The organism is Chryseobacterium sp. UF-290, from assembly GCF_058245615.1.
Map to the genome: position 1 here is coordinate 1 of NZ_JBSICB010000010.1, position 164,624 is coordinate 164,624.

At 37.9% G+C, this 164,624-nt stretch carries 152 protein-coding genes, 2 tRNA genes and 1 riboswitch; of the genes, 83 read left to right on the forward strand and 71 right to left on the reverse strand.

Annotation, left to right across the window (positions count from 1 at the left end; genetic code table 11):
* Positions 1–381: 381 nt before the first annotated feature.
* Both AC4IF5_RS12790 and ppk1 read right to left on the reverse strand, forming a co-directional pair.
* Entirely contained in the window at positions 382–1,272 is an 891-nt protein-coding gene (locus tag AC4IF5_RS12790) for a Ppx/GppA phosphatase family protein (protein ID WP_490735081.1), read from the reverse strand.
* Entirely contained in the window at positions 1,269–3,341 is a 2,073-nt protein-coding gene (gene ppk1 / locus AC4IF5_RS12795) for a polyphosphate kinase 1 (RefSeq protein WP_490735083.1), read from the reverse strand. Before ppk1 ends, AC4IF5_RS12790 begins: the two co-directional genes overlap by 4 nt.
* A 560-nt stretch (positions 3,342–3,901) precedes the next feature.
* On the opposite strand from ppk1, the gene dnaK reads away from it, so the two are divergent.
* On the forward strand, positions 3,902–5,806 hold the full coding sequence (dnaK, locus tag AC4IF5_RS12800) for a molecular chaperone DnaK (protein WP_490735085.1): 1,905 nt from the start codon (positions 3,902–3,904) through the stop codon (positions 5,804–5,806).
* Positions 5,807–6,049: 243 nt separating this feature from the next.
* Here the strand turns inward: dnaK and AC4IF5_RS12805 are convergent, their stop codons facing one another.
* The gene (locus AC4IF5_RS12805) at positions 6,050–6,349 is read right to left on the reverse strand and encodes a hypothetical protein (protein WP_490735087.1); all 300 of its coding nucleotides are present in this window, start codon (positions 6,347–6,349) and stop codon (positions 6,050–6,052) included.
* A 24-nt stretch (positions 6,350–6,373) separates the two neighbouring features.
* Positions 6,374–7,042 carry a carbonic anhydrase gene (locus tag AC4IF5_RS12810; RefSeq protein ID WP_490735088.1) on the reverse strand — a complete coding sequence of 223 codons (669 nt, stop codon included), beginning with the start codon at positions 7,040–7,042 and terminating at the stop codon, positions 6,374–6,376.
* A gap of 499 nt (positions 7,043–7,541) precedes the next feature.
* On the opposite strand from AC4IF5_RS12810, the gene AC4IF5_RS12815 reads away from it, so the two are divergent.
* The 3 genes from AC4IF5_RS12815 to AC4IF5_RS12825 all read left to right on the forward strand — a co-directional run bounded on the left by AC4IF5_RS12815 (position 7,542) and on the right by AC4IF5_RS12825 (position 10,251).
* The gene (locus AC4IF5_RS12815; protein ID WP_490735090.1) at positions 7,542–8,030 is read left to right on the forward strand and encodes a hypothetical protein; all 489 of its coding nucleotides are present in this window, start codon (positions 7,542–7,544) and stop codon (positions 8,028–8,030) included.
* A gap of 367 nt (positions 8,031–8,397) precedes the next feature.
* The gene (locus AC4IF5_RS12820) at positions 8,398–8,976 is read left to right on the forward strand and encodes a hypothetical protein (protein WP_490735091.1); all 579 of its coding nucleotides are present in this window, start codon (positions 8,398–8,400) and stop codon (positions 8,974–8,976) included.
* Positions 8,977–9,108: 132 nt separating this feature from the next.
* A complete protein-coding gene (locus tag AC4IF5_RS12825; RefSeq protein ID WP_490735093.1) occupies positions 9,109–10,251 on the forward strand; it encodes a cytochrome-c peroxidase in 1,143 nt (380 codons plus the stop codon).
* Between the two features lie 95 nt (positions 10,252–10,346).
* Here the strand turns inward: AC4IF5_RS12825 and AC4IF5_RS12830 are convergent, their stop codons facing one another.
* The 3 genes from AC4IF5_RS12830 to AC4IF5_RS12840 all read right to left on the reverse strand — a co-directional run bounded on the left by AC4IF5_RS12830 (position 10,347) and on the right by AC4IF5_RS12840 (position 12,018).
* A complete protein-coding gene (locus AC4IF5_RS12830) occupies positions 10,347–10,700 on the reverse strand; it encodes a cupin domain-containing protein (RefSeq protein WP_490735095.1) in 354 nt (117 codons plus the stop codon).
* 18 nt (positions 10,701–10,718) lie between these two features.
* Entirely contained in the window at positions 10,719–11,138 is a 420-nt protein-coding gene (locus tag AC4IF5_RS12835; RefSeq protein ID WP_490735097.1) for a MauE/DoxX family redox-associated membrane protein, read from the reverse strand.
* A gap of 91 nt (positions 11,139–11,229) precedes the next feature.
* Positions 11,230–12,018 carry a helix-turn-helix domain-containing protein gene (locus AC4IF5_RS12840; protein WP_490735098.1) on the reverse strand — a complete coding sequence of 263 codons (789 nt, stop codon included), beginning with the start codon at positions 12,016–12,018 and terminating at the stop codon, positions 11,230–11,232.
* Between the two features lie 499 nt (positions 12,019–12,517).
* On the opposite strand from AC4IF5_RS12840, the gene AC4IF5_RS12845 reads away from it, so the two are divergent.
* Positions 12,518–13,627: a heparan-alpha-glucosaminide N-acetyltransferase domain-containing protein gene (locus tag AC4IF5_RS12845; RefSeq protein ID WP_490735099.1), complete on the forward strand. Its 1,110-nt coding sequence runs from the start codon at positions 12,518–12,520 to the stop codon at positions 13,625–13,627.
* Positions 13,628–13,707: 80 nt separating this feature from the next.
* On the opposite strand, the gene AC4IF5_RS12850 is transcribed toward AC4IF5_RS12845, so the two are convergent.
* The gene (locus AC4IF5_RS12850) at positions 13,708–14,103 is read right to left on the reverse strand and encodes a DUF7674 family protein (RefSeq protein ID WP_002977403.1); all 396 of its coding nucleotides are present in this window, start codon (positions 14,101–14,103) and stop codon (positions 13,708–13,710) included.
* Between the two features lie 644 nt (positions 14,104–14,747).
* On the opposite strand from AC4IF5_RS12850, the gene AC4IF5_RS12855 reads away from it, so the two are divergent.
* Positions 14,748–15,761, forward strand: coding sequence for a nucleoid-associated protein (locus AC4IF5_RS12855; protein ID WP_490735102.1), 1,014 nt, complete (start codon positions 14,748–14,750; stop codon positions 15,759–15,761).
* 198 nt (positions 15,762–15,959) lie between these two features.
* On the opposite strand, the gene AC4IF5_RS12860 is transcribed toward AC4IF5_RS12855, so the two are convergent.
* From AC4IF5_RS12860 to AC4IF5_RS12885, 6 genes are all read right to left on the reverse strand, one after another.
* The gene (locus AC4IF5_RS12860; RefSeq protein WP_490735104.1) at positions 15,960–16,709 is read right to left on the reverse strand and encodes a succinate dehydrogenase/fumarate reductase iron-sulfur subunit; all 750 of its coding nucleotides are present in this window, start codon (positions 16,707–16,709) and stop codon (positions 15,960–15,962) included.
* 12 nt (positions 16,710–16,721) lie between these two features.
* Positions 16,722–18,638, reverse strand: coding sequence for a fumarate reductase/succinate dehydrogenase flavoprotein subunit (locus AC4IF5_RS12865; protein WP_490735106.1), 1,917 nt, complete (start codon positions 18,636–18,638; stop codon positions 16,722–16,724).
* Between the two features lie 11 nt (positions 18,639–18,649).
* Complete coding sequence (locus AC4IF5_RS12870; protein WP_490735108.1) at positions 18,650–19,306, reverse strand: succinate dehydrogenase cytochrome b subunit; 657 nt, start codon at positions 19,304–19,306, stop codon at positions 18,650–18,652.
* A gap of 16 nt (positions 19,307–19,322) precedes the next feature.
* Entirely contained in the window at positions 19,323–20,753 is a 1,431-nt protein-coding gene (locus AC4IF5_RS12875; protein ID WP_490735110.1) for an anion permease, read from the reverse strand.
* Positions 20,754–20,772: 19 nt separating this feature from the next.
* Positions 20,773–21,939 carry a porin gene (locus AC4IF5_RS12880; RefSeq protein WP_490735112.1) on the reverse strand — a complete coding sequence of 389 codons (1,167 nt, stop codon included), beginning with the start codon at positions 21,937–21,939 and terminating at the stop codon, positions 20,773–20,775.
* A 291-nt stretch (positions 21,940–22,230) separates the two neighbouring features.
* Positions 22,231–23,280, reverse strand: coding sequence for a linear amide C-N hydrolase (locus tag AC4IF5_RS12885; protein WP_490735114.1), 1,050 nt, complete (start codon positions 23,278–23,280; stop codon positions 22,231–22,233).
* A gap of 381 nt (positions 23,281–23,661) precedes the next feature.
* Here AC4IF5_RS12885 and AC4IF5_RS12890 point away from each other — a divergent pair, with 381 nt between their 5' ends.
* The 3 genes from AC4IF5_RS12890 to AC4IF5_RS12900 all read left to right on the forward strand — a co-directional run bounded on the left by AC4IF5_RS12890 (position 23,662) and on the right by AC4IF5_RS12900 (position 27,476).
* Positions 23,662–25,860, forward strand: coding sequence for an ATP-binding protein (locus AC4IF5_RS12890; RefSeq protein ID WP_490735116.1), 2,199 nt, complete (start codon positions 23,662–23,664; stop codon positions 25,858–25,860).
* Positions 25,861–25,881: 21 nt separating this feature from the next.
* Complete coding sequence (locus tag AC4IF5_RS12895) at positions 25,882–26,433, forward strand: biliverdin-producing heme oxygenase (protein WP_490735118.1); 552 nt, start codon at positions 25,882–25,884, stop codon at positions 26,431–26,433.
* Between the two features lie 116 nt (positions 26,434–26,549).
* Positions 26,550–27,476 (forward strand): malate dehydrogenase, encoded by a 927-nt coding sequence (locus tag AC4IF5_RS12900; protein WP_490735119.1) that lies wholly within the window; start codon positions 26,550–26,552, stop codon positions 27,474–27,476.
* Between the two features lie 191 nt (positions 27,477–27,667).
* Here the strand turns inward: AC4IF5_RS12900 and AC4IF5_RS12905 are convergent, their stop codons facing one another.
* The 6 genes from AC4IF5_RS12905 to AC4IF5_RS12930 form a co-directional block, all read right to left on the reverse strand.
* Positions 27,668–28,384 (reverse strand): YwqG family protein, encoded by a 717-nt coding sequence (locus AC4IF5_RS12905; protein WP_490735121.1) that lies wholly within the window; start codon positions 28,382–28,384, stop codon positions 27,668–27,670.
* A 70-nt stretch (positions 28,385–28,454) separates the two neighbouring features.
* Complete coding sequence (locus AC4IF5_RS12910) at positions 28,455–29,006, reverse strand: putative glycolipid-binding domain-containing protein (RefSeq protein ID WP_490735122.1); 552 nt, start codon at positions 29,004–29,006, stop codon at positions 28,455–28,457.
* A 48-nt stretch (positions 29,007–29,054) separates the two neighbouring features.
* The gene (locus AC4IF5_RS12915) at positions 29,055–29,630 is read right to left on the reverse strand and encodes a Crp/Fnr family transcriptional regulator (RefSeq protein WP_490735124.1); all 576 of its coding nucleotides are present in this window, start codon (positions 29,628–29,630) and stop codon (positions 29,055–29,057) included.
* A gap of 189 nt (positions 29,631–29,819) precedes the next feature.
* On the reverse strand, positions 29,820–30,053 hold the full coding sequence (locus tag AC4IF5_RS12920; RefSeq protein WP_490735126.1) for a hypothetical protein: 234 nt from the start codon (positions 30,051–30,053) through the stop codon (positions 29,820–29,822).
* Positions 30,054–30,147: 94 nt separating this feature from the next.
* Complete coding sequence (locus AC4IF5_RS12925) at positions 30,148–30,936, reverse strand: GLPGLI family protein (protein WP_490735128.1); 789 nt, start codon at positions 30,934–30,936, stop codon at positions 30,148–30,150.
* Between the two features lie 4 nt (positions 30,937–30,940).
* Complete coding sequence (locus AC4IF5_RS12930) at positions 30,941–31,477, reverse strand: GNAT family N-acetyltransferase (RefSeq protein WP_490735130.1); 537 nt, start codon at positions 31,475–31,477, stop codon at positions 30,941–30,943.
* A gap of 272 nt (positions 31,478–31,749) precedes the next feature.
* Here AC4IF5_RS12930 and pafA point away from each other — a divergent pair, with 272 nt between their 5' ends.
* From pafA to AC4IF5_RS12945, 3 genes are all read left to right on the forward strand, one after another.
* On the forward strand, positions 31,750–33,396 hold the full coding sequence (pafA, locus tag AC4IF5_RS12935) for an alkaline phosphatase PafA (RefSeq protein WP_490735132.1): 1,647 nt from the start codon (positions 31,750–31,752) through the stop codon (positions 33,394–33,396).
* Positions 33,397–33,696: 300 nt separating this feature from the next.
* A riboswitch (cobalamin riboswitch) is annotated at positions 33,697–33,874 on the forward strand.
* 33 nt (positions 33,875–33,907) lie between these two features.
* On the forward strand, positions 33,908–35,749 hold the full coding sequence (locus AC4IF5_RS12940) for a TonB-dependent receptor plug domain-containing protein (RefSeq protein WP_490735133.1): 1,842 nt from the start codon (positions 33,908–33,910) through the stop codon (positions 35,747–35,749).
* A 16-nt stretch (positions 35,750–35,765) separates the two neighbouring features.
* Entirely contained in the window at positions 35,766–36,833 is a 1,068-nt protein-coding gene (locus AC4IF5_RS12945; protein WP_490735135.1) for a DUF5074 domain-containing protein, read from the forward strand.
* Positions 36,834–36,950: 117 nt separating this feature from the next.
* Here AC4IF5_RS12945 and AC4IF5_RS12950 read toward each other — a convergent pair whose 3' ends face one another.
* The 10 genes from AC4IF5_RS12950 to gldB all read right to left on the reverse strand — a co-directional run bounded on the left by AC4IF5_RS12950 (position 36,951) and on the right by gldB (position 46,555).
* The gene (locus tag AC4IF5_RS12950) at positions 36,951–38,369 is read right to left on the reverse strand and encodes a CCA tRNA nucleotidyltransferase (protein ID WP_490735137.1); all 1,419 of its coding nucleotides are present in this window, start codon (positions 38,367–38,369) and stop codon (positions 36,951–36,953) included.
* A 36-nt stretch (positions 38,370–38,405) separates the two neighbouring features.
* The gene (locus tag AC4IF5_RS12955) at positions 38,406–38,750 is read right to left on the reverse strand and encodes a nuclear transport factor 2 family protein (protein WP_490735139.1); all 345 of its coding nucleotides are present in this window, start codon (positions 38,748–38,750) and stop codon (positions 38,406–38,408) included.
* Positions 38,751–38,858: 108 nt separating this feature from the next.
* Positions 38,859–39,407: an L-threonylcarbamoyladenylate synthase gene (locus AC4IF5_RS12960; RefSeq protein ID WP_490735141.1), complete on the reverse strand. Its 549-nt coding sequence runs from the start codon at positions 39,405–39,407 to the stop codon at positions 38,859–38,861.
* 163 nt (positions 39,408–39,570) lie between these two features.
* Positions 39,571–40,083: a DinB family protein gene (locus tag AC4IF5_RS12965; RefSeq protein WP_490735143.1), complete on the reverse strand. Its 513-nt coding sequence runs from the start codon at positions 40,081–40,083 to the stop codon at positions 39,571–39,573.
* 126 nt (positions 40,084–40,209) lie between these two features.
* On the reverse strand, positions 40,210–40,656 hold the full coding sequence (locus AC4IF5_RS12970) for a GNAT family N-acetyltransferase (RefSeq protein WP_490735145.1): 447 nt from the start codon (positions 40,654–40,656) through the stop codon (positions 40,210–40,212).
* Between the two features lie 67 nt (positions 40,657–40,723).
* Entirely contained in the window at positions 40,724–41,863 is a 1,140-nt protein-coding gene (locus tag AC4IF5_RS12975; protein WP_490735147.1) for a cystathionine gamma-synthase, read from the reverse strand.
* Positions 41,864–41,965: 102 nt separating this feature from the next.
* A complete protein-coding gene (gene gldC / locus AC4IF5_RS12980; RefSeq protein WP_490735149.1) occupies positions 41,966–42,289 on the reverse strand; it encodes a gliding motility protein GldC in 324 nt (107 codons plus the stop codon).
* Positions 42,290–42,320: 31 nt separating this feature from the next.
* Positions 42,321–44,522, reverse strand: coding sequence for a thioredoxin-like domain-containing protein (locus AC4IF5_RS12985; protein ID WP_490735151.1), 2,202 nt, complete (start codon positions 44,520–44,522; stop codon positions 42,321–42,323).
* Between the two features lie 10 nt (positions 44,523–44,532).
* Positions 44,533–45,435 carry an ABC transporter ATP-binding protein gene (locus tag AC4IF5_RS12990; protein WP_490735153.1) on the reverse strand — a complete coding sequence of 301 codons (903 nt, stop codon included), beginning with the start codon at positions 45,433–45,435 and terminating at the stop codon, positions 44,533–44,535.
* A 136-nt stretch (positions 45,436–45,571) separates the two neighbouring features.
* On the reverse strand, positions 45,572–46,555 hold the full coding sequence (gene gldB / locus AC4IF5_RS12995; protein ID WP_490735155.1) for a gliding motility lipoprotein GldB: 984 nt from the start codon (positions 46,553–46,555) through the stop codon (positions 45,572–45,574).
* A gap of 52 nt (positions 46,556–46,607) precedes the next feature.
* Between gldB and AC4IF5_RS13000 the strand changes: the two genes are divergently transcribed.
* The 7 genes from AC4IF5_RS13000 (at position 46,608) to AC4IF5_RS13030 (ending at position 50,722) form a co-directional block, all read left to right on the forward strand.
* The gene (locus AC4IF5_RS13000) at positions 46,608–47,246 is read left to right on the forward strand and encodes a leucine-rich repeat domain-containing protein (RefSeq protein WP_490735157.1); all 639 of its coding nucleotides are present in this window, start codon (positions 46,608–46,610) and stop codon (positions 47,244–47,246) included.
* Positions 47,247–47,255: 9 nt separating this feature from the next.
* The gene (locus tag AC4IF5_RS13005) at positions 47,256–47,780 is read left to right on the forward strand and encodes a GNAT family N-acetyltransferase (protein ID WP_490735159.1); all 525 of its coding nucleotides are present in this window, start codon (positions 47,256–47,258) and stop codon (positions 47,778–47,780) included.
* Positions 47,777–48,310, forward strand: a complete 534-nt coding sequence (locus tag AC4IF5_RS13010) for a GNAT family N-acetyltransferase (protein WP_490735161.1) — start codon at positions 47,777–47,779, stop codon at positions 48,308–48,310. The genes AC4IF5_RS13005 and AC4IF5_RS13010 overlap by 4 nt, the downstream gene beginning before the upstream one ends.
* Positions 48,311–48,321: 11 nt before the next feature.
* The gene (gene nadE, locus AC4IF5_RS13015; RefSeq protein ID WP_490735163.1) at positions 48,322–49,116 is read left to right on the forward strand and encodes an NAD(+) synthase; all 795 of its coding nucleotides are present in this window, start codon (positions 48,322–48,324) and stop codon (positions 49,114–49,116) included.
* Positions 49,117–49,200: 84 nt separating this feature from the next.
* Positions 49,201–49,719: a ribonuclease domain-containing protein gene (locus tag AC4IF5_RS13020; protein ID WP_490735164.1), complete on the forward strand. Its 519-nt coding sequence runs from the start codon at positions 49,201–49,203 to the stop codon at positions 49,717–49,719.
* A 71-nt stretch (positions 49,720–49,790) separates the two neighbouring features.
* Positions 49,791–50,414 (forward strand): Zn-dependent protease, encoded by a 624-nt coding sequence (locus AC4IF5_RS13025; RefSeq protein ID WP_490735166.1) that lies wholly within the window; start codon positions 49,791–49,793, stop codon positions 50,412–50,414.
* Positions 50,411–50,722 (forward strand): barstar family protein, encoded by a 312-nt coding sequence (locus tag AC4IF5_RS13030; protein WP_490735168.1) that lies wholly within the window; start codon positions 50,411–50,413, stop codon positions 50,720–50,722. The genes AC4IF5_RS13025 and AC4IF5_RS13030 overlap by 4 nt, the downstream gene beginning before the upstream one ends.
* A gap of 571 nt (positions 50,723–51,293) precedes the next feature.
* Here AC4IF5_RS13030 and AC4IF5_RS13035 read toward each other — a convergent pair.
* Positions 51,294–51,776, reverse strand: a complete 483-nt coding sequence (locus AC4IF5_RS13035; protein ID WP_490735170.1) for a cytidine deaminase — start codon at positions 51,774–51,776, stop codon at positions 51,294–51,296.
* A 99-nt stretch (positions 51,777–51,875) separates the two neighbouring features.
* On the opposite strand from AC4IF5_RS13035, the gene namA reads away from it, so the two are divergent.
* From namA to AC4IF5_RS13120, 17 genes are all read left to right on the forward strand, one after another.
* Positions 51,876–52,928, forward strand: a complete 1,053-nt coding sequence (namA, locus tag AC4IF5_RS13040) for an NADPH dehydrogenase NamA (RefSeq protein ID WP_490735343.1) — start codon at positions 51,876–51,878, stop codon at positions 52,926–52,928.
* 25 nt (positions 52,929–52,953) lie between these two features.
* The gene (locus AC4IF5_RS13045) at positions 52,954–53,232 is read left to right on the forward strand and encodes a DUF2752 domain-containing protein (RefSeq protein WP_490735172.1); all 279 of its coding nucleotides are present in this window, start codon (positions 52,954–52,956) and stop codon (positions 53,230–53,232) included.
* A gap of 281 nt (positions 53,233–53,513) precedes the next feature.
* Positions 53,514–53,918 (forward strand): type VI secretion system tube protein TssD, encoded by a 405-nt coding sequence (tssD, locus tag AC4IF5_RS13050; protein ID WP_490735174.1) that lies wholly within the window; start codon positions 53,514–53,516, stop codon positions 53,916–53,918.
* Positions 53,919–54,070: 152 nt separating this feature from the next.
* On the forward strand, positions 54,071–56,002 hold the full coding sequence (locus AC4IF5_RS13055; protein WP_490735176.1) for a type VI secretion system Vgr family protein: 1,932 nt from the start codon (positions 54,071–54,073) through the stop codon (positions 56,000–56,002).
* Position 56,003: 1 nt separating this feature from the next.
* On the forward strand, positions 56,004–56,174 hold the full coding sequence (locus tag AC4IF5_RS13060) for a hypothetical protein (RefSeq protein ID WP_490735177.1): 171 nt from the start codon (positions 56,004–56,006) through the stop codon (positions 56,172–56,174).
* 64 nt (positions 56,175–56,238) lie between these two features.
* A complete protein-coding gene (locus AC4IF5_RS13065; RefSeq protein ID WP_490735178.1) occupies positions 56,239–57,276 on the forward strand; it encodes a DUF2931 family protein in 1,038 nt (345 codons plus the stop codon).
* 6 nt (positions 57,277–57,282) lie between these two features.
* Positions 57,283–58,746: a phospholipase effector Tle1 domain-containing protein gene (locus AC4IF5_RS13070; protein ID WP_490735179.1), complete on the forward strand. Its 1,464-nt coding sequence runs from the start codon at positions 57,283–57,285 to the stop codon at positions 58,744–58,746.
* 40 nt (positions 58,747–58,786) lie between these two features.
* Positions 58,787–59,821, forward strand: a complete 1,035-nt coding sequence (locus tag AC4IF5_RS13075; protein WP_490735180.1) for a hypothetical protein — start codon at positions 58,787–58,789, stop codon at positions 59,819–59,821.
* A gap of 15 nt (positions 59,822–59,836) precedes the next feature.
* On the forward strand, positions 59,837–60,166 hold the full coding sequence (locus AC4IF5_RS13080) for a hypothetical protein (RefSeq protein ID WP_490735181.1): 330 nt from the start codon (positions 59,837–59,839) through the stop codon (positions 60,164–60,166).
* A gap of 2 nt (positions 60,167–60,168) precedes the next feature.
* Positions 60,169–60,657, forward strand: a complete 489-nt coding sequence (locus tag AC4IF5_RS13085) for a DUF4280 domain-containing protein (RefSeq protein WP_490735182.1) — start codon at positions 60,169–60,171, stop codon at positions 60,655–60,657.
* An 11-nt stretch (positions 60,658–60,668) separates the two neighbouring features.
* Positions 60,669–63,464, forward strand: coding sequence for an OmpA family protein (locus AC4IF5_RS13090; protein WP_490735183.1), 2,796 nt, complete (start codon positions 60,669–60,671; stop codon positions 63,462–63,464).
* Position 63,465: 1 nt separating this feature from the next.
* On the forward strand, positions 63,466–64,071 hold the full coding sequence (locus AC4IF5_RS13095) for a hypothetical protein (RefSeq protein ID WP_490735184.1): 606 nt from the start codon (positions 63,466–63,468) through the stop codon (positions 64,069–64,071).
* 1 nt (position 64,072) lies between these two features.
* Positions 64,073–64,783: a hypothetical protein gene (locus AC4IF5_RS13100; protein ID WP_490735185.1), complete on the forward strand. Its 711-nt coding sequence runs from the start codon at positions 64,073–64,075 to the stop codon at positions 64,781–64,783.
* Between the two features lie 53 nt (positions 64,784–64,836).
* A complete protein-coding gene (locus tag AC4IF5_RS13105) occupies positions 64,837–65,607 on the forward strand; it encodes a hypothetical protein (RefSeq protein WP_490735186.1) in 771 nt (256 codons plus the stop codon).
* Between the two features lie 177 nt (positions 65,608–65,784).
* Positions 65,785–66,567 carry a hypothetical protein gene (locus AC4IF5_RS13110; RefSeq protein ID WP_490735188.1) on the forward strand — a complete coding sequence of 261 codons (783 nt, stop codon included), beginning with the start codon at positions 65,785–65,787 and terminating at the stop codon, positions 66,565–66,567.
* Positions 66,567–67,127 (forward strand): LemA family protein, encoded by a 561-nt coding sequence (locus AC4IF5_RS13115; protein ID WP_490735190.1) that lies wholly within the window; start codon positions 66,567–66,569, stop codon positions 67,125–67,127. The genes AC4IF5_RS13110 and AC4IF5_RS13115 overlap by 1 nt, the downstream gene beginning before the upstream one ends.
* Entirely contained in the window at positions 67,108–67,488 is a 381-nt protein-coding gene (locus AC4IF5_RS13120; protein ID WP_490735191.1) for a hypothetical protein, read from the forward strand. Before AC4IF5_RS13115 ends, AC4IF5_RS13120 begins: the two co-directional genes overlap by 20 nt.
* A 427-nt stretch (positions 67,489–67,915) precedes the next feature.
* Here the strand turns inward: AC4IF5_RS13120 and AC4IF5_RS13125 are convergent, their stop codons facing one another.
* The 3 genes from AC4IF5_RS13125 to AC4IF5_RS13135 all read right to left on the reverse strand — a co-directional run bounded on the left by AC4IF5_RS13125 (position 67,916) and on the right by AC4IF5_RS13135 (position 70,855).
* A complete protein-coding gene (locus tag AC4IF5_RS13125) occupies positions 67,916–69,706 on the reverse strand; it encodes an endonuclease (RefSeq protein ID WP_490735193.1) in 1,791 nt (596 codons plus the stop codon).
* Between the two features lie 437 nt (positions 69,707–70,143).
* Positions 70,144–70,671: a DUF4136 domain-containing protein gene (locus AC4IF5_RS13130; protein WP_490735195.1), complete on the reverse strand. Its 528-nt coding sequence runs from the start codon at positions 70,669–70,671 to the stop codon at positions 70,144–70,146.
* Position 70,672: 1 nt separating this feature from the next.
* The gene (locus AC4IF5_RS13135) at positions 70,673–70,855 is read right to left on the reverse strand and encodes a C1orf53 family protein (RefSeq protein WP_007842321.1); all 183 of its coding nucleotides are present in this window, start codon (positions 70,853–70,855) and stop codon (positions 70,673–70,675) included.
* A gap of 40 nt (positions 70,856–70,895) precedes the next feature.
* Here AC4IF5_RS13135 and AC4IF5_RS13140 point away from each other — a divergent pair, with 40 nt between their 5' ends.
* The 4 genes from AC4IF5_RS13140 (at position 70,896) to hemL (ending at position 74,972) form a co-directional block, all read left to right on the forward strand.
* A complete protein-coding gene (locus AC4IF5_RS13140) occupies positions 70,896–71,225 on the forward strand; it encodes a hypothetical protein (RefSeq protein WP_490735198.1) in 330 nt (109 codons plus the stop codon).
* A 390-nt stretch (positions 71,226–71,615) separates the two neighbouring features.
* Positions 71,616–72,524, forward strand: coding sequence for a 1-aminocyclopropane-1-carboxylate deaminase/D-cysteine desulfhydrase (locus AC4IF5_RS13145; protein ID WP_490735200.1), 909 nt, complete (start codon positions 71,616–71,618; stop codon positions 72,522–72,524).
* A 15-nt stretch (positions 72,525–72,539) separates the two neighbouring features.
* Complete coding sequence (locus AC4IF5_RS13150; RefSeq protein ID WP_490735202.1) at positions 72,540–73,598, forward strand: glucosaminidase domain-containing protein; 1,059 nt, start codon at positions 72,540–72,542, stop codon at positions 73,596–73,598.
* 84 nt (positions 73,599–73,682) lie between these two features.
* Positions 73,683–74,972: a glutamate-1-semialdehyde 2,1-aminomutase gene (gene hemL / locus AC4IF5_RS13155; protein ID WP_490735203.1), complete on the forward strand. Its 1,290-nt coding sequence runs from the start codon at positions 73,683–73,685 to the stop codon at positions 74,970–74,972.
* 184 nt (positions 74,973–75,156) lie between these two features.
* On the opposite strand, the gene AC4IF5_RS13160 is transcribed toward hemL, so the two are convergent.
* Together AC4IF5_RS13160 and AC4IF5_RS13165 are read right to left on the reverse strand one after the other, a co-directional pair.
* A complete protein-coding gene (locus tag AC4IF5_RS13160; RefSeq protein ID WP_490735205.1) occupies positions 75,157–76,368 on the reverse strand; it encodes a beta-helix domain-containing protein in 1,212 nt (403 codons plus the stop codon).
* 23 nt (positions 76,369–76,391) lie between these two features.
* Positions 76,392–78,878 (reverse strand): TonB-dependent receptor plug domain-containing protein, encoded by a 2,487-nt coding sequence (locus AC4IF5_RS13165; protein WP_490735207.1) that lies wholly within the window; start codon positions 78,876–78,878, stop codon positions 76,392–76,394.
* 191 nt (positions 78,879–79,069) lie between these two features.
* Between AC4IF5_RS13165 and AC4IF5_RS13170 the strand changes: the two genes are divergently transcribed.
* From AC4IF5_RS13170 to AC4IF5_RS13190, 5 genes are all read left to right on the forward strand, one after another.
* A complete protein-coding gene (locus tag AC4IF5_RS13170) occupies positions 79,070–79,747 on the forward strand; it encodes a response regulator transcription factor (protein ID WP_490735209.1) in 678 nt (225 codons plus the stop codon).
* A gap of 49 nt (positions 79,748–79,796) precedes the next feature.
* On the forward strand, positions 79,797–80,828 hold the full coding sequence (locus AC4IF5_RS13175) for a sensor histidine kinase (RefSeq protein WP_490735211.1): 1,032 nt from the start codon (positions 79,797–79,799) through the stop codon (positions 80,826–80,828).
* A 134-nt stretch (positions 80,829–80,962) separates the two neighbouring features.
* Entirely contained in the window at positions 80,963–81,556 is a 594-nt protein-coding gene (locus AC4IF5_RS13180) for an IS1096 element passenger TnpR family protein (protein ID WP_490735213.1), read from the forward strand.
* Positions 81,557–81,816: 260 nt separating this feature from the next.
* Positions 81,817–83,166: an alpha-amylase family glycosyl hydrolase gene (locus AC4IF5_RS13185; protein WP_490735215.1), complete on the forward strand. Its 1,350-nt coding sequence runs from the start codon at positions 81,817–81,819 to the stop codon at positions 83,164–83,166.
* A 304-nt stretch (positions 83,167–83,470) separates the two neighbouring features.
* The gene (locus AC4IF5_RS13190; RefSeq protein ID WP_490735217.1) at positions 83,471–83,911 is read left to right on the forward strand and encodes a hypothetical protein; all 441 of its coding nucleotides are present in this window, start codon (positions 83,471–83,473) and stop codon (positions 83,909–83,911) included.
* 3 nt (positions 83,912–83,914) lie between these two features.
* On the opposite strand, the gene AC4IF5_RS13195 is transcribed toward AC4IF5_RS13190, so the two are convergent.
* Together AC4IF5_RS13195 and AC4IF5_RS13200 are read right to left on the reverse strand one after the other, a co-directional pair.
* Positions 83,915–84,736, reverse strand: coding sequence for a GLPGLI family protein (locus tag AC4IF5_RS13195; RefSeq protein ID WP_490735219.1), 822 nt, complete (start codon positions 84,734–84,736; stop codon positions 83,915–83,917).
* Positions 84,737–84,831: 95 nt separating this feature from the next.
* On the reverse strand, positions 84,832–85,014 hold the full coding sequence (locus tag AC4IF5_RS13200; RefSeq protein WP_490735220.1) for a bacteriocin-like protein: 183 nt from the start codon (positions 85,012–85,014) through the stop codon (positions 84,832–84,834).
* 166 nt (positions 85,015–85,180) lie between these two features.
* Here AC4IF5_RS13200 and AC4IF5_RS13205 point away from each other — a divergent pair, with 166 nt between their 5' ends.
* The 5 genes from AC4IF5_RS13205 (at position 85,181) to AC4IF5_RS13225 (ending at position 90,921) form a co-directional block, all read left to right on the forward strand.
* On the forward strand, positions 85,181–85,585 hold the full coding sequence (locus AC4IF5_RS13205; protein ID WP_490735222.1) for a helix-turn-helix domain-containing protein: 405 nt from the start codon (positions 85,181–85,183) through the stop codon (positions 85,583–85,585).
* A 6-nt stretch (positions 85,586–85,591) separates the two neighbouring features.
* Positions 85,592–86,386: a thymidylate synthase gene (locus AC4IF5_RS13210; protein WP_490735224.1), complete on the forward strand. Its 795-nt coding sequence runs from the start codon at positions 85,592–85,594 to the stop codon at positions 86,384–86,386.
* 300 nt (positions 86,387–86,686) lie between these two features.
* Positions 86,687–86,905, forward strand: a complete 219-nt coding sequence (locus AC4IF5_RS13215; protein ID WP_490735226.1) for a hypothetical protein — start codon at positions 86,687–86,689, stop codon at positions 86,903–86,905.
* Positions 86,906–86,927: 22 nt separating this feature from the next.
* Positions 86,928–89,438, forward strand: a complete 2,511-nt coding sequence (locus tag AC4IF5_RS13220; protein ID WP_490735228.1) for a M1 family metallopeptidase — start codon at positions 86,928–86,930, stop codon at positions 89,436–89,438.
* A 154-nt stretch (positions 89,439–89,592) separates the two neighbouring features.
* A complete protein-coding gene (locus AC4IF5_RS13225) occupies positions 89,593–90,921 on the forward strand; it encodes a hydroxymethylglutaryl-CoA synthase family protein (RefSeq protein ID WP_490735230.1) in 1,329 nt (442 codons plus the stop codon).
* A 111-nt stretch (positions 90,922–91,032) separates the two neighbouring features.
* Here the strand turns inward: AC4IF5_RS13225 and AC4IF5_RS13230 are convergent, their stop codons facing one another.
* Positions 91,033–91,959: an AraC family transcriptional regulator gene (locus AC4IF5_RS13230; RefSeq protein ID WP_490735231.1), complete on the reverse strand. Its 927-nt coding sequence runs from the start codon at positions 91,957–91,959 to the stop codon at positions 91,033–91,035.
* 181 nt (positions 91,960–92,140) lie between these two features.
* Here AC4IF5_RS13230 and AC4IF5_RS13235 point away from each other — a divergent pair, with 181 nt between their 5' ends.
* The 3 genes from AC4IF5_RS13235 to AC4IF5_RS13245 all read left to right on the forward strand — a co-directional run bounded on the left by AC4IF5_RS13235 (position 92,141) and on the right by AC4IF5_RS13245 (position 95,462).
* Entirely contained in the window at positions 92,141–93,670 is a 1,530-nt protein-coding gene (locus AC4IF5_RS13235; RefSeq protein WP_490735232.1) for an aldehyde dehydrogenase family protein, read from the forward strand.
* 279 nt (positions 93,671–93,949) lie between these two features.
* Positions 93,950–94,984 carry an alcohol dehydrogenase AdhP gene (gene adhP / locus AC4IF5_RS13240; RefSeq protein WP_490735234.1) on the forward strand — a complete coding sequence of 345 codons (1,035 nt, stop codon included), beginning with the start codon at positions 93,950–93,952 and terminating at the stop codon, positions 94,982–94,984.
* Between the two features lie 94 nt (positions 94,985–95,078).
* Positions 95,079–95,462, forward strand: a complete 384-nt coding sequence (locus AC4IF5_RS13245; protein WP_490735235.1) for a DUF779 domain-containing protein — start codon at positions 95,079–95,081, stop codon at positions 95,460–95,462.
* Between the two features lie 18 nt (positions 95,463–95,480).
* Here AC4IF5_RS13245 and AC4IF5_RS13250 read toward each other — a convergent pair whose 3' ends face one another.
* Positions 95,481–96,686 carry a dicarboxylate/amino acid:cation symporter gene (locus AC4IF5_RS13250; protein WP_490735237.1) on the reverse strand — a complete coding sequence of 402 codons (1,206 nt, stop codon included), beginning with the start codon at positions 96,684–96,686 and terminating at the stop codon, positions 95,481–95,483.
* Positions 96,687–96,779: 93 nt separating this feature from the next.
* On the opposite strand from AC4IF5_RS13250, the gene AC4IF5_RS13255 reads away from it, so the two are divergent.
* Genes AC4IF5_RS13255 through AC4IF5_RS13265 form a run of 3 tightly spaced genes read left to right on the forward strand, consistent with a single transcriptional unit; the run spans position 96,780 to position 98,570 of the window.
* Entirely contained in the window at positions 96,780–97,700 is a 921-nt protein-coding gene (locus tag AC4IF5_RS13255; RefSeq protein ID WP_490735239.1) for a DnaJ C-terminal domain-containing protein, read from the forward strand.
* A gap of 3 nt (positions 97,701–97,703) precedes the next feature.
* Complete coding sequence (locus tag AC4IF5_RS13260; protein ID WP_490735241.1) at positions 97,704–98,006, forward strand: chaperone modulator CbpM; 303 nt, start codon at positions 97,704–97,706, stop codon at positions 98,004–98,006.
* Between the two features lie 36 nt (positions 98,007–98,042).
* Complete coding sequence (locus AC4IF5_RS13265) at positions 98,043–98,570, forward strand: YcxB family protein (protein ID WP_490735242.1); 528 nt, start codon at positions 98,043–98,045, stop codon at positions 98,568–98,570.
* A 68-nt stretch (positions 98,571–98,638) separates the two neighbouring features.
* On the opposite strand, the gene AC4IF5_RS13270 is transcribed toward AC4IF5_RS13265, so the two are convergent.
* Positions 98,639–99,637: a PLP-dependent cysteine synthase family protein gene (locus tag AC4IF5_RS13270; protein WP_490735244.1), complete on the reverse strand. Its 999-nt coding sequence runs from the start codon at positions 99,635–99,637 to the stop codon at positions 98,639–98,641.
* A gap of 115 nt (positions 99,638–99,752) precedes the next feature.
* A complete protein-coding gene (locus AC4IF5_RS13275) occupies positions 99,753–100,982 on the reverse strand; it encodes an ABC transporter permease (RefSeq protein ID WP_490735246.1) in 1,230 nt (409 codons plus the stop codon).
* A 4-nt stretch (positions 100,983–100,986) separates the two neighbouring features.
* Here AC4IF5_RS13275 and AC4IF5_RS13280 point away from each other — a divergent pair, with 4 nt between their 5' ends.
* A complete protein-coding gene (locus AC4IF5_RS13280; protein ID WP_490735248.1) occupies positions 100,987–102,183 on the forward strand; it encodes an exo-beta-N-acetylmuramidase NamZ family protein in 1,197 nt (398 codons plus the stop codon).
* On the opposite strand, the gene AC4IF5_RS13285 is transcribed toward AC4IF5_RS13280, so the two are convergent.
* The 4 genes from AC4IF5_RS13285 to AC4IF5_RS13300 form a co-directional block, all read right to left on the reverse strand.
* Complete coding sequence (locus tag AC4IF5_RS13285; RefSeq protein ID WP_490735249.1) at positions 102,184–102,390, reverse strand: hypothetical protein; 207 nt, start codon at positions 102,388–102,390, stop codon at positions 102,184–102,186. It abuts the gene before it with no gap.
* 4 nt (positions 102,391–102,394) lie between these two features.
* A complete protein-coding gene (locus tag AC4IF5_RS13290; protein WP_490735251.1) occupies positions 102,395–103,021 on the reverse strand; it encodes a DUF3575 domain-containing protein in 627 nt (208 codons plus the stop codon).
* Positions 103,022–103,028: 7 nt separating this feature from the next.
* A complete protein-coding gene (locus tag AC4IF5_RS13295) occupies positions 103,029–104,204 on the reverse strand; it encodes a thioredoxin family protein (RefSeq protein ID WP_490735253.1) in 1,176 nt (391 codons plus the stop codon).
* 86 nt (positions 104,205–104,290) lie between these two features.
* Positions 104,291–105,898 (reverse strand): helix-turn-helix domain-containing protein, encoded by a 1,608-nt coding sequence (locus AC4IF5_RS13300; RefSeq protein ID WP_490735255.1) that lies wholly within the window; start codon positions 105,896–105,898, stop codon positions 104,291–104,293.
* Between the two features lie 523 nt (positions 105,899–106,421).
* Between AC4IF5_RS13300 and AC4IF5_RS13305 the strand changes: the two genes are divergently transcribed.
* Positions 106,422–107,432, forward strand: a complete 1,011-nt coding sequence (locus tag AC4IF5_RS13305; RefSeq protein WP_490735257.1) for a hypothetical protein — start codon at positions 106,422–106,424, stop codon at positions 107,430–107,432.
* A 425-nt stretch (positions 107,433–107,857) separates the two neighbouring features.
* Entirely contained in the window at positions 107,858–108,070 is a 213-nt protein-coding gene (locus tag AC4IF5_RS13310; RefSeq protein WP_490735259.1) for a hypothetical protein, read from the forward strand.
* Between the two features lie 526 nt (positions 108,071–108,596).
* On the opposite strand, the gene AC4IF5_RS13315 is transcribed toward AC4IF5_RS13310, so the two are convergent.
* The gene (locus AC4IF5_RS13315) at positions 108,597–108,992 is read right to left on the reverse strand and encodes a winged helix-turn-helix transcriptional regulator (protein ID WP_490735261.1); all 396 of its coding nucleotides are present in this window, start codon (positions 108,990–108,992) and stop codon (positions 108,597–108,599) included.
* A 141-nt stretch (positions 108,993–109,133) separates the two neighbouring features.
* Between AC4IF5_RS13315 and AC4IF5_RS13320 the strand changes: the two genes are divergently transcribed.
* The 8 genes from AC4IF5_RS13320 to AC4IF5_RS13355 all read left to right on the forward strand — a co-directional run bounded on the left by AC4IF5_RS13320 (position 109,134) and on the right by AC4IF5_RS13355 (position 122,644).
* Positions 109,134–110,078, forward strand: a complete 945-nt coding sequence (locus AC4IF5_RS13320; RefSeq protein WP_490735263.1) for an alpha/beta hydrolase — start codon at positions 109,134–109,136, stop codon at positions 110,076–110,078.
* Positions 110,079–110,645 carry a cysteine hydrolase family protein gene (locus AC4IF5_RS13325; RefSeq protein WP_490735265.1) on the forward strand — a complete coding sequence of 189 codons (567 nt, stop codon included), beginning with the start codon at positions 110,079–110,081 and terminating at the stop codon, positions 110,643–110,645. It abuts the gene before it with no gap.
* A gap of 190 nt (positions 110,646–110,835) precedes the next feature.
* Complete coding sequence (locus AC4IF5_RS13330; RefSeq protein ID WP_490735267.1) at positions 110,836–112,419, forward strand: histidine kinase; 1,584 nt, start codon at positions 110,836–110,838, stop codon at positions 112,417–112,419.
* A gap of 111 nt (positions 112,420–112,530) precedes the next feature.
* Positions 112,531–115,116, forward strand: a complete 2,586-nt coding sequence (locus AC4IF5_RS13335; protein WP_490735269.1) for a zinc-dependent metalloprotease — start codon at positions 112,531–112,533, stop codon at positions 115,114–115,116.
* Positions 115,117–115,122: 6 nt separating this feature from the next.
* The gene (locus tag AC4IF5_RS13340) at positions 115,123–118,455 is read left to right on the forward strand and encodes a SusC/RagA family TonB-linked outer membrane protein (RefSeq protein WP_490735270.1); all 3,333 of its coding nucleotides are present in this window, start codon (positions 115,123–115,125) and stop codon (positions 118,453–118,455) included.
* An 11-nt stretch (positions 118,456–118,466) separates the two neighbouring features.
* Positions 118,467–119,786 (forward strand): RagB/SusD family nutrient uptake outer membrane protein, encoded by a 1,320-nt coding sequence (locus AC4IF5_RS13345; RefSeq protein ID WP_490735272.1) that lies wholly within the window; start codon positions 118,467–118,469, stop codon positions 119,784–119,786.
* A 73-nt stretch (positions 119,787–119,859) separates the two neighbouring features.
* Positions 119,860–120,624, forward strand: a complete 765-nt coding sequence (locus tag AC4IF5_RS13350; protein WP_490735274.1) for a LytR/AlgR family response regulator transcription factor — start codon at positions 119,860–119,862, stop codon at positions 120,622–120,624.
* Positions 120,625–120,994: 370 nt separating this feature from the next.
* Complete coding sequence (locus AC4IF5_RS13355) at positions 120,995–122,644, forward strand: NUMOD4 domain-containing protein (RefSeq protein WP_490735276.1); 1,650 nt, start codon at positions 120,995–120,997, stop codon at positions 122,642–122,644.
* Between the two features lie 45 nt (positions 122,645–122,689).
* Here the strand turns inward: AC4IF5_RS13355 and AC4IF5_RS13360 are convergent, their stop codons facing one another.
* From AC4IF5_RS13360 to AC4IF5_RS13370, 3 genes are all read right to left on the reverse strand, one after another.
* Positions 122,690–123,664, reverse strand: a complete 975-nt coding sequence (locus AC4IF5_RS13360; RefSeq protein WP_490735277.1) for a hypothetical protein — start codon at positions 123,662–123,664, stop codon at positions 122,690–122,692.
* 75 nt (positions 123,665–123,739) lie between these two features.
* The gene (locus tag AC4IF5_RS13365) at positions 123,740–124,003 is read right to left on the reverse strand and encodes a hypothetical protein (RefSeq protein WP_490735279.1); all 264 of its coding nucleotides are present in this window, start codon (positions 124,001–124,003) and stop codon (positions 123,740–123,742) included.
* A gap of 2 nt (positions 124,004–124,005) precedes the next feature.
* The gene (locus tag AC4IF5_RS13370) at positions 124,006–126,396 is read right to left on the reverse strand and encodes a cysteine peptidase family C39 domain-containing protein (protein WP_490735280.1); all 2,391 of its coding nucleotides are present in this window, start codon (positions 126,394–126,396) and stop codon (positions 124,006–124,008) included.
* Positions 126,397–126,657: 261 nt separating this feature from the next.
* Here AC4IF5_RS13370 and AC4IF5_RS13375 point away from each other — a divergent pair, with 261 nt between their 5' ends.
* Complete coding sequence (locus tag AC4IF5_RS13375; RefSeq protein WP_490735282.1) at positions 126,658–126,858, forward strand: hypothetical protein; 201 nt, start codon at positions 126,658–126,660, stop codon at positions 126,856–126,858.
* Positions 126,859–127,080: 222 nt separating this feature from the next.
* On the opposite strand, the gene AC4IF5_RS13380 is transcribed toward AC4IF5_RS13375, so the two are convergent.
* From AC4IF5_RS13380 to AC4IF5_RS13415, 8 genes are all read right to left on the reverse strand, one after another.
* Positions 127,081–127,153 (reverse strand) — tRNA-Phe (locus AC4IF5_RS13380).
* A 222-nt stretch (positions 127,154–127,375) separates the two neighbouring features.
* Entirely contained in the window at positions 127,376–128,110 is a 735-nt protein-coding gene (locus AC4IF5_RS13385) for a hypothetical protein (RefSeq protein WP_490735283.1), read from the reverse strand.
* A gap of 48 nt (positions 128,111–128,158) precedes the next feature.
* Entirely contained in the window at positions 128,159–129,175 is a 1,017-nt protein-coding gene (locus AC4IF5_RS13390; RefSeq protein ID WP_490735285.1) for a bestrophin family protein, read from the reverse strand.
* A 6-nt stretch (positions 129,176–129,181) separates the two neighbouring features.
* Complete coding sequence (locus AC4IF5_RS13395) at positions 129,182–129,388, reverse strand: hypothetical protein (protein WP_490735287.1); 207 nt, start codon at positions 129,386–129,388, stop codon at positions 129,182–129,184.
* 216 nt (positions 129,389–129,604) lie between these two features.
* Positions 129,605–130,951: a DUF3472 domain-containing protein gene (locus AC4IF5_RS13400; protein WP_490735289.1), complete on the reverse strand. Its 1,347-nt coding sequence runs from the start codon at positions 130,949–130,951 to the stop codon at positions 129,605–129,607.
* 220 nt (positions 130,952–131,171) lie between these two features.
* Positions 131,172–131,244: transfer RNA gene (locus tag AC4IF5_RS13405), tRNA-Phe, on the reverse strand.
* Positions 131,245–131,353: 109 nt separating this feature from the next.
* Entirely contained in the window at positions 131,354–133,195 is a 1,842-nt protein-coding gene (locus AC4IF5_RS13410) for a bifunctional lysophospholipid acyltransferase family protein/GNAT family N-acetyltransferase (protein WP_490735291.1), read from the reverse strand.
* Between the two features lie 22 nt (positions 133,196–133,217).
* Complete coding sequence (locus AC4IF5_RS13415; protein WP_490735293.1) at positions 133,218–134,456, reverse strand: aspartate kinase; 1,239 nt, start codon at positions 134,454–134,456, stop codon at positions 133,218–133,220.
* 481 nt (positions 134,457–134,937) lie between these two features.
* Here AC4IF5_RS13415 and fbp point away from each other — a divergent pair, with 481 nt between their 5' ends.
* Both fbp and AC4IF5_RS13425 read left to right on the forward strand, forming a co-directional pair.
* Entirely contained in the window at positions 134,938–135,954 is a 1,017-nt protein-coding gene (fbp, locus tag AC4IF5_RS13420) for a class 1 fructose-bisphosphatase (RefSeq protein WP_490735294.1), read from the forward strand.
* Positions 135,955–136,959 carry an o-succinylbenzoate synthase gene (locus AC4IF5_RS13425; RefSeq protein ID WP_490735296.1) on the forward strand — a complete coding sequence of 335 codons (1,005 nt, stop codon included), beginning with the start codon at positions 135,955–135,957 and terminating at the stop codon, positions 136,957–136,959. It abuts the gene before it with no gap.
* Positions 136,960–136,964: 5 nt separating this feature from the next.
* Here AC4IF5_RS13425 and AC4IF5_RS13430 read toward each other — a convergent pair whose 3' ends face one another.
* Positions 136,965–137,117: a bacteriocin-like protein gene (locus tag AC4IF5_RS13430; protein WP_490735298.1), complete on the reverse strand. Its 153-nt coding sequence runs from the start codon at positions 137,115–137,117 to the stop codon at positions 136,965–136,967.
* Positions 137,118–137,590: 473 nt separating this feature from the next.
* A complete protein-coding gene (locus tag AC4IF5_RS13435; RefSeq protein WP_490735300.1) occupies positions 137,591–138,721 on the reverse strand; it encodes an alpha/beta hydrolase in 1,131 nt (376 codons plus the stop codon).
* 153 nt (positions 138,722–138,874) lie between these two features.
* Here AC4IF5_RS13435 and AC4IF5_RS13440 point away from each other — a divergent pair, with 153 nt between their 5' ends.
* A complete protein-coding gene (locus tag AC4IF5_RS13440) occupies positions 138,875–140,548 on the forward strand; it encodes a glutamine--tRNA ligase/YqeY domain fusion protein (RefSeq protein WP_490735302.1) in 1,674 nt (557 codons plus the stop codon).
* A gap of 89 nt (positions 140,549–140,637) precedes the next feature.
* Here AC4IF5_RS13440 and AC4IF5_RS13445 read toward each other — a convergent pair whose 3' ends face one another.
* From AC4IF5_RS13445 to AC4IF5_RS13455, 3 genes are all read right to left on the reverse strand, one after another.
* Positions 140,638–141,534, reverse strand: a complete 897-nt coding sequence (locus AC4IF5_RS13445) for a 3-hydroxyacyl-CoA dehydrogenase (protein WP_490735304.1) — start codon at positions 141,532–141,534, stop codon at positions 140,638–140,640.
* Positions 141,535–141,622: 88 nt separating this feature from the next.
* Positions 141,623–143,563, reverse strand: coding sequence for an oleate hydratase (locus AC4IF5_RS13450; RefSeq protein WP_490735306.1), 1,941 nt, complete (start codon positions 143,561–143,563; stop codon positions 141,623–141,625).
* An 89-nt stretch (positions 143,564–143,652) separates the two neighbouring features.
* Entirely contained in the window at positions 143,653–144,531 is an 879-nt protein-coding gene (locus AC4IF5_RS13455; protein WP_490735308.1) for an AraC family transcriptional regulator, read from the reverse strand.
* 301 nt (positions 144,532–144,832) lie between these two features.
* Here AC4IF5_RS13455 and AC4IF5_RS13460 point away from each other — a divergent pair, with 301 nt between their 5' ends.
* A complete protein-coding gene (locus tag AC4IF5_RS13460; RefSeq protein ID WP_490735345.1) occupies positions 144,833–146,014 on the forward strand; it encodes an MFS transporter in 1,182 nt (393 codons plus the stop codon).
* A 90-nt stretch (positions 146,015–146,104) separates the two neighbouring features.
* Here AC4IF5_RS13460 and tssD (AC4IF5_RS13465) read toward each other — a convergent pair whose 3' ends face one another.
* A complete protein-coding gene (gene tssD / locus AC4IF5_RS13465) occupies positions 146,105–146,509 on the reverse strand; it encodes a type VI secretion system tube protein TssD (RefSeq protein ID WP_490735309.1) in 405 nt (134 codons plus the stop codon).
* A gap of 164 nt (positions 146,510–146,673) precedes the next feature.
* Positions 146,674–147,642, reverse strand: a complete 969-nt coding sequence (locus tag AC4IF5_RS13470) for a YpdA family putative bacillithiol disulfide reductase (protein WP_490735311.1) — start codon at positions 147,640–147,642, stop codon at positions 146,674–146,676.
* A 163-nt stretch (positions 147,643–147,805) separates the two neighbouring features.
* Between AC4IF5_RS13470 and AC4IF5_RS13475 the strand changes: the two genes are divergently transcribed.
* A complete protein-coding gene (locus AC4IF5_RS13475; protein WP_490735313.1) occupies positions 147,806–148,459 on the forward strand; it encodes a hypothetical protein in 654 nt (217 codons plus the stop codon).
* A 140-nt stretch (positions 148,460–148,599) separates the two neighbouring features.
* Here AC4IF5_RS13475 and AC4IF5_RS13480 read toward each other — a convergent pair whose 3' ends face one another.
* The 6 genes from AC4IF5_RS13480 to AC4IF5_RS13505 all read right to left on the reverse strand — a co-directional run bounded on the left by AC4IF5_RS13480 (position 148,600) and on the right by AC4IF5_RS13505 (position 155,420).
* Positions 148,600–149,913 carry a glycosyltransferase family protein gene (locus AC4IF5_RS13480; protein ID WP_490735314.1) on the reverse strand — a complete coding sequence of 438 codons (1,314 nt, stop codon included), beginning with the start codon at positions 149,911–149,913 and terminating at the stop codon, positions 148,600–148,602.
* A 43-nt stretch (positions 149,914–149,956) separates the two neighbouring features.
* Complete coding sequence (locus AC4IF5_RS13485; RefSeq protein WP_490735316.1) at positions 149,957–152,497, reverse strand: YfhO family protein; 2,541 nt, start codon at positions 152,495–152,497, stop codon at positions 149,957–149,959.
* A gap of 31 nt (positions 152,498–152,528) precedes the next feature.
* Positions 152,529–152,762, reverse strand: coding sequence for a hypothetical protein (locus tag AC4IF5_RS13490; RefSeq protein WP_490735318.1), 234 nt, complete (start codon positions 152,760–152,762; stop codon positions 152,529–152,531).
* Positions 152,763–152,870: 108 nt separating this feature from the next.
* Positions 152,871–153,920: a DUF6263 family protein gene (locus tag AC4IF5_RS13495; RefSeq protein WP_490735319.1), complete on the reverse strand. Its 1,050-nt coding sequence runs from the start codon at positions 153,918–153,920 to the stop codon at positions 152,871–152,873.
* A gap of 156 nt (positions 153,921–154,076) precedes the next feature.
* Positions 154,077–154,826, reverse strand: coding sequence for a 23S rRNA (guanosine(2251)-2'-O)-methyltransferase RlmB (gene rlmB, locus AC4IF5_RS13500; RefSeq protein WP_490735321.1), 750 nt, complete (start codon positions 154,824–154,826; stop codon positions 154,077–154,079).
* Positions 154,827–154,946: 120 nt separating this feature from the next.
* Positions 154,947–155,420, reverse strand: coding sequence for a DinB family protein (locus AC4IF5_RS13505; protein WP_490735323.1), 474 nt, complete (start codon positions 155,418–155,420; stop codon positions 154,947–154,949).
* 251 nt (positions 155,421–155,671) lie between these two features.
* Here AC4IF5_RS13505 and AC4IF5_RS13510 point away from each other — a divergent pair, with 251 nt between their 5' ends.
* The 10 genes from AC4IF5_RS13510 to AC4IF5_RS13555 all read left to right on the forward strand — a co-directional run bounded on the left by AC4IF5_RS13510 (position 155,672) and on the right by AC4IF5_RS13555 (position 164,472).
* Complete coding sequence (locus AC4IF5_RS13510; RefSeq protein ID WP_490735325.1) at positions 155,672–156,676, forward strand: AAA family ATPase; 1,005 nt, start codon at positions 155,672–155,674, stop codon at positions 156,674–156,676.
* Positions 156,676–157,134, forward strand: a complete 459-nt coding sequence (locus AC4IF5_RS13515; protein WP_490735327.1) for a GNAT family N-acetyltransferase — start codon at positions 156,676–156,678, stop codon at positions 157,132–157,134. Before AC4IF5_RS13510 ends, AC4IF5_RS13515 begins: the two co-directional genes overlap by 1 nt.
* Positions 157,135–157,234: 100 nt before the next feature.
* A complete protein-coding gene (locus AC4IF5_RS13520; protein WP_490735329.1) occupies positions 157,235–158,098 on the forward strand; it encodes a DUF58 domain-containing protein in 864 nt (287 codons plus the stop codon).
* Positions 158,099–158,154: 56 nt separating this feature from the next.
* Entirely contained in the window at positions 158,155–159,051 is an 897-nt protein-coding gene (locus AC4IF5_RS13525; RefSeq protein WP_490735331.1) for a BatD family protein, read from the forward strand.
* Positions 159,044–160,036, forward strand: coding sequence for a VWA domain-containing protein (locus AC4IF5_RS13530; RefSeq protein ID WP_490735332.1), 993 nt, complete (start codon positions 159,044–159,046; stop codon positions 160,034–160,036). Before AC4IF5_RS13525 ends, AC4IF5_RS13530 begins: the two co-directional genes overlap by 8 nt.
* Positions 160,036–161,043 carry a vWA domain-containing protein gene (locus AC4IF5_RS13535; RefSeq protein ID WP_490735334.1) on the forward strand — a complete coding sequence of 336 codons (1,008 nt, stop codon included), beginning with the start codon at positions 160,036–160,038 and terminating at the stop codon, positions 161,041–161,043. The genes AC4IF5_RS13530 and AC4IF5_RS13535 overlap by 1 nt, the downstream gene beginning before the upstream one ends.
* A 99-nt stretch (positions 161,044–161,142) precedes the next feature.
* Positions 161,143–161,883 (forward strand): tetratricopeptide repeat protein, encoded by a 741-nt coding sequence (locus AC4IF5_RS13540; RefSeq protein ID WP_490735336.1) that lies wholly within the window; start codon positions 161,143–161,145, stop codon positions 161,881–161,883.
* On the forward strand, positions 161,883–163,622 hold the full coding sequence (locus AC4IF5_RS13545; RefSeq protein ID WP_490735338.1) for a BatD family protein: 1,740 nt from the start codon (positions 161,883–161,885) through the stop codon (positions 163,620–163,622). The genes AC4IF5_RS13540 and AC4IF5_RS13545 overlap by 1 nt, the downstream gene beginning before the upstream one ends.
* A 44-nt stretch (positions 163,623–163,666) precedes the next feature.
* On the forward strand, positions 163,667–164,269 hold the full coding sequence (locus AC4IF5_RS13550; protein ID WP_490735339.1) for a MarC family protein: 603 nt from the start codon (positions 163,667–163,669) through the stop codon (positions 164,267–164,269).
* Between the two features lie 5 nt (positions 164,270–164,274).
* Positions 164,275–164,472, forward strand: coding sequence for a hypothetical protein (locus AC4IF5_RS13555; protein ID WP_490735341.1), 198 nt, complete (start codon positions 164,275–164,277; stop codon positions 164,470–164,472).
* Positions 164,473–164,624 lie beyond the last annotated feature (152 nt).

Consider the following 164,624-nt stretch of genomic DNA (forward strand, 5'->3'; position numbering starts at 1 on the left):
AAGATAAAAGATAAAAGATAAAAGATAAAAGATAAAAGATAAAAGATAAAAGATAAAAGATAAAAGATAAAAGATAATATCATTAAGCATCTATAATCCATATAAATAACAGCTATTAGTCAGGAGAGGATTTTAGTTCGCCTTTACTATGAAAAATCTTCCATTTGGTTTCAGCCGAAACTTAAAATCAAAGAGAGTGCTGATTTTGGGTAACGAGCTGTTTCTGAGAATGTATTGTTTCAATAGGATATTGAGATTGCTTGGCTTTGCCTGCAATGGCGATTGAAAGTAGTAGATAAAAATATAATGGAAAGCAGGGATAGCAGCTTCTTAAAAAAGAAAACCGGACAAATGACTGTCCGGTTTAAATAATTATTTTTTTTACAATGATTTTTTATGTTGTAACTGACTGTAAATATTTTGAATCAATCCGTCTGCTACAGAGATCTTCGGTACAAAGATGCGGTTGATATCTGCCCAGGACATGATATTGTTGAAAATATTCAGGGCATGCACCAATACATCGGCTCTGTCTTCTCTGAGGCTGTGTTTTGTCATTCTTTCCTCTACAGAAAGCTCATTAAATTCTTTATAGACTTTCTTAAGGTGAGATAAAGACATGGGCTTACCATCTTTGGTCTTGCTCATGGAGAATACTTTGTTGATGTTTCCTCCTGACCCGATGGCTACAATTGGTTTTTTGGTGACGATATTTTTTTTGATCTCATCCTTCATTTCCTTCCAGTTGTCCAGAGTAACCAGATTGTTGAGAAGGCGGATCGTTCCTATATTGAAGGATCTTTCGTACACCATTTTACCGTTTTCGTAGAAGGTAAGCTCGGTAGAGCCTCCGCCCACATCGATGTATAAATAGGCAAATTCTTTATCGAGACCTTCTGCTACGTGATTTTCATAGATAAGGGTAGCTTCTTCGTCTCCTGAAATGATTTCAATATTGATTCCGGATGTTTCCTGAACCTCCCTGATAATGTCGTTCCCATTGGCCGCATCACGCATAGCACTTGTAGCGCAGGCCCTGTAATGGTCTACTTTATAGATCTTCATTAGGTCGCTGAAGATTTTCATGGAATCGATGACCATTTTTTCTCTATCCGGACCTATTTTTCCGATGGTAAAAACATCCATTCCCAATCTCAGCGGTATTCTCAGCAGGTTGAGCTTAATGAATTCAGGTTTTCTATTATTGATTTTTACTTCATTGATAAGAAGGCGGGCTGCATTACTCCCTATGTCTATCGCTGCTATCTTCATTTTTTGTTGGTTTTAGCTTTTAAATATTTATAGGTTTCTATCTGTGAACGGCATTCTTTTTTATCATTTCTTATATATTCATTGCTCAGTTTTTTGTCTAATATCCTTGCTTTGACGTTATCTCTGAGTTGAATGTCCAGGATCTCTTTCAATTCTTTTTTAAGGTTTTTGTCTGTGATTTTGGCGGCTGCTTCAATCCGGTAGTCCAGGTTTCTGGTCATCCAGTCAGCGGAAGAAATATACATATCTTCTGTGCCTTTGTTGTAAAAATACATTACCCTTGCATGTTCCAGATATTCGTCTACGATGCTTATGGCTTTTATCTTTTCTTTAAAATCCTTTTGATTGACAGCACAATAGATCCCTCTTACGATTAGCCTGATAATGACCCCGGCTTTCGCTGCATCATATAGCCTTTCGATCAGAGCTCTGTCACTCAAAGAGTTGACTTTGACGATGATTTCTGCTTTTCTTCCTGCTTTAGCCTCTTCAATTTCTTTTTCGATGTGGTGAACGATCTTTTCACGCATAAACTGAGGACAAACCAATAAATTCTTACATGTTTTCAGAACCGGAAGATAATCTTCTTTAGGCTTTTTCAGAACATTGAAAACCTTATTGATATCCGCCATGATGCCACGGTCGGAAGTCAGCAGCAAATGATCTCCATAGATCCGGGCGGTCTTTTCGTTGAAGTTTCCGGTACTTACAAATCCATATTGGATGGTTTTGTTGTGGGCTCTTTTTTTGATGATGCACAGTTTGGCATGCACTTTTTTGTTGGGCAGTCCGACAAGAACATTGATACCTTCAGGTTCCAGCATATCTTTCCATTCCAGGTTGGATTCCTCATCAAACCTTGCCTGAAGCTCCAGCATTACGGTTACTTCCTTCCCGTTTCTGGCCGCATAGATCAATGCATTGATGATCTTTGAATTGCTTGCCAGGCGGTACGCCGTGATCTGTATAGATTTTACATCCGGATCCATTGCAGCTTCGCGGAGAAGGTCAATGACCGGATTGTATTTATGATAAGGGAAGGTAAGCAGGACATCTTCTTTTAAAATAACATCGGTGATCCTTTCGCCATGCTCAAAGGCCTGGTGGGTAAATGATGTTCTTTCTACAGGTCTTTCATAGGCCTCAAAAACATCTGGAAAATCCATGAAATGTTTGAAGTTATGGATCTTTCCTCCCGGGATGATGCTGTCTTTTTTTGTTAAATTCAGTTTTCTGATAAGAAGCTCCAGCAGGGCCTTATCCATATCTTTATCAAATACAAAACGGGTAGGCTTTCCTTTCCTTCTGTTTTTAAGTCCTTTTTCTATCTTTTCTGCGAAGTTGGTTCTGATGTCATTATCCAGGTCCAGCTCAGCATCTTTGGTTACTTTAAAGGCATTGGCTGCAAATTCGTCATATCCGAAATAAGAGAAAATATGCGGTAGGTTGAATGTGATCACATCTTCCAGAAGCATTACATTTTTTTCTTCCGGATCTTCTGTAGGCAGCAATACAAACCTTCCTACAAAGCGTGACGGAATTTCAATAATGGCATAGTTGCTGGAATACTGCCAGTCTTTTTTTCTCATCGCTACCCCCAGATAAAGGCTTTTATCTCTCAGGTAAGGCATGGGAGTATTCTCATGAAGCAGGATAGGGATCACATTAGATTCTACCACCTCATCAAAATATTGTCTGACAAATTCTTTCTGTCTGGCGGTCAGGTTTTTTGAACTCTTGATGAAAACCTTATGATCAGCCATTTCAGCCAGGATATTTTTCCAGGTTTTATCGAAATTCAGCTGCTGTCTCATCACAATCTCATTGATTCGCTGAAGAATCTTGGAAGGTGGCTGGTAAAAAGATTCAGCAATTACCTTTTCCTTAAAATCCATGGCACGCTTTAATCCGGCAACACGCACTCTGAAAAATTCATCCAGGTTGTTGGAGAAAATTCCGAGAAAACGTATTCTTAAATGCAAAGGAACTTTTTCGTCCATAGCTTCCTGTAAAACCCTTTCGTTAAAGGCAAGCCATGTAATATCTCGTGGATTAAAGTGTAATGACATTCTAAATGTGTATATTTTATCAAAAATAATAATTCGTAATGTTTCAGCCCCTATTTCTTAGATTAAACTTTGATTAATTTTAATCCGTTTGAACAGGATATTCTTTCAGCTGGCAATAACCTTTATTGACCATATAATATAATGATAATATCTTTTTTAGATAATGATATGATGTACCAATTTAATTTATTTAAAAGTTTCATAAATTACGGATTTTCGTAAAATAATTTTAAAATGTTAAAATATTTTTGTTACTAATTTGATATTTAAAATTATGGCAAAATTTATTACTAGAATTGAATTGCATAACGCTGATTCTGATGATTATGAGAAACTTCATGAAGAAATGGAAAAAGAAGGGTAATGAAAATAGAATAACTGACATTTCCTCTTTTAAGACGAAAAGAAAGTAATTCTTTTCTGAATCAATACTATAAGCCCCGGTACAGCCGGGGTTTTTATTTTTATTCTGTCATTTTGTCACAAATTTTTGAATGGTACAGATATTGAGAAATTGAGAGTGTAAATAAAATTAAAAATTAGAAAAAATATAAAATATTATGAGTAAAATAATTGGAATTGACTTAGGAACAACCAACTCTTGCGTTGCTGTAATGGAGGGAAAAGACCCTGTTGTTATCCCTAACGCAGAAGGTAAAAGAACAACTCCTTCTATCGTAGCCTTTACAGAAGATGGTGAAAGAAAAGTTGGTGATCCTGCAAAAAGACAGGCTGTAACGAATCCAAAGAAAACTGTATACTCTATCAAAAGATTTATCGGTACTCATTTTAAAGAAGATGCTAAAGAAATCTCAAGGGTACCTTATGAGGTTGTAGCAGGACCAAATGATACAGTAAAAGTAAAAATCGACGACAGAGAATATACTCCACAGGAAATTTCTGCGATGACTCTTCAGAAAATGAAGAAGACTGCTGAAGATTACCTTGGACAGGAAGTAACAAGAGCAGTAATCACTGTTCCTGCATACTTCAACGATGCACAGAGACAAGCTACTAAAGAAGCTGGTGAGATCGCCGGTCTTAAAGTAGAAAGAATTATCAATGAGCCTACAGCTGCAGCATTAGCTTACGGTCTTGATAAGAACCATAAAGATCAGAAGATCGCGGTATATGACCTGGGTGGTGGTACTTTCGATATCTCTATCCTTGACCTGGGAGATGGTGTATTTGAAGTATTGTCTACCAATGGTGATACTCACTTAGGAGGTGATGACTTCGATGATGTGATCATCAACTGGATGGCTGAAGAGTTTAAAGCCGAGGAAGGGGTAGATCTAAAAGCTGATGCTATTGCTCTTCAAAGATTGAAAGAAGCTGCTGAAAAAGCAAAAATCGAATTATCTTCTTCTCCACAGACTGAGATCAACTTACCATATATCACAGCTACAGCCACAGGCCCTAAGCACTTAGTGAAGACTTTAACTAAAGCTAAATTTGAGCAATTGTCTGCAGATCTTGTAAGAAGATCTATGGAGCCGGTTGCAAAAGCATTAAAAGATGCAGGTTTATCCACTTCTGATATTGATGAGGTAATCTTAGTAGGTGGTTCTACAAGAATCCCGATCATCCAGGAAGAAGTAGAAAAATTCTTCGGTAAAAAACCATCTAAAGGGGTTAACCCGGATGAAGTTGTAGCAATTGGTGCAGCAATTCAGGGAGGTGTATTGACAGGAGACGTAAAAGATGTATTGCTTCTTGACGTTACCCCGCTTTCTTTAGGTATCGAAACTATGGGTTCTGTATTCACTAAATTAATTGAAGCGAATACAACGATCCCAACTAAAAAATCTGAAGTATTCTCTACAGCTTCTGACAACCAGCCGGCTGTAAGCATCAGAGTAGGACAAGGGGAAAGACCTATGTTCAACGATAACAAAGAGATCGGTAGATTCGACCTTACAGATATTCCACCGGCACCAAGAGGAGTTCCTCAGATCGAAGTAACTTTCGACATCGATGCCAACGGTATCTTAAGTGTATCCGCTAAAGATAAAGGAACCGGTAAAGAGCAGTCTATCAAAATCCAGGCTTCTTCAGGCCTTTCTGACGAAGAAATCGAAAGAATGAAAAAAGAAGCTCAGGAAAACTCTGCAGCTGATGCCAAGAGAAAAGAAGAAGTTGAGATCTTCAACAAAGCTGACGGATTGATCTTCCAGACTGAAAAACAACTGAAAGAATTCGGTGAAAAGCTTTCTGCTGACAAAAAAGCAGCGATCGAAGCAGCTCACGGAGAATTGAAAACAGCTTTCGAAGCTAAAAATGCTGATGATGTAAAAGCTAAAACTGAAGCGTTAGATGCCGCATGGATGGCAGCTTCTGAAGAATTGTATGCCGCTGGTCAACAGCCTGGTGCTGATGCAGGAGCCGGAGCTCAAAATCCTGGAGGTAACAACAATGCAGGAGGTGAAGATGTACAGGATGCAGACTTCGAAGAAGTGAAATAATAAATGTAAGAAACACTAACATTTAATTATCATAAAATCAAGCCCGTAGTAAACAATGTTTTATTGCGGGTTTTTTATTGTTGTACAGTAATAATATTGATGATGTGTTGGGAAACAATATACATTTAGAATAAGGGATGGCAATATTTACGTTGGGAAAAGAATATTGTGTATCCCGGATTTATTTTCTCCAAAGTAAGTATTATGTGGATTGGAGTGTATTAAAATGAACTTATTATAAAATTATGCTTCCGGAGGGGGAGAAAATACAGGTAATAAAGGGGACAGATGAAAAGAATCATCTATCGGCACAAAAGACCTGCCACTAAGGTCAGGTTCAAAAAACTTAAGATAGTCATAGACTTCTAAAGTTTTCGGAAGTACCTTTTCGAAAACAGTAAAAGAAGTTGGGTTAGAATGTTCCTCTTCCTCGTTCATGATTACATTTGTTCTTAAATTATCCCAACCGAAAACAGCAGCTATGCTCGGCAGCGCTGTAAAGTTTAGGAAGAACAATAATGTAACAATACTCCAGAATTTCATTTCACATTCTTTTAAATAAAAAAACTATTTAGTTTTTCTGCTCATTACCCAATTGGACGCGGTAAGATTGTAGATTTTCTGGATATCTTTCAGTACTTTTTCGAAGTCGATCTCCAGATCAATAATTCTCCCTGTCCTAAGGTCAAACACCCACCCATGCACCACAGGATATTCCTCGATCAGATATCTTTCCTGCACACATGCCATTTTAGTTACGTTGATGCATTGTTCCAGAACATTCAGCTCTACAAGTCTGTCATAACGTTTACCTTCATCTTTGATAGCGTCTAATTCGGCCTGGTGTAACCTGTACACGTCACGGATATTTCTCAGCCACGGATTCAGCAATCCCCAATCCTGAGAAGTCATCGCCGCTTTCACCCCATCACATTGGTAATGACCACATACGATAATGTGTTTAACCCTGAGATGTTCCACCGCATATTGAATGATTGCAGTAGAGTTCATATCCAATGTATGGACAATATTGCCAATGGTTCTGTGGATGAAAACCTGTCCCGGGTTGACTCCCATGATCTCTTCTGCCATTACCCTGCTGTCTGAGCCTCCGATGTATAAATATTCGGGTGCCTGCGTTTTAGCAAGTTCTTTAAAGAAGTCCGGATTCTGAGAAAGTTTAGACTCTATCCACTTTCTGTTGTTTTCGAAAATAACTTCGTACGATTGCGTCATAATTTATAGTGTTAAAAGATTATAAACTATTTGTTCGCTTGAATCATTTTCAAATTCAATAGATGAATCGATAAGGGTACAAAAGTATAATTTCTGTGGTGATGCTAAGGATTTTTAACAAATTTTAAGATCTTAAATACTGTTTGCTAACGTTGATGCATAATAAATGATGGACATATCGTAAACGGTTTATGTGAAAAACAGCTATTTATTTGTGTTTTTATAATTTAGTCATCATAAATTTAAATTGCTCTGACACTAATATATCGTTGAAATTTCGTTACTTTCATCATGCTGTCGGGGTATTTTACACCATGCAAGCAAAATTTATTTATGAAGTATTTTTAAATCGTATTACTCTTTATTTTATTTCCGTACTACTGCAAGAAAGAAAAGGAATCCGGAGAGTAATATAAGGTTCGGGACCATACGACAGAATCGGATTCCGATACAACTTTACAAGATACCGCTCAGATTACGGGTGTTTAAAAAAGACACTTTGAATGAAGTCATGTCAGTAGAGGATATCCGATTTAATGGACAGCTGAAAAGGCTCTTCAGCCTTAGTGAATTTGAAAAAGTTTTCGGAAAAGCCGACAGCATCAGACTGATGTCAGAAGAAGCTCCCTGCTCCTATGTTTTTGAAAACTCAGACGGAAGTAAGGAAATGGAAGATAAATATTTATATAAAAGCGGTTCACGGTTTGAAAATAATGAACAGAAAGTAGCGGTAGATGAGTTTAAGTTTTTAAAGGGAAACCATATATTGTATAAAGGAATCAGAATAGACGCTAAGTCTACCATTCATGATATCAAAAGGATATTTCTGAATGTCATAAAAAATATGGGAACTATGGATGTTTACTATGAAGGGAAGCTTCAGGTTATTCAGTTAAGAGAAGATGAAAAAGGTATTTCTGACGGACATATTAATATATTTTTTAGAAATGACAGAATATATTATTTGCATTGGTGGTTTCTCTGTTAATGAATTAAAAATAATGGTATTGAAGCCATAACACTAAAGTTATATTATTTTATTTAACCCGTTGTGCATTTTGAAAAATTAATCACAAGAACACAAGGTATTTATTTTTAGCACGTTATGTTTAAAGGCACAAAGTTTCTAAATTCGCTAAACATTAAAATCTTAGATTTTTTGTGCCTTAATGATTATTTTGCTATTTTTTATGCCTTTTCTGTTTGTATTGATTTTCAATTATTTCCATTTTAAATCAAAATGCACAACAGGTTTTATTTAGTTTAAATTTATTTTAAGAACCTAGGTTGTTATTTTTATTTAGAATTATTACATATAAATTCGTATATTTGTGACTTATATTAAAATAATACCTATGAAGAAAATCTCATTATTTTTAAGTCTCTCATTTATTTCCTCATTTATAATTTATGGATGTAATTCGGAAATAGATTCAATAGAAACAAAAGAAAATACTCCTCCAATTATTTCAGCTGTGAAGATTAACAAGAGTTTTAAAGTACAAGTTAAAAGAGGAAGTGATATAAAAATTTACGATACACTTAAAGTTGGAAATATTTATACTTATAATGATGGTGGGATTTTATTTGTAAAAGATAAAATTTCATCTAGTGATCCGAATTCACGATTTTCACCAACTAAATGGTATATTGATTGTGAACGATATATTGGAAGCTACCTTGAAATTTGGGGTTGCAATACGAGTGATCTTACAATATACGATCCAAGATTTGTTGGTAAGGACTATTTATCAGAAGATATATTAAATGATGATTTATACTTTTGGATACCAGTAGACCCAGAAGCAGGTCTTTACAAAGGTCCTATGGTTTATCAAACGAATTCAATGCCATCACAGAATTACTTGAGATGTTGGTATGAGAATAGCCCAACCGATGTTGTTGAACCTTATACAGGTCAAAATATTAACTAAAAAATAAATTATTTTTGTAATAGAAACTAAAAATGAGTATGCTGAATTGCATTCTCATTTTTTATCTTTACCTCATTTCAATTAAAATTTAGAATATACATTTAAAAAACTGAGTGTTTTATTAAAATAGAAATGAAAGACAGATATCTCGCTATTCTGGCCATCATCGGAATAGCATGTTTATTGAGTAATACTTCTAATGATCCCACAGGATATACTGTGGAAGAGCTGCGTACATTATACAGCAGCGGAGATCAGTCTAAATGGCCTGCTCCGCATTTATTCAATGAGGCTAAAGAAAGTTTTCAGGATATCGGACCTTTGCCTAAAATGAAATTTCCTGAGGACAATCCCTATTCCGAAGATAAAATGGAACTCGGGAAAATGCTGTTCTTTGATCCGAGGCTTTCTAAGAGCGGACAGATCTCCTGTGCCAATTGTCATAATCCTGAAATAGGGTGGTCTGACGGAAGCAGGGTTTCTTTTGGACATGACCGCCAGACAGGAACAAGAAATGCCCCTACTTTGGTGAACATCGGATACGCCAAAACTTTTTTCTGGGATGGCCGTGCAGCAACATTGGAAGAGCAGGTGAAGGCCCCTATAGAAAATCCGGTGGAAATGAACCTGCATATGTCCCTGGCGGTAAAGAATATCAGAAAAATAAAGGATTATAAGCCTTTCTTTGTAAAAGCCTTCGGAAATGGGGAAATTACAGAAGATAAGATCTCAAAAGCAATCGCAACATTTGAACGTTCCCTGATCAGCCCGCCATCTAAGTTTGACAAATTCGTTTCCGGGGCAAAAGATGCATTGACGGATTCTGAAGTGAACGGCCTGCATTTATTCAGAACAAAAGCGAATTGTATCAATTGCCACAACACACCTTATTTCTCTGATCAGAAATTCCATAACCTTGGGCTTACCTATTATGGAAGGAAATATGAAGATCTGGGAAGGTATTTGGTAACTCAGAAAAATGAAGATGTAGGAAAGTTCAAAACTCCGACATTGAGAGAGGTTTCTGAGAATAAACCCTACATGCACAACGGACTTTTCCCTGAGCTTGCCAATATTGTAATGATGTACAATGCCGGAATGGGAAAGGAAACTCCAAAAGGAGATCAGATCAATGATCCTAAGTTTCCTCATAAATCGGGAATGGTGGAAAAGCTTAATCTGACAGATGAAGAAGTTTTTGATATTGTGGCCTTTTTAAAAACCCTGAATAGCTACAAGTATAAGATGCGTCCACCGGAACTGCCAAAATCATAGTATTAAAGTGGTTCAATAATATTATTTGATTTATATCATAAAAACTCTTCCAAAAAAGGAAGAGTTTTTTATTTCGAAAGCTCAATGGATAATCATTAAAGTATTTCCACTTCTTCCGGAATTGCGAAAAGAATCATACAGCCATTTTCAGATTTGACTGAATGTTTGAAACCAGGAGGTGTGTACAGATAATCTCCTTTTTCCAGAGTAGCTCCGGCAATCAAAGCATCTCCTTCCAGGATGAAAAGTTCCTCACCTGCCGGGTGATTATGATAAGGATAGCTGGCTCCCGGTTCGAACTTTAGGAGTATGGTCGTAGACCGGTTTTTCTCCGGATCAAATTTTAAAGACTTTACGAAAATCCCATGGTAATGAATCCCTTTTTCAATTAAAGGCTGCCATTCTTTCTGTTCTGTTTTTACGATGTAGTCGTGGATGTTTGTGTTCATGATATACATTTTAAATTGTTATTGTGATAAAAGTTGATCTATGGTCCATTTGTAATGAGAGAAAGTACTCAGCAAAAATGCTCCGGAACTGAATACAAAGACTGAATAATCCAAAGGATCTTTCAAGCCAAAAGAAATACTCATGGCAATAGAAAACAGGAGTGTAAGGGAGGAAGCACAAAGAGCGGCTTTTCTTACCCGGTATCCTACGAGAAGTGAAATTCCAATGGTGAACTCTGCAATGGTGGATAATACCGCAATAGTGGGAGCAAAAGACTGTGGTAAAAATGAATTCGTTTCAGCAGTATATTGAATATAATTTTTCCAGCCCGAAGATTGGGCTCCCCAAAGATTCAGCCGGCTTGCTGTAGCTGACAAAAATCCTGCTGATAATGCTATTCTTAATAGGAAGACAGCGATGTCCTGTTTTGTTTTCATACTTCTGATTCTTGATGCTGATTACAAGTACAAAATTCCGGGAAATCTGCTGTCTAAAGAATAGACAATTTCAGAAAAAGCATATAATATTTTAGCTCTTTACTGCTTTTTGGTAATCCTTCGGAGAGTATGAAGTATGTTTTTTAAAGAAGTTGGAAAAATAAAAAGGATCATTGAAACCAAGTTTGTAAGCGATTTCCTTAACGGTTAATTTTTCGTAAAGCAATAGTCTTTTAGCTTCTGAAATAATGAGACTATAAATGACATTCTGGGCTGTTTTATTGGTGTGAAGTTTTGAGGCTTCATTCAGTTTAGCTTCTGTAGTGGCCAGAATATCCGCAAAATGGGATACCTGATAATTATTTTCGAAATTATCCCGGACGTTCTCCAGAAATTTTAAAAATAAGGCATCGGGTTTCCAGATTTCATGTCCGTCAGCAATCTTGCTGCGATTGATTTCTACTAATAGCAGTTCTACCAGAGAATGTGCAGAGATCAGATACTGATAAGGCTTTTCCTCAATTTCCTTTTCAATAAGGTTGAGGGTTTTCATAAAAAATCCAGGGTGATGAACCGTTATTACTTCATTCATCCCGAAATGGCAGAATAATCCGTTGTGAAAAATGAGCTCTATGTCATTGTCATTCTTACAGAAAAAGTCAAGAGAAAAATCAAGAGCTGTAAGTTCTCCTTCAACGGATCTTATCTGTTGAAACTGTCCTGAAGTGATGGTAAGAGCTTGGCCGGCTTTCATGATAAAGATATTTTCGTCAATCAGAATTTCAGCGCTTCCGCTATTACACCAGAGCAGGGTGTATCTGATCACTCTCCTGGGCTCAGAATGCTCTGTTTGATTTGAAATTTTTTTTATTTCGATCATTTCTTAAACTATTAAAATTGGAGTTTATGTTCTGCCAGATGTGAATCCATTATTTCTGGGATGAAATTTTTTTTTCAATCTAAATTACAAAAAGCTAATGTAAAGATATTATTGGGCAACAGATTATTCCGTCGGGCTTTCATGTTGAAGTATTTTCAAAATTGATATGGATCATATCCCTTGCATTTCCTGATTACTCCACAGTAAATTTTATAAAAGTTATAGGATGATTGATAATTCATGAAAGTTTATAAAGGAAATAAATTATTTGTTTTTAATTTATATATTTGTTTTTATTTAGAATAATTAAAAAATAAAATTACAGAGAAATAAAAAATGCACGAAAAACCGGTTAAATAAGGATTTCATGTAATATGGGATATTCTGCTATAAAATCAGTTTAACAAAAAAATATATATAACAACAAAAAAAGCATCAGGTAGTTTCAATATTTAAGTCATGGTACTATTAAAACTCATCTGTTAAAAACTAAAAAATTATGGAACAGCAAAATAAAAGAATTCTTGCACTGGATTTAATAAAAGGAATGAGTGTTATAGGAATGATTATTATACATACCTTACTCATCTTTGCGAACGTGAAATCGCAATCAGAAACGGCTATTGGTAGTTTTATCGTCTTTTTGGGCAGAGGAACTTCTATTTTTCTGATCTGTATGGGAGTGACATTTATGACTTCCAGCCATCAAAGTCTCAAAAGTGCATTAAAGCGAGGCGGTTTACTTTTGGCAGCTGGCCTTTTTATGAATTTTATGAAATTCATGATCCCTGTAATATTTGGATTTGCCCCGGAGAATTTTATTCAAAAATATGGATGGAATGCTCCGATAGAGCAGCAATATGTTTATCTGGTACAGCTGGGAGATATTTTACAGCTGGCAGGAATGTCTTTACTGTTTGTTGGCTTTATAAGAGAGTATGTGAAAAATAAATATGTTATTCTGGCGATTGGTTTATCAGTTGCATTGGTATCAAGGGAAGTGAGCTGGATCAATATTGACTATCCTGTTATCAATTATATTTTTGACCTTCTTTTTAGCACCGATTATCCCGCTTATGTGTATTTCCCTGTTTTTCCGTGGATGTCGTTTATAATTATCGGGATGTTTTTTGGAAAATGGTATCTGGAGCTTAATCATGACAGGACCCGTTTATTCAAAAATATGCTGTATGTAGGACTTTTGTTTATAGCTGTTGGAGCACCTTTGGTTTTTATTTATGGTGACTATAATTACAACGGTTTTTATCATATGGGGCCTGGTGGTGTTATTTATTTTGCAGGCTGGACCCTGATCTTTTTATGGATCATTGACCGTATCACTTCAAAGGTGAAGGAGAATGGGTTTATCAGAATCCTGAAGTACTGCAGTCGAAATTTAACGTCAATGTATATGATCCAATGGATATTGATCTCCTGGGGAAAGGGGATTTTCGGATACAGGCAGCACGGAATTGAATATGTATTACTGCTGATCGTATTTTATATCATTCTCACATTTTCAGTTCAGTTCTTGGTAGATATTGTGAGAAAGAAGAAAACGCTGATTAGCTTCCAGCGGATTTCACCGGATAAAACTGCTCTGAAGTAAAATGAATCAGGAGGCAAATTTGCAATAGGCGAATTTGCCTTTTTACCTTTTAGCCCTTTTGCCTCCCAAGCCTTATTAACTTATTTCCCAAAATACATCTGGTCCTGCTTCTGCTGTTCATTATAAATGATCTGGAAGCTCACAGGCATATATTGGTAAAGAAGTTTCCAGTGCTGGATCTTGGCATGCTTTTTAAAGCTTTCGAATGACCTTACGAAAAGGTTTTCGATCATGGTTCTTACGTAGGAATTTCCGTTTCTGTAGAGCCAGTCCATCAGCTTGATGTGATGGGCAATGATGTTAATCTTCGATTCCTGAAGCAGGTTCTTCAGGTAATTGACTGTAGCCTGCATGATCCCGGCGAAATTATCCTGTACAGATAACTGTGTGATCTCATTGCGAAGTGGCGGATAGAAAAATTTTAAGTATTCAACAGCTATTTTTTGATTAATAGTTTGCATTTGTACTTTCATCATAATTAAGATTTTTCAAACACTTATTATTGCAGCGAAATGTATACCAAAATTTAAAAACAGACAGTAAAAATAAATACCTCTGCAGTCACAGCGATGTGAGGGAATAACATCTACGGATTATATCTGATAATCGTAGTTTTTCATGTTTTTTAATCTGAAATCTTTCTGTTTTTATTTTTCGTAATCTATTGATTGTGAGTTATTTTTAATTTTGTTTAATTTAAACACTTTGTAATGAAACGGATAAAAAATGTAACAAAACCTTTATATATGTGACTGTAAATTTGTCCCGAATAGATCTTCTGAAAAATGAGGGAAAGCTGACTAAATATCACTTTTATGTATTCTGTACCGTAAAATACTGTACAATTGTCAGGAGAGCAGGTAAAAATATTCTCGACAGCATTTTTTTAAGACAGCATCTCCGTCAATGTAAATTTTGTCCACTTTTAAGCTCATTACCTTCATTTCTTATCCTGAACACAGTTTAAATAGCAAAATCAATACTCTAAAGTGTTTATAATAAAAGCATTTTTACCTTTTGTGGTTAATAGAAATCAATTTAGATAGTGGTGAATCAATAATAGTTTTAAGTTTCGTGTAAAGGATAGAATGAATATCTTTGCAGTCCAAATATTCAGAAAATGTTTTCAAAAATAATAGTACACAGAGTGGGAAATAAGATCAACGGAGAATCGCTGACGCTTTCCCAGGAGGAATTGAAGCTGGAGGAAGGAATGGCAGAGCTGCTTGAGAATTACTTCTTAGGCTCTTTCAAATCAGAAGAGACTTTCCATTTTTACAGTGATACTTATCTGGTAAACAACCCGGTTTACAGTGCGGTATCCGAAATTTTTGAGGATAAATCCAAATTCCTCTGGGAATCTGAAAATATTGCAAAACACCTTTTTGAAGCTGCGGAAAACCCGAGAGTTCAGGGAGGAGAATTATTTATCGTATTGTTTGAAGAAGAAAGCGACCGCCCTGATAAAGTGGACAAGATCGGGATCTTTAAAACCGAGAAGAGAGAATCTTTCCTGAAAATCAATCCTGCAGAAGAAACTTTTGATATTGAAAAAGACCAGGGAATCGGTTTGTCTAAAATCGACAAGGCTGCTTTGATCTATAACAACAATAAGGAGACGGGGTATGTTCTTTCCGTGGTTGACAATAACAAAAACGGTGATATGTACTACTGGTTTGAAGATTTCCTGAAAGTAAAGCAGCGTGATGATGAATATTTCCATACCCAGGAAGCACTGATGGTGTACAAAGATTATATCACGAAGCAGCTTCCGCAGGAATTTGAAGTATCCAAAGCAGATCAGGCAGATTTCCTTAATAAATCGATCAACTTCTTCAAAGAAAAAGAAGAGTTTAAATTGGATGAATTTGCCAATGAAGTACTGGGAGATGAGCATGTGATTGAAAGCTTCGTAAACTTTAAAACAGATTACGAACAGGATATGCAGGTGAATATCGCAGAAGAATTCCCGATCAGTGAAGCTGCTGTAAAAAAGACCCAGAGACACTTCAAAAGTATCATCAAGCTGGATAAAAACTTCCACATCTACATTCATGGTGACAGGCAAAAGATCGAGATGGGAGAAGACGACAAAGGGAAGTATTACAGACTATATTTTGAAAAAGAGGTTTAAATCGAGATTAGTTAATCCATAAAATAAGAAAAACCGGGATATTCGCCAGCACTGAGCTATGAATATCCCGGTTTTTCTTTATCCATATAGTTACATCCTTATTTATAAAAATTTATAAAAGCAAATTTACCTATTCTCTCTCACCTTCCTCTTCTCTTATTCTCAGCCTCCTTTGCTTTCTCAGCCTTCTTCGCCCTTTTACCTTTTCCGGAAAAACAGCGCTCTGTTATACTCAAAGTTCATTCTGGCAATATTCAGCACGGAAATTCCCTGCGGACATTCCACTTCACAGGCTTCCGTATTGGAGCAATGCCCGAATAATTCACCATCCATCTGAGTGACCATATCCAGTACACGTTTGCTTCGTTCCTCTTTCCCCTGGGGAAGAAGTACCATGTGGGTGATCTTTGCTGAAGTAAATAAGGCCGCACTGCCGTTTTTACAGGTGGCAACACAAGCGCCACACCCGATACATGCAGCAGAATCAAAAGCTGCTTCGGCAATTTGATGGGTAACCGGAATGGCGGTAGCATCAGGAGCCTGACCTGTATTGACTGATACAAAGCCTCCTGAAGAAATAATTCTGTCAAAAGCGGAACGGTCTACTTTTAAGTCCTTTTTTACAGGAAAAGCCTCTGCCCGGAAAGGTTCTATCAGAATCGTTTCTCCATCCTTGAAAGATCTCAGGTGTAACTGGCAGGTTGTTGTATTTTTTAAAGGACCGTGGGCAATTCCGTTGATCATCATTCCGCACTGTCCGCAGATTCCTTCACGGCAGTCGTGATCAAACTCTACGGGCTCATCGCCTTCAGTGATCAGTTTTTCATTCAAAGTATCCAGCATTTCTAAGAAAGACATGTGAGGATTCAATCCTTTGAGGTCGTAGCTGACCAGCTTTCCTTCACTTTTTCTGTCTTTCTGTCTCCATATCTTAAGATGTAAATCCATAATTTTTGTTTTTTATTTGTAGCTTCTTACCGTTGGCTGAATTTCTTCAAAGATTAAAGGCTCCCTGATCAGTTCAGGTTCGCCGTTTTCACCTGTCCAGGCCCATGCGGAGATGAATTGATATTCCGCATCATTTCTCATGGCTTCCCCGTCGGGAGTTTGAAATTCTTCCCGGAAATGGGCACCGCAGGATTCGTTACGGGTTAGCGCATCATAGCACATCAGTTCCCCGATTTCGAAATAATCGGCAACACGGCCTGCTTTTTCCAGCTCGGAATTCATTTTATCACCCTGCCCGGAAACCCTTACCTCTTTGTAAAATTCCTGTTTCAGCTTCCTGATCTCCTGAATGGCATGTTTTAATCCTTCTTCATTTCTGGCCAGGCCACAGTAATCGTAAAGCAACTTTCCCAATGTTTTATGGAAATGATCTACTGTTTGGGTTCCTTTGATATTGATCAAATTGTGGATCTGGTTTTTAACTGTATTTTCTGCCTGCTCAAATTCCGGAGCATCCACTGAAATTTTTCCGGTGTGAATTTGGTCTGCCAGATAATTGGCAATGGTGTAGGGAGCAATAAAGTATCCGTCTACAGAAGCCTGTAGAAGCGAATTGGCTCCCAATCTGTTGGCCCCATGATCCGCAAAATTGGCTTCACCTAAGGCAAACAATCCGGGAATAGTGGTCATAAGCTCATAATCTACCCAAAGCCCGCCCATTGAAAAATGAGCAGATGGGGAAATCATCATGGGTTCTTTATACGCGTCATATCCTGTGATCTTAAGATACATGTCGAACAGGTTTCCATATTTTTCCCGGATCTTATCTTTTCCCTGCTCTTTGATCGCTTTAGAAAAATCGAGATATACCGCGTTTTTTAACGGCCCGATTCCAAAACCGGCATCAATTCTTTCTTTTGCGGCACGGGAAGAAATATCTCTTGGAGCCAGGTTTCCGAAAGCCGGATATCTTCTTTCCAGGTAATAATCCCTTTCATTTTCAGGGATATCGTTAGGGAGTCTGTTTTCATCTTTTTTCAATGGAACCCAGATTCGCCCGTCGTTACGTAACGACTCAGACATTAGGGTAAGTTTTGACTGATAGTCACCGGATTGCGGGAGGGAAGTAGGATGCACCTGGATCCAGCTTGGAGAAGCCATTAAAGCTCCTTTTTTATGGGCTCTCCAGATGGCGGAACCATTACATCCCATCGCTAATGTTGATAAATAATAGATCTTTCCGTAACCTCCTGTTGCCAATACTACGGCATGGGCTGAATGTCTTTCAATTTCTCCTGTGTCTAAATTCCTTACGATAATTCCTCTGGCTTTGCCGTCAATGGTAACAAGATCAAGCATTTCATGTCTTGAAAACAGCTGTACAGAACCTTTTCCAACCTGTCTCATTAGCGCCTGATAAGCTCCCAGAAGTAATTGCTGCCCGGTCTGTCCTCTTGCATAGAAGGTTCGGCTCACCTGGACACCCCCGAATGAACGGTTGTTGAGATAGCCGCCATATTCACGTCCGAACGGTACTCCCTGTGCGACAGCCTGATCGATGAGGTTCAGGGAACATTCTGCCATGCGGTATACATTGGCTTCACGAGCTCTGAAGTCGCCACCTTTCAGAGTGTCTGCAAACATTCTGTAAACGCTGTCACCATCATTTTTATAATTTTTAGCAGCATTTACGCCTCCCTGTGCAGCCACGGAGTGGGCTCTTCTGGGGCTGTCCTGAAAACAGAATGCTTTTACATTATATCCCATTTCCCCCAAAGATGCGGCAATAGAGCTTCCTGCAAGACCGGTTCCCACAACGATTACGTCCAGTTTTTTACGGTTGGCCGGGTTGACGAGTTTGGCTTTCTTTTTATAATTTTCCCATTTATGTTCCAATGGGCCTTGTGGTATTTTTGAATCTAAAATCATGATCTTTCTGTTTAATGATAAGTAAAGAAGACATACACCGGCATCAGTGCAAAGCCTGAACAGATAATAACCGAGTAGGTGATTCCGGCAGTTTTGAACCATTTTACAAATTTGGGATGATACAATCCCAGGGTTCTTACGGCGCTGTGTATTCCGTGGATCAGGTGATAGCATAAAGCGATCATTGACAATACGTAAATAAGGACATACCACCACTCTTTAAATACTGTAACGACCAGAATATACAGATCTTTATTACCATTGTCATCCAGAGGAGGATTCCCGAATTTGTAGATATACCAGAAGTTCTGGAAATGGATCACCAGAAAGATCAGAATGAATGTTCCCAGGAGTCCCATATTTCTGGAAGACCATTTGCTGGCTCTTCCACGTCTGTCAGACTGGTAGCCGCCGCCTGATCTTTTATTTTTTAATGTAATGATCAGCCCGTCCAAAGCATGCAGGATGATACTGGCATACAAAACATAAGAGACTATTTTGATGATGATGTTTCCTGATAAAAAATGCGAATAGGCATTGAACTGCAGGTGAGCCTGCTCCTGTGGAAGAAAAAGCTGAAGATTTCCGAGAAAATGAATCAACAGGAAGAATCCCAAAAAGAGTCCTGTAAGGCACATCAGCATTTTTCTTGACAATGTTGATAACATATATTTGATTTAATAATTAATAATATCCTAAGACTTTCATCCATAATCCACCCACAACCATGTAGATGATCAGCAGAACGATTCCTATTTCAAGACCTCTGAGCCACCAGGCTTTCAGATCTACATATCCGCTTCCGAAGAATACCGGGGCAGGACCGTGTCCGTAATGGGTAAGAACTCCATAGATTGAACCTAAGAAACCAAGCATCATCGCCAGTAACATGGGTGGGATTCCCAAAGAAACACCTACTCCCAACAATGCGGCATACATGGCTGCCACGTGGGCTGTAGCACTTGCAAAAATGTAGTGGCTGAAAAAGTAAACGACAATGATCACAGGGAATGCAATCTGCCAGCTCAGACCTCCGATCTTTACTTTGATGAGATCACTGAACCAGCCAATGAAGCCTAATTCATTCAAAGAGCTTGCCATCATGACCAAAACCGCGAACCAAACAATGGTATCCCAGGCTCCTTTTTCACCTTTTACATCTTCCCAGGTCAATACTGAGGTCAATAACAATAAGGTTAAACCAATAAATGCCGTTGTAGTAGCATCAATAGAAAGCGCTCCACCGAATATCCAAAGACCTAACAGAATGAAGAATGCCAATAGCATCAGCCACTCATTTCTGGAAATAGGTCCCATTTCTTTCAATTTCTGGGCAGCCATTTTTGGGGCATCACCTGTTTTTTTCAATTCAGGCGGATATAATTTGTAAAGTACCAAAGGAACAACAAAGAATGCTACGGCACCTGGTAAAAAACCAGCAGCAGCCCAGGACATCCAGGTGATGTCAATTCCAAGGTTGGCTGCAAATTTCTGACACATCGGGTTACTCGCAGTTCCGGTAAGGAACATGGATGAAGCGATGAGGTTCATATAATAGCTGTTCAATGTTAAGAATGAACCCAGTTTTCTGTGAGTTTCCGGTTTTTCAGGAACGGAATCAAAGCTGATGGCCATAGATTTCATGATAGGGTAGATGATTCCTCCCCCTCTCGCCGTATTACTGGGGATAGCCGGCGCAAGACACACATCGGCAAGTCCTAATCCATACGCTAATCCTAATGAGCTTTTACCGAAAACCCTGATGAACAAAAATGCGATGCGGTTTCCAAGACCTGTTTTGATAAATCCTCTGGCAATGAAGAATGAGATCCCGATCAGCCAGATCACTTTATCTCCAAAGCCTGAAAGTGCTTTTGTAATTGATTTTCCCGCATCCCCGGGGGCAACGACCTGTGTAAGGGCGGTAAAAGCAATGGCCATCATACACATTGTGCCCATTGGCGCAGCCTTTAAGATAATCCCTAAAATAGTTGCCGCAAAAATGGCAAACAGGTGCCAGGCATCCTGGGTAACACCTTCGGGTACAGGAATAAACCATATGACCAACGCTACGGCAAATGTGATCGCAACGTTTTTAATATTAATTTCTTTCATGATATGAACGATTTAAGGGTTAAAATCTACTCTGTACCTGAACAATGAATAGATTGTTGTTGTATTGTGAAGTGTTTTCCACCTGGTGCTTGTAACGGTCAAACTGTACTCCCAGCTGAATTCTTGCCCCGTAGTTTTTCAGGAATTCTAAACCGAACATCGGAGTGATCGTTTGTCTGGGGTTTGAAGCCATTCTGAAATTGGTATCAAGGTATTCGTAACGGCATGATAATTCGAAGGCGCTAAGATTTTTATGATGGATCTCATATCTCAGATTGGGAAGAAAATAAGCACCACGAATTAAATACTGATCTGGATTATCCGGTCGTAGCTCAGGAGCAATGGAGTTGTATAAAACGTGGTTGGTCGCCTGTTTGGCTTCCAGTTGCATATCAAGGCTCCATCTTGGATCAAATTTGATCAATGAGCTCATATCAACACCTACTGCGTATACTTTTTTGCTGAATACTTCCCCGATACCTCCGTTTAAACCGACATTGAAGCTGTACTTCTGAGATAACCCGAAAACAAGGCGGGTAGAATACTGTTTACCGTTGTCATTGTCATTGATCTGGTTTTTTCCGTTTCCATTCACTACGGAAACTGCATACTGAAAAGGTATCTTTCCCAGTTGAAGCTGCCCCGTTGCAGACATTCCGATCTGGAAACTCGTCCAGCCCAGCTTTCCGAATTCAGAGTATTGGTTGGACCAGTCTAATGATTTGATGATATCAATAGGATAAGTTTCTTCGATACCAAACCATGGTCTGAACTGTCCTACGGTCAATGCCATCTTGGGACCGAATGTATATTTCAGATAAGCATTTTCAAGGACTCTGCTTTTAGGATCATTTTTAAAATCGGCAAGATTTGCCAGAGCAACGACTTCCGTGCGTTTGCTGATCTGTGCCCGTACCTGGACCCTCATGTATTTGAGCATGAAATTATTGCTTGTTCCTGAACCGTCAGCGTGATGAAGTCCGTTCACGTCAACATCCTTACTCATGCCCATCAGATAACGGGCCTGGAAAAGGCCTTTGATCTGTAGCTGCGGATATTTTACATTGTCTTCTTCCTGCTGGGGAGGTTGGGTTTTTAGAGAATCCTGGATCTGTGCAGTCGCTGATAACCCGCAGGCGAGCATACAGAGGATCAGGCTTTTCTTTTTGAGTGAAAAAAAGGCCATATCTTTTTTGTTTTTTTATTTTGCGGCAAAAGTTTGTAAGACAATTACTTTTGTTAAGAAACTGTTTTAAACTGTTCCGTTAGACTTCGATTTGCCATAGACTGAATCTGAAGTGTTATTCTGAACGAAATGGTATATAGTAAAGACTCTTTGTCGGGCACAGCATGACAAAAGTTTGTCTTTTTTTGACTCATACTTCGAGTTTTCACAAGCTGATCCGTATTGATACGTTCAGACAGGTTCTTAACAATACCTTACATGTTTGACTTTATAATTTTTGCAGCTGATATTTTAGTTTAATCCTAAGAACTTGAATGGTGCAGATTCTTTAAAATCCGTATTGGATTTACCACTATAAGTCTGATAGTTACCCAGGTCCAGCTTCATGACTTTTCCTTTTGGGCTCAGATCAAAATCTTTAAGGTCTACCCAGAATGTATTCGGCGTGAAAACGGTCTCAAAATAATACACCAGATTCTTCTGATCGGAAACGGAACGCCATCTTGTGGAAGAAATATTAGGCTCTGTTGCTGAGGTGATGCCATAAGGCACTGAGCAGTTTCTGATCACACTGAAAACACTGGCTACGGCTGTACGGGTGTCAGCGGTCTGCGGAATAGCATTGATGTAGTAAGATGCTCTTACAAAACGGTCTGCCGCACGGTTGGTACCCGGAAGCATTACCGTTCCCGGAATACCTTTCCAGTAGTTGTTGAGAGCAAGCTGCTCCTCAAAAACAGGAGAATTGGTCATGACTGTGTAAGACGGATCATGATGGATTACCAGTTTTCCGTTGATGTATTCAAATACGGCATTGTCTCCTGAAGCGTCTGAAATGGAAAGGTGGATCGTCGTAAATCTTTCTGTTCCCGGAATATAATCACTTACAATAACGAAAGGTTCCTTTCTTGAAAATTCCACGGCTTCTTTCACTGTGGCAAAATTATCGAGATAATACTGTGCCCATAGCGAGATGGCAAGCCCCTTTTTACTTCCCTTTCCGTCGAATTTTGGGTACTGGGATTCACCTAACCATAATAAATTGGCAACCAGTCCTTTTTCATTCATTCCATCTGCTGAAGCGATGTCCCAGGAAGAGCTGATGATGCTTCCGTATTTGGAGGTCCATTTTACAGATTTAGGACCGGTTTGCCCGTTGCGGTCTATACCTTTCGGGAATACCCAGAGATTGGCCGGGATCTCATCACGCCAGTCCATAGAACGGGCTGTAAGAACGGTGTTCTGAGGACCTTTATAAACCACTCTTGTACACGCTTCTGATGGATTCCATAATCCTATGGAAAGGACTAAAGAAAATAAAATTAATGGGAACTTTTTCATAATAGTATTATTTGAATTTTAAATTTATATTGAATTTATTGTGAATAATTCAATGTATTTTTCTTCGTATTCATTGTTTTGTGATATAAATTTAGAGATTTTTGTTTAAATAACATAATTATTAAGATTAATAATATGTAATTCATGTTATGAATCATAGTTAAACGATGAAATATTTGATTATTGGAGGATTTTTTGTATATTTTAGAAATATCGCATTAAAAACAGATAAAAATGGAGAATGCTTTAAAGTGTTTTGATTGGCAAAAACCGTAAAATCAATAGTATACACGGATGAGTAATAGTTTTAAAATTACGTACCACAAAATAGAAAGCTGTTCAAAAAAAGTGCTATATTTGATTGATAGACTGAAGAGATATATGAATTTTATAGAATGCCATGAAGAACCCATCCATATTCCGGGCTCTATACAAAGTTTTGGTTATTTGATTGGCATTGATGCGGAATCCCGTACCATTACTTTTTTCAGCAGGAATATTTCGGATATATTCAAGATCGAGAGTTCAGAAGAACTGTTCGGAAGGGAGCTTACTGACTTTACAGAAAGCTTCCGGAGCATTATCGACTCAGAGATTTATACGTCATTGGACAGGTTTACCAGACGTCTGAATGAAACCTATTTTGATAAGATCTTCATTAATGATAAAGAATATCATTTTTCCGTTTACCGAAGCGGATCTTATATTTTTCTGGAATTTGAAGAAGTCGTGATCAATCCTGATAAACGGATCTCCAATAAGTATGATAATTTTTATATCATCGATGATGAGCAGGAACTGTGGAACCATCTTTTAGAAACACTTTCGAAGGTGGTGAACTATGACAGGATGATGGTGTATAAGTTTATGATGGACGGTTCCGGAAAGGTTATTGCTGAAAAGAAAAACGAACCTATGGAAAGTTTTCTGGGCCTTCATTATCCTGAATCTGATATTCCTATGCAGGCAAGAGAACTTTATCTTAAAAAAAGGAAAAGAATTTTCAGTAATGTGTATTCAGAAACAGTTCCGATCTTAAGTAAAACGAAGGAAAGTATCGATCTTACTTTTTCAGCATCGAGAGGCATGTCTCCCGTTCATGGTCAGTATCTTAAAAATTTAGGCGTTGCTTCCAGCTTCAGCGTATCGATTATCATTGATGATCATCTCTGGGGATTGGTAACCTGTCAGAATAAAGAACCGAAACACATCGATCTTGAAGACAGGGTGCAGGCCGGAATTTTCACCGCTCTGGCAGCCAATGCCTATTCATCATTCAAATCCAAAAGTGAGCTGAATTACCGTTTGGAGCTGAGTGATAAGTTATCTCAACTTAAAACAAAATTCTTAAGACATAATCATTTGCTTGATTCTCTTATCGAAAGTAAAACAGAGATTAAAAATTTACCTGAAGCAGACGGTTTTGCCATTGTTTCAGATGAAAATATCATAATAGCAGGAAGCACTCCTGACCATGAAACTATTGTCAGAATTTCACAATGGGCACTTGACAATACGACAGATAGCATCTACGTTAGCAGAAGCTTTCTGAAGGATTATGGAGAACTCCTGGAACTGTCTGAAAATGCCGCCGGAGTTATTATATATTTTATTGAAAGGGATAAAAATGAAATGCTGATCTGGTTCAGAAAAGAGTTTGACGAACATATCAACTGGGCAGGAAATCCGGAAAAAAAGGTTGGGGTGTTCTCTCAAAACGGAGAGGAAAGACAGATGATATCACCAAGAACTTCCTTCCGGATCTTCACAGAGAACATTAAAGGACATTCTAAAAGATGGAATTCCAGAAATATCAGTGCTGTGCAGGCTGTAAGAGATCTGATTTTAGAGACTTCCCATAAAAACTATAATGCGATCAAAAGGCTTAATGATGAGCTTAAAAAAGTCAATGAAGAGCTTGACAGTTTTTCATACACGATCTCCCATGACCTGGGAACTCCTTTGACTGTAATGAAGCTTAATGCACAGATGCTTTTGAACAATCTTACCAATGATTCTGAAAAGAGTAAAAGTAAGATCAATGCAATTATCGAGGAGATCGATAACATGGCTGAAATGATGCATGATGTATTACAGCTCAGCCGTGCCAAGCATAGCGAAGTACAGCTTGAAAGCCTGAAAACAATCCATACCATTCAGAAAATTTCTGAAAATGCGAAAATAACCTATGGCAGTCCGACCAGTGAGATCATTATTAAAGAATGTCCGGATGTGCTGGCTGATAAAACCATGCTTCATCAGGTATTTCTCAATATCATCAACAATGCGGTGAAATATTCTTCTCATAAAGATCAGCCGAAAGTGGAAATTGAAGGTACGGAAGACGGTCAGACCATTATTTACCGTATTTCTGACAATGGGATCGGTATTCCTGAAGAGGAGAAGCATAAGATGTTTAAGATCTTCAACCGGATGGACAATGCGAAGAAATTCAAAGGAAATGGAGTAGGGCTGTCCATTGTACACCGTATCATGAAAAGAATAGGGGGAAATGTGGATTATGAGAGCAATAAAGAGGGGACTTCTTTCATTTTAACGTTCAAAAAGCCTTACATTTGAGAAACTTTTAAAACGTTATTTATGGTATCCGAATATATTAAGCAAAACACAGCAGATTATCACGATGCAGCAGAAAAGCTCTTTAATTCTGAAAAGATTTTCAATAAAACTTTCACTTTAGAAGATTATAAAAAGATCATCCATACCAATTATCTGATGCTCCTTCACAGTGAAGATAAAATATTCAGCAGCCTTTCTGATAAATATGCGGAAAAGCTTCAGCTTGATGCAAGAAAAAAGCTTTCCCTTATTGAAAAAGATCTGAACAGTCTTTCGCTGGAAAGCGAAACTGTCTCTCATAATCTTGAATTTGACAACGAGCATGAGGCTTTGGGAGCAATGTATGTGATCGAGGGTTCTACCCTTGGTGGTAATGTTATTGCCAAACAGCTTTCAAAAACGGAAGGGTTTGATGAGGTTACCTTCAACTTCTTCGGATGCTACCAGGAGAATACAGGACCGATGTGGAAGACTTTCAAGGAAGTTCTGGATACTGAAGTGGCTGAAGAAAACTACAACGAAGTGCTTTCCGGAGCAAAAAAACTGTACACGTTTTTACTGAACGTCAATTAATTTATTTTAATTCTAATTAAATTCCTGAAAAATTGCGCATTTTTTCAGGAATTATTAAATTTGGGGAGTTTCAAATTTAAACTTAACTAACAAAAAATAATTTAAAAAGTAACAATATGAAAGTAACTGTAGTAGGTGCAGGCGCTGTAGGAGCAAGCTGTGCAGAATACATCGCAATGAAGAACTTCTGTTCAGAAGTAGTTTTGGTAGACATTAAAGAAGGGTTTGCTGAAGGTAAAGCAATGGATTTGATGCAAACTGCGTCTCTTAACGGATTTGATACAAAAATTACCGGAACAACAGGAGATTACAGCAAAACTGCAGGTTCTCATGTAGCAGTGATCACTTCAGGAATTCCAAGAAAACCTGGAATGACAAGAGAAGAACTAATCGGTATCAATGCCGGTATCGTAAAAGAAGTTACTGAAAACTTAGTAAAACATTCTCCGGAAGTAATCATCATCGTAGTGTCTAACCCAATGGATACTATGGCTTATTTAGTACACAAAACTTCAGGCCTTCCTAAGCACAAGATCATTGGAATGGGTGGTGCGTTAGACTCTGCAAGATTCAAATATAGATTGGCTGAAGCTTTAGAAGCTCCGATTTCTGATGTTGACGGAATGGTAATCGCTGCACACAGTGATACCGGTATGCTTCCGTTATTGAGCAAAGCTACAAGAAACGGTGTTCCTGTAACTGAATTCCTGAGTGACGAGCAACAAAAATATGTCATTGAAGAAACTAAAGTAGGTGGAGCTACACTTACTAAATTATTAGGAACTTCTGCGTGGTATGCACCAGGTGCAGCTGTTTCTGTAATGGTTCAGGCGATTGCATGTGATCAAAAGAAAATGATCCCTTGTTCTTTAATGCTTGAAGGTGAGTACGGCCAAAACGATATCTGCTTAGGAGTTCCGGCTATCATCGGAGCAAACGGAGTAGAGAAAATTGTAAACGTAACGCTTACTGCTGAAGAGCAATTGAAATTCGCTGAAGCTGCCAATGCGGTGAGAGAGGTGAATGGAGATTTGAAATTCTAATTACTTACTGACCAGCTTTACGCTGGGATTTAAATATACAAAACAGACTGTTTCTATGAAGCAGTCTGTTTTGTTTGTATGTTCCGAAGTGCAAACTTTGGAGAGTGGAAAGTCTCTTGAATATTTTTACTTAATCTTATTGATAGCTTTTACTTTAAAATTTACAGAGACGGTCTTCTGATCAACAGCATTTAATAAAAATCATAATACAAGCTCCATTCCCCGGTCCCAGTATTTTTAGCAAACATGAAACTGCCACTGTCTATTACATTCAAATAGGCCTTTTCATCTGATGAAATCTGGAAAACAAACTCAAAACCTTTTCCGAAGCCGTCTTTGAATCCGATACCGGGTTGGCAAAAGGATGGGTAACCCCCCAGTTTAGTACGATAGCTGTGATTAATAATTTCGAAATAACTATCGAAAAGTCCCTCTCTTTCAAGTTGAACAATTTCGGAAATCAAACGATAATCGATATCTTCAATGCCTCCGCCATCCCACAGAGGGGCATCTTTAGGAACCAACTGAGAGCTTAATGGAAATGGCTTTAAATAAGATGTTGAACTTTTCAGATCTTTAATGATAATATCTTCAATATTATCATATTCTCTGATCATCCAGTTGGGTCCCATTTTTTCAAAGGGTTCCGGGAAATCATATGATATGAATACGGTAATTAATTTCTTGTCTTTGATCTGTTCCGGTACAAATGGCTGATTGGGAAGATAAAGCTGTAACAACGGCATCATCTGGTTGTCGTTTTGATCTAAAGGAATCTCTTCATCTTCTGCATAGGCAAAGACACGTCCGATCCATGATTCTTCCAACGTGTTTTGTGGCCTGAATCCACCGGTAAAAAACTCTGTTGCGGGCCGTTCTATTTTATCTTTGATCTCATTTATATTCATTTTGCTGGGCTGTATTGAAAAATAAAAAACTAAAAATTGAAGAATAGGAAAGGAGCTTTGAAATATCCTGCTATAGTTCGGCGATTTTTTCGAACAGTTTCGGGTAAGTGATCACCAATCCATTTTCATCTACTGAGATATCAGCTTTAAAATCGGTCTGAATATTTTCATAAAGGTATCTGTCAGCAGCTGTACGTGTATACTGTTGGGGAGCTGGTTTAATTTGATGATTTAAAACATCAATATAAATAACGTTGATTTGTTTAGAACTATTTTCTGGCAGTTTTAAATGGTTTATTGGCAATGTGTTGGTGAATGGTGTCAAAGAAATATCGATATATTTAAAATCATTAAAATCAGGATGTATAACACCGTTGATTTCCCATTTATCCTGCTGTTTTTTTCCTTTCAGCTGTTTTCTGACAGCGTTGATTTCGGATTCAATTGAAAATTCCAGAACAGTCCAGTTCTGATCAATAATAAGATTATAATTTACAGCATACATTTTATCCTGGTGACAGCCAATAATTTTTGATTCTACGATATAGTTCTTATCCGTTTTTTTGATATTGAAATATTCAAGGGATTGATAAAAGATTCCCTTCCAGATTAATGTTTTCATTTTATTTTGATCGTGTTTTATAGTAGTTCGGGTGTTGGAGAAGAATTGTCATTGATGAAAAATTCTTCTTTTTCTGATCCTGCTTAATGTTTCTCTTGCCACTCCGAGAAATGAAGCCAGTTGAGATAAGGAAACACGTTGCATCATTTCAGGATATTTGTGTTCAAGGTATTCCAGTCTTTCCTGTGCGGAATATAACTTGAAAAGATGGGAAAACTCCTCCTGTTTTGAAGCGAATCGGCGGATACAGTGACGTCCCAGTGCTTCAATCTCCGGAACTTTTCCGGCTATTTCGAATAATTTATCCTTATTGAAAATGATTGCATATACTTCTTCACAGGCAGCTATATTGAATTCAGACTTTTGTGCGTTCCCAAAACTGATGATGTTGGTCGCTATTTCATTTTCAAAATAAAAACCGGTATTTTTTTCTATGCCCTCTATTTCATAATAGCTTTTGCAGAATCCTTTATGGAGGTAAAACAGAGCATTGCATATCTCACCTTCCTGCAACATCAGTTCTTTCTTCTTATAAACTTTTTCTGATAAGGCAGGTTGGAGCAGGTCCCAGCTTTCCTCGGAAAATGTAACAAGTGATCGAATGTACAGAAGAAGGCTTTTCATATTTATTTTCAGGAATTTGGATCGTGCTATCTTTGATAAAAGGTGATGAGATAGCATCCATGTTTATTGCGAAATTAATGAAATTGTTATAAATGGTAATAGGATGGGGGATAAGACAATACTTTTAGAGCATCAATAAAATAAAAAGAGCGGTAAAAACCGCTCCAAATTTATCTAACAATCTATATTCTATATATAAACACATCCACATCCTGTTTCCCATTCCTGGCAAAGACGTGTTGGTTCATGGCAAGGGGTACCGCTGCCACCGCCGCCGGAAACTCTGTAACAGGTACCGTTACTGCAATAGTATGAACCAATCGTTGGAGGACAATTACCATCAATATCACATAGTGCATAAGGAGTGTCACCTCCGCTTATTAATACAAGCTGGCTTCTTCTTAATTTCTTTAAGTTTTTCATAGTAATTAATGTTTTAATTTGTTGATTACTAATGTATAGAAAAAATAATACACTTGCAAGGGATTTAATAGTTAAAATTTTTTTTGATAAGGGGCTAATCGAGAAAGACATTTATCTTTTTAAGTCTGTCTTTTGTTTTATAGGTTATTTCTTTTCCGGTGGCATCAAATATTCTAATATTTCCATTATATTGGGCCGGATTATCGATGTAGTTTCTTCTTGCGTCCAGATATTGTTTTTTGGTTTTGGCCTTTATAGTAGATAAATAAGGGATAGGAGCTATAATCCCGTCATTTTTTTTAACAGTAACAGCAGAGATCTCAATTGTTCTGCTCTTATTATAAACTTCCAATATGATACCTGAAAGCCCTTTAAAACGGAAAGGACCATCGGGGATGGGGAGATCTTCAGCGTACCAGGCGAAAAAAGTATCTCCGGTATCAGTGGTTGTTTGGGCCAGCCTACAGGTAAACCCCTGTATTTTTTTAGTTTCAGTAAGGATTTCCCATTTCAGTTCGGGTTCTTCAAAACTGAAAATGTATTTCCCAACTGCAAGGAAGGCTATAGTCTTCTTGTCTGACTGATAAATACTGTATTCCGTTTTGGGATACCTGGGAATTGCCCCTAGAGTGGTTCCAATAATGGCAGAACTGTTATTTTCTTTTTTGCCGGACAATGTATAATAGTAATCTTTTGCTTCCTCGTTAAAATAAATAGATTCAGTTGTATTGCAGAGCAAGGTCATTTCGTATTGATGGAAATTCTGACGGTTCAGACTATCTGAAATGATTTTAGTTTCATAATTGATTTCCATTATGGCTTTACCGTTTTGGGAAAACAAGGATGTATAGACAAGCAAAAAAATAAGTATACTTCTTATCATACGGTTATTCCAGGTCTAAAGTCATGAAAAGGGCTATTTCTTCAGCATTGTCATATAATCTGGTGTTGAATCCGGTAATATTGAATCCCATTCTTCTGTAAAACTGTATTGCAGGGTAATTGGTATTTTGTGTTTCAAGTTCAATCACTCTGCAGCCCAGTCTGCGGGCTTCTTTAATGGCATTTTTTATCAGCATAATGCCGGTTCCCTGTCTTCTGTACTTTTCGTCAACCAGAATGTTTTCGATGTAGAAGCTGTTGTTCCAGGTTCTTTGTTCGCAGATGATCCAGCCTATGAGTTCATTATTATCAAAAGCTCCAAATGAATTTCCATTTTCAATGATCATATTGAGCTCTTCAAGTTCATCTGAGTCGGTTTCCCAGATCTTGGTGTAGGATAAAGATTTTTCTTTTAATAAAAATTCAAAAGAACCTGAAAATTCGATGGAGGAGAGTGAATATATTATATCTGTTGAATAGCCGTTGTGTCCCCAGTTTAAGCTGGGATTGAAACTTAGTTTCTCTAGTTTTTTTATTTCCACAATATTGTTGTTTGGTTTTTATTGAATTTCCAGGTTGTTAACCTGAACTTTTGCAGTCAGTTCAGCAGGATTACCGGCATGCCTTCCATATCCTTTAAAAAAATTAAAAAATCTGAAATGATATAAATGCGCAGGAAATTTAACATACCAGTATACCCATAAAATCATAACAGATTTGATTGATGAATTGCATAATAACCAAAATTAAATAAAATTTCACATTCCAAAACTTTCAAAACGCTTAAATTTGTGGTCAATAAAAATTTACTTGGATGCTTAGGAATATTTCAATTGCGGCAGCTACTTTTTTGTCCGTAGTTACAATCAATGCGCAGAAGAACAAAAATACCCAACTGGAAAGACCCAAATTAGTCGTAGGCCTGGTAGTAGACCAGATGCGTTGGGATTATCTATACCGTTTTTATGGTAAATATGGAAATGACGGTTTCAAAAGACTTTTGAACACAGGATATTCTTTAAATAATGTACATATTCCTTATGTTCCTACCATTACAGCTTTGGGGCATACATGCATCTATACGGGATCTGTACCTGCTATCCACGGAATTGCAGGTAATGACTGGACAGACAAGGAAACGGGCAAAGGCGTATACTGTACAGCAGATGAAAGCGTTCAGCCGGTAGGAACAACGGACGTCAAAATAGGAAGTCACTCTCCGAAAAACCTTTGGTCTACAACGGTTACCGATGAACTAAAGCTGGCTACCAACTTTCAGGGAAAGGTTATTGGTGTCTCTCTGAAAGACCGTGCTTCGATTCTTCCCGCAGGACACACTCCAAACGGAGCTTTCTGGTTTGATGACAGTACCGGGAATTTCATTACAAGCACATGGTATATGAATGATCTTCCACAATGGCTAAAATCTTTCAACGCTCAGAATTTACCGGAAAAATTAGTGGCTAATGGCTGGAATACATTACTTCCGATCAATCAGTATACGGAAAGCTCACCGGATAACTCTTCCTGGGAAGGATTGCTGGGAAGCGCAAAAACCCCTACATTCCCTTACAACAATCTGGCTCAGGATTATCAGACGAAAAAAGATAACATCCGTTATACACCTTTCGGAAATACGCTGACGCTGAAGCTGGCAGAAGCTTCTGTAGAAGGCGAAAAACTGGGTGGAGATAATATCACGGACTTCTTAGCAATTAATTTAGCTTCTACTGATTATGCCGGACATAAATTCGGGCCTAATTCTATTGAGGTAGAAGATGTTTACATCAGACTAGACCAGGATCTGGCAGAGTTCTTCAAATATCTGGATTCAAAGGTAGGAAAGGGAGAGTATACTGTTTTCCTTTCTGCTGACCATGGTGGAGCACATTCTGTTGGATTCCTTAAAGAGCATAAAATCCCGACAGGCATCTTTGGAGAGGGGGCAGAAAAGAATCTTAACCAAAAGCTGAAAGATAAATTCGGGGCAGATAAACTGATCAATGCTATTGATAATTATCAGATTTATTTTGACAGAAAAGTATTGACAGACAGTAAGCTGGAATTAGATGATGTAAGAAATTTTCTTGTGAAAGAACTGGAAAAAGATCCTACTGTTCTATATGCCGTTTCTGTGGATAAGGTTCAGGAATCAAACATTCCGGAACCGATCAGGCAAAGGATCATCAACGGGATCAACAGACAGAGAAGCGGTGATATCCAGCTGATCTCCCATGATTCTATGCTTCCTCCGTATTCAAAAAAAGGAACTACGCACAATGTATGGAATTCTTACGATTCACACATTCCTTTGATCTTTATGGGCTGGGGAGTGAAGCAGGGAGAAAGCAATAAGGCTTACCATATGACTGATATTGCTCCTACAGTGTCTTCATTATTAAAGATCCAGTTCCCAAGCGGAAATGTAGGAAATCCGATCACTGAAGTTATCGGAAAATAATTTAACAAGATCTGTTATCTATAACTAAAGCTGCTTTCAATAAAGAAAGCAGCTTTTTTAATTTTAGGACCTGTGTAAATTTTAATAAAAAGTTCTTTTGTTATTCTGAATGGAGCTAAGTGGAATGAAGATTCTTTTTTGAAAATAGGTTGTTTGAAATTTTCCGACTTCACTTCGTTTCGCTCAAAATGAGAACCTGTACAATTGAAATTAAAAATTGAAACGGGCTCTTAAATTATTCAAATTAAACAGTGTGTGCTTGATCGGTCATTCACTTTTTGCCCAATACATATAAAAAACTATCTTTGCAAAAATTTTGGTTTCCAATATATTGGAATGAAAAGGGAATCGGGTGAAACTCCCGGACTGTCCCCGCAACTGTAGATCGCAACAAAAGTTTCTGTAAGCAGCCACTGTATAAAAACGGGAAGGTGCAGAAAGCGAAAGTCAGGAGACCTGCCGGAATTATAATCAAAAAAATATATTGCTTTCGGAGGAAAAGTAAAATAATATGGATATAAAAAGATCTTTAGTACTGTTTTTTTCGTCTTATAGCTGTTTTCTTTTTGCTCAGGAGAAAGCCGTTGATACTATTTATATCTTTGACAACCAGATGAACCGGGTGAAGCTCTTTCATCCCGTGAAAATCATCTCAACAGAGGACGTTGAGAAAAATTCAGGTAATTTGTCCGAACTTCTCAGATTCCAATCTCAGATTTATATTAAAGAAAATGGAAGAGGGGCTGTTTCCTCTCCTTCTTTCAGAGGGACCACAGCTCAGCAAACAGCTTTTGTGTGGAATGGAATAAACATCAATTCCAGTTTTTTAGGCCAGGGAGATGTTAACAATATTGCTGTGTTTGGCTATGATCAGATCGGAATAAAAGCAGGTGGAGGAAGTGTGATCTATGGTAGTGGTGCTGTTGGAGGAAGTATTCATTTGAATAATACCCTTGATTTTAACAAAGGTTTTCATGGGGCTTTGTTTTCGGAAGCAGCTTCCTTTGATACATATAATAATTTTGTCAGAGGGTCTTATAGTGATGATAAGCTTAGCTTTAAGGTTTCGGGAAGCCATTCAATAAGTAAAAACGATTATAAGGTTGAAGAGGATAATAGGAAGGTCTATACCAATGATAATGGCCAATATTATAATACTAATATCAATATATCCACTGCTTATAAAGTTGCCCCGCATCATCAGGTTTCCTGGATATCAGAGCTTTTTAATGGAAAACAGCATTATCCTGTTCATTTTGGAGATTTGGAGAATAAAACAAAATATGAAACCCAGAATATCCGAAGTCTGCTTTCCTGGGATTGGAATAATGCACGATTCAGTAATTCATTCAAAGCTGCTTATACGGAAGAGAACTTTCAATATTTTGGCGATATTAATGGTCCTGAGACTAGCGGAGGGGCAGGAAAGAATTATATTCTGAAAAATGATTTCAATTATTTTCTGAGTTCAAAATGGAATATCAATGTTATCGGTGAATTTCAGGTTAATAAAGGAAATGGAGAAGGTAGTTCGGGAATTGGAAACATTAGTAGAAAAGCAGGATCTATTGCCGGGTTGCTTCGTTATTTTCCAACAAAAGATTTGCGTTTTGAAGCTGGAATCAAGAAAGATTTTGTAGAAGATATCAGCTCTCCTGTTTTATTTTCTTTTTCAGGAAAATGGAGCACTGCAACATGTTATGATCTGGAATTAAATGTTTCAAGAAATTTCAGAGCACCTTCATTTAATGACTTATATTGGGCCCAGGGAGGCAATAAGAATTTAAAACCGGAAACCTCTTATCAATTTGAGCTGAGAAACCTTTTAAAAATGGGAGTTTTCAAACTTTCTGTTACTCCTTATTACATGAATATTCGGGATATGATCCGATGGCTCCCAACGTCTGCCGGATATTATGGAGCTTCGAACACCAATAAAGTAGAGGCCTATGGATTAGAGTCCCAGCTGGAATTTGAAAAAAAAGCTGGAAAGCATATTCTTAAATCTAATCTGGGATATTCCTATACAAAATCAACAGATCTTGATATTCAAAAGCAGCTGATGTATGTCCCTCGTCATAAATTTACCGGAAATATAGATTATGAGTATGATTTTGTGAAAGTATATGTGCAGGGAATGTTTAATGGATTAACATATACAGATTCTAATGAAACTCAAGAATATGCCTTAAATTCATATTTTGTGATGAATGCCGGAATCGCTGTAACATTTTTTAAAAATTATACAATGGGCTTTAAAGTAAATAATATTTTGAATGAAACTTATTATACCATGCTTTCCTATCCATTACCTAAACGAAATTATAGTCTTAACTTAAATATCAATTTTTAAAATAAATTAATTACATATGAATATTAGAAAAATTTTACCTCTTGTGTTTGCTTCCATGTTACTTTTCAATGTTTCATGTAGCAGTGATAGTAGTTATGAAGGTATTGACGGAGTGACCAGGTTCGACTCCGGAGTGCTCGTTTCTAATGAAGGAGGATTTACCACTACGACTTCTGAAGTTTCTTTTGTAAGCAATGATCTTGCTACCGTATTTAATAAAATATATGGAATAAGTAATAATAATGAAGCTTTAGGAAAAGTGCTTCAAAGCATAGGCTTCCATGGAGATCGTGCTTATTTGGTTTCTAATGTTCCCAATAAAATCGACATTGTAGACCGTTATACATTTAAAAAACAGACTACTGTAACTGCTAATTTGGATGGAGCAAGGTATATTGCTTTTTCAGGAAATCAATATTACGTAACTAACAATAATTTTGATACTTCTAAAAGAAAACTTAATGTTTATAATATTTCGGATAACTCTTTTGTAAAAAGTATTGACTTTACAAATGCTGCGGAAAAAGTAGTTGAGGCAGGTGGTCGTATTGTAGTACAAACCGATGGTGTAGGTTATGATGCAAGCTGGAACCCAATTCCAACCGGATATACTGTAACGATTGTGAATCCATCCACAAATGTGGTAAGTCAAACCGTAAACCTTCCAAACGATGGAATCATTAAAGATCTTATTTCATACAAAGGGAATGCTTATGTATTGGTTTCCGGTGATACCGATTCATTTATCTATAAGATCAATACTGCAAACGGAACTTATGAAACAACAACTTTGACAGCAATACCTAAAGTTCAGAAACTTAGAGCCGATAATGACAAGTTCTATTTCATTACTGATACCAATAAGGTGTATGCAATGGCTGTAGGATCTACAGCAGTACCCACAGCTCCTGTTGTCACAGCTGTAGGTAATGTATATGGATTTGATGTAATTGACGGTAGAATTTTTGCAGCTGATGCGAACTATACCACAGATGGTAAAGTAAATGTTTATAGTGCAGCTAGCGGTACTTTATTGAGAAACTTTACTGCAGGAATCGGAACAAATGGATTCTATAAAAACTAAATATGACGCTTCGGCGTATACCTTATAATTTTTTTTATTTTTTTTCATCATTTGTGTTTTTTTCCGGTCGGTTTCTTAGAAACCGGCCGGCTTTGTTTTCATCAATAGAATAATCAATCAGATGGTTAATCCCAGTTTTTCCGCTTCAGCAATCACAAATCTGGTTGCTTCTTCTTTTTCATTAGGAATCTCTCCTTCAAGGATCGCCTCCTTTACTTTCTCTTTCAGAATACCGATTTCACGGCCCGGTTTAAGATTGAACATTTCCATAATCTCTTCACCGGTAATAGGCGGCTGAAAATTTCTTACCTGGTCCTTTTCTTCCACTTCTTTGATCTTTACAGCTACATATTCAAAATTCTTTTTGAATTTCTCCTGCTTTTTAGAGTTCTTGGTAGTAATATCAGCTTTACAAAGCGTGAAAAGGTCTTCCAGGTTTTCGCCGGCATCAAACAATAACCTTCTTAATGCAGAATCTGAGGCATCATCTGTAATGAGAGCAATGGGACGGGATGAAAGCTTCACCATTTTCTGGACATATTTCATATCGCTTCCCAATGGTAGTTTCAATCGTTGGAAAAGAGATTTTACCATTTTTGAACCTAAGAATTCATGACCATGAAAAGTCCAGCCTGTTCCTTCCACAAATTTTTTCGTGGGTGCTTTACCTATGTCATGAAGCAGAGCTGCCCAGCGCAGCCAAAGATGATCTGTATTTACAGAAATATTGTCTACAACTTCAAGAGTATGGTAAAAGTTGTCTTTGTGAGTCTGTCCTTCTACCTCTTCTACACCTTTCAGTTCGATCAGCTCTGGAATGATCAGTTTTAAAAGACCGGTTTGCTCCATCAATCGTAATCCTACGGAAGGCTTTGCAGACATCATGATCTTATTGAATTCCACCATGATCCTTTCCATAGAAACGATTTTGATTCTTTCTGCTTCCTGTTGGATTGCATTTAAAGAGTTCTCTTCAATAGTAAAGCTTAAAGTGGAGGCAAAACGTACTGCTCTCATCATCCTCAGCGGATCATCGGAATAGGTTTGTGCAGGTTCAAGGGGAGTCCGTAAAATTCCTTTTTCAAGATCATCAATCCCGTTGAACGGATCGATAAGTTCACCGAAATTGTCTTTATTCAAAGAGATCGCCATTGCATTAATGGTAAAATCTCTTCTTTTTTGATCATCTTCCAGGGTACCACCTTCTACTTCCGGCTTTCTGCTGTTTTCAGTATAGCTTTCCTTTCTTGCTCCTACAAATTCCAATTCAAGGTCCTTATACTTGATCATAGCCGTTCCATAGGTTTTGAATACGGAAACCTTTAATTTCGGATCGATATCCTGTGCTACATTCTGGGCAAGCTCAATGCCGCTTTGTTCTGTAACAAAGTCAATATCCGTAGAAGCCTTTCTTTTCATCAGAAGATCACGAACATATCCGCCTACAATATAAACAGACTGCTTATTCCTTTCTGCTGCTTCAGAAATTATTTTAAAAAGTTTTAAATTCTTATTTTGGTTAAGATTAATTTTCATCGTTAATAATAGTGTCAATTTCTACCATGCAGCTCATTAATCATAATGGGCATACATTCTACTAATTTTTCCTGCCTCATTAAAAAACATGACCTCAACGGCATGTTTACCCATAATCGACTTATAAAATAATGCCACAGAATCTACTCCAGCTGTTGAATGGATCAGATCAAAGTGAAGATCCGGAAATTTATCCAGCGCCTTTTGCCCATATTCACGTACTGATTCTTTTCCTTTTAAAGAACTTTCTTTACCTCCTGCAGCCATAGCTATCATTGGAGTTGTGATCTCAATATCTTCAGAATAATGGGAGAGGATGTCCCCTAAATCATGAGAGTTCCAGGCGTCTACCCATATTTGAGCGAAATCTTGATGATTCATAGCACATCTATTTTATGAGTTGAGTTTGCAAAGATAGAATTAAAAAAAGAAATCCTGCCGATACGGACTGACAAGACTCTAAAAAATAAACAGATTGATTCAGAATTATTATTCCCTGAGAACTTTTATCCTGTTGTCACTCCATATTTTGATCACTGAAGAACCTGAATATTTTGAAACTTTCTCTCTGTCTTCTTCCACAGCATAGTCTACAAGACTTACCATCTCCGGAGAGATATCAGAAAACTTCAGCGGGCTTTTTTCACCACTGAAATTAGCAGACGTAGAAACCAAAGGCCTGTTCAGTTTAGAGATCAGCTTTTTACAAAAATCATTCTTCACAAGTCTGATTCCTATGCTGCCGTCTTCAGCAAGAAGTTCTTTGGGTAAACCTCTCGGGTTTTCGTAAACAATGGTTACCGGCTTTTCACTAAGGTCAATGATTTCCCATGCCATTTCAGGAACATCTACCAGATCCTGCAGCCTTTTCTCAGACTCCACAAGAATGATCATGGACTTGTTCTTTTCCCGTTTTTTGATGTCAAAAATCTTATTGACCGCTTCTACATTCGTAGCGTCACAACCAATTCCCCAGATAGTATCTGTAGGGTAAAGAATCGTTCCGCCGGATTTCAATATTTCGATAATGTGCTCCATTTTTTATAAAATTCAAACCAGTTGATAAAGGTAGAGAATCTGTGAATTGTAGACAAACTATCAGAATGTAAAATAATGTTGTATTCTGAATGAATATTTAAGTTTTGGCCAAAGTCAATGGATGGATTATTTACATAGAAAACGGGCTTTGGCCAGAGCTATCTTACATCCATCCCAATTTAGATAAATATCTTTCCTCAATAATAGTCAGGTGATGATAATTGTGTCCTATGATCAGTTTTCCGATTGTTTCTACAGAAATTTCATGACCATTGGCTATGCCTGTTTTATGTAAAGCAGATGGGTGAAGCGTTTCCAGCATGATCTGTGATGATTTTCTTATCAGCTTATATTCTTCCAGCAGAGATTCCAGAGTTCTTTCATCTGCAAAAGACTGATCAGCATATTCGTTTTCATCAAATCCCGGGAGATTGTTTTTATCCCCTCTTGCAAAAGCCAGCATTCTGTATTGAAAAACTCTTTCTGTATCTGATAAATGCAGCAAAACTCCTTTCAATGTCCATTTTCCTTCAGCATAGGCGAATCGGGATTGTTCTTCGGTAAGATTAGCGTAAATGCCTATTGTTTTTTCTGCTGATATTTTTAATTCTTCCAGCCAGTTTACGGACGGAATCTGATCTAAATATCTTTGAATGTATTTCTGAAAATCAGTCATATTTTTTATGTTATAGATTAGATATGTTGTAAGGTTCGGGATACGGTTGCTGAGATAATCATGAATACATTTTACATTATACATTTTACAAAAAATACTTCATAACTATTACGTATTGCCCATTATTTATGAATTGCTCCACTCATAGAAATTCACCGAGTCATAAAGCTCGAAGCCGCAGGACGGATAGAGCTGATTTCCGATGTCGTTGCTTTTCCCTGTTTCCAGTAAGATGCCACATGCTTTTGAAGACCGGCATAATGCTTTGGATTCTTCGATAAGTTCTTTGGAATAGCCTTTTCCTCTGTACTCTTTATTGACATACAGATCATTGAGCAGCCAGTAACGCTGCATTCTTGTGGATGAAAATATAGGATATAGCTGTACAAAACCTGTCAGTTTGCCATTTTCCTCTGCAACAAATAGCTCAGAATCTTTATTGTCAATCCTTTCCTTTAGAAAGCTTTCTGCAGCAGGAAGATCTGATTCTTTGTGATAAAATATTCTGTACTGATCAAATAATTCTACAAGTTGAGGAAGATCAGATAAAGTGGCTTTTCTTGTATTTTTCATGTTTAGTTTATGGCTATAATAAAATGAGAAGAATTAATAAATCCTTCCCATTTTAATGTATTGTATATTAAGAAAAAGCTTTTTCAAGATCTGCAATAAGGTCCTCAGCATCTTCAATACCAACACTTAAACGAACCAAGTCATCGGTAATGCCCAGTTCAGTACGTTTTTCAGCAGGGATAGAAGCATGAGTCATCAATGCGGGATGGTTAGCTAAAGATTCTACACCTCCTAAGGATTCAGCTAGTGTAAATACTCTTACTTTCTCTAAGAATTTGATGGCATCTTCTTTTCTCCCGGATTTAAAGGTGAATGAAACCATTCCTCCGGATTCCTTCATCTGAGATTTTGCCAATTCGTATTGAGGGTGAGATTCTAATCCCGGATAAATTACTTTATCTACAGCAGGGTGAGTTTCAAGGTATTTCGCTACAGCAAGACCATTGTCAGAATGTCTCTGCATTCTTAATGCCAATGTTTTGATTCCTCTCAATACAAGATAAGAGTCGTGAGGTCCTAGAATACCACCGCTCGCAAACTGGATAAAGTGAAGCTTTTCACCCAGTTCAGCATCTTTGGCAATAAGAGCGCCGGCAATAACGTCAGAATGTCCTCCAAGATATTTCGTTGCGGAATGCATTACGATGTCAGCCCCTAAATCAATAGGTCTCTGGATATAAGGTGTAGCAAAAGTATTGTCTACTGCTACTAAAATATCTTTTCCTTTCGCTACTTCCACTACGGCTTTGATGTCAACAAGCTTCATCAATGGATTCGTTGGCGTTTCTACCCAGATCAGTTTTGTTTGATCCGTGATGACCTCTGCAATTTTGGAAACATCATCAAAATTCACGAATGTGAACTTCAGCTGATACTTTTCAAAAAGTCTTGTGAACATCCTGTAAGTACCACCGTAAAGATCATCTACTGCAATAACTTCATCACCGGGATTTAATAATTTCAAAACACAATCAATAGCTGCAAGCCCGGAACCGAAAGCTAATCCTCTCGCTCCGTTTTCAATGCTTGCCAAAGAATCTTCCAATGCCTGTCTTGTAGGGTTGGCTGCCCTTGAATATTCATATCCGGAATGTACTCCCGGGCTTTTTTGTGCAAACGTGGAAGTTAAAAATACAGGAACGTTTACAGAACCTGTAGCAGACTCATGATGCTGCCCTCCGTGAATTACTTTTGTATTAAAATTCATATTATATAATTTGATAATTTGAAAATGCGGTAATTTGAAAATTAAATAATTAATAGCATTTCATTTTCAAATTCTCAAATTACCGGTATTTTCAAATTGCTTTTATTTTATTGCTGATTTCACTGCAAATTCTTCTGCAATCTCTTCCATCCACTGTGCGACATCCTCTTCGCCGGTTGCCCTCTGATAGGTGTTTCCTAAAGATACTAAGATCTGATGGATGAACATTTTCATTTGGTCTACAGGCATTTCTTTTGTCCAGAGATCAATTCTCAGAGCTTCCATTGCCTTGTCGTCCCATACAGAGATCATGGTTGCTTTGGTTTCCTCCTTTTCAATACCTCCGTCCTGAGCATTCCATTTAATGTTTTCAGGGATGTGATTTTCATCCAGCTCTACATCTATCGTAATCTGAGTCTTTCTCATAACTTTCTATTATTTCTAATTTGGTGCAAAGTTAATACTTCTTAAGTTTATCCAAAACTTCTACAAAATTATCTTCATCAGGAAATGGGCTATTAAAGTTAAATATTTTACCTTCCGGGTCAATAATGATAAATCTTGGAATAGATTGTATTTTGTATTTATTCATGAACTGCTCCGCATTTGCAAGCCAGTACTGTGGAATATTTGATGGTTTTGTCTTGAGATAGTTCAGCCATTTTGCTTGATCTTGGTCAAGACTGATTGACATAAACTGAATATTATTATAGTTTCTATATTGGTAACTTCTTGTTTCAAACACGGGACGAATTTTTTTACAAGGTCCGCACCAACTTGCCCAAAAATCTATTACTACATATTTCCCTTTATATTTTGAAAGCTTTTGCGATATTCCATTGTCATTGGAAAGCATCAAATCCGGAAATGGAGATCCTTTTTGTGAAATATTGATTTGTTCAAGCTGTGAGTAAAGCATTTTTTTATAATCAATATCATTTACTTTGCCAATCTCAGCTGCGAAAAGTTTGTTTCTGAGTACACTGTCTGTCTGTATTTCAATGTTTTTTAATAAATGTTTTGATAATAGCTGATCTTTAATTTTTCCCTTAGGCAGCTGGTCAATTTTAACAAATAAAATACTGTCCGGATTAGAGCGCTGATCTTTTTCTGTAAGCATCTGATCCAATTTATATTGCAGATAATCATCGTTTTTACTCAAGAGCGGAGTGGGTTTCAAAATATTTTCATTGAGCTCATTCAAAAATGTTTTTGTAGGAGCAAACCTGGGATCAGACCATGAGGTCATTCTTCTGTAATTATTTATTTCATTTAAATATTTAACTGCCATTAGCTGTTTTCTGTAAGCTTTATAATCTTCTGAAAGTGCATTATTCTCAGCATCTGCAAAATCATCTAAAATTCTTTTATTGTGTTTCCAGTCAGACATGGCTAATTCATAAAACTTTCCTGGATTATTATTTAAATTTTGGTTCTCCAGAGCGAGCCAGAATTCTAGCCCAAAAGAGCTTTCTGTCTTATTGTAAACCTGATCAGATTTTCTATTTGATTTTACATTAAATGTCATTCTGGTGTTGTTTAATTTAATATCAAAATCAAACCAGTCACCATTTCCCATAATAACTTCAAGTTTTTTGTTGCCGATTTCAAGAATATATTCATCCAAAGGAACGTTTTGCCGGGTAGACCAACTGAATGTGTTGTTTTTAACTGCTGCAGATCCGATTTTTTTATGAAAGTCCTTTGAAACAATCTTCACAGAATCAATCTTAAGATCTGTTTCTAATTTTCCTGTGATTGAAATTCCTGATCCATCGCTTGTATAAGGTTTGGGTTTTTGTAGAAAATAGAGCAGACCTGCTCCTGCAATTAATAAAGCAGCTGAAATAGCAATTTGCTTTTTATTTTTAAGGAAAGCATTCCTAAACCCTTTTTTGCTATACCAGAAATATCCGATAATAAGGAAAATAACCATCCAGAAAAAGCTCATATATTCTGAATAAGAAATAAAGTGATTCAGATTTCTTATTTCCGGAGCGTTCCAGAACGTGTATAATGAATTGTAAGGATTAAAGAAGAATCCCTTTTTTTCTACTATCGAATAAATATTGGAGGCCAAGCCTAATGAGCCAATAAGAAATGACCAGATAAACCCTTGAAAGACTACTGAAAAGCATAGCTGTAAAGCTGCAATCCCTAAAACGGCTGCAGTAATTCTTGTATAGGTCTTGAGCATCCATGATACGTCAAAAGTCAGCAGCTTTGCGGGATTTGGATGAATATAATATTCTGCTAATGATAAAATTATATTAAAAGTAAAATATGAGAAAATACAAATAAAGCTCAGTAATAATAAAATAATATATTTCGAAAAGTAAAGTTGAAATTTATTTACAGGCTGGGTTTCCATCAATTGCCATCCGTTATTTTTATGATCAGTTTGGGCAATTCTGTTCGCTCCAATAATAAGGAACAGCATCAGAATAAATAGCGTAAAATATTTTATGGGATTTCCTCCTATTGCCTCTTCAAAAATGGAGTATTTAAGCGCTTCTTTATGAATTGGATCCGGGTTTAAAAAGGCCGGAATAAAGTTTATGAGTGGTATTAAAGCTCCTAAAACAATAGCAATGTAAATTAATCCTAACCCTTTTATTTTTAGCCATTCTATATTGATGGCAGTTATTAACTTTTTCATTTGTGTAATTTTAATTTTTTGTAATTTCCATAAACCAGTCTTCCAAACCTGCGCTGCTTTTGATTTCAAAAATTTCAGCATTCTTTACAACCAGCTTTTTTACAAGACCAATAATATCCTCTTTTGATTGAGAAGTAATTTCTATGGTGTCCTCGTCAATTAATTTTGGTGAATAGTTTTCCGGAATTTCACTGATATACTGCGACGCCTGATTCAATCCAATTTTTATGTGATTGTATCTGTACAGTTCATTCAATTCTTTTATACTTCCTGTAAATTTTATTTCCCCATGTGAGATAATAGCAAGATGGGTAATCATTTTTTCAATTTCCTGTAACAGGTGGCTTGAGATAAATAGGGTTACTCCTTCTTCCTGGTTAAGCTTTATCAGCAGCTCACGAATTTCCAGCATTCCATTAGGATCCAAACCATTTACCGGTTCATCCAGAATCAACAGTTCAGGTTTTCCCAAAAGTGTCATTGCAATGGAGAGCCTTTGTTTCATTCCTAAGGAATATCTCTTCATTTTCAAATTTCTGTTTTCCCAAAGATCTACAAGATGCAATACCCTTTCACATTCTGTTTTGGGGAGGTTTCTTAATTTAGAAATAATAATCAGATTATCCCAGCCGGATAAGTGATCATAGAAAGCAGCACTGTCAATAAGGCTTCCAATTTTACCAAAGCCATCCGGATAAAGGTGTGAAAGATTTTTCCCGAAAATCTGTATGCTATTTTTTTCATCGGGAATACTTCCTATAAGTAACTTCATTGTTGTGGATTTTCCGGCTCCATTAGCCCCTAGGAAACCAAAAATGCTACCCTTGGGTATAGAAATGCTGAGATTTTTCAGAATTTGCTTTTCCTTTGAAAACCCATAGCTTAAGTTTCGAATTTCAATAATGTTTTTCATGTGTGATTTTTTATTTGAAGCAAAGCTATCTAATAAAAAAGTATTATGCAATGCAAGGTAGTGTTAAATTTATGATAATATCAAAAAAATATCCTTTAGTGTATGCTAAAGGATATTAATATTCAATTGTATAGAATTATTTTAACTTGGGTTTGTAACCAGACTGATTAAAAATTGTGGTCGCGTCCATTTTCAGAAAATCGGTCAGTTTTGTTTCCGGTTTTTCTTTAAGATATGCTTTACAGATCTGCCATCCTGTAAAAATTCCAATCTGCGGTGAAGATTCATTGTCGATTTCAGTATAAAACTTCGAGAATGGTCCTGGTGAAATAAAACGTTCTCCCAATCGTGGATCATCGCCAAAGATCAGGTTGCTTTCTACAAAATAGTTCCAGATATTGGCTTCATTGCTGGTGGCCCATTCGTATTGTTTCTGCGTATAGTTTATTTTAAGATAGTCAGGGAAATCAGGAAGAAAAGCATCCTGAAGGATCATCATTTTTCCGTTCAGAATAATCTGATCAATAAATTTTTGATGGTCAGGAGATTCTGTTAAGATATTTTCCGCAAAAAGCTGTGAAACCTTAGGAACGATGTTCTGAGGATTCATCGATTTCTGGAAATAAAGCTCCAGTCCTTTGTAATGAGCATTTCCGTCTCCAATAAAACCTGTAATATCTATAAACAGAAGGTTTCCTTTCTGATCATAAAAGATAGGGTCCTGAACCATTTGCAATGCTGATGAGAACAGGTATACTTTAGGGCTTTTAAACTGTGGAAAATAATATTTGATATGCGAAAATAAGTTCTGAAGCTCTTTTTGAAGCTTAGCCTGATCTATTTTTCCGATAGCTTCCCTATAGATCTTGATCTCTTCAGCATCAGCTCTTCTTTTTCCGAAATCTGCATCAGAAACACTCCCCTGAAACCAGGGGAATTTAGCTTTAAACTGGTCCAATGGAATCTCCGGATTATAGAATTCTTTGGAAATATCTGTCATTTCAACTTTCTCGGCAGTATCTTTCACCTCTACCTTCCATTGATTTTCAGGTTCTTTTTTGCAGGAGTCCAGTCCCGCAACTAAAATAGAAGAAAGCACAATATATCTAAAAATCTTCATTATTTTTACATGGAATTTAAGTTTACAAAAATAAGGATTAAATACACAATTTATGATGAAATTAAAAATATTTACAACCTTTAGCCTTATTTCGGGATTGTCTTTTTTATCAGGGCAAAAACTCGAATTTAAAGATAAAAACTTTGAAAAAGCGGTCCTTGAGAATTTTGATCAAAACAAGAACGGAACAATGGAACCTGCGGAAATGAATATGATTTCCAATTTATTTTTGGTTCAGAAAGGGATTACCTCCACAGATGATCTGCACCTTTTTAAAAATGTAAAGATGATTGTACTGGATGATAACGCCATTGCTGCTATCACTGTAAATAACCTGGAGAAACTGGAGCTCTTTTCATGTACAGGATGTAAAGCCTCTTCATTCAAAGGAGAGAATTTAAAGAGCCTTGCCTCTTTATATCTGGATAATAATCTTTTGGAAAGCGTTTCACTGAAAGGAACGCCAAGAATTGATCAATTAACATTATCTTTAAATCAACTAAAATCAATCGACCTGGCCCAGCTCAGGAATTTAAGAAAGCTGAACCTGGAACATAATAAGATCCAAAAAGTCGATATCTCCGGAAATCCGGCGTTACAGACTCTGAATGTGGGTGGAAATAAAATGAAGGAGACAGACATAAAGAAAGGAATGAAGACAGATGTGACCATTTTTGGGACCGATGAATAAACTAAAGCTATGATACTGGAAACAGAAAGACTTATTTTAAGAAAGCTTGAGGATACAGATTTTAAACGGATGTACCTTATGGATTCTGACCCTGAGGTGATGAAGTACCTTGGAAGGCCCGTGGCAAGTATTGAAGAATCACAAGAGATCATTAAAATGATCCAGAAACAATATGAGGAAAACGGTGTGGGTAGACTGGCTGTTATTGAAAAAAATAGTGGTCTTATGATAGGATGGTGTGGCTTGAAGTTATTGACTCAACCCATTAACGGACATGTTAATACTTTGGATCTGGGATACCGTTTTATCCCTGAATTCTGGGGAAAAGGTTATGCTATAGAAGCTGCAAAGGCCTCTTTAGATTTTGGCTTTAATGAACTGAAAGCAGATGCTATATATGCCTTTGCAGATTCTGAGAATACAGGCTCAAAACATATTTTAAGAAAACTAGGCTTTGAAAAAACAGGAGAATTCACAGATTCCGATGTCTTATGTTTCTGGTATGAGCTAAAACGTGAAAAATATATTGAATGATAACAATAAGAAAAGAAGAAGAAAAAGACTATCAACAGGTGTTTCAGCTTACAGAAGAAGCGTTCAGGGAAATGGAGCATAGTGATCATCAGGAGCAGTTCCTGGTTGAGAAACTAAGAAGATCAGAGGCTTTTATTCCTGAATTATCACTGGTTGCAGAAGATGATAATGGTACAATTGCTGGCCATATCCTCTTTACAAAAATAAAAATTGTGGATGGTTCAGAATCTTTTGAATCACTGGCTCTGGCTCCGGTTTCTGTAAAACCTGAATTTCAGAATCAGGGACTTGGAGGAAAGCTGATCATGGAAGGGCACCGCATTGCCAAAGAACTAGGATATGGCTCGGTGATCCTTATCGGACATGAAAAATATTATCCGAGGTTTGGTTACGAAAAAACAAGTAATTTTGGGATCTCTTTTCCGTTTGAGATTCCGGAAGAAAACGGAATGGCTATAGAACTTATAAAAGACGGATTAAAAAATAAAAAAGGGACAGTAAAATACCCTAAAGAATTTGGAATAGACTAAAAATATAAACGATGCAGACACAAAAAGTAATAGATCATATCGTAGGATGGTTAAAAGATTATGCAACGAAGGCCAGAGTAAACGGTTATGTAATAGGTGTTTCCGGAGGAGTGGATTCCGGAGTGGTTTCTACCCTAGCTGCCATGACTGGCCTGAAAACATTGCTGATCGAAATGCCGATCCGCCAGAAATCAGATCAGGTAACCCGTGCAAAGGACCATATGAACGATCTGAAATCGAGATTTCCTAACGTGGAGATAATGTCTGTAGATTTGACGCCTGCCTTTGAAGAGCTTTATAAAACATTTGAGGTAAAGGAAGATCTCTATCCTAACGAAAAACTGGCCTTTGCCAATACAAGAGCCCGTCTGAGAATGCTTACTCTTTATTATTACGGACAGCTAAACGGACTTTTGGTATGCGGAACCGGAAATAAAGTGGAAGATTTCGGAATCGGGTTTTATACAAAATATGGTGATGGCGGGGTAGATGTTTCCCCGATCGCAGACCTTTATAAAACAGAAGTATACACACTTGCCAAAGGATTGAATCTGATCAAAAGTATTCAGGAAGCGATTCCGACAGACGGGCTTTGGGATGTGGACAGAACGGATGAGCAGCAGATCGGTGCAACCTATCCGGAACTGGAAAAGATCCAGAAAGAATACGGAACCAAAACAGCGGAAGACTATGAAGGAAGAGATAAAGAAGTATTCCTGATCTTCGACAGAATGCACAAAGCAGCAAAACATAAAATGGAGCCTATCCCGGTCTGCGATATCCCGGAGGAATGGCGGGAAGGATAGATTTATCATTTCTCCATGTAACAATGCTCCTATTCATTGGTAAACTGTTACACTGGTAAATGGTTACATTAATAAATTATTGGAATGAACAGTAAAACAAGAGCCGTATTCTTTATGTGCCTGGGCTTGCTTTTCGGGATGTCTGTAATGTATATCTATAAGAATTTTATTGCAGATAAAACAGATCAGCCGGCCCCAGCAAAGACAGAAGCCATACATTATGGCGGTACTTCTGCAGGAGATCAGTATAAAGCCGGTAGCTCAGGAGCACAGATCTCCATTGATGAACTGACTGAAGAAAGAAAAGTGATCAGCTATGTTAAGCAGAATCATCGGTTACCCGATTATTACATTACAAAAAACGAAGCCAGAAAACAGGGCTGGAATCCTTCAAAAGGAAATCTTTGTGAGGTGCTTCCGGGAAAAGCAATAGGCGGAGACAAGTTTGGCAACAGAGAAAGAAAGCTGCCTGATGGAGAAAAGTACTTCGAAGCCGATGTAAATTACCATTGTGGAAGCAGGAATGCTGACCGTATTATTTATACGAATAATGGCGAGGTGTATCTTACCAAAAACCATTATAAAAGCTTTGAAAAACAATAATGTCATTGTGGGAAACAAAGCAACGAAATTGTATGACCGAAGACTTCGTTATTTAGATTGTTATAAGAGTTTTGAGAAACAATAGTTTTTTTTACCTGTTATCGGTTCTTTTTCTGACATTCTCATGTTCAGAAAAGGATAAGCCTGTCAGGGAAGCGCTGGAAAAACCAGCCATAACCATACTTATACAGCCATTCAAAGACATTAAACCCGAAAATGTGGTGAAAGTGGCTGAAGGGATCAGAAAAATATACCCTAACGTAAAAGTTCTTGATGCTATTGATTTTCCTGAAAATGCTTACTATAAAGAAAGGAACCGATATAGAGCGGATTCGATCATCAAATTCTTAAGTAGCAAGACAGAAAATGGCTTCGTAACTATTGGCTTAACGGCAAAAGATATCAGTGCGACCAGAGGGAAGATCAAAGACTTTGGAATTATGGGTCTGGGATACCGGCCGGGAAAAGCCTGTGTTGCTTCAAAATACAGGCTGAGTAAAGAAAATTCGGATGAGCAGTTTTATAAAATAGCGATTCATGAGCTTGGCCATACACAGGGGCTGCCACATTGCCCTCAAAAAATGTGCTTTATGAGAGATGCGGAAGGAAAAAATCCAACCAATGAAGAAACGGATTTCTGCAAAAAATGCAAAACTTTTTTAATCAATAAAAATTGGAAATTTAGTTCAATATGAAGACAGTATATATAGATTTTACAGACATAGGCGATTATGAGGATTTTTACGCCCAATTGAAGGAAAAGGTTCAGTTGCCTGAACATTTTGGGGATAACCTTGATGCGCTTTTTGATACCATTACAGGCGACCTGGAAATGCCGCTCCATCTTGAATTTGTTAATATGACGGTAGATCAGCTGGAAATTTTTGAAGACCTGCTGACCACACTGGAAGATGCTGAAGAAGAGGTTGAAAATTTTAGTTTCAGCTATTATCTTGAGCAGTATGAAGACGATGAGGACGAAGATGTAGAATCTGAAGAATAAAAAACAAGGCTGTTTCCCATATAGAAGCAGCCTTTTTTCATTCCCGCTGATTTCACAGATTGCCCAGATGTTTGTGATAAAATATAATTGCTACTAATGCACGAATAAAAGGATTCGTGCATTAGTGGCAAAAAAACATTACTGAAAATCTTTGATTTTCTTTTACCTTAAAGCCATTAGTTACTAAAAACTTCTTTGTGCTCTTGTATCCCAATCTTTAAAAAAGTATCTGTTTATTTTAAATTCTAGCATGCCAGGGAGATTACGCAGAATTTTTCAATAAACATCTGCTTGATCTGCTCAATCAGCGAGCATATTAAATTAAATTAAAATAAGTATCTCTTTTTTAGTGGTTAAAGTAGATTGTGTATTCCATCAATAAAGCAAGAATCTGATAAAAAGCAAAAACCTGCAGAAAAATCCACAGGCTTTTAAACGGGTTATTATCTGATAAAAATTTTACAAGATCAATGCGCATCAACTTCATATTACAGAAAAACTGAATATCAAATTTCATGTTGGGTAGAGCCCATTTGCGGTTTTGCAAATCCGCCTTTTCGCTTTTTCGCCCTTACAAAAACGTCGAATCAAAATAAAAAGGTAGCAGATCCTTCACGGCATGTACCTTTACAACCTCTTCATTCATGCTTGAAAAATAAAGGTCAATATTTTCGTTTTGCTTGGTTTCGTATTCTATTAAGCTTTGACGGCAGGCACCACAAGGCGGAATCGGAGGATTTTTCTCATGAAACTCTTTAGGCCCGCCTACCACAAAGATTTTTTTTACTTTCACATTGGGAAAGTTGGCGGCTACCCAGAACAGAGTTGTCCTTTCAGCGCAAAGTCCTGATGGGAAAGCTGCATTTTCCTGATTGTTTCCGGAATATATTTCTCCGTTTTCCAACAGTACCGCGCATCCTACAAAAAACTGAGAGTAGGGGGCATAAGCATTCTCACGGGCCTCTTTGGCTCTTTCGAATAGTTTTTTTTCTATATCATTCAGTTCACTGCTATTCTTAAAATATTCGTAACTGATCTGTATGTCTTTTTTCATATATTGTAGACTAAAAAAGGGGGGTAAAATTAGTTCTTTTTAATGAAGTGGGCAATATTTATTCTTCCGGAGGTAAAGTTCAATTTTTTAAAGGATAAAATGTTATATACACCAATAAAATTCAGAAATGTAGAGTTAAAGAACCGATGGGTAATGTCTCCTATGTGTATGTATTCCTGTGATAACGGGCTGGCCAGTGACTTTCATAGGGTACATTATGGAAGCAGGGCGCAAGGCGGAACAGGATTGATCGTTGTAGAGGCTACAGGCGTAGAGCCCAGAGGCAGGATCACAAACCGCTGTATGGGCATCTGGAATGATGAGCAGGCAGAAAAACTACAGAAAATAGTAGAATTCGTTCATCATAATTCAGAAAGTAAGATAGGAATCCAGCTGGCTCACGCAGGAAGAAAAGGCTCTACATGGAATAATCACCAGATCCCTCTGGAAGAAGGATGGGAGACTGTTGCCCCAAGTTCTATTCCTTATCATCCTTCAGAAAGAATTCCTCATGTGCTGAGTAGAGAGGAGATCAAAGAATTGGTAGAGTACTTCAAGAGAGCAGCCCGGAGAGCTGTAAAAGCAGGTTTTGATATGATTGAAATTCACGGAGCACACGGATATCTGATTCATCAGTTTCTGTCACCGCTTTCCAATATCAGGACGGATGAATATGGTGGAAGCTTTGAAAACAGGATAAGGTTTTTGCTGGAAATTATAGATGCGGTGAATGAAGAACTCAATGAAAATACAGCCCTTTTTGTGAGGATTTCCGGTACTGAGTATGCTGAAAACGGATGGGACATTCAAAGCAGTGTAGCATTGTCCAGGATTTTAAAAGAACATTCCGTTGACCTGGTTGATGTATCCAGCGGAGGAAATATTCATGGAGCAAAAATCTCTGTTTTTGATGGGTATCAGGTTCCTTTTTCCTCACAGATCAGGAATGAGGCAGGAGTAAATACAGGAGCGGTAGGTTTGATTACCAACGTGAACCAGGCAGAGGAGATTCTTCAGAAAGGCGATGCAGACCTGATTTTCGTAGCGAGAGAGATTTTGAGAAATCCTTATATAGCGGTTCAGGGGTCTTTTGAAATGAAAGAAGACTGTTTCTTTCCCCATCAGTATACAAGAGCGAAAATTTCTTCATAGCTTACCCAATTTATAAACCTGTAAAATGAATATTGAAGACTTTATGCTGACCTGTCCCAGTAAGAAATTCCTGGGAGTAGAATGCCCTGGATGCGGGGCACAGAGAGCTGTTGTCCTCGTTTTTGAAGGGAGGTTTTCTGAGGCTTTTCATATGTATCCTGCAGTGTATACCTTGCTGCTATTCCTTTTTATCTTTGGCTTGAGCTTTATTGATAGAAAAAGAAAATATGGCAGGATCTTAATGACGCTGGTGATCATTAATCTTATGATGATGATGGGGTCATATATTTATAAGCACTACTAATTCATTTGCCAAAAATTGATAGGAAGCTTTTCCTTTGCTTATTTTATTTCCGGCAGCTCTGTTTTCACAAACCAGTATGATGGCAAAAGATTTCTTTATCAGGTCTCTGAATTTTTTTAAATAGAAGAACGGCCGGATCCCGTTTGAGATTCTGCAATTGTCGTAGAATTACTACAATTTCTGAAACTGTTGCCTAAAAACTTTTTAAATTAGAACGTGTAATCTATCTTTGTTTTATCAATCGTATATACGGGAACAATCATTAAATTAAATTTAAGAATATGGCAGGAAATTCAAGAGGAATCTTAAAATTCAATGGAGGTGAAGGTCAGAAGCTATTAAAGCTTAACTACAGTGTATCAAGATCTACAGACGTTTCAGGACGTGTAGCATCGGATCCGTCCAATGCACTTATTAAAATAACGATCGAAGCTACAGAAAAATCTGATGTTCTGGAAAGCTTGCTCAATAGCAAATACAAGCCGACAACCGGAGAAATTACTTTCAATAAATCTCATGAAGAAGGGACATTGATCTCTTTACAATGGGACAACGGATATGTGATCCAGCATGAAGTAGACTTCGATGCTTTAGACAGCAATAATATGCTGATCAGCTTTGTAGTAAGTGCTGAAAGTATCACTTACGGAAATTCATCTTATGACGGACTTTGGCCTTTAAGCTAAGTCTTCATCAGTACAATATAAAAGACTGTCCCTATAAGACGGTCTTTTTTTACCCGTTATAAAGTCAGACGGTAAGAATTTTTTGATTGTTTTTAAAACATTTCCTGTTCGATTGAAAAATTTAAAAAAACATAAACAAGTCAACACAAAATATGTCAAATAATCCTGAAAAATCAAGAACAACCTCTTTCCGTCCTAGGCAGAACGCGGATGGAGTATCTGAAAATTACCATACAGGGATCAACCGTCTGGTAAAGCTTTCTCTGGTTATAGAAGGGAAGATCATCAAATACTATAAACATTTTAAGCTTACACAAAGTACACGGCGTCATCACGAATTTACATTGACGCTGGCACATGATACCCTGGGAGACAGGCAGACCCATTCACTGGAAGAAGCCAATAAATTCCTTGGAAAACGTCTGACGGTCGTTATTTCATATAAAGATATAGAAAACAGCCCGGAAAGAACCTTTGTAGGAGTGATTACAGGCGTAGGATTCAGCCAGGAGCAGATGAGCCTTGGAAATATTATCCTTACCGGCTACAGCCCGACAATTCTTCTTGACGGGGCTCCGCATATTCAGAGTTTTGGAGGGGCCCAGCCTGTCAATATGGGAATCATTGCAGAGGAGGTGATCAGACAGGGAATTGATAAAAGCCGTTTTGATATCAGGGTAGATGCCAACAATTTTTCACAGATCATTTACAGCAGCCAGTATGATGAAACCCATTATAATTATCTGGCAAGGATGGCTGAAGCTTATGGAGAACAGTTCTATTATGACGGCGAAGTGCTGCATTTCGGAAAACTTCCGCCTCAGAACAAGCCTATTATACTTACTTATGGAAGCAGCGCTCATGACATTAAGGTTGAATTGAAGGCTGTACATACCAGACCGCAATTCTATGGATATAACAGCAATAAAGATGAAAAGCTGACCTCAGGCTCCACTCCTATCAAGCATGTAGGTGACCTGGCAAAAACAGCTTACAGTCATAACGACTCTATCTATAAAACTCCTGCTCTGCAGGTTGCCCCAATTAAAGCAACCACGCACCTTGATGTCGAATATTCACAGAAAAGTGCCTCCGGAAGTGAAGCCGTGAATGTTTTTTCCATTTCAGGAAATACAACGGTTCCTTTTCTGCATCCCGGTTGCGTAGCTGATGTGCAGATGCGTAAACCTGATTCTAATGAAACTTCTTATTTCACAAGGATCATGCTTACAGAAGCGGAACATGAAATTGATGCCATAGGACATTATAACGGAAGCTTTGTAGGAATTGCGGCAGATACCGGATTTTTGCCGAAACCCGATTTTACCGTTCCAAAAGCAGAACCGCAGACAGCAACCGTCATTTCCAATACCGACCCTGAAGGACAGGGAAGAATACAGGTGAGATTCGACTGGCAGACCAATGATACGACTCATTTCATCCGTATGATGAGCCCGGATGCCGGGGGAACGGATCAGATTACCCAAAACAGGGGATATGTAGCGATTCCGGAAGTAGGAGATCAGGTAATGGTCAATTTTGTTCACAGCCATCCGGACCGGCCTTTTGTAATGGGAGGAATGTTTCATGGGAAAGTAGCCTTAGGAGGAGGTGTCAGCAATCATTTGAAGTCGATACAGACCAGAAGCGGTATCAGAATTTTAATGAATGACCAGGAAGGAAGTGTAACGATCCTTGACCCAAGCGGGAATATCTACCTGATGGATGGGAAAGGGAATATCAGCATGACAGCTCCGAAAAACTTTACCTTGAATGCAGGAGATAATATCACGATCAATGCAGGAAAAGAAATATCCATCGGTGCCGGAAACAGTATAACGAGCACTGCAAACGATGATATTATTTCCACTGCAGGACAGGATATTGTACAGACTGCTTCCGGGGATATCAGAGAATCTTCAGATACCAGAACCGAGATGGTACAAAAAGATTTCAGAAGACAATCCGAAACGTCCAATGAGATTGCAGGAGAAATATCCATGTTCAGCGAACTGGAAAATATGACGATGCAGAGCGGAAAAATTGTGGAGTTCAACAGTGCGGAAAAATCAAAACTTTTCTGATATGGCGATAAGAAAAACAGCAACCAATATTCAGATCACCGTGAAAGACTCTTACCATTTGACTGTGGGCAACAAGGCGGAAAAGATTGCAAAAAAAATTAATGTTGAAGCACAAAAAGAAAACCTTATTTTGTCCAGCAACAAAAAAATAATGTCTCATGGGAATAAATAAATTGAAGATCCTCATTCTTTTCATTGTATGCAGTTTCTCATTAATCAGTTGTCAAAATAAAAAAATGGAAGAAAAATATAAATGGACAGGAACATTATCGGCTCCCAATGAATACCCGATGCAGGCTTATTATGGAGAGCTTATAGCAGATGACTATCAATTCCCGTTTTCTGATATCTGGGGAATTGTTGATGGAGGCTGGGGAGAACCCGGGAAATATGGGGGAGGAACAGATCATCTTGTAAAAGTTCCTCACACGCTAGAATTTACCTGGTACTCTTTGGTAGAAGATAAATTTTACGCGGGTCATTGGGAACTCGATACGAAAAAAATTACCCAATTATTTAACGAGGGTTTCAATCAAACTTATTTTGATTCTCTGAAAAAAGGAACATATGATACTTTTGTGATTGGGTTGGGACCAAAAGGGAAGCTGATACTTTGGCTATACGGAGACGGACATCAGGTGGAAGTAGGAAATTTTCAGGGAAAAGAAATAAAAATTACTCAAAAAGAAGCTTACGACAAGTTTAAATATGTATTTGAGCCCAATTACAGAGAAGATATTCTGAACGACCCGGGAATAGTAAAGCCTATTGTAATCCAAAAAATAAAGGGTGAGGGGTACCCGGACCCAAAGCTGTATGAAATTTTTAGAGAAAAATTGAACTGGAGTCCGAAGCTTATTTTACCGGCAGGAAGTACCCTTGAAAAAAGAAACTTCTATATGGCCAATGGAGAGCGTGAAAGTACACTGCAAGATAATCCGGCAACTACCTTACCTTACCAAAAACGAGCTGTACCCTATCTTTTTTATTTCCAATGGAAAAATAAAGAAGGAAAGAAACAAAGCTCTCAAATTGTATTTACCGGTAATCCACAATATATAAAAGATGCCAATAAGGTATATAACGGAACTTTTCTTCCTTTGGATTTTGAAAGGACCGACATGTATAAAATATTCGGAGGATTGGATAAAGAAGCTTCCACAGATATTGTTATTGATATAAGCAGTGGAAACAATGCAGAGGTGTATATTGAGCAAAATGGTAAAAAATATCAGGTAGCTCAGATGGATAAATATGTAAAACAGAATAAATAGAAACCTATGTCTAATGTAGTTTTTGGAAATTATACGCCCGAAGACATAGAAGATGATTCTATAGATGTTGTTTTGGGAGTTTTCTTTGATGGAACACTTAATAATAAGGTCAATACCAAAGAACGGGAAAATAATACGGAGATTTATAAAAAATACGGAATTAAGACCTGGTTTAAAAGACAAATAAGTGAGAAAAAAGACACCAGTTATGATAATGGCTGGAGTAATGTTGCCCGTATGTCGGAAGCCTGTAACCAGGATTATGGAATTTATATCGAAGGAATAGGAACTGATGATCGTAAGGATGATGAGAATGATGGTTTTGCCTTTGGTAGTGGTGATACCGGTATTCGTGGAAAAGTGAGAAAAGGCTGCGAAGAAATAGTTAAAAGGATAAAGGAAAAGTTGGGCAGTAGAACTGATGTTGCGGTATTGACACTTGATGTTTTCGGATTCAGCAGAGGTGCGGCGGCAGCCCGTAACTTCGTTTATGAGGTTAATAAGAGAAAGTACGCGGCTCACAAAAAAACCTATACAAAGAGAAAAGTAAGCGTTACGCTGTACAGCGATGATGATGGAAAAGAATCGCCTCTTAAAGAATTACCTCCAAGAGGGCACCTGGGTCTGAAATTAAAAGAAGCGGGAATTACCGTTGAGCGGATCGTAGTCCGTTTTTTAGGAATTTATGATACAGTATCGTCTTATCATCCCAATTTTTCTGCAAAACCCAATTTCAGTAATGATATAAAGGAGCTCCATCTTGATGATATAACCTCGGCAAAAAAAATAGTACACTTTATTGCCACTGATGAGCATAGGGAAAATTTTGATCTTACCAATGTGGCTTACGATACAGATGCCAGAGGAAAGAAGCAGGTTCCTGTCTTTTATGGTGAAGAAAAAACATTTCCTGGTGTACATTCTGATATTGGTGGAAGTTATTTATCCGAAACGGAATGGGTAAGGGAAATCGAAACAGACTGGACGAATAAAAATGATCTGAAACCTCTTGAAGACAGGCTCGTTGCCGAAGGATGGTACAACAGAGACCAGCTATCTTATATTGGAGGTAATGCATACTGGGCATTAAAGGGAGTCAGAGAATTATTGCATACCTATAGCTATATTCCACTCACATTTATGACAGAAAAAGCAAATAATGCCAAGTGTGAGCAGATCTCCATGACAAAAATAAAGAAGAGTTATGATTTTTCTAAAGATGCTTTACTGGTTCGTGTGGAAAAGAAGCTTAGGGAATATGTCTTTAAAAACGGTAAATCTTATGACTTCAAATGGGTAGCGGATTTAAATAAAAAGTATAACAACAATAAAACAGATCCGAATTACTTAAGAGAATTAGGAGAGCAGAAAGATCTCAGGGAATTGAGAAATAAATATCTGCATTGGTCGGCAGACCGATATGCTATAGGAATGGATCCGAGGTCAGACAGGAAAAGAGTGGTGCATTAAGCGGCATGTTCAATAATGTGTTTTTTGAAGCAGGAAAATTATGCAGAAATTCAATATACATGCTGTTCAGGAAAGCGAAACTTTAAAAAGTATTGCTGCACTTTATGGAATAGATAAGGATGCTTTGAAGTTATTTCATAATAACCTCTGTAGTGTAAAAGATATGATTCTTATAGAGCTTACGGGGCAGAAAGAGCTTTTTATTCCAAGGAACGCTGTTGAAGATCAGAATAAGCTGGTGAAATTCGGGCACGGAAACCGGCTTGTTTTCAATCCCGGAAAAATGTTTGCCAGATATGGCGTTATTATCAGCATTGAAAAAGGAAGCCATAAAAACGAGCTGAAATATGAAACCTCGGTACGCTGGCTGAAAAGTGAAAATAACCTTCATTTTTTTGAAATAGACAGAACTTCCAAATTATACCTGAATGAAGAAGAGGTCAGCGAAATAGCAGATGTGCTGGCACACTGTACCTCACAGGTTTTATACCCTTTACAGGTTAGTGTGGATGAACAGGGGAAGTTCAATGCTGTAGAAGATATTTCGGTATTTAAAAAAAGGTGGCCGGCTGTAAAAGAAGAAGTGTACAAAGAATTTGACGGAGAAACAGTAGACAGATACTGCCGGAAGATTGAACAAGTGATAGAAGAGCCCGGGACGATAAGTTTTTACCTTAAAAGTGACTACTTCATCAGAACCCTGTTTTGGGGAATCTATCAAAGTTTTGGACAGAACTTTCAGATCAAGGGAACAGAAAGCTTTCCAATAGTAGATAATCCTGTAGAACCCAAATATGAGGTAAAGCTGGAGATCGATCCGTTGAAAGATGAGCATGACCTGATCCGTATTGAAGGAACCGGAAATCTGAATGATGAAAGATCTTCCTATGATTTTATAAGTGGAGCTCCCTTTTCAATGATTATAGATGATGATCCGGTGATAAACAGAGAGGGAGCATTCAGGATGAGGTATTATCTGAACGGGCAAACAGTTTTTCCGGAATCAATGTATCTGGAATGCAGTATGATGCTGGAAGAAGAAAAGAAAATATCGGTAGTGATCGCTACCCTTTAAAAAAAACAAAACAAAATGAAAATGAAATTAGGCAGGAGACTTTCCCTACTACTTTTTATCATCAGCTTTAGTCTGTACTTTGGGCAGAAAGCAGAATTTACCATGCCTCAAAATATTGAAACCCAAAGCGCTGTTTTTAATTTCAGCAATGATTTTACAAAAGACGAACCTAAGGCAGTTGCAACTGATGGTGAAGCCTTCTCTGCTACCGTTGATCTTTATAACCTGGAATACGGTACAGGTTATAAAAAAACATATTTAAAACCGGCACTGAAAAAAGGGGCTAAAGCCCAACAATTTATTCAGCATACAAGCTGGAATGTAACCTCAAATAAAGAATTTTAGCTATGGCAGAAAAACATATTGTAGTACAGGGCGCTATGTGTAAATGCCAGTTCGGGCAGGCTCCGGACAAACTGAAAGTACTTACACACCAGAAAGAATATGCCAATGATAAAGCTGCCTCCAAAAAGCTGATCGTTACCACGAAAGAAATAGGAGGAGCCACATTTGAAAAGAATACCTTCGGAAACTGTACAAAAATGGGAAGTCCGCCACCACCCTGTAAAATTATGGTCACAGAATGGCAGAACTTTTATGATAAGGTGCAGCTCAGCAATGGCGGGTTTATTATCGTAGAAGACAGCAAAGCGGTCTGTGCAGTTGCTGGTACGCCATGCATTGAGATCATTGATCACGGACAAAGGGCGGAAGCAGGGGCACAGAACTTTAAAAATGCTGATAAAGAGGTACAGCAGCAGATCAATCCGTTGGTAGATGCCGGAGAAATGCGTAAAGAAGAGAAAAATGATGATGATACAGCCGGAGATGCTTAAATAATTAGGGTATGGCAAATAAAGGAATAAAAAAAATCGACATAGCTCCAAGGGCAGACAATGCAAAAGTTGTATACAATGATGGTGCATTTATAGGGGTGGAACCGGGTAAGCCGATACGTTTCAATGTTTCAGAATGGTTTCCGGGTACACCTGATGCCGATAAAAAAAAGGAAGTCGTATGGATCCGGCAGAATGCCGGAAGAAAAACCGTAATAGAGCAGCTCAGAAGACCTGCCGGATTTGTATATGAATATAAATTTACCAGGAAAGAATGCGGAATTGTTTCCTATTATATAGAAGCCAGTTTAGGAGGAAAACCTGATACTGTCAATAAAGTAGGTAAGCATATTTTCGGACACTGCCCTCCAAGGATCGTAGATTCCAGATGGAGTACTACAGAAGGAGGTAAAGATGTCAGAAAGACGTTCCATTTCAGTTATGGTCACATTATCCACCTTTATTTGGGAACAGAAGGTCTGAACGGAAGAAAGGACCTTATTGTCGAAATATACAGAAGGATCAGAATGGGAGGTGGTGTCAAAGATGATCCTTTGATGACACGTTGGAGCAATGTAGAAGTAAACGATGGTGAGATCAATGTGAAAGTTCAGAATACATCACAGTGGAAAGGCATGATCAAAAACATCAAAGATGTCGAGGAATTATATGTAAAGGTGAAAGATCCCAAAACTGGAAAATATATTGTGGATGACAACAATGATGATATTCACGGCCGTTTTTTAAGGATGAAAAATCAGTTGGTTGCCACAGCTCCTCAACGGCCGCAGAATGTAGTTCCGACCAAAGTGTATATGCCGGATAAGAACCTGGAGCGGTATGAGCCCTGTAAATTTGAAACCATCAGGATTACCGATATCATCTTTGATAAGAATGGTGAGGTAAAAACTCCCATTATGGTTTTTGATAACGGAAAGGGCGTAAAAAATATCGCAGGAAAAGAGACCATACATGCGACGATCTTTTATGAGTTCAATTCAGCGGTTATAGAAGGGGACGGTGAGAAAAAGCTTAATAATATCCTTCGTTTTCTGCTGGAACATCAGCATTCTACCATTACCATAGACGGATATGCCTGTGTGATCGGTAAAATGGAATACAATCAGTCTTTGTCCCAGAAAAGATCGGATATTGTAAAGAAATTCTTTACGGACGGAGGCCTGGATGCTAAAAGGATCAGATCTTTAGGAAAAGGAGAAGTCAATCCTACAGACGATAAAAATGGAAAAGATAACATAAGGTTCAAAGACGAAAAAGAATATAAAAATAACCGCAGGGTAGATATTTATTTCGAATATTTCCCCCACGATGCCAATACCATTATTTATGAAACCATAGCACCTACAGTCTCTACCAAAAGAAACATTACCATCGAGGTCTCCGACTTTGATACCAAAGCCTGTTTCAGGAACAAAGCCCTGCATACCAAAGAAATAAGGCTGCTGGATGTGGGACAGGCCATTGATGCAGGAGATCAGGAAAGAAAATTTGCTCCGCCGGCATTTGATTATGGAATATATTCGGATCTGTCAAGATTTTCTGCCATTCCTTTGCAGTATATCTGGCCGGAAGCGACAACCCCGAACAAAATTCATCTGCATGCTCATAGCTGCAGGTTTTACAGTAACCCTAGCCGGGTAACGGTTTTAATAAAAGCATATCCTGATATCAAATGGGATTTCCATTTCTCCATGAACCTGAGTAATGAGCTTAGTGTAAAATGGCAGAACCTGCCCGCCTCAAAACATAAGGAAATGTTGAGTAAAGCAGGGAAAATAGGAAGTGAGAAAAGGCACAAGCAGACGGAGATGGATTTTGGGGTAACATTGGAAGCTAACTGGGACAGAACTGCCTCTGACAAATATAACGGTCATTTTGATGCCACTTTAAAGTATGAAGATAAGATAAAATGGATGTATAAGGTGTTCAGCTCTCTTAAAGAATTTTCGACCGGCGTTACAGACCAGACAAAAGGGAAGATCAGAAAGAACAGCTATACCAGCAAGCTGCCTTTAACCATAGAAATGAAACCGCCTAATTTCTGCCTGGGAGCAGAGTGGCAGCTGGAAAGAGGCCGGAAGAACAGAAAACCTTTACAGACTATCGGTACTTCACTGGAATTGTACTTTAAAGCATCCCCTATCATTGGGCTTGAAGTAACGATAGACCTTCTTGATATGCTGGTACAGGCCGGAGTGGGAGTAGTGAGCGGAGGAACAGCGAACCTCGCGGCCAAGCGTATCCTGAATGAGGTGAGAACATGGCTGGCTGATGAAGACCATCCCATATCCCTGAATATGTATATCGACCTGAAAATTTTCGGGACCATTTCCGGAGAAACCAAGCTGAACTTTAATACCAATTCCGATGCGGGAGGAGCAAGCGGAAAGCTGGATACACAGATTGGTGTGGAATTGGATGCAGGAATAGAAGTCAAAGCAAAATTTGTGATCATCATTGCTGAAGCTTACGCTGAAGGTAAAATAAAAGCTACAGGAAAAGCTACCGCTACTTTTGGCCATCGTTTGGTATATGAACAGAAGAGCAGTACCCAAAAGACCTTATATTACAGGCCTGAGGTGAAGTTTGACGGATTGGTGGCCACAGTATTGGTGAAAGCGAGTGTAGGTTTATACATTAAGAAAGGTTTTCTGAAAAGCGACAGGAAGATGAATCTTGCTGATTTTGATAAGACCTATGAAGTCATTCCGGAGTTTGATGTGATAAAAAAACTGGAAAAACTTACGGGAGTATCTGCTCAGATACCATTTATTCAAAAAGGATAATATGAAAAAAACGATTTTGATAAGTACATTGACGCTGTTTAATTTTTGTAGCGCTCAATCAAAAACAGACCTGTCTGACCTGAAAACAGGATCTGCCAATGATATGATCGTTAAAAATACAACAAAACAGACCGATCTGGAACAGACTACCGGATATCCTTATTACAGCACTTTTAAAGTAGATCAGTATCAATACGGAGAAATCGGGTTTATGCTGGATTATCCAAAGGAGAAAAAATACCTTAAAAGCGAAATTGGATTTCTGGTCAATAATCAGGATGATAATGTACTTCAGGGATACTATATCGCTACAAAAAATTTTCAGGAAAGTGATGCCCTCATGGCAAAGCTGAAGAAAAAGTACGGTCAGCCCCAGGTTATATCCATAGCTACCGATGCCTGGCCTTATTCAGGATATTACTGGAAGAATACCAAAGATGGCTTTGATATCTTACTGGAACAGATAAAAAATAAAGTGGTCATAGACCAGAAAGAGATAAAAGGTTTTGAAACCAACCTGTATTTTGTGAAAACCGGAATACATTACGGGAATATGAAAGATCGTGAAACCGTTCTGCAAAGCTTTATAACCAGTCATGAACAATAATATGAAACAGCTGAAATACATACTGATACCGGTAATATTTATGGGAATTACCTCATGTGGTTCAAAAGAAAAAAATAATGATACCCAAACTGCGACAGAAGCAAAACCAGTGACCGGAGTTTCTGACCTGGCATCATTGACCATCGGAGAAAATATTAATGATATTTTAAAAGCCGGAGATTTGACGGTTAAAGATACTGTTCAGACCGGTGATGTTACCCTGTTAGGGAATGACAGACTGGCTTTTGGCTCAGGAAAATTCCTGAAGTATAACGGAGCATCTCTGGAAGGGAAAAATGACTACAACACGAATAAGGTTATTTTTCATTACGGAAAAGTAGATCAGGAGATCGGCCCTGTCTCTGATGAGAAAAATGATGAGCTGGGAATGTATCAGCTTAATATCTATACCGAACCGGAAAAGAAAGCCCTTTTTGACAACCTGAATAAAGCGCTCCGGAAACCGGTTTTCACTACTGTGCATGAAAGCTTTGAATCCGATGTGAAAGACAATAAGATCATTCAGACTCAAAATAAATTCAGACAGGAATTGGCCATCTGGAAGATCAATGATCTGGTCTATTACTATTGTGAAACGAAAATAGATAACAAGCCACAGGAATACAGATGTAACCTGTTTGTTTTTAAAAGCAGGGAATGGGCAAACCTGTTGAAAGGATCAGGATATCCTGACCTTAATAAAATTCCTTAATTCAAAAATAAAAAGAACAGAAAGATCATTTTCAGAAAATATAAAGATTCCCTATGCAGCAGCCTTATTATGTAATCGATTTCAGTGCGTCAGCATGTATGCTGGAGATCAGAATCAATGATTATCCGGTCATTCATATGAATATTACCAACCAGGTCTCCTCAATGATACCTGTCAATTATGCGATCCTGGAAAGCGGGGAGCAGAAGATAACAGCAACAATATTACCTGTCGCCGGGCAGACCGAGATTGATAAGCAGGCAGAATTGAAATTCAATATCAAACTTTTTGATGTTACCAATGATTTTGTTTTTAACAGCCAGTTTGGAGACTATCAGTCAAAACCCGTTGAAGACAAAAAGCTGCCTGTGATAAGATACGATGGTACCTTTAAAGCGGAAGTTCCCTATCAGCTTAAAGCATGGCAGGACGGAACGAACCTTAAGGATCTTAAAAACTGCAGAGAAAAACTGGATTCAGCCTATGAAAAGATCATCAGGCTGATTCAAAACGAAAGATATGATGATTATAAGAAAATGATTTCCAGGAGAGAGGAAAACATGGCTACATCCATGTACCTTTCAAAAGGAGAATCAGAAGGGAGGTTCAAAGAACTTCTTCAGGAGTTCAGTTCCGGGATGAAAATACAGCCGGTTCCTCAGGATGCTATCATGTTTCTGTATTCAGACAACAGAACAGCTGTCCTGAAAAGGCTCAACGGAGATGCCGCCTTATACCTGGTAGATCCCGGAACCCGGGAAGAGCTGATGCTGGACATTACATTTTATATTCCTGACGGGAAAGATGAATTTGAGATTATATAGCTTTTGATAAAATAGGTGATCTCGCTTTGTTTCCAGATACTCTGTTTAACACTAAAGAAAGATAGCTTTTACGGTATGGATCAGGACGGGTACAAAAATATTTTTACAAGCAGCATTCATTAATAAAACGTATTTTTGGGTTGACAACCAAAAACAAATATTCAAGGTATCTAATAAATGGAGAATAACAGAAAAATGTCATATACAGGCTATGCGGTTCTGGGAACGATATTGTTTTGTTTTCTTTATTTTATTCTGTGGATCATTTTCAAAGAAAAAATGCCATTGCATGAATACATCTCTGAAATTGTAAAGAATTACGATTCATATGCAGAAAAGGCATTGATCCTTCTTCCTTTGGCTTTTTTTGTTTTCATCTTTCTTACCTTCATGAAACCGACCCCGGCAAAACGTTTTTTACGGCTGCAGGCATCCCTTCCGACTTCGAAAATACAATCACTGGCAAAAGGGATCGTAGAAGTTGAGGGCGTGCTGGTGATGAAGAATCCTTTATTTTCACCGGTGGGTAACGAAATATGCATCGGATATTATTACACCATTGAAGATATTGACAGGGATTCCGACGGAAAAGCGTCTTACAGAACGGTTCACAGGGAAACCCAATGCAATCCCTTCAGTATAAAAGATGATTCGGGAATGATAGACATTGAACCGGAAGGAATAGAGCTTGTTTTGCTTGGAGAAACCAATGTAAGCAGCAGCAACAATAAAAGATACACCGAAACCCTTTTGAAGGACGGGCAAAAAATGCTGCTGGTAGGATATGCAGACGCTAAAAACGGAGTTCCGTTCATCAGAAAAGACGACCACTATAAGATCCTTGGAGTCACTTCATCATCAGGAATCACGGTATGGAATAAATACCAGCCTTTGCTGAGGTCTTTCCTGCTTACCTGCTCCGTTATCCTTTTAATAATAATCTATATACTCATACAATAATGAATCAGACTGTTGCCATCATATTAATTATCCTTTTAGGAGTGGTCATTATAAGCTTTTTGATCAATTTATATAATAAGCTGGTTATGCTGAAGTTTAACGTTGGCAAAGCCTACGGTAATATTGACGTTGTTCTGAAGCAGCGTGCCGATGAAATCCCGAACCTGGTCAAGGTTGCCCAACATTTTATGAACTATGAAGAAAACCTGCTTGCCCGCCTCACGGAACTCCGGACTTCTTACAACAACACGACCGATGCCGATAAAAGAACAGAACTGGCCAATGAAACCTCAAAAGCTTTATCTTCATTCTTTGCCGTTTCCGAGAATTATCCTGAGCTGAAGTCGAGTCATAACTTCCTTGAGCTGCAGAAAAGAATCTCCGAGCTGGAAAACAAAATTGCAGACAGAAGAGAATTTTTTAACGACAGTGTCAACCTTTACAATATAGGAATTCATGAATTTCCTAATGTCATACTGGCAAAAATGTTGGGATATAAGGACAAGACTTTACTGGAAATAACAAACGCCGAAAAACACTATGACGGAGTTCAGTTTTAATACTTTTTTCGGACTTGAAAGAAAAATCGCGGAATATCCTGAGGTAGCTATATTTGGCGCCATCCTTGTGCCGTTGCTGCTACTCATTCCCATTGCTATTATCGGCTGGATATTCAGAAAGCTCAAATTCAATATGTATATCATTCATGTATTGATGTATACATTGCTTTTTACCTTTTTATTGGGAGCTATTACCATATTTGTGCTTTACTTTATTACAGATAAAAACGGGGTGAAATTAGCTTACTGCTGGCTTACTGTAATGACCGGGATGTTTATTTTCAGCATGATCAATGCCAATACAATCACCAAAATGTTCACTGACTGGTCAAAAATCATTAAGGATAAAGAGAGGAGATGATTTTGAATAAAAGAATAAAGAATAAAGAATAAAGAATAAAGAATAAAGACCTTCTCTGTAAAATTTTACTTCCCCAGATCAGCTTGTTGATCTAATCTTGCCAATACATTAGCATTAAACTTTTTATCTCATAAGAATGTCAGTTGTTTTTTAGCTCCAAAAGACACAAAAGCGTTTATTCTAAACACTTTAATTCACTTAAGGCAGTTTAGCGATATTGTATAAAAAGTCCGCATAAGAAGAAAATCAAAGATTTTCAAAACTTAAGTGTGCTTATTATGCACGAAGCTTGCCACTTAAAACAACTTAAGTGTTTAATCTTGTATGTGTCTTTTGCGGTTTTCATTAGAAAATTTTAAACAGTTTTAATAATAAAAAAGCCGGTCTCCAAAAGAGAAGACCAGCTTTTTTTATATTGAAATACTGATTATTTTACTAAAAACTGCATCGTAGCATTATCGAGTTTCAGAATATAAATTCCCTGACCAAGATTTCCGGTTTTGATAGAGTTTCCATTTCTGAAAGGCTGGTGAATCGTTTGTAGAGCTTTCCCTTGTAGATTATAGATTTCTGCTTTTTTGATACCCTGGATATCACCCTTTACAAAAATTTCCTGATTCGTGATTGGGTTGGGAGATATTATAAAGCCCGGTTCGGCTGCTTCTGTAGCAATACTTTGGGCTTGCCTGGCAGCAGATCCTGAATGGCAGGTCCATGAAAGGTCATCAATAGCGACTCTGTTACTTGTGGAGTTGTTCACTAAGCTCACCGTTACATTTCCTGAAATATTGATATTGCTGATGGTAGTTGTCATCACAGTGGTGCTATACGGAATCGTTCCTACTGTTGTTCCGTTTACTTTCACATCAAAAGTACCGTTGCTTCCTGTAAACTTCATTTGAGTGGTTACAGTCAGAGAACCGATACCGTTAGCGGAGCTCCCTGACGTTAAAGAACCGTTTCTTACCGTAATCGCTTTATTGTTGATGGTCTGGTCTGTTCTGGCATCAGTTGCTGTCCATGAGATTCCGCCACTGTTCCAGGTTCTGGTGCTATATGATGCGTTGGCAGCAGGAATCGTTTCAAAATTTTCATTCGTGCAGCCTGTGGATGGAGTAGTGCTTCCTGCGTTTGTAGTGCCGGAAACCGTAGAACTGTTCGATGAAGAATTTCCGGCTGCGTCCTTAGCGACAACATAGAAGCTGTAGGTTGTAGAAGGATTCAGTCCTGAAACTGTAGTTGAGGTTGAGCTTACTGTAGCTTTAAGGCTTCCGTTCATATAAACGTTATAAGCCGTTACCCCTACATTATCTGTTGATGCGTTCCATGCAAGAGAAATGCTGTTGGAAGTTTTTCCGGAAATATTTAAGTTGGTAGCAGCAGTCGGTGCCTGAGTATCCGCAGAGGGTTGCTGGGAGCCCCAGATAAGATTGACATAGCTCGGATTGTCAATAAATGGATTTCTGTTGCCCTGATAAGTATAGGACGCGTTATTCCTTTTGATCTCCGCTTGTGAAACAGGATCCTGATTATGCCATGCCAGAAGAACATTCAGCTCCCAGGTCTGTAATCCAGGGAAAGCAGAACCTCCCAGCATATTGCCTGAAGAAAATGAAGAAAGCTTACTCTGATAGCGGGTCACAAAATAAAAAATCATACGCGCCACATCACCTTTAAATTCATCGATCGGCTCAAAAACCGTTCCTGAATATCCCGAAGAAGCAGAAGTTCCAAGCTTGGATCCGTTTTTAGAAGTAAACGTGGCACTTCCCACCTTTCCGAAAGGATAGTTGCTTCTCATCCCGTTTACCTTGCCGTCAGTAGCTCTGATGAAATGAATATCCGAAACCATAGGAGAAGATTCGTTGAACAAGCTCTGAGGAATAATATGTTCCCTGTTGTAGCAGTTTCCTTCTGTAGAATAAGTTCCGCACTGGTTGGTGCCCGGAGTATATTTATAAGGATCTGCCCCTACAGGCTTTTCAGAATAAATATCAAGAATAGACCCGTCATTTTCGTAATCTTTATCGATGTCGGTGGTTTTATAAGCGGTCCATAATCCGCTGTAGCCTTTATCCTGATGTCCGCTGGTAATAATGCTGCTCAATGCTGTTTTTAATGCTGCACCGCTCAGTCCGTTGGCGGAATTATAGTACCCTGCAGGCGCCTGGGCCTGAGCAAGTCCCGCAAATAGAGAGAATAAAATGATTTTTTTCATATCAATACAAGTTTCAACAAGATTACTACATTTTTATGAAAAAAAAATTATATTATTATTAATTTTGAATGGGTGGCATTTTGCTTTTTATTCATATTGAGTAATGAGTAACTTTATCAGCATATAAAACATTATGAATGATAAATAATGAGCGTTGATATAAACAGATCAAGGAAGATAAGTTATACAAAGAATAGTTTTCCCTTTTTTGTTCAACAATTCAGGCATAATCATCCGTGCAGATCTGCGAAAATCTGTGGTTAAAAAATCCGTGAATCTGATCTTATCTGTAAAAATTTAATTTTATTTACCGACATTATAAAATTGATCATCTGTGAGATTGATGGAAAGCCGAAACCTGTTTTCTTTTTCGGTATCATGAGAATAAAAAAGCCAGCACAAAAATGTACTGGCATATATAATAATAGATTTCAATCTTATTTTCTCTGTGGCGGATAGTTTTTCATGATCTCAGCCATGATTTCAGGAATCTGTCTCTGCTTAGATCTTGGAGAGTCTACAGAAATTCCGCTTCCGATCCCCTGCCAAACCAGTTTGTTGGATTTTGCATCAATCAGGTCAACGATCAGCGCCCCTTCATTGTAGTTGCTTGTCCATGTTCTGTTCATGCCAATACCCCATCCGAATGGTCCGCCCCATCCCCACATTCCGTAAGGTGAAGTCGTATTGACGTCAGTGATCTTTTTATGGTTTGCTTTTACGTTGATAATCAGATCAGGGTTCTCACCGGACTGAAGTCCTTTGCTTTGAAGCTGTTTGGACAGCTCATTCAGAACTCTGTCTTTATCAATATCATTCAATTTCAGATCATCAATTCTTATTTTATACGTTTTATAAGAATTGAAATTGGCTGTTTCAGCATAGTCTGAACGTACCTGAAAAGGGCTACAAGAAGTTAGACCTAGTGTAGCAGATGCCAACAAAATAAAAATATATTTTTTCATTTTATTTATTTTTTTTATCATTTTTAATGAATGTATCAGTCTTTTTATCGTACCCGTAAGGACAGTGTCTGCAGCCGCTTTTACAGCAGTATCCTCTTTTCAGATGGAACTTTTCTGTAAAAACCTTATATCCCTGTTCATTATAGTAGAAGTCTTCACCTTCTTTGATGTCATAATGGGCCATAAGTTAAACGCAAGTTAAAAAACTTTTTATATTTGTTACTATGATAATTGTATGCCAAAAGCCATTAAAAAAATTAAAAATTAACGGCATAGCTCTCTTTCCCTTTATCTTCATTAGGAAACCCGAAGATAAGGAAAATAATATACTTATCAACCATGAAAAGATCCATTTACGGCAGCAGCTGGAAATGCTCATTATTTTTTTCTACATTTTCTATGTTATCGAATATTATTACTGGTTTTTTAAGCTCAGGGATGGATATCTGGCCTATCGGAAAATTTCATTTGAAAGAGAAGCTTATGCCAATGAAAAAAATCTGGAATACCTTCGGAAAAGAAAATTCTGGAGTTTCAGAAAATACCTTAAATGATTATGAATTATAGATTTTGAATTTTGGATTATGAGGTTACTAATGATTTCACAAATATCACAACGATCTTTGACATGCTCCTTTATCAAGGAATAAAAATGTTTGTTAATCATATGGTGCACCCTTTTTTGTTATCCCGAGATTATCATATCATTAAAACTTTCCAGGCTATATCTGCATTATAACACAATCATCTGTGTAAATCTGTATAATCTGTGGTAAAAAAATACACCATCAGCAGTTATTTATCCCTCCATTTTGTAAGGATCACAATATTCTTGTCGCATCATTAAAACACCGTGCAGTTACTAGTAAAAACTGTGGCTCCTGATAACTAAATCTTTTAGTATTTTTGTAACATATAACTCATGAATAGTCTAAAAAACTAAAATGCTATTAAACCTTCCCACAGAAACCATTCCGATTCAGGAAATCCCGATTCATAAAAATGTAAAGCTCTTCATAAAGAGAGAAGATCTGGTTCACTCTCAAATTTCAGGGAATAAATACTGGAAGCTTTTTTATAATGTTAACAATTATCTGGAAAAAAATCCCGAAAAACCCTATATCATTACTTTTGGCGGAGCATTTTCCAATCATATCGCTGCGGTATCGGCGGTAGGGGACCTGGCCGGGATTCCTACACTGGGAATTATAAGAGGAGAAGAGTTGCAGCACAAATGGCGGGACAATCCCACTTTAGCTTTTGCGAAAAGAAACGGAATGAATCTGAAATTTGTCACCCGGGAAGAATACCGACACAAAGAAAAGCTAACCGAATTTCTGCAGCATGAGTTTCCGGAAGCATTGGTCGTTCCGGAAGGAGGAACCAATAAAGAGGCTGTAGAAGGGGTGAAAATGATGCTCAATGAGCAAACAAAAGATTTTGACTATCTTTGCACAGCAGTTGGAACCGGAGGAACCATTGCGGGAATTTCAAAATTTTGTGAAGACAATCAGAAAGTTATAGGATTTAAGGCCGTTGATGATGCTTCACTGGAAAATAAAATATTTGAATTAACTTTGAAACGGAATTTTGATCTAATAGATTCATGTTTTGGAGGTTATGGTAAAATAAATGATGAAAACATCCGTTTTATCAATGATTTCAAAGAGAAATTTGAGATTCCTTTAGAGCCGATTTATACAGGGAAGATGATGCAGAAGGTTTTTGAACTGATCGAAGAAGATTACTTTCCTGAAAACAGCAGGATATTGTGCTTTCATACAGGCGGATTGCAGGGAATTGAGGGAGCTAATCTGCTTTTAGAAAAACAGAATAGAAATTTAATTATATAAGTAAAATTGAAAAACATGAAAAGACTTTTCCTATCCATAAGCCTTTTAGTTTTATCAAAATTTTCAGCCCAGGGCTGGGCAACCGAAGATCAATATATTCAGAAGTTTGCTAAATATGCCGTAGAAGAAATGGAAAAATACAAAATTCCTGCTTCTATTACTCTCGCCCAGGGACTCCTGGAAACCGGTGGAGGACAAAGCAGATTAGCTCAGGAAGGTAAAAACCACTTCGGAATAAAATGTAAAGAAGACTGGACGGGTAAAACAATGAAACACACAGATGATGCCCCCAATGAATGCTTCCGTGTGTACGATGACCCGAGACAGTCTTATGAAGATCATTCTATATTTCTATCTACCAGAAAATATTACGCGAATCTTTTCAGGCTGGATATGAAGGATTACAGAGCGTGGGCACATGGGCTGAAAAAAGCCGGATATGCAACCAATCCACGATATGCTTCTATCCTGATCACCAAAATCGAAAAGTATAAATTATACGAATACGATAATACCAATTCTAATGAGGTATTGTACGCTGTTCTCAAAATGTATCCGGACCTGAAAGACGACAGAACTTTCATGGCTCAGCTGGAACCTTCGAAAGCAGGAAAAAAAGCTAAAGATCCGGTTACTGTAGAAGTTCCTTACAAGCAGACCTCCTATGCGCAACAGCAGAAAAGAGTGGAGAGGATCAAAACAAAAGCTGAAATTCTTAATTCCATCCTTATCAAAAGTCACCCTAATGACGGGCTGAAATACATTGTGATTCCTGAAGATACTGATGTGAAATTCATTGCCAATAAATTCAAAGTGAGCGAAAGCAGGCTGATGAAGTGGAATGAGCTGGAAAGTGAAACACTAAAGAAAGATGATATCATTTTCCTGGAATCTAAGAACTCAACAGGAAATACAGCTACCTATAAAGCGGCATCCGGCGAAGATATGCATGATATTGCCCAGAAATTCGGAATCAAATTACATAAATTATATGCCAAAAACAGAATGGATGAAGGACAGCAGCCATCTGCAGGGCAATTGATTTATTTAATAGATAAAAAACCAAGAAATTAATAGCGGGTCGTTGATGGTTATCGGTTGACAGTTAATGCTGTTGATTAAAAACGATCAACGATCAGGCATCAACGATCAACCAAAATGAAGTATCAAAGAAGTTCGGCTTTATTTGATGAAGCCTACAAATACATTCCGGGAGGTGTCAACTCTCCGGTTCGAGCATTCAAATCAGTGGGAGGAGTTCCTGTTTTCATGAAATCGGCAAAAGGAGCTTACCTTACCGATGCTGATGACAATACTTACATCGATTATATCAATTCATGGGGTCCTGCGATTTTAGGCCATACCCATCCGGAAGTGCTTGAAGAGCTGAAAATACAGGCAGAGAAAGGATTCTCTTTCGGAGCACCTACAGAGCTGGAAACGGAAATTGCGAAATTCATCGTCGAAAATGTTCCGAATATCGACCAGATCAGAATGGTATCTTCAGGAACGGAAGCGTGTATGAGTGCGATCAGGCTGGCGAGAGGATATACGGGAAGAGATAAGATCGTAAAATTCGAAGGCTGCTATCACGGGCATTCTGATTCATTCCTCATTAAAGCAGGAAGCGGTGCTGCCACATTCGGAAATCCGAATTCTCCGGGAGTAACGGCAGGTACGGCAAAAGATACCTTACTGGCCCGTTATAATGATTTTGAGCAGGTTGAAGATCTGTTCCGTCATAATCAGGGAGAAATTGCAGCCGTAATCATAGAACCGGTGGCCGGAAATATGGGATGTGTACTGCCTGAAAATAATTTCCTTCAGAACCTGAGAAAGATTTGTGATGAAAACGGTGCTTTACTGATCTTTGATGAGGTAATGACGGGTTTCAGATTAGCTTTCGGAGGTGCCCAGGAGCTTTTCAATGTAAAAGCGGACCTGGTAACTTACGGTAAAGTGATCGGTGGCGGACTTCCGGTAGGCGCTTTTGCCGGAAGAAATGAAATTATGGATCATCTGGCTCCGAAAGGAGGGGTATACCAGGCAGGAACATTAAGTGGAAATCCTTTGGCGATGAGAGCAGGATTAAAAACGCTTCAGCTGATCAAAAACGATCCGGAATTCTTCAACAGACTTAGTAAAACTACAGAAACTTTAGACCTTGAGATCGGTAAAATCTTGAATGAAAAAGATATTGCTCACAAGATCAACAGAAAAGGGTCAATGATGTCTGTATTCTTCCATACCAACAGGGTTTCTAACTTTGATGAAGCACAGGAAGCCAATCATTCATTATTTAATAACTTCTTCCACCAGATGCTTCAAAACGGAATCTATCTTCCGCCAAGCGGATACGAAACGTACTTCATCAGTGATGCGATCAGGGAAAAAGAAATTGATATGACGCTGGAAGCTGTAAGAAAGTTTGAATATTCTAATAAGTAAGAGCTTGAGTAATCTTTATTTATTCACTCCGATGGAGAGAATTTGGTAGAGGATTATAAAAAAAATGTGTCATCTGAGAAATGAGCGTGAGATTGATGATTTAATAAGAAAAACCATCAGGTAAATAAAATTTAACCTGATGGTTTCTAATTTGATATATAAAGAAAACTAGTTACTAAAATTATTAATTTCCAGCGTCTGCAGAGGTAAAGGTAGAAATACCAGTCCATCCTTGTGCCCAAGTTGGAAGAGAAGATCCGTTACCTGCACCATTTGCAGTTGTGCTAACTGTAACAGCAGCAGTTAAATCAGCATTAGCACCAGCAGTATTTTTAGCTTTAATATTTGTTCCGATGCTTTCAAAACGAACATTTTGTATACGAGCACCTCCTTGGAACCAAGCAAGAGTTCTGTCTGTTTCAAAATCGATACCTGTAGAGAAATTAGATAAAACGATATTATCAAATTGTCCTTGAGATCCAGCTCTGATTTTCATTGCTTGCGATTCAGTTCCTTTTGTATTTCCTAAGAATGTTGCATTTTTAATTGTCGGATTAGATGCACCATTTCCGAAAGTAGTATTTGGATCTGTATCTTGTGTATCAGCTTCAATACCTCTGTTACCAGGTTCAGCATCATTTGCGTATTCTTTTTTTCTAGCTGCATAGATATATTCTGCAGTACCTTGCCAGCCTTCTGTCCAGTCAACGCTATCATCTCCAACTCCTAATACTACGATATGATCAGCATTTACATTACCTCCGAAGAATTCTACACCATCATCTGCACCATCATAAATGTATACATAAGAAATTTTAGTTCCGCTACCTACTCCGAAAAGAGAAAGTCCGTTAAACTCTTTTGAAGGATTGTATTTGAACCCACTATTTCTGATTTGAACATATTGGATAGAACCAGAATTGTCATCTTTAGTCGTACCACCATACGTTAAATCCCCAAGTTCTGAAGTAGAAGTTCCTGCAGCACTTCTGTTGGAAGGCGCTTTTCCTAATACAACAATACCTCCCCAGCTACCTGGTTTGTTTACTGCTCCTTCGAAAACTACTGGTGCAGAAGCTGTACCGTTGATAAAAATTTTAGCTCCTCTGTCTACGAGTAGATAGTTTGCTCCCTCGTTTGCTACGATTCTAGTTCCGGCAGGAATTATTAAAGTAGCACCTTCTTTTACCCAAACTTTTCCAGTTAATTTATAAGTTTTCGTAGCATCTAATGTGATTATCTGTCCTGATTGAATATCTCCTTTGAAGTCATTTGGATCAATAGCTGAAGATACGTTTTCTGTATCGTCATCATTGTCGCTACAAGAAACAGCTACTGAAGTAAAAGTTACCGCTAATGTTAAGCAGAACGCAGCTCTTAAGAATGTCTTTTTCATTTAGATTTATTTTTGATTAATTATTAAAATTTGTAAGATAGATTTAAGCCTATCAATCTACCTTTTGTATAATTTTTGTGGGTAAATGTCCCTGCTTTGTTGGTTTGTTCAATTTTGTAGTCAGGATTTAAGATATTTCTTACATTTACTCCTATTCCGATATTTTTCAAATTAAAATTGATATTGGCATCCAGAATGTTTCTTGACAATTCATAGAAGTTTCCGGTATTATTTGTTCCAATAGCATAAAGGTTTTTCCCCACATAGGAATACGATACAACAAAATCTACTGAGTTATTGTCCCATTTGTAGTTGTATCCTAAATTTGCATTAGCAATAAAGTCTGCTACCCCCTGAACGTCATCTTTGATTTGACCGCTAAATTCAGCTCTTTTGCCTTTGTTTTCTGCAGCTAATTCATCAGGTGTTTTTAATTCCTGCTGAGAATTCATATAGGTAGCATTGATGAATGTATATAATTTAGAGTTCCCCCATTCGTAAATATCTTTTCTCAATTCAGCTTCCGCTCCTACAATATAACCCCAGTTTGCAATATTGAAATAAGTCATATCACTCGAAGCTGCTGTAGAGAAAGTTGTTCTAGCAATTGGGTTTTGGATGTACTTTCCGAATACGGTTAATGAGATTACCTCACCGGACTTAGGGAAATATTCCCATTTTAGATCTACATTATAATTATCTGACGGGATAAGGTTAGGATTACCATAAACGTTTGTTGTTACATCGTAGTATGCAATCGGAATCAATTCTTTAGGTTGTGGTAATGTATACGTTTTTGACAATGATAATCTCAAATTGGATTTATCATTTACACTATATTTTGCATTAACAGCCGGTAAGAACTTAGTATAACTTTTTTGTTTTTTATCTGTTTCCAATGGATCCCTCCAATTCATATCCCAATTAATATAATCCAGTCTTCCTCCTACTTGAACCACAAAATTGTTAGAGATATTATAGTCTACGTTAGCGAAACCAGAATGTAAATGTTGTTTAATATCATAACCCCAAGGTTTATAGAGATTCCCTGAATCACGGAATGTCAAATAACTGAACTGATAAAGTGAGCTGTTTTGTGAATTGAAAAAGCCGTCGATATTATTAGGATCCAGAACAATTTGTGTATCAGGATATGGGTTGTATCCATACTTTATGCCAATGGATGTATAATCAAAGGTTCGGTTCTTATATGATCCATCATATCCAAAATTAACTTTAAAGTTGTTAAATTTCTTACTTAAATGTAAATATCCTAGGAATGTATCATCTATCAACTCATCAAAATAACGATGATTGTCTACTGCACTTCCCGCTACAATTATCTTGCTGTCTGCAAGCATTGTATTCTGAAGTCTATCAGGTCTTTTACTGTTCAATTTGTTATACCCGATAGCCCAATCTGCTTCCCAGCCTTTTCCAAACTTGTGGTTACCAACTAACTGATTAATCCATGTGTCAGTAATTTTATTATCACCTCGATTAATAATTACACTGTTATCAACATCAAAAGTGTACCCTTCAAAGAATCTGGCAACCTGAGAAGAAGAATGTATATAATTAGAAGTAAAAGTTAATTTATTATTGTTATTTAGTTTATAGGTAAAGTTGACTAATGCAGTTGTATTGGTCTCATATTGATAACGTTCAACCTGATAATCCTTATTAGGCCTTCCATCTGCGTAGAAAAAACTTTCGTTACCAGAGCTGTATTCATAATTATTGTCAAAACCTGCATAAGCAAAGAATGAGAACTTTCCGAAGCGGGCACCTGCTTCAAAATCTATACTGCTGTTAAAAGGATTTTGGGCATCTTTAAAATTCCACTTTGTTGTGAATGGATATGCTGAACCTGGGTTTGATCTATTAAATGTGGTTGTTTTATATCCAAAGAAACCCGGTCCTCCATCTTGAAGTTTAAAGTTTTCCTTATTATAGGTCTGCATATTAAGAGAACTTCCTAATCCTAATTTAAAGTAAGGTTTTCCAGTATATTCTTTTGAAACTATGTTTATATTGGCACCACCAAAATCTCCGTATAATTTTGGATTGTAAACTTTATCCAAGGAAATATATTCAATCATTGAAGTTTTGAAAATTTCAAGATCAATATTTTTCATTTCCGGATCATCTGAAGGGATAGGTAATCCGTTTAAGGTTGTTGTATTGTAACGGTCTCCCAATCCCCTTACAAAGATCTGTCCACTACCTTCTTGTTTCAGTGTTCCTGTTGCTTTAGTAACAGCAGCAGATGCATTTCCGATACCCTGCTTAGTTAATTGTACAGAGCCAACTCTTTCAATTACCTCTACAGATTTTTTCTGCATGTTAATTAGGTTAGCTTCAGCACCTTTCTTTGCAGACCCTTTAATGACTACACCTTCAATCTTTTTTTCACTTTTTATGGTGTCATTCTTAGTGTCTTGGGCGTATAATAGGGCACCTGATGTTGATAAAAATAGAGCTGCGATACTCAGTCTTCTAAAATTCATTTTACTTTTTTACTATATTCTCTTGGTGCAAAGGAATAAAAGATTGACCGGGTAGTTGGTTTAGTAAAATTTAATTTTTTCTTAACTAAATATTAATAAAATGGATTTATTATTAACTTTATGTGAACGGTAATTAATTTATTAATCTATCATTTAAAAATGATTAACTTTGAAAGCAGTAAAAATTTAGAATGAGCCAAAAGAAAATACTCTTAATAGATGACGAACTGGATATTTTAGAGATTCTGTCTTACAATTTAGAAAAAGAAGGTTATGATATCTATACCGCTACCAATGGCAATGAAGGTATAGAAAAAGCAAAGGAAATTGTTCCGGACCTTATCCTACTAGATGTAATGATGCCTGAAAAAGACGGCATTGAAACCTGTCAGGAACTTCGTAAAGTGAAAGAACTCCAAAAAACACTGATCGTTTTCCTTTCCGCAAGAAGCGAAGAATTTTCTCAGTTGGCAGGCTTCCAGGCAGGAGCCAATGATTATATTGTAAAACTGATCAAACCGAAGATCCTTACTTCCAAAGTAAATGCATTATTGCAGTTAACCTCTCAGGTTTCAGACAATGCTAAGCTGATCGAAATCGGAGACCTTGTTATAGATAAAGATAACTTCAGGGTTTCCAAAAGCGGACAACAATTTCTTCTGCCTAAAAAAGAATTTGATCTGCTTTACCTTTTGGCTTCCAATACAGAGAAAGTTTTCAAAAGAGAAGAAATTCTGGAAAAGGTTTGGGGGAATGACGTGATCGTAGGAGAGAGAACCATTGATGTTCATATCAGAAGACTGAGGGAAAAGTTAGGGATCAATACCATTCAGACCTTAAAAGGGATAGGTTATAAACTTATCGTTTAATCATTTAAAAATCCTAACTTTACATTCAACCCCTTAAAACGTTGTAAAATTGAAATTTTACAGACTTACTCTTGTTGCCTCTTGTCTGCTGACATTGGTGATGCTCTCTTTAGTAGTCATTTTCGACTCACTAAAGGATATCTATTATGATACTCCATTATTTAAAACAGGTCTTTTAATCTGTATTGTCCTGATCTTTATTATCAACTGTGTGGTGCTGGAGCTTCTTTTCAATTACTATGGAAGAAAACAGGTGAAAGGACTTTCCGGAATTCTTCCCCAGGAGATTGTTCATGATCATGACGAGAATATCACTATCAAAGAATTAGGAGAAAGATTTTCAGATCTCAATCAGCAGAAAGTAACGGAAATCGATATGATGAAGGAAATGGAAAGCTACCGTAAAGAATACATCGGAAATGTTTCCCATGAGCTGAAGACCCCTTTATTTTCCATTCAGGGGTATGTAGAAACTTTAAGAGATGGAGGGGTAGACAATCTTACCATCAGGGACAAATATCTTGAAAGAATCGATAAATCTGTTGAAAGGCTTATTGCCATTGTGACGGATCTTGATATGATCAACAGACTGGAAGCAGGAGAGATCAATCTTACCGTTTCAAAATTTGATGTGAATCTTCTGATCAAGGAAATTTTTGATCTGCTTGATCTTGAAGCGGAGAAAAGGAACACTACATTACAGATCCAGACCCTTCATCCACAGATCTTTGTGGAGGCCGATAAACAGAAAATTTCACAGGTTTTTATTAATCTTATTTCCAATGCGATCCACTATGCCAACAGACAGGAAGCAAAAGTGATCGTAAAGACCAGCATTTTAAAAAATAAAGTGCTGATCGAAGTAATCGATAACGGAATGGGGATAAAATCCGAAATCCTGCCGAGGATCTTTGAAAGATTCTATAGAGTGGAAACCAGCAGGAGCAGAAGAGAAGGAGGTTCAGGATTAGGACTTGCCATTGTAAAACATATCCTTGAGGCACACAACGAAAACATTACCGTAGAAAGCGTTTACCTTGAAGGAACGAAGTTCAGTTTTATGCTTGAAAAAAGTAAATAATTCCGGCAAAATGTAAGAAAAAAAAATATTTTAAAAAATCCTGAAATATTTTTTTGTCACATGTCATTTATTATATATTTGCACCAGAGATTTATCATAATTATAAAGGCAAAAAAGTAATTTAAGAAACTGATATGGTTTACAAAATCCGCGTAATATTAGATGCGAAAGAGGATATTTTCCGTGATATTGAAGTTAAGGGAAAACAAACGTTATGGAACTTACATTTAGGAATTAAAAGTGCATTCAGTCTGCAGGGAGATGAGCTTTCTACTTTTAATCTGTTAGAAAATGACGGAACGATAGTAAAGAGTGTCCCATTGGAAGATATGAGTGATGATGGTGATGGTGAGATTATGTCAGATGTATACATTGATGAAGCTTTCGAAAATGTAGGTGACAAGGCTCAGTTCCAGTACGGACTTCTTGATCTTTGGGAATTCTTCTGTGAGCTTATAGAAGTCATTGAAGAGACAAAAGGGGTAAACTATCCGATCACGGTATACAGATTTGGAAATGTTCCTTTGAAAGCACCTAGCAAGAACGGAAGTGCGGGAGGTAAAAAGAAATCAGCAATGCCTCTGGTAGATGATGAGTTTGGCTTTGATGATGATTTCGTGACCACCGGAAACTTTTCAGATGAAGACGACAGCTTTGATGATGAGGAAGAAGAAGACTACGACGACGATGTCTTTGATGATGAGGATGACAATGATGATGAAAGATAAGATGTAAAGATATACAAATTATGGCCCTGGATTTTGATCCGGGGTTTTTTGTGGCGAAAAGGCTAAGAAAGCGAAGGTGGCTAAGAGGCAAAGTCACGACCTGCAAGAGCAAATTTGCAGATAACGAATTTGTGTTTTACGCTTTATCACTCTTTATCATTAGCTTTTTTCACCTTATTTATGCTCCTGGGCTTTACACCTTTTCGCAATTTTGCCTTTTTGCCTGAAAAACAATCCTTACTTTTGTTAAAAATAGATTAATGAAAAAATTAATTTTATTAGCCGTAATTGGTCTGGGAATTGTTTCCTGTACCACTCAAAAAAATACGAGGAAGATGACAGAACTGCCAAAAGATTGGAAACACACTACAAATATCTATGAAGTAAATATCAGACAATATACTCAGGAAGGAACTTTCAAAGCATTTGCAAAAGAAATGCCCCGCCTGAAATCTATGGGAGTAAGGACCCTTTGGTTGATGCCGATTACTCCGATTGCCCAGCAGAATAAAAAAGGAAGCTTGGGAAGTCCGTATGCTGCGGCAGATTATACATCTATCAATCCTGAATTCGGATCATTACAGGATTTTAAGGATATGGTGAATGAAGCGCACAGATTAGGCTTCAAAGTGATCATTGACTGGGTAGCCAATCACACAGGATGGGATCATGTATGGACTAAAACACACCCTGAATTTTATCTGAAAGATCCGGACGGAAAATTCCATATTGCTTCAGGAATGGATGATATTATCGAGCTGGACTATAAAAACCAGGAAATGCGTCAGGCTATGATAGATGCAATGAAATTCTGGGTACAGGAAACCGATATTGACGGTTTCAGATGCGACCTTGCTTCATGGGTAGAAGTAGACTTCTGGGAGCAGGCGCGTCCTGAAGTGGAAAAAGTAAAACCTCTTTTCTGGTTGGGGGAATTTGACGAACTGGAAAGCCCTGAATATGGAAAGGTTTTTGATGCCAGCTATTCATGGAAATGGATGCATAAATCTGCTGATTACTATAAGAAAAATGAACCTCTTCAGGAGCTGAAAGATTTATTAGTACAATATTCCAACATCGGGGACGGCTCGATGAGAGCATGGTTTACCACGAATCATGACGAAAATTCATGGAACGGAACGGAATATGAAAAATATGCAGTGATCACAAAGCCTATGGCTGTATTTTCCGCTACCTGGAATGGAGTTCCTTTGCTATACTCCGGTCAGGAGCTTCCCAACATGAAGAGACTGGAGTTTTTCGAGAAAGATGTGATCAAATGGACAAATACTTATCAGGTTGCCGGCTTTTACAAAACACTGTTGGATTTAAAAGCTTCCAACCCGGCTTTAAGAGGTGGTGATCCAAATGTGACAACTTATCTGCTGAATACCACGGCAAATGACAAGATCCTGGCTTACGTAAGAAAAAACGGGAAAGATGAGGTGCTGGTAGTATTGAATATGTCGAAAGGACCTGTAGACTTTACCATTGAAGATGAGCATTTATCAGGAATATTCAGGAATGTTTTTGATAAGACGAAAAGAGATTTCAGTAATGGAAAAGATTTCCACTTCAAGGTTTCAGATTATGTAGTATTTGAAAAATAAAAAGTAAAAAAATATATTTTTGGCTTACACTTTAAGGGCCTGTTTAAATTTGTATTAAAATATTATTTCTCGCTGATTTGATTACGAATAATGATCTGCTGAATCTGCAAAATCAGCGGGAAAATAAAAAATAAAGCGTTAAATTAATTGGACAAAATGATTAGCAATTAAATTTAAACAGGCTCTAAGATCTTAACCATTAGCTTTTAAACGGTAATCAATTTCCTTCCGTTGGAGGGATGTCAAAATAAAAGATTTTGACAGGGTGGTTTTGTTCACCCTCTTAAAATATCTCATCATAGCAATGAACAAACAGGAAATATTAAACAGCATCAAAGCAAAAATTACCGACAAGATTCAGTATTTTGAAAATCTCATGGCAGAAACACGTGCATCTAACAATGATACAAAAAGTTCAATGGGAGACAAATATGAGACCGGCCGTGAAATGCTTCAGCAGGAGATCAACAATCTGCAGAGACAGCTTAATGAAGCTTTAAATCAACAGGCTGTTTTACAGAAAATAACTCCGGATCCTTCTGAAAAAGTCCAGAATGGGGCGATAGTGAAAACGAATAAAGGATTGTTCTATATTTCTGCATCAATGGGAGAAATTGTTTTTGAAGATCATAAAATCATGACCGTTTCAGCAGAATCACCACTGGTAAAGATGATGTATGGTAAAAAAACAGGTGAATCATTCACGGTCAATACTATCGATCAGCATATCGAAAATATCTGGTAAAAATTATTTATAGTCTATTTTTTGGTTTAACTCAATCATATTGTCATTTTTCCTTAAATTTTCTTGGGTTCTAAGAGTCCATTCTCTGAAGTTTTCTACCCTTTTTATACCTCCGTTTCCATCGTCTTCACCTGCTTTGAGATTATTGGCCTTTATAAAAGCATACGGATCAATATAATAATCCCGGCGTATTTTTGTGAATGTCTCCCAGCTGATTTCTCTTCCTCCAATTAATGGAAATAAACTTTTGTGGCTGAATTTTTTGATTTTTACTAATTTAAAGGAGTATTCCTCATTACTATCTGATATTTGTACGATGAGACCAGGCAGGCCATGAAAAACATATGGTCCTTCTGACAATTGGATGTCCTGTGTAAACCAAGCAGTCCAAAATCTCCCGCCATAGTCCGTTGTTGCCTTTTGACATTTAAGACTTCCTATTATTTGGGTTTCCGGAAGAATTTTCCAGTTTAATTTCTCTGTGATAACAATATAAAACTTATCCCGGCTTACAGGCGAAACAACATATTTGACCGCTTTGTCTTTATTATAATCTTTTTTGAGATAGATTTGTTCACCAATATTTGTACTGTATCCAAATCCTAATCCCCCTCCATATTTAATCAGTGAGTCTGACTGTCTTCTAAAGTCTGAGCGAAATACAGATTCCCGATTTAAAATATCCAGATAATAAACCGCAGATTTAGTTGCTGTATCTTTACTATCTGTCGAAGGCTTGTAAATAAGTTCATACAAAATTGATGAGCTTTGTGCCTTCAGAAAGGTAATTGTAAGAAAAAAAATAAATAAGATCGTTTTTTGCATACTTTGATGATTACTACTTTACAAATAGCAGATTATTTTAAAAACTCCCTGTAGGAATGCCTTCAGGGAGCTTAATTTACTTTACACAAAAACCATTACATGCATCTCCAGGCTGACCATTGTCCTACGGAATTATCTTGTCCAAAATAAATTCCACAAGATAGGCCATACTGTCCACATATATCACCATTTCCTGGTGCACACATGTCTTGATAAGAAATAAGACCACCTTTTACATTCTTTAGATCTGTTCTAGAAAGTTTTTTGAAATTTTTCATAATTTATGAATTTAGTTGGTTAGTTTCATAAAATTAGTAAATACAAACATATATTTCCTTCAGTAGTGAATAAATTTCCTTCAGTTTTGAACAAATTTCAAATAAATGTTTCTATGCAGAAGCTTTCTCTAAAATAAGAAAAAAACTATATTTGTAATAAAAAATAATGAAACTTTCAGATAAACTATTTACAACACGTACTGCAAAAAAACTTTCTAAACAAGAAGTAGCAGATATGTTGGGGATGGATGTTACTACTTATGGAAGAGTGGAAGCAGGAAAAAGGAATCTTGAAATAGATAAACTGAAGCTTTTGCCGGAAGCATTAGGAATTGAGCCCAAAGAAATAATTGATTTATTAGAAATAGATAAAGGGAATATTTTCAACATTAATACTACTAATGAAGAATATGCTTCAGGTAATGGGTATGTTGAGAATTTTTATACAGAAAATCGGCAAGCCTTATCAGAAATAAAAAATTTATATACAGAACTCCTAAAGCAGAAGGATGAAATGATAGAGTTTTTAAAAAAAGAAAATGAAACTTTGAAAAATGCACTAAAAAAATAGCTTATTATGCAAAATTACCTTGACCTTTTACAACATATTTTAGACAACGGAACTGATAAGACTGACAGAACCGGTACCGGAACGAGAAGTGTATTCGGATATCAGCTGAGATATGACCTGTCAAAAGGCTTTCCTTTGGTGACTACAAAAAAAGTGCATTTGAAATCCATTATCTATGAGTTGCTTTGGTTCCTGAAAGGAGATACTAATATTAAATACCTTAAGGATAACGGAGTGAGCATCTGGGATGAATGGGCGGATGAAAACGGTGATCTGGGGCCGGTTTACGGAGCACAGTGGAGAAGCTGGCATGGAGCTGATGGTAAAGTAGTAGATCAGATCACAGAGGTGATTGATCAGATCAAAAAAAATCCGGATTCCCGAAGGCTGATCGTTTCTGCCTGGAACGTAGCGGAAATTCCTGATATGGCTTTAGCCCCTTGCCATGCGTTATTTCAGTTTTATGTAGCGGATGGAAAACTATCTTTACAGCTGTATCAGAGAAGCGCCGATGTATTTCTGGGAGTACCCTTCAATATTGCAAGCTATGCATTGCTGCTGCAGATGGTAGCGCAGGTTTGTGGCCTGGAAGTGGGGGATTATGTTCACAGCTTCGGAGATGTTCATATCTATAATAATCATTTCGAACAGGTAAGCAGACAGCTTTCAAGGGAACCAAGACCGCTTCCTGCCATGAAGCTGAACCCGGAGATCAAAGATATTTTTGATTTTAATTTTGAAGACTTTACGTTAGAAAATTATGACCCGCACCCGGGGATTAAGGCGCCTGTTGCCATTTAATTCTGTTATTCTTGTCTTCTTAATTAACACGGATAACACAATAACTTCACTAATGTCACAAATCTTATTGTGGAAGTTCATTCTTTGTGCTATTAGTATTTAGAAGCATATGTTCAGGCATGGATGTTTCATAAATATTAAAAAGAGAATTCCCCAAAATTATCTTGATATAAAAGCTTTAAGTAAGCTTTCTTTAGTATTTGTTTCTTAAATTTGAAAGAATAACCATAACCTCCGTTTCAATGTCTGAAAAAGGAGAAGATTTGGTATAAATAAAATCAAACACTTATCATAAAAATCATGAAATATTTAAAAATAAATATTGAAGAAAATACAGATATTGAAGTCCTAAGAAATACTGTTCTTCAATTGAAAGGAGTTGCTTCAGCAGAAATTATCGACGACGAAAACCCTGAGAGTGAACTTAAAAAAGCTTTTGCCAAAACCAAAGAACAGCTTAAAAAGGGGGATTACGAAACGTTGGTTAATGACATTTTTGATATCATAATAAAAAAATAATTCTAAAAAATAAAGTAGACCGATGAGAAAGGCCATTTTATCTATTGCTATACTCGGAATTTTATTTTCCGCAAATGTATCAGCACAGACCGAAACTTCAGGAAGAGAAAAAGTATACAGAGCAACTCATACTAAAGTAACGGAGCTTAAGCATACCAGGCTGAAAGTAAGCTTTGACTATCAGAAAGAACAGATGAATGGGGAAGAATGGCTTACGGCTTCACCTTATTTCTATCCCACCAGCGAGCTGACTCTTGATGCGAAGGGAATGCTGATCCATGAGGTAGCTCTTGATCATAACGGTAAAAAATCTCCTTTAAAATATGAATATAAAAATGATCTCCTGAAAATTACCCTCGATAAAACCTATCAGAAAAATCAGGATTATACTGTTTACATCAAATATACGGCTCGTCCGAATGAAGTGAAGCAGGAAGGAAGTATGGCTATTAATGATGCAAAGGGACTTTACTTCATCAATGCGCAGGGAACAGATCCGGATCTTCCGACGCAGATCTGGACACAGGGAGAAACAGAATCTTCTTCAGCATGGTTCCCAACGATCGATAAGCCTAACCAGAAGACCACCCAGGAAATTTATATGACCGTTCCTGACAAATATGTAACCCTTTCAAATGGAATATTAAAGGACTCTCAGAAAGAATCTGATGGGCTCAGAACCGATCACTGGGTGATGGATAAAAGACATTCAACCTATCTTTTCTTTATGGGCGTAGGAGAATATGCCATTGTAAAGGATAAATGGAAAAATATTCCGGTTGACTATTATATTGAGAAAGAATATGAGCCTTACGCCAAACAGATCTACGGAAATACACCGGAAATGATCGAATTTTTCTCCAAGAAAATGAATTATGATTATCCGTGGCCGAAATATGCCCAGATTTCCGGTAGAAATTATGTAAGCGGAGCAATGGAGAATACAACGGCAACCCTTCACGGAAGTGATATTCTTCAGAAACCGGGGCAGCTTATCGATGAAAACACGTGGGAAGATACTATTGCCCACGAGCTGTTCCATCACTGGTTTGGGGATCTGGTTACCGCTGAAAGCTGGAGTAATCTTACCGTCAACGAGTCTTTTGCCAACTATTCCGAATACCTTTGGAATGAATATAAATATGGAAAAGATCAGGCAGATTATCATCTGATGAGTGATGTGAATATGTATATTCATAATCCGACAGATTTTAAGAAGAACCTGGTAAGATTCAATTATGCGTCCCGTGAAGATGTTTTCGATCTGGTAACTTATCAGAAAGGAGGGGGGATTCTGAATATGCTGAGGAACTATCTTGGTGATGACGCTTTCTTTGCCGGAATGAACGATTACCTGAAAACCAATGAATACCAAAATGCAGAAGCCCATCAGCTGAGGCTGTCGTTTGAAAAAGTTTCAGGGAAAGATCTGAACTGGTTCTTTAACCAATGGTATTTTGGAAGCGGAAATCCGAAGATCAATTACTCATCAGCTTTTGAGCCTGTGAAAAAGCAGGTTTCTGTAACGATCAGTCAGACTCAGGAGCTGCCATTCGAATTTCCTTTGGCTATCGATGTGTATGATAATGGTAAACCCAAAAGATATAATGTCTGGGTGAATGCAGAAGCAAAGAATACATTTACTTTTGATGTTTCAAAAGCTCCGGATTTACTGAATATTAATGCTGATGGAGTTTTATTGGCAGAAATTACTGAGACGAAAACTCCTGAGCAAAATCTGATGCAGTTTACAAATTCTAAAGAGTTCAAAAGCAGGTATTATGCTCTAACCGGAATAAAAGATAAGGTTGGAAAAAATCCTGCAGCAATAAAACTATTGGCAGCCGCGTTAAAAGACCCGTTCTTCAGGGTAAGGATAAAAGCTTTGGAATTAATGGATCTTACCATTCCTGAGCAAATGAAAGCTTTAGGTGCTGATGTGGAAAAATTAGCTGTAAACGATCCGAAAACATTGACTCAGGCCGCTGCAATTGCCGCTTTGGCTAAAACAAAAGACAAAAAATATCTTCCGGTCTTTGAAAAAGGAGTGAATGCTGTTTCTAATGCTGTAAAGGCCAATTCATTAAATGCTCTTCTTACTATTGATCCGTCAAAAGCAGGTAATCTGGCTGATAAAATAGATCTGGAAGGGGCTTCAGATGAGCTGTTGGCTCTTTTCCTTCCGATTGTCGTTAAGAATAAAGTGACTTCTCAGATGCAGCATATTGCTCCTCTTGCCGCATTTTATCCGTTTGTTAAATTCCAGGACCCTGAGTTGGGGAAAACAGCAGAAGAAGGATATAACTGGATCATGAGTTCCGATAATTTAAAAGCGGTTGAAAAGCTGACCAAAACATTAGGCTATGCAAAAAATCAGATGGCAGACAATCCACAGGCTAAAATGATGATTGTTCAGATGCTGAAAGACGGTTTAAGCAAAAAAATGGAGTTGCTGAGGCAAAATCCACAGAGTGCGGCAAGCATCAACAAACAGATCGATGCTTTAAATAAAGCAATTGAAAATTTCAAATAAAATATAAATGGAAAACCGGCAAATCTGCCGGTTTTCTTTTGTTATCTCTCATAAAGGCTATGGACGGCTTTTTTAATAATATTACAAAAATCAGTGGTTTTTACCGTTGTTTTTTGCATGATCTTTCATAAATTCGTTTAAAATTTGGAAAATTATGAGTTTTGGAATTGAGGCGGCAAGCTATTATGTGCCTTCTTTGTATTTGGAAATTAAAGATTTAGCGGAAAAAAGAGGCATAGAACCGGCAAAGCTGGAGAAGGGGTTAGGACTTCATAAAATGGGACTTTCTGATGTTCATGAAGATGCGGCTACCTTTGCGGCAGAAGCATTATTAAAACTGATTAAAGATTATACGATCAGTCCAAAAGAAATAGCAAGAGTTTACCTGGGAACAGAAAGTGCGGTGGATGCGGCAAAGCCAACGGCTTCCTATGCGGTACAGATGGTAGAAAAAGTACTGGAGGAGGAATTGGGTGAAAGATGTTTTAAAAACTGTGATGTACTTGATATGACCTTTGCCTGTGTGGGAGGCGTAGACGCTTTACATAATGCTCTGGATTTTGTAAGAGTGAATCCTGAGAAAAAAGCAGTAGTGATTGCCAGTGATTACGCTAAATATGAGTTGGCTTCTTCTGGTGAATACACACAAGGTGGAGGAGCAGTTGCCTTGTTGATTTCCGCAAAACCGGACCTTCTTGAAATTGAAAATAACTGGGGAGTGGCCTCAGAAAGTGTCTTTGATTTTTTCAAACCCAGAAGACAGTATAAAAAGGAAGACCTGAAGAATGCACCGGAAACCTATCCTGAAAAAATTGAGATCTTTACGGATGAGCCTGTTTTTGACGGACAGTATTCCAATCAATGCTATCAGGACAGAATCAGAGAGGCCTATCATCATTACAGAGAAATTACGGGGAGAGAAAAACCTTATGAGAGCTGGAGACATATTATTTTTCACCTTCCGTATGCTTTCCATGGTAAAAGAGTTTTTACCGAAATTTATAGCCTTGAAAACGGACTTTCTTATGAGACCCCTGAGGAGCAGAAAGCCGTTGCGAAATCTGATAGCTACCTGAAGCTGATCAGCGATAAAATAGAAACAACGCAAAGGGCTTCTTCAGAGATAGGAAATATGTATACGGCATCTATCTTTATGGCGCTTCTTTCAGCAATACAGACTTCTTTTAATGAAAATGAAGAGCTGTCCGGAAAGGAAATAGGTTTTGTGGGCTACGGAAGTGGTTCCAAATCAAAGGTTTTTGCCGGAAAAGTTTCTGAAAACTGGAAAAAAGTAGTGGCGAAATGGAACTTATTTGAAAATTTAAATCATAGAACGGCTGTTGATTTTGAAACTTATGAAAAACTTCACAGAAAGCAGCTTGCACATTCTGTGAACACAAACTATAAAGGATTTGGACTTATTTCGGTTGAGGCAGATAATCCTGTTTTGATTGGAGCCAGATATTACGGGTATCAAAAATAATATCCTGTATTTAAAAGTATAAAAAGCATTTCAAATTCTGAAATGCTTTATTTTTTATAAGAAGTCAATATTAATATAAATTAGTACTTAGAAAGCCGGTATAACAGGGATTTATTCAGAATATACGGTCCTGGTCTGATAGTTTTTGGGGGTAACTCCTACCAGTTGCTTGAATACCCTTGTAAAATAGTTGGTGTCTGAAAAACCGGTTTGGTAGGCTGTTTCCTTAATGCTGTTCTGACTTGCCAGTAACTCTTTGGCCCTGTTTATTCTTTCCTGCAGGATAAAATCATTAGGAGAGGTTCCCAATTCATCCTTAAACATTTTAAAGAAATTAGACTTGCTCACATAGGCAAGCTTTGCAATACTGTCAATAGAAAGTTTCTGATGCAGGTTTCTTTTGATATAATCCACTACAAATCCTATCCTTGATCTGTTTTTGACAATATTTTTTTCCATCATACTTCTTGCCTGGGTCTGCATCAGTCTGATCAGAAGTTCTTTCAGGGCAAAATCAGCCATGATGTCTTTCTGGGAATTATCGTCCATAGCAATCCTCATGATATTATTGGTGGCAGAGGCTAAAGCTTTATTGTTAAAGAGAAAAAACTCATCCAGCTGAATATTCCATTGTGAAGATTCATCCACTTTAGGAAGGTTATAATTTAAATAATTAAGAGAATCTTCTATAAACTCAGGATTGAGGCTCAAAGAAATACATTGTGTAGGGGTATGATCCGCTTCCGGAAAGTCGATGACCATTGTTTCGCCGGGAGCGACTAGGATGCTTTCTCCCGGAAAATAATCAAAATAGCTGGTCTTATTATCCAGTTTCATATGTTTTTTGCCCCGAAGCATCGCTGTAAATGCTATATTTTCGAAGTGAAGCTTTACCCCAAAAGCAGCCTTATGTGTTTCATAAATACTGAATTCACAATTGTTTAGATTGAATTTCGTCTGGTTTTCAACAAGACTCAATAGTTGGTTTTCCTTATGTAATTCAGGAGTGTTTAATAAAATCTTACTATTGTTGTTCATTTCTAAATTTTTTTGAAGCGCAGGTAACTCAAATATAGAGAATTTGAGAGAACGTTGCTGTTAATAAAATTATAAAATTCAACCTCTGTATTATTCTGCACTTTTTTTATACGATTGTGCTATGATTTTTGTGGCCTCTCAGTGTAATTTGGCATTATCGAAAAATAAAAATAAGACTAATATGAGCACTATTACAGAACCAAAATCAACGACACTTTTAGAGCGTCCAGAGTTCAAAAGCAGATATGATAATTATATTGACGGAAAATTTACTCCGCCCGTTAAAGGACAATATTTTGATGTGGTCTCTCCGGTAGACGGTAAAAATTTTACACAGGTAGCCCATTCTTCCAAGGAAGACCTGGAGCTGGCTGTGGATGCGGCGGCAAAAGCATTTCAGAGCTGGAAAAATACCTCTTCTACGGAAAGAAGTATCATCCTCAATAAAATTGCAGACAGGATGGAGCAGAATCTGGAGTATCTGGCTACAGTAGAAACGATCGATAACGGTAAAGCTGTGAGAGAAACACTGGCGGCTGACCTTCCATTGGCTATTGACCATTTCAGGTACTTCGCATCTGTGATCCGTGCAGAAGAGGGGGCCCATAATGAACTGGACAAAGATACCATATCGCTGATCGTGCATGAGCCACTGGGTGTCATTGCGCAGATCATCCCATGGAATTTCCCTATTCTTATGGCCGTATGGAAACTGGCCCCGGCATTGGCGGCAGGAAATTGTGTGGTATTAAAGCCCGCAGAAAGCACCCCAGTTTCCATTATGGTTTTGATGGAGCTGATCGGTGATCTTTTACCGGCAGGGGTTGTCAATATCGTCAACGGATTTGGAGCAGAATTGGGCAGGGCATTGGTAACCAATCCTAAGGTAGCCAAGGCAGCATTTACAGGTTCTACGGCAACAGGACGTCTGGTAATGCAGTATGCAACAGAGAATATTATTCCGGTAACCTTAGAGTTGGGAGGGAAATCTCCTAATGTTTTCTTCAATTCGGTGATGGATGCTGATGATGAATTTTTAGACAAAGCTATTGAGGGAGCTGTTCTTTTTGCGCTTAACCAGGGGGAGATCTGTACATGTCCTTCAAGATTACTGGTTCAGGAAGATATTGCAGATGCATTTATTGAAAGAGTGATCGAAAGAGTAAAAGCGATCAAAGTTGGAAATCCGTTGGATAAAACTGTGATGATGGGAGCGCAGGCTTCACAGATTCAGAAAGATAAAATACTTTCCTACATCCAGCTTGGGGTAGATGAAGGGGCAGAAGTGCTGGTAGGAGGAGATGTGAACCATTTGGGAGAAGATCTTGAGGATGGATTCTACATTCAGCCTACGATCTTCAAAGGAAATAATAGGATGAGAATTTTTCAGGAAGAGATTTTCGGTCCTGTACTCGCGTTTACAACATTTAAAGATGAAGAGGAAGCAGTGAAGATAGCCAATGATACTATCTATGGGCTTGGAGCAGGTGTATGGACGAGAGATGCGCATCAATTGTACAATATTCCACGTCAGATCGAAGCAGGAAGAGTTTGGGTAAACCAATACCATTCCTATCCGGCCGGAGCACCTTTCGGAGGGTATAAGCAATCCGGTATCGGAAGGGAAAACCATAAAATGATGCTTGACCATTACCGTCAGACCAAGAATATGTTGATTTCCTATAACAAAAATAAGTTAGGCTTCTTTTAATATTAATTTAGCGTGTCCGGTTGCCCTGGTTTATCCAGGGCAGCCGGCCGGGCTATTCAGGGCTGCACTTCGTTTCGGTGCTTCATTTCATTCCGCACCGGCTCGTTCCTCGCCGCCCTTACTATCCCTCACGCAGGAAAAGATGAACCTTTGATATACTATTTATGATCTGATACCAAAGGTTTTATGATCATAAAAAATCAAATTTGCACATCAGCGAAGTATACGATTACTCAAAAATAAAATAACCCTGATACAAACTCAATCAAAAAATAAAATATGATCCCAAAAACAATGAAAGCTGCGGTAGTTCAAGGCTACGGACAGCCCCTGAAAATTGAAGAAGTACCTGTAAGAGAACCCGGAAGATATGAAGTCCTTGTAAAGGTCATTGCCTGTGGTGTTTGTCATACAGATTTACATGCTGTGGATGGTGACTGGCCCGCCAAACCCAAAATGCCCCTTATTCCCGGGCATGAAGGGGTAGGTATCGTAGTTGCCTGCGGACCCGAAGCTTTTGTAAAAGAGGGAGATGCTGTAGGCGTTCCATGGCTGTACAGTGCCTGTGGATGCTGTGATTACTGCATTACAGGATGGGAAACTCTTTGTGAAGCCCAGAAAAACGGAGGGTATAGTGTGGATGGAGGATTTGCGGAATATGTGATCGCAGATTCGAGATATGTGGGACATTTAAAGTCAGAGGTAAACTTTCTGGAAATTGCCCCTATTTTATGTGCCGGAGTAACTGTTTACAAAGGCTTAAAAGAAACTGAAACCAAACCCGGAGAATGGGTTGCCATTTCAGGGATAGGAGGATTGGGCCATGTGGCTGTTCAGTATGCAAAAGCGATGGGAATGCATGTCGCTGCCATTGATGTTGCAGATGATAAGCTTGACCTGGCCAAAAAATTAGGCGCAGACCTGGTAGTTAATGCCAAAAATACAGATCCCGGCGAATACCTGCATAAGGAAGTAGGCGGAATGCATGGCGCATTGATCACTGCCGTCTCACCAATAGCTTTCAAACAGGGAATAGATGTTTTGAGAAGAAAAGGAACGATTGCTCTTAACGGGCTGCCTCCCGGATCCTTTGAGCTTCCGATTTTTGAAACGGTTTTAAAGAGAATCACCGTAAGAGGGTCCATTGTAGGAACCCGGAAAGACTTGCAGGAAGCATTGGATTTTGCCAATGAAGGGCTTGTAAAGGCTACAGTAACCCCTGCAAAGCTTGAAGATATCAATGATGTCTTCGATAAAATGAAAAAAGGACAGATCGATGGCAGAATCGTATTGGATATTGCAGGCTCAAATTAAATGATGATGTTACTGATCCCGGTTAGAGTCTATTTTACCGGGATCTTTTATAAAAGAACAATAACTGCGCTTATATCATGCTAAAATAATAAAAATGGAAGCAAAAATAGCAAGACTTTCCGCAACGGAAAAGGCACTTGAGGTCATCCGGCAGCTTGAAGATCAGTATGGCCCGCTGATGTTCTATCAGGCAGGAGGATGCTGTGAAGGGACGCAGCCGCAGTGTTTTGAAAAAGGCGGTTTCTTTCCCCGTATGAACGATGCCATGATCGGTATGATTAATGGACATGAATTCTGGATAGACCGTGACCTTTTTGAGTACTGGAAATATTCCCACTTTACATTGGATGTTACAGACGGATTCGGTCCGGGAGGTTTCTCACTTGAAACACCATTGGGTAAAACTTTTAAAGTTCATTATAGACTTTTCACCCCGGAAGAATATGAAAATCTGGAACCTGTAAAACGCAGTGAATAGCGTGTGCCAATACTTATTTTAAGAGGAGACCTTTACAAACCGGTTGACAAACATGGCCGCGACAATATCTCCCACGGCATTCAGCACTGTTGCCAGAGGATCTACCAGCGTTCCAATAATCATCACGGCAGGAATAGCCTCCTGAGGCAATTTATAAACAGAGATCATCAGCATTTCACCGATATATCCACCATTGGGAATACCTCCCGCAACAATACTCACAAAAACTGTAATCCCCAAAGCCAGAAGTAAGTTGGCAGGATCAAAAAAGTCTTTACCAATAATTAAAAAAGCTACGTAGATTTTTATGATGGAAGACATGGAAGATCCGTTCTTGTGCAATGTCGTACCAATAGGAATCACCAGGTTAGCAATCGAATTGGGTATTCCGATCCTGGAAGCAGCCTGTAAATTCGCAGGCATGGTTGCAAAACTGCTGCAGGTACTTATGGCAGTGAGAGTAGGGTAGATCGCATTGGTCCAGAAGCTTTTGACTCCTCTCTGTCCGTTAGCCATAAAAGCGTAAATGGAAAAGAATGCAAGAAAATAAATGACTCCCGCAATATAATACAGACCTAAAGGTTTAGCATAAAATCCGAAAAGCTGTGGTCCCAAAGTCGCTACCTGATAAGCAAAATAAGCTCCCAGACCAATTGGCGCAAGTTTCATGATCAATAAAAGCAGTTCCTTCATCACCTCATATCCCGAAGCAATAAAAACCCTGAACGGCTGACCCTTCTCTCCCGTTTTTCTGGCGGCGAAACCTGTAAGGAATGCAAATACCAGAAGCGCCAACATATTTCTTCTGGAGAAAAGTTCTGTAAATTCTCCCACAGTAAAGAAACTTACGATCCTGTTGCCCCAGGTCTCGCTATCTGAAGCTTCGTTTATCATTTCAGAGCTTCCCGTGACTCCTGAAACCGGGAAAAGATAGACGGCACAGATCGTAAAAACTGCAGCGGTCAGAATAAAAAACAAAAAAGTAAGACCCATCACAAGGATGATCCTTCCGAATTTGGACTGCTGCTCCAATGAAGCAATGGAATTGGATACCGCAAAAAATACCAGTGGAACAACACTCACAAAAAGAAGATTGAGGAAAATATCTCCCAAAGGCTTAATATATTCTACAACTCCCGGAGCTACGATTCCTATAATGCTTCCAATAATGATTCCCAGCAATAAAAATATGATTCCGGAATAGTTTTTTAAGACCTCTTTCATGTGGCACTTTTTATCAAAGATAGGTTTATTTTTAACATTTCGTTATACAATTTTCAGACCTAAAATTCATAAATTTGGGTAAACATCGTTTCTATGGCTTATATAGATTACTATAAAATTTTAGGTGTAGATAAAAACGCATCACAGGATGATATCAAAAAGGCCTACCGAAAACTGGCCAGAAAACATCATCCAGACCTTAATCCTGACGATAAAGAAGCAGAAAAAAAATTCAAAGAACTGAATGAAGCCAATGAAGTTCTGAGCAACCCGGAAAACCGGGCCAAATACGATAAGTATGGAGAACACTGGAAGCATGGTGAAGAATACGAAAAAGCTCAGCAACAACAACGGCAGTACCAGCAACAGCAACATAGTTCTGGTGGGGGAGGGTTCTCCGGAGCTGATTTTGGTGAAGGAGAAGATTTTTCAGACTTCTTCCAGAGCATGTTCGGTGGAGCCGGAGGCGGTTTTGGTAAAAGCTCAAGAGGAAGGGCTTCCGGAAAATTCAAAGGACAGGATATACAGGCAGAGCTGACCTTACATTTAAGAGATGCCGCTCAAACCCATCCGCAAACCTTCGAAATCAATGGGAAAAAGGTAAGAATCACGATCCCTGCAGGAGTCTATGACGGGCAGCAGATCAAATTAAAAGGACATGGTAATCCCGGAGTGAACGGAGGTCCCAGCGGAGATTTATATATCACCTTCACTATTCCTGCTGATCCGGATTTTGAAAGGGTGGGTGACGATCTGAAAACCAAAGTTACCATCGATCTGTATACCGCTGTTTTAGGAGGTGAGGTAAAAGTAAATACTTTAGATGGAAGCGTGAATCTTAAAGTAAAACCGGAAACTCAATCGGGGCTTACCGTAAGGCTGAAAGGAAAAGGTTTTCCTGTCTACAAAAAGGAAGGACAATACGGAGATCTTTTTGTGACCTATGAAGTGAAACTGCCAACCAACCTTACAGAAAAGCAGAAAGAACTTTTTGAACAACTAAAAAATTCCTAAGCTATGAGTGAAAGAATATCACGGGAAGAACTCGTAAAAATTTATAATATAGAAATCACCTTTTTTGATGAGCTTGTCGATTACGGTCTGCTGAATATTCAGGTCGAAAATAATATCCACTATCTGATGTATGAAGATTTACCGGATCTGGAAAAATTTGCCAACTGGCATTATGATCTTGAAATCAATCTTCCGGGATTGGAAGTTATTCATAATATGCTGAAAAAACTGGAGGCCCTGAACCGAAGAAACAGAGAGCTGATGAATAAACTTTCTGCAATAAGTGATAAATATGAGGATATTTAGTGTAGTTTTGTAGCTTTTTAAGGCAAATTATCCATTATGAGCGAGGAAAAAGCGATTATATTAAAAACAGAGAGGAAGATTTTTGAAGATATCTATTTTAGCGGTAACCAGGGCAGCCTGCTCTTTTCACCGACTACTAAAAGCAAAACGGTCATAACGATTGCCTCTGCACTCATCTTATTCATCATATTTCTTTTAAAAGACAGCCTGAGTAAAGAAAGTGTAGGTATTTTATACTTTTTGAGCTTTATCTTTCTGCTTTGTACGGTTTTCCTGTCTGTAAGCATTAATAAAGTTTCAAGGTGGAAAAAACAGGTAAATCATTATTTAAACGTACTTGATAAGTGTAAGATATATGAAATCAGATTCGATCAGAACTTTTTCACGGTGAATATTGACGGAGAAAAAGAAACCAGCGAATGGAAAGATTTTGATTTTTTTGACAGTACTAATGAATTCATATCTCTGGAAGGAAAATACAGCTACATGTTTCCCAAAAAATCAATGACTGAGAAAGAATACAACCTCCTCAAAAAAGTATGTAAAGAAAATATCAATAAATAAAAACCGGAGCAAAATTTTGCTCCGGTTTTTTTATGTGTTAACGATTTTTACAAATTTGTCATTCGTTATTAGCCTTCTTTGCTTTCTTCCAGCCAACCCATTTCTTTCATCCATTCATCATTGTAGATCTTTCCTACATATCTTGAGCCATGGTCATGAAGCAAAACCACGATGACATCATCCTTGGTGAACTGGTCCTTCATCTGAACCAATGACGCAATGGCACTTCCGGCAGAATATCCGCAGAAAATACCTTCTTCTTTAGCCAGTTTCCTTGCATAGATCGCACCGTCTTTATCCGTTACCTTTTCAAAATGGTCAATTACTGACATATCATAGTTCTCAGGAATGATATCTTCCCCAATGCCTTCTGTAATGTATGTATAGGCGTGATCATAGTGAAGCTCTCCGGTTTCATGGAATTCTTTAAGGATAGACCCGTAAGTATCCACACCGATCACTTTGATATCCGGATTTTTTTCTTTGAAGAAAGTTCCGCAGCCTGTAATGGTACCTCCTGTTCCGGCTCCTACTACGAAGTGGGTAAGCTTTCCTTCTGTCTGCTCCCAGATTTCAGGAGCTGTAGATTCATAGTGAGCAGCTCTGTTGGACAGATTATCATATTGGTTGACATACCATCCGTTTTCCGTTTCTTTAGCCAGTCTTTTGGAAACTGAATAATAAGAGCGCGGGTCAGTAGGTTTTACATCTGTAGGACAGACAATGACCTCTGCTCCTACAGCACGAAGAATATCGCACTTCTCTTTTGATTGTTTGGAATTGGTTACAAAGATACATTTGTAGCCTTTGATGATCGCAGCAAGTGCCAATCCCATTCCTGTATTTCCGGAAGTTCCTTCAATAATGGTTCCTCCCGGTTTTAATCTGCCGTCTTTTTCAGCATCTTCTATCATTTTAAGAGCCATTCTGTCCTTTACGGAATTTCCTGGATTGAATGTTTCTACTTTTGCTAAAACTAAGGCAGGGAAATCTTCTCCTAATACATTGTTAAGCTTTACCAACGGTGTATTACCTATAGTTTCAAGAATATTTTTTGCGTATTTCATAAATGTTTTATAAGCGGTGCAAAGATAACGCTTTTAAAATTATCAGTACCCCGGATCATGTTGAAAATAAGTGAAGGACAGCCGTCGATAGGCTGCCAGCAGGAGCTTTTAGGGATTAATTATATTTGATGGCCTTCACCGGTGAGATCTTGCTGATCAGATAGCTCGGAATAATTAAGGCTAATCCGGAAATAATCAGAATTCCTACCGAAATAGAAATAATGGCGATAGGGTTAAGATCTACCGGAACGGTACTCACATAATAGTTTTCAGGATTGAGCTTTATTATTCCAAAGAATTTCTGAATTAAAATAAGTCCCAGTCCGATAGCGTTTCCATACAGCAGCCCCGGAATCATAATGATCAGGGTGTAATTGATGAAGGTTGCTCTTATCTGTGAATTGCTTGCTCCTAATGTTTTAAGTAAGCCGATCGAATTGGTTCTTTCGATGATAAGAATCAGAAGAACCATAATAATGTTGATCACCACTACGATCAGCATAATGATGATGATCAGTGCGATATTGGTGTCAAAAATACTGATCCAGTCTGTGATCTGAGGAAATTTTTCGGTTGCTTTTTCAGCATAATTCTTATAGCCTATCAGTTTTTCTATTTCCGGAAAATCTTTGTCGATATCATTTACATTTTTCAGGAAAATATCAACTCCGCCGATCTCATCAGGTTTCATATCCTGGATCTTTCTTACATGGTTGATTCCTCCAATAACGAACTGGTCATCGATCATTTTAATGTCGGTTTTATAAATTCCGATAATTTTGAACTTACGATAGATCGGCTTCTGGTCCGCTTTTGAAAATATAGTGACAATACTGTCGTTTACTTTCAGATGCAGATCATTAGCTACCTTTTGAGAAACGGCAACATCATTGTTAAACCCTTTTTCCGTTACTTTTGGGGTGGTACCGGCCAGCAGGAATTTTTTAAATCTTAAGCTGTCAAAATCTTTTCCGATGCCTTTAAAGATAATGCCTGCAAAATTATGTTCGTTACGCATAATTCCGGTAACCGTAGCATATTTTTGAGTGCTTTCTACATCAGGCAGTTCTTTTATCTTCGCAATGTTCAGCCCCTGATTGTCAAGTACCGAGGTATTATAAGAAGAATTCGACCGCGTGGATCTTATTGTGATATGTCCGCTGAAATCTGCTAACCTCTCTTTGATCGCTTTTTTGGAACCAAAACCTGTGGCTACAGTAATTAAGGATACGATGATCCCCAAAGCTACGGAAAGCCTGCCAATGAAGATGATAACTCTTGATAGGTTATTTTTGTTATCTTTGGAAAATGCTATTTTTCTAGAGAAATATAAAGGAAATTTCAAGCTTATGAATTTAGATTTCAAAATTAAAAATTTACTTCTGATTTGCCTAATTTTTTTAGGAGTATTCACCCAATATTATTCTCAGACTCAAGAGGTGTCAGGTTTCAAAACCGGGGCAGATCAGCCTGAAGTGTATTTACCATTATTAAAAGATAAGACAGTTGGCGTTGTGACCAATCAGACCGGATTGATGAGTGACAGAACTCATCTGGTAGATTTTTTAGTGAAGAACGGAGTAAAGATCAAGGCTATTTTTGCACCGGAACACGGTTTCAGGGGAGATGCTGATGCAGGAGCAAAAGTAAAGAACGGAGTAGATGTGAAAACCGGAATTCCTATCATCTCTTTATACGCCAGCAATAAGAAGCCGAAGCCGGAACAGCTGGCCGGAATTGATATTGTCGTTTTCGATATTCAGGATGTTGGGGTAAGGTTCTATACTTATATTTCCACGTTAACCTATCTGATGGAGGCAGGGGCAGAGAATAACGTTGAAGTAATGGTGCTGGATCGTCCGAATCCGCACGATGGCTATACTGACGGTCCGGTATTGAGGAAAAAATGGGCCAGCTTTGTAGGGATGCATGAAGTTCCGGTTGTCTATGGATTGACCATCGGGGAATATGGAAAGATGGTAAACGGTGAAAGATGGCTGAAAAATGGTGTTCAGGCCAGATACACACTGGTCCCGATGAAAAACTATCATAAAAAACAACGGTATCCGATACTGGATAAACCTTCTCCTAATCTGCCTAATGATAAAGCGATCAACCTGTATCCAAGCCTATGCTTTTTTGAAGGAACCCAGGTTTCTGTAGGGAGAGGAACAGATCTTCCTTTTCAGATTTATGGTTCTCCATGGACGGAAAATTTACCATATCAATTTACTCCCAAGCCAAGTTACGGCGCTAAAGATCCTTTCCTGAACGGGAAATTATGCTATGGTGAAAACCTTTCTGATTACCCTGATGATTTAAGAGAATTAAACCTTGAATGGGTGGTTAAAGCTTATAAGAACTATAAAAATCCCCAGCAGGACTTTTTCCTGAAAAACCTGTGGTTTGATACCTTATCAGGGACTGATGCTTTCAGGAAGCAGATCATCGCCGGAAAATCAATTCCGGAAATCAAAGCTTCATGGAAAAAGGATCTGGAAAGTTTTGAAAAGATCAGAACCCGATATGTGGTTTACGAAGATTAATTAATCAAAGTTTTGGGGTGGATTTTTATCATTTTTGCCCTTATTCAATATAAAGAGTCCGATAGTCAATCCTATAACACCTGCAAAAGCGGTTAATAAAGCTCTTTGCAATTTATCAGGAAGATCATTTCCGAGATAATTCATTAAAAAAAGGATCACAAAAGTGATCACTGAAATGATGATATGATTTTTTCCGAATGGTTTCATTGCATTATTTAAGTTTGTAAGAGATCATTACCCCTCCTCTGTATGGAATAATTTCGCCGCTCTTATTAAATTTTTTTGCTGAATCATAGCGTCTTCCTGTTGAGCGGTCATAGCCTTTATAAAACCCCTGGGAAGTTCCTATAGTGGCATAAATATCAAGATTCAGGCGATCGGATATCTGAAATTGATAGCCGCCTGTAACTCCTAATGCAAGCGAATACCCCTTCTGATAGAGGTTGGAATTGACAAGGATTTCTCCGTTCCAGTTTTCACTGGTATTGTCATTCCAATAGTTCCATTTCTGAAGATTATAGGCTGAAAAGGCAATATTGGCCCCTACATACCAGCTTTTAAATGCCTCTTTAAAATAATATCTGCCTTCCACAGAAAGAGAATACATCTGTAATTCATGTCCTGCAAAAGATTTCCACGGTGAAATAAAAACATCTCCCTGAAGGGTATATTTTGAGTTCAGCTGTTTTTCTATTCCCAGATTTAAAATCCCTATGGGAGCAAATAAAGCATTTCCTTTTATATATAAACTTTTCCCTTCATTCTGTTCCTGCTCCTGTGCATGTAAAGACCCAACAGCCAGGAACGCTAAAACACCCGTTAATATTCTGTATTTCATCAATGTGTTATTTTATTTGCTTTAATAGCTCGTCTGCTAATTTAGAATCTTTATTGGCCTGATCAGCCATATTCTTAGACATCTCGGCATAATTTTTTGCTGTTTCCTTATTTCCGGTCAGGTAATAAAGTTTGGCAAGGATATAAGTGTTTTCTGAAGTTTCCCCTCTCATGACAGATTTTTCTGCCCATTCAGTCGCTTTCTTTAATGAAGATGGTGTTTTCACATGATCAACAAATACCCATGCGGCTCTTAAAAGTTCATTAGGGTCAAATGCGTCAGCATTTTTATAATATTCCAAAGCTGCCTTTTCATATTCAAGGAAGTTGGCATTTTGCTCATAATAGCTGAGCTTAGTCTGATTGAGCTTTGTTATAGCTGCCTGCTTTCCTACTAATGGCTCCGCTGTTTTCATAAAATAATCATCATTGATCTTTTTATTTTTATCATCAATAGACTGTTCTACTATTTTTGCCAGTTTAAGCTGGGCATCAAACTCTTTGTAGGTATCTTCGGGTAAGAATTTAATGATCTCTTCTTTTCTGGATGCGAAGACAGGATAGTTCTTATCTTCAGATGATTTTATGAAATAGAGCAGAAAGCCGATTTCATCCCTGGTGATCTCTTCGTTTGTCTTTTTATTCTCAAAATATCTTTCAGAAGCTTTTTTAGCAAAATCATAATCTGTACTGGAGTTAAGCTTCATAATGTTGATCAGGAACTCAGGATCTTTTTCTCCACCGGCAAACCGCTCTTTTAGAGATCCTTTTTTATTTCCGGGTGAATTGATATCCTGAGCCATTGCTACAAAGAGGCTTTCCTCCATATAGCCGGTATTTCGGGAAATAAGCTCTCCTTCACCATTCAGGAAAAGATAAGTAGGGTAAGATCGTACTCCGAATTGGGAAGCGATGTCTCTGCCTTCTCCTTTTTCCATGTCAAATCTCGCATTGATGAAGTTGTCATTGTAATAGTCGCTGACAGATTTCTGGGTAAAGACATTTTTCTCCATCATTTTACACGGACCACACCAGGAGGCATAAGCATCAATGAAAACCAATTTTTTTTCCTTTTTGGCTTTTGCTATAATATCTTTGAATGGCAGTTCCTGAAACTGGATAGTCTCCTGAGCAGAGATAACAACAGAACAAAAAATAGATATCCCGGAGATGATCTTCTTCATTTTCAAATAAGATTTATGGGCGAAGATAATTAATTTTCAAAATATAGAGAGCGAATCTGATCATTGAAGGATGATATTAACTAATTTTAAGACTTCAGAGGCTGATCATCCTGATTCTTCAGATTCTCGATAAAATATGAAGGGGTTACACCGGTCTCCTTTTTAAAAACCGTTATGAAAGCCTGGTGCGAAGCAAATCCACATTCTTCAGCCAGATAACTGATCTTATATTCCCGATACTGGGGATTTTCATAAAGTTTCCTGGTGATATGTTCTATTTTGAGCCCGTTAATATAATTGCTGAATGATTTGCCTCTATGGATCTTGATGATTTCTGTAAGATACCTTTGGTTTGTATTCAGAGAGTGGGCAAGGGAACTTAAATTGATATTTTTCTTCAGAAATTTATCAGAACTTTCAAATTTCTCCAGCTTGGAAATAATTGAATTTAACGTTTCCTCTGAGATTTGCATTACAATAGGTAATCTTGTTTCTGTCTGTTCCTTATTTCCTGAGGGAGAGGTATTCAGCTTTTCAACTAATTTCTTGTAGTTGCTCTTAATCTGCGTGTTCCTTTTTTTGATATATAGCCATCCGGCAATCATTAAAACGAGGATGGAGGAAACGGCTATAATGATGATCTTCTTTGTATTATCACGATAGTTTTTCTCTTTCTGTGAACTGATCTTCAGAAGTGTATTCCCGGCTTCTTTTTTTTGTATGAAAGAAATACTGTCCGAAAGATTGGAATACAGTTTGGTATATTTTAGCGTTGAATCTTTATTTTTCAGTGTTTCATAAGAGTTGGCCAGAACCATATAGGAGATTAGCCGTTCACTGATCTGTGTGGCTCTTTTTTCTAATTTCAATGCTTCTTCAGCATATGGTATGGCAATTCCGGGTTGCTGCTGATTTTCATAAAACCTGCCTAATGCATTTAAAATAAATAATCTGTTTGTAAAGTCTTCAAGCTTTTTATCCTTAAGGATTTTTAGAGATGTTAAGAGATGCTTTTCTGCAAGTTGAGGCTGCTGAGGCTGATAAAGTCCGGTGTAGAACAAACCCATATTCATATGAATACGTGAAAGCTGGTAATATTTGGAGCTGGGATAAGGAAGGTCGCTATCATTATCCTGTACAGCTTCGAGTTCTTGTAAGGCTTTATTCATATAGCATGAAAGTGTATCCTGTGGTGCTTTTGTTTTTTCATGATAGATCGTTAATATCTGGTAGGCACGATGCAGCCGGAAATGTTGTTTTTTTCTTTTATAATAGTCTATCGCTTTCTGAAGTTCGGTATAAGCTTCTTTATTGAACCCAAGATCCAAATAGGCTCCGCTGCGGAATTCGTGAACCTGGGCAAGAACATCTTCATCTTTTAACTGGTGAGCGATATTTTCTGTTTTATAGCTATATTCCAAAGACTTTTTGGGATCTTCTATGAAGTTCAGATAATGAGCGGTCAGGTATTTGCAGCTGATCATTATTCCTTTCTGATATCCTGTGTCTTCTGATTTTTTTTCAATGTAATGATACAGGGCTGTGACTGCATTCATATTCCGGTCCGGATTGGAAGGATCAGACATTTTTCTTGCTTTTTCAATCAGTTTGTCGATTTCTTTTTCTCTTGTATCCTGATTTTTTTGACAGGTTATGAAAATAGAGAAAAAAGAAAGAAATAAAAGTTTCTTCATGTTTTTGTGCTTAAAATAATTTACAATCTGCTTTGAAATCCTTTTAAGGTTGAGTGTTTTTTTTGATTTCTGAAATTTTGAATAGGATAGAATTTTGCTGCACCTTTTTTTACACTATTCTGGTGGTATACTTTAAGCTCTGCAGACAGATCGGACATAAAGTAAATTTTCGTCATTCAGTGCACAAATATAGAAAAAATTAATACCTACTTTTAAGATAAACTGATTGTTTTGAGTTCAGTTTTTCCAAATTTAATAATCATATAATACTGTGTAATGTTTTGATTTTTAGTATTGTTATTTTGTAAAAACCTTTTTTAGATGGTGCTGAATATTGAAAATGAAAACATGCTGAATTTCTAAAATTATGAATATAAATTGTTGCTTAGATGATAGTGAACTTTTTATCATTGCACAAAATTTCAGCCAGGCTACCAAAAGAAATTTTTCTGACTGATCGCCTTTTCCGCTGAAATAGTAAATTCTAAAAACAAAACAAATGATGAATCTAAAAACAAAACAAATGATGAAGCAATTTTTTTTAATGGCCGGAATGGCCCCTATGATGTTTTTTTCACAGGTAGGTATTAATACTCCTTCACCTACAGAGATTCTTGATGTCAATGGTCTTCAACGGGTGAGGGAACTTCCCAAGCATAATACAGTCAACGCTATTTTCACAAAACCTGACGGAACAAGATCAGAGGCCAAAGATCAGACATTCATAGCAACCAAGATGATTGTAGCGGATGCAAATGGAGTATTAGGCTACGCGGACTGGAGCCCTGGTACGAATCCTGATCATTCTAAAAAAAGGGTTACAATAGGATATTGGGCAGGATTATGGGATGGTAATCTCTATGCTATCGGGGGAACCGGGTTTCCGACTTTTAATGCTCAGCTTCAGAGCAAACTTAATTATGGTTCCAACGGAACATATAATAAAGTAGGCGGAATAGATTTCCAGCAGTTTGAAACGGAACAGTTGGATATGTATACAGGAGCACAGCTGAAAAGCTTTGTAGATGTTTTCTGCATAGGTGTAAAAGTTAATGAGGATCTGAGTGCTGCCAATATTGCAAAAATTAAAGACTTTGCCGATCTTGGAGGAGTGGTGATCGTGGTACTTGATGCCGGAAGGAATACATCTGCCCTTCAGGGGTTTGATGGTACAGGAAACGTATCCTCCGGAGGAGGTATTTCTTATCCGGTTCCGGGAAGTGTGGGAACCTCTGGTGTTTTTGGAAATATAGCTTCTACTGCAAGTATTGTGGGAGCTCAGACAGCAGGTCGGGTATTAAATACGCAGCTGGCTCCGGGAGCTGAACTGCTGGCAAGAGAAGGCGGCAGTGTTGCCTCTCCTTCACTGACCCAGGCTGGGATCTGGGCAACAGGCCCCGATGGAAGGGTTTTATTTCTATGGGATGAAGGGGTGTTCAGAAACGCAAGTATTTCAGGAACGTTTATAAATACTGATCAGGAGAAGTATCTTCATAACCTTATGGCTTACGCATTGGATAAACTCAATCTGTAGTTTTCAGTTGTTTTCTCATGTTAGATATTCATGCACTGAAATAGCCGTTATCCTTATCCGGGAGCTTTATTTTTTCCGTGTTTTGAATTACTGTTCTCCGGCAGTATACAATTAAAAGGAATGAATAAGCATTATTAAAAATACACATATAGGTTTCTTGATACAGGAAGTGTAAAGGATATTATATTCTCCTCCTCCCGTATCGTAAAGAAGAACAGCATATCTTTTCCGCATTTCCGAAAAAATATTTATACCAAAGAAATAATAGATTTTATCATGGAGCAGGTGGAACCGGAGAAAAAAGTAAAATACAGATTATAGAAGAATGAAGAATATGGTGTTCCCCAAACCACACTTTATAAGTGGATATAGAACCTAAAAATGCAGTAAAAGCTCCTCAATATTAATTTGTAAATAAAATAATTGTGATAGATGTAAAGATTTTAGCAGAAGAAAATATTCTGACGGATAAGACTCCTGCAGAAGTGAGATCTGTTCTGAAGAAAGTTCCTGATGAAAAATCTTCCGAAAAATGGATCTATATCGTGAATTGTAACTTTCTGGGAGTTTCTTATCGATTGAAGCTTTATATCTGTTTTGATAATGGTAAGGTAAAAGAATACTGTTTAAGCATATAGCTATTCGTAAAACAATGGTTCATGAAAAAAGTATTTCCCGATTATAAAAGAATCTACACTGATATTCTTGTTAAAAAGTTCCCTCATAAATAATAAGAAGAATGTCAAAGCATTTTGAAGAAACCGAAACTATTGGCGCTTGATAATAGCATTGAATAAGAAAATTTTCGGTTAGAATGCTTCCCGTGTGAACAATAATTCAGAAACACCGGTCATATAGTAGATCAGACATTTTAGAACTGCTGGAATATCAAAAGAAGCATAAATTCAATGATAGCCGGCTGGCACGCCATTTCAATCCGAGTCGAAACTCTGTAATGAAATGGAAGAAAATGTTCTGGATATAATAAAAAGGAAAGATTCTGAACCTTGTGTTGTGACAGAGCAGATTTTATCTGCTCTGTTTTTTTATGGGCTTTTAGAGAGACTAATTTTTATAGGCCGGAAATTGACCTGAAAGCGGGTAATACCGTTTCACATGGGTTTCAAAATAAAGCCATATTTGCCCTGGGCAGATGCTATATAATTATAAATTAACCGGAGCATTTTTTGGAGCGCTGGTATTATTTTTTGAGATTTCTTTGTGCTCCTTACCCCATATCTCCAGCTGGTTTAGGACAGGTATCAGCTTTTTACCAATTTCTGTTAATTCATATTCTACCCTGGGAGGCACTTCTGCATAGACCGTCTTGATCACTAAACTTTCCTGCTCCATTTTCTTTAGCTGCAGGGTCAGCATTCTTTCAGAAATATTGGGGATTTTATCTTTCAGTTCAAAAAATCTTAGTTTTCCCTGCTTAAGATGATAACAGATAGAGAGAATCCAGCGGCCACTGATTAAATTGACAGCATATATTTCAGAACAGCTGTATTCCAGTGTTCTTTTATTTTCATTATTGGTGGATGATTCTTTAATACTCATACTTACATTTTTGTTCGTTCCATACAATTTTTTGTCCGCTTGGAGGGCAGAAAATAGATAAGCTAAATTTACAAATAAAAACAGGAAATATTGTTTCAGCAGGAGAACTTATTGCTGTTTAGAACAAAACACTTACATAGAATGGATTTTAACAGAATTAATAAGGATTTAAAATACAGTTTTGAAAATGTTCCCTATTCATTGGATATTGATGAAAATGTATTTCTGAATACCCCGGAAATTATTCAACAGGAAAGAGAAGAATTTATAAAGAGTCATCCCTTTAAAAAACCGGATCATATTCTTGTGAAGGATATTTTCATACCAAGCTCAGAAGACGGATATGATATCAGACTTCATATTTATCAGTCCGGAGATTTTAACCGGGACAGGGTTCTCCTTTATTTCCATGGGGGAGGATATGTTTTTGGTTTGCCTGAACAGGTGGATGATCAAATGTTTGAAATAGCAGACAAGCTAAATGCAACCATTGTATCTGTAGACTACAGGTTGGTTCCTCAATATCAGTTCCCGATTCCGGTTCTGGATGGCTTTGATGCTTTGCAATGGGTGATCAGCTATGGTGAAGCGCAGTTAGGAGTTAATCCTGATCATATTACCGTATTCGGAGCAAGTGCAGGTGGACATTTAGCCGCTGCGGTAACCCAAATGGCTGCAGATCATGGTATTGAGAATATAAAGCACCAGTTCTTATTATATCCGGTCATTCATAACAGACTGGATACTTCTTCTATGGAAGAGTTTACCGATATCCCGCTATGGAATAAAAATTACGCCAGGGCTGCATGGCTGCATTTTCTGGGTGAAGAAAACAAAGATAAAAGGATCAGGTATTCAGATCTGACCTATTATGATCATTTTTCCCAATTGCCACCAGCCACAATTGTTGCCTGCGAATTGGATCCTTTAAGAGATGAAGGTATAGACTATGCCCAACTTTTATACAGGGCAGGAGTGAGAACAGAATTATGGGTGATTCCCGGAGCGCTGCATGTATTTGACCTGTTCGACTCTCCCATGAATGATGAATATAAAATATTTCTGATGAATAAACTCTTCAAATAGATGAAATTACGAGATAAAAATCCGGCGTTGCTTCTTATTGATGTTCAAAAAGGCTTTCTTGATGAAAATTACTGGGGCGGAAACAGAAATAATAAAGAAGCGGAAAAATTAAGCGGAAAAATATTGGAAAGATGGCGTGACTTAAAGTTGCCTATATTTCACATTCGGCACAGTTCAGCAAACCTTCAATCGAAATTACATGAATCTGACCCGGGATTTGAGTTTAATGATAATGTCCTGCCTCAAAATGATGAATGTATTATTATAAAAAAGGTAAACAGTGCTTTTATAGGAACTGATCTTAAAGAAAAACTGGATCTTCAGGAAATAGACACCTTAGTCATTCTCGGAATTACAACGAATCATTGTGTCTCTACTACAGCGAGAATGGCTGGAAACTTAGGATATGAAACCTATGTGATTTCCGATGCTACAGCAGCTTTTGACAGGGTTGGGATATATGGAGAGAAGTATGATGCAGAATTAGTTCATCTTATGGCCCTGGCTAATCTGAATGAAGAATTTGCCACGATCCTGAATACTGAAAAATTATTTGAAAAGCTGTAAACTCAAATTTCATATTATTCTATATTTCCAGTGCATATGATACTGTTTTTTACAAATGAGAATGCCTGATTTTACATGCATGCTAATAAAATTTTAATTGTTTCTTAATTCACTCTACGGTCCTGAAATCTTTGTTATACCTTTGCAAATTAATAATTTATAGGTAGGAGACTTCATAATTTAGAAAGAATTGAGTATTAATTTCAAACACGCTTTATCCCAAAAATCCGTTTATATCACTGCTTTGGCTGCCTGTTTAATCACAGTGGCGGCTTTTGCTGTTTTAAGTTTTTTAATCACCCGTGACAGCCGGAGAAATACTGAAGATTTTGCCAAAAGAACCTTTTTCCGGAAATATGAATCCATAGAAAATGAATTCAGGAATATCGAAGACTATCAATATCTGCTTCGTGCTCTGATCCAGAAAGACGGTCTTAGAAATTATAAGGATTATTCTTCGGTTTTAAATGATCTGAACAAAAAACGAAATCTTCTGGCTTACAGTTGGTACTATTATGATAGCAGAAAAACCGGAACGTCGGAAAGCAACAGTAATTTATCTGATATTTTCAAAAAAGCGGGAAAGATAGAAAGTTCCATTGCGTTAAAGAATAACAGGTCCGGACATTTCAGAGATCTTTTGATTACCCGCCAGGACAGTTTGCATTGGGTGAGCTATGATTCTCTGGTCATGCCGGATAAAAGCAGATTGTACTACGGTTCCAAGGTAAGTCTTGATGATCTTCATCAGTATTTTATCAATGTAGATAAAAATTCCAATACCTATGCTTACGTTTTTACGAAAGAAGGTGTTTGTATTACCCATCCTGAGAAGAAATACCTGGGGAAGAATATTTTCGAATTTACAGATATTAAGCCTGAAGATACCTTGTGCAGTAAAGCTAAGCCAGGGTATACCCAGGGAACTGCGGTTTCTGAATACCTCGGAGTTGAGGTGACCCGGTTTATCAAGCCATTGAAGACCGATAATTTTGAAGGCTATACGGTCGTTAACCATGTGAATTTTATTATCGATGAGAATATTTACAAGATAAAGACCTATACAACCTATATTTTTCTGTCTGCACTGTTTCTGATTGTAACTGTTTTTATTCTGTTCCAGAGATCGGTTAATATGGCCTATAAGGAGAAAGAAAAAATACAGTCTGAAAAGAATTTACTGTTGGTTGAGAATGAGAAGATGCATAAAGCCGAGGTGATCAATCAGCTTCAGCAGCTTAAGAATAATATCAATCCGCATTTCCTCTTCAATTCACTGAACTCCCTTTATATGCTGATCGGGATCAATAAAGAGAACGCGCAGAAATTTACGATGAATCTTTCCGGGATCTACAGGTATCTTATCGTACCTCCGAAGGAAAATATCGTTCCGGTTTCACAGGAGATCAGCTTTATCCGGAAATATATGGAGCTTCTGAAAAGCAGGTTCGATGAGGAAATAAGCTTTGAGCTGATCATTACTAATGAGAGAAGTTTAGAAAAACGGATTCCTTACTTATCCCTTCAGATCGTTACGGAGAACGCCATAAAGCACAATATAGCGACCATAGACCAGCCTTTGGAAATTATCATTATAGTAGATGAGGACGGGATTACGGTAAAGAATACATGGCAGCCTAAAACCGAGTCGGTTCAGGGAGAGAAATTCGGAATTGAATATTTGAATCAAATTTATGAATATTTTAGGGTTAATTCTCTTAATATTTCTGTAGATGGTGAATATTTTATATGTTTTTTGCCATTATTGAAGTGAAAATAAAAATCCATTCACTCCCGAAAATTAACCTCTCACTCCCTAACAATGCCCATATTATTTCTTTACCTATAGCTTTGCCGGCTGAAACTAAGATATTTACTATTTGGAATGAATCGGACTATTTTAATGAAGAATTACAGACTGGCGCTGTATTTGGGACTGGCCATAGCCTCACCGGTGGCGGTGGCTCAGAAAAAAGATACGGTAAAGGTTAACAAAGACAAAACCGAGAAGACTGAGGTTTCATCATCAAAGAAAACCAAAAAAATTGAAGACCTGATCAAAAAAGGAACTTATAAAAAAGGGCTTTTTAATACGATCCAGGTAAAAACGGATGTTTATTTTGAAATTCCGGACAGCCTGATGGGGCGCCAGTTTCTGGTGGTCAATAAACTGTCTCAGGTACCGATGCAGGTGAATGAGGCTGGTTTGAATAAAGGAATGAACTATGAGAATAAGATCATTTCTTTTCACCGTGACAACGTCGCCAAAAAAGTCTGGGTGAAAACTTCGGATGTAAAAGTATCGTCTCCTAAGAACGATGCGATTACAAAATCTGTAAAAGATAACTTTTCAGAATCTGTGATCGAGGTTTTTGATATCGAAGCCCAGAACAATGACTCTACAACGGTAGCGATCAAAGTCAACAAGGTTTTTGACGGAAACCAGAAGAGCTTTAATGATGTTCTTGCGAATGTAGGCTTAGGGGGATCAGTAAAGTCAAACCTTTCTTACATCGAAGGAGTGAAGACATTTCCTCAGAATCTTGTGGTAAAGTCCCAGCTGACGACCTCTGTGAACGAAGGTGGAGTAGACCTGCCTGTAACATTGGGGGTGACAACCAATCTGGTATTGCTTTCCAGGACTCCTATGAAGCCAAGAATCTCTGATCAGCGGGTAGGTTTCTTCAATGAAAAGCACTGGGCCTTCAATGACCGTCAGCAGAAAATGGATGAGAAATTCTTCATTACCAGATGGAATCTGGAGCCGAAAGACGAAGACAAAGAAAAATATCTGCGGGGTGAGCTGGTAGAACCGAAAAAACAGATCGTTTATTATATTGATCCTGCCACTCCAAAGCAATGGCGTGAAAAGATCATCGCAGGAGTGTATGACTGGCAGGCTGCCTTTGAGCAGGCCGGTTTTAAAAATGCCGTTATCGCCAAAATGCCGGATGAAAAAGATGAAGATTTTGATATTGATGATGTGAGATATTCGGTGATTACCTATGCTGCTTCACCTAAATCGAACGCGATGGGACCTTCGGTAGTGGACCCGAGAAGTGGAGAGATCATTGAGGCGGATATTATCTGGTGGCACAACGTAATGACTTCCCTTCAGGAATGGATGAGAATTCAGATCGGACCCATAGATCCGAAAGCCAGAGGAAATAAATTCAGTGATGAATATATGGGCGAAGCGATCCGTTTTGTATCCTCTCATGAGGTAGGGCATACTTTCGGACTGAAGCATAATATGGGATCTTCATTTGCATTTCCTGTAGAATCTCTGCGCTCAAAAGAGTTTACCGATAAAATGGGTGGTACAGCACCTTCCATCATGGATTATGCCCGTTACAATTACGTGGCGCAGCCGGAAGATGGAGTAACAGCAATCACTCCGAAAATCGGGATCTATGACAAATATGCTATAGAATGGGGGTACCGTTGGTATCCGGATGAATTCACTGAGAAAAAAGCACTCAGAAATTTGATCGAAAAGCATCAGGATGACCCATTATATTTTTATGGTGAGCAGCAAAGTTCTTTAGAAACCATTGATCCGCGCTCGCAATCTGAAGATCTGGGGAATGATGCGATGAAAGCCAGCGAATATGGATTGAAAAACCTGAAAGTTGTTGTGGATAATCTTTTACAATGGACGTATGAGGACGGTAAAGATTATACAGATGCGGGTAAGCTGTATTTAGGAGTGATCGGGCAGTGGGATCTGTATACAGGTCATGTGATGGCGAATGTCGGAGGAATTTATCTGAACAATACGGTTTTCGGAAACAATAAAAAAGCGTACGAAGCAGTCCCTGCAGAGATACAGAAAAGAGCGGTTGATTATCTTGTAAAAAATGCCATTAACATTCCGGAGTGGCTGTTCTTTAACCCGATTACAGAAAAGACGTATCCTGTTAAGAATTCACCAATGGGTCCCTTCGAGCAGACTCCGTATACTTTAGCCAGAGGAATGCAGTATGCTAATATTTATTCCCTGTTTATGGATGACAGGCTGCTTAGATTGCTTGAAAATGAACTGAAGCATGAGATTTCAGGTTCGAAAGAAGAAACATATACGGTGGAGAACCTTTTTGACCAGGTAAGAAGTTCGGTTTTTAACAAAAAAGGAACCCTGACCATTCTTGAAAGGATGACGCAGAAGAACTATGTGGATGCTCTGATCGTTTCAGTCAACAAATTGTTTGAAAAAACAGCCGTGAAAGGATTGAAAGTGGATAATACCCTGAATATGCCGCTCATCTGTAATTTCCATGGAGAAGACAGAAACCTTAGGAATATTAATTATTCATCCATGAAAAGAGTGTCTGAAGTGACCACTTACAAAAGAGCGGAACTGCAGAAAGTGCTGGACTTGCTGAACAGGACAAGATATAAAGGAGATGATGCTTCCAGAGCTCATTATACAGATTTAATCATTCGTATTGAAGAGGCTTTAAACAAATAATCGGAAATGAAAAAAACTCTAATACTTTTACCTCTTTTGGCTGCTAATATAGCATTGGCCCAACAAAAGAAAACCATCACCGGAAAAATAGAAGACGGAAATTCTTCTCAAGTAATTACCGGGGCATCTATAAAAATAGAAACACAGTCTGTTTCTACAAAAACCGAGCTGGAAGGAATTATTGAAAGCGTATCAGTAGGTACGGTAACCGATAAGGACGGAAAATTTATCCTGGAAGTTCCTGCAGATACAAAATCTGTATTGGTAAGCTATCCGGGCTATGAGTCCAGAGTTATTCAGATCAATGAAGGTCAGACGCATTATACAATAAGATTAAATCCTGAAATTTCAGATAAAAATAAGATCCAGGAGGTTATCATTACAGGATATCAGAAAATAGAAAAGCGTAAGCAGACTTCAGCTGTTTCCACCGTTAAGATGGATAATATCAGCCAGGCGGGTGTGGCGAGTATTGACCAGATGCTGTCAGGACAGATTGCAGGGGTCGCAGTTACACCGGAAACAGGAGCTCCGGGAAGTCCGGCAAAGATCAGGATCAGGGGAACAGCTTCCCTTTCCGGTCCGCAGGATCCGCTATGGGTGATCGATGGTCTTCCGCTGGAGGGAAATGATGTACCTAACTTTACCGATAAGGATAATATCGATCAGCTGCAGAATTTTTCCATTGCAGGCTTAAACCCGAACGATATCGAAGATATTACCATTTTGAAAGATGCCGCAGCTACCGCAATTTATGGTGCAAGAGCAGCTAACGGGGTAATTTCCATTACAACAAAAAAGGGAAGGAAGGGGAGTATGAAACTGAACTTTTCAGCAGATACTTTTGTAACATCACGTCCCGATTTTGATAAGCTGAACCTTTTGAATGCTTCTGAAAAAGTGGATCTGGAATTAATGCTTGCCAAACGTGCCGATCTTACCTATCGTGATGACAAAGGGGAAGTGATGAGGATTTTAACTCAGAATAATCAGCTTGATGCTTTCAGAAACGGAGGTCTGAATGCATTGAATCCTTTGACACGTCAGCAGATCAATGGTCTGAGAAACAGCAATACCGACTGGGGGAAGCTGCTGTACAGAAATGCGATCAATAAGCAGTATGGAGTAAGCCTGTCCGGAGGGAGCGATCGTTCAGATTACTATTTCTCCCTGGGGTATTATGATGAAGAAGGGACAACGATAGGTACAGGTTTTAAACGTTATAACCTTACCCTGAAAAACAATTATAAAATCAGTGATAAGTTAAATGCGGGAATCTCTATTTTCGGGACTCAGAGTGAGCGTGAATCATTCATTACGGATGCTGATGCCAATATCAGCCCTGTCAATTATTCAAGAAATGCGAATCCTTATCTGACTCCCTACAATGCAGACGGAAGCTACAGATATGACAGGGATATCGATGGCTTTGATGACCGGTATATTCCTTTCAACTTCCTGGAAGAAAGGGGAAATACGAGCTATACGCTGAATAATAATTCAATAAAAGCAATCCTGGATTTAGAGTATAAAGCTTCCAAAAGCCTGAGATTCACTTCACAGTTGGGAATCCAGTACGATACCAATAAAACGGAGAAGTATGCGGCTCAGAATACTTACTTTACCAGAAAGATGAGAGAAGGTACCCGTTACTATAAGGATGGCGCTTACCATTACTTTTTACCGGACGGTGCCATAAAGCAGAACTGGGATAATGATTTTTTCCAATACAACTGGAAATTACAGGGAACATACAGTACGAAAATTAATTCCGTACATGAGATTGATTTGATGGCCGGAACGGAAATCCGTAAAACAGAAGATAACACAACCATTACGAGAGCATTCGGTTACGATCCTACGACGAGAAGAGCGACAGCTATTGTTTTTCCAAGCTCAAGCTTTGCTGCGGAGAGAAAGTATGAAACGTACCGTGAAATGCCTCCTGTAGAAAATGCTTATGCTTCCATGTTTGCTACGGCTTCCTATACTTATGCCCAGAAGTATACTTTCTTTGGAAGTGTGAGATATGACGGGACCAACTTATTCGGGGTAAATAAAAAGTATAAGTACTTACCGATATGGGCAGTTTCAGGATCATGGCTGGTAACGAAGGAGAACTTTATGAAGAATGTGAATGCGATTTCTAACCTTAGACTGAGAGCTTCATATGGTCTGCAAGGGAATATTGACCGTAACACTTCACCATTCTTTATCGGGGAATACAGCGATGCAACGATTCTTCCGGGGACCAAAGAAGGGATCATTAATGTAATCAGTCCTCCGAATGATAAGCTTCGCTGGGAAAAAACAACGAATGTAAACTTCGGGATTGATTTAGGATTGTTCAAAAACCGTATCAACCTTACCGCTGATATTTACAGCAGAAAAGGAACGGATATGATCAGTATGAAGGAAACGCCGCTTGAAACCGGTTTCGAATATACGATGATGAACTGGGGAAGCCTGACGAATAAAGGTTTTGAATTGGCATTATCCACAAGAAATATCGATCATGAGAATTTCAAATGGAATACCACGATCAACTTTGCCCATAACAAGAGCAAGGTGTTGAGCGAGCAGCCTCGTGACAATGCATTGCTTCCTTCAAGAGAAGGACTTCCGGTAAATGCTGTTTTTGCCCTGAAAACAGCAGGAATGGATGAACACGGAAATCCAATGTTCTGGAAAGGAAATGAAAAGATATCTGCAGCAGATTTCTTTAAGCTTTATGATGTATATGCAGATTTCCTTCCGGGCCAGCTTGTAGATACGAAGCTTTCCAATGCGGAATTAAGAAGCATGTTCACTTATATTGGTGACAGAGATCCGAAATTTACAGGAGGTATTATCAATACTTTCAAGGTGCGTAATTTTGATCTTACGGTCTCAGCAACCTTCAATCTGAAGCAGACGGTAATGAGAACTCCTTCTTACCGTGGATCTGAACTGGACAGAGGCAGAAACTATACAAGAGATATCTATGAAGCGGGGACCTCACTTCCGGGGATTACCAGTCCTGATATGGATGCGAATCCTGACGGCTGGATGGCGAACAAATGGTTTACGGGCAACCGTTCCAATGCGTACAGTCTGCTGGATGTATGGGCAAAAGAGATCAGCTATGTGAGGATCAGCAGCATCCGTTTAGGCTATACGCTTCCTAAAGAGTTTACCGCGCCTATGGGAATCAGCGCGCTGAGACTGAGCGTGGAAGGACGTAACTTGTTTGTATTCAGCAATGGATATAAAGGATATTTTGATCCGGAAACATACGGTAATATTTATGCACAGCCTATTACAAAGTCTGTTACGGTAGGATTTAATGTTTCTTTTTAAAACTTAAAAAAATGAGAAAAATAACGACATTTATAGCATTGGCGGTAATCAGTTTTACCAGCATCGGATGTGATAGATTTTTAGATATTCAGCCTGAAGGGAAAGTGATTCCTACTACTGTTGAGGATTACAGAAAAGTACTTACTTCAGCATATTCAAAATATCCTGCACACAGGTCTCTTTCGGCACTTCGTACAGATGAGGTAAACATTGATGAGAATACAAGTGACTTCATCTCTTACCGTGAAATTGCCATGTGGAAGGATTCCAATACAGATCAGGCAACTACGGAATTTCCGTGGGTGAGCTTTTATTCCGTGATCTTTTATCTGAATCAGATCATCAATGAAGGCAGCAAGACAATGGCAGAATCCCCGGAAAAGCAGCAGATTTTAGCGGAAGCTTATGCACTGCGTGCTTATACTTATTTCGATATGGTGAATCTGTACGGAAAGTCTTATAACAGTGCTACGGCAGCTACAGACAGAGGGGTGCCTGTTACCCTTGATATTGACCTTGAGCAGGTACTGAAGCCTTCCACTGTGCAGGAGGTTTACAACCAGGTACATGCTGATATGACAAAGGCAGAAGGGATGATGGTAGAACAAAAGCAGACTGCCGGGATGAACTACAGGTTTTCCAAAGTATCATTGCTGGCGCTTCAGGCAAGAACGGCTCTTTACCAGGGGGACTGGAATAAAGCTTTAAGCTATGCAGAGCAGGCACTGGCTATAAAAGGAGATATAAGCGATTTGAATACGGCCAATACAGCACCTAATCATTATGCTTCCATAGAATCTATTCTGGCTTTGGATAATGCATTCAACAGTTCTGTACAGAACTTATCCTTTGCATCTGCGGAATTGCTTTCAAAATATAACAGCACAACAGATAAAAGATTCGGGCTTTATTTTGAAAAGAACGGCAGCAAATATAAAGTGATCAAAGGCGGAAATTCTGATTTCAGGGTGTCTTTCAGAACTTCAGAACTGTATTTTATAAAATCTGAGGCCCTGCTGAAGCAGAATAGGCTTGATGAGGCAAAAGAAGCGCTCCTGAATGTTTTAAAGAACAGATATACTGCAGATGGTTACAGTTCGGTTCAGGGTCAGATCAATCCAATGAACGCTACAGAATTTATGAGCTTTATTCTGGATGAAAGACTCAGAGAATTTGCTTTGGAAGGGCAGCGTTGGTTCGATCTGAGAAGAGCTGATCAGAAAAAGATAAGTCACACCGTAAACGGTCAGGAATATATTCTTCAGCAGAATGATCCGAGATATACCATAGAATATCCTATGAGTGCCAAGAGAAATAATCCTAATTTATAGTATTTCATATTAATACCTTTGAAACCGCTTGAACTTTATTGTTTTAGCGGTTTTTTTGTACTTTTGTACCGTTATGAGAATTGCCATTATAGAAGATGAATTGCTGGCTGTTAATTATCTGAAAGACCTTTTGGATAAGCAGGATATAGTTCCTGTCACTGAGATAGTTATTCTTCGGTCAAAAAAACAGGCAATAGATTTCTTCGAAAACAATTCGGCAGATCTTGTCTTTATGGATATTCATCTTGGTGACGGAATGAGCCTGGAAATCTTTGAACATGTGGAGCTTTTTACCCCTATCATTTTCATAACAGCATTTGATGAATATGCCATGAGGGTTTTCAGGCATTTCACCATAGATTACCTTCTGAAGCCTTTTGAAGAAGAAGATCTGCATAAGGCGTTGCAGAAATTCATTTCTATAAGAAACAATTTCGATCCGGAGCCAACCCTGAAATCTATGTCTACATTACAGCAGGCCGGAGATGCTGAAATGATGAAACGCTTTATGGTAAGAGAAGGTAATAAGCTTAAATCAGTAGATGAGCATCATACGGCTTATTTTTTTGCATCGGGAAAATACCTTTTCCTGACCACAAAAGATCATCAGACCTATATTTATGATGATACCATTAAGGATATTATTCAAAAATTAAATCCACAGGTTTTCTTTAAAGTAAACCGTAAATTTATCGTCAATAAGGAAGCGGTCACGGAAATTATTAAACATTCCAGCCAGAAAGTAGAGCTGAAGCTTTCTCCGGAACCTGAAGTGAATGCTGAGGTTTTTGTCAGCAAGATGCAGATTGCCGAATGTCTAAGCTGGCTGAACAGCTGATAAGTTTTTGAGCCAGGATTATAACCCTTTTCAGTATGAGATATAAAACAAAAAACCTCTGAATAATCAGAGGTTTTCAAGTGGTTTCTCCAGGAATATATGTTTTTTTTCTTATAGCCTTTTAATAAAGGTTTTAAGAAATTTTAATTTACTAGGTAACCGATTATTCCACCTTTGGAAATTAGACGATTTATTTTTCAAATTGCTTTGTAAATATATAAATTTAGTAAGTAGCAAACAAATTTTAATATACATAAATGAAATGCTCAAATAGTTAAACTAAAACGAGAGCTATCTTTGATCTTATAAAATTTCGTTACATTAGATATTGGATTATATCAAAGTAATTTACAATAGAAATTTTCGGCTTATGAAACTACCTACTGAATTAGGAGATGAATACGTAAATAGAGTCCTTTCCAATCATTCCTTAAAAGATCTTCCGGGTGAAGAATGGAAGTTCATAGAAGGTTTTGAAAATTATGCTATTTCTAATCATGGGAGAATAAAAAGTTTGGAGCGGTGGGTTTCAGCTCCCAATGGAGGAGAGCAGAAAATATTGGATAGGATTATGAAACCACAAGCCTTTAGATATTTTAATAAACATTTAAAGGCTCATTTTTTTTATGTGAGATGTAACCTTTCTGTTGAAGGAAGGGTATATGGAAAGTCGGTAGCCCGTTTAGTCTATTATCATTTTGTTGAAAAATTTGATATGGATGATCTTTCATTTCGCATGTCTTTTAAAGATGAAAATAGGTTTAATGTACATTTTAGTAATTTGGAAAGGGCAACTGCCAATGAGATACGGAGTAAAGCACTGAACACAGGTAGAGGAAAGAAGGGGAATTATCAGCAGGCAGTGAGCCACTATACGGTTGATGGTGTTTTTGTGGGCAGTTATGATAATATTTATGCGGCAAGTAAAACTTTAGGAATCTATCACACTCATATTCTATCCGTTATCAACAAAAAAAGGACTACTGCGGGAACATTCCGCTGGTTTGTAAAAGGCTATACACCTATTAAAGAAGATTTTATCCCTGAAACTAAAAGTAAACCGGAAAAAGTACTCAATACAAGTCTTTGGAAAAGGCTCGGGCAACCACCAATTGATGAGAGCAATCCGCCTGCCTGTATGAATTTGTCGGTGCAAGATCTTCCTGGTGAAAAATGGAAACCAGTTCCTGATCTCGAAGAGTATTTTGCCATTTCCAACAAAGGAAGAATAAAACGGCTAAACAGCTGGACGGAGAATAGAAACAAAACTTTTTGGAAAGAGCATATTATATCACTTTTTGTACTAAAGCCTGATAATAAACCGTATTATTTTTATACTAAATTAAGCTGTAAGGGACGAAATTATCATATAGCAATTACCCGATTGCTTTATTATTGTTTTGTCGAAGAATTTGATCTAACAGACAAAGGTTTGGTGATTGTAAACGAAAGTGATTCACAGTGGAATATAGATATTTCGAAACTCACCTTACAGTCTGCTAATGATATGCTTAAGAAAAGAAATAAAGAATATGCTGCCAAGGTTAGAACAATACGTAATTCAAAAAAAATATTCAACGATTCTCTTTGGGAAAAACTGGGTAAACCTCGTATTAATAAGAAGAATCCACCAGCCGTTTTGGATTTATCCTTAAATGACCGACCGGATGAGTACTGGAAGTCATTACCAGGTTTTGAAGGTAAATATGTTATCTCTAATAAAGGAAGAGTAAAACGATTAAGTGGGTGGGGAGTAGGTAACCATTTTTATGGAGAGGAGCAGATTATCTCTCTCAACTTAAAGCGAGCCGAATCCCCTTTTCTTTATTTTTATATGCATAAGAAGGAAGATGTAAATCCTAAAAGTCTTTTACGGCTGCTTTACTGTTGTTTTGTCGACGAATTTGATTTGAATAGCAGAACGCTGCGGGTAATTAATGAAAATCAGCGGCTATGGGAGATAGATTTGTCAAAGCTATCACTACGTTCTATGGTAGATTCCTTCAAAAATAAAAAATAGATATCCTTTGAATTACACAGGCTTGGGAAGCCTTAAACAATGCTTCTATCTCTCATCGTTCTTAGTTTGATTAAAAGTAATCATTTCCAGTTTGTCTATATCTGTTATATAAGAATCAATAGAAAAGCATGTTATTTTTCTCTCATCTTCATACATATACCAAGTGGTTTCACTGCCATATGGATTAAAGATGATAATTCCTTCCCAGTTTTCCCATTGTCCAAATGATTTATGATGCTTTAGATTACCATTTATGATCCTATTTACGAGTCGTAGAAATGTAGTGTCTTCTTTTGTCTCAAAAGTTAGGATTAGTTTATAGGCATTATTGTTTTCTGAGATATACGTTTTTTTGTATTGTTTATTAGGATAAGATTCAGAATTGTCTATTCTTTTTAGATGACTTCTAACTCCGTTTTGTACACCATTTGTTAGCATTTTTTCCATTTTTTCATTTTCAAATTTCACATACTCTTTTATGGAAGAAAACCCAATATGCATATTTTCTAAAATCCTAAATGACATTAGAGGCCCCGATTTAGCATAAATTAAGCTAACATTCATAATCACTAAGTCATTGTTTTGAGTATTGGAAACCAAAACTTTTACGGGAATAAAAATTTCTTGGTTAAGATCATTTTTTGAGATTCTGTTTTCTTCTATTAAAATTTCTTTCACAAAAGAATGTTTCCAGTCAATCTTAATTTTTTTGTTATCAACCGTAAATACTTTTTTACAATTAAGAAAATTTTGTATAATGTTATCGCCGTACATTGCATTGTTATATTTATAGTCCAAGCTATCAGACATTCTCTTATATCGCAATGTATCACCGTTTTTCAGATAGTCCTCCAGTAATTGCCTGTAACTTTGATGTTTTTTAAAAAATGAAATTAAATTATCATTTTTTAAAAAATTAGTGATTTCTTTTATGTCTTTTTCTACAGTTTGTTTATGTTGTGAAAAAGAGATAGTATGTGCTGCAAAGATTAGAATTAAACAAACAAAATATTTCATCATTAGCTGTTATTATAAATTATTATATAAAACCACTTTTTTACTATTACTTCAAAAGTGGTTTTATTAGAAAATTAGTTAGTTTTCTATTGGAAAAACTTGTCTTACAAACTTTAGAAGTTCTTCAAATGTCTTAAACTCTTTTTCTGTTTTAACATGTCCAATAAAATATTCAATTTTGAAAATGCCTTCAATGAAGATATTAAAACTTTGGTTAGGTTTCATTAAAGTTTCTTCATCAGGAATACCACCAAAAATAAATTTAATATTTCCCAACTCTCTTATATAACCTATATAACCTTCAATTTCAAGTTCATTAATTAAATTTTCATATTTATTCATAATTACTTTTTTTTATTTATTATTCTGAAACACCAATTCTGCGCGTACTTCCAAACATATTCAAATTCATCAAGATCCATTACACCTATGGTTCCCTTTTTAGAATCAATAGAAGGCCATGGGTCCCGTACATATACTTTATTATCTATAATTTTATCAACAATAATAGCATGTTGGGTACTTGAGTTTTTAGGTAAAATAAAAGCTATCCAACTACCCTCTTCCGAGAGTTTTTTAGCCATATCAATATCTGTCATTCTCGGATTAAATTTCATTCCAAAGTCAATATTAAAATCTTTAAAAATTTCTTTCATTGCATCGATCATCCCATCAGGATAAGTTCCTGTCTCCTCTGTTGTTCTAGCAAAATTTCGTACAATTGCCTCTTCAAACTCCATCCCATTATCTTTAGCTAACTGTCTAAGACAAGCTGCGGCACAAGACATATTATGTTCTTGTTTAACCATATCTGAAGGGAGAACCTCCAAATATTTAACAAGTTTTCCAGTACCTGTCCCAATTCTGGGTTTCAGAATCTTATTCCAGAATGCATTAACCTCTTTAAAATCTCCTTTGAAAATAGGTTTTTCTCTCCATTTCAGAAGATAACCATCTGCTTTAGCCAGAATTTCAATACCAAGCTTTTTAAACCCTATTCTTGCACTGGCAAGAATGTTAAAAATGCTTTGAGCTTTCTTTCCTTGTAACACAATTTCTTCAATCTCCTCTGCTGTCATGGCTAAATCTTCTGCTTTAGCACCATTCTTAGCACCCTGTAATAATTTCTCAATGAACCTGATAAATCCTTTAAATCCCTTAGCGCATGCCTTCCCAAATCTAATAATAAATCTTGAAAGAAAAGCCAGTAAATCTGTAATTCCTAATGTAGCTACAGAAACAGTTTCTCTTGCCAGAACCTTTAATACACTTGCTGCTTTTTGTACATAAGTAGCTCCTTTTACCACATTCCCTGCACCCTCTGTAAAAATAAGTAACAGAATATTAATTAGTAGTTCAAAGGCAAAAATGCCTACATAAAAAGCTACTGTATATCTTGAAACATCACCAAAATACTCTTTCATCTTATCCAGTATTCCTTCCATATCAGATTGAGAAATACTTCCACTGGCTTTGAATAGGTCTTTAACTCCTTGTAAGAATTTAGGTACATTCTCTGTTACCCAGTCTATTACATCTTCTGCCTTTTCCATTAAATCTCTTCTTTCAAGATACTGCTTATAAGAAAAAGTAGTTGTAGGCTGTAAAAGGAATTCTAAAATGTAAAGTAAGCATTGGATAAGACTGATAAGTCCACTGTTAACACCGCAATAGAAGGCATTAGCTAATTTAAGAACCTCTACTCCCTGTTTTACCAATTCACTAAGATCATCTGTTACATTGGTAAGAAAGGATCTAATATCATTAATAACTCCGGTAATTTTATTGATCAGCTTTTTAAATGCATCGGGAAGATGGTCTACAGAAGCATCTTTAACCTTACTTGCTGCCTGTTTCACCATAGACCATACCTGTGAAAAAGCAACCTCTGCCCCCTGAACAAAAGGATTGTCACCTAAGTTTTCAAAAAACTGCGCAGCTTTATTCATATTAACAGGAACTGCAACACCTCCTATAATAGGAATTAGTGGAGAATAATCTTTAGCTTCAGGATTGTAATTTTTCTCTGTAGGCTTAAAAGCTTCTAACTTTTCAGCACACCACCCAATGGCATTAGCAGGAATAGATGAGATATTTCCAATAATCTCTTCAAATCTTCTGTCACCTGTATAAAACTGATACTCCCTCATTAAAGCCTGATGAACAAGAGTTGCATCAATCTTATCTTTCTCAAAAGTATGAGCCAACTGAGCTAAATAAGCAGCTTCATCTTCCATAGAAGTGATATTCCTGAAAAACTGACCATTAATACTGGAAGGTAATGGCTCTGGAAACCTTTTAAATAGCTGTACGAAGTAATCTCCCATCTTGGCAATATAGAAGTCACCTGAGAAGTTAGATTTGTTAGGATTGGGTTTCTCATAGAACAGGAATAAAGCCTGTTTCTTTCTTGCGTTAGCCTGATAGCTTCCGTAAACTTGAGATCCTGTTTCACAAGGCAGAACTTCTGCATAATACTCATATCCCTTTTCTCCTTTCTCATTGACTCCAGTTGAAGCAAATACAGATACAGGATTATCTGTCAAATATGAATAACCTAAAGGAGTGTTTCTATAATCATGGAATGGACTTCTGTAATCAGGAGAGTTATCTTTGTTGATGATAGTATCTCCCAAAGAACTCTTATCTCCCACAAATCCCTTGTTTAAATCTTCTATGGAAATGATTTTAAACTCAGAGAGATCATCACTCCATTCGTCATCAAATAGTTTCATAAGCTGTGTTTTGTAATTAATACTTTGTTTTAATGTTCCAAGAGCAAAGCTAATCCTCACACACGCCAGAACTTGGCGTATTAAAATTTCTTTTGGGAATATTATAGTGAACTACAAATAATGTAGTAGTTTCATAATGTTTATAAAAACAAACCTGCCATATTGTAGGCAGGTTATTAATTATTTGGTATTTTTCTTTTTTAAAGTACTTTTGGATCAGTCTCAAAATTTGGGGGAAATGTTAAGTTGCTGTATCTTTGCATGATGTTAGGCGATCACGAACTTCTTAAATTATTACTTCCTGAATTATTAGTTGAACACTTTGATATTATCAAAACACAAGAACATAATGCTGAACTTCATATTTATTTTGGAGAAAAAAGCAGCATTCCTGATGACTTAAAAGATAGATTATTAGAGTCCAAACCTGGAAAAAGCGTATCGATTGACCGACGGACTTAGAAAAATTTATAATCAAAATATTTCAAAATCTGTAGCGATGACTAAACTGCCACATTGGTTCAAAAATGTTGAAGAAGCAGATTTTACATCTTTCTATTCAGATTAGCTAAACTTTTTGCTTAGCCCCCAAATTTTGGGCCTGATCCATTTTCTTTATGTCCATTATAGTCAGATGAGAGAGATATAAAACAAAAAACCTCTGAATAATCAGAGGTTTTCAAGTGGTTTCTCCAGGAATCGAACCAGGGACACATGGATTTTCAATCCATTGCTCTACCAACTGAGCTAAGAAACCATTTCTTTTGTTGTTTATTGTGGGTGCAAAAGTATAAGATTTTCCAATACCACGCAAGTTTTTATTGTTATTTTTTGAAAAAATATGTTATTGTAGCTTATAGGATGGTTTAAACACTTGTTCATCAGGGATTTGGTTCTTTTTTATTGTTAAGCTCCTAAATCATCTATTTAGAGATGCTTATTTATAGAGGTGCAGGAAATTTCATGTAGGCCCGGAGAATTATTCATAATATTCTTTCATAAGGCTTTTCCGTTCTTGGGTTTCCAGGTTGATATATTCAAACTTTTTATATTGGCAGAATGATCCCATATCTTTGTCTCCGTTGATAAAAATACTTCCTACCAAAATCACGTATTTACAGGGATAGTTGGTTTCTTTTACCAATACTTCAATGCGATCATCTATAGCTTCATACATTACTTCGGTAGCTTCGAAAATCTGATTCTCAGCATTCAGGATCCTGTCTTTACTATGAAGAAATATCTGCTCTATGGTATTCATCTGAAAATCCAGTGAAGTGATATTACCTTCTATGATTTGCCCTGCTGCCAGTTTTCCTAATGCCCCTTTTGCTGCACCACAGCAGGCTGAATTACTACTTTGTCCTATTCTGCTGATTTCTCCTATTTCTCCATTTTTAGTAATTCCGATATGGGGTGCATAAAAAATGACTACGGCTCCATCCTCTGGTACATGATGGGCAAATGCTCCCATTCCCGTAAGACCTGCAAAAGGAAAACCATCGAGCCCTCCCAAATGAAATGGACCCAGCATTTCATAGGCCCTCGGTGGATATTGTATTGCGTTAACATCATCACAGCACATGCTGTCGGCATGCATCAATTGATTAGGTTTTAATTCTAAATGCTTTTCAATGGTGTCTAACAGCCGGTTGACCGTATCAACGGATGTTAAAGCTCTTGGATACCATTTTCTTACAGATTCTATACTCATATTTTTGTTTTTTTATACTAAATTTTGCCTGTGATATAACCTGAATTTTTACATTAAAATATTATTAACAGGTTGTAGGGCAGGGGGTAATTCTCTTTCACCAAACATTTCACGTAAGTCAATTTCTATATTCCTGCTGATTTGTGTAATCGGGATATCATTTGCATTACCCTCGAACGGGTTTTCTGTATTTTCACCAATCTGTTCCAGAACCAAAAATACCCAGCCTAGCAATACACTAAACGGAACTGTAAGCCAGACGATGCCTTCTCCAAATTTTTCCACCATTTTTGAGAACTCTCCGATAAACCCTAAAGGCAGTAAAAAACACAAGGCATTTGTAAAATATAGATTAATGCTGGAGAATTGCCGTGGATAGGGGAAGTTTTTGATTCTTTCACATTTTCCCTGCTGATCATATAATTCTTTGAGCTGATTTTCCAGGGCTGTATAATTATAATCTGAAATTCTGCCCTCTTCATTCAATGTTCTCAATTGGGTGGATTGTAAAGAAATGATCTGGGCTGCACGGTTTTTTGTAGTAAGGATATAATCTAGCTCTTCTTTACTTAAAAGAGGCTTGAGCTCATCCTCAATATTATTTTCCCATTCCGGAACTTTATAATACTTTAAATATTCCTTGTTGTAGCTTTTTGTTTTTACATGTTCCCAGCTCTTTGTTTCTCTGAGCTGAAATCTTAATGCAGTAAGCCAGGCAAAGTGGCGGTAGATAATCTGCTGATGTATTGCTGCTTCTTGTACCTTGTCATTAACTCTTATAAAATCTTTTACCAGGATACCAAAACTGCGGCTGTTATTTATGATGGCTCCATAAATCTGTCGGGCTTCCCAGCTTCGGTTATAGGTTTGGGTATTTTTAAACCCTGAAATAAAGGCTGCGGCTGTACCCAGCAGTGCTACAGGAACCCATGGGATAGCCAGCCATTTCCATTCCAAAAAATAAAATAATGAGGTAGGAATAATGCTTAAAATAAGCATTATATAGATTTTCTTCCTGGTCCACGGAATGAAATGATAAAGCTTATAATGTGAACCTGTATTCATAACAAATTAATTTTTTGATGAAAATTTACTGATCTGAATGCCGGCGAGCACTACAGTATAGAATTGTCCGGCTATACCCACAAAAGCAATTGAATCCGGTGATGGATTTTTAGATAAAGAAATTCGTTTTGTTACATGGATGTTTCTTTCCTGTAGCTTTTGGCTGGCCTTTCCTATAAAGCCCGTACTCTGCTTTGGATCTTCGCCATGCATTTTAGTAATTGTATTTTTTAGCATCATTAAAATACAAAAATGAACTATTAAAATTAAAATATCATGGTGAATTTTTCTGAACTTCCAATTCTTCATTTTTTTTAATTCATCTAATCAATCCATTGATTTACCAACTGAACTAGGAAACTAAATCGAAAATAAAAAGCCAGTTATTTTATTATAAAGTAACTGGCCGGTTATTTTTAGGTTATAATATTAAGGGAGGGTTGAAAAATTTATGTTCGGAGCTTGCGTAGGTGCGGCAATAGAAAACTGTGATCCGGGAGCAACAGTTGTATTAAAAAATCCTCCATTTTGCAAAAAGAAAGCATTGCCACTTGTTCCTCCCATTGCATCTATTCTTTGTTGCGCATTATAAGTGTTATCCACGCTAAACTTTGCTCCGGAAATGGCTACCCAGTTGCCGTCTGAAGTTCTTACCCATTGATTTTTGAATTGTGCTTTTCTGCCTTGATATCCATTTTCAGGGTTAAAATTTTCAACGAAACTATAGAAGCTTTTAAGATAAGTACTGGTTTGAGGTCTTTTCCAGCTGGCTATCAGTTTCCATGTTGTAGTATCCGGTGATAAAAACCAGGCGGTAAAATCTGTTTTTCCGCTACCGTCCGGTTCACCTTTTAATAAGAATTTATAGGTCTGTCCTGCACTCCAGTTATATTTATAATAGCTCTGTCCGCCTGAACCTTCATTGCCAAACTCTCCGATCGTTACTCCTGTACCGGATCTGTTTAGAATAATTTTGTGGTCAGGAGGAATATTATTGGGATCATCTGTATCAAATGGGCTCCATACAGAGAATAAAATTCTTCTTTCCGTAGCAGAGTTAACCTGCATTCCAAAATAGCCCGCACTAAAGCCATTTGCCATAAAATAAGAGCCAATCTTATCTTCTCCTGCAGGAACTGTTACTTCGTTGTAATAATAACTGATATTATTGGTGGTTGGAATTACGTAGTTCAGATGACAGGAAGGTCCTCTACGTGCCCAATAATAGTAAGAAGGATCATTACTGTAAATATTGGTTCCTGTAGAGGCTGTTCCACTGAAAGTAACATGTGTAACATCTGCAAAGTACCCACCGGTTTTAGAGACCCCTTGAAGATCAACTTTTACATAACCCGGAGTGGAAACCGTAAAATCTCCAACGGTGTAGTCTGTATAAGCTGGTCCTGTTAAAGTAACATTTTTGGATGTGCTGCCTACAGTTACTTTTACAACACTTGTGCCCGAAGGAACAGAAGCTTTTAACCCGATGTTTAATATTCCCATATTACTCACCCTGAAATAAGTGCTGATAACAGTATTGGAGTTCGTCCAGTTACCTAAGTTGGTGGAGGTGATAACCTCGCTGGCTCCCGAAGGCTTTACTGTTAAAAAAGAGTTTCCCGCAACCGGAACGCTGAAGGACGATGCGTTTTTTAAAGCTGAGACATTTTTTTGCGTAGCAACAGTGTCCTCTGCTACCATAGTGGTTTCTGCGCATGATTGAAAAACAAGCAGAGCGACACCCAGAAAAGTATCGGCTAGTAATTTTATTCTCATAATAGTATTGTAATTTGGTTTACCATACTAAATTAAGTTTTACTTGTCAAATAAAAAATTAATTCCCATACTTTTGATTAATTTTTTTAAACAATATGTTACGTAGAGATATATTATACTTTAGTATTAGTTTTTCAATATTTCCGAAAGAAACTAAGTGTGGAAAAAGGAGTCGTATGTAAAAAACAAAAAAACCTCTGAATAATCAGAGGTTTTCAAGTGGTTTCTCCAGGAATCGAACCAGGGACACATGGATTTTCAATCCATTGCTCTACCAACTGAGCTAAGAAACCATTATATTTTTGTTTGACTTACTTCGTTGTTTTAAAGTGATGCAAAAGTAGTAAGTTTTAGTATACAAAGCAAGTATTCATCGTACTTTTTTTGATAAAAACTAAAAACCTACTGATTATCAGCCGGATTATTTTCCTGCTCTTTTCTGATCTGATCGCTCATCTCTTCCAATACCGGTTTGATCGTGTTTTCCGGAAGATCACTGATACGGATATACATCAATCCATCGATGGCATCATTGAAGTTAGGGTCAACGTTGAAAGCGATCACTTTAGCATTTTGCTTGATGTATTTTTTGATTAAAACAGGAAGTCTCAGCTCAGGTTCAAGGTCATCAATGATCTTATCCAGCTTATTAAGATCAGATTCCATTTCCTCAAAGAAAATGTTTTTATCCCTGTCACGAAGCTTTACCTTATATTCATTTCTGGGAGTGATGTATTGAGCCACTGCGGAATCAAAGTAATTTGAACGCATGAATTCGATCATCAGAGACTTTGAGAATTCTGAGAACTTGTTGGAGATACTTACTCCTCCCATCAGGAATTTATGATCAGGATTTCTCAGGCATACATGTACGATTCCTCTCCATAAAAGGAAGAGTGGAAGAGGTTTCTGCTGATATTCCTGGCAGATATAAGCGCGGCCCATTTCGATTACCTTTTTGAAGAAAGGATGGATGTCCTGCTCAAACTCAAACAAAGAGCTTGTATAAAAGCCTTTGATACCGTATTTCTTCATGACCTCTCTGCCAAGAGCCATTCTGTAGGCGCCTGCCAGTTTCTTCTCACCATTATCCCAAAGGAACAGGTGATGGTAATGCTTATCATACTCATCCAGATCGAACGGAAGATTACTGCCTTCGCCTACCGCACGGAAAGTAAGCTCTCTCTGGCGCCCGATCTCCCTCATGATCGAAGGGATCTCTTCATAGGTTGTAAAGTAGATCTCATAATTTCCGTTGCTGAAAAGCATTTTATCCGTTCCTCTCAGTTTGTCGACATCTTTCATAATGTCTTCAACAGGAGTTTCATCAATGATGTTCTGAACGATATTTTCTTCCTTTAATAAAGGAAATTTTACCGTCAGATTCTGAAGGTTGATACTCTGGGCAAGGGATTTTCTTTTTTCATAATAAGATTTCATCATATAAACCTTACGTTTCAGAAATTCTCCCAATTCCTCGATCGTTTCCATTTCGTCCATGGCCTTTACTGTGATCGGCCGCCCGATTCTGATTCTGATCGGTTTCTCCCTGTCATTCATCATTTCAGCGGGAAGCATCAGGGTCTGCAAATTCGGGTGAAGCTTAGCCACCTGATAAAAAAGACGGCTGTTCTTCGCATGGAAATACATAGGAACTACCGGCACTTTAGCCATTCTGATAAGCTTAAGTGCCGTTTTTTCCCATTCCTTATCTAAAATTTCTCCGTAAGGATTGTTTTTGTTGGAAACTTCTCCCGCAGGAAAAATACCTACACAGCCTCCATTCTGTAAATGCTTGAGGGTCTCACGCATTCCTGAAGAGCTGCTGTAAGCTTCTTTTCTGTTTTCAAAAGGGTTTACAGAGATTACATACGGTTCCATAGGCTTGATCTTTTCCAAAAGGAAATTACCCATCACCTTGAAATCCGGACGAACCTCTGTAAGGATCTTGCACATTAAAATTCCGTCGATCGCACCCAGCGGATGATTGGAAACCAGAATAAATGGTCCCGTTTTCGGAATCTTTGCCAGATCCTCTTCAAAAGCTACATAGCTTAGGTTTCTTTCTCTTACAAATGAGTCGAAAAAGTCTTTGCCTTCCTTGTCTTTTAGTTTATCGTATAATTTATTTACTTCATTTATTTTAGCAATGCTCATCACAGCAGATGCTACCGGGTTCTTGAGGAACCCGATTTTACTTAAGCCGGAAGCTTTGATCAGATCGTTTTTCGAAATTAAACTCATGTGTGTTTAGTCGCAATTAATATTATTGTGTTACCATTTGAAGCGTATTCTTGGAAATTTGTTCCAATAATACATTTTTTTCATGGTAAAATCTGTCAATATGATCCATCTTCGCATTTCTTACTGTGAATAAAGATACATTTTTAATTGCTTCGGTTTTAAAAATTTTTTGAAGCTCTTCATTGAGCTCATCCAGTTGATTAAATTTATCCTCCAGGCATAAAGCCAGTGAAATGGCAGAATTCTGCATCAGGGAAACTTTGATTTTATATTTGGACAGATATCCGAAAATTAAGCTCATATGATCTTCCGCAATGAAAGAAAAATCTCTTGTAGAGATCTTCAACAGCGCCTGGTTTTCCTTTAAAATATAAGTTTCTTCCTGTTGGTTCTTGTCTGAAGCACCTACTTTCGTTCCTTCCTTCGTAGGGTCTACGAAAGATTTTACATAAAAAGGAATGTTTTTTTGCTGTAATGGCTGTAAAGTTTTAGGGTGGATCACGCTCGCCCCGTAATAAGCCATCTCGATAGCCTCTTCATAAGAGATATTCGAAAGAAGAGAGACGTCGCTGAACTTTCTTGGATCTCCAGTCATTACCCCCGGTACATCTTTCCATATCGTCATCGCTTCAGCATTTAAACAATAAGCGAAAATGGCGGCAGAGTAATCAGACCCTTCTCTTCCCAGCGTTACCGTAAAATTATTGTTGTCAGAACCGATGAATCCCTGAGTCACATAGCAGATCTCAGGATTTAAACGGGAAATGAATTCCTCCGTTTTTACCCAGTCTACAACACCTTCTCTGTAAGAATTATCTGTTTTGATGTAGTCTCTGGCATCCAGCCATTGATTGGTAAACTGGATCTCGTTCAGGTACTCGCTTACGATTTTAGTGGAAATCATTTCTCCGCAGCTTACTACCTGGTCATAGACAAAATCGTAGTTAGGAGATTTATTTCGCCTTAAAAAAGAGTCGATGTCATCGAAAAAGAGATTGATCTCAGCAAAAACCGCATGATTTTCAGGAAACAGACCCTCCGCAATCTCAATGTGTTTTCGTTTTATCTTTTCAATCTCAGTTTGATAGTTATCCTTTTTGAAATAAAGTTCTACAACTTTTTCCAACTCATTTGTCGTTTTGCCCATTGCTGAAATCACCAGCAAACATTTGGCAAATCCCTGGCTTTTTAGAACCATAGACACGTTTTTCACACTGTCGGCGTCTTTTACGGACGCTCCACCAAACTTGAAAATTTTCATTAAATTGTTAAAAATAAAATTGTTAGATAAAAAATTACATGAGTTTTTTACGGACGTCAAAATTATAAATTTACAACGAGATATGAAATAGTCGAGTGCCCCGATAGAATTAAGATTTCCTTAAAATAAAGCAATTGTTGCCGGGAAGCCGGAAGAAAGAGGCTGGGAATTCCTGCTGTACTGTATATTTTTGGTTATTTCAGTAAGATCCTTACTTGTTTTGATAACTTTAAAGGCCATTTTTTATTGTAAAAACTTGTATTATGCTGTCAACCAAATCACAGATAAATAAGTTGTGAAACATTTGAATTTTTCATCATCCTGGGATAACTAATTGGGTTGTATGGTGACCGGGGTTTATCTGATATTATGTTGTGTTTTATATGTATTGTGCTGAAAAACAGCTGATAACATCGTTTGTAATTAAATTTTCTTAATGTGATAAATTTTCCGAAATTTGGGAAAACCTAAAAAGTAAAATATGTCAGATCAATCATTACAGACGCTAGGAGAATTTATTATTGATAAACAGGAAGATTTTCAGTATTCCACAGGGGAGTTCTCCCGTCTTCTAAGTGCTATAAGGTTGGCTTCAAAAGTTGTAAACAGAGAAGTAAATAAAGCCGGACTTGCAGATATTCTGGGGATGGCCGGAAATGAAAACGTTCAGGGAGAAGAGCAGCAGAAGCTGGATGTTCTTGCCAACGAAATCTTTATCACAGCGCTTTCGCAGAGAGAAGTGGTATGTGGTATCGCCTCAGAAGAAAACGATGACTTTATCGATATCAAATGTGGTGAAAACGGACATTTAAGTAAATATGTGGTATTGATCGATCCTTTGGACGGATCTTCCAATATCGATGTGAATGTTTCCGTAGGGACTATTTTCTCTATTTACAGAAGAGTGACAGAACCCGGAACCCCTGTACAGCTGGAAGACTTCTTACAGAAAGGAATCAACCAGATTGCAGCAGGATATGTGATCTACGGTTCATCTACAATGATCGTGTATACGACAGGAAACGGGGTGAACGGATTTACATTGGATCCTTCTTTAGGAACATATTACCTTTCCCACCCGAATCTGAAGTTTCCTGCGAGCGGAAAAATCTATTCCATCAACGAAGGGAACTATATCAAATTCCCTCAGGGAGTAAAAAATTACCTTAAATATTGTCAGATGGAAGAAGGTGACCGTCCTTATACTTCAAGATATATAGGATCTCTGGTTGCTGATTTCCACAGAAATATGCTGAAGGGAGGAATCTATATCTATCCATCTTACTCTCAGGCTCCGAATGGTAAATTAAGACTGCTGTATGAATGTAACCCGATGGCATTCCTCGCAGAACAGGCCGGAGGAAAAGCTACAAATGGATTCAGAAGAATTCTGGAAGTGGAACCGACTGAGCTTCACCAGAGAATTCCGTTCTTCTGCGGAAGTATTGAAATGGTAGAAAAAGCGGAAGAGTTTATGCGTATCGACAGCGTAAAATAGATGGAAGCAACATATTTAAAATATTTATTACAGTTTAAACGCCCGAGTGGAACATCTCGAGGCGTTTTGCTTGATAAGGAAACCTTCATCCTTACAATTTCGGAAGACGGAAAAAAAGGAATAGGAGAGTGTGCCATTTTCAGAGGATTGAGTTTTGATGACAGACCGGATTATGAAGAAAAGCTAAAATGGCTTTGTGAAAATATTGGAAAAGATCCTGCATATTTAAAGGAAGAGCTGAAGGAGTTCCCATCCATATGGTTTGGATATGAACAGGCTGTCCTGAATCTGAAACATGGAGAGAACCTATACTTTCCGAGCGAGTTTACAGAAGGAAGATCTGCCATTACGATCAACGGACTGATCTGGATGGGAGATGTCGGCTATATGGAAGAACAGATTCAGGATAAGCTGGAAAAGGGATTCCATTGTATTAAACTGAAAATTGGCGTCGACTGGAAATCGGAGCATATCATTCTTCAGCAATTAAGAGAAAAATTCTCTAAAGATCAGTTAGAGCTCCGTGTAGACGCTAATGGAGGATTCAGCAAGGAAGAAGCGGTAATTGTTTTACAGCAGCTGGCTGACCTGCATATTCATTCCATTGAACAGCCTATTAAAGCCGGAAACTGGGATGATATGGCACAACTTTGTGCTGAAACACCCACGCCGATTGCCTTGGACGAGGAGCTGATCGGCATTGCCGATCCTTTAGAAAAGAAAAGATTACTGGAGACAATACGGCCGCAATATATTATTCTGAAGCCTGCTTTGGCAGGTGGTTTTGCCGGTTCGGATGAATGGATCTCCCTCGCAGAAGATCAAAATATAGGCTGGTGGATTACTTCGGCGTTGGAAAGCAATATAGGGCTGAATGCTATTGCGCAATATACCTTTACAAAAAAAAGTCCAATGCCTCAAGGTTTGGGCACTGGAGCTTTATTTGTCAATAATTTTGAAACAAGTCTGGATCTCAGAAATGAGTTACTTTGGTTCAAAATATAAGAGCATTAAGGCTGTGGACATACAGGGTTGTTCCAATGGTCGGCATCCCATTCTCTGCAGCATCTGGCTCTTGGGTCCCAGTTGTTGCATCCGATAGGGATTATTCCTCCTTTGATTGTTTTCAATTCTCCTTTTTGTAATTTTTTTAGATTTTTCATGACCGATATTTTAATTTGATAGGTAAATATCCAAAACCTTTTTGAATTATACAATATCTGGTGAATTATTTATTATATTTTAACAGAATGCGGGGTTTTTATATTGATATCAAAAAGGCTAAAATCAAAATGTATCGTGTAACCTTATCCTGCACTTGGGGAAAAATAATCGCATGGAAATAAATTCCTGCAAGCATATGTAGGAATTGTAACGGTAGTTCGTAGGTATCTAAAGAATAATGATGGGGTTGGAAAACCTGTATTTTATAGGTGGATACTCAGTTTAAATCACATCTTTTATAAAGATGGCCTTCTTTATATACCTCAAGATATAAGAAAAGTTTTTTTTAATCTTTCTCATGATAAAAAAATTGTAATTCTCTGAAGTATGAATTGGCAATCTCCATGCCATTATGCAGTCGTGCTGTAACTTTAACATATGGCAAATTTTATAAGTTTTTTTTAATATATCATTAAGAAATAATTGTGAAAATATTTTCGTTATTTTTTGATCTATTGGTGATAAGGTTTCTGTCAATTCCATACAGGTTTTGAAAAATATCATTTTGGACCTGTGAGCTGGAAAGGTAACCCCAATGGTTCCCTACTTCAAATTTGAAGCCGCTTAAAAGATCATCTTTTACGAAAGTACAGTCGATGACAGAGACAATATCTTTGAACCTATCAATATCACTCGGCCCGTTTTTACCTAATCTTGGGGTAAGGATGTTTTTGGTAAACTGTGATATTCCCAGAATGGTATCCTTTCTGTTCAGATAGATGGAAATACGGTTGGCCAGTAACGGAAGCTTATTGAAGGAATCTTCAGAATCTTCAAACACTTTGTATGTTACATCAGAATTCAGCAGAAGAACCTGATCGATCACTCTCAGGATATTCTCTCTTTTCAGGCTATACAGCATGCTTTGAAGCACCCTGTTTCCCATAGAATGAGCCACAATATGGATTCTCTGATTGCATGGTACAAGATCATGGTTAGAGAAAATATCTTTTAAAAACTGAGTGTAGAAATAAAATAATCTCATCAATGATGTCCCGGAATTGATGCTGGAAGCCTTATCATCAAAATAAGTCAGCGGAACGATACTGCTTGATGCCGGCCAGCTTACAAACAGGATGTGCTCTACAGGAGAAGCAGGATTGTCAATGAAAAGCTTCTTCAGATCAAGAATGGCCTTTAATTCATCGTCGAAGGTGTAAGCATATCCATGAATGAAGATCAATACATCACTTCTGTCCTTTGTGGATGACATGTTTTTGTAAAGTTCGTAAAACATTCGCTGGGTTCCGCCGAGATTATTAGCGGTCAGTGAGGACTTTTCAATTCCCTTCTCACTCAACAGGACTTCCAGGACTTCTTCGTACCCCTGTTTTTCAGGTTCTGAGAATAGTTTGTAGTCCAAGATATTTCTGTTCGTGTAATCTTTCTTCTTTTTGGCCTGTGCGGTAGGCTCTTTATAATGGTCAAAATCACATTTGGCAATCCTGAAATTGGGGATCGAATACTCATCATTGGAAAAAGAATCTACTTTTTCTCCTTTATGACGGACTATTTTCCGGTTACTTAAGATATAAACGGCCATGATCGGTAATTTGGTAAATGGTTTTGGCTTTTTCTAAATTAGTGAAAAATACTGAATTACCATGGATAAGGCTTTTAAATTATCACTTTCACAAACACTTATTTTTCCGTAACTTTGTACAACTTTTTTTGCTAAAAAATAAAAGCTAATTTAATGGAAGAAGAAAAAAAATCCCTCAATTTTATTGAGCAAATTATTGAAGATGATCTGGCAAACGGACTGAAAAGAGATCAGATCCGTTTCCGTTTTCCCCCTGAGCCGAACGGTTACCTGCATGTAGGGCATACAAAAGCCATCTGCATCAACTTCGGGCTGGGCGAAAAATACAACGCTCCCGTAAACCTTCGTTTCGACGATACGAATCCTGAAAAAGAAGAACAGGAATTCGTAGATTCTATCAAAAAAGACGTTGAATGGTTAGGTTTCAAATGGGACAAGGAATTGTATGCATCAGACTACTTCCAGCAGCTTTATGAATGGGCAGTACAATTGATCAAAGAAGGAAAAGCTTACGTAGATGAGCAGCCTTCTGAAGTGATTACGGAACAGAGAAAAAATCCTGCAGAACCGGGAGTTGAATCTCCCTACAGAAACCGTCCGGTAGAAGAATCCCTGGATCTGTTCGAAAGAATGAAAAACGGAGAGTTTGAAGAAGGAACAATGTCACTTCGTGCAAAGATCGATATGCTTTCACCGAATATGAACATGCGTGATCCTGTGATGTACAGGATACTGAAAAGACCTCACCACAGAACAGGCACGGCATGGAAGATCTATCCGATGTACGATTGGGCACACGGAGAGTCTGATTACCTGGAGCAGGTTTCGCATTCATTATGCTCATTAGAGTTTGAAAACCACAGACCTCTTTATAACTGGTACCTGGAGCAGGTATATGATGAAGCTAAAGTGGCCCCTAAGCAGAGAGAATTTGCAAGGATGAATGTTTCCTATATGATTACTTCCAAAAGAAAGCTTCAGAGATTGGTAGCTGAAGGCGTGGTGACCGGATGGGATGATCCCAGAATGCCTACTATTTCGGGAATGAGAAGAAAAGGATTTACTCCGGCTGCTATCAGAAACTTTATTGATAAAGTAGGAGTGGCCAAAAGAGAAAACCTGATCGAAATCCAGTTGCTTGACTTCTGTGTACGTGAAGACCTGAATAAAGTGGCCAGGCGTGTAATGGCTGTTGTAGATCCTGTAAAATTGGTGATCGAAAACTATCCTGAAGACAAGGAAGAATGGCTGGATACGGAAAACAATCCTGAACAGGAAAATGCTGGAACTAGAGAAATTCCGTTCTCAAGAGAACTGTATATTGAGCGTGAAGACTTCAAAGAAGAAGCTAATAATAAGTTCTTCAGACTGAAATTAGGCGGAGAAGTTCGTCTGAAATCTGCTTATATCATTAAAGCTGAAAGAGTAGAGAAGGATGAAAATGGTGAGATCACTACCATCTACGCTACTTATGATGAGAAGAGTAAGTCAGGAAGCGGAACGGAAGAAAGTTTAAGAAAAGTAAAAGGAACTTTACACTGGGTATCTGCAAAACATGCTATCCCTGTAGAAGTGAGAATTTACAACCAATTGTTTACAGTAGAACAGCCTGACGCTGAAAAGGATGTGGACTTCTTAAACTTCATCAACCCTGAATCTGTGACTACCATTCAAGGTTTTGCAGAGCCAAGCCTGAAAGATGTGGCGGTAGGAGAACCATTACAGTTCCAGAGAATCGGATACTTTACCAAAGATCAGGATTCTACGGATTCTTCTCTGGTATTCAACCGTACAGTAACTTTGAAAGATTCTTATAAGCCTGAATAATTTCAGGAAAGATCAATGATAAAAAAAGCAGGACTTAATATGAGTCCTGCTTTTTTATTTTAATAGTTTTAAATTTGAAACTCCGGATATTATTTCAGAAAATCTTTGTCCTGATAAGAAGGATTGGGGTATTTATAAAACCCTTCACCTGTCAGAACACCTAGCTTTCCTTTATCAATATAGTCTTCTTTTAATTTTTCAACCGCTTTAATCTTCAATGGATCCTGAGTTTCTTCTGCTTCCATTTTGTTGATATTATAAGCTGTCGTAATTCCTACGACATCCAGAATGCCAAACGGGCCTACCGGAGCTCCGGTAGCGACCATCCATGTTTTATCAATCGTTTCAATATCTGAAACTTCGTCGATCCAGAGATTGACAGCCGCTCCCAGTAACGGAACGAGCAGTGAGTTGACAATATATCCCGGCTGTTCTTTGTAAATGGGCAGTGCTACCATTCCGATGGCTTTGGCAAATTTGATAACCGAATCAAATACTTCCTGCAAAGTTCCCGGATGTCGCATGACCTCTCCTGTATTGTGCTTCCATATTTCGTTGGCAAAATGAAGCGCTACAAATTTTGCAGGCCTTCCCGTAGCTTCTGCAAACTGACTTGGAAGAAGGGTGGAAGAGTTGGTTGCAAATACCGTTTTTTCCGGAGCTACCTGAGCAAGCTTATGGTAAAATTCGGTTTTGATGGAAGGATCTTCAGGAACAGCTTCTATAAGAAGATCTGCATCTTTTACCGCTTCTGCAAGATCAGATGAATAGCTTAGGTTTTTAAATGTTGCATCCAGTTGCTCCTGTGTCGCATTCAAATCCCGTTTATATGCCTCGCTTAAATCGGTGAATTTACTTTTGGCTTTTTCCAGTACTTCGTCATTGATATCATAAACTGTAACTTTGAATCCGTGATAGGCAGTCTGGAAAGCGATCTGATATCCTAATACGCCACTTCCGGCTACCGTTATATTTTTAAAATCCATGAGATTTATTTTTATATTGAAGATTAAACTGTTTTAAAAGTAAGCTGTAATAACAGACTTTTAAAACAGTTTTATTTTATAAGCCTGTTTAGCCTTTTACTCCTTTAATCCAATCCTGGAATTTTCCAACCTGCTCCATAAAGAAAGACTCATGCTCTTCTTTCTCTTCCGGACGGTTGACCAGGATATGCTCAAAATAGGTTCCTTTCAGAATTTTTCTTAAGATACCTTCTCCTAAGAATGGCTTATAGTCATTAAGCGCCTGAGTGGCTTTTAACAAATGCCTGATATCATACTGCAACGGATTGATGTCCGGAACCTGCTTGTTGAGGTTAAGAAGGTTGTAAACGGCTATTCGTGCTGTTCTTACAGAGCTTTCCATGGTGAATACAACATCATTGTTGGTCTCTACAAACTGTCCTACCAATCCTAAATTGGTACATCCCTCAGGAACGACTCTCGGACGGTCTCCCTGTGCTCTTGGCATAAACATAGAGGTGATGTATGGCATGAACGCGGTACGGACTATCGTATTTTCAATGACATTGTCAAGCTTATCTGCTATTCCCAGATGGTAACAAAGCTCTTCAAGGATTTCGTTTCCGGTACACTGAGGCATTGTTTTTTTAACATAATTGCCTTCTTTATCCATTAATAAGGCGTATACCCATACGACAAGGATGTCATCCGGCTGTGTAGGGAAGTGTGGCTGTCTGTTGCATGTAAAGCTCATGACCCAGTTAGAATCTGTAATGGTAATAATACCTCCGGTTGCTGTTTTCCCTGAATAAGGATCATTTACACACAATTCTTTTAACTTCTCCGTGAAAGCAGACGGTCTGCACGTTAATGTTGCGGATTCCCATGAAGATTTTTCAATATGGCTGCAGAATTTTTCGGGTTTTCCAAATACTTCGGATTTAGCGGCAAGGTTTTTCCAAAGTTTCCATCCCGCACTTTGGCCTGCACTGCTGTTATTTATGGTTACTTCCGGAACCGTGTTGTTATCTCCATAGAAAGTACTCTCTGTCATTGATCCTGTAGTGACGATGACATAATCATCTTTTCCGATGGGGATTCTTACCTCCTCTCCGTTTTGCTCGGTGATGATCCCTTCTACTGTTTTTCCTTCGGTATTGATATGGATGTCCAGATCCTTTACTAAAGTATTGAATTGTATCTGTACCCCTTTTTCAACGAGGAAGTTCTTTAATGGGGTGACATAGGTATCATATTGGTTGTATTTCGGGAATACAAGGCACGAAAAGTCTTTCATCCCGTCAATAGCATGCAGGAATCTGTGCATATACAGTTTCAGCTCCAATAAGCTGTGCCAGTTTTCGAAAGCGAACATGGAACGCCAGAAGAACCAGAAATTACTGTTGAGGAATGATTCCGCAAAATAATCTTCAATGGTCAGATCGTCAAGCTCTTCTTTTTTCTTTAATAAAAGTTTTACGATTGCCAGCTGGTCTTTTTTCTCAAGTCCGAATTTGCTGAAATCCTTGATCTGTCCCTGATTATGGATCAGCCTTGCTTTAGAATAGTTCGGGTCATTGTCATTGATAAGGCGGTATTCGTCCAGTACACTGTACGGAGCAGGTAGCTCCAGTGCAGGAATATCCTGGAACATATCCCATAGATTTTCATAGGTCATATCCATTTCTCTTCCGCCACGGATAATATAGCCGTCCTTTGCATTACCGGCGCCATCCAGGGACCCTCCTTCGATGTTAAGCTGGTCGAGGAAAATGATATTTTTGCCGGGAACATGTCCGTCACGAATGAAATAATAGGCGGCAGACATACCCGCAATTCCGCTTCCGACAATATATATTTTACTGTTTTCGTAAGATTGTAAAGGAATCCCTTTGTTACGTTGATAGTTTCCGATTTGGTCGGAAAAAGGCATTGTCTTTTCGGGAGTGTTAATCTGAACCTCTTTACTTGAATCCGGTTCGTGGTTTACTTTTCCAAACTGGTCAGAGGCATTTAAAACTTTGTCGAATTTTGAATTGATCGTACTCATTTTTTATTGTTTTTAATTAACATTATAAAGGTACTCCTATTCAAAAAGCAATGTATATCCCCAATGTCAGAATTACTGTCCCCAAATTCTTACGACTGTATATTTTCTTTTATCCGGTATTCAGAAGGGGAGAGGGAAGTATGTTTTTTGAAAAAACGTCCGAACGCGGATGCGGAATTAAACTGGAGTTCAAAGGCAATTTCTGAGATGGTGATATCAGGATTTCCAAGCATAACATAAGCTTCTTTCAGTAATGTTTCATCAATGACCTCGTGAGGGGTCTTTCCACATGCCTTTTTTATAAGGTCGATGAGGTATTTATTGGAAATGCAAAGCTGATCGGCATAAAACTGAACGGTTCTCTGCTCTCTGATATTTTCCCTGATCAGTTTACTGAATTTCAGATAAAGGTCTTTTTTTCCTTCTTCTTTCTCCGAAGCTGCGCCATTTTCATCTTCTATGATCTCTGCAGTTTCAAGCAGCAGATTGAAGATAATGGTACGGATAATTTCTTCTGTAAACTTTCCCTGTTTCCGGGATTTCTTTTTAAGATAGTCCAGCAGGTTCTGAAGCTGTGAAGAATGTCTTGCAGTCGTTTTCACAATACTGTAAGAACCTTTGGAGAAAAGGTTCATCTTTTCAATGATAAAAGGGTTCGAAATATTCTTGATCAGAAAATTTTTATCAAAGAATAATAGCTTCATCATAAAATCATCACTTGTTTTGATAAACTTTACAATGGTGGAAGGGGCGGCAATGAGAAAGCTGTTGGTATTCACTTTATATTGCTTACGGTCTATCTCAATGTTTATTTCTCCTGCCGTACAGATGCATAAGGCATAATAATCCATTCTGAAAGGAGCCTTTGGGAAGTTAAAAATGGGTTTTCCTGAAGAGATATAATAGGATTGGCGGCAGTCAATACTATAAAAAGATAAGGTGTCGTGTAAATTCTCGTAGGTTACCATTCTTATGTATTGATTTATTTTTTATAGTGTATTTTAGTGATTTTAGGTTAAAAGGGCTATTATTACTGCAATTTACGAATTTTATAAAAGCCTCTAAGCTTTGCATATCAAAAATATTCACTTTTTTCCGGGTACAGATGATCGCCTGTTTGTATCAATGTCATGTATAAAAAAATGTTTTAAATAAAGGGTTTGGGCTATTTTTATCTAACTTTGCATTTTCAAATTTCCCCAGGACATTATTGTGAAACTAATTAACTTATATACGAGTTCTTTCAAAGGACTCTCGCAGGAGAGTTGGATGCTGGCGTTGGTAATGCTCATCAACAGGGCGGGTTCTATGGTACTTCCTTTTTTGGGAGTTTATATGACCAATCATTTACATTTTAGTATTGAAAATTCAGGAATTGTGCTGAGCTTTTTCGGGATTGGCTCTGTCATCGGATCATGGCTGGGAGGAATGATTACCGATAAAATAGGGGAATACAGAGTCCAGAGTTTGAGTTTACTGCTCAGTGTTCCTTTATTTTGTTTAATTCCTCTTTTTACGACGGAGGCTGGACTGGCAGGGATTATTCTGGCTCAGAGTATTGTAAGTGAAACTTTCCGGCCGGCCAACTCGGTAGCCATTACAAAATATGCCAGGCCTGAAAATATTACCAGAGCTTTTTCACTGAACCGTATGGCTGTCAATTTGGGATTTTCTATAGGTCCTGCACTGGGAGGTATTTTATCTGCTATTTCATACGAATTCCTGTTTTTCAGTAATGCTTTAGCGGCTTTGCTGGCTGGGCTTATGTATATCTGGTTTTTCAGAGGACGTGCGAAGCTGGCAAAACAGGAAGCGAAAAAAGTAAAAGAAGCAATAGTCATAAAAAAGGAAAGCTCTCCTTACCGGGATGGCAAATTTTTGATCTACAGTGTGTTCTGTATGCTCTTTTCCATATGTTTTTTCCAGCTGTTCAGTACCCTGACGATATTCTATAAGGATACGGCGCATCTGAGCCAGCAGAATATTGGATATATCCTGGGATATAGCGGTTTTCTGATCGTACTGCTTGAAATGGGGTTTGTGCAGCTGGCAGAAAAGTATTTTACCTTGGCTTTTACCATGCTGATCGGAACCTTCCTGTGTGGAGTTTCGTATGCTATGCTGGCTTTTGATTACAGTATAGTTGTGCTTCTGATTTCCATGACGTTGCTTTGCATAGGAGAGATATGGACGTTACCTTTTATGGCGACCATTACGGCACTGCGTTCGGGAGAGAATAATAAAGGAGCTTATATGGGGCTGAACGGAATGGCTTTTTCGATAGCATTTATCATTACGCCATATATAGGAACACTGATTGCAGATAAACTGGGATTCCGGATATTGTGGATTGGGACAGGGATATTGGCGGCAACTATTGCAGCCGGTTTTTATTTTATCATTCCCTGGATGCTTAAAGATAAGACAAAGGCTGAGGATGATCTGCTTTAAAGCAAGTATGGTTTAATAATAGAAAACAGACAGAATTATACTTCTGCCTGTTTTTTATTTTTGATATTATTGTCTGTAGTTTCTTAAATGCTAAGATGGCCATGCTCCGTAATAAGAAGAATTACCAAGCTCAATCTGTTCTGCGCTTACCACAAAACTGATATACATACTGTTTTCGTCCACAGCATCGAAATCTACTTCGTGTTGGATGACGTAACCGTTCGTCCATTTTAATGTGGTTAATGTTCCCTCTTCATGAGATTTGTTGAAGGTAACTTCACCTACGGTTGGCTTATATTTTCCGTTCAGAAAGCTTTCCAGAATATCTGCTTTTTCTGTTGCCTCTATTGTAATTTTGATCAGAGCATTAGAAGGGTCTGATGCTACACGTCCCGAAGTATCTATAGCTCTTGAGACGCTGTAATTAAGTTTTAATAATTTTTGGCCTTCACCGTTGTTGAATTTTAAAATTCCTCTTGAATTTCTTTCTGCCATGGCTAGTAACTTTAATAATTAATATTCTGTGATCTAATCTATTACCAAAAATAAAAAAGTATTTGTTACACAGACAAAAAAACAGGCGTAAAATTCAAAAAATATAATTTCTGCCTATAGAAGGCGGTGAATTTTATGGATCTTATTGTTTATAAGTGAATTATTTATCGCGTTTTAGATAAAATTGAATTAATGATCATATCCGCATGGATTCTGGAGTTTTCAATAAACCAGAGATGAGTGTCTTTTCCTCCGCATACGACGCCGGCAAGGTAAAGATCAGGGATATTTGTTTCCATCGTTTCAGGATTATAGAAAGGATTCAGGCAGTCACCATTCAGTTGGATTCCTGAATTTTTCAGAAAATCAAAGTCGGGAAGATACCCTGTCATGGCCAGAACAAAATCATTTTCAATCTCGTGGATCTGTTGGTCTACGGTTTTAAAAACAACAGATCTTTCCTTGATTTCAACGATCTCTGAACTGAAATGAGCTGTAATACCGCCTTCTGCAATTCTATTTTCAATATCCGGCTTTACCCAGTATTTTACACTTTTTGAAATCTCAGAATGACGGATGATCATGGTCACTTCAGCTCCTTTTCTATAGGTTTCAAGAGCTGCATCCACTGCAGAATTGCTCGATCCTACCACCACTACTTTCTGTCTGGCATAAGGATAAGGTTCTGTATAATAATGTCTGACTTTCGGTAGATCTTCTCCCGGAATATTCATAAGGTTGGGAATGTCATAAAATCCGGTTGCAATGACCACATTTTTTGCCTGGTATTTTGTCTTTGAAGTTTCAATATCAAATATTCCGTTATGTTTTGAAACATTCAGAACCTTTTCATAGAGATGAATGTTCAGTGCTTTTTGTCTGGCAATTCCCTGATAATATTCCAAGGCATCCTGTCTCCCCGGTTTGGGAGCTGTGGAAATAAAAGGAATACCGTCAATTTCCAGCTTTTCAGCTGTTGAGAAGAATCGCATATACAAAGGATAATGGTATAAGGAATTGACAATGGTTCCTTTTTCTATGATTACATATTTCAGGTTATTTTTCCGGGCTTCAATGGCACAGTTTAAACCGATAGGCCCGGCTCCTATAATGAGAATGTCCAAAATTTCCATAGAACAAAGGTACGATGTATTTGTGAAATGAGAAGTTAGAACTCAGATGTTAGATATTGGGAGGATGGGGCAAAAACACTATTACCTCAGACCTTCAAACTCACATCACAAATCCTGCTTGGCATCAGTTTTGGTGCTTTTATCTATTGCCAAAAATTTAAATATGAAAAGACTATTTATTTCAATGCTTGTGTTGGGGCTGGTTATAGCCTGTAAGAAGGAGGTTGGTAAGCCTGTTCCCAATGAGATAGACTCCATGGCACAGGCGAAATCTGACAGTGCTGCAAGCGCAGTTAAAAATAATGCGGCTAAAGAGACAGCATTAAAACAAAGCAATGATGAGGTCCTGCAGACTTTAAAGAATAAAGATTACAAAGCTTTTGCATCATTGATCCATCCTGAAAAAGGAATCCGTTTTTCAATGTATGCCTTTGTCAATGTAAAAGAGGATAAGCACTTCTCAAAAGCTGATTTTGAAAAATATCAGCCTACCAAAACAATATTCACCTGGGGAGCACTGGATGGATCCGGAGATCCATACAAAGCAACGATCAATGATTACCTTGGGAAATGGGTTTTCACAAAAGATTTTACAGCAGGTCAGTATTCACTGAATAAGTTTATTGGAGGAGGTAATTCTTTGAATAATTTAAAAGAAATTTATCCTAAAAGCGATTTTACAGAAAATTATCTGAAAGGTATTGACAAAAATGGAGAATATGGCGAAATGGACTGGAAAACGGTTCGCTTTGCATTTGAAGAATTTCAGGGTAAATATTACCTGGTCGCTGTAGTGAATGATCAGTGGACGATTTAAGAAGTTAGAAGTTAGAAGTTAGAAGTTAGAAGCGGGAGGATGGAATTTACTTTTAGTTGTAAGTAATAAGAGTTTTAGAAGGTCATTAGCTATCTTAGTGATGATAATGGACTTCAGGTTTCCAGCCTCCGGCTTCTTTTTTATAAAATCTCAGTCAGTTGCTGAGTAAGGTTTCTCCTTGAGAACTTTTCAATTCCCTGAGTATTGGCTGTAAGGGTTCCATTTTTCCAGCCCTCAAACTTTTCAAGGATAAATTTTTTCAGGATCTCATGATCAATATAGCTGAAATGCTTTCCTGCCCGGGTTTCTTCCAGGATCTTTTCTACATCAGCCTTATCCGGTCCGAATGAAAGGATCTGTTTTCCTGTAGCAAGGTATTCAAATATCTTTCCGGGAATAATTCCTTTTGATGATTCATTCGGGAAGTTGGTGATAAGTAGCATATCCGAATTTTGCATTTCCTCAACAGCTTTACCGTGAGAAAGATATCCCAGATTCACAATATGCTCTTTCAGGCTTGTGTTTTCAATAGAATTCAAAATTTTATCATCAATTCTTCCTACAAATTTTAAGCTGAAATATTTTGCAAATTCCGGATCGTCTTTTACCAGTTCATCAAGAACTCTCCAAAGGATTTCAGGATTCCTGAGCTGTTCTAAAACTCCGATATAGCTTAGGGTAAATTTATTTTCACTATTTTGCCCATTGATCTCTTCGCCTTTTTGACTTTTTGCCTTTTCAGCTGCATCACTTTCATCAAATCCATTGGTAATACAAACCGCATTGGCTCCTGCCTTCCTGAAATTTTCAGCATCAGTATAGCTTGTGGCGAGGGTAATGTCTGCGTTTTTAAAGACCGCACTTTCTAGCTGGCGATGTTTCTTGTCGGAACTTTTGGTTAATTTTAAATGCTTGTAGTATGAAATTTCCGTCCATGGATCACGGAAATCGGCAATCCATTTCAGGTTAGGGAGTTTATCTTTAAGTCCTAAGCCGATCAGATGAAGGGAGTGGGGCGGACCGGAAGTTACGATAGTATCTATTTTATTTTCCTTCAGGTATTTTTCCAGAAACTGAACGGAAGGCTTCACCCAAAATACCCTTGCGTCAGGAATGAAGAAATTTCCCCTTATCCATATCGAAAGCCTGGATTTCCAGCTTTGATTCTTACCTACATCAAACTGTCCGGCTTTAAATTTTTTATTGCTTTTATTAAGCTTTTCAGCCAGCTGATAAGGCTCCCAGATCTTTGTTCTTACCATTTCAATATGTTCAGGAACATCTTTCATCAGAGTCTCATCCAGCAAAGGGTAGCTTGGATTTTCCGGGGTATAAATGACAGGTTTCCACCCGAAATCAGGCAGATATTTGGCAAACTTCAGCCATCTTTGAACACCAGGACCTCCCGCAGGAGGCCAGTAATAGGTGATGATCAATATTTTCTTCTGTTCCATGTTGATTTGTTTGCCATTTTGAATGACATGTGACAATATAGAATTAGGCTTCTTGTTCTGTTAAAATTTGTCTTTTCTTGTTTTTATTCATCCAGAAAATTCCAAATGCTGCCAGGGCGATGAATAATCCGAAGGATAGAAGTGAGATCCATTTTCCTTTTTCAATCACCTCAGGTTCAAAGATCATTCTGATATGGTGGCTTCCTGCAGGAACATGTACGGCACGAAGCAAATAATCAGCCTTGATGTAAGGAACTTCTTTTTCATCAACCAAAACTTTCCAGCCGTGAGGATAATAGATTTCAGAGAATACGGCTAATTGAGGCGTTTTCGACTGAGATTTGAATTCCAGCTCGTTAGGCTGATATTTTGCAAGGTTGATAAATGCTGTAGAGTCTGCCTGAACAGGCTTATTGTCAAAATATGCCTTGTCAGATGAGGCAATAACAGCCGTTTTCTTATTATCAATTACTCCAATGGATTTAATCTCTTCGTTAGGAGTATCTGCAAACTTTAAGTCACTTACAAACCATGCGTTTCCGTTCGCTTTTGGATTGGGTACTACCTGTGGCTGATCAGGACCTCCGAAAACCATGTATTTGGTATTCAACAGGTTCAGGATATTCGGCGTTTTTACACTGTCAATATTAGAGATATATTCATTCAAAAGATCGTCGTATCTTCTTAATTTTACAGCGTGGTAACCCCCAATTGAAGCTTTGAAATAAGACGTATTCGTCTCACTGGTCACTCCTAAAGTCTGGTTATAGATTCTATAGTGGCTTTTATCTCTTTCTGCAATGGTTTCTAATGTTTTGTTGATATTCACGTTGGCCAGAATAGATTCCAGATTCGGATTTCCCTGCACTTTTTCTGCAAGAAGATCTGAACTTTCAGTCTGGAAAGGATTTTCTGCAAAGATCTTGTCTACGTAATTTTCGTCATTCAAATAACGCTTGTTTACAGTCCACAGATCAAACAAACTTACCACTCCAATGATCACTAATGCGATATTCTGGCTGAGCTTTTTCTTTAGACTTAAGAATAAAGCGGCCGCGGCAATGGCTACATAGATCAGTGCTTTTATAGCATCGGTTCTGAACAGCTTATATCTTTCATCCACAAGATAATCAAGCAGGAAAGGCGGGAAATAAGTCTTTTCACTTTCTGTGGCAAATCCTAATAGTGATTTTCCGAAGAGTAAAAGAATTAATAATAATCCTAATGTTCCGCCACTTACATAGGTAAGTATTTTTTGTTTGTATTCCTCAGTCAGCTTTTCATCTGTAAAGAACCTGTATAATCCTAAGATTGCGATCAGCGGGAATAATAATTCCACTACGACCAGGATTGAAGAAGGTGCTCTGAATTTATTATAAAACGGTACATAATCGATAAAGAAATCAGATAATGGCATAAAGTTGCTTCCCCAAGCCAGTAGAATAGTCAGGATAGAAGCTCCCAGGATCCAGTAACGGTATTTTTTTGATGCGAAGAAGAATCCCAATACGGCAAGGAAGCATACGATAGCTCCCTGATAGGCAGGTCCTGAAGTTCCCGGCTGGTCACCCCAGTAGGTCATTCCGCTGAACCCTTTTGAGATTCTGTCCATTTCCGCCTGTGAACCTACATTTTCCTGAACGAGTTCCTGAACTCTGTTCATCATTGCTTTTCCTTCCGGTTCCTGGCTTCCGCCTCCCATTAATCTTGGGATGAAAAGGTTTAAGGTTTCAAGCTGCCCGTAGCTCCACATCAGCATGCTTTCCTTATCCATTCCGGATTTTCCGGAAGTATGGCTGTCGTTGGTCAGGATCTGTTTTCCACGAACGGTTTCTTTTACATACTCGGAATTGGCCATGATTCTCTGTGAGTTCATTCCGACTCCAATGATGCACGATGCCGCAATGATTCCCGAAGAAATAAGAAAATGCTTCATCGGAACCTTTTTCCGGATCGCTCTGATCAGCTCAGACAGGAATAAAAATCCTAATGCCAGAAACAGATAATAGGTCATCTGCGGGTGGTTCGCTGCAATCTGAAGCCCCATAAATAGAGTAGTGACGATAAATCCCCAGATGTACTGTTTTCGGATGTAGATCAGTAAGATTCCGGCTAAAAGCGGTGCGAAATACTCAATGGTATTAACCTTTCCGTTATGTCCTGCTGCGATAATGATATAAAAATAGGTTGACAACCCGAAGAAAGTAGCGCCTAGCAAAGCATACTTCCAGTTTCGGACGGTTACCATTCCTAAAAGGAAAAAACCTGCAAAAAGCAGGAAGAGATAATTAACCGGCCTTGGCAGGAAATTCAGATTGCTGTCGATCTTCTTGATGATGTCACCTTTGAACTGGCTACCCATCTGATAGGTAGGCATTCCCCCGAACATAGAATCGCTCCAGTAGGTTTCGTTTCCTGTATTGGCTCTATAGTCGAGCAGTTCTTTTGCTCCTCCTCTGTACTGTACAATATCATGCTGGAAAAGCTGTTTCCCTGTAAACACAGGAGTGGAATATAAAAATGCTAAAACTATAAATATTACTAGTGAAGCTGCAATATAAATTAAGTTTTTATTTTTTGCCATGCTGGTTATTATCTTTTATTTCTTGTAATTTTTACCTTTTGTCATTACTCTCTTTCACCTCTTCATAGTCTACAGTTTCCGCATCCCATTTAAGGTTCTGTTTATTATTCTTATTCGAGTTGTGGATATCCTGCTGTCTGTTATTCTGATTCCCGTTGTTGTTGAAACGATAGCTGTAAAAAGTCTTGAAGAAGATCCTTTTCAGGATGTTCCACACGAAGAAAATAACAATTGCAGAGAGTACTAACTCAAGAATGTACTTCATAATTCTCTTAATTTAAAGTTGAAGGTTCAAGGTTTAAAGTTTGAGGCTTTTAGTTTCCTCTCACTCTCATACTTTAAACACTTTCACCCTCAAATGTATTTATTTCAATTATTTAGCGGAAGGATTGACCATTACAGAAGAATTGGAAACGCTTTTCATAGACTGTGACTGCTTTCCATCTGAAATCGTTTCAATCTGTGTCGTTTTTACATTGATGTTCTGATTGGTGATCCATCCTGTATTTTCATCAAATTTGATAGTTCCGCTCTGTACAAGCTCACTGCTTAAGCTGTGTGTGATCGGGCCTTGATTTTTCTTTTCCGTTTTCTTAGGAATACCTCCGGTTACAGCAATTTCAGCTGTTCCGTTGCCTAAGCTCTTTAAAACGTAGTTTGAGGTTACCTTTACACTTCCGCTCGGATCAGCGCTTTCAGAAGTGCTCCATTTTTCACCTACTTTTACTCCTTTTTTAGGGATGATTGTCAGGTTTTTATGGAACTGGTCCTTTAATACCTTTTCATTGAAAGATTCTTTAAGGCTTGCTACAACGCTCGCTTTTTCGTTCGCATCTTTGATAAGGGTTCCCACTGCATCGGATACTTTTGTGTAAACCGCGTCAAAGCCTTTGATCGAAAGTACATTCCCTTTGGTATCCATCTGCATTTCAAGCTTGTTTCCGGTAAGGGCTCTGTTGATATTCCAGATCATCTTAAGCTCATCTTCTTTCGGAATAGGAAGCTTGGTGTCTACAACGATCGTTTTCCCCTGTGCAGACTGCGAGCTCCTTTTAGCAACCAGGTTAAGGGTCATGTCATATACATTTCCTTTGATATCATTTACGGTGAAATTCATTTCATCCGTAGACTCGCTGGTGCCGGTAAGAGACTTCCCCTGAGGATCTGTCATCGTTTTTACATCTCTCTGGTAAGTTGTAAGAGGATATGTTTTTCCTTTTTCGAGCTTGAAAGACTGGGTAACGATCCCCGCGGAATCTTTAATGGCCGGATATTCTGCAACTTTTGCCACAGAATCGGCAGGAACTTCCACCGTCACTGTTTTTCCCGTTTTGGGATCTACCTTGGTTATTTTTGCTGTTTCTTTTTTACAGGATACAAGGGCTATAGATGAGATTAGCGCCAGAGCTGCTATGTTTTTCATTTTCTAATTTTTTTAATTTTAAATTCTACTATTTATTAAAAGTCTTCTGCAATGGCTGATCTTTTTTTAGAAGATCTGTCAGATTGTGCAGAATTCGTACCAAGAATGATTTTACTTCATTTATAATGGTTCCGAAGTACATTCTGAAAGTAGGTTTTAAGGATTAGATACTGTTGTCATTTTTTGTCTTACGGCCTCATACAAGATTGCCCCACATGCTACAGAAACATTCAGAGACTGGGTCTTTCCTTCAATTGGCAGCTTTATTTTTTCATCAGAATGATGCAATACTTCCTTGGAAATCCCTGTTTCTTCATTTCCCATAACGATAGCGCATGGTTCTGTGAAGCTGACATCATAAATTAACTTTTGTGCCTTCTCACTGGCAGCATATACGGAAATTCCGCTTTGCTGAAGGAAATCTACTGTATGGGCAAGATTATTCTCTTTGCAGATCTTAATATTATAAATAGCTCCTGCAGAGGTTTTTATGGCGTCAGAATTGATGGGTGCCGCTCCTTTTTCAGGAATAATTACAGCATCAATCCCTACACATTCTGCTGTTCTGCAGATAGCTCCGAAGTTTCTTACATCGGTAAGCCTGTCCAGAATCAATAAGAAAGGTGTTTTTCCTTCTTCAAATAATTGTGGAACAATATCCTCCACTTTATGAAACGGAACATCCGAAATAAAAGCCACCACACCCTGGTGGTTTTTTCTTGTAAAACGGTTCAGTTTTTCAACCGGAACATAATTGGGACGGATTTTATTTTTAGCTAAAATCGCTTTCAGTTCAGCATAAATAGGACCCTGAAGTGCATTCTGCACAAAGATCTTGTCAATCGTTTTTCCCGCTTCAATTGCTTCAATCACGGGACGCAGCCCGAAAATAAAATCGTCTTTCATTGAAAATTTATTATATATATTATAAAGTGGATTGTCAATAGTGAATTTTACTTCGTAAGCCAATTTTGAAATGTATAAGATTCACTATTGACAATTGACTTGCGCAGCAAGCAAGATTCACTATCTTCCTTTCTCTCCTAAAATTGCTCTTTTCTGTGCCATCACATAGCCATAGTGAAGGCTTTCATGTATATTGTTGAAGATAATGGCATCCTGAATGCTTTTCAGATCCATCCCGAAGCTTGTAGTGTAGGGAGTGTAGTCTGAGAAGAAATCACTGTCATAATCTTTCATTAAGATCTTCGAAGTTTCTGTAAGTAAGAACTCTAAGTCTTCCACTTCGGATTTATGAACGTTTAAATTCGGTAAGGTTCCTTTTTTATAGGTTTCAATCCAGTACTTATCAATACGGAAAGGGTTTCCGCTCAGGTAATAATGCAGCAGCTGCTGGGTAGCAACAGTATGTGCAATATTCCAGTAAATATTGTTGTTGAAACCGTCAGGAATCAGCAGCAGATCTTCATGGGAAGTATTCTGAAGGATGTCCAGAAGATTTTTTCTTACCTGTCTGTGTGCTTGAAAATGATAATTCATTTTTGCAGAATTTTTAATCTCCAAAAATAGTTTAATAAACTGGAAATGACAATTTTTGAGCAGGCGATTAAAGCAAAATTTATATATTTTTATGAAAAATCTGATAATCTTATTGAGTTTTAAGCTTTCAGATGTTCCGGGTATTGCATCAATACTGGAATATTTAACAAACTTTAACTCAAAAATGGCATTCATTGTGTTGATTAATGCAAGTATTTATCAGAAATTTACCACTTATTTTAAATCAAGCTATGTCAGATACATATCAAGCAGAAGATATCCGTCAATTGACGGAAAAAGTAAAAGAAAAAAACTACTTATTTTCTCTTCTGAGACAGGAAATCAACAAAGTTATTATTGGCCAGGAATATATGGTAGACCGCCTTTTGGTAGGTCTTTTAGGCAATGGACACATTCTTCTTGAAGGAGTACCGGGATTGGCCAAGACCCTGGCGATAAAAACCTTAGCTGATGCCGTTCATGGTGAATTTTCAAGAATTCAGTTTACTCCGGATCTGCTTCCTGCCGATGTAGTGGGAACAATGATTTTTAATATCAAGGACAATGATTTCTCTATAAAAAAAGGACCTGTATTTGCCAACTTTGTGCTGGCGGATGAGATCAACCGTGCGCCGGCGAAGGTGCAGTCAGCTCTTTTGGAGGTGATGCAGGAAAAGCAGGTGACTATTGGTGATGAAACCATGAAGCTGCCCAAGCCGTTTCTGGTATTGGCTACCCAGAACCCGATCGATCAGGAGGGAACCTATTTATTGCCGGAAGCGCAGAGTGACCGCTTTATGCTGAAATGTACCATAGATTACCCTGCTTTTGAAGATGAAAGACAGGTGATGAGAATGGTCTCCACTTCACATCAGCCTACCGTGAAGCCTGTGATCTCGCTTCAGGATATTGTAGATGCCAGGGAGCTGATCAATCAGATCTATCTGGATGAGAAAATTGAAAAATATATCCTGGATATGGTATTCGCAACACGTTATCCTGAAAACTACGGCCTTTCTGAGCTGAAGAACTATATCAGTTTCGGAGCCTCTCCAAGAGCTTCAATTAATCTTGCTATCGCTTCAAGAGCATATGCTTTCTTAAAAGGCAGGGCATTTGTGATTCCTGAGGATGTAAAAGCATTGGCTAAAGATGTATTGAGACACAGAATGGGCTTAACCTTCGAAGCTGAAGCTGAAGAAATTACAACAGAAGAGATCATCAACAGAATTTTAGCAAAAATACAGGCACCATAATGAGTGATGTAATTATTAGAAAAGCCGTTCAGGACGACTGTGCTTCCATGTTGGATTTGATCAGGGAACTGGCGGAATATGAAAAGGCTTTGCATGAAGTTACCGTTACATTAAACGAATTTACCGAAGATGGTTTTGGAAAATCTCCGGTTTGGGGAGCTTTTGTAGCTGAAGCAGATGGAGAAATTGTGGGAATATCATTATATTATGACAGATATTCAACCTGGAAAGGAAGAAGATTATATCTTGAAGATCTGGTGGTAACAGAAAGAATGAGAGGGATGCAGATCGGAAAGAAATTATTTGATACCACATTGGAATACGGAAAAAATAATAATTATAACGGAATGGTATTTCAGGTATTGAACTGGAATGAGCCGGCAATCAATTTTTATAAAAAATACAGTCCTAAGTTTGATAATGAATGGTCGAATGTTTCCATTGAGTTCAGAAGTTAGAAGTTAGATTTTAGAAATTAGAAGTTTATTATTTCAACCTCCTGTTCAGTACAGCTTAAACATCAAACCTTAAACTTAGAACTTTAAACCCATCTCGTTTATGCAGATAAAAGATATTGTAAAAAAAGTAAAGCAGATCGAGATCCGTACCAGAAAAAAGACGGAAGCTGCCTTGATGGGGCAATATCACAGTGCCTTCAAAGGGCAGGGAATGACCTTCTCTGAAGTGCGTCCGTACCAGTTTGGAGATGAGATTAGAAGAATCGACTGGAACAAAACAGCCCGTTTCCGTGAGCCTTTCGTAAAAGTAATGGAAGAGGAAAGAGAACTGACGATGATGCTTCTGGTGGATATCTCCGCTTCAATGGATTACGGAACCAAAGTACAGCTGAAAAGGGAATATGTGGCGGAAATCGCTGCGAGCCTGGGATTTTCAGCAGCAGGAAATAATGATAAGGTAGGACTGATCCTGTTTGCGGATAAAGTATATAAAGTAATTCCCCCTCAGAAGGGAAGAAAGCATATCCTTTCGATCATCAGTAATATTCTGACCGCAGACTATATCCCGGCAGAATCTAAAGTAGACAAGGCCCTTGAATATATGATGGGGATCTTTAAAAGAAAATCGCTGGTTTTTCTGCTTTCAGACTTTGAGGATGAATATGATTCCAAGATGCTGAGGGTAGCCTCAAAGAAACATCAGCTGCTGGGGATGAGGATCTATGATGAAAAGGATAATGAAATTCCTGATGTGGGCTATACGCTTTTATATGACGCGGAAACAGGAAAGCAAATCTGGGCCAATACTTCCAGTGCAAGATGGAGATATACCTTTGCCGAAGCTCAAAAGAAAAAATTAAGAACCTTAGAAGATGATTTTGCCAACAGCTCAGCCGGCTTTATGAATATCAATACCGGTTCAGATTATTCAAAATTATTGTATAATTATTTTCAGAAAAAATAACAATGGGTATATCCCGTAAATAAAAACATCAGGCATCAGCCTTTATTATTTTAACATTGAGAAAAATACTTTTAATATTATCTTTTCTGATCTGTGCGAATGCTTTTTCACAGATATTATCTTCCAATATAGAGAAGAAAACAATTGCCTTAGGTGAGGTCAACCATCTTGTCGTCAAGATCGATAACCTTAACGAGCAGCAGGTAATTTCCGCCCCGAAAAACGAGCTGCTTCCCTTTCATTTTGAAGAAATAAAGGACAGCATCGGGCAGACTGCCAATTCTTACGAAAGGAAAATTGAATTCGCCGTTTTTGAAGAAGGAAAATTTACCATTCCCGAACTTGAATTTAAGATAGGAGATAAGGTACTTAAGACCATTCCTTATGAAATAGATGTCATTAATACAGCTCAGAAAGCGGATCAGATCAATGATATCATGAAAAATAAGGAAGTACAGCTTGTTGCTAAAGACTATTGGGAGCTCTATAAGTTCTATATTCTGGCGGCGCTGGCTGCTATTGCCCTGCTTATTGCCATCATTATGATTGTAAAATGGGGAAGAAAGTCAAAGAATTCTCCGGTAGTAGCAACGAATCAGACATTGAAGGAACTCGATTCCCTTAAAAAGAAAAAATATATTGAAGGAGGTGATTTCCGTTCGTTCTATGTAGAGCTGATCGATATTTCCAGAAAGTTTATTACCAGACAATATCATCTTCCTGCGGACGTACTTCTTACTGACGATCTTATTGAGGTGATGAAGAATAATAATACGATCTCCCAGGATAATGAGAAAATAGTGGAAGACGTTTTCTTAAGGGGAGACCTTGTGAAGTTTGCCAAGACATTTCCGGATCAGGAAACGATGGAAAAGGACTTTGCCAATATCAGAGATTTTGTAAAAAGATCCTCCAAAGATCTGGAATTTGAAAACTTGAGAAAGGATGTTTAATTTTGAGTTTTACAGTCCATGGTTCTTGCTGCTTTTTCTGCTGTTTATCCCTCTTCTTATAAAAGATGCAGGTAAACGGAAAAGAAAAGGAATAAAAGTCCCTACCGTGAAAAATATGGATGACAGCAGCGGGATTCGCGGAGCCCTTTTTTTATTAAAAATATCAAAGTATGTCATGCTCTCTGCTCTGATCATTGCGATGGCCAGACCGAGAACGTTTACGGTTTCACAGGACAGGGATGATACCAAAGGCGTTGATATCATGCTGTCAATAGATGTCTCTCTCAGTATGCTGGCAAAAGACCTGAATCCTGACCGTATCACCGCATTGAAAGATATTGCTGTAAAGTTCGTCCAAAAGCGTCCCAATGACAGGATAGGAGTCGTAGCCTATGCTGCGGAGGCCTTTACGAAAGTTCCGGTCACCTCGGACCATCAGGTGGTGGTTGATGAAATAAAACACCTGAATTCTGCAGGTCTTGAACCGGGGACGGCTATTGGAGAAGGACTTTCCGTTGCAGTGAATCATTTGATAAAAAGTAAAGCTAAAAGTAAAGTGGTCATTCTGATGACTGATGGGGTCAGCAATATTCAGAATGCCATTCCTCCTCAGATCGCTGCTGAACTGGCAAAAAATAATAATATAAAGGTGTATTCCATAGGAATCGGAACCAATGGATACGCGCTGATGCCTACCTCACAGGATATCTTTGGTGACCTGATCTTTACAGAGACGGAGGTAACCATAGATGAAAATACCTTGCGGGAAATTGCACAGACTACAGGAGGAAAATATTTCAGGGCTACTTCCAACAGCAGCCTTGAAGAAGTATATGACGAGATCAACCAGCTGGAGAAATCTGATGTGAAAGTGTCAAAACTTTACAATTACGATGAATATTTCAAGATATTCCTGTGGATTGCTTTGGGAATGCTGGTACTGGATGCATTGTTGAGATGGGTGTTTTATAAAATTTTAAGCTGATGAGTTGGTCTTTAGGAAATTATTGGTATTTGTTTTTACTGTTGCTTCTGCCACTGTTAGCCTCTTTTCTGATCCGTTTTTTGAAATGGAGGAGCAGGAAGAGAGAAGTTTTTGCAGCCAGCCAGTTTCATGATAACCTGTTTGAAAAAAAGTCAGGATTTACAAAGTTTTTTCCTGCATTATATCTGTTGGGAACTCTGTTTCTGATCTTTTCGATCATAGACCTTCTGAATGGTTCAGAAGAGGTAAAAAGTACTCAGAAGCTGAATAATGTGATCTTTATGCTGGATGTCTCCAATTCGATGAATGCGGAGGATATTGATCCAAGCCGTCTTGCCGAAGCCAAAAATCTGATGCTGGGAACGATGCAGAAGATGAAAAATGATAAGGTCGGAATTGTCATATTTGCCGGGCAGGCGATATCAATCATGCCTCTGACTACCGATTATAATTCTGCGGAAACCTATATCAGCGGTATTGAAACCAATTCTATGCAAGTCCAGGGAACAGATTTCCTGAAGGGAATGCAGGCTGCCGTTGAAAAATTTAAAAATGTAAGCAAAGGGTCCCGAAAAGTAATATTGCTGAGTGACGGAGAGGATAATGAAGGAAATGATAATGCAGCGATAAGGCTTGCGAATAAAGAAGGGATCAGCGTTACTTCCGTAGGGATAGGTACTGATGAAGGTGCTCCGGTTCCTGAATATGTCTTTGGCCAGTTGATGGGATACAAAACAGATGTCAATGGAGGAACGGTCATCTCAAAAAGACAGACAGAAGCCCTGAAAAAAATGGCAGAATCTACAGGGGGTACCTATATTGACGGGAATAACCTGAATGAAGCTCCGGACAGGATCATTGATGCCGTTAACAGGAAGTCTTCAGGAGCTGAAACCCTGGTAAAATCACAGAATGCCAATCATTATTATCAGTATTTTCTGGCGGTATCTATCCTGTTTTTCTTTTTAATTTATATTTTTAATCCTAAAAAAGATTTTAATGTGTAGTTTTCCCTTTTCTATAGAAGAAATTCTATAGGTACTTTAACCGAATTTTAACAAATAAAACTCTGTTTCTTAACATATAAAGGAATAATTTTGCAAGTAATGAATACTAAAATCATATTTTTATCGTTTATTCTTACTTTCTCATTCTCAGGCTCCTTGTTTGGGCAGGAAAATTATAGGACATTAGTTCACGAAGGTAATCAAAAGTTTGACGGCAAAGATTATGAAGGAGCATCCTCAAAATACATGGAAGCAGTAAAAACCAATGACAAGGATTTTACGGCTCACTACAATATGGGGAATGCTTTGTATAAAAGTAAAAAATATGAAGAGGCAAAAGCGGAATTTGAAAAGGCTGAGAAGCTTTCCCAGACCCTTCCTGATAAAGCTGCAGCCCTTCACAATTTAGGAAATGCTTATATGCAGATGAGCCAGCCGGAAAAGGCGGCAGATTATTATAAAAAGGCGCTGAAGCAAAATCCATACAGTGAGGCAACCCGGAAAAATTATGAAATTGCCAAGCTGAAAGAAAAAGAAAAACAACAGAAAAACCAGCAGAATAACTCAGGAAAAGGCAGCGGTGGTGATGATCAGAACAAAGGTGAAGATCAGAAAGGTGATAAAGACCAGAAACAGGATCAGGGCTATGGCCAGCAGAATGAAGGTAAAAGTGAGCAGGGTGACAACCCTCAGCAGAATCAGAATAATGAAGGCAGAATGCCAAAGAACCTTGAAAATGCGATCTTAGATAAAATCAACGAAAAAGAAAAAGAAACCGCCAGAAGAATTTTAAACAAAAATTCTTATTCGATGCCTGAAAGCAACGAGAAAGATTGGTGATGCAGAACAAACTGATTTACATATTGCTCACACTGGTATCCGTGATTACTTACGGACAGGTAAGCCTTTCCCTGGATGCAGACAAGGCCGAATACGGAGGAAAGGATATTGTAAATCTTACTATTGTTTTGGAACTGAACGGAAGTGACCTTGTACAGCAGACAGGCTTTCAGCTTCCGGACCTTTCAAAATTCAATATTATAGGAAGCGGATCTGTGACCAATACCGTTATTGATCCTTCGACCAATACATTAATCACTCAAAAAGTATCAAGAATTGCCCTTGAACCGAAGAAGAAAGGAAAAATAAAAATCGGTTCGGTATTGGTTACGGTCAATAACAGGATCTACAAAACAGAACCTTTCGATGTCAATATCCGTGATATTGTCGAAAAAAGATCTCTGGCAAGTAATACTTCCAATGATGTGTACCTGAATATGGAGATAGAAGACAGGGAAGTCTATCAGGATCAGGCTACCCTTGCTGTGCTGAGGGTTTATTCCAGAAATATGGATAATCTTCGGAAAGTAAAGAACATCCGCCTTCCGCAACAGGACAATATCAATGTGCACCCGGTTAACTTCAATAAGTCTGAAATAGATCCTTCAGGATATGCAAACATGCCCTCACAGGTTCTGGCTGTCTTTATGGTATTCCCGAATGAAGCAGGATATGTGGAAGTTCCCGCTGTATCTGCATCTGTAAGCTCTTATTCCAATAAAAGTAAAATTGTTTCCAATAAAGTAAAGCTTAACGTCAGAAAACTTCCGGAGGGAGCTCCTGAATGCTTCAAAAACGCTGTAGGAAATTTCAATGTAAGTGTTTATAACGCATCCAAAGAAAAAATTGAGGCTAAAAAACCGCTGAATGTTGTGGTAAAAGTTTCCGGAGAAGGGAATTTGCCGGATATGGAGCTGCCTAAGATCGCGGCATCTCCTGATTATGAGGTTTTTGCCCCAAAGATTACCTCTAAAGTCTCCCCCGGAACTACAGGGATGAAAGGTGAGATTATGGCGAATTATGTGGTAATCCCGAACAAGTCCGGTGAAATATCCATAAAGACGGAACACTTTGCATTCTTCGATCCTGAAAACAGGGAATATATAGATCTTGGTCAGAAAACGTTAGCTTTAAATGCTTTCTCTCATGACCAGATCCTGGAATCCCGTTCTGCCGTAGAAAAGGTAAATGAATATACGAACAACCTGCTTGAGACGGTAAACACACCGGTCTTAAAAACAACTTCATTTAAAGTAAAAGAAAAAAGTAAGTTCCACTGGAATATCCTTTTGATCAATATTGCTATTCTGCTAGGATTATTTGTTGCCTATCTGTTATTTAAAACTTGGCAAAAAAAACGTACATTAGTTAGGGAAACTGTACCTTCAAAACCTTTAGGATCAGTGGCTGAAACAGAAAAGGAAATCAGAGAGCTGATGAAAACGGATATCAATGATTATTTTGGCTACCTTGAAAACCTTAAGGATAATGGAGAATATGAAAAGTTCTTTGTGACACTGGAAGAATTGGATCAGGAAGTGAGAAATCAGTATTTCCTGGGCACTGCCGCAGAATTTAAGACTTTTCTAGAAAAGCACAAAGGTTCTTCAATAGCAGAAGAATACAGCAATTTGCAGCAGAAAATTCAAATGGAAAAATATGCTCCTGTGAAATCAAATGAAGGTCTTGAAGAACTTTTGAAAACAATTGTTAATTTATATTCACAAATTAGCAAATAATCAGTTTATTTTCATATTTTTGCGAAATTTTTAATTACAAAGAGATGGAAATTTTTGATGGTTTCTCTATTAAAGAGATTGTTACCAGTTTCATGGTACTTTTTGCCGTTATCGATATTATTGGGTCTGTTCCCATTATAGTGGGGCTTCAGCAAAAATTTGGAAAAATTGAAGCAGGAAGAGCTGCGGTTACTGCCGGAGCGATTATGATCGTTTTTTTGTTTGTTGGAAATAAGATCCTTAAGCTGATCGGGGTAGATGTAAATTCCTTTGCCATTGCCGGGGCATTTGTGATTTTTGTCATAGCGCTGGAAATGATTTTAGGAATTGAGATCAATAAAACGACCGAAGCAAAAGCTGCATCTATTGTTCCCATCGCATTTCCGCTGGTTGCGGGGGCCGGAACACTGACGACGGCTTTATCTCTCAGAGCTGAATTTCATGATATTAATATTATTTGCGGAATTATTCTTAATACAATTTTCGTATATTTGGTGCTGAAATCAGCGAAGTGGCTGGAACGAAAGATAGGGGATGCTACCCTGATGATCCTTCAGAAAGTTTTCGGAATCATCCTTTTGGCGATTTCAATTAAATTATTCACCGCAAATTTTGCTCAATTGGTGCAGAATTATATTAATTTTTAAGTATCATGCAGAAGTTTTATAAAGTATTTCTAGTCGTATTTATCGTTTTCATTGCCATCAATCTTTACGCTATCAACTGGCAAACAGATATTTTAGGGGATGAAGATAATCTTAAATTCGTATTTTCAGCTGCAGCAGCAGCTCTTGGTCTTCTCCTGCTTTTCGTTATGGATACGTGGAGCAAAATTGGAGCAAAAAAATAAATTGAAATTATTCAGATATAAATAAAACCTCTTTCGTTGTGAAGGAGGTTTTTTTTATGATAAAAGATAAAAGATAAAAGATAAAAGATAAAAGATAAAAGATAAAAGATAAAAGATAAAAGATAAAAGATAAAAGATAAAAGATAAAAGAT

Excerpts from the sequence above, each read along its gene's own strand:
- AC4IF5_RS13160 (WP_490735205.1), bottom strand. The coding sequence starts at position 76,368 with ATGAAAAAGACATTCTTAAGAGCTGCGTTCTGCTTAACATTAGCGGTA.
- rlmB (WP_490735321.1), bottom strand. The coding sequence starts at position 154,826 with ATGAAAGACGATTTTATTTTCGGGCTGCGTCCCGTGATTGAAGCAATT.
- AC4IF5_RS13070 (WP_490735179.1), top strand. The coding sequence starts at position 57,283 with ATGTCTAATGTAGTTTTTGGAAATTATACGCCCGAAGACATAGAAGAT.
- AC4IF5_RS13045 (WP_490735172.1), top strand. The coding sequence starts at position 52,954 with ATGAATATTGAAGACTTTATGCTGACCTGTCCCAGTAAGAAATTCCTG.
- AC4IF5_RS12965 (WP_490735143.1), bottom strand. The coding sequence starts at position 40,083 with ATGACTGATTTTCAGAAATACATTCAAAGATATTTAGATCAGATTCCG.
- tssD (WP_490735174.1), top strand. The coding sequence starts at position 53,514 with ATGGCAGGAAATTCAAGAGGAATCTTAAAATTCAATGGAGGTGAAGGT.
- AC4IF5_RS13260 (WP_490735241.1), top strand. The coding sequence starts at position 97,704 with ATGAGTGAAAGAATATCACGGGAAGAACTCGTAAAAATTTATAATATA.
- AC4IF5_RS13090 (WP_490735183.1), top strand. The coding sequence starts at position 60,669 with ATGGCAAATAAAGGAATAAAAAAAATCGACATAGCTCCAAGGGCAGAC.
- adhP (WP_490735234.1), top strand. The coding sequence starts at position 93,950 with ATGATCCCAAAAACAATGAAAGCTGCGGTAGTTCAAGGCTACGGACAG.
- AC4IF5_RS13340 (WP_490735270.1), top strand. The coding sequence starts at position 115,123 with ATGAAAAAAACTCTAATACTTTTACCTCTTTTGGCTGCTAATATAGCA.
- AC4IF5_RS12975 (WP_490735147.1), bottom strand. The coding sequence starts at position 41,863 with ATGAATTTTAATACAAAAGTAATTCACGGAGGGCAGCATCATGAGTCT.
- AC4IF5_RS12870 (WP_490735108.1), bottom strand. The coding sequence starts at position 19,306 with ATGTTATCAACATTGTCAAGAAAAATGCTGATGTGCCTTACAGGACTC.
- AC4IF5_RS12845 (WP_490735099.1), top strand. The coding sequence starts at position 12,518 with ATGGAACAGCAAAATAAAAGAATTCTTGCACTGGATTTAATAAAAGGA.
- AC4IF5_RS13035 (WP_490735170.1), bottom strand. The coding sequence starts at position 51,776 with ATGAAAAAAGACATACAGATCAGTTACGAATATTTTAAGAATAGCAGT.
- AC4IF5_RS12865 (WP_490735106.1), bottom strand. The coding sequence starts at position 18,638 with ATGATTTTAGATTCAAAAATACCACAAGGCCCATTGGAACATAAATGG.
- AC4IF5_RS13390 (WP_490735285.1), bottom strand. The coding sequence starts at position 129,175 with ATGAATACAGGTTCACATTATAAGCTTTATCATTTCATTCCGTGGACC.
- AC4IF5_RS13515 (WP_490735327.1), top strand. The coding sequence starts at position 156,676 with ATGAGTGATGTAATTATTAGAAAAGCCGTTCAGGACGACTGTGCTTCC.
- AC4IF5_RS12840 (WP_490735098.1), bottom strand. The coding sequence starts at position 12,018 with ATGATCGAAATAAAAAAAATTTCAAATCAAACAGAGCATTCTGAGCCC.
- AC4IF5_RS13535 (WP_490735334.1), top strand. The coding sequence starts at position 160,036 with ATGAGTTGGTCTTTAGGAAATTATTGGTATTTGTTTTTACTGTTGCTT.
- AC4IF5_RS12990 (WP_490735153.1), bottom strand. The coding sequence starts at position 45,435 with ATGAAAAACATTATTGAAATTCGAAACTTAAGCTATGGGTTTTCAAAG.
- AC4IF5_RS13555 (WP_490735341.1), top strand. The coding sequence starts at position 164,275 with ATGCAGAAGTTTTATAAAGTATTTCTAGTCGTATTTATCGTTTTCATT.
- AC4IF5_RS13075 (WP_490735180.1), top strand. The coding sequence starts at position 58,787 with ATGCAGAAATTCAATATACATGCTGTTCAGGAAAGCGAAACTTTAAAA.
- AC4IF5_RS12805 (WP_490735087.1), bottom strand. The coding sequence starts at position 6,349 with ATGAAATTCTGGAGTATTGTTACATTATTGTTCTTCCTAAACTTTACA.
- AC4IF5_RS12905 (WP_490735121.1), bottom strand. The coding sequence starts at position 28,384 with ATGAATATAAATGAGATCAAAGATAAAATAGAACGGCCCGCAACAGAG.
- AC4IF5_RS13365 (WP_490735279.1), bottom strand. The coding sequence starts at position 124,003 with ATGAATAAATATGAAAATTTAATTAATGAACTTGAAATTGAAGGTTAT.
- AC4IF5_RS12900 (WP_490735119.1), top strand. The coding sequence starts at position 26,550 with ATGAAAGTAACTGTAGTAGGTGCAGGCGCTGTAGGAGCAAGCTGTGCA.
- AC4IF5_RS13395 (WP_490735287.1), bottom strand. The coding sequence starts at position 129,388 with ATGCATGGCGAAGATCCAAAGCAGAGTACGGGCTTTATAGGAAAGGCC.
- AC4IF5_RS13185 (WP_490735215.1), top strand. The coding sequence starts at position 81,817 with ATGAAAAAATTAATTTTATTAGCCGTAATTGGTCTGGGAATTGTTTCC.
- AC4IF5_RS13440 (WP_490735302.1), top strand. The coding sequence starts at position 138,875 with ATGGAAGAAGAAAAAAAATCCCTCAATTTTATTGAGCAAATTATTGAA.
- AC4IF5_RS12940 (WP_490735133.1), top strand. The coding sequence starts at position 33,908 with ATGGATATAAAAAGATCTTTAGTACTGTTTTTTTCGTCTTATAGCTGT.
- AC4IF5_RS13325 (WP_490735265.1), top strand. The coding sequence starts at position 110,079 with ATGAAATTACGAGATAAAAATCCGGCGTTGCTTCTTATTGATGTTCAA.
- AC4IF5_RS13305 (WP_490735257.1), top strand. The coding sequence starts at position 106,422 with ATGATGAAGCAATTTTTTTTAATGGCCGGAATGGCCCCTATGATGTTT.
- AC4IF5_RS13485 (WP_490735316.1), bottom strand. The coding sequence starts at position 152,497 with ATGGCAAAAAATAAAAACTTAATTTATATTGCAGCTTCACTAGTAATA.
- AC4IF5_RS13445 (WP_490735304.1), bottom strand. The coding sequence starts at position 141,534 with ATGGATTTTAAAAATATAACGGTAGCCGGAAGTGGCGTATTAGGATAT.
- AC4IF5_RS13315 (WP_490735261.1), bottom strand. The coding sequence starts at position 108,992 with ATGAGTATTAAAGAATCATCCACCAATAATGAAAATAAAAGAACACTG.
- AC4IF5_RS12960 (WP_490735141.1), bottom strand. The coding sequence starts at position 39,407 with ATGGAGCACATTATCGAAATATTGAAATCCGGCGGAACGATTCTTTAC.
- AC4IF5_RS13300 (WP_490735255.1), bottom strand. The coding sequence starts at position 105,898 with ATGAAGAAACTTTTATTTCTTTCTTTTTTCTCTATTTTCATAACCTGT.
- AC4IF5_RS12985 (WP_490735151.1), bottom strand. The coding sequence starts at position 44,522 with ATGAAAAAGTTAATAACTGCCATCAATATAGAATGGCTAAAAATAAAA.
- AC4IF5_RS13290 (WP_490735251.1), bottom strand. The coding sequence starts at position 103,021 with ATGAAATACAGAATATTAACGGGTGTTTTAGCGTTCCTGGCTGTTGGG.
- namA (WP_490735343.1), top strand. The coding sequence starts at position 51,876 with ATGTTATATACACCAATAAAATTCAGAAATGTAGAGTTAAAGAACCGA.
- AC4IF5_RS13505 (WP_490735323.1), bottom strand. The coding sequence starts at position 155,420 with ATGAATTATCATTTTCAAGCACACAGACAGGTAAGAAAAAATCTTCTG.
- AC4IF5_RS13180 (WP_490735213.1), top strand. The coding sequence starts at position 80,963 with ATGGTTTACAAAATCCGCGTAATATTAGATGCGAAAGAGGATATTTTC.
- AC4IF5_RS13335 (WP_490735269.1), top strand. The coding sequence starts at position 112,531 with ATGAATCGGACTATTTTAATGAAGAATTACAGACTGGCGCTGTATTTG.
- AC4IF5_RS13145 (WP_490735200.1), top strand. The coding sequence starts at position 71,616 with ATGCTATTAAACCTTCCCACAGAAACCATTCCGATTCAGGAAATCCCG.
- AC4IF5_RS13150 (WP_490735202.1), top strand. The coding sequence starts at position 72,540 with ATGAAAAGACTTTTCCTATCCATAAGCCTTTTAGTTTTATCAAAATTT.
- AC4IF5_RS13460 (WP_490735345.1), top strand. The coding sequence starts at position 144,833 with ATGCTGGCGTTGGTAATGCTCATCAACAGGGCGGGTTCTATGGTACTT.
- AC4IF5_RS13120 (WP_490735191.1), top strand. The coding sequence starts at position 67,108 with ATGACGGAGTTCAGTTTTAATACTTTTTTCGGACTTGAAAGAAAAATC.
- AC4IF5_RS12810 (WP_490735088.1), bottom strand. The coding sequence starts at position 7,042 with ATGACGCAATCGTACGAAGTTATTTTCGAAAACAACAGAAAGTGGATA.
- AC4IF5_RS13530 (WP_490735332.1), top strand. The coding sequence starts at position 159,044 with ATGTTTAATTTTGAGTTTTACAGTCCATGGTTCTTGCTGCTTTTTCTG.
- AC4IF5_RS12835 (WP_490735097.1), bottom strand. The coding sequence starts at position 11,138 with ATGAAAACAAAACAGGACATCGCTGTCTTCCTATTAAGAATAGCATTA.
- AC4IF5_RS13125 (WP_490735193.1), bottom strand. The coding sequence starts at position 69,706 with ATGAAAAAAATCATTTTATTCTCTCTATTTGCGGGACTTGCTCAGGCC.
- AC4IF5_RS13385 (WP_490735283.1), bottom strand. The coding sequence starts at position 128,110 with ATGAGTATAGAATCTGTAAGAAAATGGTATCCAAGAGCTTTAACATCC.
- AC4IF5_RS13060 (WP_490735177.1), top strand. The coding sequence starts at position 56,004 with ATGGCGATAAGAAAAACAGCAACCAATATTCAGATCACCGTGAAAGAC.
- AC4IF5_RS13295 (WP_490735253.1), bottom strand. The coding sequence starts at position 104,204 with ATGAAGAAGATCATCTCCGGGATATCTATTTTTTGTTCTGTTGTTATC.
- AC4IF5_RS12855 (WP_490735102.1), top strand. The coding sequence starts at position 14,748 with ATGTTTTCAAAAATAATAGTACACAGAGTGGGAAATAAGATCAACGGA.
- AC4IF5_RS12880 (WP_490735112.1), bottom strand. The coding sequence starts at position 21,939 with ATGGCCTTTTTTTCACTCAAAAAGAAAAGCCTGATCCTCTGTATGCTC.
- AC4IF5_RS12885 (WP_490735114.1), bottom strand. The coding sequence starts at position 23,280 with ATGAAAAAGTTCCCATTAATTTTATTTTCTTTAGTCCTTTCCATAGGA.
- fbp (WP_490735294.1), top strand. The coding sequence starts at position 134,938 with ATGTCAGATCAATCATTACAGACGCTAGGAGAATTTATTATTGATAAA.
- AC4IF5_RS12825 (WP_490735093.1), top strand. The coding sequence starts at position 9,109 with ATGAAAGACAGATATCTCGCTATTCTGGCCATCATCGGAATAGCATGT.
- AC4IF5_RS13450 (WP_490735306.1), bottom strand. The coding sequence starts at position 143,563 with ATGAGTACGATCAATTCAAAATTCGACAAAGTTTTAAATGCCTCTGAC.
- AC4IF5_RS13490 (WP_490735318.1), bottom strand. The coding sequence starts at position 152,762 with ATGAAGTACATTCTTGAGTTAGTACTCTCTGCAATTGTTATTTTCTTC.
- AC4IF5_RS13285 (WP_490735249.1), bottom strand. The coding sequence starts at position 102,390 with ATGAAACCATTCGGAAAAAATCATATCATCATTTCAGTGATCACTTTT.
- AC4IF5_RS13080 (WP_490735181.1), top strand. The coding sequence starts at position 59,837 with ATGAAAATGAAATTAGGCAGGAGACTTTCCCTACTACTTTTTATCATC.
- AC4IF5_RS13410 (WP_490735291.1), bottom strand. The coding sequence starts at position 133,195 with ATGAGTTTAATTTCGAAAAACGATCTGATCAAAGCTTCCGGCTTAAGT.
- AC4IF5_RS13095 (WP_490735184.1), top strand. The coding sequence starts at position 63,466 with ATGAAAAAAACGATTTTGATAAGTACATTGACGCTGTTTAATTTTTGT.
- dnaK (WP_490735085.1), top strand. The coding sequence starts at position 3,902 with ATGAGTAAAATAATTGGAATTGACTTAGGAACAACCAACTCTTGCGTT.
- AC4IF5_RS13475 (WP_490735313.1), top strand. The coding sequence starts at position 147,806 with ATGAAAAGACTATTTATTTCAATGCTTGTGTTGGGGCTGGTTATAGCC.
- AC4IF5_RS13235 (WP_490735232.1), top strand. The coding sequence starts at position 92,141 with ATGAGCACTATTACAGAACCAAAATCAACGACACTTTTAGAGCGTCCA.
- AC4IF5_RS13000 (WP_490735157.1), top strand. The coding sequence starts at position 46,608 with ATGATGAAATTAAAAATATTTACAACCTTTAGCCTTATTTCGGGATTG.
- gldC (WP_490735149.1), bottom strand. The coding sequence starts at position 42,289 with ATGAGAAAGACTCAGATTACGATAGATGTAGAGCTGGATGAAAATCAC.
- AC4IF5_RS13245 (WP_490735235.1), top strand. The coding sequence starts at position 95,079 with ATGGAAGCAAAAATAGCAAGACTTTCCGCAACGGAAAAGGCACTTGAG.
- AC4IF5_RS13200 (WP_490735220.1), bottom strand. The coding sequence starts at position 85,014 with ATGAAAAATTTCAAAAAACTTTCTAGAACAGATCTAAAGAATGTAAAA.
- ppk1 (WP_490735083.1), bottom strand. The coding sequence starts at position 3,341 with ATGTCATTACACTTTAATCCACGAGATATTACATGGCTTGCCTTTAAC.
- AC4IF5_RS12945 (WP_490735135.1), top strand. The coding sequence starts at position 35,766 with ATGAATATTAGAAAAATTTTACCTCTTGTGTTTGCTTCCATGTTACTT.
- AC4IF5_RS13105 (WP_490735186.1), top strand. The coding sequence starts at position 64,837 with ATGCAGCAGCCTTATTATGTAATCGATTTCAGTGCGTCAGCATGTATG.
- AC4IF5_RS12820 (WP_490735091.1), top strand. The coding sequence starts at position 8,398 with ATGAAGAAAATCTCATTATTTTTAAGTCTCTCATTTATTTCCTCATTT.
- AC4IF5_RS13065 (WP_490735178.1), top strand. The coding sequence starts at position 56,239 with ATGGAAGAAAAATATAAATGGACAGGAACATTATCGGCTCCCAATGAA.
- AC4IF5_RS12875 (WP_490735110.1), bottom strand. The coding sequence starts at position 20,753 with ATGAAAGAAATTAATATTAAAAACGTTGCGATCACATTTGCCGTAGCG.
- AC4IF5_RS13170 (WP_490735209.1), top strand. The coding sequence starts at position 79,070 with ATGAGCCAAAAGAAAATACTCTTAATAGATGACGAACTGGATATTTTA.
- AC4IF5_RS13140 (WP_490735198.1), top strand. The coding sequence starts at position 70,896 with ATGATAATTGTATGCCAAAAGCCATTAAAAAAATTAAAAATTAACGGC.
- AC4IF5_RS12895 (WP_490735118.1), top strand. The coding sequence starts at position 25,882 with ATGGTATCCGAATATATTAAGCAAAACACAGCAGATTATCACGATGCA.
- AC4IF5_RS12830 (WP_490735095.1), bottom strand. The coding sequence starts at position 10,700 with ATGAACACAAACATCCACGACTACATCGTAAAAACAGAACAGAAAGAA.
- AC4IF5_RS12890 (WP_490735116.1), top strand. The coding sequence starts at position 23,662 with ATGAATTTTATAGAATGCCATGAAGAACCCATCCATATTCCGGGCTCT.
- AC4IF5_RS13005 (WP_490735159.1), top strand. The coding sequence starts at position 47,256 with ATGATACTGGAAACAGAAAGACTTATTTTAAGAAAGCTTGAGGATACA.
- AC4IF5_RS13350 (WP_490735274.1), top strand. The coding sequence starts at position 119,860 with ATGAGAATTGCCATTATAGAAGATGAATTGCTGGCTGTTAATTATCTG.
- AC4IF5_RS12850 (WP_002977403.1), bottom strand. The coding sequence starts at position 14,103 with ATGATGAAAGTACAAATGCAAACTATTAATCAAAAAATAGCTGTTGAA.
- pafA (WP_490735132.1), top strand. The coding sequence starts at position 31,750 with ATGCTTAGGAATATTTCAATTGCGGCAGCTACTTTTTTGTCCGTAGTT.
- AC4IF5_RS13030 (WP_490735168.1), top strand. The coding sequence starts at position 50,411 with ATGAAGACAGTATATATAGATTTTACAGACATAGGCGATTATGAGGAT.
- AC4IF5_RS13520 (WP_490735329.1), top strand. The coding sequence starts at position 157,235 with ATGCAGATAAAAGATATTGTAAAAAAAGTAAAGCAGATCGAGATCCGT.
- AC4IF5_RS13355 (WP_490735276.1), top strand. The coding sequence starts at position 120,995 with ATGAAACTACCTACTGAATTAGGAGATGAATACGTAAATAGAGTCCTT.
- AC4IF5_RS12920 (WP_490735126.1), bottom strand. The coding sequence starts at position 30,053 with ATGAAAAACTTAAAGAAATTAAGAAGAAGCCAGCTTGTATTAATAAGC.
- AC4IF5_RS13400 (WP_490735289.1), bottom strand. The coding sequence starts at position 130,951 with ATGAGAATAAAATTACTAGCCGATACTTTTCTGGGTGTCGCTCTGCTT.
- AC4IF5_RS13215 (WP_490735226.1), top strand. The coding sequence starts at position 86,687 with ATGAAATATTTAAAAATAAATATTGAAGAAAATACAGATATTGAAGTC.
- AC4IF5_RS13225 (WP_490735230.1), top strand. The coding sequence starts at position 89,593 with ATGAGTTTTGGAATTGAGGCGGCAAGCTATTATGTGCCTTCTTTGTAT.
- AC4IF5_RS13190 (WP_490735217.1), top strand. The coding sequence starts at position 83,471 with ATGAACAAACAGGAAATATTAAACAGCATCAAAGCAAAAATTACCGAC.
- AC4IF5_RS12860 (WP_490735104.1), bottom strand. The coding sequence starts at position 16,709 with ATGGATTTACATCTTAAGATATGGAGACAGAAAGACAGAAAAAGTGAA.
- AC4IF5_RS13540 (WP_490735336.1), top strand. The coding sequence starts at position 161,143 with ATGAATACTAAAATCATATTTTTATCGTTTATTCTTACTTTCTCATTC.
- AC4IF5_RS13375 (WP_490735282.1), top strand. The coding sequence starts at position 126,658 with ATGATGTTAGGCGATCACGAACTTCTTAAATTATTACTTCCTGAATTA.
- hemL (WP_490735203.1), top strand. The coding sequence starts at position 73,683 with ATGAAGTATCAAAGAAGTTCGGCTTTATTTGATGAAGCCTACAAATAC.
- AC4IF5_RS13020 (WP_490735164.1), top strand. The coding sequence starts at position 49,201 with ATGAACAGTAAAACAAGAGCCGTATTCTTTATGTGCCTGGGCTTGCTT.
- AC4IF5_RS13010 (WP_490735161.1), top strand. The coding sequence starts at position 47,777 with ATGATAACAATAAGAAAAGAAGAAGAAAAAGACTATCAACAGGTGTTT.
- AC4IF5_RS13415 (WP_490735293.1), bottom strand. The coding sequence starts at position 134,456 with ATGAAAATTTTCAAGTTTGGTGGAGCGTCCGTAAAAGACGCCGACAGT.
- AC4IF5_RS13085 (WP_490735182.1), top strand. The coding sequence starts at position 60,169 with ATGGCAGAAAAACATATTGTAGTACAGGGCGCTATGTGTAAATGCCAG.
- AC4IF5_RS13130 (WP_490735195.1), bottom strand. The coding sequence starts at position 70,671 with ATGAAAAAATATATTTTTATTTTGTTGGCATCTGCTACACTAGGTCTA.
- AC4IF5_RS13165 (WP_490735207.1), bottom strand. The coding sequence starts at position 78,878 with ATGAATTTTAGAAGACTGAGTATCGCAGCTCTATTTTTATCAACATCA.
- AC4IF5_RS12790 (WP_490735081.1), bottom strand. The coding sequence starts at position 1,272 with ATGAAGATAGCAGCGATAGACATAGGGAGTAATGCAGCCCGCCTTCTT.
- AC4IF5_RS13360 (WP_490735277.1), bottom strand. The coding sequence starts at position 123,664 with ATGATGAAATATTTTGTTTGTTTAATTCTAATCTTTGCAGCACATACT.
- AC4IF5_RS13480 (WP_490735314.1), bottom strand. The coding sequence starts at position 149,913 with ATGGAACAGAAGAAAATATTGATCATCACCTATTACTGGCCTCCTGCG.
- AC4IF5_RS13205 (WP_490735222.1), top strand. The coding sequence starts at position 85,181 with ATGAAACTTTCAGATAAACTATTTACAACACGTACTGCAAAAAAACTT.
- AC4IF5_RS13430 (WP_490735298.1), bottom strand. The coding sequence starts at position 137,117 with ATGAAAAATCTAAAAAAATTACAAAAAGGAGAATTGAAAACAATCAAA.
- AC4IF5_RS13230 (WP_490735231.1), bottom strand. The coding sequence starts at position 91,959 with ATGAACAACAATAGTAAGATTTTATTAAACACTCCTGAATTACATAAG.
- AC4IF5_RS13550 (WP_490735339.1), top strand. The coding sequence starts at position 163,667 with ATGGAAATTTTTGATGGTTTCTCTATTAAAGAGATTGTTACCAGTTTC.
- AC4IF5_RS13470 (WP_490735311.1), bottom strand. The coding sequence starts at position 147,642 with ATGGAAATTTTGGACATTCTCATTATAGGAGCCGGGCCTATCGGTTTA.
- AC4IF5_RS13055 (WP_490735176.1), top strand. The coding sequence starts at position 54,071 with ATGTCAAATAATCCTGAAAAATCAAGAACAACCTCTTTCCGTCCTAGG.
- AC4IF5_RS13110 (WP_490735188.1), top strand. The coding sequence starts at position 65,785 with ATGGAGAATAACAGAAAAATGTCATATACAGGCTATGCGGTTCTGGGA.
- nadE (WP_490735163.1), top strand. The coding sequence starts at position 48,322 with ATGCAGACACAAAAAGTAATAGATCATATCGTAGGATGGTTAAAAGAT.
- AC4IF5_RS13320 (WP_490735263.1), top strand. The coding sequence starts at position 109,134 with ATGGATTTTAACAGAATTAATAAGGATTTAAAATACAGTTTTGAAAAT.
- AC4IF5_RS13255 (WP_490735239.1), top strand. The coding sequence starts at position 96,780 with ATGGCTTATATAGATTACTATAAAATTTTAGGTGTAGATAAAAACGCA.
- AC4IF5_RS12910 (WP_490735122.1), bottom strand. The coding sequence starts at position 29,006 with ATGAAAACATTAATCTGGAAGGGAATCTTTTATCAATCCCTTGAATAT.
- AC4IF5_RS12970 (WP_490735145.1), bottom strand. The coding sequence starts at position 40,656 with ATGAAAAATACAAGAAAAGCCACTTTATCTGATCTTCCTCAACTTGTA.
- AC4IF5_RS13195 (WP_490735219.1), bottom strand. The coding sequence starts at position 84,736 with ATGCAAAAAACGATCTTATTTATTTTTTTTCTTACAATTACCTTTCTG.
- AC4IF5_RS13345 (WP_490735272.1), top strand. The coding sequence starts at position 118,467 with ATGAGAAAAATAACGACATTTATAGCATTGGCGGTAATCAGTTTTACC.
- AC4IF5_RS13545 (WP_490735338.1), top strand. The coding sequence starts at position 161,883 with ATGCAGAACAAACTGATTTACATATTGCTCACACTGGTATCCGTGATT.
- AC4IF5_RS13510 (WP_490735325.1), top strand. The coding sequence starts at position 155,672 with ATGTCAGATACATATCAAGCAGAAGATATCCGTCAATTGACGGAAAAA.
- AC4IF5_RS12915 (WP_490735124.1), bottom strand. The coding sequence starts at position 29,630 with ATGAAAAGCCTTCTTCTGTACATTCGATCACTTGTTACATTTTCCGAG.
- AC4IF5_RS13425 (WP_490735296.1), top strand. The coding sequence starts at position 135,955 with ATGGAAGCAACATATTTAAAATATTTATTACAGTTTAAACGCCCGAGT.
- AC4IF5_RS13135 (WP_007842321.1), bottom strand. The coding sequence starts at position 70,855 with ATGGCCCATTATGACATCAAAGAAGGTGAAGACTTCTACTATAATGAA.
- AC4IF5_RS13455 (WP_490735308.1), bottom strand. The coding sequence starts at position 144,531 with ATGGTAACCTACGAGAATTTACACGACACCTTATCTTTTTATAGTATT.
- AC4IF5_RS13495 (WP_490735319.1), bottom strand. The coding sequence starts at position 153,920 with ATGAAAAACATAGCAGCTCTGGCGCTAATCTCATCTATAGCCCTTGTA.
- AC4IF5_RS13265 (WP_490735242.1), top strand. The coding sequence starts at position 98,043 with ATGAGCGAGGAAAAAGCGATTATATTAAAAACAGAGAGGAAGATTTTT.
- AC4IF5_RS13210 (WP_490735224.1), top strand. The coding sequence starts at position 85,592 with ATGCAAAATTACCTTGACCTTTTACAACATATTTTAGACAACGGAACT.
- AC4IF5_RS13115 (WP_490735190.1), top strand. The coding sequence starts at position 66,567 with ATGAATCAGACTGTTGCCATCATATTAATTATCCTTTTAGGAGTGGTC.
- AC4IF5_RS12925 (WP_490735128.1), bottom strand. The coding sequence starts at position 30,936 with ATGATAAGAAGTATACTTATTTTTTTGCTTGTCTATACATCCTTGTTT.
- AC4IF5_RS13435 (WP_490735300.1), bottom strand. The coding sequence starts at position 138,721 with ATGGCCGTTTATATCTTAAGTAACCGGAAAATAGTCCGTCATAAAGGA.
- gldB (WP_490735155.1), bottom strand. The coding sequence starts at position 46,555 with ATGAAGATTTTTAGATATATTGTGCTTTCTTCTATTTTAGTTGCGGGA.
- AC4IF5_RS13220 (WP_490735228.1), top strand. The coding sequence starts at position 86,928 with ATGAGAAAGGCCATTTTATCTATTGCTATACTCGGAATTTTATTTTCC.
- AC4IF5_RS12950 (WP_490735137.1), bottom strand. The coding sequence starts at position 38,369 with ATGAAAATTAATCTTAACCAAAATAAGAATTTAAAACTTTTTAAAATA.
- AC4IF5_RS13370 (WP_490735280.1), bottom strand. The coding sequence starts at position 126,396 with ATGAAACTATTTGATGACGAATGGAGTGATGATCTCTCTGAGTTTAAA.
- AC4IF5_RS12955 (WP_490735139.1), bottom strand. The coding sequence starts at position 38,750 with ATGAATCATCAAGATTTCGCTCAAATATGGGTAGACGCCTGGAACTCT.
- AC4IF5_RS13270 (WP_490735244.1), bottom strand. The coding sequence starts at position 99,637 with ATGAAATACGCAAAAAATATTCTTGAAACTATAGGTAATACACCGTTG.
- AC4IF5_RS13250 (WP_490735237.1), bottom strand. The coding sequence starts at position 96,686 with ATGAAAGAGGTCTTAAAAAACTATTCCGGAATCATATTTTTATTGCTG.
- AC4IF5_RS13280 (WP_490735248.1), top strand. The coding sequence starts at position 100,987 with ATGAATTTAGATTTCAAAATTAAAAATTTACTTCTGATTTGCCTAATT.
- tssD (WP_490735309.1), bottom strand. The coding sequence starts at position 146,509 with ATGGCAGAAAGAAATTCAAGAGGAATTTTAAAATTCAACAACGGTGAA.
- AC4IF5_RS13100 (WP_490735185.1), top strand. The coding sequence starts at position 64,073 with ATGAAACAGCTGAAATACATACTGATACCGGTAATATTTATGGGAATT.